We start from the raw sequence: 175156 nt of genomic DNA on the forward strand, positions 1-175156 counted from the left end.
TGGGGATCGGGGACGTTAAAAGGATCACTCCCGCCAGATTCGGTGACTCGAGGGGCTATTTCAGCGAAGTCTTCAAAGATTCCTGGTTCCGCACTAACGTGGCCGACGTTTCTTTCGTGCAGGACAATGAGTCTCTTTCAGCGCAACCGGGGACCGTTCGGGGATTGCATTTTCAGCTGTCTCCCTTCGCCCAAGGCAAGCTCGTGCGCTGCCTGCGCGGCGCGCTGCTGGATGTGGCCGTCGATATCAGGCATGGCTCTCCGACCTACGGAAAGTGGGTCTCTGCAGAACTGTCGCCGGAGAATGGCTCACAGCTTTGGGTGCCGGCCGGATTTGCGCATGGGTTCATAACTATGCAGCCGGATACCATCATCAGTTACAAGGTCACGGCTCCCTACAGCGCCGAACATGACCGCGGCCTGCGGTGGAACGATGCCGAGATCGGGATCGAGTGGCCGCAGATGGATGCCTACGTTCTTTCTGATAAGGACAACAAACAGCCATTGCTTTCCGAACTCCCCGCATATTTTCAATTTTCGTAAAACGGAGGGCCTCATGCGTGTTCTTGTAACAGGTGGCGCTGGCTTCATCGGTTCGGCATTGGTGCGCTATCTCGTCAGTGAGGTCGGCGCCGACGTCCTCAATATCGACAAGCTGACCTATGCCGGCAATCTCGCCTCGCTGAAAGCGATCGAGAATGCTCCGAACTACAGGTTTCTCAAAGCCGACATTTGCGACAGAAGCGCGGTCAGCAGCGCTTTCGAGGATTTTCGTCCCGATTACGTCATGCATCTGGCGGCGGAAAGCCACGTCGACCGGTCGATCACCGGGGCGGCGGATTTTATCGAAACGAATATAAATGGCACCTTCAGCATGCTGGAGGCTGCGCGGCAATATTGGCAAGGCCTTCCGGCGGACGAAAAGGCGGCGTTCAGGATGCTGCATGTGTCCACCGACGAAGTCTACGGTTCGCTGGGTGAAGACGGGCTGTTTGCCGAGACGACGCCTTACGATCCGTCCTCTCCCTACTCCGCATCCAAGGCGGCCAGCGATCACCTGGCAACGGCGTGGGAGCGGACTTACGGCCTGCCGGTGATCATTTCCAACTGTTCGAACAATTACGGTCCTTTTCATTTCCCGGAAAAGCTCATCCCCCTCATCATATTGAATGCGCTGGAACGGAAGCCATTGCCCGTCTACGGAAGCGGCTCCAACATTCGCGACTGGCTCTATGTCGACGATCACGCACGAGCGCTGTGGCTGATCGTGCAACGGGGCCGTCTCGGCGAAAAATACAATGTCGGCGGGCGCAACGAGCGGCGGAACATCGATGTCGTCGAGCGTGTCTGCGCGATCATGGATGAAGTCCGGCCAGGACATGCGCCGCATAGTGATCTTATAAGCTACGTTACCGATCGGCCGGGCCACGATGCCCGCTACGCTATCGATGCGACCAAGCTCGAGACTGAACTCGGCTGGAAAGCACTGGAGAATTTCGACAGCGGCATCCGCAAGACCGTCGACTGGTATCTGGAAAATGCATGGTGGTGGCAGCCGCTGCGCGAGGGTGTGTATTCCGGTGAACGCCTTGGCGTGTTGAAAAAGGTGTGAGATGCGCATCGCGGTAACAGGCAAGAGCGGCCAGGTCACGTCTGCGTTGCAAGCGCTGAAGGCGCCTGACATCGAGGTCATCGCCATCGGCAGGCCCGAGTTGGATTTGCTCGCGCCTTCTATGGTGCGTGAAACCATTGCGAAGCTCAAACCCGACTTCGTCGTGTCGTCGGCCGCCTACACTGCCGTCGACAAAGCCGAAAGCGACGAGGCGGCGGCGTTCGCCATCAATCGAGACGGCGCAGGAGCCATCGCTGCCGCAGCTGCCGAGCTGTCCATTCCCGTCATCCATCTCTCGACCGATTATGTGTTCGATGGAGACAAGCTCGAACGCTATGTCGAGAGCGACCCGGTCGGACCGGTATCCGTCTACGGCAGATCGAAGCTCGAAGGCGAATATGCGGTTGCCGCAGCCAATGAGAACCATGTGATCCTACGGACGGCCTGGGTCTATTCGACATTTGGCCATAACTTCGTGAAAACCATGCTCAGGCTTGCGGAGACGCGAGACGAGCTGAGCGTCGTGAGCGACCAACTGGGTTGCCCGACCTCCGCCAACGACATCGCCGAAGCTATCGTCAAAATAGCGGCCAGACTGTCAAGCGACTCTAGCCCGGACTTGCGGGGCGTTTTTCATTTGGCCGGCAGCGGCGAAACGAACTGGGCCGAGTTTGCTCGATATATTTTGTCCATTCTCGAGGAAAAGACCGGCAGGCGTGTCATCGTCAGGGACATTGCGACCGCCGACTACCCCACAGCCGCGAAGCGGCCCGCCAATTCCCGATTGTGCTGCGATAAGTTGAAGCGCCTTTATGGCGTCAGCATGCCGGAGTGGCAGGTATCGACGCGAACTGTTGTGACAAAGCTCTTGGAAGAGCCGAAGGAGGCCGTATGAAAGGTATTGTGCTTGCGGGGGGCAGCGGTACTCGCCTGCACCCGATGACTCATTCGGTCTCGAAGCAGTTGCTTCCGATCTATGACAAGCCGATGATCTACTACCCGCTGACCACCTTGATGCTGGCCGGCATCAGAGAGGTTCTGATCATCTCCACCCCGCACGATATGCCGCTTTTCCAGCGGTTGCTGGGTGATGGCAGCGATTGGGGCATGTCTCTGAGCTATGCTGTCCAGCCGAGCCCCGATGGACTGGCCCAAGCCTATATTATCGGCGCAGACTTCGTGGCGGGCGGACCATCCTGTCTCATCCTCGGAGACAATATCTATTTCGGCCACGGGCTGCCCGAACTGCTTGAAGAGGGTGTCTCAAAGGGTGATGGCGCGACCGTATTTGCCTATCATGTGCACGATCCCGAACGTTACGGTGTCGTCGAATTCGGCAGCGATATGACTGCAATATCGATTGAAGAGAAGCCGGCGAAGCCGAAATCGCACTGGGCTGTCACCGGCCTTTATTTTTACGATGCCGACGTCGTTGATATCGCAGCCAATCTGAAGCCTTCGGCGCGCGGCGAATACGAGATTACCGATGTCAACAGGACATATCTGGAGCGGGGGAAGCTGCGCGTCTCGATGATGGGCCGCGGGTATGCCTGGCTTGATACCGGCACGCCCGAAAGCCTGCTCGAGGCCGGCGAATTCGTCCGCACGCTCGAAAAACGCCAGGGCTTCAAGATCGCTTGCCCGGAGGAAATCGCGCTGGCCAAAGGCTTCATCACCAAGGAGCACTTCGCCCAGATTGCCGCCAAAGCGGGCAAAGGCGATTATGGCCAATATTTGCGCGGCCTGATGGATTAAATAGCTGCGGTCCGGTGAAATAGGCATGCCGCGCGAGAGTGCAGGGCGGCCTTGCGATAACGGAATGCGGAAAACAAAAAGCTAAAGAGCGAATCTGAAAAATTGCGACGCTCTTTAACAGTCAGGCTGAAAGTCTCCTCCTGACGTCCTCTCCCAATTCCTTCATGCGGTCGGCCGAAATGCGGCCGATCAGCATGAAGGCGTGCGTCGCATTCGACCAATAGATCACATTCATCCCCTTGCGGCTTTCGAGATCCGGCGCCTTGGGCCCGGCATTCGACGTGACGATACACAGCGCCATTGGGCCGGTTTCAGGGTCGAGATAGGCGACCTGGGCGAGCGGTTTGCCGTCATATTGCAAGAGCAGCGCGCGTTTGAAATCGATGCCCGGAAGCGCGACGGCTTCGGGGGAGAGCGAGAGGCCGAGTTTCTCATCAAGCGGGCCGAGCTGGGCGGCCTGGGCCTCCCGGGCAGGCACCGGGCCGGCCAGGGTTTCCGGGGTATAGAGCGAGATATAGTCGGCGACCACGCTGCGCCATTCGCTGTTTTCGTCCTTTGCCGAAAGGCGTGCGCCGATGCCGATGACGGCGCGGTCGATCGCGATGCCGGCAATGAGCGAGGCGGCGAGCGCGCCGAGGAACCGGCGACGGCTGTCGAATGTCAGTGCAGAAGCGGATTTTGCGCGCTGCTGCGCCGGGATGGCGGCGAGCATCGTCTCCAGCTTCTGACGCGGGGCTTCGGCGAGCAGCGGGGCGAAGGCTTGCTTGAACGGCAGGCTGGCGCGCGCCAGGAATTCCAGCCGTTCGGCGACGTGTTCATCTTCGCTGACGAGGGCTTCGATGCGCGCAGCCTCTTCGGCCGTCAGTTCGCCGTCGATGAAGGCGGTCAGGTCCTCGTCGGAGGGAATGGTGTGTTTGGTGTTCATTGCCGTCCCCCTTCCGATCCGGCGCCGGAGAGCTTGGCGCGGGCAGCCGCCAGCCGGCTCATCACGGTTCCGATCGGGATATCCAATATGCCTGCAACCTCGCGATAGGAAAGTCCTTCCACATAAGCGAGGAAAACCACCGTCCGCTGCGCCTCGGGCAGTGCGTTCACCTGTCTCAACACCTGACCCGCCATCACATGCGTTTCGGTGTCGTGGGCGCCGTCGAAGGTCAGCGTCTCCCCGGCATCGACGAAACCCTGGCCCTGACGCACCCGGCGAGAGCGGATCTCGTTCAGCCAGATCGAATGCAGGATCGAAAACAGCCAGCGGTCAAGCTGGGTGCCGGGGATGAACTGGTCGGCGCGCTCCAGTGCGCGAAGGCAGGTCGCCTGCACCAGGTCGTCGGCGACATCGCGCTGATGCGAGAGAACGAGACCATAACGCCAGAGCCTTGCCAGATTTTCCGTCAGGCCGCTCCTGATATCCGCTTCACTCGCGATGGCCGCCTCCGCCGATCCAACATCTTTCGGAACCGCCGGATGAACCGGCGATTCCATTCTCGCGCGACTATAGGCAGGAAAGTGGGTGCGCGCGACCGACATTCTTACATCCCTTCCGTGCTTCCATCTTCCTGCCCGTGGCTTCCCAATCAGATCTTCGAGGGGTTGAGGATTGCGGCGTTCAGATCCTGATATTCCTCGCAAGTGGTGCCACAGATCGCCTTGATTGACTTCAGCTGCTCCTTGGCGAGATCGAGCTGGCCCTTGATGACATAGGCTTCGCCGAGATATTCACGGACCTTGGCATATTGCGGGTCCATCTTCACCGATTGCAGATAATAGGAGATGCCTTCGTCGGTGCGGCCGAGCTTGCGGGTGGCATAACCGCGATAATTCAGCACTTCGGCCGTGTTCTGATCCTTGACCGTGTCGAGCACGGCAAGCGCCTCCTCATAGCGGCCGGCCTTGGCAAGCGAATAGGCATAGTCGGCACGGTTCTCGTCGGAGACGTTGGCACTCTGCTGCTTGACGCATTTCTTGGCCTTCTGGTCGTAGATCTCGCCCTTCTTGCAGGTGGGCGTGGTGCTGCTGTCATCGCCGACGGCAAAGACCGGACCGGAGAGAACAGAAGCGGCAAGGCAGCCGCCGACAAGGATGGAAGCGATACGGGCTGTCATGATCGTCATGGGAGAAATTCCTCTAGAAGTGACGTTGCGAGGAGAGAACACCGCTGCATCTGGCTTTATTCGCCGACGTCTCCATTTTCTCCATCACTGCTTCGTGAAGCCGACGAGGCCGAATAAATCGTCGGGCCGCGTGTTTTCCGTTCCGCCGGGAACGACAAGGAGAATTCCGTGACCGATACCGTGAAACTCGTCAGCCTCGCCGTCGCCGCACCCGAACATGTCATTCTGCAAAAACAGGCGGTCGAAGCCTCGGCCCGGCTGTTTGCCGACCGTTTCGAGGATTTCCGCCATCTTGCCCGCGTCTTCGATAGCGCCGGCATCGTAAAGCGCCATGCGGCGCGGCCGCTTGCCTGGTTCGACGAGCCGCATGGCTGGCAGGACCGGATGCAGGCCTATGCAGAGGTGGCGGGCGGGCTTTTCGTCGAGGCTGCCAGCTCGGCTCTTCGCCAGGCAGGGCTTGAGGCCGGGGATGTCGACTGTGTCGTGACCGTGTCCTCCACCGGTTTTACGACGCCGAGCCTCGATGCGCAGCTTGCCCGCAGAATGGGTTTCAGGGCCGATATCGAGCGCGTGCCGGTCTTCGGGCTCGGCTGTGCGGCCGGCGTGTCCGGCTTTGCGATCGCCTCGCGGCTGGCGCAAAGCCGGCCGGGTGCCGTCGTGCTATTCGTCTCGATCGAGCTCTGCACGCTGGCCTTCCGGCTGGACGAGCTGACGCGGCCGAACATCATCGCGACAGCGCTTTTCGGCGACGGCGCGGCCGCCTGCGTGCTGCGTGCGGGCGGAGACGGGCTGGCGGAAGTGGAATCAACAGGCGAACATCTCTTTCCCGACACGCTCGATATCATGGGCTGGAAGATCGACGATGGCGGCTTCGGCATCGTGCTGGCGCAATCGCTGCCGCCCTTTGCCGAGAGAGAGCTCGGGCCGGCAGTGACGGCCATTCTGGCGCGCAACGGGCTGAGGCCGGAGGATATCGGCCGCTTCATCTGTCATCCCGGCGGCATGAAGGTGCTGGCCGCGATGGAAAGCGCGCTGTCGATGGCGCCGGGCACGCTCGATCACGAGCGCGCCGTGCTTGCCGAATACGGCAACATGTCGTCGCCCACCATCCTGTTCGTGCTGGAACGGGCGATCCGCGCCGGATTGCCGGAGCGTGCCGCGATGATCGCCATGGGGCCGGGCTTTTCGGCGAGCTGCGTGACGCTGCGGAGGGTGGCATGATGTGGCCATCGATCGCGCTTCTGGCCTTCGTGACGCTGCAGCGGCTAGGCGAGCTCGTGCTCGCCCGGCGCAACACCGCCGCCCTTCTCGCCAGAGGCGCCAGAGAGGTGGCAGCAGAGCACTATCCCGCCATGGTGGCGCTGCATGCCGGCTGGATCATCGGCCTGTGGCTGCTCGCACTGGGCAGGCCGGTCGAGTTCTTCTGGTTTGTCGTGTTCATGGGGCTGCAGGTGCTGCGGCTCTGGGTGCTGGCGACGCTGAAGGGCCGCTGGACGACACGCATCGTCATCCTGCCTGGTGCGCCGCTCGTCCGATCCGGGCCCTATCGTTTCCTGCGCCATCCGAATTACGCGATCGTCATTGGCGAGATCGCCGCCCTTCCCCTCGCCTTCGGCCTGCCGCTTTACGCGATCGTCTTTTCGCTGCTCAACGCGCTTATCCTCCATGTCCGCGTGAAGGCTGAAAATGCCGCACTGAAAAGCGCAATGATTTTGAAATGAATGCGATTTTTCGTTTGCGCCGCATCATCGGCACGGGCATTTTCACCCCGATAAACAAAGCGGAATGCAGGGGAAATGACGAAGAACGCAATCGTGCTCGGCGCCGGCATCGTCGGGGTTTCCACGGCCATCCATCTTCAGCGGCGCGGCCGGCAGGTGACGCTGATCGACCGCAAGGATCCGGGCAACGAAACCTCCTTCGGCAATGCCGGCCTGATCCAGCGCGAAGGTGTCGCGCCTTACGGCTTTCCCCAGCAGCTCGGGCTTTTGCTGCGTTATGCGCTGAATAACCGCATCGATGCGCATTATCACCTGCGCACGCTGCCGAGCCAGATCGCCTTTCTCGCCCGCTACTGGTGGAACTCCAATGCGCGCCGCCACGCGCTCATCACCCGGGCCTATGCGCCGCTGATCGAAAATTCGATTGCCGAACACAAGGACCTGATCGAAGCGTCGCAGGCTGAAGCGTTGATCCGCAAGGATGGCTGGATCAAGCTTTTCCGCACGCAGGCCAAGCGCGACGCGGCTCTTGCGGAGGCAGCACTTTGGCAGAATGAATTCGGGGTGGAGTACGACAGCCTGGCTCCGGCCGATATCGCCCGCATGGAACCTGATCTTTCCGGCGATTTCGCCGGTGCTATCCGCTGGCGCGACCCCTGGTCGGTGCTCGACCCGCATGCGCTGACATCGGCCTATCGCCACTATTTCGAAAGCCTCGGCGGCCGTTTCGTCACCGGGGATGCCGCCTCGCTCGGTCCGTTCGGCTCCGGCTGGAAGATCATGACGACAGAGGGTCCGCTCGAAGCCGAGGATACCGTCATAGCGCTCGGCCCCTGGGCGGCCGTTGCGACGCGCCGGCTCGGCTATTCCCTCCCACTCGGGGTCAAACGCGGCTATCACATGCATTATGCCGCCGAGGGCGATGCCGTGCTCAACAACTGGATGCTCGATGCCGAACGCGGCTACTTGCTGGCGCCGATGAACCGCGGCATCCGCCTGACGACCGGGGCGGAGTTTGCAACGCTCGACGCGCCGAAGACGCCGGTCCAGCTCGACCGTGCCGAAGCCGTCGCGCGCACCATCTTCCCGCTCGGCAGGCGGCTCGATCCCGAGCCTTGGATGGGTGCTCGCCCCTGCACGCCCGATATGATGCCGGTTATCGGCAAGGCGCCGCGCCATCAGGGGCTGTGGTTTGCCTTCGGCCATGCCCATCACGGGCTGACGCTCGGGCCGGTGACGGGCCGCGTGCTTGCCGAACTCATCACCGGCGAGACGCCGTTCATCGATATTGCGGCCTATTCGCCGCAGCGTTTCAAGCCGTGATGCCGAGAGCAGCGAGACCTTTGAGAGCGGTCGCCGCGATGCCGTCCACCGTGTCGTCGATATCGACGGTGACGACGCCCGGCTCGCCCGTGGGCACCTCAAGCGTCGCCAGCTGGCTTTCGAGCAGCGAGACCGGCATGAAATGGCCCTTGCGCTCGCCCATCCGCTTCGTCAGCAGCGCCTTGGAGCCTTCGAGATAGACGAAGAACAGATTGCCGCCGACAGCCGCCCGCAGCCGGTCGCGATAGACGCGCTTCAGCGCCGAGCAGGAGACGATGATGCCCTCGCTCTTGTCAAGCGAGGCCTGCATGTCCTCGCCGATTAGGTCGAGCCAGGGCATCCGGTCCTCATCCGTCAGCGGAATGCCCTTCGACATCTTTTCGACATTGGCGGCCGGATGAAGCGCATCGCCTTCGACGAAGGCCAGGTGCAGGGCCTCGGCGAGCTTTTCGCCGACGGAGGATTTGCCGCAGCCGCTGACCCCCATGACGATGATCGCATGGGGTTTGTTCATCTGCTCCGACATGATTCCTCCCAATCGATGTTTCCCGCTCAATCGAGCGGGAAGTGACAGGCATATTGTTGTTCGCCCTCTCCCCTTAATTCGGGAGAAACCTGGCGGCAATGGTCCTGCGCCTTCCAGCAGCGCGGATTGAAGTGGCAGCCCGACGGCGGCTTCAACGGCGACGGCAGCTCACCCTGCAGGCGGATGCGGCTCTTCTCGCGGTCGGGATCGGCAATCGGCGTGGCCGACAGCAAGGCGGCCGTATAGGGATGGCGTGGCCTGGCGAAGACCTCGGCGGCGGGACCGGTTTCGACCGGGCGGCCGAGATACATCACCATCACCTCGTCGGCGATATGATGGACGACGGACAGGCCATGCGAGATGAAGAGATAGGCAAGACCCATCTCCTTCTGCAGGTCCATCAAGAGGTTCAGCACCTGCGCCTGGATCGACAGATCGAGCGCCGAGACCGGTTCGTCGAGCACCAGCACCTTCGGCCGCAGCATCAGGGCGCGGGCAATGGCGATGCGCTGACGCTGGCCGCCTGAGAACATGTGGGGATAACGGCCATAATGCTCCGAACGCAGGCCGACGCGCGCCATCATCTCCTCCACCTTGCGGCGGCGGGCGGCGGCGTTGAGATCGGTGTTGATCTTCAGTGGCTCTTCGAGGATCGAGCCGACCTTCTGGCGCGGGTTGAGCGAGCCGTACGGATTCTGGAAGACGATCTGCACCTGGCTGCGCAGGCTGCGGTCGCCGACATTGGCGGGCTTGCCGTCGATCAGCAACTGCCCTGACGTCGGATCCTCGATCATGGTGACCAGGCGGGCGAGCGTCGACTTGCCGCAGCCGGATTCGCCGACGACGGCGAGCGTCTTGCCGGAATGGAGGCTGAAGCTGACGCCGTTCAGCGCCTTGACGGTGGCGTCGGCTTTGAAGAAACCACGGTTGACGGTGTAGAAGCGGGCGAGATCCCTGCCCTCGAGAACAGCATCCGTCATACGAGGTCTCCTGCAGTTTCAACGGCCATCACGCCCGGATGGCCGAGCGGCTTGCCGTCCTTCAAAGGATAGTTGCAGAGCGCCAGGCCCAACTCCGGCCCCTGACGAACGACGCCGCGATCGCATTCGACCGTGGCGAAGCCACAGCGCGGCGCGAAAAGACAGCCTGTCGGGCGACCGTGCTGACCGGGCACGACACCGGCGATCGAGGGAAGGCGCTGGCCGACTTTGGCGCGTTCCGGGAGGGCCGCGAGCAGGGCTGCGGTATAGGGATGATGCGGATCGCGGAACAGCGCCCTCACCGGCTGCTCCTCGACCTTCTGGCCGGCATATTGCACCTGCACGCGCTCGGCGGTTTCGGCGACGACACCCATGTCGTGGGTGATCAGCACCAGCGCCATGCCCTGCTCCTTCTGCAGGCGAACGAGCAGATCGAGGATCTGGGCCTGGATCGTCACGTCGAGCGCGGTCGTCGGCTCATCGGCGATGAGCAACTTCGGATTGCAGGCGAGCGCCATTGCGATCATGACGCGCTGGCTCATGCCGCCGGACATCTGATGCGGGAAGTTCGACAGGCGGTCTTCCGGCGCCGGAATGCCGACGAGATTCAAGAGCTCGATCGAGCGTTGGCGGCGCTCCTTGCGGTTGAGGCCCATATGAAAGCGCAGGGTCTCACCGAGCTGGAAGCCGACCGTGAAGCACGGATTGAGGCTCGACATCGGCTCCTGGAAGATCATCGCCATATCCTTGCCGACGATCCTGCGGCGCTGGCGGGCGGAGATGCCGCGCAGATCCTTGCCGTCGAACTGCAGACGGTCGGCGGTGATCTTCGCTGTCCAGGGCAGAAGCCCCATCAGCGCCAGCATGGCAACGGATTTGCCCGAGCCGGATTCACCGACGACCGACAGGATTTCGCCCTTGTCGCAGGCAAGCGACACGCCGTCGACGGCGCGGAACAGACCGGAAGAGGTCTGGAATTCGACAGTCAGATTTTCAATCTCGAGGAGCGACATCACGACCTCTTCAGTTTGGGATCGAGCGCATCGCGCAGGCCGTCGCCCATCAGGTTGATGGCGAGAACGGTGATGAGAATGGCAAGACCCGGAAATGTCACCACCCACCAGGCGCGCGAGATGAACTCACGGGATTCGGCCAGCATCGTACCCCATTCCGGTGTCGGTGGCTGGGCGCCCATGCCGAGAAAGCCGAGGGCGGCGGCATCGAGAATCGCCGCCGAGAAGGCGAGCGTCGCCTGAACGATCAGCGGCCCCAGACAGTTCGGCAGGATCGTCTTGAACATCAGCCGGAAGGTGCCGGCACCGGCGACACGCGAGGCGATCACATATTCCTTCTCGCGCTCTGAAATGACCGAGGCGCGCGTCAGGCGCACGAAATGCGGCTGATTGACCAGCGAAATCGCGATCATCGCGTTGGTGAGGCCAGGCCCCAGGACGGCCACCAGCACGAGCGCGAGCAGCAGCGACGGGAAGGCCAGGATGATGTCCATCAGGCGCATGATCGCGGTGTCGACCTTGCCGCGGAAATATCCGGCGATGAGGCCGATCAGCACCCCGCAGATGACCGAAAGTGTGACGACGACGACGCCGATGAAGAGCGAAAAGCGCGCGCCATAGATCAGGCGCGAGAGGATATCGCGGCCGACGGCATCCGTTCCGAGCGGGAAGGAGGCGCTACCGCCCTCCATCCAGGCCGGCACGGCGAGCAGCACCGCGCGGTTCTGTTCGTTCGGCTGATGTGGCGCAAAGAGCGGTGCGAGGACTGCGACGACCAGGATGATGGTGAACACCACGAGGCCGATGACGGCGCCCTTGTTGCGAGAGAAATAATGCCAGAACTCCGCAACAGCGGATGGCTGACCGGTTTTGACGGTGACGGTGCTCATGAACCGCTCCTAATGACGAATGCGCGGATTGATGAAGCCGTAGAGAACATCAACAATCAGATTGACCAGCATGATGACGCCGGCGATCAGGAGAAGGCCACCCTGGACCACGGCATAATCGCGCTTGAACACCGAATCGACCATCCATTTGCCGATGCCCGGCCAGGAGAAGATCGTCTCGGTGAGGATGGCGCCGGCAAGAAGGACGCCGATCTGCAGGCCGATCGTGGTAATGACTGGGATCATCGCATTGCGCAGCGCATGCACGCCGACGACGCGCAGCGGCTTCAGGCCCTTCGAGCGCGCCGTGCGGACATAATCCTCGCCCAGAACCTCGAGCATCGCCGAACGCGTCTGGCGGGCGATAACGGCGAGCGGGATGGTCGCCAGCACGATGGTCGGCAGAATGAGATAGCTGACGGCCGAGGCGAAAGCGCCCTTCTGGCCTGACAGCAGGCTGTCGATCAGCATGAAGCCGGTGACCGGCTTGAAGAAATACATCAGTGAGATGCGACCGGAAACCGGCGTCCAGCCGAGATAGCCGGAGAAGAAGATGATCAGCAGCAAACCCCACCAGAAGATCGGCATGGAATAACCGATGAGGGCAACACCCATCACGCTCTGATCGAACCAGGTGCCACGCTTGACGGCCGCAAAGACGCCGGCGGGCACGCCAAGACAGACCGCGATGATGATGGCACAGAGCGAAAGTTCCAGCGTTGCCGGGAACAAAGTGAAGAACTCGCCGAGAACGGGCCGCTTGGTGACGATCGAGGTGCCGAGATCGCCGTGCAGCACTTTTACGATATAATCGAAATACTGCACATATATGGGCCGGTCGAAGCCGAGATCGTGCATGATCTGGGCGTGACGTTCCGGCGCCATGACACGTTCACCCGACAGAAGCATGACCGGATCACCGGGAATCAGGCGGATGAACGAGAAGGCAATGAGCGAAACGCCGAGAAACGTCGGGATCAGCACCGCGAGGCGGCCGATGAAAAAACGCAACATAGCAGGTTTTCCAATAGTTTCCGGCGGTCAGGGCAACCTGACCGCCGGCCGCACCCGGCGTTGACCGGGTAGTTTACAGATTTTTTATTATTCGGAAATGTCCACGCCGTCGAAACGGTGGATGCCGAGCGGATCCATGAAGAAGCCCGAGACCTTCTTGCTCATCGGAACGAAGACCAACGAGTGGTCGAGCGTATTCCAGGGAGCTTCCTTCTTGAAGATCAGCTGAGCCTGCTCATAAGCCTTGGTGCGCTCGGCGACGTCGGCCGTCTGCTTGGCCTTCGTCATCAGATCGTCGAACTCCTTGTTGCACCACTGCGCGCGGTTGTTGCCGCCGACAGCGTCGCAGCCAAGCAACGTATCCATAAAGTTGTCGGGATCACCGTTGTCGCCAGTCCAGCCGAGGATGACGGCACCGTCGCGATTCTTGTCGGACGAGAGCTTCAGATATTCGGCCCATTCATGGGTGACGATTTCCGCATCGACGCCGACCTTGGCCAGGTCGGCCTGCATCAATTCGGCGGCGCGACGCGCGTTCAACATGTACGGACGCGAAACCGGCATTGCCCAGATCTTCATCTTCAGATCCTTGACGCCGGCATCTGCCAGCATCTTCTTCGACGCATCGGGATCATACTTGTCGTCGACGACGGCATCGTTATAGGACCACATCGTCGGCGGGATCGGGTTCTTGGCAACGGCCGCGGCACCCTGGAAGACGGCATCGACGATCGCCTGCTTGTTGATCGCCATGTTCAGCGCCTTGCGGACTTCGGCCTTGTCGAACGGAGCAATCAAGGTGTTGTAGGCGAGATACGAAACGTTCAGGCCGGCCTGCTCGAGCACGGTCAGGTTCTCGTCCTTCTTGAGTTCGGCGACGTCAGCCGCATTCGGATAAGGAATGAGGTGGCATTCACCGGCTTTCAGCTTCTGCGCGCGGACGGCGGCGTCAGAGGTAATCGCGAAAACCAGATCGTCGATCTTTTCCTTGCCCTTGAAATAGGTCTCGTTGGCCTTGTAGCGGATGACGGCATCCGGCTGGTAGGCGACGAAGGTGAACGGGCCGGTGCCGAGCGGCTGCTGGTTCATCTGCGCCATTTTGCCGTCGGCGGCGAGTTTGTCGGCATATTCCTTGGAGACGATCGAGGCGAAGTCCATGGCGAGGTCGGCGAGGAACGGCGCTTCGGGATGGTTGAGCGTGAACTTGACGGTGAGGTCATCGACCTTCTCGACCGACTTGATCAGCTCCGGGAAGCCCATGCCGGCAGCATATTCGTAAGAGCCGCCCTCGACATACTTGTTCCAGGGATTGTCAGCCTTGAGCTGGCGCTCGAACGAGAAGATGACATCGTCAGCATTGAAGTCACGCGTCGGCGTGAAGAAGTCGGTGGTCTGATACTTGACGCCCGGATGCAGCTTGAAGGTGTATTCCTTGCCGTCGGCCGAAACGCTCCAGCTGTCGGCCAGGCCCGGCTCGATCTCGGTGCCGCCATGCTTGAATTCGACGAGACGGCTATAGACCGTGCGCGACGACGCGTCGAAGGTCGTGCCTGCCGTGTAGAGGCTCGGGTCGAAGCCTTCCGGCGAGCCCTCGGAGCAATAGACAAGGGTCTTGGACCAGGCCGACGTCGCCATGACGGAAATCAGGGCCGTCGCTGCCAGGAGGACAGAGATCTTTTTCATAGTATTGTTTCCCGGTTGTTCTTTTTTGATGTTTGGAGATCGTAGAATGGCATCACGATCGACGGTTGATGGAACGATATTTATCTACTGAAAGCAACGGGCTACGGAGAAAAATTTTCCAGCTGGACAATTTTAGAAATTTTCAGTCAAAAATCAGCCGCATTTGGAAATTTTCGGACAAAAAAGACCGGAATTTTGTCGCATTTGGTATAAAAGCGCCGCCATCGCGACACGCGGACGCCATCCCCCCGCATTTCCGAGACCGGGAGACGCCGCAAAAACAAAAACCGCGGCTGCTGGAGCAACCGCGGTTCAGAAGCATAATCTGCGCTTAGAGCGCCGTGCGTCCTTTCGGACGCACAAGGGATAGTTCAGGCGGCGGGGACAACGATCGCGGGTTTGCGATATGGCTGCTCACCGGTGATTCCGAGAAGGAAATTGATCTGCGGACGGGCCTTGACGAGGTCGTCGATGGAATATTCCGAAAGCACGGCGAAGAAGGCGTTGAGCGCCTTGCGCAGCGCCGAATTCAGGCCGCAGCTGTCGACCAGCGGGCATTCGACCTCACCGTCATCCTCGAAGCATTCGGCCATGGCGAAACTGTCTTCCGTGACCCGAACCACGTCGAAGAGGGTAATGTCGGCCGCCGGCTTGCCCAAGCGCACGCCGCCGTTGCGACCGCGCACGGTCTCGACCAGACCCGCCTTGTTGAGCGGCTGGAGAATCTTGAAAAGAAAGAGCTCGGAAACACCATAGGCCTTGGCGATTTCCGGAATCCGGCTCAAGTGCCCGTCGTTGGCAGCACAATACATCAACATGCGAACCGCATAGTTGGTCTGCTTCGTCAACCGCATGCCATTCTCCTGACTCGTGCCTGTTCAGACCTATATAGGCGGTTTGCTAGTTTTGAACAATTCCAAAATATGAAATTCGCATTCAGCTTATGAGGCCATTTGCCGCGACGTCAATCCGCCCCCATCACGGGGGTCACGCGACCGGCAACTCATCTGAGAACAACGCCACCAAAAATCAACAACTTATAATCGAAAAATTCGGGGGCCGAAAGGCCCCCGAATTGCAGATTGCAGATTGGAATGTCGTGAAGATCACTTCATCGTCGGCATGACGAACTCGGCGCCACTCTTGATGCCCGAGGGCCAGCGGGCGGTGACCGTCTTGGTCTTCGTCCAGAACTTGATCGAATCCGTGCCGTGCTGGTTGAGGTCGCCGAAGCTCGATGCCTTCCAGCCGCCGAAGGAATGGTAGGCGAGCGGAACCGGGATCGGAACGTTGATGCCGATCATGCCGATATTGATGCGCGAGGCGAAATCGCGGGCGGCATCGCCGTCACGGGTGTAGATGGCGACGCCGTTGCCGTATTCGTGCTTCATCGGCAGCGACAGCGCTTCCTCATAGTTCGCGGCGCGGACGACGGAGAGGACAGGTCCGAAGATCTCGGTCTTGTAGATGTCCATCTCGGGCGTGACGTGGTCGAACAGGCAGCCGCCGACGAAATAGCCGTCTTCATAGCCCTGGAGCTTGAAATCGCGGCCGTCGACGACGAGCTTGGCGCCTTCCTCGATGCCGCGGTCGATCAGGCCGCGGACACGGTTATAGGCATCCTTGGTGACGAGCGGGCCCATGTCGGCCTTGTCATCGGTGTAGGGGCCGATGCGCAGCGATTCGATCTTCGGCGTCAGCTTCTCGACGAGGCGGTTGGCGGTTTCTTCGCCGACCGGAACGGCAACCGAGATCGCCATGCAGCGCTCGCCGGCCGAACCATAGCCTGCGCCCATCAGCGCGTTGACGGCCTGGTCCATATCGGCATCCGGCATGATGATCATGTGGTTCTTGGCGCCGCCGAAGCACTGGGCGCGCTTGCCGTTCATTGCCGCCGTGCCATAGACGTAGCGAGCGATCGGCGTCGAGCCGACGAAGGAGACGGCGCCGATATCGGGATCGGTAAGGATCGCATCGACAGCACCCTTGTCGCCGTTGACGACGTTGAGAATGCCGGCGGGCAGACCGGCCTCGATCATCAGTTCGGCGAGACGGATCGGCAGGGAGGGATCACGCTCGGAGGGCTTCAGGATGAAGGCGTTGCCGCAGGCGATCGCCGGCGCAAACATCCACATCGGGATCATGCCGGGGAAGTTGAAAGGGGTGATGCCGGCGCCGATGCCGACCGGCTGGCGGATCGAATACATGTCGATCGCCGGGCCTGCGCCCTCGGTGAATTCACCCTTGGCGAGATGCGGAATGCCGCAGACGAATTCGCAGACTTCGAGGCCGCGGATGACGTCGCCCTTGGCATCCTCGATCGTCTTGCCGTGTTCCTTGGAAATCAATTCGGCAAGTTCATCCATGTGCTTGTTCAGGAGTTCGACGAACTTGAAGAAGACGCGGGCGCGGCGCTGCGGATTGGTGGCAGCCCATTTCGGCTGCGCGGCCTTGGCGTTTTCGACTGCGGCGCGCAGTTCCTCGACGCTTGCAAGCGCGACCGTCGCCTGCACTTCGCCGGTTGCCGGATTGTAGACGTTGCTCACGCGGCCGCTGGTGCCGGCAACATGCTTGCCGCCGATGAAATGACCGATCTCATGCATGGGTGTTCCTCCTGTTTTTGGATGACCGACAATCGCACTTCAATTTGCACAAATCAATGCGCTGATATAAGGAACTGTTGTGCGTAGATTGTAGTCCTGTCGTTGCATCGGGCCTGCTGCTTACAAACTTGGCACGGCACGTCGACAAGTCAAATCCCAAGGGGAGGTCAAACCGTTGAGCCGGAAACCCGTCGTCAGAATGGCGGAGCTGGAGATCGCTCCGGAGACGCTGGAAACCTATAGCGCATTGCTCGCAGAGGAAATCGAGGCATCGGTGGCGCTGGAAGACGGCGTCCTTTCCCTCTGCGCCGTTTCCATCAGGGACCACCCAAACCGCATCCGTATTCTGGAGGTCTACACCGACCAGGCGGCATATGAGGCCCATCTGCAGGCACCGCATTTCCTGAAATACAAGAACCAGACGGCGGGCATGGTGACATCGCTGGCGCTGATCGAGGTCGATCCGATCGCCATGCGTGCCAAGCCATGAACTGGGACGATGTGCGTATTTTCCTGGCCGTCGCCCGCACCGGGCAGATCCTTGCCGCCTCGAAGCGGCTGGGGCTCAATCACGCCACGCTCTCGCGCCGGCTGACGTCGCTGGAAGAGGCGCTGAAGACACGGCTTTTCATCCGCCGCACGAATGGCTGCGAGCTGACGGCCGAAGGCGAAGTGTTCCTGGCATCCGCAGAGCGGATGGAAACCGAAATGCTCGCAGTACAGGCCAGCCTCGGCCACACCGATACGGCTATTGCCGGGACCGTGCGCGTCGGCGCGCCCGATGGGTTCGGTGTATCCTTCCTGGCGCCGCGCATAGGCAGACTGATCGAGCGCCATCCGGAACTGAAGATCCAGCTCGTACCCGTGCCGCGCTCTTTCTCGCTGTCGCAGCGCGAGGCCGATATCGCCATCACGCTGGAGCGGCCGGTACAAGGCCGGCTCGTCTCTTCCAAACTCACCGACTACACGCTCGGCCTCTATGCCTCACGCGACTACCTCGCCACCCAGGGCACGCCCGGCGATATCGAGGCGCTGAAGGCGCATCCGCGCATCGGCTATGTCGAAGACCTGATCTTCACCGCCTCGCTGAATTTCTCCGGCGAGGTGATGCGCAGCTGGGATGCGAGCTTCGAGATATCGACGGCGATCGGGCAGACGGAGGCGGTGCGATCAGGCGCCGGCATCGGCATTCTGCACGATTATATCGCCCGGCAGTATCCGGAGCTCCAGCGCATCCTGCCTGAAATTTCGATCCGGCGGGCCTACTGGACGACCTATCACGAAACGGCGCGCGATCTCGTGCGCGTCAGGAGCGTTGCCGATTTCCTGCAGGAACTCGTCAGCGCCGAGCGCCATATTTTTCTTTAAACGTCCCGCACGTGCTTTGCCGGCTCGTCGTTCTCGTCCGGGTTCGGAACCGGCGCCTCGTCGGGCAGCCTGTCCGGCTCCGGTTCCGTGATCGGAGGCACCGGCTTCCAGCCGGGTGCCGGCATCGGCGGCTGGTCGGGAATGGGTTCGTTGGGCACGGACATGACCGCCTCCCTTTCATGATCTTGGTTTGACGCGATGTTCGGGACTATTTGTCCGGCTTCAGCGATTCGGCAGCGCGCATCGGCATGCTGTCGATGATGGCGAAGAGCTCGCCATCGGTGATCGGCTCGCTGGCCTTCAGCTTGACAGTGCCGTCCTTGCCAACAAGAAAGGCCGCGAACTCGCCCACATCGGGCGCCTGGAGATCGCGGCGGATCGCTTCGCCGTCGAGACCATCGGGGGCACCGAAGAGCGGCCGAACGCCGGCGCCTGATATCTTCAGCACCACCAGGTCACGCTCATCGAGGGCCGAGCGATCGGCCAGCAGCTGGTTCTCCTGGCGGGCGGCGCGGGCATTGTCCCTGTCGGCGAAAACAACGAAAACGCGGTTCTTCCACTGGAACGCAGCAAGGCTTTCGACCGGCGCATAGGCGCTGTTGGTCTGATCGATCTTGGTCGCACCGTAGAGAAGGGTTTTCGACATGCGTATCTCCCGTTAACTGGAGAACGGCGCGGGCCGGCATGGGTTCCATCGAAACGGCGGGAACCGGGTTTTCATTCTGATCGTGGGGGAAGAAATGGTACGGTTGGGGGGTCTCGAACCTCCGACCTCAGGTGCCACAAACCTGCGCTCTAACCAACTGAGCTACAACCGCATAAATCACGCTTGGCGCGACGGGGGTCACATACGAGGACTTGGCGATGAATTCAAGCCCCCTTCCTCGTCAATATACAAAAAGGCTGGACGCGAGGTCCAGCCTTTTGTCTGCGATCGGTAAAAGACCGATCAGGCGACCTTGAAGGAAGCCAGGGCCTTTTCGGCGGCGTCCTTGGAAGGCTTTGCGAGCTTTTCGGCCACCTGCTTGGTGGTTTCCTGGATCGACTTCGCCTGCTCGACAGTGAGTTCGGCCTGCTTGCGGATGAAGGAGGTCTGCAGTTCGAAGAATTCGGCGGCGGACTTGACGCCGAGCAGCGCTTCGAAGTGCGACAGCGAGTTCTCGGAATTGACGCGCAGGATGTCGATCGCCTTCAGGCCGATCTCAACGCTGCCGGCCTGAGCCGTCTGGACGGTGGCTTCGAGCGTCTTGCCGGCTTCCTCGCCAGCGGTCTTCAGCTTGGCATAGGCATCCTTCGACTGCTGGGCGCCCTTTTCGGCGAAATCACGGAAGGATTCGGCGAACTTGGACGGGTCGAAAGAAGCAATTGAAAAAACGTCATCGGTCTTTATGGTAGCCATGGGTCGCATCCTTTGGGCTGAGGCAGTCGCTGCCTTCGATAGTTGGGATGATGCTTATATAAGACATATCATTGTGCATTGCAACAATTATTGTGCGATGCACAAGACGTTAACCTTTCCGGCCGAAAACACCCTGCTCTTCTGGACCGGCATGCCACCCGCAGTTATTAATAAGCCGTTAATTTAAGAAGGCCGACAGCGACAAGGTTCGAACATGCCCGCAGTCCAATATCCGTTCATCGATATCGCCGTGCATGCACGGGTGCGGGAACGCTTTTCACGCGGCGAGGCGATGGTCCTGTTTTCGGCCGATCTTGCCCGCCTGCTCTGGGCAAACGGCGCAGGTGCGGAGCTTTTCGGCCATTCGGCGGTCTATGACCTGCTCGACCAGGGCGTCGACCGGGGCGACATTACCTTCCGCCAGCTGGAAACGGCTGCGCGCCAGCTTTCCGATGTCGGTGACAACAGAAGCCTGATGATCCGCGTCGCCAAGGGCTTCCAGCGCGCCCAAGTGCAGGCGGCCGCCGAACTGATCCGGCTCTCCTCAGGCGAAAAGGCCATCCTGTTTTCGGTGCCGGTCTCGGCAAAGCCATTGGCGGCCGGCGCCTCGGCGGCGCAGATGCTGCAAGGGCTTGATGATCCCGATACGCATATGGCGGTGATCGGCGCCAATGGCGAAGTCATCGCCGCTTCGCCGGGCTTTGCGTCGCTCGGCATATCAGAGCAGACCGCAAAGACCTTGATCAATCTTGCCGGCGCCCATCCCGACCGGCTGGTGAAGCGTCCCGTCGCCACCACCAGAGGCAATCTTCCGGCCGCCTTCGGCAAGCTCAGCGACGAGCCGGCGCTCCATCTGCTTTTTGCCGTGGAGGCCGCGATCGGCGATCTCGACCCGATCGATGCCCCCGCGCTCGACCCGGTCGATGCGCCCGCGCAGGAGGAAAGCGTGCCGGCCGCCGAACTGCTTCAGGACGAGCCTGCCGTCGCCACCGGCTTCACCGAGATTATCGACGCGGTCTCGGGGATCGAAGAGGTCGAGGAGACGCTCGAGGACATCACCGGCGAAAACGAACAGCCGGCCGAGACAGCAGCGGCATCCGAAGACGAGGCGGTCGAAGAGGCTGGTCTCGCCGGACATGCCGAGGTGGCGAGTGACGTCGGTGTGATCGATAGCAGCGCGGATGGGGCCGACAAGCCTGCCGCGACCATCGAGGACGACCTTGCCTCCTTCACCGAGACGGTGGAAACGGCCGTGGCGGAGCCGTCTGCCGAAACCCACGAAACGCCTATCGAAGATGCGCCGGAAGCGGTTCATGAAGAGCCCGCCATCGCAACGCCTGTGGTCCCCAACGCTGCCCCTGCTCCTGAGCTTGCGGCTGAGCCCGGCTTTGTCTTCAGGCCGAATAGCCGCGCCACGCGCTTCGTCTGGAAGATCGACGCCGATGGCTGCTTCACCGAGGTCAGCCACGAATTTGCCGAGGCCGTCGGTCCACATGCGTCCCACATCATCGGTTCGGCCTTCGGCGATGTCGCCGCCCTTTTCAACCTCGATCCTGACGGCAAGCTTTCCGAGGCGCTCGCCCGCCGCGACACATGGTCGGGCAAGACGATCCTCTGGCCGGTCGAAGGCACCAGCCTCGTCGTTCCGGTCGATCTGGCAGCACTGCCGACCTATACCCGCAACCGCGACTTCGACGGCTTCCGCGGCTTCGGCGTCGTCCGGCTTTCGGACGCGCAGGAAGATCCGCTGGCGCTCGGCCTGACGCTTGGCCCTGATGGTATCGGCCATGATGCCGCGAGCCTCGGCCCGGTGGCCGATGAAGCGGAAGCCGCGTCCCAGGAGGTCCCGGCCGAAACCATCGTGTCGGAAGAGATCGGCGACCAGGCGTTTGTGGCAGCCGAACCGGAGACCGAAGAGACGGGATCGGAAGAGATCACGGCCGAAGAGGCGATCGCCGAGACGTCAGCGCCGGAGAATACAGTAGAAGAACAGGCGACGGGCGCCGACGAAGCACCTGCCGCCGGGCCGGCAGCGGATCTTTCGGACGAGCCGCCGGCGCTTCGCATTGCCGAGACGCCCAATCGCCGTTTCTCCGACAAGATCGTTCAGCTCCACAATACCAGCGCCGGGCTGACGGCCGCCGAACAGGCGAATTTCCGCGAGATTGCCAAGCGCCTGGAAGCCTTCGGCACGCGCAAGGAAGAGCCCGCCGCTCCAGCGCCGATGGAACCCGCAGCCCCGGCGTCGGCGGCACCTACCGTGACGGCGGCGGTGGAATCCGCCGTCGCGGAAATGGCGAGCTTCGAAGGGGCCTCTGGACATGAAGAGTCCGAGGCCGAAACTCCCGGCGACAAGGCTGACATCGCCTCGCCCGAGGAAATCGCGCCGCAAGAGGCGATCTTCGAGAATGCCGTCGAGGCCGAGCGCGAAGACGACGTCGTCGCCGAGGAGCCGGCTGTTATCGCCGAAGACGAGGCGACGGAAGGACTCGAGGAGACGGTCAGCCAGATCGAGGTTCTCACAAGCTTCATCCCGCCGCGCGTCAAGATGACCGACGGGCTTTCGGTGGGAACGGTCGACCAACTGCCTGTCGCCGTGCTCATCCATATCGGCGATGCGCTGATCCATGCCAATCCGGAATTCATGCGGCTGACGGGCTATGCTTCGCTCGACGCATTGCGCGAGGTGGGCGGCATCGAGGCCCTGCTGCAGCGCCGCGAACTCGAGGAGAAGGCGGCCGGCTCCAGCACCATGATGCTCGTCAAGGCCGATGACACGCTGGCGCCGGTGACCGCCCGGCTGCAATCGGTGCGCTGGGAAGATGCCAACGCGTTGATGCTGGCGCTGATGCCGGTCGAAGGCAAGGATGACAGCCGCAGTGAAGCAAGCCGTTCCGAGGGCCGCTCCGAGGGCCGTTTCGAAGCCCGTCCCGAGCGGATGGTCGAGAAGGTCGCCAAGCTTCAGGTCGAAGTGGAGGAATTGCGCTCGATCCTGGAAACGGCGACCGACGGCGTCGTCGTCATCGGCACGGAGGGCGACATCCGCTCGATGAACCGGTCGGCGAGCGCGCTTTTCAATTACGACGAGCAGGAGACGCGCGGCAAACCCTTCGTCATGCTGTTTGCCCATGAGAGCCAGAAGGCGGTCCTCGACTATCTGAACGGCCTCTCCGGCCATGGTGTGGCCAGCGTGCTGAACGACGGACGCGAAGTGATCGGCCGCGAGGCGGCCGGCGGCTTCGTGCCGCTGTTCATGACCATGGGCCAGCTCACCTCCTCCAATGGCTACTGCGCCGTCATCCGCGATATCACCCAGTGGAAGCGCACCGAAGACGAGTTGCGCAACGCCAAGGGTGCGGCCGAAACCGCCAACGCCCACAAGACCGATTTCCTCGCCCGCGTCAGCCACGAGATCCGCACGCCGCTCAATGCGATTATCGGCTTTTCCGATATGATGGCGGGCGAGCGCTTCGGGCCGATCGGCCATCCCCGTTATATCGAATATGCCAACGACATCGGCCGCTCCGGCCGGCACGTCCTCGATATCGTCAACGATCTGCTCGACATTTCGAAGATCGAGGCGGGCGAGATGGACCTCGATTTTGCCGCTGTCGGCCTCAACGAGGCGGTTTCCGAAGCCGTGGCGCTGGTGCAGCCGCAGGCGAACGGCCAGCGCGTCATCATCCGCACGGCGCTGTCGCATGCGGTGCCCGAAGTCGTGGCGGATCTGCGCTCGATCAAGCAGATCGCGCTCAACATCCTGTCGAACGCCATCCGCTTCACCCCGTCGGGCGGGCAGATCGTCGTTTCCACCTCCTACGAGGCCAATGGCAGCGTTGTCTTGAGGGTCCGCGATACCGGCATCGGCATGACGCGCAGTGAACTCGACCAGGCGATGAAGCCGTTCCGGCAGGTCTCCTCGACCCAGTCGCGCCACCGCGGCGACGGCACCGGGCTCGGCCTGCCGCTGACCAAGGCGATGGTCGATGCCAACCGGGCGGTGTTCTCGATCAATTCGGCGCCGAACGAGGGCACTCTCGTCGAGATCACCTTCCCGTCGCAGCGGGTGCTGGCCGGCTGATCGGCGCAAAAGAAAAGCGATCACCACAAAGAAAAGGCAGCCCGGAGGCTGCCTCGAAAATTGGTGCTGTTCAACAAGAGCTCAGTCGATCAACGTCATGTTGTTGTAAGCCCTGGGGCTTCAGGCCGCCTCGTTCATGTGCGACCCCTAAGTTAGCTTTACATTTGACAAACCTTTCTTAACGAAAGGTTTCCATGACAGGCGATTGATGGAGGGTGAAAGCTTGTAGCTTGCGATCGCCATCAATCCTTCAGTTCGCTCAAACCGGCGAAGAGCCGCAGCGCCTCGGGATTGGCGAGCGCTTCCTGGTTTTTGACCGGCCTGTTGTGCACGACCTCGCGCACCGCAAGTTCGACGATCTTGCCGGATTTGGTGCGGGGAATATCGGCAACCGCAATGATTTTCGCCGGCACATGCCGCGGCGAGGCGCCGGTGCGGACCCGCGTCTTGATCGCCTTGACGAGATCCTCGGTCAGCGTCACACCGGAAGCAAGGCGCACGAAGAGGATGACGCGCACGTCGTCGTCCCACTCCTGGCCGATGCACAGCGCCTCGGCCACCTCCTCCATCTGCTCCACCTGATTGTAGATCTCGGCCGTGCCGATGCGCACGCCGCCGGGATTGAGCGTCGCATCCGAACGGCCGTGGATGATCAGGCCGCCATGCTCCGTCCATTCGGCGAAATCGCCGTGGCACCAGACATTGTCGAACCGGTCGAAATAGGCGGCGCGATACTTGGCGCCATCGGGATCGTTCCAGAACATCACCGGCATCGAAGGGAAGGCCTTGGTGCAGACGAGTTCACCCTTCTCCCCGCGCACCGGCTTGCCATCATCGTTCCAGACATCGACCGCAAGACCGAGGCCGGCCCCCTGGATCTCGCCGCGCCAGACCGGCTGCAGCGGATTGCCGAGCACGAAGCAGGAGACGATGTCGGTGCCGCCTGAAATCGAGGCGAGATGGACATCCGCCTTGATGCCCTCATAGACGAAGGTGAACCCCTCAGGCGACAGCGGCGAGCCGGTGGAGGTCATCAGCCGCAGGCTGGAGAGATCGTGGCTTGCGCGCGGCGTCAGCCCGCCCTTGCGCACCGCATCGATATATTTCGCCGAAGTGCCGAAGATCGCGAATTTTTCGGCCTCGGCATAGTCGAACAGCACGTTGCCATCGGGCGCGAAGGGCGAGCCGTCGAACAGGCAGAGCGTTGCGCCGCTGGCAAGGCCGCTGACCAGCCAGTTCCACATCATCCAGCCGCAGGTGGTGAAGTAGAACAGCTTCTCCCCCGCCTCCAGGCCGCAATGCAGCCGCTGCTCCTTGAGGTGCTGCAGCAGCGTGCCGCCGGCCGAATGCACGATGCATTTCGGCACGCCTGTCGTCCCCGACGAAAACAGGATGTACAGCGGATGCGCGAAGGCAAGCGGCGTAAACTCGACCTCCCTTGCCTCATAAGGCGCGACAAAGGCCTCGAGCGTCGAAGCCCCCGGCGTCTTGCCCGCCACCGCCTCCGCATCGCCGGCGTAGTGGACGATGACCGTCGGGACATCCAGGCTTTTGGCAACCGTGGCGACCTTGGCGCCGACATCCTGCAGCTTGCCGGAATACCAATAGGCATCGCAGGCGATGAAGAGCTTGGGGCCGATCTGGCCGAAGCGGTCGAGCACGCCCTGCTCGCCGAAATCGGGAGAGCAGGACGACCATATGGCGCCGATCGAGGCGGCAGCGAGCATGGCGGCGACGGTCTCCGGCATGTTCGGCATCATCGCGGCGATGCGGTCGCCCTTGCCGATGCCGCGGGCCGCGAAGGCCTGCTGCAGCTTCGAGACCAGCGCGCGCAGCCAGTCCCACGACCAGCGATCCTCGGCCTTGTCCTCGCCGCGGAAGATGATGGCCTCGCCTTCACCGCGGCCCGACAACAGATTTTCGGCGAAGTTCAGCGTCGCATCGGGAAAGAAGCGGGCCTCCAGCATGCGGTCGCCATTGGCAAGTACCTCTGCGCCGCGTTCTCCCTTCACGCCGCAGAAATCCCAGACGGTCGACCAGAAATTCTCCCGCTCGGCCACCGACCATGCATGCAGATCCTCAAAGCCCGAAAGAGAAAGCCCGAAATCGGCATTGCAGCGCTCGATGAAGGCATGGATCGGGCTTCTGGCAACGGCGGCGTCCGAGGGCACCCAAAGTGGTCTGTTATCCTGCATTCAATCCTCCTCCCCAATGCCGTCTTTATATCATGCTGCATTGCATTATAAAGTGCGGAACCGACGTGATCCGTCGCCTATCGCATCGTCTTTTGCGCCTCTTGAAAAGACGCGCGGCATTGTATGGGATTTGCATATGCCCGATATTTCCTATATCCGCCGAAACCAGCGCATAACGGGATGACCGGCTGCATTGCCGGCGGAGATCATGAGCACGTCAAGACATCGCAGGTGGCGCAGGAAGATCGGACCCGTTTCGCGCTGGCTTCCGGCCTTCGCCCGTGTTTCGACGGTATTCCTGCTGATCGCGCTGGCGCTTTTCGTGGCGCTGCGGGTCGCCGCCCCCTATCTCATTTCCACCGGCTTCGTGCGCTCCGGCATCGAGGACGCGCTGTCGAAATGGACGGGCTACCATGCCGAGATCAAGGGCAGTCCGGTTCTCGAATTCTGGCCGACGCCGCGCATCACGCTGAACCAGGTCACCATCCGCCAGCCGCGCGAAAGCGGCGACAAGCTGCTCGGCAGCATTGAAAGCCTGTCGGCCGATTTCAGCCTCATAGACGCGCTCCGTGGGCGGACGAGTTTCCACGAATTCCACCTGCTGCGCCCCAGCCTGGCGCTCACGCGCGACGAGAAGGGGCTGATCGACTGGAGTTATGCCGGCCTGCTCGCACGCGCGATCAGCGGCGTGCGCTACGAGAACGGAGCGGAGGTGCTCGATCCCGATCTCGATGCCGAGATCGGCGCGTTGACCGTCGAGGATGGCACGCTTGTGGTCACCGACATCAAGAGCGCCAAGGCCTTTCATTTCGACAGCGTCACCGCAGATATCGCTTGGCCGAGACTGTCCGGCGCGATCTCGGCGGTCATCATCGCCCGCATCAACGGCCAGGACCTGAAGATCGATTTCGCCTCGCGCCAGCCGCTGCTCGCCTTTGCCGGCCGGAATGCCGAGGCACGGACGTCGCTCACGTCAAACCTGCTGACGGCGCATTTCCAGGGCGTTGCCAGCATCGCCAACCTTTCGGCCCTTTCCGGCAATGTCACCGCCAGCATCCCCGATGTGCCGGCCCTTCTGGCATGGTCGGGCGAATCTGTCCCGGGCATCGGGACGCTGAAGAGCGCCTCGCTGGAATCCGACATCATGTCGTCGGGCAGCGGGCTGCGCTTCAACAATCTCAGCCTCTCCCTGAACGAAGCGAGCGCCACCGGGGTGATGGATCTCTTTACCCAGCCCGGCAAACGGCCGAAGATCGGCGGCACGCTCGCTTTCGACCAGATGAACCTCAAGCCCTTCCTCGATGCCTTCGCGCTCAGGCTCGCAGCCGGAGAGGCAGAAGAAATCTCCGCCGGCATCACTGGGCCGCTGCAGATGCTCGATGTCGACGTCAGGCTTTCGGCACGGCGCGCGCAAATGGGTCTCTTCGAGCTTTCCGATGTCGGCGCCAGCATGATCGTGGCCGGCGGCGAGGCGAAATTCGATATTGGCGACAGCCAGTTCGAAGGCGGCGAGATGACCGCGCATCTGGAAGCGACGCAGCGCGACTTCGACGGTGGCGGCAAGCTGCAGCTGTCGATCCGCGATGCCGACTTCGCAGCTCTTGCCGAGCGCCTGCAGCTGAAAGGTCCGCTGCCGCTTGCGACAGGATCGCTCGATCTCGACCTCCGGTCGCCGAAGGCGATATGGACGACCGGCCTTGCCGACGTCACCGGCAAGCTGCGCTTCTGGACGAAGCAAGGCACGATCCCCGGCATCGATGCCGCAGCGCTCCGCACGCAGGCAGCCGAAAAGCCGTTCTTTCCGCTGAGCGCGGCGGCAGGCGGCGCCTTCACCTTCAACCAGCTGAACCTGCAGGCCGATTTCGCCAACGGCACCGCCGAGATGCACGACGCTCATATTGCCGGCGCCACGGAGACGCTGACGCTTTCCGGCGTCATTACCTATCAGTCGAACGGGCTGGCGCTTTCCGGATCGCTGGAGGCAACCGATCCGGCCAAGGCGGCAGAGCTGCCGCTTCTACCGTTCTTCGTCGGCGGTTCATGGCCCAACCCGGTGATCTCGCCAGTGCCGCTTTTCGGCAATACGCCGCACGCGCAATAGAGCATTTCCGTTTTCTTCGAAAAACGGAAGCGCTTCATCTTTTGTTTCACGCAATTTCAGCTCACGCGCCGGCCGCAGCGGCACGCTCATCCCTCTGGCGCTGTGTTTCGCGGCGCTTGGTGATGATCGAGGCGCAGATGACGCCGAAGGCGACGACGCCGATCAGGATCGTGCACACCGCATTGATCTCGGGCGTCACACCGAGGCGGACCTGGCTGTAAATCCTCATCGGCAGCGTGGTGGCGCCCGGCCCCGAGGTGAAGCTCGCAATCACCAGATCGTCGAGTGAGAGGGTGAAGGCAAGGATCCAGCCGGAGAGCACGGCCGGCGCGATGATCGGCAGGGTGATCTCGAAGAAAGTGCGCACCGGCGGCGCGCCGAGATCCTGCGCCGCTTCCTCGATCGAATGATCGAAACTCAGCAGGCGCGACTGGACGACGACGGCGACAAAGCACATGGTCAGCGTCGTATGCGCGAGCGTGATCGTCCAGAAGCCACGGTCGAGACCGATCGCCACAAAGAGCAGCAGCAATGACAGGCCGGTGATGACCTCCGGCATGACGAGCGGTGCATAGACCATGCCCGAAAACAGCATCCGGCCGCGAAAGCGGGTGTAACGCACCAATGTCAGCGCCGCCATCGTGCCGAGGATGGTTGCAAATGTTGCCGACAGCAGTCCGACGCGCAGCGTCACCCAGGCAGCGTCGAGCAAGGCCTGATTGCTCATCAACGAGACATACCATTTCGTCGAGAAGCCGCCCCAGACGGTTACGAGTTTGGATTCGTTGAAGGAGAAAATGACGAGAAGCACGATCGGCAGATAGAGGAAGGCGAAGCCGAGCGTGACGGAGACGATATTGAAACGGGTCCATTTCAGCATGGTTTATTTCCCCCGCTCTTCGGCTTTGGCCTGGACATTCTGGAAGAAGACGATCGGGATGACCAGGATCAGCAACAGGATGGTCGCCACCGCCGAGGAGACCGGCCAGTCGCGATTGGAATTGAACTCGTTCCACAGCGTCTTGCCGATCATCAGCGTCTGCGACCCGCCGAGCAGATCGGGGATGACGAATTCGCCGACGGCGGGGATGAAGACCAGCATGCAGCCGGCCACCACGCCGGGGATCGACAGCGGGAAGGTGACGCGCCAGAAGGCGGTGATCGGCGGGCAGCCGAGATCCTGCGCTGCCTCGATCAGCGTGCCGTCCATCTTCTCGAGCGCCGAATAAAGCGGCAGTACCATGAAGGGGAGATACGAATAGACGATGCCGATATAGACGGCGGTATTGGTGTTGAGGATGATCAGCGGCGCATCGATCAGGTGCAGCGACAGCAGCAGCTGGTTGAACAGGCCCTCCGGCTTGAGGATGGCGATCCAGGCGTAGACGCGGATCAGGAAGCTCGTCCAGAAGGGCAGGATGACAAGCATGACCAGCGTCGGCCGCAGGCCACGTGGCGCCTGCGCCATGCCGTAGGCGATCGGATAGGCGATCAGCAGCGTCAGGAGGGTGGAGATCGCGGCGATCACCACGCTCGACACATAGGCGTTGAAATAGAGCGGGTCGTCGGTCAGGTAGGTGTAATTGTCGAAGGAGAATTCGCCGATCTTACTTAAGAGGCCGGCCCAGCCGTCGGCGAAGGAGAAGACAGGCTCATAGGGCGGCATGGCGATCGCCGTCGTCGACATCGAAATGCGGAAGACGATGAAGAAGGGCGCCAGGAAGAAGAGCAGCAGCCAGGCGTAAGGGATGACGATGACGAGGCGATTGTAGAGGCCGGAGGTGAGCTTGCCCATGACGTCAATCCTTCAGCAGGACGCCGGCATTCTCGTCGAAGGAGACCCAGACTTCCTGATCGTAGGTGAAGGGGTCGTCGACGGAGCGCTGCGCATTGAGGGACGAGGCCTTGACGATATTGCCGCTCTGCAATTTCACATGGAAGACGGTCATGTCGCCGAGATAGGCGATATCCCAGAGTTCGCCTTTGGCGGCGTTGACGGACGCGTTGGCGGGAGCCGTGCGCCCGACCCGCATCTTCTCCGGCCGGATGGCGAAGCCGACGGCGCTGCCTGCAGAAGGTGTTTCGGAAGCGGCGACACGCACGCTGAAGCCGCTGTCGACTGATATCTCGACGGTGCCGTTGCCCGATGAGGCGACCTTGCCGTCGAAAATGTTCACGTCGCCGATGAAATCTGCGACGAAACGGCAATTCGGCGCTTCGTAGATCTCGGCCGGCGTCGCCACCTGCACCACCTTGCCGTGGCTCATGACGGCGATACGGTCTGCCATGGTCATCGCCTCTTCCTGGTCGTGGGTGACGACGACGAAGGTAAGTCCAAGATTCTGCTGCAGGTCCATCAGCTCGAACTGGGTTTCCTCGCGCAGCTTCTTGTCGAGCGCGCCGAGCGGTTCGTCGAGCAGCAGCACCTTGGGGCGCTTGGCGAGCGAGCGGGCCAGCGCCACGCGCTGGCGCTGGCCACCGGAAAGCTGGTTCGGTTTGCGGGAGGCGAACTGCTCCAGCTTGACGAGCTTCAACATCTGCAAGACGCGGTCAGTCATCTCGTCCTTCGCCATGCCGTCCTGTTTCAGGCCGAAGGCGATGTTCTTCTCGACCGTCATGTGCGGGAAAAGCGCATAGGACTGGAACATCATGTTGACGGGGCGCCGATAGGGCGGCGTACCGGCCATATCGGTGCCATCGAGGACGATTTCGCCCAAGGTCGGCTGCTCGAAGCCGGCGAGCATGCGCAGAAGCGTCGACTTGCCGCAGCCGGAAGCGCCGAGCAGCGCGAAGAACTCGCGGTGATAAATATCGAGCGACAGGTTATCGACGGCGGTGAAATCACCGAAACGCTTGGTGACGTTCTTGATGGATATGAAGGGCTTGGCGGACGGATCGGTCCAAGGTGCGAAAGAGCGGCGAATATTGCCTAGAGACTTCATATTGTTCCCCGAAAATGCATTCTTTGCTTTTATTCTTGGCTTTTGCTCCCGGTTTCACCCAGCCGGGATCGTCAAAAAAAGACCCGGACGTTTCCGTCCGGGCCGTTGTTCTATCATTGGCCGGTGACCACGGTGGTCCATAGCCGCGTCACGATCCGCTGCGTCTTCGGATCGAGCGGCGGAACGGTGAAGAGTTTCGCCATTACCTCCGGCGTCGGGTAGATCGCCGTATCGTCGAGGACCTCCTTGTCGAGGAACTGCTGCGACGCCTTGTTGCCGTTGGCGTAGAAGACGAAGTTCGAGGCCTTGGCGATCACTTCCGGCTTCATCATGTAGTTGATGAATTCATGGGCTTCGGCGACATGCGGCGCATCCTTCGGAATGCCGAAGACGTCGAAGAAGATCTGGGCGCCTTGCGACGGGACCGAGTAGTCGACCTTCACGCCGGCATTGGCTTCCTTAGCACGGTCGCGAGCCTGGAACATATCGCCGGAATAACCGAGCGCAATGCAGATATCGCCGTTCGCCAGCGCGCTGATATATTCGGAAGAATGGAACTTGCGGACGAACGGGCGGACGGCCGTGAGAACCTCCTGCGCCTTCTTGAGATCGGCGGGATCGGTACTGTTCGGATTGAGCCCGAGATAGGCGAGCGCCGAGGGCACGACGTCGGTTGGGGAATCCAGCATATAGATGCCGCAATCCTTGAGTTTGGCTGCTTTCGCCGGATCGAACAACGCGTCCCAATTGGGCTTTTCGTCGGTGCCGAGGGCGGCTTTGACCTTGTCGACATTATAGCCGATGCCCGTCGTGCCCCACATGTAGTCGACGCTGTATTCATTGCCGGGGTCGAAGGACGCCACGCCCTTCATGATGACGTCCCACATGTTGACCAGGTTCGGCAGCTTCGACTTGTCGAGTTTCTGGTAGACGCCGGCGGCGATCTGGCGCTGCATGAAGGATACGGTGGGGACGACGACGTCATAACCCGAACCACCAGCCAAGAGCTTGGTCTCCAGCGTCTCGTTAGAATCGAAAGTGTCGTAGACGACCTTGATGCCGGTTTCCTTGGTGAAATCCTCGAGGATGGAACTGTCGATATAATCCGACCAGTTGTAGACGTTGACCACGCGCTCCTGCGAAAAGGCCGGAGCGGCAGCAAGGAGTGCGGTAACGGCGGCGGCCGTCACGCATAGGATGGTTGACCTCATAACTTCTCCTGTTTGTTCAAAGATTCCGCATCCCCGGACATCTTTTCCCTCTGGTTTTCCACGCAGACTAAGAAGGAATTTCACAGCCCACAAGCGCAAAATCCAGCGCCCTCAACGATTTCACATCACTGGAAGTCGAAGGCGCTGAGCCCTGCCACCATCTCGTCGAGCCCGAGCGGTCTGGTCACCGGCGGCTCAGCCCGGGAAAGGCAGCCGCGTCGCTCGCAAAGGCGACAGGCCGGACCGATTTCGACCGGATCGAGCGCCATCGCCTGCCCGTAGACCACACCTCCGCCAAGGGCAGCGTCGCAGCCGATCAGGATCGCGGTGCGCCTTAGCCTTTCGCCGAATTCGACACTCGGTCCCTCCAGAGTGCGGGCGACCGTCAAGAAGGATGCGCCATCCGGCATGACCACGGTTTCGGCGAGGATCTGGCCCGGCTGCAGGAAGGCGGCGTGGATATTGAGCTTCGGACAGCCGCCGCCGAACCGGGCCTGCGGAAAGCCTTGGGCGCCCGCCCGGCGCAGCCGGTGGCCTGCGGCATCGATCTCGATCAGGAAGAAGGGAATGGCCGCCGCCCCGGGGCGCTGCAGCATGGCAAGGCGCGCGGCGGCATGACCGAAGGAGACGCCGAAGCGTGCGCGCAGAATATCGATATCGTAACGCGTCGCCTTCGCCGCCGAAAGGAAAGCCTCGTAGGGCATTGCCAACGCTAAGGCCGCGATGCGGGCAAGCTCGAAGCGGGCGATGCGGCGCGCCTCGGCGGAGGAGAGCGGGATATCGTCGAGCTCGGCATCGATTGCCGGCAGCAGTGCCAGAGTTGCCGCCTCGATTGATATCTCATGCGCCCGGTCAGCCGGCGACAGCCGCTCGGAGATGAAAAGCCGCATCGAATGGCGATCGAAACGGCGGCGCAGATCCGGCATGACGTGGACGGGCAGGACGCGCACCGCGATGCCGCGCTCGGAACGCAACCAATCCTTCAGCCCGGCGGCAAGATCGAGGCCACCGGGGAGCGTTGCGGCAAAGGCTTCTGCCGCCGTCTCGATCCGTCCGAAATAGCCGGACCTGCGCTCCAGCGTCTCGCGCACCTCGTCCAGCGGCAACCGGCCGGCGGCGACCGGCGCATGCCCCTCGGCGGCCATCAGCGCCGTCAGATCGGACAGCCTTGCCGCCTGCTCGCGATAGGCGCGGTAGAGTTTGATCATGCCGCTCGCGGCATTGGGTGCTGCCTCGGCCACCTCCACCAATTCCTGATCACCCGGCAGCTCGCCCGACAGCAGCGGATCGGCAAAGATCTCCTTGAGCTGGTCGAGACTGCCGCCGGTCTGCCCCCGCAATTCCTCCAGATCGACCCTGTAGACGCTTGCAAGCTTGAGAAGGAGTTGCACCGTCAACGGCCGCTGGTTGCGCTCGATCAGGTTCAGGTAGGACGGCGATATTTCCAGCGCCTCGGCCATGGCGGTCTGCGTCAGCGCCAGCGCATTGCGGATGCGCCTGACTTTCGGGCCTGCGAATATCTTCCGTTCCGCCATGTCACACCCTTTGACAAGCTAGGAGCGCAGTATTTACAAAATTTTACAAATTCACAGCGCCGCTCTGTCAATCCTCGTCATCTTAACCTCTTTCCGAGCAGGAAATCAAAGGTTTTTCTGGTCATAACGGCTGATATTGTCAATCTTGTCATGACCACCCTTTATCGGCTTTTAGTGAGGAGAGCAGCATGACCGATTTTTACAAACTTGTCCCAAACGCATCAGCTAATCGTTTCGACGGCATTGAGAGACCCTACTCGGCCGACGACGTGCAGCGGCTCAGGGGCTCGGTGGCGCTGCGCCATACGCTGGCCGAAATGGGGGCGGACCGGTTGTGGCGGCTCATTCACCAGGCGGATTTCGTCAATGCGCTCGGCGCACTTTCCGGCAATCAGGCCATGCAGATGGTGCGCGCCGGGCTGAAGGCGATCTATCTCTCCGGCTGGCAGGTGGCGGCCGACGCCAATACGGCATCGGCGATGTATCCCGACCAGTCCCTCTATCCGGCCAATGCCGGTCCGGAACTGGCCAAGCGCATCAACCGCACGCTGCAGCGCGCCGATCAGATCGAGACCGCGGAAGGCCAGGGGCTTTCCGTCGAGACCTGGTTCGCGCCGATCGTTGCCGATGCGGAAGCCGGCTTCGGCGGACCGCTCAACGCCTTCGAAATCATGAAGGCCTATATCGAGGCGGGTGCCGCCGGCGTTCATTTCGAGGACCAGCTCGCTTCGGAAAAGAAATGCGGCCATCTCGGCGGCAAGGTGCTGATCCCGACGGCCGCTCATATCCGCAATCTCGATGCCGCTCGGCTTGCCGCCGACGTCATGGGCGTTGCGACGCTGGTCATCGCCCGCACCGACGCGGAGGCGGCAAAGCTGCTGACCTCAGACATCGACGAGCGCGACCAGCCCTTCGTCGACTATGATGCCGGCCGCACGGTCGAAGGTTTCTATCAGGTCAGAAACGGCATCGAGCCCTGTATCGCGCGCGCCGTCGCCTATGCGCCGCATTGCGATCTCATCTGGTGCGAAACCTCCAAGCCGGACCTCGAGCAGGCGCGGCGCTTTGCCGAAGGCGTACACAAGGTCTACCCCGGCAAGCTGCTCGCCTATAATTGCTCGCCCTCCTTCAACTGGAAGAAGAACCTCGACGAGGCGACGATCGCACGGTTCCAGCGCGAACTCGGCGCAATGGGCTACAAGTTCCAGTTCATCACGCTCGCCGGCTTCCACCAGCTGAACTTCGGCATGTACGAACTGGCGCGCGGCTACCGGCAGCGGCAGATGTCGGCCTATTCCGAGCTGCAACAGGCGGAATTCGCCGCCGAGGTCAACGGCTATACCGCCACCAAACATCAGCGCGAGGTCGGCACCGGCTATTTCGACGCCGTGTCGCTCGCCATCACCGGCGGTCGGTCTTCGACCACCGCGATGCACGATTCAACTGAACATGCGCAGTTCAAGCCGGCTGCGGAATAACCCGAAGAGGAGGAGAATATCATGGCATCCATCACACGCGTCCGGGAACGGGCCGAAGAGCAGACGACCAGCATGAGCGAGGATCAGCAGACGACGATCCGCATGCTCGCCAACGACCTGCATCGGCTGAACCAATCGATCATGAAAGCCGTCGAGGCCGGCGTCTCGGTCGAACTGGTGCGCTCGGCCCGTCATCACGGCGGCGACGGCAACTGGGGCGACCTGCTGATTCCGGTCGTCGTCACCAACCGGCATTGACGAAACCTGCCGGGGCGGGCCGGCGGTGCCGGCCCGCATTGCTCAATCGCAGCGCCCACGCGTCCAAGAGATGCGTGGGCGCTTTATCATTTTGAATCTGTGAATCATTCTTTCCGAAACCGAACCCGATTTCGGGCTTATTGCCAGCCGCACGACGCAGCGGTCTCCGGCTTTCGCAATTTGACGCAATTGTCACCGCCGCCTGGTCGGGTCATAATGGCGCATCTTCGAACGGAACTGCCCATGCCCGGCGCGCCGCACCCCAAGCTCGAAGCCTTGACCGATCTGATCTACGCCGCCCTGTTCGGCGAGACGACGTGGCAGACGTTTCTCGACGCTTTGAACGGGACGATGCCGGATGCGAAATCCACGCTGTTCTTCCACGATGCCATCGCCCGCACCGGCGGCCTGTCGCTTGCTTCAGGCATTCAGGATACGGAAGCCGAAGCCTATAACCACTACTATGCGAGGATCAATCCGTGGATGCCCAAGGCCGCTGTCCGGCCGGTCGGCCTCGGCGTCATCGCCGAGCAGATGCTGCCGAGGAGCGATCTCATCAAGACCGAATTCTACAATGACTTCGTCCGCAGCATCGGCTGCGAAAGCAGCGTCGGCGTCACCATCATGCGGGAGAATGGTCGCTCCTTCAATTTGTCGACGCTGACCTCTTCGGCCGATCCCGACAACAACCGGGTGAATGCCGACCTGCTGAGCGATCTCGCCCCGCATCTCAGACGCGCCTTCGATTTCATACGACGCGATCGCCGCGATCCCGAGAATGATGAAAACGGGCTAGCGCTCTTCGATGCGATCGGCGCCGGCATCGTCTATCTCGGCGAGAACCAGCAGATCCGTTCGCTCAACAGGGCGGCGGAGCGGATGCTCGCCGAGGGCAGCGGCATCGGCACCGGCCCATCCGGACACCTCGTCATCCATGATCCGGCGCTGGGCGCCCGGCTCGATATGCTGAGCCGTCATCATCATTCAGCCGTAAGCCCGCCACCATCGACGACGCTCGTCAAGACGAAAGCCGGCAACGTCAGATGCACGCTCGTCAGACTGCAATCGGATTTCATCACCGCCTTCCTGGAAGGTCCGACGATCGCACTGATCATCGAGCGCACAGGCATGGCGCTGAGGAGCGATATCAACGAGGCGCTGGCGCGCAGCAACCAGTTGACGGCGGCCGAGATGCGGATCGCCTCGGCGATTGCCGACGGGCTTTCACTGCGTGAAGCCGCCACGACGCATGATGTCAGCTATGAGACGGCCCGCTCGCATCTCAAGAGCATCTATTCCAAGCTCGGAGTGAACAGCCAGGTGGCGCTGGTGCGCCGGTTGATGCCGTAGCTTTTTGCTCGAGCGAGTCGCGATCGTTCAGATGCGCTTTCCACGCTTTAAGTCTTTGTTTTTACACATGTCTTTATCGCAAAACCGCTGCACACTTTGGCGCGACATGTTCTAACCTCGGCTCGGCCGTTTTCCGGCGAAGAGATCGGCATAACTTCTGATGAGCTTGGTCATGCGGTCGGCGACCGTGCGGATCTCCGGGCGATGGCGGTCCTCGGCATTCATGACGATCCATTGCCGATGGCGCAATTCGGGCAACTCGCCTCCCTGCCGCTGCAATTCAGGATGGAGATCGCCGACGAAACAGGGAAGCACGGTCTTGCCGGCGCCGGCGCGCACCAGATCCGGCAGCGAACGCGGCCGATTGACGGTGGCGACGATCCCTGTCGCGGCATGGGCGTGCGGCCAGCGCAGATAGGCCGATATCGCCTCCTCCTCGGCAACCGCAATCCAGCGCTCGTCGGTCTCGGCAGTGTTGCGTCTGATATAGACGGCATAGGCCACCTCCCCGAGCTGACGTGCGGCGAGATTGGCCTCCTCGGGCTCGAAGGCGCGAATACCGATATCGCTCTCGCGATAGGCAAGGCTTGCCCGCGCCTCGCCGATGGTCAGCGAAATGGCGAAGGCATCGCCCGGCATGCGGATTGCGGCAAAATTCTCGGTCAGCAGCCAGGCGAGCCAGGTGCCGGCTGCGACCCTGACGGTCGTGCCGCCGTCGCCGGATTGCCGCCACGCCGCCACCTTGCGGGCGGCGGCCTCCATCTCCTGAAGGTGATCGAGCAGCGCCTGGCCATCGTGTGTCAGACGATATCCGGTCTGGCTGCGCGAAAACAATGCGCGGCCGATCTCCTGTTCGAGATCGAGCATGCGACGGCCGACGGTTGCCGGGCTCAGTCCACTTGCGGTGCTTGCCCCGGTCAAGCCGCCGAGCCGGGCGACCTGCAGGAAAAGCTGATAGGAATCCCAACTTGCGTTTTTCATTGGTGAAAAACATAGCGGGATTTTCCCCGTTTATAAAGAGAAATTCGATGCCTAGATCAGGTGATGTCTGACATAGGAAAGGACATTGCCATGATCGACATGATGACCATCGCAGGCACTATCGGATACCGACATTCCGGCAGACGATGCGACTCCAGGGCAGACGAGGACAGATTCTATGCCGAGTTCGGAGACAACAGCCTCATTCGTTTCGGCGGTTGGCTGACGTCGCTTGATCTCTATCTGAGAAAGCCCCGCAAGGCCGCAGTGCAATCCTGCGGCAGCTGCGACCGTACGGTTCAGGCGACCCTTCTTGCCCCGAGATGAGCAGGTGCGGTTTCTGCGACGATGCGGAACCGCTCGATCAGCGCCATCAGCGTATCGGCCTCGCCGGCGAGCAGGCGGCTTGCCTGCGTCGTCTCGGCCACCATCGACGCGTTCTTCTGGGTCATCTGGTCCATGGCGTTGACGGAACCGTTGACCTCCTGCAGCGCCGCCGACTGATCCCGGCTCGCAGTGGCGATGGTCTCGACATGGCCGCTGATGGCGATAATCTCCTGGCTGATCGAGGCAAGGACGCTGCCGGTCTTCTGGACCAATTCGGAACCTGCCGTGACTTCCCGGCTCGATGTCTCGATCAGCGACTTGATCTCGCGCGCCGCATCGGCCGAACGTTGGGCGAGTTCGCGGACCTCCTGGGCGACGACGGCAAAACCCTTGCCCGCCTCGCCGGCGCGCGCCGCCTCGATGCCGGCATTCAACGCCAGAAGATTGGTCTGGAAGGCGATGTCGTCGATCACCTCGATGATCTGCTCGATGCGCTGCGAGGCCTCTTCGATGCGCTCCATCGCGGCGACGGCATCGCCGACCACGGCGCCGGAATTGTCGGCCGTCCTCTTGGTCGCAGCCACGACATTGTTGGCTTCACGGGCACGCTCGGCGGAAGACCGAACCGTGACGGTGATTTCTTCCACCGCGGCCGCGGTCTCTTCGAGGTTTGCCGCCTGCGCCTCGGTGCGCTTCGAGAGCTCGCTGGCAGAGACGGAGACGGCGCTGCTGTTGCGCTGGATCGTCGAGGCGCTGTCGCGGATACCGGAGAGCGTATCCTGAAGCCGCAGGAGTGAGGCGTTGAAATCGACGCGCAGCTGCTCCAGCCGGCCAACGAAGGGCGTGCCGATCGTCTGCGAGACATCGCCCTGCGACAGGCGCCCCAGGCCGGCGGCAAGCTGGTTGACGGCAAAGTCGATCTGGCCGTCAAGGGAGCGCTTGTCGGCATCGTTCCTGGCGCGTTCGGCATCGCTCAGAGCGCGCTGTTCGGCAGCCTGGGTTTCCAGATCGCGCCGCGCCCGGGCACTGTCGCGGAAAAGCGCCAGGGCCCGTCCGATGTCGCCGAACTCGTTCTTCTTGGCGACGCAAGGGATGGTGCCCTCAAGATCGCCCGCGGAGATCGAATGGACGCTCGCGGTCAACGCCTGCAAAGGCTTCACCGACAGGCGGATCGCGTAGAAGGCGACAACGCCGACGATCAGCATGACGATGGCGCCGATGCCGAGAACCAGGATCTGCAGCTCATTCAGGCGCTGGTAATAAACCTCCATCGGAATGCCGATGAAGAGAATGCCGACATTGGCGTTCGATGCATTCTTGATGGGGAAGTAACCGGTGATGAACTGGCGGCCGAAAAGCACCGCCGGGCCGTAATAGGCCTCGCCCTTGGCGAGAACCGGCTGGGCAGGGTGCTCGGCTGCGAGCTTGGTGCCGACGGCACGATCGCCGTTTTCCTTCTTGACGTTCGTGGATATGCGGACGTAGTCGCTGCCCTGCTTTTGGAAGATGGTCGCGACACCGGCAATCGACTGCGCCGTGCGGTCGACCAGCGAATGATCGGCAAGTGCGGGAATGGCGTCTTCCGTCACGGCAGAGAGCTGATTGTCCTTGAGCTCGATCTTTGCGTCCTGATCGGCCGCGCCGTAGAGGACGGCCATCGCGCGGGCGGCCTCTTTCGCGTCGGAGATCGCCCCGTCCATGACATGATTGCTCAAATTATAATAGGTCACGCCGACGATAGCGGCCGTGCTGATCGCCAGCAGAAACAATGTGATCGCAACGATCTGGCGTACGATCGACGTCGAGAAAAGGCGCAGCATCAAAACCCCCGGGATAAACCAAGGCTAGATTAAGCCAAAAGCGTTAAGGAAAATTTTCCGTAAATCAGGGCTGCGGGAGATATTCGCCGGTCTCGTTTTTAGACGTTTTCTGACCATTGTGGCTCGACAGACTGGCGGACATTCAAGGCTATTCTCCTACCGTTCAAATCTCTTCAATCGAAGCGCGATTTCTCGGCATAAACAGCAACGGCCCCGGAAAGTCCGGGGCCGTTCGCATGAAGACGGGGTCGGCCGGCGATCAGGCGGCGCGGTAGACCGGCGTGGCGGCTGCCTCGCCGTCGATCTTGAACTGCTGGATCAGCCGGCGCAGCGAATCGGCCTCGTCGGCCAGTTCGCGGCTGGCGGCGGTCGTCTCTTCCACCATGGCGGCGTTCTGCTGCGTCATCTGGTCCATCTGGTTGACGGTCGCGTTGACGCTCTGCAGCGCGTTGGACTGGTCGTGGCTGGCGCGGGCGATCATCTCGACATGCTGGCTGATCGTGACGATCTGGGCGCTGATCTTGGCAAGCACCGTGCCGGTCTCCTGCACGAACTGCGAGCCGGAATTGACCTCGTTGGTCGACTTGTTGATCAGCCCCTTGATCTCCTGCGCCGCGGCTGCGGAGCGCTGGGCCAGTTCGCGGACTTCCATCGCCACCACCGCGAAGCCCTTGCCGGCTTCACCGGCGCGCGCCGCCTCGATGCCGGCGTTGAGCGCCAGGAGGTTGGTCTGGAAGGCGATCTCGTCGATGACGCCGATGATCTGCTCGATCTGGCGCGAGGCATCCTCGATGCGGCCCATCGCGTCGATCGCATTGCTGACGACGACCGCGGAATCGTCGGCGCTGCGCTTGGCCTGGCGGACGATCTGGTCGGCATCCTTGGCGCGTTCGGCCGACGAACGGACCGTGACGGTGATCTCGTCGACGGCGGCCGCGGTCTCTTCGAGCGAGGCAGCCTGCTGCTCGGTGCGCTTGGACAGATCCTCGGCCGACTGGGCCATCTGGTTGCCGTTGCCCTGGATCAGTTCGACATTGTCGCGGATCTGGCTCATCGTCGCCTGCAGGCGCATCATCGAACCGTTGAAATCCTGGCGCAGCTGTTCGAGACGGCCGATGAACGGCGTTTCGATCGTCGTCGAGATATCGCCCTGCGACATGCGTTCGAGGCCGGCGGCAAGTGCATTGACCGCAAATTCGATCTGACGATCCATCTCGTGCTTTTCGGCGTCGTTGCGCTGGCGCTCATGTTCGGCGGCGGCACGCTCCTCGTCGCTCTGCTCCTCGATGCGAATCTTCGAGATGGCGTTTTCCTTGAAGATGCCGAGCGCGCGGGCCATGTCGCCGATTTCATCATGACGCTGCTCGCCCGAGATGCTGGTTTCCAGCGCCCCTTCGGCAATGCGGCGCATGGCGGCGGTGATCTGGCTGATCGGGCGCTGCAGCGTCAGCACCAGGGCGATGCCGCCGAGGATCGACAGGAGGATGCCGAGGCCAGTGGTCATGACCGAGATGCTGTTTGCCTGGGTGCGCTCGGTGCCGGCCGTCTGCTTCTGCAGCTCGGCGAAATCGGTCAGCTTCGTCCAGATCTGGTCGAGTTCCTGGCGGGCGGCGGCATAGGCGGTGACGCGCTCGCTGATCGTATCGACGATCTTCGAGCCGCCGCCGGAAATGGCGTCGAGCGCCGGCTGGATCGCGCCCGATATGCCTTCGGCAAAGCCCATGCCCTTGGCGCTGGTGGTCAGCACCTGCATATCCTTGCCAAGCGTGCCGGCCTGCTGCTGCAGGCGTACGAGATTATCCTTGCTGGAGTTGGAGAGGAAATCGGAAAGCACGATCTGCAGCGCATAGACGGAGTTTTCCAGCCGCCGCGTATCCTGAAGGACGGAGTTGGTCTGGGCGATGCGGCCCTCGAGCTCGGCGAAACGCTGGGTCGCCTCGCGCATCTTCTGCGTTGCCGTCAGCTGCGTATAGGTCGAGGTCTGGCGGAAGCGCGACACGAGGCGGCCGAGTTCGGCGATGTCCTCGTCGGTCGGAGCGGGCAGCTGAGCGATCGCCTTGATGCTGTCGATGGTTGCGGTCAGCGCGTCGATGACGTTCTTCTGGTTGGTCGGAACCGAAATGGCGATCTGCCGCTGGGCTTTGATGATCGCAGGCATCTGTCCGTTGATGAAGGCGATCTTGTCCTGCGGCGTTTGCGGCTTGCTGTAGCCGCTGGCGACGGTGCCGAGGAAGTCGCCGCCCTTCAGCAGGCGGTCGGCGGTGCGCAGCGTGATGGTGGCGGCGCCCTCGTCGTTCTGGAGCGCGGTCTGCAATTCCTCGGCCTGGTAGGAGACCGTGAAACGGGTGCTGATCAGGCTCTTCTGTGCGGCATCGATCTGCTCATGCAAAGCCTGTTCCTGCTCATGCAGGGCCCAGAGCTTGTCGACGACGCCCGATATGTCCTTGGTGCGGCGCGATGCCTCGGCAAGGCTGTCGCGGCCGGCGGCCTCTTCACCGACCTGGTTCAGCGTCCGGTCGAGCACGCTCTGCTGGGTCTTCAGTTCCGCGGTCAGCTTGTCGCGTGCCTCCGGGCTGGTGACGCGCAGGAAATCGTCCATCGAACCGTAGAGATCCTTGAAGCCGCTCAGCGACTGCAGCACGCTGTTGGATATTTCCATGCGGCCCTGCAGAAGTCCGGAAGCGTAGAGGCCCGTCAGGCCTACCGCCGAAATGGTGACGACGAAGGGCAGAACGAAGATCAAAACCTTCGTCTTGATCCTGAAGCGGGAAAGAATCTTGTCAATCAACATGGCGTTCCGGGCCTTTCATACACCACTCCTCCCGCAGGCAGCCACATGGCGCCAGCCGGGTACACATCAAGCCGTTCTTAAATTTACATTGGGGAACCCGGAGACCAGGCGGCAGTCATTGCCAGTTCATGTCCAAACAACTTGGAGATGCCCAAATAATCGCGGGCAATTGTGTCAGATTAGATATTAATTTTCGGATAAGCGGTTATGGCGGGTTAAGCCAAGGCGGTGAAATAGTTGCAGATTGTAAGCCGCAACGCCGCCGCGCGGCGATCAGCATGCCGCAATGTTCTTTCCGGGTCTACCGACAGGATCAGATGAAATGCGAGAGCAGCAGCGCGAGGCTGGCGGCAGTGGCGCCGGCGGCAAGCATCAGATAACGCAGGGTCACCATCCGGGCGTTCGGCTTTGCCTCGGCAATTGCGATGGCGCGGGCGCGTCGTGTGTTTCTGGTCATGCGCGAAACCTCACTTCTCTCTGACACAACAATCCAACAAAACGGCTTGCCGGTAAAGCATTATCTAGGAACGATTTTGCAAACCGCCAATTGAGACAGGATGGCGCACCTCTCTTAAGAAGTCTTGAATCGGCCTTGGTCTTTGTCTTATGCAAGTCGTTCTCCCAAAGCCGCTGGGCACTTTTGGGCGACATGTATTAAGCGCATTCACCGGCGGCAAATCCGGAGGCCCAGGCCCATTGGAAATTATAGCCGCCGAGCCAGCCGGTGACGTCGACACATTCGCCGATGAAATAAAGCCCGGGCACGGCCTTTGCCTCCATGCTGCGGGAATCCAACGCTGCCGTGTCGATGCCGCCGAGCGTCACTTCGGCGGTGCGGTAACCTTCCGAGCCGGACGGTTTGACGGCCAAGCTCTGGGCGCCGGCAGCCAGGCGCAGCAGCGCCTTGTCAGGCAGGTCGGCCATGTTGCCGGAGATCTTTTCGCGCTCGACGAGAAATTGCGCCAGCCGCTTCGGCAGGATGTCGCCGAGTGCCGTCTGCGGCGACTGGCGGCCATTGAGCTGCTTTGCCCGCTTCAGATGCGCCGCAATGTCGATATCCGGTTCGATCGCAACGACGATCTCGTCGCCTTCGCGCCAATAGGAAGAGATCTGCAGGATGGCGGGGCCGCTTAAGCCTCGATGGGTGAACAGCAGTGCTTCGCGGAAGGCGGTCCTGCCATGGCGGATTTCGGCCGGGGCGGCTATGCCGGCGAGCGGCGCAATGTTCTCGAGCAGGCCGGGATCGAGCGTCAACGGCACCAGGCCGGGTCGGGTTTCGAGCACGGCCAAGCCGAACTGTTCGGCGAGGCGATAGGCAAAGCCGGTGGCGCCCATCTTCGGGATCGACTTACCGCCGGTCGCGACGATCAGCGACGATGCTTCATAGGCGCCCTCGCCGGTCGAGATGCGGAAGCCCGCGTCCGTCCTTTCGACGCCTGCTATCTCGGCACCGAGATGCAGCGCTGCGCCTGCCATGCGCATCTCATCCAGCAGCATGCGGATGATGTCCTTGGCGCTGTCGTCGCAGAAAAGCTGGCCCAGCGTCTTTTCATGCCAGGCAATGCCGTGGCGGTCGACCATGGCGATGAAATCGACGGGGGTGAAACGGGCGAGCGCCGACTTGCAGAAATGCGGATTGGCGGAGAGGAAATTCTTCGGCCCGGCATGGATATTGGTGAAATTGCAGCGGCCGCCGCCCGATATGCGGATCTTCTCACCAGGCGCCCTTGCGTGATCGAGAACCACGACCGACCGGCCGCGTTTTCCCGCGCGGATGGCCGCCATCATGCCCGCCGCCCCGGCGCCGATGACGATGACGTCGCTTTTGCGCTGCAAACCCGTTTCCCCGATCAAGACAGCGTCTTCTTTTCCATCAAAGGGCGAAAGTCAACGTTTGGCACCCCTCGCCAATTGGCAAAGTCTGGTTATGATGGCGCCACGATCAACGCAAACCGGTGTGTCATGTCCCCAAAAAAGACGACGCTGAAGCCTGCCAGAAACGTACCCGCCTCGACGAAAGCTCCCCCGGACCCCGGATCCCTGCGCGGCGTTGCGAACTGGAAGGAAGCAGCGCGGTGGCTGCGGGACAGGGGCATCGAAGACATCGAATGCATCACGCCGGACCTTGCCGGCGTTGCGCGCGGCAAGATGATGCCAAGCTCGAAATTCACCTCGAACACCTCACTGGCGCTGCCATCGGCGATCTACCGGCACACGATTTCGGGCGAATATCCCGACGAGACGGAGAGCTTCCGCTACGAGCCGCGCGACAGCGACCTAAAGCTGATGCCCGACCTTTCGACGCTGTCCGTCGTGCCCTGGGAAACCGACCCGACGGCGCAGGTGATCTGCGACATCGTCGATTCGGACGGCGGCGAAGTGCCCTATACGCCGCGCAACGTGCTGAAGCGCATCATGAGCCTCTATCATGACCGCGGCTGGAAGCCGATCGTGGCGCCCGAGATCGAATTCTACCTCGTCGCCAAGAATGACGATCCCGATTATCCGCTGCACCCGCCCAAAGGCCGGTCCGGCCGTTCGATCCTCGGCGGCCAGGGTTATTCGATCGCCGGCATCAACGAATTCGACGAGCTGATCGACGATGTCTACCATTTCTCGGAGAAGCAGGGGCTGGAGATCGATACGCTGATCCACGAGGAGGGACCGGCGCAGCTCGAGATCAACCTGCGCCACGGCAATCCGATCGAGCTTGCCGACCAGGTGTTCCTGTTCAAGCGCACGATCCGCGAGGCGGCGCTGAAACACGACATCTATGCGACCTTCATGGCCAAGCCGATGCAGGGCCAGCCGGGTTCGGCGATGCATATCCACCAATCGGTGGTCAATATCGAGACCGGCCAGAACATCTTCTCCAATGCGGACGGATCGGCCTCAAAGGAGTTCTTCCATTTCATCGGCGGCATGCAGAAATTCGTGCCGAGCGCGATGGCGATGCTGGCGCCCTACGTGAATTCCTACCGGCGCCTGCAGCCCGATATGTCCTGCCCTGTCAACAATGCCTGGGGATACGACAACCGGACGACCGCCTTCCGCGTTCCGGTTTCAGATCCGCAGGCGCGGCGCGTGGAAAACCGGTTGCCGAGCTCGGACGCCAATCCCTATCTGGCACTCGCCGCCTCGCTGGCCGCCGGCCTGCTCGGCATCATGAAAGAAATCGAGCCGACGGCGCCGACCGAGGATTCGGCCAATGAGGGTTCGATCGACCTGCCGCGCGGCCTGCTCGAAGCCGTGGCGCTGCTCGAGGACGAGCCCGCTTTCGAGGAGATATTCGGCAAGCAGTTCATCGGCCTTTATGCCGGCGTCAAGCGCGGCGAGTTCGAGACCTTCATGCAGGTGATCAGCCCCTGGGAGCGGGAATTCCTTCTGCTCAACGTGTGAGGGAAAGCATCCATGGCATCGCAGGAGATGTGGCAGAGCCCGATCGCGCCCGGGCTATCGTGGTATCAGGCAACTGTCGGGGAGCGGCCGACCTATGCCGCGCTCGACGGTTCGATAACATCGGACGTCGCCATCATCGGCGGCGGCTATACCGGCCTGCAGGCCGCCTACCATCTTGCCAAATCGGGCGTTTCGGTGGTCCTGATCGAGGCCTGCCGCTTCGGTGACGGGGCATCCGGGCGTAATGGCGGTCAGCTCGGCACCGGCCAGCGCTGGTGGCCGGAAGAACTCGAAGAGACGATCGGCTACGAACGCTCGAAGGCGCTGTTTAATCTTGCCGAGGCGGCCAAGCGCCATCTCCTCGATTTCGCCCGCGAACATCAGATCGAGATCGACTATGTGCCCGGCCAGCTCAACGTCGCACATAAGGCGAGCTACAAACGCGCCTATTACGAAAATGCCGAGATTGCCGCACTGCGTTACGACTATCCGCATATCAGCTTCATGGACGAGAAGGAAACCCAGGAGCGGCTTGGCTCGAAGCGGTTCCATTGCGGCGTGCGCGATGTCGGCACCGGCCATATCCATCCGCTGAAGCTGCTGGTGGGGTTGGCGCGGGTCGCCGCCAATGCCGGTGCCGCGGTTTTCGAGATGACCAGGGCAACGGCGATCCGCCAGGGCGGCGGCAAGGTGACGATCGAAACCGAAAGGGGGACGATCACCGCCGAGCGCGCGCTGATCGCCTGCGACGCCTATATCGACGGCCTCGAACCGGTGACCGCAAGCCATATCATGCCGATCCGCTCCTTCATCGGCGCCACGGCCCCGCTCGACGGGCATCCCAGCGTGCTGCCGGGCGGCGAGGCGGTGGCCGATTCGCGCTTCGTCGTGCGCTACTTCCGCAAATTCGGCGACGGCCGTCTGCTCTTCGGCGGGCGCGAAGCCTATACGGCGGACAATCCGCGGGACATTTCGCAGCATATTCGCCGGCAGATCGCCGAGATCTATCCTGACCTGAAAAACATCGACATCACCCATGCCTGGGGCGGCAGCGTCGGCATCACCATGCCGCGCCAGCCCTTCGTGCGCGAGGTCATGCCCGGGGTCATCTCGATCGGCGGTTATTCCGGCCATGGCGTCATGCTGTCAAACTACTGTGGCAAGCTCTATGCGGAAACGGTGCTTGGGAAATCCGGCGATCTCGACCTGTTCACATCGCTCGATATTCCCGCCTTTCCCGGCGGAGCCCGCATGCGCGCGCCGTTGCTTTTCCTCGCCTTGTCGTGGTTTGCGCTTCGCGACAAGTTTTAGTCCGATTGCGGATTTCCTCTTCCGGAAATTCGCTCTAAAACCGGTGCCTGACAGATTCATTGCACTGCACACTGGCTTTTTTAAATCGATTAGATTAAAAGGGCCGCCAACCAGCCTGATTGAGAGACAAGCTCATGAGCAGCCAGATCATTCCCGTTGAGCCCTTTGATTACGTCGTCTTCGGCGGCAGCGGCGACCTTGCCGAACGCAAATTGTTGCCCGCCCTCTATCATCGCCAAATCGAAGGCCAATTTACCGAACCGACCCGCGTGATCGGCGCCTCGCGCAGCCCATTGACGCACGAGGAATACCGCAAATTCGCCAGGGACGCGCTGAAGGAGCACCTGAAGAAGGGAGAATATGACGAGACGGAGGTCGAGAAATTCTGCGCCCGCCTCTACTACGTCTCGGTCGACGCCCGCACCGATGCCGGCTGGGATCAGCTGAAGAAGCTGCTCGACGAAGGCAAGGAACGCGTGCGCGCCTTCTATCTGGCGGTCGCGCCCGGCATCTTCGGCGACATTTCGCAGAAGATCCACGACCACAAGCTGATCACCAAGTCGACCCGCATCGTCGTCGAGAAGCCGATCGGCCGCGACCTCGCCTCGGCACTGCAGCTCAACGACACGATCGGCCGCGCCTTCAAGGAAGAGCAGATCTTCCGTATCGACCACTATCTCGGCAAGGAGACGGTGCAGAACCTGATGGCGCTGCGCTTCGCCAACGCGCTTTATGAGCCGCTGTGGAACGCCAACTACATCGACCACGTGCAGATCACCGTGGCTGAATCGGTCGGCCTCGAAGGCCGCGCCGGCTATTACGATACGGCCGGCGCGCTGCGCGACATGGTGCAGAACCACATTCTGCAGCTGCTCTGCCTGACGGCGATGGAAGTGCCCTCGTCGATGGATTCGGAAGCCGTTCGCGACGAGAAGCTGAAGGTGCTGCGAGCGCTGAAGCCGCTCAATGCCTCGAATGTCGAGCAGGCGACGGTGCGCGGCCAGTACCGCGCCGGCGCATCGGGCAGCGGCCCGGTCAAGGGCTACCTTGAAGAACTCGAAGGCGGCGTTTCGAACACCGAAACCTTCGTCGCCATCAAGGCCGAGATCAACAACTGGCGCTGGGCCGGCGTTCCCTTTTACATCAGAACCGGCAAGCGCCTGACCGGACGCATGTCCGAGATCGTCATCACTTTCAAGCCGATCCCGCATGCGATCTTCGACCAGGCGGCCGGGCGCATCGTCGCCAACCAGCTGATCATCCGCCTGCAGCCGGACGAGGGCGTCAAGCAGTCGCTGATGATCAAGGATCCGGGTCCGGGCGGCATGCGCCTGCGTAACGTGTCGCTCGACATGAGCTTCGCCCAGGCCTTCAACGTCCGCAATCCCGACGCCTACGAGCGTCTGCTGATGGATGTGGTCCGCTCCAACCAGACATTGTTCATGCGCCGCGACGAAGTCGAAGCCGCATGGAGATGGGTCGATCCGATCCTCAAGGGTTGGGAAACGACCGGCCAGCAGGTGCAGGGCTATACGGCCGGCACTTGGGGTCCGAGCCAGGCCATCGCGCTGATCGAGCGCGACGGCCGCACCTGGCACGACGAGATCTAGGACGACATCGATGGCATCGACCCTGCATTCCTTCGCCAGCGCCGCGGACCTTGCCGGCAGCCTCGCCGACAAGGTCGCGAGCACGCTTTCGGCGGCGATTGCCGCCCGTGGAACGGCGTCCATCGCCGTTTCCGGCGGTTCCACCCCGAAGGCCTTCTTTCAGGCGCTGTCGACGCGCGACATCGCCTGGGACAAGGTGACGATCACCCTCGTCGACGAACGTTTCGTGCCGGCCGACAATCCGCGCTCGAACCATCTGCTGGTCGATGCCAATCTCCTGCAGAACAAGGCAAAGGCGGCACGCTTCCTGCCGCTCTATCAGGATACAGCCTCCGTGGAGGAGGCAGCCTCGCTCGCAACCGAGAAGACCAGGGCGATCAGCTCACCCTTCGACATCGTCATCCTCGGCATGGGCGGCGACGGCCACACGGCCTCGTTCTTTCCCGGCGGCAGCAATCTTGCCAAGGCGCTCGATCCATCGACGCCGCGCGGCATCATCACCATGGAAGCGGAAGGAGCCGGCGAGCCGCGCCTGACCTTCACCTTCTCCAGTCTTGAGGATGCCGCACTCCTGGTTCTCCATATTGAGGGCGAAGGCAAAAAAGACGTTCTCGCCAAGGCGGAAGGCAGCGGTGACGAAGCAGAAATGCCGATCCGCGCCGTTCTGCGCCGGGCCACTTCCCCGGTCGAGATCTACTGGGCTCCCTGATCGGCCGTCAATCGGGACCGAGATTCAGGCCAGAGCCGCCGAAACAGATAGAGACAACGAACAAGGCAGGGATATTCCATGTCCGCTCACGCACGCATTTCCGCGATCACCGATCGCATTGTCGAACGCTCGAAGCCAAGCCGCGAGCGCTACCTGGAACGCCTGCGCGCCGCCGCTTCCAAGGGTGTCGCCCGCTCCGTGCTCGGCTGCGCCAACCTTGCCCACGGCTTTGCGGTCTGTTCCCCCGCCGAGAAAGATGCGCTCGCCGGCGACCGCATCGCCAATCTCGGCATCATCACCGCCTATAACGACATGCTCTCGGCCCACCAGCCGTTCGAGACCTATCCGGCGATCATCCGCGAGGCGGCCGCCGAGGCGGGCGGCGTGGCGCAAGTGGCCGGCGGCGTGCCGGCGATGTGCGACGGCGTCACCCAGGGACAGCCGGGCATGGAGCTCTCGCTTTTCTCGCGCGACCTGATCGCCATGTCGGCGGGCGTCGGCCTGTCGCACAACATGTTCGATGCCGCCCTCTTCCTCGGCGTCTGCGACAAGATCGTGCCAGGCCTCGTCATCGCGGCCCTGTCCTTCGGGCACCTGCCGTCGATCTTCGTTCCGGCCGGTCCGATGACGACAGGCCTGCCGAACGACGAAAAGTCGCGCGTGCGCCAGCTCTTCGCCGAGGGCAAAGTCGGACGCGCCGAGCTGCTCGAGGCGGAATCGAAATCCTATCACGGCCCCGGCACCTGCACCTTCTACGGCACCGCCAATTCCAACCAGATGCTGATGGAGATCATGGGCTTCCACATGCCCGGCTCCTCCTTCATCAATCCCGGCACGCCGCTGCGCGAAGCGCTGACGCGCGAAGCCGCCAAGCGGGCGCTGGCGATCACCGCGCTCGGCAACGAATTCACCCCGGCGGGCGAGATGATCGACGAACGCTCGATCGTCAACGGCGTCGTCGGCCTGCATGCGACGGGCGGTTCGACCAACCACACGCTGCACCTCGTCGCCATGGCGCGGGCGGCCGGCATCCATCTCACCTGGCAGGACATCGCCGAGCTTTCGGAAATCGTGCCGCTGCTTGCCCGCGTCTACCCGAACGGGCTTGCCGACGTGAACCATTTCCAGGCGGCCGGCGGCATGGGTTTCCTCATCAAGGAACTCCTGAAGCACGGGCTGGTGCATGACGACGTGCGCACCGTCTTCGGCCAGGGTCTCGCAGCCTATACGGTCGATGCACGTCTCGGCGAAAACGGCGCCGTCCTGCGCGAGCCGTCGCCTGACAAGAGCGTCGATCCCAAGGTTCTCTCCAGCATCGAAACGCCGTTCCAGGCGAATGGCGGGCTGAAGATGCTGCGCGGCAATCTCGGCAAGGCGGTCATCAAGATATCGGCCGTCAAGCCGGAGCGTCACATCATCGAGGCGCCGGCGATCATCTTCCACAGCCAGCAGGAGCTGCAGGACGCCTTCAAGGAAGGCAAGCTCAACCGCGATTTCATCGCCGTCGTGCGCTTCCAGGGCCCGAAGGCGAACGGCATGCCGGAACTGCACAAGCTGACGCCACCGCTCGGCGTGCTGCAGGACCGCGGCTTCCGCGTGGCGCTCCTGACCGACGGGCGCATGTCCGGCGCATCCGGCAAGGTGCCGGCAGCAATCCACGTCACCCCGGAAGCGGTCGACGGCGGCCCGATCGCCCGCATCCGCGAAGGCGACATCATTCGCCTGGACGCGATCAAGGGCACGCTGGAACTGCTCGTCGATGCGGCTGATTTGGCCGAGCGCGAGCCGGTGACCGTCGATCTCTCCGACAATGAATTCGGCATGGGCCGCGAGCTCTTCGCGCCGTTCCGCCGCGCCGTCGGCGCTTCGGACCAGGGCGCGAGCGTGCTCTTCCACCACTGAGCGTGGCCGACCACAGACGACAAAACCCGCGGAGCGCACGAAGCACCCCGCGGGTTTTCTGTATCAGTCCCTGCGCTACCCGTCAGGCGCGAATATCGAGAACGTAGTCGCGGTGCGCCGGATGGGTGCTGTAGACGAAGATCTTATTCAGCTCCTTCTGCGTCAGCAGGCGCAGGAAGCGGACCTCGATCGTATTGTTGGCATTGACCTTCATCAGCAGGCAACCGACCTTGGTGATGCGGGCATCCGGAATATCCAGATAGAACTGCTTCGGCAGGTTGAACTGGGTCAGGATCGCGAGTGTCGCGCTGCTCATCGAGATCCGGATAATGTCGCAGCGACGCGAAGCCGCATGCATGACGCCCTTTTCCGTATATTCGATGCGCGCGGCATTCATGGTGTCCTCCATCTTGAACCGCGCCTCGCGGTCGTACATGAAGGATTCTTCCTTGCTCAGGAAATGAGATTTTGGCTGTGACGGATTGGAAGCGGCCACGTGCTTATCCCCCTCATAAATTAACGAGGAAAAGGTAGCAGCCGATCTTTAACAGAAAGTGAGAATTTGGCCCGTCCCGTACAATTCTTGGGATGACTACCCCAAAAATGGCCGCCTCATTTCCGGTAGGTATGACCGGTTGCGTCAAAGAGATGCAACTTCTGCCTGTCGGCGGCAAACCGCATCCGCTGGCCCTTCTTCACATCGTAAATGCCGGGCAACTTGACAACGATCGGTTCGCCCGGGACCAGGCCTTCGATATAGAGCAACGTCACTTCGCCGAGCGCTTCGACGATCGACACCTCGCCTTCGAAAAGGTAGTCGGCGCCGTCGGCGATCCTCAGATCCTCCGGACGAACGCCGAAGCTTGCCTGCTTGCCTGCTTCCGACGCGTCGGTCGCCACATCGAGCGTCACCGACATGCCGCCGGTCAGCGTCACCGTCGTCTGGCTTCCGGTTCCAGCCACCGTCGCCGGGATGATGTTCATCGCCGGCGAGCCGATGAATTTCGCGACGAAGAGGTTGGCCGGGCGCTCATAGAGCTCCAGCGGCGCACCGACCTGTTCGATATTGCCGGCGGAGAGTACGACGATGCGATCGGCAAGCGTCATCGCCTCGACCTGGTCGTGGGTCACGTAGATCATCGTCGTATCGGCCATCTGTTCGTTCAGGCGGGCGATCTCGATGCGGGTGGCGACACGCAGCGCGGCATCGAGATTGGACAGCGGCTCGTCGAACAGGAAGACCTTCGGATCGCGGCAGATGGCGCGGCCGATCGCCACGCGCTGGCGCTGGCCGCCGGAAAGCGCCTTCGGCAGGCGATCGAGATATTTGGTCAGCTGCAGGCTCTCGGCCGCCGCCCGGACACGGCGGTCGATTTCCTGCTTGCTTTCGCCGGCGATCTTCATGCCGAAAGCCATGTTGTCGAAGACGGTCATGTGCGGATAGAGCGCATAAGACTGGAACACCATGGCGATGCCGCGCTTGGAGGGCGGCACGTCATTGACGAGATGGCCGTCGATATACATCTCGCCGCCGGTGATCGCCTCAAGGCCGGCGATCATGCGCAGAAGCGTGGATTTGCCGCAGCCGGACGGACCGACGAAGACGATGAATTCGCCCTGTTTGATATCGAGGTCGATCCCGTGGAGAACGTCCACGGAACCGTAGGATTTGCGAATATCCTTCAGCGTCAGTCCAGTCATTTTTCTCTCCCCTATGTTCGGTTCCTTAGGCCAGACGGGCGAAATACGCCCCCCAGGCCGGAATATCGATCTTGTCGCCATAGTTGTTGCTGGTAAAGCCATGGCCCGTCAATGCCTGCCATTCTCCCGCCGGCAGAGTGACGGCGGCCTCGGCCGGGCTCATGTTGAAGATGCAGAGCAGCTTCTCATTGCCGTATTCGCGCGTAAAGACCAGGGCATCGCCCTGCTGCTCCTCGAATTCGATCTCGCCCTTGGCAAAAGCCGGGTGCAGCTTGCGGAAGGCGATGAAGCGGCGATAGTGCTCCAGCACCGAAGCCTCGTCGCCCTGCTGGACGCTGACGGCGCGCAGGATATGCTCGACCGGCACCGGCAGCCAAGGCTTGACGCTGGAGAAGCCGCCCTGGGCGACCTGGCTGTCCCAGACCATCGGCGTGCGGCAGCCGTCGCGGCCCTTGAATTCCGGCCAGAACTGGATGCCATAGGGGTCCTGCAGATCCTGGTAGGCAAGATCGGCCTCGGTCAGGGCCAGTTCCTCGCCCTGATAGAGGCAGACGGAACCGCGCAGCGTCATCAGCAGCGAGGCATAAAGCTTGGCGAAGGCGTCGTGATCGGCGACCAGCCCGCCCCAACGGCTGACATGGCGCATGACGTCGTGATTGGAGAAGGCCCAGCAGGCCCAGCCATCTGGCGCGGCAGCTTCGAAATCCTCCATCACCTCCTCGACGCGCTCCGGCGTCAGGGGATCGGGCGCCAAGAACTCGAAGGCGTAGCACATATGCATCTTGTCGTTGCCGGAAGTGTATTCGCCGACGATCTCGAGGCCGCGCTGGCTGTCGCCGACTTCGCCAACGGCGGCAATTGCCGGGAATTCCTCGAGAACGGCGCGGAAGCGCTTCAGGAAGGCAAGGTTCTCCGGGCGGTTCTTGTCGTAGATATGCTCCTGGAAATTATAGGGATTGACCGCCGGCGCCGTCGAAGCGTTGCGGCGCTCGGGAGCGAGCGCGGGATTGTCGCGCAGTTGCGTGTCGTGGAAATAGAAATTGATGGTATCGAGGCGGAAGCCGTCGACGCCACGATTGAGCCAGAAGCGCACGACATCGAGCAGACGGTCCTGCACTTCCGGGTTATGCAGGTTCATGTCCGGCTGCGAGGTCAGGAAATTGTGCAGGTAATATTGCATGCGGGTCGGATCCCACGCCCATGCCGAGCCGCCGAAGATCGACAGCCAGTTGTTCGGCGGCGTACCGTCCGCCTTGGCGTCGGCCCAGACATACCAGTCGGCCTTGGCATTGGTCTTGCTGGAGCGGCTCTGGACGAACCAGGGATGCTGATCCGAGCTGTGGGAGATGACGAGGTCGATCATCACGCGGATGCCGAGGCGGTGGGCCTCAGCGATCATCGTGTCGAAATCCACGAGCGTCCCGAAGATCGAATCGACATTCTCGTAGTCGGAAACGTCATAACCGAAATCGCGCATCGGCGAGGTGAAGAAGGGCGAGATCCAGATCGCATCGACGCCTAGGCTTGCCACATGCGGCAAGCGGGCGGTGATGCCCTTCAGGTCGCCGATGCCGTCACCGTTCGAATCCTGGTAGGAGCGCGGGTAGATCTGGTAGATCACCGCCCCACGCCACCAGTCCTTGTCGGGTGTCGAGATCGATTGGGAAGCCACGTTCATGGAATATCCTGTTTGAAGTCACGTTCGGGAATGGTCAGCCTCCCTTGACCGAGCCAGCCAGCAGACCGCGCACCAGGTAGCGCTGCAGCCCGAAGAAGACGAGCAGCGGCACGATGATGGTGACGAAGGCCGACGCCGTCAAAATCTCCCAATTGCCGCCGCGCGAGCCGAGCAGCGCGTTCAGGCTGCCGGTGAGCACGAGGTGGTCCTTGTCGGTGCCGAGGAAGACCATGGCGACGAGCAGGTCGTTCCACACCCACAGGAACTGGAAGATGGCGAAGGAGGCGAGTGCCGGGAAGGACAGAGGCAATACGATGCGGACGAAGATCTCGAAGTCGCTGGCGCCGTCGACGCGGGCGGATTCGATGATCTCCTTCGGCAGGCCGGCGATATAGGCCCGCAGGAGATAGATGGCGAGCGGCATGCCGAAGGCGGTGTGGGCCAGCCAGATGCCGGGATAGGTCTTCGACGGCTGGCCGAGCATGCCGCCGATCTCGTTGTAGAGGCGCAGCAGCGGGATCAGCGACATCTGCAGCGGCACGACGATGAGGCCGACGACGAGCGCAATCAGCAGGCCGCGGCCGGGAAACTCCATCCAGCTCAGGGCGTAGGCGGCGAAAGCGGCAATCAGGATCGGGATGATCGTCGCCGGGATCGTCACGGTCAGCGAGTTGATGAAGGACTGGCCGATGCCCTCGCCTGTTAGAACCGTGTTGTAGTTCTGCATGGTGAATTCCGGCGGCGCCGAGACGGATGCATAAATGCGCCGCGGGCGTTGGTCGGGCGAAAAGGCGGCGTTCTTCACATAGCGGTAGCTGCCGTCGCTGTTGATCTGCAGGGTTTCGCCGTCGCCGAGATCGGCGGTCTCGCCGGCCTTGTAGGCGGCGGGTTGCTGCACCCGGTTGCCGAAGGCCTTCACCGAGCGGCCGGTCTGGCCTTCCAGCACATTGCCTGCAATGACGTAGGCCGCACCTTCCTGCTGCTGCTGGTCCGGCGTGCCCAAGCGGACGGCGACGGTCTGCGTCGAGCCGACGAAGGCCGTCCACCAACCGGAGACGACGATCTGGTCCTTGTCGCGCAGCGCGCTGACGAAGATGCCGAGCGTCGGGATCAGCCAGATGATGACGATCAGCAGAACGGCGGCGTGAACGAAGAGACGGGCGGGGCCGATCTTGAAGTAGCTTCCGGCAGCGGTCATCTCAGTGCCCCTTCAGTTCGCGATTGGCGCGGCGCACGTTCCACACCATGATCGGCGTGACGGCGAGCATGATGATGATGGCGATAACCGCACTTCGGCCGGAATCGCCGCCGCCGCGGAACATCCAGTCGAACATCAGGTTCGCCAGCACCATCGTCTGCCACTGGCCGTTGGTCATGGTCAGCACGATGTCGAAGACCTTGAGGACGAGGATGGTGATCGTCGTCCAGACGACGGCGATCGAGCCCCAGACCTGCGGCACCATGATGCGCCAGAAGATCTGCCAGCCATTGGCGCCGTCGATGACGGCGGCCTCGATCGTCTCCTCGGGGATGCCGCGCAGAGCGGCCGACAGGATGACCATGGCGAAACCGGTCTGGATCCAGATCAGGATGACCATCAGGAAGAAGTTGTTCCAGAAGGGAATGGAGATCCACACCTCGGGCGTGCCGCCGAAAGTCTGGACGATGGCGTTCAGCAGGCCGATCTGAACGTCGTTGCCGCCGCGATATTCATAGATGAATTTCCAGATGACCGAGGCGCCGACGAAGGAGATCGCCATCGGCATGAAGACGATGCTTTTCGCGATATTGCCCCACCAGATGCGATCGGTCATCACCGCGATGACGAGGCCGAAGAAGGTGCAGGCGGCCGGCACGACGGCGAGCCAGAGGATGTTGTTGAAGATCGACTGGCGGAATTCGCGGTCGCCGATCGCCCATTTGTAATTGGCGAGGCCGACGAACTGCAGACCGGCACGGTCGTAAAAGGAGAGGATGAAGGTCGCAACGACGGGATAGACGAGATAGACGATGAGCAGGAAGAGCGCCGGGCCGATGAACAACCACGGCCGGATCAGCGCGCGGCGGTTGAGATTGCGCGATGCGGCGCGGATGTCGCCATCCTTCACCGGCAGAGCGAGATCCAGAATCTTGTTCGAAAAATAGAAATAGGCCGAGCACGCGAAAACGGCGACGACCACGACGCCCAAAGCGGACACTATCTGCGACAGCATTTCGTCCCTCCCCTGCTTCCCCTGATCTTATCCCAACCGGTTTTTATGCTGACGGGTCAACGCCGGTCATGGTCAATCTCTTTGTATTGCCCAATCACAATATATCCTGCGATGGCCGGGCTCTTTTCGAGCCCGGCCAGTCATGCAAGCCATGCCGCCGGCAAGCCGGCGGCATAATTTGAAGATTACTTGATGCCGTCCCAGGCGCTCTGGATTTCGCCAGCGGCCTCTTCGGCGGACTTGCCGCCGACGAAATCGACCATGCCCGTCCAGAAGGCGCCGGCGCCGATCTTGCCCGGCATCAGGTCGGAACCGTCGAAGCGGAAGGTGGTGGCCGAGGTCAGGATTTCGCCTTCCTTCTTCATCTGGGGGTTGGCATAAGCCTCGGTGCTGACGCCCTTATACGGCGTCAGGAAGCTCGACTGCGCCATCCAGACCTCATGCGCGATCGGGGTCTTCAGGAAGTCGATGAAGGCGCGGGCCGTCTTCGAGTCCTTGGCGATCGAGACGAGCGTGCCGGCGCCGAGAACCGGCTTGCCAAGCTCGGGATGCGACGCATAGGTCGGCATGTAGAAGAAGTCGGCATCCTGGCCCAGCTTCGTGCCCTCAGGGAAGAAGGACGGGATGAACGAGGCCTGATGGTGCATGTAGCACTTCGGCGGGACGGCGAAGAGGCCCTTCGGGCTGTCGCGGAAATCGGTCGAGGCCACCGCGGCGACGCCGCCATCGACGTATTTCTCGTTCTTGGCGAACTTGCCGAATTCGTCGATCGCAGCAACGACGGCCGGATCGGTGAACTTCAGCTCGTTGGTCGTCCACTTGTCGTAGGCTTCGGGCGGCTGCATGCGCAGCATCAGGTCTTCGACCCAGTCGGTCGCCGGCCAGCCGGTGGCGCCGCCGGAACCGAGACCGATGCACCAGGGAACGCCGCCATCCTTGACGATCTGGTCGGTCAGGGCATGCAGCTCTTCCATAGTCGTCGGGATCTTGTAGCCGGCTTCCTCGAAATTCTCCGGAACATACCAGACGAGCGATTTCACGTCGGCCTTATAAGGGAAGGCGTAGAAGGCTTCCTTGCCGTCCTTGCCCTTGTAGGTGCCGTAACCGACCCAGCTGTCGCCGGCGCCGTAATTGTCCTTGATCCACTTGGAGTTGTCATCGCCGAGCGGTGTCAGGAAGCCCTTGCTGGCGAGATCGGCCAGGAGGCCAGGCTGCGGCAGAACGGCAATGTTCGGCGGCGAGCCTGCCTGCGTATCGATGACGATCTGCTGTTCGTAATTTTCGGAAGAGGAGTATTTGACATCGATGCCGGTGGCTTCGGTGAAATAGGCAAGAACGCTCTGGAAGAACGCCTCGTCCTCGCCGCGCCACGGCCCGAAGATCGTCAGCGGCTGCCCCTTCAGATCGGCATGAGCGGCCTTGAATTCGTCATAGCTCTTCCAGTTGAACTTGGAATCCTGCCCCGGCGCAAATTTCAGATCGGCTGCAGACGCAGTACCGGCAAAAAGCGCTGCCACGGCAACGCCCATCAAAAATGACTTTTTCATGTGATCAACCTCCCATCACAATCCCAACTGCGCCGAACTCCCTTAAATGGAAATTTCAAAGCGCTTTGACACCCAACTCATTTCACTTTCGGTGGAATGGAGTCAAGTCATTTCGCGAAAACCCGCCGTGAACACGCGGGATATCGCAGCGCAGCGACGCCTCTCGGGAAATATGGAGCGATTTTTCTTGAGTCAAGCGCGCCAAATGCTACATATTTGAAAGCGCTTTGAATGTCGCTGGGAGGCGGCAGGCCTTTTCAAGACGGCCGCAGGGCGGGCCCGGAGGAAGCATAACAGGTGAATCTCAAACAGCTATCGGAATTGCTGGGGCTGTCGCAGACGACGGTGAGCCGAGCGCTCAATGGTTATCCCGAGGTCAACGAGGCGACCCGGGAGCGCGTGCTCCAGGCTGTCAAGGAAACCGGATACCGGCCGAACAAGGCGGCGCAGCGGCTTGCGACCGGCAAGGCAGGCTCGATCGGCCTCGTCATGCCGACGGCGCCCGGCCACCAGTCCGACGTGCATTTCGGCGAATTCCTGGCCGGGCTCGGCGAAGAGGCCGTGCGCCACGATTTCCACTTCGTCATCATGCCGGCCGATCCGGATGACGAGGTGGGCGCGCTCCGGCGCCTGGCGATCAGCGGCAATGTCGATGCAATGTTCGTCGCCTATATGCGCGGGCACGACCCGCGGCTTGCCATGCTGAAATCGCTCTCCATGCCCTATGTCGTGCACGGCCGCTCCTTCGGTTCCGAGCCCGACTATCCCTATCTCGATATCGACAATGAAGCGGCCTTCTACGATGCGACGCGGCTGTTGCTGCAGCTCGGCCATACGCGCTTTGCGCTGATGAACGGACCGATGCATCTCGATTTCGCCATCCGCAGGAAGAACGGCGTCATATCAGCCCTTGCCGAACGCGGACTCGTGCTCGACGAGGGCAGCATGAGCCATACGCTGATGACGGACGAACAAGGCCTGCTGGCGATGGAACATTTCCTGCAATTGCCGGAGCGCCCGACGGCAATCCTCTGCTCCAGCACGGTGCTGGCGCTCGGCGCGATCCGCGCGGTCAACCAGGCGGGATTGCGGCTCGGGGAGGATATCTCGCTGATCGCCCATGACGACGTGCTGCCGCTGCTGAAACCGGAAAACTTCTCGGTGCCGCTGACGACGACACGCTCTTCGTTGCGGGCGGCGGGCGTCCGTATCGCCCAGCGGCTGATCGGCACGGTAAAGCAAGCCGGCCCCTTCCCCGACCAGGAGCTCTGGAAGACCGAACTGATCGTCAGGGCCTCGACCGGCCCTGTTCCCCAGGTTTAGAGCATCCCGAACTTCAAAACTGCGGCGGCGTCTGTCCCGCGGTACGATGAGCGGCGATGACGGTGTTGGCCATCAGCATGGCGATGGTCATCGGCCCGACACCGCCGGGAACCGGGGTGATGGTGCTGGCGACCGCCGAGACTTCCTGGAAGGCGACGTCGCCGACCAGCCGGGTCTTGCCCTCACCTCTTTCGGGTGCCGGAATACGGTTGATCCCGACGTCGATGACCGTCGCACCTGGCTTTACCCAATCGGCCCTGACCATTTCCGGCCGGCCGACGGCGGCGACCAGGATATCGGCATTGCGGCAGACCTCGGAAAGGTTCTTCGTTCTGGAATGTGCGATCGTCACCGTCGCATTGGCGTTGAGCAGCAATTGCGCCATCGGCTTGCCGAACAGGTTGGAGCGGCCGATGACGACGGCGTTGAGGCCGGAGAGATCCTCGCCATGGGTGCGGCGGACGAAGACCATGGCACCGGCCGGCGTGCAGGAGACCAGGCCGGTCTTCAGGTCGCCGGTGGCGAGCTTGCCGGCATTGACGACGCTCAAGCCGTCGACATCCTTTTCGGGCAGGATCGACTGGATGATCGGCTCGCTGTCGAGCGGCTTCGGCAGCGGCAGCTGCACCAGGATGCCGTGGATCGAGGGATCGGCATTGAGGGTGGCGACGAGGGCTGCCAGCTCCTCCTGCCTGGTTTCGGCCGGCAGCGTGTGCTGGACGGACTTGAAGCCGCATTCCTTGGCCATGCGGCTCTTGGAGCTGACATAGGCGTGGCTTGCCGGATCGTCGCCGACGATGACGACCGCAAGGCCGGTGGTGACGCCGCTGCTCTTTTCCAGCGCTGCCGTCGCACTCTTGACCGTCTGAATTACCGATGCAGCTACGTTCTTGCCGTCGATTACTGTCGTCACACGTCTCTCCGCCCTGTTTCGCGTCAATCTATGGATAGTCGGCGAGCGTCAAATGCCCGCTAACGCCCTATCCTGTCGGAAAGCAGCAAGGCAATATCAAAAATGCAAGGAAATGTTCGTCAGCGCAGCGGCTGCCGCGCTTCGAGCGCATGAACACGAAGCCGGTCGCGCAGCCCGGAGATCTCGGAGCGCAACACCTCCATCTCGTCGACCGGTGCGGGAACGGGCGGAAGTACCGGCGGCGGCGAGGCCTGCGGCCGGGATAGCGGCATTTCCGCATGCGCGGCAGCAGCGATGGGCCGGCGCAGGCGCAGCAGGAAAGCCGCGGCAAGACCGACCGCCAGACCCATGGCAGCGCCGGCCAGCAAGCGGCCAATCCAGCCATCCCTCGCCGACACCGCTGTTGCCAGCGCCGGCTTCATCAGCGTGATATGACCGTCGGCAGCCGTTGCCGCCGATGCGGAATCCGCATCTTCCAGGCGCGAACGCGCGGCATTGGCCTTCTCGCCGAGTTCGGTCAGCCGGGAAAGATCGACGCCGGTATCCCGGCTCTGGGCGATCAGCGTGTTGCGGCGGTCATTCAGGCCCTTGCGCGCATCGACGGCGGCCTTGGCGGCGACATTGGCGGTCTGGGCAAGACGGGTCAGTTCCTTGCCCATATTCTCCTTCAGACCATCGGTTTCAGCCTGCTGCTGCAGGAGGCGCGGATGGCGCGGGCCAAGCTCGGCAGAAAGCTGGGCAAGCGCGGTTCTGGCGACGGCATATTTGTCGCGCCAGTCCTGCAGCACCGGCGAGAGCATATCGGAGGGCAATGAACCGTCGAGCACCTCGGGAAGTTTCGCCGCCTTGAGCCGGTCGGCCTGCGCCTTGGCGGAAAGGATGTTCTGGTCGGCCTGTTTCAGATCGGCATCGAGCCGGTCGATCTGGCGGCGAAGGTCGATCGCCACCTTGACGTTGCCCTCGCCGCTCTTGGCCGTGAAGGCGGCAAGCTCCGCCTTCGCCTCGTCATAGGCCTTGCGCAAAGCGGTGTCGGTTTCGCCGTTGCCGCCGGGTCGGTCTGCTGCGGAAACCGTTTCGGCAAGCCTTGCAGCGATGCGCATGGATTTGCCGCCATCGCCTGTTGTCACCCTCAGGAGGATCGTGCCGGCGGCGGCATCGGGCAGGATCTCGACCGCATGCTTCAGTGTCGCCTCGGCGCGCGAGGCCGGATCGGCAGCCGCACCGGTCGCCGAGAGGAGATCGAGCGCAACGCCAAGCGCATTGGCGCCGGGGCCGGCAAATTCGGGATCGCGATCGAGTTTCAGGGCGGCGACCGTCGAAGCAACCATGCGCGCCGTCAGCAGCCCCTTTGCCGCGGCCTGGGTAAAGGCAGCGCGGCTTGCAGCATCTGTCTTCACCGCAAGCGTCGCTTCGGCACGGTAGAGGGTTGGCGACGCCGGCATCAGCGCCGGCAGGCCCGCTCCGACGACTGTCGGGACGGCGATCGTCATTGCAAGACCAATGCCGCTCAGACGACGGCGCGGCCTGGCCGGCCGAGGCGCTGCGGGTTCTTCACGGATAACGGCCAGCAGTTCGGGTGAGCGCACCGGCTCGCCGGCCGGAGCAGCCAGTTCCTCGTGGCGCGCCGGCTCCTCAGAAAGCAGATGGCCGACATCATTGGCGGCCCGGAGGCGGTTGCCGAGGATGGTTTCGATGCGGTCGACCAGCGGTGCTGCGTGCGCCGCCATGGCACGCTGCTCTTCCAGCGCGCGGCCGATGGCGCGCAGCAGTTCGGCCTCGGGCGGCGCGATACCGGCCCGCTTCGATCGGGGCGATCGATACGAATCGTCATGGGCACGCGGCTCAGCGGCTGCGCGATCGTGAAAACTGCTTCTGGCCCTGATATCGTACATTTGCGCCACATCTCATGCACATGATGGCCGGCTTCGTTCATCCGCACGGAGGCCGATGATTAAACCAATCTAAATATTCATGGCAAAGAAATGGTTAACCGCAGCGTGTAAAAAACTGGGGTCAGCTAAAGCGCTTCGCGTCTTTCAGATTCGCTTCCTGCGCTTTAGCTCTTGGTTTTTAGGCAAAACCGCGGCCCTTTGGCGCGACGCGCTCTAGCTCGCTTTCTTATGCTCCGACCGCGGCTGCAGCGCGGTGCCGTGCTCTTCCGGGTAGCTGAGGATCCTTTCGCGCCGGCGGAAGCGGTAGCGCAGGACATGGAAGAGGAAGACCGGGATGCCGATGACGTAACGGCGCCAGAGGCGCGTCGGCTCCTGCAGCAGGCGATAGGCCCATTCCAGGCGCATCATCCTCACCGTCCTCGGCGCACGCGGGACGGCGCCGGAAACGAAGTCGAAGAGAGCGCCCACCGTCAGCACCAGGCGCGCATGATCGGCGCGGATATTGTCGTGGACCCATTTCTCCTGCAGCGGCGTTCCCATGCCGACGATCAGGATATCGACTTTCTGGCGCTCCAGCTCCTCGGTGACGACGGAGGAATCGACCTTATCGAAATAACCGTCGGAAATGACGACGAATTCATGCCAGGGCGTATGCCTGTGGAAATTTTCCGCCGCCGCCTCGACGACCGAGCGCGTGCCGCCGATCAGACCGATGCGGCGCGGGGCCTCCATGAAGGTGAGGAAGGCCGGCACGAAATCGGTGCCGTTCAGATTGGCGGGAAATGGCGCGCCATGGGCGATCTGCGATGCGATGTTGAGACCGATGCCGTCCGGCAGCACCAGATTATGCGACATGATCCGGTAATATTCGTCGTCGCGCAGCGCCGTCAGCATGTTGTGGGCGTTGACGAAGCAAACCACGGTCTGGCCGACGGGAATGGAGGCCAGCTCGTTGATGAAAACGAGGGCGTCGTCCCAGCCGAGATCGCAGACCGGCAGATCGAAAATCGTCCGCCGCGATGCGAGCACCGCGAAGTTTGCAATCAGATTCATTCCTACCTCCTGCCGAGGGTGCTGCATGCGCCCGACATCCCGGAAAACAAGCCCATATTTCCGCACCGGAGGTCTCGAAAGAACCGGTCGCGTGACGCCGGGACGGCGTCACCCCGATCCCGGAAGGCGGCGCAAGCCAAGCTGTGAGACCTGATATAACAGGATGGTTTCAAACAACCCTTAGGAAAATTCCTTGAATTTCAATGCTCGCATAAGTGGTTTATTAACCATGGGCGCCAACGAAAAAAGGCGCCCTGTGGCGCCGTTTGTCGTCGATGATCGGATGTCGCCTAATGCGCAGGAGGCGCCGGCGTTTCGCCGGCCGGTGCGGTCTCGACGATCTTGACGGGTGTGCCCACCTTCTTCGGCTGGCCGGCGGAGCTTTCCTTGACATCTTCCTTGGAGAGATAGTCGAGCTGCTCCAGCATCACTTCGGCGACGTATTCGCCACCCAGGCGCTCGTTCATGCCCTTCTTGATCTCTTCGCGGAAGGCCTTCGGATCGAAGGATTTGATGTGGGCGATATCGACCATCTTGTTGCCGACGAGCAGGCTGAAAAGCTCATCCGTCGTCATCTCGGACAGCGGCAGCGTCACGCCCTTCAGCATCTCCTTGTTCATCATGAACGAAACGCGGCCGAGGAAGTAGCCGGTGACTGCGCCGTTGCCGATGATCGGTACCGTGATCGTTTCGCCCTTCACCAGTTCGAGCGCGCTCTGCTTGGAATCGGTTGCCGCAGGCGCCGGCGCGGTCGCCAGGTACACCGAGAAATAGACCGATGCCAAGGTGATGGCGCAAACCCAGACACCGGTGAGGACGAGCTTGATCATCAGTTTCCACGCATGGCGAATTGTTCCTGGGAATAGGTGCCGTCGGCATCGGCATCCTGAACGGCGTTCTTCAGGAGGTCGGCGACGGCACGCACCGCTTCGAGATGCGCCTCGACGCGGCGGGCATTGAGAACCAGCTTCTTCTTCAAGCCATGCAGCTGATCGAGATGGGCAGCGGCAAGCTCGGCCGGATCGGTATCGCGGAAAAGCATCGACAGCTCGTAGAGGCAGCGGCTCTTATGCGCATTGGAGACCTTGAGATCGAATTGCGGATCGCTGCCGATCCGGGTGTTCTCATTGTCGATTATCATTTCGAGGCGTCCGAGAACGGATTTGATCCTGTATTCGTTCGAAACTATTTCCATTGTACCCTCGGTTATGCGTCGCTTAGAGCATGGCGCCGAAAAGTGTGCGCGGTTTTCGGACGACACCATGCTCTGACTTTAATTGAGAACAGGATTCAGATTTCAGGCCAACGGGCCTAAAATCATCCTGTTCGATCGGTCTTGGCTTCGGCGGTCGGTGTGCCAAAGGTCTTACGCTGGAAGTCGTCGATCATGCTGATCGCGGTGTTGCGGTCATCGTTGTCGGTCGAGGCATTGACGATCTTGCCTTCCTGCCGGCGCAGTTGTTCGCTGTACATCTGCTTGGCGATGCCGATGCCGTCACCCTTGGCCATGGTGTTGCCGAGCTGCTCGGCCATCATGCCTTTCCAGATATCGCCGGTCGCGCCCTTGCCGTAGACGTCTTCGCTTTCGCTCGGCAACATGGACTTGACGAAATTCTGCAGAACCATGGCCTCGAACTTCCGGTAGCTTTCCGGAACTTCCTCGGCCTTGGTGCGGTTCTGGATGTCGGCGAGGCCGCTCTTCTGGCCGATATGATCGAGAACATCGACCGTATTGGAGAAGCCCTTGCCGTTTTCGGCGAGGCTCGTTGCGGCAAAGGCCGCACGATTTGCCTTCAATTTTTCCTGGGCCGCCTGAACCTCCATGGGGTCGGCAGCTTTGACAACGTCCAGGACCAGATCACTGGGGGGCGAAATAGCCACGTTAGAATCCTCTGAATTAAGATCGTAACGACTATGGTTTTTGAAGCTTGCTGGAGGCTGGCGTTGCGAATTGCTGATCGATGACATCGTAGACGGCATTGTCGTCGGCCTCGCGGCGCTCGGCCTCGAGGGCTTCCTTCATGCCCTCTTCGAAACGATCGCCCTTGGCGCGCTCGCGCGCCAGCCGCATCTCGTGGACCTCCTGCATGCCGGTCAGTTGCTTGTCCTTGATGGTGAGCCTGCCGAATCGATCGGCGTAGCTCTGCGAGAAGGCGTGGTGGACCGGGTCCATCGAGCCGAGCGCGAGGATGACGTCGTCCATCGCCGCATTGACCTCGACGCGCTGGCGGCTGGTTTCGGCCAGGTCGTTCTCGGCTACCCGTTCGATATGCCGCTGCACCGAGAGCAGTCGCTTGAGTTTCTGGGAGCGCGTCTTTTCGGTCATCGCCTCATCGCCCGATATAAATCGAGCCGAAGGACTGGCCGAACTGGCTGACCATCGCCGCAATCGAGAAATAGATCAGGAAGAGGCCGCCCATCAGCAGATAAGGTGTGGAGATGAAGTAAACCGGGATCTGCGGCGCCAGCTTGTTGATGAAGCCGATCGACACGTTGAAGATCATGCCATAGATCAAAAACGGGCTCGACAGCCGCAGCATGATGTAGGTGGTCTGCTCCAGCGTGTCGGTGAAGGAGATCAGCGTCGCGCGCATCTGCATCAGGCCGCCGAATGGCATGGTCGTGTAGGAATCGATCAGCGCGCGGAAGACGATGTGATGGAAATCCATGATGAAGAGAATCATGATGCCGGCAAAGGTGACAAAGGCCGAAAGGCTGTTCTCCGACGTGTCCTCGATGATGTCGGTGGAGCCCGGCTGGGTATAGCCGACCATCATGGCCATGATCGAGGCGGCGAACTGCATGCCGAGCGTATAGATCCTCGCCAGCATGCCATACATCACACCGATCAGCGATTCGCTGAATATCAGGCCGATATAGGTTGCAGAACCGGTGTGAACGGCGGGATAGACAGTATCCCAAAGCAGCGGCATGACGGCGATAGACAGCGCGCCGGCAATGAAGACGCGCAGCTGTTCGGGCACGCGCGCCGAGGAGAAACCCGGAAGAGCCAGCACACAGCCACCGATCCGGCAGAAAACCAGAAACAGCGCCAGAACGGTCCCTTGCGGGTCTGTTATCATGAAATAGAGCCCAAAATCTTTATCTCGATGCCCTTGGCCAGTTCGACATGCGACAGGACAGGCAACGTGGCGAACAGCCGTTCGATGATCATGCGCACATAGGAGCGTGTTTCCGGCGATGTGACAAGGGCGAATGGCAGGCCGCGATCCATGAACTCACGGATAACTTTGGTGGCCTGCTCGCTGAACTCTTCAAGGCTGCGCGGATCGATGTCGAATTCGATCACCTCGCCCTTGGCGTCGCGCTTCAGCGCCTGGTGGAAGGCCAGATCCCACTTGCTGCCCAGCCTGAGCACGCGCAGCACGCCATTGTCGGCAAGATCGCCGCAAAGCTGCTGGGCCATGCGGATGCGGACGTGCTCGACGATCTGCTCGGTCTTCCTGACATGCGGGGCAAGCTCGGCCACCGCTTCGAGAATGAGGTGCAGGTTGCGGATCGAGACGCGTTCGGCAAGCAGGAGCTTGAGCACCGCCTGCAGGCCCGAATAGGACATGTGCGACGAGCAGATCTCGTCGGCGAGCTTCTTGTATTCAGGGTCGAGCCGATCGATCAGCACCTTGACGTCCTTGTAGGACAGAAGCTGCGGCAGGTTGTTGCGAATGACCTCGCTCATATGGGTGAGCACGACCGAGACGTTGTCGATCGGCTGGAAGCCCTCGCGTTTCAGATCGTCGGCGAAGTTTTCGAGGATCGAGACGGCCGGCATGCCGAAAGCGGGTTCGCGGATTTCGTCGCCGGGAATGCTCGGCCGGCGGCCGGCGCCGGTGACGACGAGAACTTCGCCGACGCGCAAGAGATTGGAGGCGACCGTCGTGCCGTGGATGCGGATCTGGTAAGACTTCTCGGCGATGGCGATATCGTCCGTGACCTTGATCTCGGGCACGACGAAACCGTATTGCGTGGCGAACTTCTTGCGCATCTTGCCGACGCGGAAGGCGAGCTCCTGGTGGGCGCCGAGCAGGCGCGTCGAGACCATCTTGCCGAGTGCGAGCTCGATCTCGGAGGTGCGCAGCACCGACTTGACCGAATCCTTTTCCAGCTCCTTGCTCTGGACGACCTTCTTTTCCTCCTGCTCGCGGCGAAGCTTGTTTTCCGCCTCGACCTGCCGCGGAATGAACCAGGCGCCGAAGGCAAGAAGACTGCCGAGGATCACGAAGGGGACAAACGGCAGGCCGGGCATCAAGGCCAGGACGAACATCAGCACGGCCGAGACCGAGAGCGCGCGGGGATAGCCGCTCAACTGGTTGACAACAGCCTGGTCGGTGGAGCCGGTGGTGCCGCCGCGCGAGACGAGAAGGCCGGCGGCGAGCGAGACGATGAGCGCCGGCATCTGCGAGACGAGGCCGTCACCGACGGAGAGCTTGACGAAGACGTCGGCCGCTTCGCCGATCGGCATGCCGTGGCGGAAATAACCGATGATGATGCCGCCGAAGACGTTGATGGCGGTGATGATGAGGCCGGCGACGGCATCGCCGCGCACGAACTTCGAGGCACCGTCCATCGCACCGAAGAAGGAGCTTTCCTCCTCGAGTTCCCTGCGCCGACGCTGGGCTTCCTTTTCGTCGATGATGCCAGCCGAAAGATCGGCGTCGATCGACATCTGCTTGCCGGGGATCGCGTCCAGGGTGAAACGCGCGCCGACTTCGGCGATACGCGTGGCACCCTTGGTGATGACGATGAAGTTGATGGTGATGAGGATGAGGAAGACGATCAGACCGATGACGAAGTCGCCAGACATGACCAGGCTTGCGAAACCGGCGATGACGCCGCCGGCCGCGTCGTGGCCTTCATTGCCGTGGGACAGGATGACGCGCGTCGTGGCGATGTTCAGCGCCAGCCGGGTCATCGTCGCGATCAGCAGAATGGTCGGGAAGGACGAGAAATCGAGCGGCTTCTGAATCCACAGCGCGACCATCAGGATCAGAACCGAGAAGGCGATCGAGAAGGCCAGGCCCATATCGATCAGGAATGGCGGGATCGGCAGGAAGAGAATGCAGATGATGCCGACGATGCCGAGGGCAAAACCGACATCGCGCAGGCTCGGGGCGACTTTTGGAATGGGGAGTGCAGGTGGTTGCGCCATGACGATTCCGTCTCTTCATGAGAGGAGGCGGATATGAGTCCGCCCAATTCGAATCGAGACATAAATGGCGAAGCTTGCGCGAAGGTGGCTCAGAAACCAGACTGGATGCGCGAGAAGACCAGATTGGTGAAAATCGAGATCTGCGAGCCGACGAAAGGCGCGGTTACGCCGACCGTGATCAGCACCGCGACGATCTTCGGCACGAAGGTCAGCGTCGCTTCCTGCACCTGGGTCAGCGCCTGGATCAGGGCGATCACGAGACCCACCACCATCGCGGCGATGACCGCGGGACCGGCGGCAATCAGCACGGTCCAGATCGCGGCCTGGAACAGATCCAATGCATCAGCTTCATTCATCCGAAGGCAACCTCATATCGCCTTGAAGCGGCCCCGCCTTGGCCGGACCGCGCTTGGTTGGCGTCAAACAGGCGCGTTGGCGCCGTTCGCATCAGGAGCTGCTGCTCGGCGCCTCGTCGGCAACAGTGATTCCCGTCTGCACGAGTATCTTATCGCCATCTTCGGTCGTCGCAATGATACCATCGGAATAAACCTTGACGGAATCGATGATGCCTTTGACAGTGCCGTCGGCGCTTTCCATGTATTTGCCGACGTAGCTGCTGGCCTGGGTGAGGCTCGAGCTTGCCAGAAGCGTGTCCAGCTTGGTGTTGGTCTGGATCGTCTGCTCGACCTGCGAGAAGGTTGCCAGCTGCGCCACCTGCTCGCTGGCATCCATCGGATCGGTCGGATCCTGGTTCTTCATCTGCGCGATGAGCAGCTGCAGGAAGTTGTCGTAGTTCAGTGTCGCCGACTTCGAGCTCGAACTCGTCGAGGAGGTCGTCGAGGTCGTTGAGGTCGCGCTTGTTGTTGCATCTACCGCCATGGTGCAATCTCCCTGCGAATCTGCTCGACCATCGTTGGCGGCATTTCGTGGTTGTTGAGGATGCTGTCTTCGATCGCGTAGAGGCCGCGGATCGCCTTCAATGCATCGAAGGCACGGCCGGTCGACACCAGCGCGTCGATGCGCTTCAGTTCGGCGAGGATTTCCTCGTTCTTGAAGCAGGTGAGCAGCATGGTGATCGACTTGCGGAACATCGCCGTCGAGTGGTCCTTGCCCTCGGGATTGATGAGGATCATCTGCGCGATGAAATAGAGCTGACGCAGGGGCGTGGTGGCGCCTTCCGGCTGCAGGACGTGGTTTTCGAGAAGGAACGTCACATCATTCAGGAATTCCAGCGCGACCTTGCGGTCGACGCGCAGGACAGCGCCGTTGATGAAGATTCTTTCTCCGGCTTTCAGAGAAATGCGAAGTGTACTTTTCATTTAAGTCCATCCCTGATGATGGTGGTAACGTCGATGATGCCCTGGTAGTTATTAGACTGACGTTTTCTGATCCTGTCGCATTCCTTCAATATCCAGATCGCAATCGAGATGAGGTTGGCCCTGAGCTCGATCTCCAGCTGGTTGTCGGGATGTTTCAGATCTTCGATGAAGCTGATCCACACCCGGCGCGTATAAAACAGGGCTTCAATGGCTTCCCGGCCGTATTTTTCCTTTTCGCGCGCCTGCGAAAGCAGATCTATGGACCGGTCAAGAACCTGCCATTCCCGCTCTTTCGCGTCGGCCACCGAGTCCTGCATGACTTCGGCATATGAGAACTGATACATTCATGCATCCTTCTTTGCGCGCCTTTGATCATCAAAGGTAGTTTACGAGACTCAACTGCTGGATCTTCGAGACGATCGTGTAAGCGGTTTCAAGCTGCGTTTCCAAAGTCTTGACGAGCGTCGAGGCCTCGTAGGGATCGACGCCCTGCAGATCGACGAGCTTGTTCTTGATGATGTTCGACTGGGCGTCGAGGGCGTCGTTGGATTTCTTGACGCGCTCCTGGGAAAGGCCGAGCTGGCTTGCCTGGGTCACGAGGCCACTGGTCGCCTTCGTCGTATAGCTGATCGCCTGCTTGGACACCGTGCTCATTGCGTCGCTGCTGAGGCCCTGGTCGAGGAGCGCCGAGGTCATCACCGAGGCGAGCGCGAAGTAGCGCATGCCTTCGGAATTGGCGTTGGTCGAGGATTCGATCACTTCCGAGTTGCTGATACGGCTCGTCATGTTCTGGCTCGACGCTTGCGACCAGCCGGTCGTCGCATCGGTCCAGTTCGCTTCGCTGAACATCGGCTCGACCGTCGACGTTATGAAGGTCTCCATTTCAGCGCCGGTCAAATCGCTGACCGCCTTGCCGAGACCGGTCGCATAAGTGTTCAGTTCCGTGACGATGGCGGCGCTCGTCGTTGCGGTCATATCGGTCAGCGGCTGCACATCGGTATTGATGCCGGAGAACAGATATTCGCCGTTCACCATGGTGTTGGCGGTGTCCATCATCGTGGAGAGCGCACTGGTCGCCGACTGGATGGCGACGGTGATGCTGCCGGGATCGTGGCTGCCCTGGAGTGCTGTCAGCTTCGAAACCAGGCCGTCGCCGACGTCCTTCATCTTGGAAAGGCCGAGCTGCGAGGATTCCATGCGCGCGGCGACAAGCGAATTGCTTGATTTGATCGAGGCTATCCTGTCGGTCTCGCGGGTGAAGTCCACGCTCCTGGCGGCGTTGCCGCCGAGAGAGACACCGATATCCGCATAGACACCCGTCGTCGCTTCCATCGTTGCCTTGGTCATCTGGTTCTGCCCCTGACGGATCGTCAGGCGCATCGCGTTCTGAATGGCTGAACTTGAAATAAATGAGCTCTTCATGGCTTAACTCGCAATATCCAGCAATGACTTCAACATTTCGTCAACGGCGTTCAGGATCTTCGTCGCCGCCTTGTAGGACTGCTCTATGTCGAGGAGCAGCGTCAGTTCCTCGTCGAGGTTGACGCCCGTCTCGTTGGAATAGGCTTCGTCGGAGCGTGAAAGCGCCGCCGAGGTATTTTCCGCCGCTGTCGTGGCGTTGCTGCGATACTGCTCGAGCCAGCCGAGGGAATTCGTGGCGTATTCCATGATGCTGACGTTCGAATCGATGCCCGTCGTGGCGTCGAAGCCGACGGTCGTTCCCGTTGCCGGGTCGAAATCCATATCGGAGCCCAACGCCGTATAGAGGCGATCGAGTTCATCCGTATAGCCGCTTTCGCCTGACGTGTTCACAACGACGCCGGTGGCATTGATGCCGCCATCGCGCAGGCGCATCGGGTCGCCGCCCTGTGAGGTGATCACACGGGTGCTGACGGCGATGGTCGAGGCCATGCCGTCAACAGCGGTGGAGCCGTCCTCGACCGTGCCGCCGCTCCAGGTGAAGAGGCCGGGCACGTAGGCCGGGGTGCCTGACGAGTTGTCCTCCTTGAAGATCGAGACCAGGCCGCGGGCGATTTCGTCGAGCTGCTTCTGGAAGTTGGGGGCGATCTCGTCGCGGACCTGCAGGAGCGACTGAAGGCTTCCCATCCCCGTCGTGGTCGATCCGCTGCCGAGCGGCAGCGCGACACCGTCGATATAGACGGAATTGCCGACGGTGGTGGCGGTATAGATGTCCTGAGACTTGACGGTCACGGTGCGCGGAACCGTCTCGAAGAGGATCGTCCCGTCGGGCGTGCTCAGCACCATGTCGTTGTTGTCGCGCGTCGTCGCGCTGACGCCGACGATCTTCGAAATCTGCTTGAGAGCCTTCTCGCGTTCATCGAGAGCGCCGGAAGCATCGGCACCCGAGGCCGTGGCGGTCTTCACCGCATTATTGGCCTCCTCGAACTGGCTCAGCAGCGTATTCAGCGTTTCAACGTCGGTGGCAATCTGCTTGTCGGCGGTGGCGCGGACATCCTGAACGGATTGCGAGGCGTTGTTCAGCGAGTTGGCGACATCCTGGGCGGCGGTGATGGCGCCCTGGGCGGCGACGGTGCTGCCCGGCGTCGTGCGGAAAGCCTGCAGCTTCTGCTGGAAAACACCGAGATAGGTGGATGGCGACGTTTCGTAATCGTTGCCACCCATGATCGACTTGAGGTCCTCGAGACCGCCGAGCAATGCCTGCTGGGCGCTGTCCTGAGAAGACGACTTCAGGTACTGGCGCAGCAGGGCATCTTCCTGCGCCCGATCAATCTTGACGACCTGGGCGCCGTTCAAGGACGTGGTGAGCATTGCCTGCCGGCGCACGTAATCTTTGTTGCCCGCATTCGAGATATTGTTCGATACGACACTGCTCTGCGTGCCGGTATTGTTGAATATGCTCTGCGCGGTATTCAGTGCTGACGTGAGCGACATGGCTTAGCCGTTACCCTGATTATCTCTTGAGGTTGACGAGGACGTCCATGATGTCGGACCCCGTCTGGAACACCTTGGAATTGGCGGTATAGCTGCGTTGCGACTCGATCATTTCGGTCAGCTCGCCGGCGAGGTCGACGTTCGAACCTTCGAGAGCGCCTGATTTGATCGTGCCGAGGCCGTTGGTCTGCGGGAAGCCGGTGACGGTGACGCCCGACTGGCCGTTGGCGCTGTAGACGTTGCCGCTCATCAGCGTCAGCTTGTCGGGACTCGCCACATTGGCCAGCGGAATGCGGTAGAGCGGCTTGGTGCTGCCATCCTCGTATTTGGCGTAGACGATGCCGTCGCCGTCGATCGTGACGTCCTTGACCGGGCTGGCGGCCTGGCCGTTCGGTGTGCCGGTGCCGGCAAACTCGGAGGCGAGCTGGGTGAAGCCCGTGAGATCCATGTCGATGTCCAGACCAGTCACCGGATCAGTGATTGTGAAGGTGCCGGTCGAGTTGGTGATCGCGCCAGTGGAGTCGAAGTCGAGCGTGGTCGAACCCACAGTGCCGCCGGCGGTGCTGTAGGGGAAGGAGGTCGTGCTGCCCGTCGTCGCATCGGCGTTGCGGAAGACCGCAACCTCCCAGGTGCTGGCGGTACCGGTAGACGGCGGCGGCGTCGTGGCCGAGGTCTTGGTGAAGTAGAAGTCGTACATCACCTTGTTGCCGAGAGTGTCATAGGCAACCATCGAGAACTTCTTGGTGTCAGTCGTTGTGGTGGTACCGTTGGCGCTCGGAAGATTCGCCGCGGTCGACTCGACGGTGGCGTTGGAATTGAGGTTGCCCGTGAAGACGCCTGAGGTCGAGGCGATGGCAGTCAGCCCTTCCTGGTTGACGTTGACCGGAACGAGGCCGTCGAAACCGTTGACGACGACGGCGGGAGAGCCGGAGTCGTAGGAATAGCCCATCAGCTGGAAGCCGGCGGAATTGACGAGGTTGCCTTCGTCGTCCTTGGTGAAATCGCCAGCGCGGGTCAGGACCGGCGTGCCGTCCGCACCCTGGACGATGAAGAAGCCGTCGCCCGAAATCGCGAGGTCGGTGCCCGAGGTGGTGTAGGAAATATCGCCCTGGTCGGAAACGGCCTGGCGCACGGAGGTCTGAACGCCGCCGGAATTGTAATTGCCGCCCGAGGAAGGCAGAACCAGCGACGAGAAGCTCGTCGACACGGCCTTGTAACCGCTGGTGTTAACGTTGGCGATGTTGTCGGCGACGGTGCTGAGGCGGTTCGCCTGCGCGTTCATCCCCGATACTGCCGTCTTCATGCTGCCGAAAATGCTCATCTGAAAACCTCGTTTTACCTGTTAAACTCGAGAGTATTTGTCGGGCCTTGCGTGAAGCTGTCTGTCATGCGCGCGGCGAGGCCGAATATCGAGGTTCAGCCGGGCGCCGCCACCCGGCCGGCAAAATCAGGCCCAATCGATGCAGTAGCCAAGGAAACGCTTGGAATCGACCGGATCGACGCCGAGCTTCTTGCGCAGCTTCTTGCGCAGCTTCGAGATGTGACTTTCGACGACGTTCTCCTCGACCTCTTCATCGAAGATGCCGTAGATGGCGTTGAAGATCTGGGTCTTGGTGACCCGGCGACCGCGATTGGCGATCAAATATTCGAGGATACGGCGCTCGCGCCGGGGAAGCGCAAAGACCTCGCCGTTGATCTCGGGGTCGCGGCCATCCGAGAAGACGCGGATCCCACCGATCTCGGTGTAGTTGGCGATCGCCTTCAGCCGGCGCCGGATCGCAGCCGCTCTTGCGAGGATTTCGCGGGGATGCACCGGTTTGCGCACCACGTCGTCGACGCCGCAATCGAAAAGCGCAAGGGTGTTTTCGAGCGAGGGCTGGTCGCTGACCGCAATCACCGGCGCCATCGACCGATCCCGGATCGCCCGGGGCAGTTCGTGGTTGCGCTGGCCCTGCCCGATCAGGAAAGCCTCGACTGCCGCTATATCGGAATCGGCAGCGGTCTGTACCCACTCGCCGAACTCCGTTGGATCAAAGCCGGTGGAGGGAATGCCCTCACGGCCGAACAGAGATGTGTATCCATCTTTCACGAGCTCACGCTCATCAACCACTACGATCATTCGTCCGCCTCCGAATCAGTGTGGCACTTCGATGATCTATGGGTACGAATCGCACGAATCGGCGACAACTCGTTAAAGTTAATGGCAGAAATTAATAATTGATTAAGATCTTGGGTCCGATTTGATCTATATCTAGTGGGTATGATTGAATATGCACACCAAAATTTCGTGGAAAAGTTAACGCCCGGTTAATTATGGCTTGCACATGGGTTTCGTGCCGGATTCCCGCCATATTGTGACACAGTTTCGTCACAATATGCCTCTTCCATTTTTGGTTGCATTAATTTCGGCAAAAGTTACTCGCATTGGGAGTCCACTTGCCGTAGCCGGTGGCAACCAGATTGGCGATGACGCGACAGACATATTGCTTCTGCGCCGGATCGTTGTTGGGTCCAGCATGGTATCTGGCTACCGCCATCGTCCATGTCTCGTGCCGATCATGAAGGTTGCGGAGGAATTTTGCCGCGTACTCTACGTTGCGGTGTGGGTCGAACATATCCTCGGCGGAGCCGAAATTTTCACCGTGATAATAGTGGTTGATCTGCATGCAGCCGATGTCGATGAGCTTCGCGCCGCTGCTGCGGGCGACGTCGAATTGCCGCATCGCATCCTGTTCCGAGGGCGGAAAGATCGCCTTGCCTTCGACGTTCATGGCATAGGGATAGAGCGAGCCCTTGCGGCCGGTCTCCGTCAGACCGACTGAATAGAGGATGCCTTCGGGGATACCATATTTGGCAGCGGCCGACTGGATCTCGCGTTCGCAGGCGCCGGTGGAGGCTGATGCCTCAGAGGTAAACGCCGCCAGTGCCGCTGCTGCCGCCAGTACGAGCGTCTTCAATATCAGTCTCGCCTGCGCCATTGAAGCCTCCATCCGTCCGTGCCGTCTGATTGTGACGCTCGCGCGCCTCGCCACCCTGCCCCTGCTGGGGGAGCGACTGCTGCTGGGAGGCCTGGCTGCCCGCCTGGTTGCCGGTATCGGCACGCTCGACCGGCGCCATGCTGATGGTGACGTTGTCGACGGCGTAGCCCTGGCTGCGCAGAGCTTCGAGAATCTTGCCGTGATCTTCCTTCATCTGACGATAGGCCGCCCCCGTTTCGACCTTGAGGTCGACGTTCAGGGCGTCGCCGGACAGGCGCATGGTCGCCGTCACCAGGCCGAGATCGAGCGGGTTCATCTGGATCTTCAGCGTATTGACCACCTTGCCGGTGCTCGTCCATTCCGCCGCGTTGGAGAGCGCCGAGCTCGGTTCCATGGCGCGCGCCCATTCGGAATCGCCGGAGAGAGCAGCGGTCACGGCGGCGGAATTCGAATTCTGCATCAGGCCGATATAGCGGCGCGATTCAAGCACCGAAACATTTTCGACATCGGCCTTCTTCGCGCCATCCTTCGCCCCGGCCTGATCAGTGCCGATGTGGACATCCATCGATACGCCGCGGCCATCGGCACGACTGATCCTGAATGTCCTGCCATCTGCTGCTTCGGCACTCTCCGTTCCGGGAAGCTTGACGTCATCGGCCTTGCCGCTCTCGACGTTGCTGCTGACGGCCGCCAGAGCATCGGATGCATGGCCGCCCGCCTTGGCGTCGACCCCATCGAGTTTCTTGTCGGTCGATCCTGCCTCACCCGCCTTGGCGGACGGATGGTGGGCGGCTGTTGCCGCCGGCAAGGCGACGGCGCCGTCGGCAGGTTCCTGCTTCAGCAGGCCGAGGACGTCGGAAATGCCGCCGTCATCCTCGTCGCTGTCCTGGTCCGTATCGGTTTCCAATGCGTCGGCCTTGGCGTGCTTGCCACTCTTGGCCGTCTGCACCACCTCGTCTGCGGGACTGTCTTTCGGATCGAGCGTGCCGAAGGCGAGATCGGCCGGCATTTTGACCCCGGCCTTTGCGGGCTTTGCCGCAACCTTTTCAACATTGGCGATCGTTTCCGGCGGCACCTCCGCCTGCGCCTTCAAAGCAGCGTCACTGAGATCGACCAACGGCTTTGCGCTGCTGCGGCCGCGGATCGTCCGCGCCACTTTCTCCGCGGCGCCATCGGCAGCCGTCCCTTGATCCGGTTGCGCATCGTCGGCGTCGTCATTGACGGCATTGCTGCCTGCCTTGGCAAGCACGTCAAAGAAGCCGTTCTTCTGGCCGGCGGCATCATCTTTTCCGGCCGGCCGCGCGGATTTCGCAACCGCAGCCGACTCCGCACCGGAGGCTCCGCCCGAGACGCTGATATCCATCATAATTAATTGCCTTCCTGCGCCAGAAGACCGTCGATCTCGTCGAGCTTGGATCGATTGGTCGTCACAAATGCGTTGAATGAGGGGTCGGTATCCTGGCTCTGGCCAGTCGATGCCACACCTCCCGGAACAGGCTCGGGAAGCGCGCCTGGCGCTTCCGGTTGCGTCGCTATCGCCGCCGCAGCCTTTTCAGAAGTGATTTCTTGATGATCAGTGTTAGGGGTGGATGCTTGCCTCAAGCTTGCCGGATCGGGAGCGCGCAGGATCTGGTCAGCGACCGATCGCGCCGCCTCCTGCAGCGCCTGATCCCGCGGCGAAAGCGTGTTGCCGTCGATGCCGCGGACATTCTTTGCCGCCCGGTCGACATCCTCTGTGGGAAGGCCAGCCATGCCGCCATAGAAATTCGCAAGTGGCCCGAAGGCATTGTCGGTGTCGGCGCCAAGCGACTGCACCCGTTCGACCGCCATATGCGTCAGCTCCGGCTTACCTGATATCGCCGCAGCACGGGCGATGCGCAGATAGACCTCGCGCTGGCGCGGCGCATCCATGAAAGACAGGATGTCGACGACATCCTGCGGCTTCACGTCGTGATCGTGACTGACGACGAGCGTGACGAAAAGATCGGCGAACTGGCTGGCATAGGGCGAATGCAGAAAGCGTCTGACATAACGCTGCGAATAGGCCATTCCCTTATCGAGCATCCCCTTGTCGACGCAGATGGCGACCGAGCGGCGCAACGCCGCCTCCTCGACGATCGTCCCGGGTGCTGCAAGACGCGCCTGGTCGTAGAGATCCAGCGCGTCTGCCGGTTTCGTCGCGATCAGCACGTTGCCGCCGATCAGCGCAAGATAGGGGCCGATCTTCTTGTCGCGATATTCCCGGGCCGTCTCCTCCAGCGTCTTGGCGACGAGCAGCCCTTTGCCGCTCAGATATTTGCGCAGCACATCGGTGACGCGATTGTCGAAATAGCCGTTGACGTCGTGGGCGATCAGATATTCGAGCGTCTGGGGATTGCCGCCGCTCATCGCATAGATCAGCGCTGCATCGACATTGCGGTCGTCATCGAAGACCGAAGTATCGACGGTGCGCAGCCGCTCGTCGATCGTCCCCAGCATGAAGCGCTGCATCTCGCCGGCCGAATGATCGCCGGTGACGACGGAGTCCTGCACGAACTGCAACGACCGCAGCATCTTGTACGGCGCAAGATCGTCCGGATCCTGCGCCTTGCCTGCGGCCGGCGAAAGCATCGCCAGGCCGAGGGCCACACATCCGATATAGCGATGCTGCCGACGCGCCATCCGACTATCCCTTATCCGCCTGCACCAGGATCTCGATCCGGCGGTTGGTCGCGTTGAACGGGTCGGTCGGCAGCTTCAGCCGACGGTCGGCGAAGCCGGAGACCTGGGAGATACGTTTCTCGTCGAGCCCACCGCGCACGAGCATGTAGTAGGCGCTCTGGGCGCGGTCCATCGAAAGCCGCCAGTTCTCGTTCTGGGTGCCCTTATACTGGCGCCCGTCCGTGTGGCCGCGGATGGCGACCGCGCCACCCCTCTCCTTCAGGATCGCGCCGATCTTTTCCATGGCGAGCACCATCTCCTGGCGCGGAACAGCAGAACCGATATTGAACATCGAATCGTCGCTCTGGTCGGAGATGCTGACCAGCAATCCGCCTTCGGACGCCGTCACGGTCAAGCCTTCGGCGAGCTTGCCGGCAACGCCGCCGATCTGCTGGGCGATCTGCTCCTGCAGCTGCTCTGCTTCCTTCTGTTGCTGCTGCTCGGCCTCATCAGCGCCCTTATCCGCATCCTTCTGATGTTCGGCGTCTTTCTGAGCTTCCGCCTTCTTGTCGTTGGCAGACTTGCCGGCCGGCGCCTTGCCGTCCTTGGCTTCGACCGCGCCCTTCGTTTCCTTGGTTTCCTTGGTTTCCTTCGTTTCCTTGGTTTCCGGGGCAGCCTTCTGATCGGTGGTCAGCGGTATCGGCTTGGTGTCTTCGAGCTTGGCGACCTCGGTCGTCCCGCTCTCGACCGCCTGCTGGTCGCTCTTGCCGGGAGGCGCCGACTTGCCGGCCGTCGTGACCTCGACCTGCTTCGTCCAGAAATCCGGATCGAAGGGATCACGATAGGCCTCGCCGCCATCGGCGCCGGTGGCGGGACCGGAATCGGCGGCGCCGCCGTCGCCCTTGGCGCTGACATTGGCCTGCTGGCCGACTTCCTGGGCGATCTCGGCGAGAACCGAATAGGGATTTTCGAAGAAATCGGCCTCGGAATAATTGGTTTGGTCGCCTGATGTCGATGTCTGGTCGTCACCATCCGCCGCGGCCTTGCCGTCGTTCGGATCTTCTTCCTTCTGCTTCGACTTCTCCTGCTTCTCCTCGCCTTCGGCGTTATCGACAGGCTTCTTCAGACCCTTTTCGGTCGGCTTTTCGTCGGAGAGCTTGATCGGATTGAAATAGGTCGCGACCGAGGCCTTGGTCTCCTCGTTGGCGGCATTGACCAGCCACATGACCAAGAAGAACGCCATCATCGCCGTCATGAAGTCGGCATAGGCAATTTTCCACGCACCGCCATGGGCGCCATCGTGATCGCCGCCGCCATGTCTCTTGACGATGATGATCTCGTTTTTGCCGTGGTGGTGGTTTTCGCCTTCGCTCATTCGAGAACTTTCTTCAAGCTGGCCGCCCAGGCGGACATACGGGTGACGATGACGGAATCACCGATTTCGACGGCAAGATCGATATCGTCGGTCTCAAAATGGCGAACCGCCTCGGCATGTTCGCCGAGCTCGGCCTTCAATATGTCGAAAAGCCGGGTCGGTCCCTTGACGACGATCGTTCCAGCGGCGCCTTCAAGGATCGCGTCGCGCAGCAGGGTGGCGAGGTTTTCGGCAGCTTCAGCGGCAAGCGCTTCCGTCATCACTGGCGCGATGGCGGCGGCGGCGCCGGCGCTGACCAGCTGAGCGAGTTCTTCGGCAATATCGCGGATGCGGGATGCAATGACTGCCGCCGCCTCGACTTCGTAGCGAAGCTTCAGCTCCTCGAGTTGACGCGCATGGACCTCAGCCAGCGTCCGCGCCTCCAGCGCGTGTTTCTCGGTCAGTTCCGCGGTGGCCGCGGCATGACCTTCCGCATAGGCTTCACGGCGCTCCGCCTCGACGTCGATCACCGGTTCGCTCGGTGTTTCGGGGAACATGTCGCCGCCGAAATCATCCATGTCGAGGACCGGCGGTGACGGTTCCGGTTCGCCGAAATCCTTCAAATACCGGGAAAGCGAAATGCTCATAAAAACCATCCAGCATCCGGGAGGCATGCAACATGCCCGCTCCCGCTCAAAATGTCCTTGCGCGCCGACATCTCCCTTCGAAACGGGCAAGGGCCTGACCTTGCGCCGGCACGGATTCGGACGATGCCTTCATGCCGGAAACTAGGAAGTCAAACTTGCGCGAGGATGAATGGCGCCGTCGCCACCCGTGATCGCGCCCATTCCCTATTCCAGCAGAATCAGAATCTTGCTTGCGGCCGTATTGAGGATCGAGATCGCTTCGACGGCCATCTGCTTCTGGGTTTCTATTGCCTTCTGCCGGATCGAAGCCTCGTCCATGTCGGTATCGACGAGCGCACCGACGCTCTTGTCGATCGAATCGGACAGATCGGCGGTATAGTCTATCTGATCGTCGATGCGTGTCTTCATCACGCCGATGGATGCCGCCGTGGTCGTCAGCGAGGAGAGCAGCGACTCGGTCACGTCGAGCATGTCGGTGAGCTGCGCATCGGTCGTGTTGCCGTCGATCGCAATTTCCGTACCCGTCGCCGGCGTCGTCGAGCCGGCATCCAGCAGATAATAATTCCGCGACGTCGTGCCGGAGTTATTGATCGCGTTGGCATCGACCGCCTTGGTCAGCAGGCCGCCGCTCGCACTGTTCTTGTCGATGAGGATGGTCTGCGACGATGGGAAATCGATGGTCTGGGCCTGATATTCGCCGGTCGAAGCGCGCACGAAACCCGAGATGACCGACCATGTCGGCGGTGCAGCAGTGTCGCCGTTCAGCAGCCAGTTTTCCCCCGCAAACGACGTCGATTCGACGACCGTCTGCAACTGCTCTTTGTATTCGCTGATCTCGGCGTTGATCTTGTCCTTATCGACACCAGGTTCTCTTGCCGAAACCAGCTTGGCGCGGATCTGGCTCATGAGATCGATCGCCGAGTTCATCGCCGTATAGGTCGCATCCACCTTGGCAGCGCCAAGACCGAGCGCATCTCCGACCGTTCCGAGATTGGTGCTGTCCGAACGCATGACGGTTGCGACCGACCAATAGGACGCATCGTCGGCGGCCGTCTCGATACGATATCCCGAGGACACTTGCTGCTGGGTCTGGCTGGCTTCTTTGTTGATGCTGCGCAGCACCGAAAGCGCATTCACCGCGGCCGCGCTGGTAATCTTAACGGTCATCGACAGGTCTCGGATTAAGGTGAAAGGGCAGGCCGGATTGCCGGCGGCGACTGAAGTGGCATCATGCCTCCGGCAGGGTTTCTACCGGCGTGTCGCAAAAGCAAATCAACTCAAGGCGTAGTTAACTCGATATCAACCTGTTGGGCAAGAGTGCGGCACCGAGCCTGGCGCGTCGACCGAAATTTCGATCAAGACATTGATATAAAAGAAAGAACCGCGCCATTTCGGGCGCGGTCCGGGAGGCTTTGTGCGTGCGGCCAGACGATGGCGCAAGATTCGGTCCAGCTTCAGCGCCTGACTTAGCTGCGGAACAGCGTGAGGATGTTCTGAGCGCTGGAGTTGGCGATCGACAGCGACTGGATAGCCAGCTGCTGCTGGGTTTGCAGGGCGCTGAGCTTGGAGGATTCTTCTTCCATATTGGCGTCGACGAGGCGGCCGACACCGGAGTCGATCGAATCGCTGAGCGCGCTGACGAAGCCTTCCTGCAGCTCGATGCGAGTGGAAATCGAGCCGAGCTGCGATGCAGCCTTGGTCATCGCCTCGAGGCCTGCCTCGATCGACGTCAGGGCCATGGAGATCTCAGGCGAATCGAAGTTGGTGATGTCCATCGAGTAGATCGAGCCGATCGTCCCGGATGATGTGCCGATAATGCCGGAGCTGGTCTCGATCGCGCCGGTCGAGTCCATGCCGAAGAGAACGTTGCCCGCCGAGCTCGTGTCCAGGATGTAATCCGTCGTCTTGACCGAGACATTGCCGTTGCCATCGCGGACGAAAGTGGAAACGACGCTCTTGGTGCCGTCAGCGCCGGCAACCCAGTTTTCACCGGAGAAGGAAGCCGACTGCGCGATGCTCAGGAGCTGTTGCTGCAGCTGGCTGATTTCTTCCTGAACTTTAGCCTTGTCGACACCCTTTTCGGTTGCAGCGACGATCTTCGCCTTGATTTCGGTGATGACGTCGATGGCACTGTCCATGGCGGAGTAAGCGGTGTCGACCTTGGCGGCGCCGAGGCCGAGAGCGTCGGAAACGGCGGAAAGCGCCTTGTTATCCGAACGCATGGTCGTTGCGATCGACCAGTAGGCGGCGTTGTCAGCAGCCTTTTCGACGCGGTAACCCGATGATACGCGGTTCTGCGTGTCCTCAAGGTTGTCGTTGATGCCGCGGAGTGTCTGGAGAGCGGCCATCGCCGCGACGTTCGTCAAAATGCTGGTCATGAAATGATTGCCCCTCGTCGGCAAAAAGAAAAAAGGGACATTCCGGAAGGCCACCGGGAACGGGGATCAGCTTCATGCCTGTTAACCGGTTCTTAAATTTGGTTAACTCACCGTCTCGTTGGACGCAGAAAACAGCATTATGGTTAATGGATCGTTAACAGACATTAAAAAAGCCGCGCTCCATCGAAGCGCGGCTCGATACCAGTGCCCGCCGGAGACCGGCGGGCTGATGTTTCCGAGGGTTATTAGCCGCGGAACAGCGTGAGGATGGTCTGCGAAGAGGAGTTCGCAATCGACAGCGACTGGACGGCCAGCTGCTGCTGGGTCTGCAGTGCGCTGAGCTTGGAGGATTCTTCTTCCATGTTGGCATCGACGAGACGGCCGACACCGGAGTCGATCGAGTCGCTGAGAGCGGACACGAAGTTTTCCTGCAGTTCGATGCGCTTGGAGATCGAGCCGAGCTGAGCGCCGGCGCTGGTCATGGCCTTCAGAGCCGATTCAACGTTGGTCAGAGCCGACTGGATTTCGCCGAGGGTGAAGTTGGTGATGTCCATTGCGTAGACAGAACCAGTCGCACCATTCGAAGTGCCGAGGATACCCGTGGAGGTTTCGACCGAGCCGCCGCTCATGCCGAACAGAACGTTGCCCATGGAGCCGCTGTCGAGAACATAGTCGGTCATCACGACCGAAACGGCGTTGGAGCCGTCACGGACGAAGGAGGCAACGACGTTCTTGGTGCCGTCAGCGCCGGCAACCCAGTTTTCGCCGGAGAAGGAAGCCGACTGCGCGACGCTCAGGAGCTGCTGCTGCAGCTGGCTGATTTCTTCCTGGACCTTGGCCTTGTCGACGCCGTTTTCAGTGGCGGCAACGAGCTTCGCCTTGATGTCGCCGACGACATCGATGGCGCTGTCCATGGCGGAGTAAGCGGTGTCGACCTTTGCAGCGCCGAGGCCGAGAGCGTCGGAAACAGCCGAGAGAGCCTTGTTGTCAGAACGCATGGTCGTTGCGATCGACCAGTAAGCAGCGTTGTCGGAAGCCTTGCCGACGCGATAGCCAGACGAAACGTGAGCCTGGGTTTCCTGGAGACCCTGGTTGATGCCACGGAGAGTCTGGAGGGCTGCCATTGCAGCGTTATTGGTGTTGATGCTCGTCATAGTTTGCTTGCCCCTTGTTGGCAGATTTTAAGAAGGGACATTCCGGATTTTGGGCCGGCCCACAGCGATCAGCATCATGCCTGTTAACCATTCTTGTTAAGGTTAACTCGCCGTTTCGATGGGCCTAGAAAACAGCAAGATGGTTAAGGAAAGCTGAATTCGAATTGGAAATATCTTAAAAATATCTGAGACTTAGAAGGATTTTCATTAACCTTATATTAAAACATTTCGCGGCCGGGGATGACCCGGCCGCGAAACTTGGAAATCTTGTGCCGACCGGTCTTAGCGGAAGAGCGACAGGATGTTCTGCGAAGAGGAGTTCGCGATCGACAGCGACTGGATTGCCAGCTGCTGCTGGGTCTGGAGCGCGCTGAGCCTGGAGGATTCTTCTTCCATGTTGGCGTCGACGAGACGGCCGACACCGGAGTCGATCGAGTCGCTCAGAGCGGACACGAAGTTGTCCTGGGCGTCGATGCGGCTGGAGAGCGAGCCGAGAGCAGCGCCGGCGCTGGTCATGGCCTTCAGAGCCGATTCAACGTTGGTCAGAGCCGACTGGATCTGGCCGGCGGTGAAGTTGGTGATGTCCATTGCGTAGATCGAACCAGTCGCACCGGTCGAAGTACCGAGGATACCCGTGGAGGTTTCGACCGAGCCGCCGCTCATGCCGAACAGAACGTTGCCCGCAGAGCCGCTGTCGAGTACGTAGTCGGTCGTCGTGATCGAAACGGCGTTGGAGCCGTCGCGGACGAACGAAGAAACAACGCTCTTGGTGCCGGAGGCGCCGGCAACCCAGTTTTCGCCGTTGAAGGAAGCCGACTGCGCGACGCTCAGGAGCTGCTGCTGCAGCTGGCTGATTTCTTCCTGGACCTTGGCCTTGTCGACACCATTTTCAGTCGCAGCAACGAGCTTCGCCTTGATCTCGCCGACGACGTCAATGGCGCTGTCCATGGCGGTGTAAGCGGTGTCGACCTTTGCAGCGCCTACGCCGAGAGCGTCGGAGACAGCCGAGAGGGCCTTGTTGTCAGAACGCATGGTCGTTGCGATCGACCAGTAAGCAGCGTTATCCGAAGCCTTTTCAACGCGGTAACCAGACGAAACGTGGTTCTGCGTGTTGTTGAGGTTCTGGTTAACGTTACGCAGCGTCTGGAGAGCGGCCTGCGCGGAAGTATTCGTGTTAATGCTTGTCATAAGTCTGTCCCCTGGAAAACTAGATACAAAAAGGAGGACATACCGGACTATAGTACCGGCGATGACGGACCAGCTTCATGCTACTCGGCGCCTTTTTTGTTTGGCCCAAACCCGTCATGTCCAGGGCAATCTCGCAGCCAATGCTTGCCAACTCCTTAAAAATACAGGCTCCAGGCCGGCTCCTCGCGGGCCATAGTTAATGCTTGCTGAATATATTCCTTTGCATTCTAATTCTCTTGAAAACCAAGCGTTTTCCCTGGGCAAAAGTCGGCATTTCCCCGCGAAAACAGAGGTTCACCAAGCGCACCGGTTTCAAGCAAGCTTCGAATGCCAATGTGGCAGGCGCCGGGATAGCACCATCGGACCGATCCGCTCGTTTTGCGGAGGACGGCCTGTCCGTGCCGCGGCGATCGACGCCAGAACATTTCCTTCACGGAGTTGGGTTTTGAACAGCAAAGTTTCGTTCTCTGCGGCATCCAAGGATTACCAGATGGGCCGCTACACACAGTCCTTGGCAACGCTCAACCAGCTGATGGATATCCAGCAGGACGCCAAGACCTATGCGCTGCTGGCCAAGAACCTCGTGCAGCTCGGCTTCAAGGCCGATGCCGCGAAAGCCTATGGCCTGGCCGGCAACTGCGAAGGACCGAATTCCTACGAATACCAGAAACAGGCTGCCAAGCTGCATTACGAGACCGGCAACGAGGACGATGCCCTGCTGATCGCCATGCGAAACCTCGCCAAGGCGCAGGAAGACCCGGAGCTCGCCTTCATCATCACAGCGATCTATCTGAAGCGCCAGCAGCGGGATATCATCCGCCCGTTCAAGACGGTGCTGTCGCAAAGCTCCAATCCCGAGCATATGCGCCTGGCGGCGCTGCTGCTGAGCGACGATCTGAACGACGCAACCAACCAGAACCTGGCGCGCAATATCTTCAAGCGTTTTCCCGGCAATCTGGCATTCCGCTTCCTTCACCTTGTTTTCGCCCGCGAATTCAACGAGTTCGAAGAGGCGAGCAAGCATCAGGCAGTAATCGACGCGGCCCTTGCAAAGGGCGATATCGAGATCCTGCGCAAGGACAACCCGTTCTATCATCTGCACTGGTGCGGCAATGAGGACTTCAACCGGTATGCCACGATCGGCACCACCCCCCTCAACCCGGAACGGGTGGCCTTCCGTCGCAGCCAGCCGCACAGCTGGTCGGACAAGATCCGGATCGGCTACATGTCATCGGACTTCTGGGATCGCCATGCGACGATGAAGCTCTTGCAGCGCATCCTCGAACTGCACGACAAGGACCGGTTCGAGGTGACGCTCTTCTGCCATACAGGCCCGGAGTACCTCAAGCACAACACGACCGACCGCAGCCGCTGGGGCCGGGTCGTCACCATTCACGGCTTCTCCGATCAGGCGGTGCTGGAAGTGGTGCGCGAGCACAATATCGACATCATGGTCGACCTGAAGGGCCACACTTCGGGCAGCCGCGCGCCGGCCTTCAACCTGCCGCTCGCACCGGTTCATGTCGGCTGGCTCGGCTTCCCCGGCAGCACGGTCAATATCGACCTCGACTACGTCATCGGCGACCATTCGGTGCTGCCCGAGGTGGCCAAGCCCTTCTACCATGAGAAATTCTGCCGGCTGCCGGAAAGCTATCAGCCGAACGACCCGATGCATCGCCCGAAGCCGCGCCCTGTCACCCGCGAGCAGCTTGGCCTGCCGGAAGACGCCTTCATCTTTGCGTCCTTCAACGGTAACCGCAAGATTACGCCGGAGACGATCAACAGCTGGTGCCGCATTCTCAAGCGTGCGCCGAACAGCGTGCTCTGGCTGATGGCGAACACGCCGCGCAACCAGGCGAATCTCTTGAAGCAATTCCAGGCGGCGGGGATCTCCGCCAAGCGGATCATCTTCTGCCCGCGCGCACCCTACGAAGAACACATCGACCGTCAGCAGGCGGCCGACATCGGCATCGATACCTTCCCCGTCAACGGCCACACGACCACCTCGGAGCAGCTCTGGGGCGGCCTGCCGGTTCTGACCGTCAAGGGCACCAACTTCGCCTCACGCGTCAGCGAGAGCCTGCTCAGGGCCATCGACCTGCCCGACCTCGTCGCAGACGACCTGCAGGCCTATGAGGATATGGCTGTCGAGCTGGCTCAGAATCCCGGACGGATCGCCGCATACAAGGCGCATCTCAAGGAAAAGCGTTACATTGCGCCGCTCTTCGATGCCGAACGGTTCTGCAACCATCTTGAGCAGGCCTATGAAATCATGGCCGAGCGTGCCAAGCAGGGTCTTGCACCCGATCACATGGACATTCCGGCGCTGCCGCCGCGCACGGGGCCATTCGCGGCCGAGTGAGGCTTTTCAACCGCCACGAAAAACCCGCCGGGGCGATCGCTCCGGCGGGTTTTTCATTGGTGAAGGCTAAAGCCGCGTCGCAATCTTTCAGATTCGCTCCCGCACTCCGGTCCTGGCTTTTACGCATGTTGTGATCGCAGCACCGCTGCGTGCTTTGCGCAGCACGTTTTAGCGGCAGCCGCTCAGCTGAACGAGCGCACCAAGCTGCCGACGAGCAGGTTCCAGCCGTCGATCAGCACGAAGAAGAGAATCTTGAACGGCAGCGAGATCGAGGTCGGCGGCAGCATCATCATGCCCATCGCCATGGTGATGGTGGCGACGATCAGATCGATGACGAGGAACGGCAGCACAACGAGGAAGCCGATCTCGAAGCCGCGGCGAATCTCGGAAATCATGAAGGCCGGGATCAGCACGCGGTAGTCGATCGGATCGGTCGTCTGGATATTCTGCCCGCGTTCGCGCGCCAGATCGACGAAGAGCGCCAGATCCTTGTCGCGGGTATTGGCCGCCATGAAGGTGCGGAAGGGTTCGGCGATACGCTGGACCGCCTCGGTCTCGTTGATCTGATTGGCAAGCAGCGGCTGCACGCCGTTCTGCCAGGCCTGATCGAAGGTCGGCGACATGACGTAGAAGGTCATGAACAGCGACAGCGACAGGAGGATCATATTGGAGGGCGTCGAGGAGAGACCCATGCCTGAACGCAGGATCGAGAAAGCGATGATGAAGCGCGGAAAGCTCGTCACCATGATCAGGATGCCCGGCGCGACCGAAAGAATGGTCAGCAGGCCGAAAGTGCGGATGATCCAGGCGGCAACGGAGCCATCGACCGGCACGTTCAATAAGTCAGTCGGCAGCTGCTGTGCCACCGCCAGTTCCGGTACCGCCATCATGGCGGCAAGGAAAACTATGAGACGAATCATTCGATGACAAATGTCCTGAACATGACCTTCGATACCCGCCCTTGCGAGCGAAGGTCAACACGTTCCTGTATGTCATCCTTGAGATATTGAAAGCCCCGCGGCCCCTCGATCTGCTGGAGGGAAACGGTTCTGATATAGGCGAGGATATCCTGATGAATATCCTCGGAAACCTTGACATCCGGCGGCCCGTTGAACAGCAGCGCGACTTCGAGTCGCACCCAGTTTTCCGAGGGGTAGGCAAGGTTCGACGTGATCGGCTCGAGCTGAACGATGTTGTTGGCCTCGGTCGAAATCCGCGCCAGACCTTCCTCGGCCTTCTTCTTGGCCTCGGCTTCCTTGGCCTGCTCGGCCTCCTTGGCGCCCTTGACGTTGGGCGCGACGATCGTGCCGACCGCCCAGCCGCCGCCGGCGCCGAGCAGGGTCAGGACGGCGATGCCGATGATCGTCATCAGCGCGCCGGATATCTTCTTCGCTTGACCTGCGCTTGCGTCTGGCTCTGCCATCGTCGTTCAGCCTCAAAGCGGCGAGAAAAGATCGACGGCCTGCTGGCCGCGCGGAGGCTGCTGCACTTCCATCAGGCGGCCGCGGCCACCGTAGGAGATGCGAGCTTCGGCGATCTTGTCGTAGGAGATCTGGTTGTCGGAATTGACGTCCTGCGGACGAACGATACCGGCGACGTTCAGGATGCGCAGTTCCTGGTTCAGACGGACTTCCTGCGAGCCCGATATCACGAGGTTGCCGTTTTCGAGAATGCCGGTGACGACGGCAGCGACAAGCAGGGTGATCTTGTCGGTGCGCTCGATCTTGCCCTTGCCGTCAGTGCTGGTGTCGGAGCCATAGGTCAGGTCCGTCTTGGACTCGGGGGTCCAACCGAAGATCTGGGCGTTGACGTCCCAGTTCATCCCGCTCGAATTCGTGCGACTGCGGTTGGTCTCGTTGTCGAAGGAGGCCTTGTCGTTGATCTGGATGTCGACGGTCAGGATGTCGCCGACGTTGAGCGCGCGCGCATCCTTGAACAGGGCGGCCTGCGAATCGCTCCACAGCGAATAGCCCTGCGCCACGGCGCGCGGCTGCTTCGGATAAAGCGCCATCTGCGGCGTCTGGCCGTAGGCAAGGCCGCTGCCGATCGGGCTCATGGCGGGCGCACGGCCGATCTCGCTAACCGCCGTCGGAGACTGGCAGCCTGCAAGAAGCGCGAGGGCGGCGATCGCGGCCGGGAAACGCATATTCATGAAGGATCCTTCGAGGTATTGGGATCGGACGCACTGGCGATGACGCTGGCGATAACCGCGGCCTTTTGCGGGTCCATCTCGTTGAGGATGAGGCTCGACTGACGCGGACCGAGCCGCATGATCACGGCGGAGGCGACCTCAATCTTCATGTCCTGCAACTGGAGTGCGGCCGCATCCGGCTTCATCTTCTTGTAGATTTCGGTGAGTCCGGCTTCCGCCTGCTTCAGGAAATCGTCGCGCCGCTTCAGCCAGTCCTGGTATTCGGCCTTGCGCTTGTCCATCTCCGCCATGCGGGCATCGATGTCGGCGCGAAGCTTTTCCAGTTCCTGCTTCTGCAAGAGGTAACGCTGGTCGCGGGCGGGATCGGCGATGTTGGTGCAGAACTGCTTGATCTCGTCCTGGGAGGTGATGTCGCCAGCGGGCGCATGTTCCTGCGCGAATGCGCCGGGGATCGACAGAAGGACGAGGCCCGCGGCCGGCAGCGCCAGCCGGCGCAGCAGTTGCAGGACCGTCATGTCAGGGTTGATGATCTTTATCATTGCAGCACAAGCTCCGCCTGCAGGGCGCCTGCCGACTTGATGCCCTGGAGAATGGCGATGATGCCATCCGGTTTCACGCCGATATTGTTAAGGCCGGCGACGAGGGTCCTGAGGTCGGGCCCATCGATGATGGCGACGCGTCCGCCGGTCTGCTCGGCCGTGATATCGGTCTGCGGCTGGACGGCGGTCTGGCCGCGCGAGAAGGGTTCGGGCTGGATGATCTGCGGCGTCTCGGTGACCTGAACCGTCAGCGTGCCGTAGCTGACGGCGACCGGCGAGACACGGACGTCCGAGCCGATGACGATCGTGCCCGTGCGCTCGTTGATAACAACCTTGGCCGGCGTGTCGGTTTCGACGATGAGATTTTCGATGTCGGCCATCAGCCGGGTGAGATCGGCCGTGCGCGGCTTCTGGATCACCACTTCCTGCGAATCCTTGGCTTCGGCGACCGGGCCGCCGAACCGCGCCGAGGCATAGCCGTTGACGATGTCGGCAATACGGATCGCCGTCGAGAAGTCGGGGTTGCGCAGCTGCAGGACGAGATTGACCGAATCCTTGAACCGGGACGGCAGTTCGCGTTCGATGATGGCGCCGCCGGGCACGCGGCCGGCAGTGGTGACGCCTTCGGTCACGGTCGCCGCCTCGCCCTGCGCCTGAAAGCCGGAAACGATGGCAGCCCCTTGCGCGACGGCGTAGATCTGGCCGTCGGCGCCGGACAGCGAGGTCATGACGAGCGTGCCGCCACGCAGCGAGGTGGCGTCGCCGAGCGAGCTCACCGTGACGTCGATACGGCTGCCAGGACTTGCGAAGGGCGGCAGGTTGGCGGTGACCATCACCGCCGCGGTGTTCTTGGCGCTGGACTGGCTGCCCTGCGTCGAGATGCCGAGATTCTGCAGCATCGCCCGCATCGACTGCTCGGTGAAGGGCGAGGAACGGAAGCCGTCGCCGGTTCCTTGCAGGCCGACGATCAGGCCGTAGCCGATCAGCTGGTTATCGCGGCCGGCCTGAAGCGAGGCGATGTCCTTGATGCGGGAGGTCAGCGCCCAGGCGGGCGCGACATCGGCCAAACTCATGGCGAGAACCGCGACAAGGGATAAGAAACGGAAGAACAATTTCATTTTGCCCTCACATGGACCGTGCCGTCCGCAAGCACCGTGCCGCTGACGATGACGCCGGAATCCATATTGCGTGCGCGCACGACCTGCCCGGTCGAACCGTCTTCGAGCGGTGTGCCGGCAGCCGAGATGGTCATCGCGCCGAGCGTAAAGACCAGGCGGATCGAAGAGCCGCGCGTCACCGTATAGGCTTCGCGCAGGGCCGAAACCGATATCGTCCGGCCCGGCAACAGCGTGCGCTTGGAGACCATGCCTTCGACCTGTGAAACGGATTTGGCATAGTCGCCGGCAAGGTTGGGGTTGGTAACCTCGACCTCCTGCAGCTGGCTGGCCGACAATATGTCGCCGGGGTAGATGATCGTTGTCGGGACAACGGCATAACCCATGCCGGCATCCACGTCCGCGGGCAAGAAGATGCCCGCGACTGCGATCGTGGCTGCCGCCACCCATCCTGAGATGTGTCCTGCCCGGCAAAACATCATGTTTCGGCCCTTCCCTTTACTTCAGGTTCTTGCTGACGATGGAGGCCATTTCATCAGCGGTGGTGATCACCTTGGAATTCATTTCGTAAGCCCGCTGGGCCGAGATCAGCTCGGTGATTTCCTTCACCGGATCGACGTTCGACGATTCCAGATAACCCTGCTTCATGTAAGCGAAACCTTCCTCATCGGGATTGCCGATGACGGCTTCGCCGGAGGCGGCCGTTTCCTGGAAGAGATTGTCGCCGAGCGGCTGGAGGCCCGCCTCGTTGACGAAGTCGGCAAGCGTCAGCTGACCGAGCACGGTCGCATCCGTCGCACCCGGCAGCTTCGCCGAGACTTCGCCCGAGCGGCTGATGGTCAGCTCGGTCGAGCCCGTCGGAATGGTGATGCCGGGAAGGACCTCGTAACCGTCGATGGTGACGAGCTGGCCCTGGTCGTTCTTGTTGAAGGCGCCGGCGCGGGTATAAAGCGTCGTGCCGTCGGTCGACTGGATCTGGAAGAAGCCCTTGCCGATCAGCGCCACGTCGAGATCGTTGCCGGTCTGCGTCAGTTCGCCCTGGAGATGCAGGTTGCGCACTGCCGAGGTCTGGACGCCGAGGCCGATATTGGCGCCTTCCGGAACGACGGCCTGGTTGGCGCGGTTGGCGACACCCTTGGCGCGTTCGGTCTGGTAGAGAAGATCGGAGAATTCGGCGCGGGCGCGCTTGAAACCTGTCGTGTTGATGTTTGCGATGTTGTTCGCGATGACTTCCAAATTGGTCTGCTGGGCATCCATGCCCGTTGCTGCGATGGCGAGCGCTCTCATGTGTTCGTCCTCAAATCAGTTACATCTGCATCTTGGTGACTTCGAGAAAGGCCGAGACGACCTTGTCGCGGATGGCAATCGCGGTCTGCAGCGTCTGCTCGGCCTGGAGCATGGAATCGACGACTTCACGCGTCGTCGCCGTGCCCTTGATCCCGGCAAAGGACATGCTTTCCGCACCCTTCAGGCTGCTGACCGCATCGCTCGCCATGTTGCCCATGACGGAAGCGAAGCTCACGCCATTAGCCGCACCGGCGGTGCCCGGCATGGTGGCGGCGGCAGACGACGAGGCGGAATTTTCGGTGTCGACGGCGCCAAGCGCGCGGGTCATCGAAAGGTTGCTGACATTCTGGACGCTGCTGATCATTATTATTGGCTCTTCAGGAGATCGATCGTGGAGGAGATGAGATCGCGGGTCTGCTTGATCGTCTGCAGATTGGCGTCATAGGAGCGGTTGGCTTCGCGCATGTCGGCCATCTCGACGAGGATGTTGACGTTCGGCAGCTTGACGACGCCCTTCTGGTCCGCAGCCGGATTGCTGGGGTCGAATTCCGTGCTGAAGTCGCCTTCGTCGACACCGACCTTCTTGACGTTGACCGTCTCAACGCCGCTGGTGCGATCCATCTGCTGGCCGAAGGTTATTGTCTTGCGGCGATAAGGGTCGGCGCCGGGCGTGTCGCCGGTGGAGCGGGCGTTGGCGATGTTCTCCGAGACGATGCGCAGACGCGTCGACTGCGCCTCGAGTCCCGAACCGGCGATTTTCATTGCTGCTGAAAGCGGATCCATGAATTTACTTCCTGACGGTCATCAACATCATGCGGTTGAAGGAACTGACCAGCGAGGTGTTCAGATCGTACTGGCGCTTGATATCGCCCGACTTGGAGAGCTCTTCGGCCAAACCGACCGTATTGCCGGATTCCTGGATGCCGATTTCCTGGTCGAGTGCTGCATCCTTGACGTCGATATCGCCGCTGTCGCTGAAATCATTGCCGCTCAGATGCGCCGGATTGGTGCGCGCCATGGTGATATCGGCATTGTCGAGCACGGCGTCAAAGGGCGTGACGTCCTTGGCATGGAACTTCGGGGTATTGGCATTCGCGATGTTGCTGGCAACAACCTGCTGACGGACCGTCAGCCATTCCGCCTGTCGCGAAGCCAAGTCGAAAAGTTGGATCGGTTGCATGGGAACTCTCCGTTTTTACTGCCCCGAACCTAGTGCGGTAATCTTGCGTGGGACTTACGGGAATTCAGGCTTCGAGCCGCTTTTCGGAGAAGGCCACGGCTAAAAGAAAGCGGGCTCCAAAAAGAAACCGGGCTCCGGCCGGTTCGCGGCGGAGCCCCTGTCGTGTTCGGCACCTGCGGCAGGTTCAATTGTTCTGGTAGGTCTCGCCCTTGGAGGTGACGATCACCCATTTTCCGTCGCGCTGCTCGAGGGCCGCAAGGCGGCTTTCGTCGGGCAGGATCGAGCCGATGCGCACCACATACATGCCCGAGGTATCCTCGATCAGCGCCCGGCCATTGGAGACGTGCAGCAGGCGGAAGGAAGATTTGCCGGGAAAGGGCTGATCTTCCAGGATGGGGCCACCATCGCGCTCCTTGCCGAGATCGGAGACCGTCGCCGTCGTCAGCGGATCGACCAGCGGAGCCTTCTTGTTCCCCTCGTTCTTGTTGACCATGGCAAGCGGCGAGACGCTGAAGACGTTGCGGGCCGGCCAATCCGGCAGGTCGCGCGAATTGCCGCTGGCGGCGACGTTGATGCCGAACTTGTCCTCGTTGAAGAATACATACCAGGGGAAGAAAGCGGCGGCGCCGGCCAGCGCCAGGCCGGTGAAGGTCAGAAGCCGATCCAGCATGGCGGTCTTCCTGCGCTGCTTCAAGGAAGCGATGCGTTCGTCGTCGAATTCAGCCACGTCTATCTCCTCTGAATCTGTCCGCCCTGATTGCCCATGCCGGCTGCGGCCTTGAGCGCGCCGGCGAGATCGGCAAAGGCATCGGGCGAGTCACGGTCGCCCGGCGACTGCTTCAGGACGTCGTAAATGATGGGCACCTGCTTGACCGCCATGTCGAGATCGGGATCGGCGCCCTGGCGATAACCGCCGATCAGACGCAGATCGCGCGTCTCCTCGAAGCGGTGGATCAGCACTTTCAGCCGCGACACCAGCTTTTCCTGGTCCGGCGTCCAGGCCTTGCGGGCGAGACGCGAGATCGAGGCCAGCGGATCGATCGGCGGATAACGCCCTTCTTCGGCGAGACTGCGCTGCAGGACGATGTGACCGTCGAGAATGCCGCGCGTCGAGTCGGCGATCGGGTCGTTGTGGTTGTCGCCGTCGACAAGGATCGAGATGATCGCCGTGATGGTGCCGGCGCCCTCGGGGCCGGGACCGGCGCGTTCCAGCAGGCGCGGCAGCTCGGTGAAGACGGACGCGGGATAACCGCGCGCGATCGGCGGCTCGCCGGAGGCGGTCGCCACTTCGCGGATCGCATGGGCGAAACGCGTGACGCTGTCGACGATGAAGAGGACGTTCTCCCCCTTGTCGCGGAAATGCTCGGCGATGGTGACCGCCGTCAGCGGTGCCATCTTGCGCAGCATCGGGCTCTCGTCGCTGGTGGCGACGACGGCGATCGCCTTCTTCATATTGCTGCCGAGCGTATCCTCGATGAATTCGCGCACCTCGCGGCCGCGTTCGCCGACGAGAGCAATGACAACCTTGTCGAAGGCATCGGCGCGGGCGAGCATGGACAGAAGCGTCGACTTGCCGACGCCGGAACCGGCGAAGATGCCGAGGCGCTGTCCGAGGCAGAGCGGCGAGAAGATGTCGATGGCGCGCACCCCGGTCTTGAAGCCGGTCTGAACACGCTTGCGGGTCATCGAAGGCGGCGCGGTGTTGGAGATCGAGCGGCGATCGAGGCCCTCGGTGATCGGACCCAGCCCGTCGATCGGCTCGCAAAGCGAGTTGACGGTGCGCCCGCACCAGCTGTCCGACGGCGAAATGCGGAAGGCGCCCTTGCGGATGACCGTATCGTGGATGCCGATCGGCTCGCCGGGTTCGATCGGGCAGACATAGATCAGGTCCGGCTCGACGCGCACAACTTCGCCGAGATGGATGCCGGTGGCCGATTTATGGGCGACGAACTCCCCGAGACGAACATGGCGGGAGAGACCGCGCACCGTGTAATGGCCGGCGGCGATGGTCTGCACGCGACCGCCATGGGCAACGGCGAACTCCGGCGATGCATAGCGCTCGACGAGGCCTGCCAGATGCGCCAGCTTCGGGGAAAGGCCGTCCTCGGACAGTAGCCTGGTGCTCATGCTTCAAGTCCCGCCCTAAAACACGTCGCGTGCAGCATGCAGCATGCGCCGCATTTTCGGCCTTTGCTCTTATGCATGCCGTCCTCCCAAAACCGCCGGACATTTCTGGCGACGTGCATCAGCGGCTGCCCCCAAGCGTCTGGACGGCTTCCTTGAAGGAATCCTCGCTGTCACGCATCAGCGACGAAACGCTTTCGAAGGCGCGGTTGACTTCGATCAGCTGGGTGATCTCGCGCATGGCGTTGACATTGGAGTTTTCGAGATAGCCTTGCTCGACACCGATATTGAAGCGGTCGACAACGGCGCGCGGCTGGTCGGTGGTCATGATGCCGCTGTTTTCGTAGCGCAGGTAACCCTTGCTGATATCGGCTTCGAACAGACCGAGCGAAGCGACCTGGCGGTCGGCCTGATAGATGATGCCGTCGGTGCCGACGGCCGGCTCGCCGCCCTTGGTGTTGAGCTGGATCGGCGCGCCGCCGGCGTCGAGAACGGGATATCCCCTGATCGACACGAGTTCGCCGGTATCCTTGATCGTGAAGCGCCCGTCCCTCGTCAGTACGCGGCCGGCCGGCGTATCGAGCGCAAACCAGGCATCGCCCTTGATGGCGAAATCGAGCATGTTGCCGGTATGCTGCAGTTCGCCATTTCCTTCGTTCAGGTAGTCGTTGCCCTGGGAAACGAAGGCGACCTTGGTATTCAGCTTGTTCTTGGTATTCGCCACCATCTCGTCGAACTTCACCTCAGTGGCGCGAAAACCGGTGGTGTTCACGTTCGCCATGTTGTCCGCGATGGTGTTCAGGCGCTTTTCGAGGGCCATCTGCGACGACAGAGAAACATAAAGACCGGATTGCATGTCGGTAAGCTCCAAGCATTGGCGATGAACGGAACGAAAAGCCGGGCGTCGTCTTGAGTGGTTCGGCCGGGATTTCGCTGAGGCGGCATCTCAGAAAACGGGTGCGGACACCCATTCGTCTCCTTTAGACTGACGGCAGATGCTTGCGCGAAGCTGGCACGTGGAAATGCCTTGCGAGCGGCCTTTTCATCAGCCTCACGCAAGGCAGAAATCCTATCCGTCTTAGAGAAAAGTAACGTTCAGATTGGGCTGACGATGAATATCATTATCGGATTTATAGTGACTTGCGGCTGTGTCATCGGCAGCTTCATGGCGATGGGCGGCCACGTGGACGCCCTGTTCCAGCCCTTCGAATTCGTCATCATCGGTGGCGCCGGTCTCGGCAGCTTCATCATGGCGAACCCGATGAAGGTGGTGAAGGATTCCGGCAAGGCGCTCGGCGAAGCCTTCAAGCACGCCGTGCCGAAGGAACGCAATTATCTCGACACGCTCGGCGTGCTCTATTCGCTGATGCGCGACCTGCGCACCAAGTCGCGCAACGAAATCGAAGCCCATATCGACAATCCGGCCGAATCGACGATCTTCCAGCAGGCTCCGACTGTTCTAAAGAACAAGGAACTGACAGCGTTCATCTGCGACTACGTGCGCCTGATCATCATCGGCAACGCGCGCAGCCACGAGATCGAAGCGCTGATGGATGAAGAGCTCAACACCATCATGCACGACAAGATGAAGCCCTACCACGCGATCCAGATCATGGGCGATTCCTTCCCGGCGATCGGCATCGTCGCGGCCGTTCTCGGCGTCATCAAGGCGATGGCCCACATCAATGATTCGCCTGAAGTGCTCGGCCATTTGATCGGCTCGGCGCTTGTCGGCACCTTCCTCGGCATTCTCTTGTCTTACTGCGTCTGCTCGCCGCTGGTCTCGCAGATCAAGGTGGTACGCAACAAGCAGCACCGCCTCTACGTCATCGTCAAGCAGACACTGCTTGCCTATATGAACGGGTCGGTGCCGCAGGTCGCTCTCGAATACGGCCGCAAGACGATTTCGGCCTACGAGCGTCCGTCCATCGATGCGGTCGAACAGGAAATGATGAATCCAGGCGGCGAAAACAAGGCGGCTTAAATGACCATGAGCAATGCTTCGCACGACAAACCGGCTATGGATCCTGCCCTTCTCGCCAAACTGACAGGCGGGCTTGGCGACAAAGGCAGGGTCGCCAAGATCTGCAGCTCCTTTGGGGAAATCTACAGCGAATTCTTTCCCGACGTCATCAAAAGCGAGACCGGGCTCGACGTGACGGTCAACTATCTCGGCTGCGAGATCGGCTACAAGAACCATCTGGTCGACGACCTGAGTGCGAACGTCACGCTCGTCGACGCGACGCTGCGCAACTGGTCGCAGAACATTACGCTTGTCTGCGGCAACGGGTTCGTCATCACGCTGATGGAGCACCTGCTCGGCGCCACCGCCGATACGATCGAAGAACCCGCCGACCGGGTGCTTTCGATCATCGAACTCGATCTGGCGGTCATGGTCTTCGACAAGATCGCCAAGGTGCTGCGCTCGGCCGTCAACGCGCCGGGCGGCTTCGAACCGAGCCTTTCGGCTCCGCACCCCCATGACACACGCGCCCGCTCGGCCGAGGATCGCCCGGACGAGTTCGCCGCCGCCATCAACATGTCGATCACCCTTGCCGGCATCGTTTCGGAATTCGCATTGATCGTCCCGCAGACCGCCCTGCTCAAGACCAAGGTGACGCCGCCGAAGCCGAAGCGCCAGGCTGGCAGCAGCTCGGCGGAATGGACCGAACAGCTCGGCGACCAGGTCCGCCGCTCGCATGTCACGCTCGAGGCCAAGATCAGGCTGCAGGACCTGACGCTGCGCACGATATCGAAGCTGATGGTCGGCGACGTCATTCCGTTCCACGACAGCGGCGACGTGCGCGTCGAGGTCAGCGCCAACAGCAAGGAATTGTATGTGTGCGAGTTCGGGCGTTCAGGCGAAAACTACATGGTCCGCGTCAAGGATACGATGAACTCGGATGACGAGCTCATCCGTCATTTAATGAATTAATCGGTTCTCTGGCTTTTGGGCTGCAAAGGCAGTTTGAGGCAAGTTTCAACTGGAATAGTGATTTCATGGCTACGAAGAAAACACAGCAGAACAGCGACCTCTCCCTGGATATTCCGGGTAGCGAAGCGGATCTCGACCAGGCGATCGACGATCTGCGCGGCGTGCTGAAGCAGGATGCCGATGGCGACCTGCCGCAGTTTGGCGACGACCTACAGAGCGACCCTTTCGCGACAGGAACGGACCTGGCGGCCTTCGGCGGCGAGGCTTCGGAAAGCCCCTTCGGCAGCGACGACTTCGGCGGCGATTTCGGCGCTGGCAATGCCAGCCAGGCTGCCGGCATGGATTTCGGCAGCAGCGCCTCTTTCGAGGGTTCGCCGGCTCCGCTCGGCAGCGCTTTGAATTCCAATTTCGATCTGATCATGGACATTCCGATCGATGTCCAGATCATGCTCGGCACTAGCCGCATGCAGGTCTCCGGCCTGATGAACCTCAATGAAGGGGCGACCATCGCCCTCGACAAGAAGATCGGCGAACCCGTCGAGATCATGGTGAACGGCCGCAGGATTGCACGCGGCGAAATTACGGTGCTTGATCACGACGACACGCGATTCGGTGTGAAACTGATAGAAGTTTTGAGTACGAAAAAAGCCTGATCCCTGTGTGGGACGGAGAGGTTAGACCATGATGGACTTTGACGATTTCGGCGGCGCGCTAGCCGGGAAACCGTTGACCCAGGCTGAAAAGGCGGCGGCTGTTCTTCTCGCTATGGGAAAGGGCGTCGCCGGCCGGCTGCTGAAGTATTTCACCCAAGCCGAACTTCAGACCATTATCTCATCCGCCCAGTCGCTTCGTGCCATTCCGCCGGATGAACTGCTGCTGCTCGTCGCCGAGTTCGAGGACCTCTTCACCGAGGGCGCCGGACTGATGGACAACGCCAAGGCGATCGAGGCCATTCTCGAAGAAGGCCTGACGCCCGACGAGGTCGACAGCCTGCTTGGCCGTCGCACCGCATTCCAAGCCTACGAAACCTCGATCTGGGATCGCCTCAGCGAAGCGGAGCCGACATTCGTCGCACAGTTCCTGCTGCGCGAACATCCGCAGACCGTCGCCTATATTCTTTCGATGATGCCTTCCAACTTCGGCGCCAAGGTGCTGCTGCAGCTTCCCGACAATCGTCGCGCCGACATCATGAACAGAACGGTCAACATGAAGACGGTCAGCCCGAAGGCCGCGCAGATCATCGAGAACCAGGTCATGACGCTGCTTGCCGAGGTCGAGGCAGAGCGCAATGCGGCCGGCTCGACGAAGGTCGCCGATCTCATGAACGAACTCGACAAGCCGCAGGTCGACACGCTGCTCACCTCGCTCGAATCGATCAGCCGCGAATCGGTCAACAAGGTCCGCCCGAAGATCTTCCTCTTCGAAGACCTCATGTACATGCCGCAGCGCAGCCGCGTCTTGCTGCTCAACGACATTTCGACGGATGTGCTCACCGTCGCGCTGCGCGGGTCGCCCCCCGAGATCCGCGAATCGGTTCTCTCGGCCATCAGCCCACGCCAGCGCCGCATGATCGAATCGGATCTGCAGAGCGGCATGGGCGGCGTCAATCCGCGCGAGATCGCGATTGCCCGCCGCGCCGTGGCGCAGGAAGCGATTCGCCTGGCCAATTCCGGCCAGATCGAACTCAAGGAGAAGGAAGGCGACGCTTCGGCAGCCGCCTAAAACGCGTCGCAGTGCGCTGATTCATGCGACTCGTTTTCGCTCCGTCTATTGTGCACGTCGTTTTCCCGTTGCATGCATCGGCACTTCGAGACTGTTGACAAATCCGGCATGCCGTACGGCAGCTGTTGATCGCCGTGCCACAGGCGACTACCCTTCCAGCAATAGGCTGCGCTCCAAAGCGCGTCGCAGAGAACCCGGTTCCTGCGACGCGCTTTGGGTCTTTGTTTTGATGCATGTCGTCATCCCAAAACCGCTGCACATTTTGGGCGGCATGCATTAGCTGCAGCCTATTTCTTTGACGGAGGGCCGCGACTTGGCAGACGATGACAAGGACAGCAAAACAGAAGCCCCGACCGCGAAAAAGCAAACCGATGCCGCGGAAAAAGGCAACGTGCCGTTTTCGCGCGAGCTGTCGATCTTCGCGACCATTCTCGCCACCTACATCTATCTGGTGTTCTTCCTCCCCGACAGCGTCGGGCGCATGACGGAAACGCTGCGCGACATCTTCGAGCAGCCCGACCAATGGAAAATCGAGACGGGGCCGGATATCCTATCGCTGTTCGTCCGGATCGGCTGGGCAAGTGCGGCGCTGGTGGCGCCCGCCTTCATCCTGTTCATGGTGTTCGGCATCGCCTCCGCCGTCTTCCAGAACCTGCCGACACCGGTGCTCGAACGTATCCGGCCGCAGTTCTCGCGCATCTCCCCGGTCAAAGGCTGGACGCGGCTGTTCAGCCTGCCCGGCCTCATCGAATTCGGAAAGTCGCTGTTCAAGGTCGTCATCGTCGGCATCGTCCTGTTCTTCGTGATGAGAAGCGAATATTTCAGCTCGATCGACGCGATGTTCTCCGATCCGCAGACCATCCTCGTGCGGACGACGACGGCGATGCGCAAGATCATCATCGTCATGTTGATCGCCACCGCGATCGTGGCGATCGCCGATCTTTTCTGGACGCGCCATCACTGGTTCACCGAACTGAAGATGACGCGCCACGAGGTGAAGGAAGAAAACAAGCAGGCGCAGGGCGACCCCTTCGTCAAGGGCCGGCAGCGCTCGCTGATGCGCGACCGCGCGCGCCGGCGCATGATCAACAATGTGCACCGGGCGACGCTCGTCATCGCCAACCCGACGCACTATGCCGTGGCGCTGCGTTACGCGCGTGAAGAAAACGACGCACCGGTGGTGCTGGCCAAGGGCCAGGACCTCGTCGCGCTCAAAATCAGGGAGATCGCCGAGCAGAACGGCATACCGGTGTTCGAGGATCCTCCGCTTGCGCGCTCCATGTTTGCGCAAGTCTCGATCGATAGTGTCATACCGTCAGTCTTCTACAAGGCCGTTGCGGAGCTGATCCACCGGGTCTACGCCGCAGACGCCAAGAACAAACGGGTAAGATAAGCCGAATGAAAAAATGCCCCCACTCTACCCAGCGTGAAAAGATCCTCGCCGTTGCGATCAGCCCGGTCGCCACGGAACTGCGCCTTCTGGATGCCTCTGACCTTATTTCACTGCTGCGCTTCGAGTATTACGGCAACCTTTCCGATCTCGTCGCGTCGGCGGCGGAGCTTTTCTTCCATCCGGGCACAGTGAATTTCGGCCTGGGCGGCAACTATACGCTGGAGTGGGGCGGTAAGCCCGAGGTCGTTCTCGATCTGGAAATCAAGCCACGCGGCGTCACCGTCTATGCCCAGCTCACCCTTGCCGAAGATCACGCCGGCATCGAGATCAATCATATCGCTTTCCAGGATCCATCGGCCGATCCTGACGAGAATACCGTCTTTCTCGAAAAGAGCCTCCGGGAAGCCCGTTACAACGTCAACCAACCGCCTCGGGCGCTGGCCGGCTGACGTCCCCTCAAGACAATCGAGCATTCATCCACATTGGATAGAAGAACGGCGCGGGTTCAGCTGATGTAGCCGAGCCGGATCGCCTTGGCGATCGCCTGTATGCGATTGACGGAATCGAGCTTGATGGTCGCCGAGCCGAGATAGGCGTTGACGGTGTGCACCGACAGGCCGAGCTTGTCGGCGATCTCTTCGCTGATGCGGCCGTCGCCGGCAAGCTGCAGACAGGCGATCTCGCGTTCGCTCAACGCCTCGGCGGCAGCCGTTCGGCGTTCATCGAGCGAGAGCAGATCCATCATGATATGGCAGCAGCGACCGTGCAGTTCGACGATGGTATCGCTCGACGGATCGATCTCATCGCCGGTGAAGAGGATGAAACCATTGCCGACGGCGCCGAGCCGCACCGGAAAGGCAAGGCCGGAGAAAGGCAGAATACCGTTCTGCAGCCGTGTCATGAACGGCGAGAAGTCGGCCGGGCCGGGCGCCGGGCGATCGTGACCGGCGGCCCATGAGAGCGGCAGCAGCGACTTGTCGATATGGTCGAGAAGGATATCGCTGTAGGCATCGATGAAGGCCTTGCCGAAACCGGCATTGGAAGAGCCCCAGTTCTCGAGCTCGCAGACCAGGCGCTGCTTTGCCGGAAGGCCCGAGCCGCTGACGCGGAAGATCGCAAAGCCTTGCGCATCGGCGAGCTTCTGCATGGCGATCAGCCGCGGAAAAAGATCGGACCGGCTGGAAATCCTGTTCACACGCACCATGCGCAGCTGCTCGGCGCTGCTCATCGTCCTGCCTGGTGAATGTGCCATGGATCCCCCTATACGAGATTATTGCGGACGGCGAAGGCAATGGCTTCGGAGCGGGTCTTGGTCGCCGTCTTGCGCATCACGCTGGTGATGTAGTTGTTGATGGTATTGCGGGAGATTCCAAGGATCATCGCGATCTCGTCGCTGGTCTTGCCCTCGGCGATCCAGAACAGGCATTCGAGCTCGCGGTCCGTCAATTCGAAATCGCGATCGACCTTCGTGCCACCGCAGCGAAGGAAGCTCGCGACATAACCTGCAAGCAGGCCCACATCGCGCAGGCGCTCCGGCGAAAGGATGAACCCTTCGCCGAATAGGAACATCAAGGCCAGCCGCGACCGGCCGACATTGAAGGTCAATGAACAATATTGGCGGCTGGCGCCGTCCGGCACATCGGCACTATCCGGCAGAAGAGCAAAATTCGGCTGGAAGACCTGCATGCATTTTTCCAGCTCGGTCGAACGGGCATAGCCGCTGACCAGATCATTGGCGATGTCCTTGACCAGATCGAAAGGCCAATCGGACGAAACGATGAAATCGAGGCCGCTTTCCTGAATGAGATCGCAGCGCGCCAGAAGATAGTGCGAAGCACCTACATACTCCGTCAGCGCGCGCAGACCGGACTGCAACCTTCCAGTGTCGGCGACACCGTGCAGGCGCTGGATCACTTCATCGCGCGGTAATAGACCCGGCGCCACCGCGCTCGCGAAATTCGCCATCTGCCTCTCGCCCTTGCTCGCCTGAAGTATGTTCATATCCATTGGCAACGTCCTGCGGCTGAGAAACGATCAAACTCGGTGCAACAGCAATTTTTCTGTAAAGGATTCAATTCAAGTCCCGCTCGAATCCCATTTCGAATCACCTAAGGGTAAGCCAGCCGATGTAAATCACCATCTCCGACTTCTAGGGATTTACATCAACTGCCGTCCATGCACTGATTCGAGCACCATTCGCGCCCTTCAAGATATAGGGGAGGCTAAGGTGATTCTGGCTGTACCGCAACTTGATTCGCGTTTTACGCGAGTATGCCTCAACAAATTTCTCTAAAGCGGTATTCACTGCAGTCAGGCCTATATCCTATTCGAATTGCTGGCGCTGGCCGTCATTTGCTTTGCGGGAACCGATACATCCCGCTGCAGGACATAGTGCCTGCTACCGACATAAAAAAAGGCCGGTTGCCCGGCCTTTCCCTTACGCTGCGTCGTCGATCGCCCATTTCCGGAGGATTTTCGCGGCGCGCTCCTCGTTGATTTCGACCATGCGAGAGAGTTTGCGTTCCGGGCCTTCCTTGACGCGACGGTTGAAGTTTCCGTCGTCGTCGCCGAGGCTGAGCAGGTCCTCGGTGCTGTCGAAGCCGAAGTCGGACCCGAAGCCGTCCATGAGAGCACCTCCGGACGCTCCTGCCGCGGGCGCGAAGTCGGGAAGCTCGAGGCCGGCCGCTTCCGGCGTGGCGTCGCCGAGAACCGAGCCGCCGCCGTTGCCGCTGACGCTGCGCACTAGAGGCCGCAGGCCCATCCAGACCACCACGAAGGCGACCGCGACGAAGGCGAGCGAGTTGATGATGCCGGCAAGGTTGCGGCTCAGCATGTCCATGACGCGGACACCACCGGTGGCGTCTTCGAGCAGCTGGTTCTCGAGGAAGTCCATGGCCGTGACGGTGACGACGTCGCCGCGCTTGGCGTCGATGCCGGCCGCCGAAGTGACGATCTTCTGCATCTCGGCAAGATAGGCGTCGATCTTGGCCTGATCGGCAGGTTCGCCAACCATCTTGGCGATGCGGCCCTTGTTGACCACCACGGCGATCGACAGCTTCTCGACCTTGTAGCTGTTGCGGGTCGTCGCCGTCGTCCTGCTGTTGATTTCGTAGTTCGTCTGCTCTTCGCGCTTGTCGGACTTGTCCTGCGATTCCGGCCCGGCGGAACCGCCGGCCTCGGGAGCCGCCTGCGGGATGTTCTGCTCGACCGTCGTCGCGCTATCGGATGTCTTCTGCTGCGACTGCTGGGCTTCCTTCGTCGAGCGCACCGAGCGTTCGACCTTGGATTCGGGATCGTAGGTCGTTTCCTGGATCTGCTGGGCGTCGGTGTTGAGGTCGGCGGTAACGCTGGAGCGGAAGTTGTCCATGCCGAGGAAGGGCGCCAGCGCCTTGTCGATGTTGGATTCGACTTCCTGCTGGACGTTCTGGACGATGTTGAGCGAGCGGTTCAGCGAGCTGTTGCTCGCCTCGTCGCCGGATGCAAGCAGCTGACCGGCGGAATCGAGGATCGTCACGTCATCGATGTCAAGCCCCGGCACGGCCGAGGCGACGAGGTGGCGGATCGAGGTCGCCGCGCTGCGCCCGGCGGTGGCGCTGGCGCGAATCATGACGGAGGCGGTCGGCTTCTGCTCGGCCTTCCGGAAGTTTCCGACCTCCGGCATGACGATATGGACTCGCGCGGCTGTTATACCCGAGATCGATTGGATGGTACGGGCGATTTCGCCTTCCAGCGCTCGAACCCGCGTCACCTCCTGCATGAAGGAGGTCAGGCCGAGGGAGCCGACGTTGTCGAAAAGTTCGTAACCGGCATTGGCGCTGTTCGGCAGGCCGCGCTCGGCAAGCATCAGCCGGGCCTTGCCCGTCAACCCCGCGGGGACGCTGATGCTGGAACCGTCCGTGCCGACCTGGAAATCGATGTTGGCTTCGGCAAGCGCCATGCTGATCTGATTGAGATCCGGCGAATCCAGACCGACATAGAGCGTTTCCTGTGCCGGCTTGTTGACGAAAAGGGCGGCCGCAAGGACGATTGCGATGGAAACGGCACCGACGCCTCCAAGAATCATCAGGCGCGTTCGGCCCAGGGAGCCGAAGTTCTTAAAGATCTGAACTAATTGATTTAACAGATTCATTCTGTTCTCGCACGATCCGTCAAAGACAAAGCAGGCTTATTGCCTCATCAGACGAATAGTCGGCGAAACTTGTGCGAGCGTTTCGTGAAGCGCATGCGCGAGCGAAAAGGCCTAATGCCATCGCCCGAAAGAGAACGGTGATTTTGGGATAGCGACCTGCATAAAAGCGCGTCGCATGAATCCGGTTTGGCGCGAGGTGCTTTAGAAGAAATCGAAGTCGCCGGCTGCCTTGCTCAATGGCTGGGAATGGCCGTGGCGGGTGGCGCCGCCCAATGCCTTCTGCATCTCGGCCAGCTTGACGAGGCTGAGCGCGGTTGCGACGTCGACCGACCAGCCGTGCGGGATTTCGCCGGTGATGGTGTCGATGAATTCGGCAAGGCCGCGCGATTTCTGCACGGCGAGATCAATGCCCTGCATGACCTTCATGGCATCCGGCGAATTCAGGATTTCCGCGCCGCCGAGTTCGAGAAGCTGTGGCTCGATGCGCTCGATCAGATAGGCGACGTCGTGCAGTTCCGAAACGATGCGCATCAGGATGTCGCTCAGCGCTTCGACGGGCGCAGGCGGCTCCATCACCGGGTTAAATGTCATATGAAAATCCTCGCCATCAAAAAAATTCGATACTGGTTTCGACGGGCTTCTGCGGAGCGGCGGGACGCTGCTCGAGAGCGACGGTTCTCTGCGTTTCGGCGCCGGTCAGGGGGTATTGCCGCGCACGACCGGAGACCGGCCAATATTCAAGCTTGCGTCCATGCTCTCCGCCGGTGGAGGAACCAACCACCGGAATGCCTTCATCCCTCAGGAACTGCACGGCGAAGGCCGCGTTCTGCTCACCGACATTGGAGAATGTCGAGATCGTCTTCGCGCCGCCGAAGATCTTTGCCTCCAGCCGGTCGCGCCGGGCGCCCTGCTTCAGGAGACCGTTGATCAGCAGTTCCATCAGATGCACGCCGTAGCGCGTGGCATCGCCGCCTGATGTCGGCGAGGTCGCCGAACCGGGCAGCAGGAAGTGGTTCATGCCGCCGACGCCGGCGATGGGGTCTCTGAGACACGCAGCCACGCACGAACCGAGAATGGTCGAGAGGACCGCATTCGGATCGCTCAGAACCTTGTACTCGCCCTGAATGATGTGCACGCGGCGGGCTGCCCCCTCAGTGATCATTTCAGGGCTCCAAACACGGCTTCGATGGCCGCTTTCATCTTCTCGATCGTGAACGGCTTGGCGAGCACGTTGTTGGCGCCGAGCTGGGCCGCCTTCTGTACCAGTGCGCGGTCACCCTGAGCGGTGAGGATGATGAAGGCCGCCTTCTTGGTGTTCGGGTTGGTGCGCACGGCCTGCAGGAAGCCGATGCCATCCATCTTCGGCATGTTGAAGTCCGAGATCACCAGGTGGTGCGGCTGCTCGGCCATGATCTTCATGCCCTGCTCGCCGTCGCCGGCCGACGTGATCTGTTTGAAACCGAGCTGGGTCAGCGCGTCGCTGAGCAGCAATCGGCTCGTTACCTGATCATCGACGATCAGAACTTTGATTTTCTCCGCGATCGACATTTATTCGGTCCCTTCCTTTCGGGCGGCTGTCATTTTCAATATTTCTTCACCGATGGCAGACAGCGGCAGCTGCTGCTCAACGGCGCCAAGTTCGTGGGCAACCCTTGGCATTCCGTAAACGACACAGGTTTTTTCGTTCTGGCCGAGCGTTCTGGCGCCGGCGTGGCGCATTTTCAACAATCCGGCGGCGCCATCGCGGCCCATTCCGGTCAAAATCACGCCGACGGCGTTGCGGCCCGCCAGTTCCGCGACCGAATCGAACAGCACGTCCACGGATGGGCGGTGGCCATTGACCGGCGCACGGTCGACGAGGCGGCAGGACGGCGCCGAGGCGCCGCTGACCTGAAGGTGACGCTCGCCGCCAGGGGCCAGATAGATCTTGCCGATTTCGAGGCGGGCCCCATCGGTCGCTTCCTGCACCACCGGGGCACAGAGGCGGTTCAGCCGTTCGGCGAAGCTCTTGGTGAAGGTCGGCGGCATATGCTGGGTGATGACCGTCGGCGGGCAATTGGCCGGAAATTTCTGCAGCACGGCAATCAGCGCTTCAACGCCGCCGGTTGACGAGCCGATGGCGACGATCTTACGGCCGACGCGGAAATCGGCGACGGAGGGCGGTGGCGTTGGCGCGGCGGTGGGCTGCGAGAACTGGCGCTGCGTGCGCGCGGCGGCCTTGACCTTCTCGGCGAGGTCGCCGAAGGGCCTGAGTTCGCCCGGACCCGGCTTGCCGACACAGTCGAACGCACCGATCTCCAGCGCCGCAAGCGTCGCCTCGGCGCCGCGATGGGTCATGGTGGAGACCATGATCACCGGCATCGGGCGCAGCGTCATGATCTTCTCGAGGAAATCGAGACCGTTCATGTTCGGCATCTCGATGTCGAGGGTCACGACGTCCGGGTTCAGCCGCTTGATCGCCTCGCGCGCTTCCAGCGCGTCGCCGGCCTGGCCGATGACGTTGACCTCGGGATCGGAACTCAGGACGGCAGTGATCAACCCGCGCATCGTCGGCGAGTCGTCAACAACGAGAACCCTTGCCGGAGCGCTCATGCCTTCCTCCCGAGACCCTTGGTCGTATAGCGATAGGTCGTGATGCCGATATTGTCGAAGACGTGTTTTGCCTCGCCTGAAACACGCTCGGAATGGCCGATATAGAGATGACCGCCTTCCGGCAGCAGGCCGGCGAAACGCTGCCAGATCTTCATCTGTGTCGGCTCATCGAAATAGATGACGACGTTGCGGCAGAAGATGACGTCGAACTTGCCCTTGAACGGCCATTGCGCCATCAGGTTCAGCTCGTTATAGGTGATCAGCCGCTTGACGCGGTCGTCGACCTGGAACTTCCTGCGGCCCTGCACCTCGACTTCGCTGAACCATTGCTTGCGCATGGCCGGCGAAACGGTTTCGAGCGCGTTCTCGTCATAGGCGCCGGCCCGGGCGATCGCCAGGATCTTCGGGTCGATGTCGGTCGCCAGAATCTTGAAGTCGTAATCGGCGACATTCGGCATCAGCGACAGCACGGTCAGCGCGATCGAATAGGGTTCCTGGCCGTCGGAGGAAGCCGCCGACCAGATGCGCACCCTGCCGCCCGATCTCGCCCGCTGCAGCAGCTCCGGCAGGACATGGTCGCGCAGATGGTCGAAATGGTGGTTTTCGCGGAAGAAGCGGGTGAAATTGGTGGTCAGATGCGACAGCATCTCACGGCGCGCCGGGGCGCCGGCCGGCGAAGCGACGAGGTCGCAATATTCCCGGAAGCCGGACAGGCCGAGATTGCGGATATGTTTCGACAGGCGCGAATAGACGAGCGACGCCTTCGTCTCATTGAGGAAGATGCCGGCATCCGAATAGATCATCGCGGCGATCTCCGTGAGGTCGCGGCGCGTCAGCGGATATTCTCCGCTCGCCAGGACCTCGTCGGATCCCTGCCTTTGATCTTTTGCGCCCATTACACTCATGCGGCTTCGCTTTCGGTCTCTGAAAAGAGGGATTCGAGTTCGATCAGGCAGATCATGCGCTTCTCGATGGCGAGAATACCGCGGGCAAATTGACGCTCGAGTTCGGAGGAGATCTCGGGCGTCGGCTGGATGGTTTCGTCGGTCACCGTCAGGATATCGGAGACGGCGTCGACCAGAAGACCGACGACCTTGCGCCGGACCTGGGCGACGATGATGACATGACGGGCAGTCGGATCGGCCGGCTTCATCCCCAGCCGGGCGGCCAGATCGATGATCGGCAGCACCGCGCCGCGCAGGTTGATGACACCAAGCATATAGGCAGGCGAGTGCGGCATCGCGGTCGCCGGGGTCCAGCCCCGGATTTCGCGAACCGACATGATGTTCACGCAAAATTCCTGATCCCCGATGCGGAACGCGATCAGTTCGCGATCCCCCTCGTTCAGATTTTTTACAGTGTACGACATTCCCTTACCCTACCGCTGCTAACGACATTTCCGCTTTGAGCGACTGGCCGCGCGAGGCGCCGACAACCGCGTCGACATCGAGGATGAGAGCCACGCGCCCGTCACCGAGAATGGTGGCGGCGGCAATGCCCGGCACGTGGGTGTAGTTGGCCTCCAGGCTCTTGATGACCACTTGGCGCTGACCCTGGATGGCATCGACCATCAGGGCGCGCTGGCCGCCGCCTTCGGATTCCACCAGAAGCGCCACGCCCTCGACAGGATTGGCCTGGGTCGCACGGAAGTTCAGGATGCGGCCGACATCGACCAGCGGGCAGAACGAGTTGCGGATCGAGATCAGCCGGTGGTTGGCACCGAAGGAGTGGATCGCGGCCGCTTCCGGCTGCAGGGTTTCGACGATCGCCGTCAGCGGCACGACCAGCGTCTGGCCGGCAACGGTGACCACCATGCCGTCGAGAACGGCGAGCGTCAGCGGCAGGCTCATGGTGAAGACCGAGCCGTGACCCGGCTTCGAGGTGATGTTGATGCGGCCGCCGAGCGCCTGGATCGAACGTTTGACGACGTCCATGCCGACGCCGCGGCCGGAGATGTCGGAGATCTTGTCGGCCGTCGAGAAGCCCGGCAGGAAGATCAGGTTGTCGATTTCCTCGTCCGAAAGGTTGGCATCGGCCGGAATGAGATCGTTGTCGATCGCCTTCTGGCGGACCTTCTCGCGGTTGATGCCGGCGCCGTCGTCGGCAAGCTCGATCAGGATGCGTCCCGAACGATGCTTGGCGGTCAGGCGAACCGTGCCTTCGGTGTTCTTGCCGGCGGCTGCGCGCTTTTCGGGCGTTTCGATGCCGTGGTCGACGGCATTGCGGATCATGTGGGTCAGCGGCTCGGCCAGCTTGTCGATGACCGTCTTGTCGACTTCGGTGTTTTCACCTTCGGTGATCAGGCGGATCGACTTGCCGGTCATGTCGGCGATTTCGCGGACGATACGCGACATGCGCTGGAACACCGGCTTCACCGGCTGCGCGCGGATCGCCATGACCGAGTCCTGGATCTCGCGGGTGAGCTGCTGCAGCTCCTCGAGGCCCATATTGATCGAGGAGGTGCCGGTCGTGTCATTCTCGATGACGCTCTGCGACAGCATCGCCTGGTTGATGACCAATTCGCCGACGAGGTTGATGAGGCGGTCGACACGGTCGAGATCGACGCGGATCGTCTGGCCGGCGCCGGCGGCATTGTTCTGGGCGGCAGCGCTTGCGGCGGCGGCTGCGGCGGCTGCCGATTCCTTCTTCTCGACACGGGCTGCGGCTGCGGCCATCTGCGTGACGTTAGACGCGGTCTCGGCGGCGGCAACGGCGGCGGCCGTCTCTTCGGCGCGCGCGTCGGCGGCAACCTCTTCGGTTGCGCCCGTTTCATCCAGGATCGACAGATCGAAGGGAACCGGCACCATCGGCAGTTCGTCGTTGCTGGTCGCGTCAGCCCTTGCTTCCTCGAGCGGCTTCACCGTCAGTTCGCAATCCCATTCGGCGAATTCGAAGACGGTGCGAATGGCGTCCTCGCCCTTGTCCGTCTTGATCGTGACGTTCCAGAAGAAATAAGCGCCTTCCGGATCGAGTTCCTCGAGGCCCGGCAGCTCATCCGTGTTGCAATAGATGGTCATTTCGCCGAGGCGCGAGAGATCGCGCAGCAGCAGGGTCGCGTCGTTGCCCTTGGAATAGAGTTCGTAGCGCGGCTTGAAGATGACTTCATAGGTCGGCAGGTCGGAGCCCGCATCGCCTTCGCCGCCAAAATCGTCGAAGGAAAAGGGGATCGGCTGGAAGCCGCTGTCATCCGTCGGCTTGACGGCCGGCGCTGGAGCGGCCTTGGCCGCGGGCTTTGCGGCAGCCTTCGGCGCGGGCGCCTCGGCCGATGCCGAAGGAGACGGCAACTCGCCGTTGGCCAGCGCCTCGAGCTCCTTGACGAGGCCGCGGCTGCGGCTTTCATCGACACTGCCGCCGTCGCGCGCAGCATTCGTCAGGTCGGCCAGCACGTCGGCCGACTTCAGCATCACCTTCAGGACGTCCTGGGTCGGCTCAAGCTTGTTGGATCGAACGCAATCGAGAGTGGTCTCGAAAACATGGGCGAAGGCTACCAGATCATCAAGGCCGAAGGCGCCGGCGCCACCCTTGATCGAATGCACGGCACGGAACACCGCATTGACGGTTTCCGGATCGCGATCGCCATCATTCATTTTCAGAAGACCGGATTCCAGCTCGGCGAGCTGTTCCTCGCACTCCTGGAAAAAGATCTCTTTGATTTCGTTCATATCCATAGGAGCAAATCCTGGGTTTAAGCGGTTACACGCTCAATGGCATCGATCAGCTTGGCCGGGTCAAAAGGCTTGACGATCCAGCCCGTGGCACCGGCCTGGCGGGCGCGGTTCTTCTTTTCCGCGTCGCTTTCGGTGGTCAGGACCAGTATCGGGATGGCCCGGTATTTCTCGTTGCGGCGAACACCTTCGATGAAGCCGAAACCGTCGAGACGCGGCATGTTGATGTCGGTCACGATGACGTCAGGATTGGACTCTTCGAGAACCTCGAGGCCTTCGACGCCGTCTTCCGCCTGGATCGTCTCGAAGCCGGCATTGTTCAGCGTCACGAGCAGCATGTTTCGGATGGTGCGGGAATCATCCACGGTAAGAACTTTTTTCTTCATTGCCGAATCTCCTTGGCAAGCAGGTGGTCAATATTGACGCCAACCAGCTGCATGGTTTTCTGAAATGCGTCGGACACCTTGGAGAAGGTGAACGGCTGCTTGTCCTGTTCCCAGGTCTTCTCGGCGGACATCAGAACCTGGGCGCAAAGAGCACCGATCCGTTCGACGCCTGATGCGTCGATCGAAAGGCCGCTGCCCCTGAGGGAGAGGAGTTTGTCGCGCAAGGCGGAAGCCTCGTTGAGGTCGAGCACCGCTGTCAAATCCAGCGTCTTGCCACTCTTCTTTGCTGCCATCAGCTTTTCCTTGTCCCCTTGTCCCCGGCTCGAGAAGACGAGCTGAGGCAATCATCCGATAGGTTAGTAAACATTCCGCCCACCTCCGACGCTTGCGAAGGGCTTCGGAACGCCAAAATCATCATTTTCATAGGCGTCGTCGACCGGTGCCGGACGGGCAGAGGCTTCGATGGCGCGCGGCGGTGCGGCGCGAACCGGCGCCGGGCGCCCGGCATTGGCGTTTTCCCGAGCGATGCGGAACTCGCGAACCGTCTGGCCGAGCTCGAGAATGACGGTGTGGAGGTGGTCGGCGCCCTCAGCCGAGCGCTCCGCCAGGCCGGCACTCTCCGCCACCTCGCCGCCCAGACCCTTGACGTCTGATGTGACGCTGTCGAGGCTTGCGGCATGTTCGCCGGTTCTCGTTGCGATGCCGGCGATGGCGGCGTTGATGTCGGTGACCTGACGCACGATGCTGCCGATCGAATCCTGTGTGCGGCCGACCATCTGCACGCCGGCGTCGACCTGCGCCTTGGTCGTCGTCACCAGCGTCTTGATCTCGCGGGCGGCTTCGGCCGAACGCTGGGCAAGGGCGCGGACTTCCTGGGCGACGACGGCAAAGCCCCGGCCGGAATCGCCGGCGCGCGCGGCTTCGATGCCGGCGTTCAGCGCCAGAAGATTGGTCTGGAAGGCGATCTCGTCGATCGCGCCGATGATCTGGCCGATCTTTTCCGCCGACTGTTCGATATCGGCCATGGCGCTGATCGCGCGACCGACGACCTCACCGCTTTCCTCGACGGCGGCGCGCGTCGAGGCGGCTGCCTGTTCGGCGGCGCGGCTGTCGGCCGCACCGTCGCGAACACTGCCGGCAATGCCGGCAAGGGCGGCGGCGGAAAGCTGCAGCCGGTCGGCCTGGCCGGAAGCCGTGCCGGCGAATTGCCTGGACAGGCCGGCAAGCGAGCCTGTCGCCGCTTCGGCTTTGAGCGTGCGCTCTGTGATCGCGGCAAATTCCGCCTGAAGTCCGTCCAACGCGCCATTCAGCGCGGCGGCGATCCCGGCATGGTCGCCGTCGACGGGCGCGCGGCGTGTCAGGTCGCGGGCAGAAAGACCTTCGATGACATCGCCGAAGATCCGGGCGATCTCAGCCTCGTTGTCGGCGCGCTGATCGGCGAGCGCGCGGCTCTGGGCGGCGCGCAGCGCGTTGAAGCGCAGCGAGACGGCAATTTCCACATCGACCATGACGATTCGGATGATCGCCGTCATCAGATCGGAGATTTCACGGCTGCGGCGCTTGGCCGACGGCAACAGCGGACGGCCGGCAATCTCCTGGGCAAGACCGGAAACGACATGCTCCAGCATGACGCCATGGCCGGCGACGTGCCAGCGCGGGTCGAGGCCCATCTTGTTTTCGGTATCGGAGAGCACCTTGACGCGCTCGGCATAGAGACTGTCGAACCGCGCATCCGTCAGCACGTCCCAATGCGAGGACTGCAGATCATGCAGGCGCTCGACCTGACGCTCGCTCTCGAAATTGCGCGAGGCGTCGGGGAACGACTGGAATCGATGGAAGAGATCCCTGAGCCCCGCCTTCAAATGGGCTTCGAGGGCCGGCCGGTTGCGGCGCACCAGCTCGCACTGGTCAGCATCGAGACCGGCAAAGCGCAGGCGGTCGCGCAAGCTGCCTGCCTGCGCTCCACGAGCCTGATCTGATGGCATGTCCTGCCTCAATGCCTGTCCCCAACCACATTCCGGGCGACGGCCCGGCGAAAAACCTGCGCAGCATCCGTTGAACGCGAAGCGTGGAGACGGTTCTCACCACCGGTTACAACCGGCGGATCGAAGCCCCCTGATCAGCTATGTTTCGGAGCTGTCTGAAGAGATGGATACCGGATCAACCCGGTACGGCGGGACGGCGTCATGCCTGGTGGGAACGAGTGCATCTTCCCATTCCGACGTGTAAACCAATGTTTATGGTTAATTCCTTGCCTGAAGGTTAATAAGCCTTTCGCAGGACAGGCTTTTGAAGCAATTCAAGGCAGTTGGCTGCAAATACTGTTGCGGAGTTGCATGGCTGCTACAAGGCACACGCAAGCTCCGTGGTATATGCCGGTCGATAACCAAGACATGACGTCGACAAGGACAGAGCAATGATTGTTCTCGGATTGGGTTCCTGCTTGATAGCAATGACGCTGCTTGCAGCCGTCGCCCTCCTCGATTTTCTCGCTGCACACCGCGATACCCGCACGCTTCGGGTGTTCTAAGCGCGTTGCGCTTTCAGATACGCTCCTCGCGCTCCGGCTCTTTATTTCCAACGCATGTCGTTATCGCAAAACCGCTACACAGTTTTGTGCGACATGCTGTAGACCGCCCCTTCCCCGTTGGCAGTCCGGCACCTTTGGTGTATCGCACTCGCGCCTTTCATGTCAGCGGAACTATTCGTTCATGTCCCCCAGATCTGGTCTCCTCATCGTTCTCGGCTTCACGCTCTGGCGCGTCGTCCTGCTCAATTTTGACGCGACGGACCTTTTCGTCGATGAGGCGCAGTACTGGTTCTGGTCGCAGAATCTCGATCTCGGCTATTATTCCAAGCCGCCGATGATCGCCTGGGTGATCCGGGCGATGACCGAGTTTTCCGGCTCCAACGCCATCTATTGGATCAGGCTGCTCGGACCGCTGATCCACATGGCGGCAGCATTGGTGCTGATGAAGATAGCAAAGCGTTTCGTCGGGCCGGAGATCGAAGGCTGGACGGGCGCCACCTACATCACCCTTCCCGGTGTGGCGCTTTCTTCGGTGTTCTTCTCGACCGACGTCATCCTGCTGTTCTTCATCGCGATCGCCCTGCTTGCCTATTTCGGTCTGACGCAGCGACGCTCGGTCGGGCTGGCGCTCGTCATGGGCCTTGGGGTTGGCCTCGCCTTCCTGTCGAAATATGCCGTGCTGTTCGTCGTTCCGGGCGGCGCGATTGCCCTCCTGCTCATTCCGGCGGCGCGCATCGCCATTCGGGATTTCATCATCGCGGTCGCGGTCGCGGCGATCGTCGCCTTGCCGAATCTCTGGTGGAACCTGCAGCACGACAACACGACGGTGCGGCATACGCAGGATATCGCCCATTGGAGCGAACTCGGCATCAATCTCCGTCGCGGGCTTGAATTCTTCTCCGCCCAGTTCGGCGTCGTCGGGCCGATCATCTTCTTTGCGATGCTGTGGGCGGTGTACCGCATGATCAAGGGCAGCAGCGACGACCGGGAAAAGATGCTGGTCTGGCTGTCGATGCCGGTGGTGGTGCTGATCACGCTGCAGGCGACGGTCGCCAAGGCCTATGCCAACTGGGCGGTGACCGCCTATGTCGCCGGGACCATCCTTGCCGTCTGGCTGCTTTACCGGATGTGGCCGAAGGGGCTGAAACTGTCGCTCACCATCAACGGCATCGCCAGCCTGCTCTTTCCGCTGGCGACGATCTTTCCGCAGCAGTTGCTGCTGCCGAACGGCGACGAATTGATGAAGCGCTATCTCGGCCGCGCCGAGGTCAGCCGCGAGGCTGCCGCACTCGCCGGTCAGGCCGGCACCGACATCATCGTCACCGACGATCGCGACATGGTCGCCGATCTTTTCTATACGCTCCGCGACGCATCCTACCGGATCTATGCGCGGGCGCCGGCTGGCCTTCCGGAGAGCTATTACGAGCAGGAATTCGCGCTGCCGGCCGAGATTACCGGCAAAGTGCTTTTCCTGACGGACGGGGGCCTCACCTGCGCCACCGAGGCGCCCGAGGTGCTGAAGAGCTGGCAGCCGACGCAAGGCAACTACAAGGGCAAGACGCTCTCCGCCTACAAGGTCTCTGCCGCCTGCCTGGCGCCCTGAACCGATTCAGCCGGCTGGATTGGGCAGGCAGAGACCGGTGCCCGCTCCCTCGATCTCGACGAATTTGACACCGCCCTCCTCGAAGGCGAGGCGCAGCTGCGCCTCCGTCGCGCGGTGGATGTCGTGGTGCCTTCCCTCGTAGTCGCGAATGGTGCTGCGCGAGACCGCGGCCCTTTCGGCAAGATCGGTCTGGGTCCAGTCGAGCAGGCCGCGTGCCGCGCGGCAGAGAGCGGGAGTGAGAATTGTTTCCCGTGCGCCTTGACCCATGATTTTAAGTTGCCCATATTGGTCGATATAGACCATATATGTCATATTACGAACGGGATTTCCAGATCGGGAGACGACGATGCCACACGATACGCCCTTGATTTCGACAATCGTCGGCGGCCTCGTGCTGGCTTTCATCTTCGGCGCCTTCGCCCATCGGCTGCGGATGCCGCCGCTCGTCGGTTATCTCATCGCCGGCGTGCTTGTGGGGCCACATACGCCGGGTTATGTGGCGGATCAGAACCTTGCGCCGGAGTTGGCCGAAATCGGCGTCATCCTGCTGATGTTCGGCGTCGGGCTGCATTTCTCCCTGAAAGACCTGCTGTCGGTGCGCGGCATCGCCGTGCCCGGCGCGATCGTGCAGATCGCCTTTGCGACACTGCTCGGCTGGGGACTCGGCGCCTTCATGGGCTGGCCGACCGGCGGCAGCCTGGTCTTCGGCCTGGCGCTTTCGGTCGCCTCCACCGTCGTGCTGTTGAAGGCGCTGCAGGAGCGGCGACTTGTCGAGACCGAGCGCGGCAGGATCGCCGTCGGCTGGCTGATCGTCGAGGATCTCGCCATGGTGTTGGCGCTGGTGCTGATCCCGGCCGCCGCCAGCATCGGCGGCGAGGGTCACGCTCCTGTCGAGCCGCTCTCGGCCGCACTCAGCCGTCTGTTCGGCCTCGATCTCGGCATCGGCGGCATGATCGCCATGACGCTGGTGAAGGTGGCGTTGTTCGTGGCGCTGATGCTGGTCTTCGGCCGCAAGCTCATTCCCTGGACGATGCACCGCATCGCCCATACCGGTTCGCGCGAGCTCTTCCGGCTCGGCGTGCTGGCGATCGCGCTCGGCGTCGCCTTCGGCGCGGCGAAGCTCTTCGGCGTGTCGCTGGCGCTCGGCGCCTTCTTTGCCGGCATGGTGCTGGCCGAAAGCGAACTCAGCCATCGCGCCGCGCAGGAAAGTCTGCCGCTGCGCGATGCCTTCGCCGTGTTGTTCTTCGTCTCGGTCGGCATGCTGTTCGATCCGAATATCCTGATCGACAAGCCGCTGCCGATTCTGGCCACCATCTTCATCATCGTCATCGGCAAGTCCGTCGCCGCCCTGCTGATCGTGCTCGCCTTCAAGAAGCCGCTCGGCACGGCGCTGACGATCTCGGCCAGCCTCGGCCAGATCGGCGAGTTCTCCTTCATCCTCGCAGCTCTCGGCGTCGAACTCGGGCTGCTGCCGGAGGAAGGCCGCGACCTGATCCTGGCCGGCGCCATCATTTCGATCATCCTCAATCCGCTGCTGTTCTTCCTCTGCGACCGCATGCGGCCGCTGCTGGATGGTGCAAAGCGCGAAGACGCCGTGGCCGACCCTGCTCCCGCTGCAGATGCGATAGCAGCCCAGGAGGAGATGCCGTCTGAAGACGACGAGGTGCACCCGACTGCTCTCAGCGGCCACGCCATTCTCGTTGGCTACGGACGGGTTGGCAGCATCGTCGGACAGAATCTCAAGTCGTCAGCCACACCTTTTCTCGTCATTGAGGACTCCGATAAGCGCATCGGCGAGCTGAAGGTGCAGGGTATCGAAACCCTGGCGGGCAATGCGGTGATGCGGGAAACGCTCGACCTTGCCAATCTCTCCGGCGCCCGCAGCATTGCCATCGCCATCCCCAATGCTTTCGAGGCCTGCCGCATCGCCGAGCAAGCGCGCAGCGTCAATCCATCGATCCTCATCGTCGCCCGCGCCCATTCCGATGCCGAGGTCGATGAATTGAAGCAATATGGCGCCGACACCGTCATCATGGGCGAGCGCGAAATTGCGCTTGGCATGGTTGACCGGCTCGCCCAAGTGCATCATGAGAGTGTGCCCTATGAAGACGGACATGGGCCTGATACAATTATGCCTGCGGATGAGCCTCCGCCGGAAAAAGAATGAGAGATTGGCGCGCTTTTGAGCCGATACGGGAGTGACATCGCCGGGACGGAGAAGATGGAGCTGGAGCAGCGCCGTCTGACGGGCCGTATCGCCGCCTCCCTCCTCGTCGCCATTCTTGCCTATCTCGGCCTGCTTCTCGGCGGCAACCTGATCATCTCGCCTGTTGTCACCGTCAACACACTCTCCTCTTCCGATCGGGATCCGCAGCCGCCGCAGCTGACCGCGCGCGATGCCGTGCGCGGATTGCTTGCCACCGAGCGCAGGCTTGCGCCGAAGCAGGCAGCGCATGACGCCGGATCGCCTGCCCTTGCCGTCGCCCCGGCTCTCGATTTCGCCGGCTGGACCATGCCAGCCGCTTTTCCGGCATTCGAAGCCTCGCTTCGCGCCGCAGTCTCCAGGACCCATCAGCCGCGCGCACCGCCCGCCGCTGCCTGAGGTTTGCGCCGATCGGCGCTCCGACCGACCATTGACGACATACTGCCAGCGCCCAAGCGCCGGCCCTCGATATCAAGGAATACAACATGCGTACTTCACCATGGCTGGTGTTCACCTATACGGTGATCATCCTTCTCGGCCTATTGATCGCCCTGCCGAATGTCCTGCCGCAATCCACCCTCCAGCGTATTCCGGCATGGCTGCCGCATGAGCAGGTGTCGCTCGGCCTCGACCTTCGCGGCGGCTCGCACCTCGTTCTCGAAGTCGACGAAGCCGACCTGACCAAGGAGCGGCTGCAATCGCTGCTTCAGGACGCGCGCCGCGTGCTGCGCGAAAAGGGCATCCAGCCGAAAGCCGTGGTCCGCAGCCAGAACCAGATCGTCGTAACACTCGCCGACGCCGCGCAGAGCGATGCCGCCGTCACCGAACTCAAGACGCTCGCCAACCCGATCAGCACCGGTCTCAGCGCCGGCCAGGCCGATCTTGATGTCGCCGCAAACGGCGCCACGATCACCGTCGGCTTCTCGCCGGCCGGCATTTCCGCCAATGTCGACAACGCCGTTCAGCAGAGCCTCGAGGTCATCCGCCAGCGCGTCGACCAGGTCGGCGTCTCCGAGCCGACGATCCAGCGCATCGGCGCCAACCGCGTGCTCGTCCAGCTTCCGGGTGCACAGGATCCGTCGCGCCTGCGCGAACTTCTCGGCTCCACGGCCAAGATGTCGTTCCACATGCTGGCGCCGAACAACCAGCCGGGACCTGGCGTGACCATGCTGAAGGACGATGAAGGCCGGTCCTATCCGGTCCTCGATCGCGTCGAAATCTCCGGCGACCGCCTTTCGGATGCCCGCGTCAGCTTCGACCCCAACACGCATGAGCCGATCGTCAGCTTCCGCTTCGACAGCGCCGGCGCCACCCGCTTTGCCGACATCACCCGCCAGAACGTCGGCAATCCCTTCGCCATCGTCCTCGACGACAAGGTGCTGAGCGCGCCCGTCATCCGCGAGCCGATCACCGGCGGTTCCGGCCAGATCTCCGGCAACTTCTCGGCCGACAGCGCCACGACGCTTGCCGCCATGCTGCGCGCCGGCGCCCTGCCCGCCAAGCTGACCGTCATCGAGGAACGCACCGTCGGCGCCGACCTCGGCGCCGATGCGATCAAGATGGGTATTTATTCCGGCATCGTCGGTTTTGCTCTCGTCGCACTCTTCATCTTCATTCTCTATGGCACCTGGGGCGTGCTGGCGAATGTCGCCCTGTTGATCCACACGATCCTGACCTTCTCCGCCCTGACGCTGGTCGGTGCGACGCTGACGCTGCCGGGCATCGCCGGTGTCGTTCTCGGCATCGGCCTTGCTGTTGACGCCAACGTTCTGATCAACGAGCGCATCCGCGAAGAAACGCGCAAGGGCAAGAGCGCCTTCGCCGCCATCGACACCGGCTTCCGCCGTGCCTATTCGACCATCATCGACGGCAACATGACGGCCCTGATCGCTGCGGCCATCCTGTTCTACTTCGGCTCCGGACCGGTTCGCGGCTTTGCCGTGACCATGGCGCTCGGCCTGATCATCTCGATGTTCACCTCGGTCGCCTTCGTGCGCGTCGCGATGATCGAGATCACCCGCCGCCAGAGGCTGAAGGTGCTGAACATCAGGCCGCTGATCCCGTTCAGCCCCTATGACAAGCATATCCAGTTCATGAAGGCGCGCTTCTTCGGCGTCACCGTTTCGGCGCTCCTGTCGATTGCCTCGGTCGTGCTGTTCATTCACCCCGGCCTCAACTACGGCGTCGATTTCCGCGGCGGCATCCAGATGTCGGTCAGGACCAGTGCCCCGGCCGATCTCGGAACCTTCCGTGAGGGGCTGAACAGCCTCGGCCTCGGCGAAATCTCGCTGCAGTCCTTCGGCGACAACAACAGCATTCTCGTGCGCGCCCAACGGCAGGAAGGCGGCGAAGAGGCACAGACGGCTGCTGTGACCAAGCTGAAGGCCGAAGTCATCAAGCTCGACCCGAAGGCCACCGTCGAAGGCACCGATGTCATCGGTCCGAAGGTCAGCGGCGAGCTTGCCTGGGCCGGCATCCTGTCGGTCGTCATCGCAAGCTTTGCGATGCTGATCTACATCTGGGTGCGGTTCGAATGGCCGTTTGCCGTCGGCGCCATCGTCACGCTGGTGCTCGATGTCACCAAGGCGATCGGCTTCTTCGCAATCACCGGCCTCGACTTCAATTTGACGGCCATCGCCGCCATCCTGACGCTCGTCGGCTACTCGGTGAACGACAAGGTCGTCGTCTATGACCGCATGCGCGAAAACATGCGGCTCTATAAGTCGATGCCGCTGCGCGAGATCATCGACAAGTCGATCAACGAGACCCTGGCACGAAGCCTCTATACCAATGCGACGGCCTTCCTCGCCCTGGTGCCGATGGCGATCTGGGGCGGCAGCGCGGTCTCGAGCTTCGCGATCCCGATGGTCTTCGGCATTCTCGTGGCCGGCGCCTCTTCGATCTTCATCGCGGCGCCGATCCTGCTCTTCCTCGGCGACTGGCGCCGCCGCCATGCCAAGGCGGCACCGGCAACCGATGCGGCAGTCGAAATCATCCCGCCAGAACAGGGCCGCCCGCGCAAATCGGCGACCTGAGAATCTCGTTGTTAACGTATCCTTGAAGAGGGCGCCGGTTGCAGAGCCGGCGCCCTCTTTCTATTGTCGGCGACTGCATTATGTGCCAATTCAAAGTGTTACCGCGTCCTTTGCGCACCTGAAGAGACGCGGCGCTGTCATTGAGATCGGGGAAGCCGCCAGATGTCATCCAACCCGACAAGACCGCCGGAAACCGCTGTCGCCGGCGACAGCGAGGAGCGCATCAAGCGTTTTCTCGCGACCGCCTCGCATGACCTGCAATCGCCGCTGCGCCACATCGCCATGTATGCCGAGCTGCTGCTCGACGATCTCGAGGAGACGCTCGACGGCGAACAGTTGCAGAGCCTCAGGATGATCCTGGAGAAAGCGCAAGCCGCGCAGCGCCTCACCAAGGCATTGATGAGCCTTGCCGGCGGAACGCCCCAGGTGACGCCTGAAGAGGTGGATCTGCAGGCGCTGGCCGACAATATCTGGGGCGAGTTGACCGACGAGACCGAGGTTCGCGGCGCGACGCTTGAAAGCGTAGGCCTGCCCTCCATCCGGACCGATCCTGCCCTGCTCGGGCTGGTGCTGCGGCATCTGCTGACCAACGCCCTCACCTATCGCAGCGAAGCGCCACCGCATGTGACGATTGCGGCAGTGCGAGAGGGCACCGACTGGTTTATCCGCATCTCCGACAATGGCACGGGCATCGATTCGGCCTATCGGGAGCGGATATTCGAGCCCTTCTGGAAATTGCCGAAAGCGGGAGCGGTTCAGGGCGCCGGTCTCGGATTGACGACGGCGCGGGAGTTTCTGACGGCGCTGGGCGGCGATATCAGCCTCGAGCATTCGGATGAAAGCGGCAGCCGCTTCATCATCCGCCTTCCTATTGCTTGAAATCAGCAACTTCCAGCAGAAGCGTGCAGTGGTTTTGCTGGAAATTGCTTTAAAGCGGTTCAGCTTTTAAGGGAGCGCCGAACCGCTCTATCCTTTTGTTTTTACGCAATTCCCGGCAAAAACCGCTTCGCACTTTTCCTGGAATTGCTCTAGATGCTGTAGTCGTCCTTCCAGAAATCCGGGACGTCATAGGTCACATATTCGCGGATGATATGCTGTAGCGTCTGCGCATCGATTTCGTCCTTGCCGATACGGAAATCGACGCCGTAATCCGGGAATTCCTGGAAATAGCCACCCGATATATCGGTCGAGACGACGCCGATCGGTCCGGTGTAGCCGATGCCGCGCAGTTCCGGCACCGTTTCGCGGAAATCGGCGTTCGGCAGAAGGCGGTTGTCGAGCAGGATGAGATCGAATCGCTCCAAGCGGATCTTTTCCAGCGCGTCACCGATCGAAGGCGAATATTCGACCTCGACGGCCGGCTCGGAGAGATCGGCGATCTTCTTCTTGAGCGCGCGGAATTCGATGAATTCGTCGTCGACAAACAGAACCTTGACGGCGTTCCTTCGGCCCGTTTCGGTGATCATCGTCTCATTTCCCCAATCCCGAAACCAACTTCACGACACCAAACCATTCCTCAAGGCGATCGCCACCATATGAACGCGGTTGACGGCGTCGAGTTTGCGCGCGGCCGCGGTGATGTGCGAATTGACCGTATGTTCGGAGAGACCGAGAATGATGGCGATCTCCGCCGACGTCTTGCCTTCGCTCGTCCATTTGACGATTTCCGATTCGCGCTGCGTCAGCCGTCCGGACATTTCCGGCGTCAGGATTTCCTCGTAGAGCTTGTCGAAAATGCGCATGGCATCGAGAAGCATGTCGGCGATCTCGCTCTGATCGGGCTCCTGACGCTCGCCGCTGAGCACGAGGCAATAGCGCCGCCCTTCCGGCGTGAACAGCGGGATGAACAGAAAGACGCCGCTCAGGAACTCGTTGAAAACCAGCTCGGAGGGATGATCTTCCGGCTGCGCGCTCCGGCCATGGACCGGCGTTGCCAGGAACTGGGCGGACTTTGCCCGGACGGTCCCGAGCGCTTCCTTCAATGTCGTGATGAAAAGGCCGACACGCCGCTCGGCAACATTGGTGATGACGATATCGCGTTCACCGAAAGGAGCTGAAGCCTCGGAAATGCGGGCAAGCGCGAAATTGTCGAAGTTGTAATGCTGCGCCGCCGACTTCAGCAGACGGAAAAAATCGGTGCGGTTGATCGCCCGGCTCAGTTCCGGTCCGGCGTGAAAGGGAATTGCCGGGGCATTGTTCATTCCCACTCTTCCTCTCCTCCCGCCGATGCCTCCGATCCCGAAATCTTGGGATATACGTCTTAGACGCGAAGAGCTACAAAAATTGCGAGACAACTTGATGAGAGATATCGAAAACGGGGACTTTCGATATTTAAGGCGGAAATCATCAATTATCTCAACTACAGGTGATGCACGGGCAGATTTTACTGAGGGGCAGTAGTTCTTACCTGGGTATCGTAAATCTTCTCGTGTTCAACATCCATGAATGCGAGAAGGCAGTGCCAGACGTAAGCGCGAGAGAACCGATAGACCCATTCAGCTAAGGGGTTGGCTGATGTTCGTGGCGGCGAACGCGGGTTCATCGGTTCTCTCAGCGCTTATTTTGCGTTCCATTTCCTTCGCTTCGGTTGCATCTTGTGTTGCGCCCCCGACCTTGTCAATTGCGGTTTGTCGGATGCTCCAGGCAAGCGGCAGAAAACAGGCCGCCGGACTGACGTCGTTTCCTACACTTCAAGATTGAGAATGACTGCGGCAAGGTCAAGGGGTTTTTCGAGATAGAAATCGGCGCCGGCCTCAAGCGCACGCGCGCGATCCTCATCGGCATCCGATCCGCTGCAGATCGCAAGCCGCATCGACTTGAACCGAACATCCCGGCGCAGGCTCAGCACCAGGCCAGTGCCGCTATCGAGCGGCATGTAGAGATCGGTGATCAACAGATCGGGCACGGCCTTGCCTTCCGCCGCGCGCGCCTCCAACGCCTCCAGCGCCATATCGGCTGTCGAAAAGCAGAATAGATCGACGTCTATCTGCTGCTTCCGGCTGATATAGTCGAGATAAAAGAGGTCATCCCTGCTGTCATCGACGTAAAATAGGGTCGGCATCCATCACCGTGATTGGATATTGTTCGAACGAACGTCGCTGTCCTTAGAAATCACGATACCGCGGTTTCACGAAAGTTCGATATATATTACCGCAAGGCATTTCGCAAAAAGCGCGACATCGCCTTCCCTTTGCCTATTGAGTATTCGTTGATTTCGGAAAAAATGACCGCGCAAACCAAGGAGAATAGGCGGGTGCAGGATAGCAGCGACGTGGACCTGCAGGACCAGCGAAGGCGGCACTACCGTGCCTTTGCGATTGCCGTCGGCTGCCTGATGGTCCTTCTCGGCGTGACCGCCCTTGCCGGCTGGCTGCTGCAGGTCGAGATCATCATTTCGCTGGTTCCCGGCTTTCCGTCGATGGCCTTCAACACTGCGCTCTGCTTCGTGCTTTCCGGGACGGGGCTTGCCGCCTCGACACTGACCGGCCGCCGTTTTCGAATAACGGCTACGATGACGGCGGGACTTGCAGCGGCGTTTGCCGCAGCCCGGCTCGTGGAAATCGTCACGATCGGCCGGACTTTCCACAATGTCGACGTGTTGATCTCGCGCTTCCTGGTTCCCCCCGCTTTCATTGTGCAGATCGGCGGCGGCATGGGGCCGAATACGGCGTTGATCTTCCTGATCGCCAATCTTTCGCTGCTGCTTTCGCTCCCGGTGGAGAGGAAAAGCCAGGTGGTGCAGGAGCTGACGAGCTACGTCGTCATGACGCTCGGCATGATCGCGCTGGCGAGCTACGTCACCGATGCCGAACAGGGCTACCGTTGGGGGCCCTATGCAGCGATGGCGCTGCATACGGCGGTCGGCATGGTGATCTTCGGCGCGGGGCTTCTCGCCCGCTCCTGGTGGATGCAGCCGGCAAACCGGGCGCAGATCCCGCTCTGGATCCCGGCTGCCGTGTGCTTCACCGGCCTTCTTGTCGATCTCTATACGCCGCTGGGTGTCGCCAACGGCATTCTCTACGTGCCGCTGGTGCTGACGGCGCTCTGGTTCGGCAACAGGAACGCGCCGCTTTTCTTCGCCTTTGCCTGCACCGTGCTGCTGATGCTCGGCTTCTTCGCCGTCAGGCACGACGAGGCGACATTCTGGCAGGAGATCGCCAACCGCACGATTACGGCCGCCACGCTCTGGCTGATCGCGATCCTCGTCTTCTATTTCATGCGCAACAACCATAACCTCGAAACCGAGCGCGTCCGCTTCGGCGCGTTGTTGCGCGGCACGCCTGATGCCGTCGTCGTCATCGACGATCGTGGAACGATCAGGAGCTTCAATCCGGCGGCGGAAAGCATGTTCGGCTACTCCCCGCAGGACACGATCGGCCGGAACATCAAGATGCTGATGCCCGAACCCTACCATTCCGAGCACGACGGCTATCTCGCCCATTACCGGCAGACCGGCGAGGAACGGATCATCGGCACGACGCGCATGGTCTCCGGACGCCGCAAGAACGGCATCGTCTTTCCGATCGATGTTTCCATCAGCACCGTCGTCACCGGCGATACGAAGATCTTCGTCGGCATCGTGCGTGATATCAGCGAGCGCGTCCGGCAGGAAGAACGGATGAAGGCGACGCTTGCCCAGCTCGAGGCCTATACGGCCGAACTCGAGCGCAGCAACCACGACCTCGATGAATTCGCCTATATCGCCTCGCATGATCTGAAGGAACCGCTGCGCGGCCTGCACAACCACTCCCGCTTCCTCCTGGAGGACTACGAAGACAAGCTCGACGTCGACGGCGTACGCCGGCTGAACCGGCTCGTACGTCTCAGCCAGCGCATGGAGAAACTCGTCAACGACCTTCTGTATTTCTCCCGGCTCGGGCGGCAGCAACTGGCAGTCAAACGCACCGACATCAGCCTGATCGTCAAGGATGTCGTCGCGACGATGGAGCTGCTGCTCGAGGAACGGCATGCCAAGGTCATCATCGACGGCCGGCTGCCGGACGTGGTCTGCGACGCGCCGCGATTGACCGAAGTGTTCCGCAATCTCATCACCAATGCGATCAAATACAACGACAAGCCGGCGCCGCTCGTCTCGATCGGTTACCTCGACCGGTTCGTCGGCCAGGACGGCACGGTTGCCCGCAACGTGTTTTTCGTTAGAGATAACGGCAAGGGCATACCCCAGGAATTCCATGAGGACATTTTCCGCATTTTCAAAAGGCTGGAAAAGTCGCAGGATTCCGAAGATGGTACCGGAGCAGGCCTCACCTTCGTTCGCAAGATCATCGCGCGACACAATGGCGATATCTGGCTGGAATCCGAGGTCGGCGCCGGCACGACGTTCTATTTCACCCTGGGAAGAAAGCGCGAGGGGCAGAATGCAGCAGCGTGACACGCAACCAATCCTGATCGTCGAGGACAGCGAAGACGATTTCGAAGCAACGATGCGCGCCTTCAAACGCACCAACCTGCGCAACTCGATCCGCTGGGCGGCCTCGGGGCAGGAAGCGCTCGACATGCTCGGCGTGATGGCACCGAAACCGGGGCTGATCCTGCTCGATCTCAACATGCCGGGCCTTGACGGCCGCAAGACGCTGGAGGCGATCAAATCGAACGCCGGCTGGCGCAAGATCCCGGTGGTGATCCTCACGACCTCCGACGACGAGCGCGATATCGAAGGCTGCTATGCGCTCGGCGCCAATACCTATGTGCAGAAGCCGGTCGATCTCGACGGGCTCTTCGCTGCGATCCAGCGGCTGAAGGAATACTGGTTCGAAATCGCGATCCTGCCGCTCGAGGACTGACAGATTGGCGGAAGTCTGCAGCATTCTCATCATCGACGACAATATCGACGATCGCGAGGTCTATCGCCGCATATTGGGCCGCGTCTCCAGCACCGCCTATACGGTCGTGGAGGCGGAGACAGGTGAAGAGGGCCTGGCGTTGAACGGCCGGAAACGGCCGAACTGCATCCTGCTCGACTATTCGCTTCCGGGGCGCGACGGTCTCGGCGTTCTTGCCGATATCCTGGAGGCCGATCCCGCCGCCAACGTCATCATGCTGACCGGCCAGGGCAGCGAAACCGTGGCCGTCGAGGTGATGAAGAGCGGGGCGCGCGACTATCTGACAAAGGATTCCCTGTCGCCGGAAACACTGCATCGCTGCATCCAGAACGCCATCATGCACGGCATGCTGGAAGCAAAGCTGGAGCAGAAGCGGCAATCGCTCGAGATCTTCACGCGCGCCATGGCCCATGATCTGAAGGAGCCGCTGCGGACGATCAAATCCTTCAGCCGCATCCTGCACGGGTCGTCGGCGCTTCCGGCCGAAGACCGCGAACTGCTCGATTACGTGCTCAGCGCCGCCGACCATATGGAAGATCTGATCGTCAAGGTCTCGGGCTTCACCAGGCTCGAGGCCTCCGGCGGACCGGAGCTCAGGCCGGTCTCGCTCTCCGCTGTGCTCGACCAGGTGGAGGACAATCTGCGTCAGCAGACCGAGAGCCGCGGAGCCGTCATCATCCGCGGGGCGCTGCCTGAGGTGATGGGCGATGCGACACTGCTGACCCAGCTTTTGCAGAACCTGGTGTCGAATGCCATCCGCTATTGCGACCAGAAGGTTCCGGAGGTCAGCATCACCGGGCAAGCGCAGCGCGATATCTGCCGTCTCACAGTGCGCGACAACGGACCCGGCATTGATCCCGAGCACCGCGAACTGATCTTCCAGCCGTTCAAGCGCCTCGTCGGCCGTGGCATCGAAGGCACCGGGCTCGGCCTTGCCATCTGCCGCCGCATCGCGCAGTTGCATGGCGGCTCGATCTGGTGCGAGCCGGAAAATGGGCCGGGCGCCACCTTCGTTGTCGAAGTGCCGCTCGCCGAGGCAAGGCCCGCGCCGCCGGCCGCATCGGCCATCCCGCACAGCGCCAGGCCGGCGGAGCAGCCAGGCGAAGGTTCGGGCAGGCTCGCCGAAGTGCTGCTGGTGGAAGACAGCCCGGCCGACATCCAGATTCTCAAGATCAAGCTGATGCGCCGGGAGAAGGTGAATTTCAACCTGCATGTCGCCACCAATGGACGCGAGGCGATGCGGCTGCTTGAAGAGCGCGCCGGCATCGCCGACGTGCCGCAGATCGACCTGATGCTGCTCGACATCAACATGCCGATCATGGACGGCTTCGAGGTGCTGCATGCGCTTTCCGCCGATGTCCGCCTCAAGCGAATTCCCGTCTGCATCCTGAGCACCTCAAGCGATGAGACCGACATGCGGCGGGCCAGAAATCTCGGCGCGCGCGCCTATATGGTCAAGCCGCCGACCCTGCAGCAACTGGAAGAGGCACTCGAAGATGTCGAACATTTGGAATTGCTGCAGCGCGGCGATTCGCTTGCACTTTGTGCGGAACAAAACTAAGCGACGGTCATTGGCAACGGTATGACCTTCGCAGCTCTCATACTCGCGCTCCTGACGACGCCGCTTCAATCAGGACTGCTCTCGATGGTATCAGGCATTCATCACGTCACTGCCGTAACCCGAAAGGTGCAGGCGAACGTGGACTTCTACGCCGGGTTTCTCGGCATGCGGCTCGTCAAGCAGACAGCCGGTTACGAGGATGCGACGCAGCTTCATCTCTTCTATGGCGATGCGGCGGGGACGCCGGGTTCCCTCCTCACCTTTCTCGCTTGGGAAGATGGCGCCCCCGGCCGGGCGGGCTTCGGCCAGATCAGCGAAATATCGCTGTCGATCGATCCCGCCAGCATCGGCTATTGGCTGACGCGCGCCATGAGCTTCGGCCTGCGCTCGGAGGGGCCGGCCGACGAATTCGGCGAGCCTGTGCTGCGGCTGAAGGACCCCGACAACATCATCCTCAAGCTCGCAGGCACGAAGACCCTGGCATCACCGGCCGCCTGGGACGGCGCCTCGATCCCGATCGAGCATGCCGTCCAGCGCGTGCGCGGCGCCACCATGCTGACGGAGAAGCCTGCCGAAAGCCGCAGCTTCCTCGAGACCCATTTCGGTTATCGCTTCCAGGCCAATCGTGGCACGATCGACAGGCTGGTGTCGCAATCCGGCGACGTCATCGACGTGCGCGATGCGCGCGGCTTCTGGTCCGGCGCGCCGGGCACCGGCACGGTCGATCACGTCGCCTTCCGCGCCGCGAACGAGGACACGCTGCTTTCGGTGCGCAAGGCATTGGAAGCGACCGATGCATCGCCGACCAACATGCACGACCGCAAATATTTCCGCTCGCTTTATGCCCGCGAACCCGGCGGCACGCTGGTGGAGCTTGCCACCGACAAGCCCGGCATGACCGTGGACGAAGAACAGGCCGCTCTGGGGACGAAGCTGTTCTCCCCGCCCGAAGCCATCACCAATCTCCATGACCTGAAGGTGGTGCTGCCGCAGTTTTCGATGCCCGGCCAGCCGCGCGTCAACTATCGCGAGCTGCCATTCGTCCATCGCTTCTATACGCCCCCCGATCCCGATGGCAGCGTCTTCGTGCTGCTGCACGGTTCCGGCGGCAATGAGACGACGCTGATGCCGCTCCTGAACAAGGCGGCGCCGCGGGCGACGCTGCTCGGCGTGCGCGGCCGGGCAACGGAAGAAGGTTTTCCGCGCTGGTACAAGCGCATCACCCCCTTCTCCTTCGACCAGAACGATATCAAGACCGAGGCCGAAGCCTTCGCGGCCTTCATCGAAGGCGCCGTCAAATCCTACGGGCTCGATCCTCAGAAGGTCGTCTATGTCGGATATTCCAATGGCGCCAACCTGTTGAACTCGCTGCTTTACCTGCACCCGAACCTGGTTCATAAGGCGGTCCTGCTGCGCTCCATGCCGGTGCTCAGCGACTATCCGCACGCCGATCTCAAAGGCACGGACCTGCTCGTCATCAGCGGCAAGACCGATGCCTACGGCAAATATGCGAGCGAGCTGGAAGAGAGGCTGAAGAGTTCGGGCGCTACCGTCGATTCCGACGTCATCCCCGGCGGCCACGATCTCGGCGATGCCGACATTCCGATCATCCAGAAATGGCTGCTGCAGGAAAATCGCTGACGATCAGCCGCGGCGGGCAACCATGATGCCGGCAAGCACGATGGCGCCGCCGAGCGCCTGCATCGCCCCGATCGCCTCGCTCAGCAACGCCCAGGCGAGGATGGCCGCGACGACCGGCTGCAGCAGCAGCGTCAGCGAGGAAAACGCCGGCGGCAGATAGGCGAGCGCATAGGTGATCGCCACCTGCCCGCCGGCATGGCTGATAAAAGCCAGGCCGAAAACGATCGACCAGCCATAGACGGTCGCGGGCAGCATATGGCCCTCATAGATGAGGCCGATCGGAAAGATGCAGACGGCGGCGCAGGCCGTGCTCCACAACATGATGCGGATCGTATCGAACCGGCTGCGCAGCCTGCCGATCGCCAGGATGTAGCAGGCATAGAAGAAGGCGGCGATCATCGCCATGCCGTCGCCGCTGAGATCGCCATTGCCGACAGCTGCCGGCCCGCCCTTCAGAATGACGACGCCGCAGAGCGCCACGGCAAGTCCGAGGATGAAGATGCGGCTGATCCGCGCGCTGAAAAAGAGGAAGGCGATCAGCGTGACGAAAACCGGCGCAAGGTTGGCAAGCAGCGTCGCATTGGCGACCGACGTCATGGTGAGCGACAGGTGCCAGGCGCCGAGATCGAGCGCCAGCATGACGCCCGGGAGAACCAGCATGCCGTAGTCGGAAAGATTTTGCGGCTTCGGACCCCTCTCCTTCTTCATCAGCGAGACGATGAAGATCGGGATCAGCGCCAGCGCCACGCGCCAGAAGGCGGTCGCCATCGGCCCGACCTCGGACAGCCTGACGAAGATCGGCGAGCCGCCGATCGCCGCTCCGCCGAGAAGGAGGGCCGCAAGGGCAAAACGATTGGAAGGCGGGGCTTCGGATAGGGTGGAGGCAGGCTGCGACATGATCTCGATATTCTTGGTCACCCGGATGCCGGGTGCGTATCAGAAGTCGATCACCGGCGACAGCCGAAGAGCGACATATTGATCGAAAATCAGGCAGGATGCCTATTCGTCGCGCGCATCCTCAGCTTTTCGGCGATCTCGCCGGCGACGAAGAAGGCATGCTCGGTCACCTGCGGCAGTCCCATCAGCTCGCCGAACGTGCCGCGCGCCAGCGGGCCGGAGATCAGCAGCGAGGGGTCGGCCCGTCCGGATGGGCCGATCGCCTCCGAACGCTCGGTACAGGCAAGGCCGAGGCCGGTCGGGTCGAGCGCCAGGTGACCGTCTGCCGCAAGTGCTGCAAGCCAGGGCTGGGTTTCGAGAATACCGCCATGCGCCGGGCCGGTGGTGACGACGACAGCGTCATAAGGTCTCTCCAGCGGCTGGCGCTGATGACGCGGCTGCAGGGTGCAAAGGATCAACTCGCCCTCGATGCGCGCATCGGCGACCGAGCCGGCCAGGATATCGAGGCGGCCCGCAGCAACCGCCGCGTCGAGCACGGCCTCGACCTGCGGGGCGATCCGGAAACGGTGCACGTCCCAATAGGGACGCAGGTGACGGACGAGACGGCGCCGTTCGGCAACCGGCAGCGCCTGCCAGAGTTCGTATCCCTGCGCCCGCACCTGGTCGATCACGCCATGCCAGCTGATGCCCTCAGTCTTCGCCGCATCGATGGCGGTGCGGATCTCCGCCAGCAGCGACACGGCGGAATGGGTCGCATCGGAGACGAAATCGCCGAAGAGCGGCTGCGGCACCGGCGCATGGCCGCGAGACCGCAGACCGCGCCGCGAGATCGCGGTCACCGGACCGTCATGTCCGTGCTGCGCCAGCGAGGCAATCACATCGGCGGCCGTCAGACCGTTGCCGATGACCAGCACCCGGTCATGCGGGCGGATCGCGTCGAGCGCTCCGGGCTTGGTGGTATCGGCGACGAAACGGGGATGGGCCGCAAGCCGGATCGCAAGCCGGCCGGGAGCCGCCGGCGGCGGATGGCTGGTGGCGATCGCGACGATATCGGCCTCCGTCACGCCGCCCTTGTCGTCGAGGATCGACCAGCGGCCGGCACGGCGTTCGACACCCGTCACCGCGGCGCGGCAATGACGCACGCTCCCGTCTTCCAGCAGCGGTTTCAGCAGGGAGGCGACATACTCGCCGAAGAGCCGACGCCGGGGGAAGAACGAGCCATCGGGCTGCCTGGCCTCGGGATCGTCGGCGACGGCGTCGCGGGCTTCGATCCAGGCCTGGAATTCACTCAAGTCGCCCGGCTGCAGGCTCATCTTGGCGGCCGGCACATTGATGCGATGAGCCGGATCATCCGTGTCATAGGCAAGGCCACGGCCGAGTTCGGCGCGCGGCTCGAAGACCACGATGGCAGGACGCTCGCCGCAGTCGGCCTTAGCGAGATGATAGGCGACGCCGGCGCCGGAGACACCGCCGCCAATGATGGCGACGACGGGCGGTGCGGACGTCGGGAGAGGCTTGGGCTGCATGGTGGCCGGGATCGTTGCTTCGATATCCGAGCATAGAAGCGGGGCAGCGGTCGCGCAATCCTTTCGCCGCTATTGTCTATAATTTTTATAGGCTTATCCCGATATTGTCGTCGAGAATTCGGGATTGCCGCGGATGGTGTTGCTCACCGTGCAGATCTCGTTCTCGGCGGCGTGGGCGATCTTCTGCCGGGTCTCCTCGTCGATATCACCCTTGATCGAGAAGGCGATGTTGAACTTGGCAACGCGCGAAAGGCCTTCCATCGCCTTCTCGCCGGTGACGTCGGCAGTGATCTCGCTGATCTTGTCGAGAACGCCCATCTGGCTGGCGACGATGCGGGCGCTGAGCACCAGGCAGGCCGAGAGCGAGGAATAGAGCAGGTCGAGCGGATTGAAGCCCGGCTGCGACGGCGCGGTGACGATATCGATCTCGCCCTTGGTGGCGGAGATGACGTGCGGGAAACCGGTGCGGCCGACCACGGCGGTGGCGCCGGTCGGGCGGGGGCGAATCTTGAGATCGGCCATATTGAAATCCTCTCGCAAATATCCTGCGGATGGCGATTCCGCCTGATGCGGCGATGGCAAAGCCCGCCCACCGGTTTCGGAACCTTTCCATCCCTCATCAGTTGAATACACCTGAACGAAATCAGTGACAAAGGTGGATTGCGATGGTGCACGTCCGCAGCATGGATAACCAAGGCCGGCGGATGGATGCTCGTGATCGGCTGATCGTTGCGCTCTATGCGCAGCTGAAAGCCGAGCGGGAGACGCGCGAAACGCTGGAATGGGCGATCCGCAACGGCGCCGTCTCGAAGGAGGTGCTGGAGGCGATCGCGGCCGATCCGGTTCCCGTCGTCACCAGCGAGGATATCGCATCGCTGGAGAAGATCATCGCCCTCGATGAACGGCGCAAAACAAATCGGAACTAGAGCAGGATGCCAACGCCATCATGCTCCCTATTTAATTGAGAAGAGGAGATCCGAAATGGCCGATATCACCTACCAGGTCGTCCCGCATGACAATGGCTGGGCCTATAAGCTCGGCGATACGCTTTCGGAAACCTATGCGACGGCTGATGAAGCGATCTTCCATGCCAAGGACGCCGCGTCGCGCCAGAAGATCGGCGATGGCGATGCGCTGCTCGCCTATCCCGCGCCTGACGGCCGCGGCTGGGCATTTCAGGAACTCGAAACCGACAAGAGCGGCAGCCGGCTCTGATTTGCGACGGAGGATGGAATGGCCGCTCGGGCAAGCTGGAAGGGTCATCTGAAGGTGGGCGACCTTGCCTGCGCCGTCGGGCTCTACACCGCCGTTTCCTCCTCCGACCGCGTCTCCTTCAACATCATCAACCGCAGGACCGGCCATCGGGTGGAACGGCAATTCGTCGACAGCGAGACCGGCAAACCGGTCGAGCGGGACGACCAGGTCAAGGGCTACCAGATTGAGAGCGGCGACTACATCGTCATCGAGGGCGACGAGATTGCCGAGATCATGCCGGAGAGCGACAAGGTGCTGAATATCAAGGCTTTCATCGCCCTCGACGGGATCGACAAGCTTTATTTCGACCGCCCTTACTATCTCGCCCCCGTGGACGAGCATGACGAGGAGGCGTTGTCGCTGATCGCCAGGGGCATGCGCGACGGCAAGGTCGCAGCACTCGCCGAAGCCGTGCTTTTCCGGCGCAACCGGACGCTGCTGATCCGCCCTCATGACGACTACATCGTCGCGACGATGCTGAACTTCGATTACGAGGTGCGCTCGGCCGATACGGTCTTCAAAGACATTCCCGACATCAAATTCGACAAGGAGATGATCGAGCTTGCCGGCCATATCATCGGCACCAAGCAGGCCAGCTTCGAACCAAGCGAATATGAGGATCGTTACGAGGCTGCCCTCGTCGAACTGGTGAAGGCGAAGATCGAGGGCCGGGCACCGCCGAAGAAGAAGAAGCAGCCGGAGCGCAAGGTCGTCGACCTGATGGAGGCGCTGCGCCAGAGCGCGAAGATGAGCGGCAAGGCCCCAGCAACGAAGGATCCGGCAAAGAAGAAGGCGCCGGCCCGCAGCGACAGCCACAGCAAGAAGGCAAGCTGAGATGGCTCTCGAAACCTATCAGGCGAAACGCAATTTCAAGCTCACCCCCGAGCCACGCGGACAAAAGGGCCGCAGCAGCGGCAACAGCTTCGTCATTCAGAAGCACGATGCGACCCGGCTGCACTATGATTTCCGGCTGGAGATGGATGGGGTGCTGAAGAGCTGGGCGGTGACGAAAGGACCAAGCCTCAACCCGGAGGATAAGCGGCTCGCCGTGCATGTCGAAGATCACCCGCTCTCCTATGGCGATTTCGAGGGCATTATCCCGAAGGGGCAATATGGCGGCGGCACCGTCATCGTCTGGGATCGCGGCACCTGGACGCCGCATGGCGATGCGCACAAGGCCTACCGCAAAGGCCATATGGAATTCGAACTCGACGGCGAGAAGCTGAAAGGCCGCTGGCATCTCGTGCGCATGCACGGCCGGCCCGGTGAAAAGCGTGAGAACTGGCTCTTGATCAAGGGCGACGACGCCGAGGCGCGCCATGACGGCGACATCCTCGACGAACGGCCGGAATCAGCCAAAACGGGCCGGCAGCTCGAAGAGGTGGCGGATAATCCCGAAGCGACCTGGAATTCGAAAGCGAAGAACGGCAAAGGGATTGCCGTCAAAAGACCGGCTCCGAAGGCAAAAGCCGCCGCACCCCGGGAACGCGACTGGCCGAAGGGCGCGCGCAAGGCCGCGATGCCGGATTTCATCGAACCGGCCCTTGCCAAGCTGAAGCCGAAGCCGCCGGCGGACGATCGGTGGATCCATGAGATCAAGTTCGACGGCTATCGCCTGCAGGTCAGGATCCGGGACGGGGAGGTCAGGATGCTGACCCGCAGCGGGCTCGACTGGACGGCAAAATTCGGCAAGGCCGTACTCGATGCCTTCGCCGCCCTGCCGGTGCGATCGGCGGTGATCGACGGCGAGATCGTCGTCGAGCGCGATACTGGCGCTTCGGATTTCTCGGCGCTGCAGCAGGATTTGAGCCAAGGCCGCGATGATCGCTTCGTCTTCTATGCCTTCGATCTTCTGTATCTCGACGGCCACAGCCTGCTCAACGCGACGCTCCTCGATCGCAAACATCTGCTCGAAACCCTGATACCCGGCGACGACGACAAGCTGCGCTACAGCGCGCATTTCAACGAAAGCGGCGGACTGGTGCTCGACCATGCCTGCCGGCTCAGCCTCGAAGGCGTGATCTCCAAGCTGCGTGACAGCAAATATACGTCGGGACGGAAGGGCGATTGGATCAAGTCGAAATGCTCGCATCGGCAGGAATTCGTCATCGGCGGCTACGTTCCGTCGACATCGATGAAGAATGCGATCGGCTCGCTGGCGATGGGGTATTACCAAAACGGCGAACTCAAACATGTCGGCCGTGTCGGCACCGGCTATACGGTGGCAACGGCGCAGATGCTCCATGAGAAGCTGTCGCGGCTGACGCAGAGCGAGAATTCCTTCGACGACAAACTGACATCGGAGGAACGGCGCGGGCTGATCTATGTGAAACCGCAACTGGTCGGCGAAGTGGAATTCCGCGCCTGGTCGGCCGACGGCAATCTGCGCCATGCCGCCTTCCGCGGCCTGCGCGAGGACAAGCCGGCAAAGGACGTGACGCGCGAAACGGAAAAGACCACAGCTCGCGCTTTGCCGAAATCGGCGGTGGCGCTCACCCATCCCGACCGCATCTACTGGCCGGACGAGGGCGTTACCAAGGAGGGCCTGGCGAATTACTACGCCCAGGTCTGGCGCTTCATGGCGCCCTATGTCGTCAACCGGCCCCTGGCGCTGCTGCGTCTGCCCGACGGGATCAAGGGCCGGCAGCGGTTCTTCCAGAAACATGCCTGGAAGGGCATGAATCCGCATATCGGCGAGATAACCGATCCGAAGGACAAGCAGGGCGAGAAGCTGCTGCGCATTACCGATTTCGATGGCGTCGTGGCGCTGGTGCAATCGGCCGTGCTGGAAATCCACCCCTGGGGTGCGACGACCGACAATTGGGAAAAGCCTGATATGATCACCATGGACCTCGACCCCGGCGAGGAGGTGGCGTGGGAGAATGTGATCGCCGCGGCTTACGAATTGAAGGAACGGCTGGAGGCCGAGGGTCTCGCCGCTTTCGTCAAGACCACAGGCGGCAAGGGGCTGCATGTGGTGACGCCGCTTGCACCGAAAGCCGGCTGGCTGGAGGTGAAGGGCTTTGCCAAATGGCTTGCCGACAGCATGTCGGCCGACGATCCCCAGCGCTATCTCGCGACGGCGACCAAAGCCAAGCGCCAGGGAAGGATCTTCATCGACTATCTCCGCAACGGCCGCGGCAATACGGCGGTCGCCCCCTATTCGACGCGGGCAAGGCCGGGGGCTGCGGTGTCGATGCCACTGGAATGGGATGAGCTCACCGCCGACATCGGGCCGGCCTATTTCACGGTGGACAACACGCCGACGCGGCTGGACGCCTTGCCGAGAGATCCTTGGGACGGGTTTTTCGCGGCAGCGAAACCGCTGGAAAAGAAGAAGCGATAGCGGATCGGCAATACCCTTTCGCCTAATGCGGTTTGCGCCCGCTCTCAGCAGCCAGGCTCTTTTTCAACGCATCCATGATGTTGATGACGTTGCCGGTCGATTTCACCGGGGCAGGCTTTTTCGCGGATGCGGTCTTCTTCAGGCTCTTCTGTTTGCCGCGGATCATCGCCTTCAGGCGTTTCTGAATCGGATCCTGCACCATGGTGGGGCTCCAATCCTTGGTCTCTTCCTTCACCAGTTGCTTCATCAGCGTCAGCAGCTTGCTGTCGATCTCGGTGTTGCTATCGAGTTCGGCAATGGGATCACGCACCTCGTCGCCATAACGCAGCGTCCAGAGAACGATGCCTTTGCCTTGCGGCTCCAAGAGCACGGCACGCTCGCGACGATAGAGAACCAGACGGGCGATGCCGACGACATCATTCGCCTTCATCGCCTCGCGGATGACGCAGAAGGCTTCCACCCCGACCTTGTCCTCGGGCGCCAGAAAATGCGGCTTGTCGTACCAGATCCAGTCGATCGAGCCGCGCGGCACGAAACTGTCGATGTCGATGGTGCGGGTGCTTTCGAGCCCGACCTCCTCGATTTCCTCGTCTTCGAGCAGAACATAATCGTCCTCGCCGCGCGGATAACCCTTCACCTGGTCCCGCTCGGCCACAGGTTTGTGAGTGACGCTGTCGACATAACGGCTTTCGACGCGGTTCTTCGTCTGGCGATTGAGGACATGGAAACGAACCTTGTTGCTTTCGGTCGTGGCCGGCGTCAGCGAGACGGCGGCGGTGACGAGCGAGAGCTTGAGATAGCCTTTCCAGAATGTCTGACGTGCCATGTCTGTCCTGCCTCCCGGACATGGTTGGGCATCGTTATCAACGGCCTGTTCGGTCTTTGGTTCCGGGAGCTGATGAGGTTTCGATTGACGACGACAGCCAGCGTCCCGGCGCGCGGCAGCGGGTGGCTCGAACCAGTTGGGCGCGACATATTGGAAGGTTTAGCAAACTGGATTCGAGGAATGATATGGCTTAAAGTGGCGCCACATGGCGGGTTAAAGCAGGAACTGCAGCAATAACTCGTTGGTCTGGCTCATGAATTTCGCGCCAACCATATACTGCAGGAAGAGCGACGTGTCGGCTGTTTTGGATTGTGGGAGTGGTCAACCGATCGAAATCTATCGATTTGTGATGGGTCGTAGACAGAAACCAGTGTCGATGATTTCAATGTCGCATACAGAGTCCAGCAGAGGTAAATTGTAATTTTGGCTCAGTCCTATTTCGAATAGGAACATCCCCGAACATGAGATAGAAGAGCTCTTAATGGCGATACAAGACGCGTCTATAGCACGAGACTATTATCAAGGCAGCCACCGTCGGCGGACTGCTTCCAGATGGCGCGTCAGACGGGACGTGCTGGCGAAGCTGGTGCTTACTGTCGCATTCTACGCCGCACTTTGGCGGGCGACCGGCATGTGGTACGGACTGCCGGCAAATTTCGATGACGGCGCGTCGGTAGACCCGCTTCCGATGAAGCTGATGCTTTACAGCCTTATCCCGTTGTCCGGTTTGTATTTTCTGTTGGAACAACGGCAATTCATACGGACCTTTTCAAGAATTTCGCCCCTCATCGGGGTCGTTGCCATTTCCTGCCTGACATCAATCGTGTTCTCGATTGACAGAGGGGCGTCTTTAAAGGGATTGGCCGCCGTCATTGTTCTTGCGCTCCCGCCGCTGCTTTATCGCGCGCGGTATGGCAACGTGGAAGCGTTTCGCATCCTGGGGCGTTTTGCGATCGCGGCCGCATTTATCAATGTTCTCTATACTGCCGCTTTCCCGCAATTTGCCATCATGCGTGGCAGCTATGCCGGCATGGTAAAGGGGGCGTTTTACCACAAGAATACGTTGGGACAATTTTGCTCGGTCAGCTTTGTGTGTCTGTTGTCGACGCAGAAGCTAGGCCGACTTCGTTACAGCACGCTTGTACGGTGGGCTGCGATGCTTTGCCTCCTCGCTTTGATTGTAGCGACAAAGTCGTCGACCGCGGTTGTATTGACGATGTTCGGCAGTGTCATGCTGTATGCGATCCGGATTATCCACGTCTATCCAAATCGCCTTTTTCGCTCATTTGTCGTCGCCCTGCTGTTTCTTCTGGTGGGTTTTGCCGCCAGTTTCATTTATTTGGGTGTGGCCTCTGCCGTTGCTGAAGCTTTCGGCAAAGACCTTACTTTCTCGGGGCGCACCAACATCTGGGAACAGCTGTTTCCGCTGATATGGGATAGGCCTTTAACCGGCTATGGCTTTGCGATGTTCCGCCAGCCCGATGTCATGGAGGAATACGTCAAGGTGACGTTCGACGCGCGGTCGACGCACAACACCTACCTCGAACTTGCCCTCAATATCGGCATTCCCGGTATAGGCGCATGGGTCTTGTTTTTGGTGACTCGTCTGTTCCGGAAGATGACAATCGTCGAAGCCGATCAAGAGCGATCGGGCGCCAGACGGAAGGAGATCGTGATTATCATCCTGATCATGCTTGGATCCATGACAGAGGCAGGGATGATGCTCGCACCTTTTATTCTCTGGCCACACACTGTGATTGCACTCTCCGAGCTGCGTCCGAGGCTGTTGGCAAACCGGAGACCGCGTGAGGCTTGAGACACGGAGGCTTCACGGGGGCTCCACTCCGCCTGGTCTCAGTGTGGCGATTAAGTCGAGAGATAGCGCTTCTGCCAAGGCAGCATGTTTTCTTGCCATGCACGCGGCGTGAAATCGTCATAGGCCGTCTCGGCAATCGCCAACATCCAATTCTGCCCCTTGCGGGCCAGCAAGACGCATGACAATTCCATGCCAGGCTCGATCGCAACGGAGGGCCGGTTGGCGCCTGATATATCGATCCCCTTGTCCCGCCACTGGATGCGGATTTCGTCGGGCTCGGATGTCCATTCGCCGGAGGAAACGGAAGCCTTTCCATCCGGCTTGACGCGAAGCGGCGGCGGCGTGACGTTCAGAAAGCTGCCGTCGTTGAGATAGTTGCCTTCGACTTCCCCTGCGGTCGCTTTGCCGTTTCCTTTCAGAAAGATGTCCTGCTTGCACCGCAAGAATATGTTGCGTCGAAAACTTCCAGACCACGGCCGATTGGCGAAAAACCCGATCTCACATTCGCTGATCACGTTATCGTGGATATCCATGTCTTTGCGAAATGCCAGGCTTTGGTCCGAGTAACCGCTCAAACTCACGCCACGATTGCTGTTCTCGATCCGGTTGTCATAAACATGGTGGCCAGCATGGTCGACTTGATCGCCAACCCCATACCCGAAGGAATAATCATTCATCTTACCGTCGCGCATGACGTTACTGCGCACGACGGCATCGTCGCCGATCGATGAAAAGGAGAAATTCTTCCCCCCGATGAAATTGTATTCAACAAGGTATTGTCGCGTTCTGCCGCAAACCAGCGCTCCCTTGTTGGATGTGCTGGTCGGCGACTGAAGAAAAAGGTTGCCCCGAACCACCACATTGGAGCTCACATTGCGGTCGTCGTTTTCGTAGGCGAATTGGCAGCAATCCGCTCCCTGGCCGGGCGCCGGGCCGACGCGGTTGTTCTCCAGCAACACGTCCGACGTCATTGTAAGGTAAATGCCGTCGCCCTTCACATTCTCGGTCTCACAGCGCCGTATGACGAGATTCTTGCCATTGTGAAATTTGAAGCCGCGGGGAGAATTCTTGACGATAACGTCTTCGACCACCGTATCGGAAAACACCTGATAGGCGACGCCGATGTCCGGAGCGCCGTCGATGACCTGTCCCCGTGTGGATGCACCGTGAATTTTCTTTCGCAAGATGGCGGGCATCGGATCTCCATTCGATACGGTTACAGCTCGTAATAATGAGGGGTCGTGTGGCGGATGTTTGAATATCTGGAAATTATCTTGACCTGAACGACCGCTGAGAAATCCATGTAAATTGACCCCTGACGTCCCGGCCACATGGGCTGAAACTGTGTCTGGCCAGTTGCGTACTCTGCGCTTGGATCGCCGTCCGGCACTCTGTTGGTCACACGTTCGCCCAATTTGGCCTGCAAGCCGTCCTGGCAATGCCGCGCTGCGTTTCAGCAGTCAATGTTAAATCGCCCGTCAGTCTTATGGCCTGAGTTGTGGAACCGTTGAAAGGCAGCTGTAAAATGTGCCCTTTAGTTGAATCACCGTCGAAATGAGAAGCGGATGGACATCGCTCTCCTTCTCGCCGGCTTCATCGGACGAATGGTAAAATAAGCAATAACCCTAAAACACCCGATGAACCTTGCGGCCCCTCCGCTGCTCTTCAGGTCGTCTCTCGCTGTGGATAGAAGCCCGTCTAAGGCGAGTAGTTTTCATTTCACCCTGATGCTGGTTGCATATTGACCGGTCTCACGGTACGAAATCCTGGGAGGCCAAATATCGAGGCCCAAATGATTACGCATCGTCAAGATATCGACGGCCTGCGTGCCGTAGCCGTAATTTTTGTGATTCTTTATCACTGTGGATTTGACCGCATTCTCCCCGGTGGATTTATCGGGGTGGACATTTTTTTCGTGATCTCGGGCTACCTGATTACCAAAATCATTCTTGCTGACGTTGGGGATGGCCGATTCTCGATTGGCAACTTTTATAGTCGCCGCGCAAAACGAATTCTTCCCGCTGTCGTGGTCATGTATGCCGTTGTGATGGCGGCTTCTTATTTTACGATGCTGCCCGACGAAAGCTTGCGGGTCTTTAAGTCCGTCACTTCCTCAGCGCTTTTTGCCTCAAATGCTTATTTCTATTTTACAACTGGATATTTCGATGATTCCTCGGAATTCAATCCAGTCCTGCACACATGGTCGTTGTCGGTCGAAGAGCAGTTCTACGTCTTTTTTCCCCTGATCGTCATGCTGGCAAGCCGATATGGGCGCAGGGCAACCGGGATGGCCATAGCCGGGCTTTTTGCGGTCAGTATCATTGCTTCCATTATCACTGTTCCAATCAACCGCTCCGCAGCCTTTTATCTTGTACAGTATCGCGCCTGGGAACTGCTCGTCGGCGCTCTCATCGCAGGACCGGCACTGCCGAAATTCGCTGATGCGCGGATCAACGATGTGCTTTCGGCAATCGGTGCTTTACTCATCGGCCTCAGCGCATTGCTGCTGGCGAAGACGTCCGAGTTTCCCGGATTGACGGCGTTGCCCGCGACCGCAGGCACGGCGCTGATCATCTGGACCGGCCCAGGCACACTTGTCAGCAAACTACTCTCATTGAGGGTCGCCACTGCCATAGGCTTGATCTCATACTCCCTCTATCTGTGGCATTGGCCGATTTGGGTGTTTTCGAACCAGTACGGGGCATGGGAGCATGGCTGGCAATTGGTGCCGATCGCTTTGAGTCTCGTCGTCGCATATGTTTCGTGGCGATTTGTCGAAACGCCGTTCCGAACAATGAGATACCGACCTGCCGTGTCCGTAGCCGCCGGGGCTGCTTCAATCGCATCGGTAGCAATGCTGGCATTTGTCGGGCAACTCGCGGCCGATCAAATGAAAGAGGACAACACGGCCGTTGAACGGGTGGCGGAATTTGCTGACTACGACCCTTCGAAGGCCTTTCGCAGTGGACAATGCTTCCTCACGTCAAACGACGGCATCGAAAAATATGATCGTGATGCCTGCCTGGCGCTATCAGACAATCAGCAAAACATAGCGCTTGTCGGTGATAGTCACGCCGCTCATCTATATCCTGGACTAAGGGCGCTTTCGGGGGCCAATGTCATTCAAGCGAACGCGTCAGGATGTCGTCCCACTCTCGACGCCGAAGGCGAAGAACGCTGCATCGAACTCATGAACTACATGTTCAAGGATTTCTTGCCGAGCCATAAAGTCGATGTTCTCGTATTGGCTGGACGCTGGACAAAAGATGACGCGAAACTCATCAGGAAGACGGTGGATTACCTATCACCGTTTGCCAAAAAGATCGTCGTCTTCGGACCAGTGGCAGAGTATAAATCATCCCTGCCGCGGTTGCTCGCACACAGTCTCTACGACAAGCAACCATTTAAAGCCGCCGATCATCTGGTGCCTCGACAACACATCGGTCTGGACATTCAAGACGCGTTGGCCGGAAGCGGGGCAACATACATCTCTACCTATAAGACGATGTGCAACCCAGATTGTGTGGTGTGGACAAAAAGCGGAGACCCAGTCCAATTCGACTATGGGCACTTCACCGCCGACGGCTCCCGCATTCTGATTTCAAGAGTTAAGCAGGCTCTCGTCGTTCAGCGATAAAGGCATGCCCATCATCGCGCTTTTAGTTGAACTAATCCTTCGATAGCGGTGCCGCAGGGATTAAGGCGATGGCATGTGGCGGATGTTTGAATATTCGGTCGGACATTCAGATTGTAAACCGCCCATCTTTCAGAAACGACAGGGTTTGGCGCCACATCGTCCTGTTGACGGGTAGGAAAGTGTGGTTGGCGGGAATGACGATATGGGCCACGGCGCCGTCGAGACGTGTGCTCTCCACCGAAACCTTTCCATCATTCGGAACCCTGAGGCCGATGACAAGGGAAGAGACCGGGTCAATGGTCCGATTGCCGGCGATGATGCCAAGTTCGTAATCGACCGTGCCGAACAGCTTCGCCATTGCGGTCTGATCGGTAATCAGCTGCTGGCCTGCCGGTCCATAGACCTTCCTGTATAAGGACCAGCCCTTGAGGAAATCGGCGATCTGGCTGCCGTTGTTCGGCGTTCCGACCATGACCACTCTACCGAGGTTGGCTGGGCGATAACGCGTGAGAAACGCCCGGATGATCAGCCCGCCCATCGAATAACCGACGAAATGGAGACGGCCGTCTCCTGCCGCCGTCGCAGCGCCGTCGATCTTCGGTCGAACGATGTCGACGAGGTCGCTGATCGAAAACCTGGTGGAGGGGTAACCGACATTCACAACCCGATAACCGTGGCCTGACAGGAAGCCGGCGAGCTTCTCCATGCTCTTCTTCGTCCGGGCAATGCCGTGAAAAAGGATGACTGTGTCGTTCATCATCTGTCCGCTCAACGCGCCGCTATCGATCAAGCCCCTATCCTGTAGCGTGCAAGCGTGAAGCTTGTCGATTGATGCCGGAGGGTTTCGTCGTGCCGTGCGCCTTCTCCAACGCCGGAGCATGGAGGGCGGAAGCGATCAAGCAGATGATCGAGCGGGGGCGCTTATTCTCACGCCCCCACAAGCATCTTTGTTCTTACTTCGAGATGGCTACCGCTGCCTCATCGATAAAGGCTGCGACCTCCAGAGGCTTTGAATGCGGCAAGGCATGACTTGCCTCCAAGGTCATGACTTTCCGAGCATTGAGACGAGTCGACATTGCTGCCTGGTTTTCAGGAGCAATCATTCTGTCTTCGCTTGCTATTTGATACCAGGACGGCTTCTTCCTCCAGGCTGGAGCGGTGATGACGTCGCCAAAAGTGCCTGCAAGCGGCGCTTTTTGGGTGGCCGCCAAAACGAAAGCATCTTCGAGGGATATATCCTGGCAGAAGCTTTCGTGAAAGTTGTCGGCCTTGAGCCATAGGTAGCTGTCGCTGTCCGGCTCGATATTGGCCATTGCCGCAGGCGGATGCCGTTGCGTGATAGCGCCTGGACTTTCACCTTCGTCGGGAGCGAATGCGGCGATATAGACAAGCCCCGCGACATTCGGTTGATCTCCCGCTTCGGTGATGACCGCGCCACCGTAGGAATGACCGACGAGCAGAACCGGTCCTTTCTGCTGGGCCACCATCTTGCGTGTCCGTTCAGCGTCCTCAGCAAGCGACGTCAACGGCAGTTCGACGGCGCAAACGGATTGATAACCCCTCCGCGCCAGTTCGAGTATGACCTTGCCCCAATGTGCGGCTCCACCCCAAAAGCCATGCACCAGAATGATCGTAGGTTTATTACTCATAGTTTTCTCCTATTTCGTGGAAAGAGCGACACGGCCTGATCGGCGACAACGGAATCCGAGCATCTTTTTCGCCTCCTTCCTCCACCGTCGACGGAGTTGGCGGCTTATTCCGCTGACCAACGAGCGGCCCTATATATACATCCAAATGCTTTAATTGATTGCATTCAATATAGCTAGGCCGTTCCGATTGATGCGATAAGGCATCTTGACGCAGACCTCCCTCGGAAGCGAGCCGCTTCCATTGCCGGGCGCTGCCAGCACCAGAAGGCGGGTGCGAGTCTGAGCACCCATCCCAAAAGCCCGGCGTAAACGGGTTGCCGGGGCTCACGCCACAAGTATTATGCTTCCTCATGCTGATTGACGCGCAATTGAATGCATCTGTTTTGAGCTTTCGTGCATTCGATTTTTGCACTCGATCGCCTATAAAATCAGCTCTAAAACTTTCTCCTTCAAAATTGATAGCATAATTGAATGTATTGTCCGTCAATTTGATTGCTATTTATGCATAATCAATCTGGCATGTGGCTTGCAATTGGATGGATGCTCCCCGGATGGGGATCGGATTTCAAACCAAGGAGCCATCCATGCCCGCAGTGACCAAACCCGCCAATCAAAAAGGCGACTTTCTTGTCAATTACGAGGAAAAGGTTTTTGAGGACGTACAGGCCGGCGAAGGGGAAAAAGCCCTCGTCACCTTCCATACCGTGGCGTTCGAAGGATCGATAGGATTCGTCAACCTGCTGCAGGCGACGCGCCTGAAGCGGAAGGGGTTCGAGACCTCGGTCCTTCTCTACGGCCCGGGCGTCACGCTCGGCGTCCAGCGCGGTTTTCCGACGCTCGGCGCGGAGGCCTTTCCCGGCCATCTGAATTTCAACAACCAGATCGTCAAGTTCATGGAAGAAGGTGGCAAGGTCTATGCATGCCGTTTTGCCCTTCAGGCGCTTTACGGCCATGGCGAAGGCGCATTGATCCCCGGCATCACGCCGATCAGTCCGCTCGACGTTCTCGACTTGATCCTGATCCATCGCCGCGACGGCGCCTTCATCCTCGACACCTGGACGCTCTGAGCAGCAACCGCCCCAAAGAATAGGGGGCGGAGTCCTGGCGCTCCGCCTCCCCGCCCGTCAATCGAGGATTTCGTCATGGAGAAAAAAACGAGCGTCCGGGTTGCCGCCGCGCAGATCGCGCCGGATCTGACCTCGCGCGAGAAAACCTTGGCCCGCGTGCTGGATGCAATTCGTGAAGCGGCGACCAAAGGCGCCGAGCTGATCGTCTTTCCCGAAACCTTCGTCCCCTGGTACCCCTATTTTTCTTTCGTGCTGCCGCCCGTTCTCTCCGGCAAGGAGCATGTGCGACTTTACGAGGAAGCCGTCACGGTGCCGAGTGCCGCCACCGATGCCGTCTCGGCAGCCGCCCGCGAACATGGCATCGTCGTAGCGCTTGGCGTCAACGAGCGCGACCACGGATCGCTCTATAATGCCCAGCTGCTGTTTGATGCCGATGGCACACTCCTCCTCAAGCGTCGCAAGATCACCCCGACTTTTCACGAGCGGATGATCTGGGGCCAGGGCGACGCCTCCGGTCTGAAGGTGGTCGACAGCGCCGTCGGACGCCTTGGCGCGCTGGCCTGCTGGGAGCACTACAACCCTCTGGCCCGCTACGCCCTGATGGCGCAGCACGAGGACATCCATATCGCCCAGTTTCCGGGCTCGATGGTCGGGCCGATTTTTGCCGACCAGATGGAAGTCACCATCCGCCACCACGCGCTGGAAAGCGGCTGCTTCGTGGTCAATGCCACGGGCTGGCTGACCGACGAGCAGATCGCTTCCATTGCTCCCGACGCGGGCCTGCAGAAGGCCCTGCGCGGCGGCTGCATGACTGCGATCATCTCGCCCGAAGGCAAACACGTCGTGCCGCCGCTGACGGAAGGCGAAGGCATCCTGATCGCCGATCTCGACATGAGCCTGATCGTGAAGCGCAAGCGGATGATGGATTCGGTCGGCCATTATGCCCGGCCCGAGCTGCTGCATCTTGTCATGGATGGCCGCGCCACGGCGCCGATGGTCACCACCACCCAGCCGTCCCTCCCCACAGCCGAAGCAAGGACCCTTTCCGATGGAGAATACGACACATCTGCCGACCGAGATTCTGATCAACGAATTGCAGTCCTACGGAGCCCGGCTCGTTGACCCCAAGGCCGGACATGAAAGCCGCCGCGGTGGTGCCGGACCTTCCGACCACAAGGCGCTGACCATTGACGGCATGACGGTGATGGTGCCGGTTCACACCGCACCTGCATTCGAGAGTCCCTATCTGGTGGAAAAGCCGGATGATATGGGCCGCAGCCGTATCAGCCGGGATGGCAGGGTGCTGGGTGAGGTTTCCTTTCCTTTGCGCCCACGCTTCTACGAGCGCTCGACCGCCGACGGCATTCCCTATTCGCAGATCGCGGTTCTGCACGGCAAGGACGTGCTCGCCACGACCGTGCTGCAGACCTGCATCCGCTATCAGAGCCGCAGCAAGACCTGTCAGTTCTGCGCCATCGGCCAATCGCTGGCAGCCGGCCGCACCATCGCCCACAAGACGCCGGAGCAGCTCGCGGAAGTCGCCAAGGCCGCCGTCGAACTGGACGGCGTCAAACATATGGTGATGACCACCGGCACGCCGAAGGGCGACGACCGCGGCGCTGCGATCCTCGCCGACAGCGCCCGCGCCATCAAGGCGGCCGTCGATATTCCCATCCAGGCGCAATGCGAGCCGCCGGAGGACGATATCTGGTTCACCCGCATGAAGGAGGCCGGCGTCGATGCCCTCGGGATGCATCTGGAAGCCGTGACGCCGGAGGTCCGTGCCCGCATCATGCCGGGCAAGGCGCAGGTCTCGATCGCCAAATACATGGCCTCGTTCAGGGCCGCGGTGGAGGTCTTCGGGCGCGGCCAGGTCTCGACCTATATCCTGGCGGGGCTCGGCGACAGCCGTGAGGCCATTCTGGATATCTGCGAAAAGCTGGTTGCGCTTGGCGTCTATCCCTTCGTCGTGCCCTTCGTGCCGATTTCCGGCACTCCGCTCGAAAGCCACCCGGCGCCCAGGCCTGACTTCATGCACTCGATCCTCGGCCCCTTGTCCAAGATGCTGGTCGACAGCGGCTTGAAGGCCGTCGACATCAAGGCCGGCTGCGGCAAATGCGGCGCCTGCTCCGCCCTTTCCACCTATGAAAGGATGCTCACCAAATGATGCTCGAAGCCTTTGCTCCCTATCGCTCGAGCGAATTCCAGGTGAAATTCGCGACCTCCGCCTGGGAGCGCAGCCAGGCGCATGCGCTGCGCCGTGCCGTCTTCTGCGAGGAACAGCGGATCTTCGAAAGCGATGACCGCGACGCGATCGACGATTACGCCATCCCGATCGTGGCTCTCTCCATGCTGGGCATTGCCGCCGACCAGCTGGTCGGAACGGTGCGCATCCATCAGGCCGAACCCGGCATCTGGTGGGGATCAAGACTGGCGGTCCATCCGGATTTTCGCAAGATCGGCGCCTTGGGGGCGACCCTGATCAAGCTCGCCGTGTCCTCCGCCAATGCGATCGGATGCCACACGTTCCTCGCCAATGTGCAGGTTCAGAACGGCCTGCTGTTTCGGAGGCTGCACTGGGATGTCATCGAGGAGTTCGAGGTCTATGGCAAGCCGCATCTCAGGATGAAGGCCGACCTTGCCTATTATCCGCCTTGCGTCACACCCGAGGCAGGCTTCACCGCCCTTTCCAGAAAGGCGGCGTGAAGATGGTCGCGATCGACATCAAGGCCCTGGCGGCCAAACTCTCGACGAGCGGCGGCATCGCCGCCAAGCAGGATATCGGCACGATCGCCGCAAGGCTCGGCCTGCAGGGGCAGCAGATTGCCGTCGGCGACGATTGCGCCGCGCTGCCCGATGGCGACGGTCATCTGCTTTTTGCCATCGAAGGGTTCATGAACGAGTTCGTCGCCGCCGACCCCTGGTTTGCCGGCTGGTGCGGCGTCATGGTCAATATCTCCGACGTCGTTGCCATGGGCGGCCGGCCGATCGCCGTGGTTGATGCCGTCTGGGCCGATGGCGAAGCTGGCGCGACACTCGTTCTGGATGGCATGCGGGCGGCATCCAGCGCCTTTGGCGTGCCGATCGTCGGCGGCCACACCAATATGCGCACCGAACGCGGCCAATTGTCGGTCGCCATTCTCGGTCGCGCCAAGACACTGCTGACGAGCTTCGATGCAAGGCCGGGCGATGTGCTGGTTGCGGCGATCGACCATCGCGGCCGTTACCGCGAACCCTTCAACAACTGGGAGGCCGCCACCGATGCCGCGCCGGCGCGCCTGCGCGGCGACCTCGAGCTGCTGCCCGAGATCGCCGAGGCCGGGCTCGCGCTGTCTGCGAAGGATATCAGCCAGGGCGGCATCATCGGCACCGCCATCATGCTGGCCGAATGTTCGCATGTCGGCATCGATATCGACGTCGCCGCCATTCCTCTGCCGGCCGGTGTCGCTCTCGATCGCTGGCTCGTCACCTTTCCGAGCTTCGGCTATCTGCTCGCCGTCGCGCCGGAACATGCGGCCGATGTCGTCACCCGCTTCACCGCGCGCGGCATCAGCGCCGCGGTCATCGGCGCGGTCGTGGCTGGTGCGGAGGTCGCACTGGTCGATGGCGAGACCCGCGCAGTGGTGCGCAATCATGCCGAGACACCGCTGCTGCAGCTCGGTCGACAGGATGCCGCCGCATGAACCTTCCGTCGCACCGAACCTTGCGCATTGCGATGCTGACCCATTCCACCAACCCGCGTGGCGGCGTGGTTCATGCCATGCAGCTTTCGGAAGCGCTGACCTCGCTTGGCCATGAGGTGGTCCTGCATGCGCCCGATGCCAAGGGGGCGGGCTTTTTTCGTCAGCCCTCCTGCGGCACCGCCTGTATTGCCGCGGCGCCGGCATCCCCGGATATGACGGAAATGGTCGAGCAGCGGATCGCCGATTATATCGGCTATTTCCGGAAAGCCGGAACCAATGGCTTCGACCTGTTCCACGCCCATGACGGCATTTCCGGCAATGCGCTGGCGACCCTCAAGCTGGAGGGCCTGATCCCGAGTTTTGCCCGCACCGTCCACCACATCGACCAGTTCGCCGATCCGCGCCTGATGGCTCTGCAGGATCGCGCGATCGATGTGGCCGATCTCTTCTTCGCCGTCAGCCGCCTCTGGCGGGACAAGCTCAGAGAGGATCGCGGCATCGAGGCCACAATAGTCGGCAATGGCGTCGATACCAACCGCTTCTCGCCTGCCTGGAACGGCGAGCAGGTCGCTCTGCGCGACAGGCTGCAGCTCGGAAGCGGGCCGATCTTCCTCAGTGTCGGCGGCATCGAGGCGCGAAAGAACACCCTCGGCATTCTCGAAGCCTTTCGTCAGGTCCGCGCCATCCGGCCGGATGCCCAGCTTGTCATTGCCGGCGGCGCCTCTCTCCTGGACCATGGCGACTATCAGGAGGAGTTCCGTTCTCACCTCGCCTGCCTCGGGGACGCAGCAGCTGTGCATATCACCGGTGCGATCGCGGATGCCGACATGCCGAGCCTCTACCGGCTGGCGGATGCGCTGGTGTTCCCCTCGCTCAAAGAGGGCTTCGGCCTCGTCGTTCTGGAAGCCATGGCCAGCGGTATTCCGGTCGTGACATCCTCGATTGCGCCCTTCACCGAATATCTGGGTCCCGGCGATGCGATCTGGTGCGATCCGCATCATCCGGTCTCCATTGCCGAAGGCATGGCGCTGGCGCTGGTCGCACCGATCCGCGAGCAGATCATCCCCCGTGGTCTCGAGGTTGCCGCCCGCCATGGCTGGCACCAAACCGCAACAGCCCATCTTGCCCGCTATCACACGCTGCTGGAGGCCGACCATGCCTGAAATGCGGTTCGTCATTGCCTGGCCGGATGGCCGCAAGGAGACCTGTTACTCGCCCTCCCTGGTGATCAAGGACTATTTCGCCGAGGGCCAAAACTATCCGCTGGCCGACTTTCTCGATCGCAGCCGCACGGCACTGACCATCGCCAGCGACAGGGTCAAGGCGAAATACGGCTATCCCTGTTCGCTAGCGCTCGGCCAGCTGTCGCGCATCGAACAGGCCGCCACTCCCTATCTCACCGACGCAGAGGCCGAAGTCCGCTGCGAAAGCTTCATCCTTTGAAAGGACCCACCATGACCACACCATCCCTCAAGAGCCATTACAGCGCGGTTGTCATCGGCGGCGGCCAGGCCGGGCTCTCGGCCTCTCACTATCTGAAGAGGCACGGCATTGATCACGTGGTTTTCGAGAAGAAGACCGTTGCGCATAAATGGAAGAACGAACGCTGGGACGCCTTCTGCCTGGTGACGCCGAACTGGCAATGCCAGCTTCCGGACCATTCCTATGACGGCACGGATCCGCACGGTTTTATGGTCAAGGACGAGATACTCGCCTATGTCGATCGCTTCGTGAAGAAGGTCGAGGCGCCGGTCTTCGAGCAAACCAGCGTGACGTCGCTCGAAAAGCATGGCGGCCTCTTCCGGCTCGAGACCTCAGCTGGCGCGGTGACAGCCGATGCCGTGGTGATCGCCACCAGCCTCTATGCAGATCCGGCCATTCCGCGTGCGGCCGAGCGCCTGCCGGAGGACATCATGCAGCTCCACACCGCCGCCTACCGCAATGCCGACCAACTGCCGGAGGGCGGCGTCATCGTGGTCGGCTCCGGCCAGTCCGGCTGCCAGATCGCCGAGGATCTGTATCTTGCCGGCCGCAAGGTGCATCTCGTCACCGGCAACGCGCCGCGTTGCGCCCGGTTCTATCGCGGTCGCGATGTGGTCGACTGGCTTTCCGATATCGGCCAGTACGACATCACGGTCGAACATGATGGCATGACGAAGAAGAAGCACGACACCAACCATTACCTGACCGGACGCGACGGCGGACGCGATATCGATCTGCGCAAATTCGCGCTGGAGGGTATGATGCTTTATGGCCGCATGTCCGGCGTCGCCGCCGGCCGGATGCTGTTCGAGCCGAACCTGAAGGCCAATCTCGACAGTGCCGACCGTGTCTATAACGGTATCAATGCCCTGATTGACCGGCATATCGCCGAAAAAGGCATCGAGGCTCCGGCCGGATCCCCCTATGTCCCCGTCTGGGAGCCTGGGGCGGAGATTGTCGAACTCGATCTGAAGGCGGAGGGGATCACCTCGGTCATCTGGGCCACGGGTTTCAGTCCGGATTGGTCCTTCGTCGGCCTGCCGATCTTCGACGGCAACGCCTACCCCGTTCACCGCCGCGGCGTTACCGTCGTCGATGGCGTCTACGTGCTCGGACTTCCCTGGCTCTGGACCTGGGGTTCCGGGCGGTTCCTCAGCGTCGGCAAGGATGCCGAACATGTGGTCGGGCATCTCGCAGCTCGGCTTTCGGCACAGGCATCCTCTCTCAAGCAAGCGGTCAGTGCCTGATGATGAGCGCAGCCCTTCTCGATTTTCCGCCCGCAGGACCTTCGGCACGCGACTTGATGGAACGTGCCCTTGATCCGCATGTGCTTCTCGGCATGCCGCATTTGAATGGAAACGGGCTGTCGGAGACCTGGCTGATGAAGGAACTCGGCCATCGTCACTGGCTGATGCTCGCCCGTCACCTCGGGCTCGACAATGCGGATTTCAGAACGGCCGATGGAGAGGAAGCCTATGCCGCGATCTGTGCAACGTCCCTGACGGATGCCCATTTCGCCATCGTGCAGGCAAATGACATTTTGACGATCCACTCGAAGCTGTCCGCAGTCTCGCGAACCCGAACGTCGACCCGACACGACTTGTCTCTGCACGGACGAAGCGTCGGCGCGGTGGAACTCATCTCTACCTTCGTTCACAGAACGATCAAAGACAACAATCACTCGATCGCGCGTGTGACGTTGCCTGAGCGGCAGGGACGGCGCTTCCAGCCCAGTCCTCTGGCCCAGAACGCTGTGGACATCCGGAACGGACGGTTAGGCACGCATTTCGGGTTTTCCGTCCTCGCTCACAGGGCGCTTCGAACCTTTAAGTTTGATCCCAGCGCTTCGCAGGAGTTCAACGGCGCAGGATTGTTTTATTTTGCCGAGTATCAGGCACTCGCCGACCGCGCCCTGGAAAACTGGTTTCCCTGCAAGGGACCGGTCGTCCGTAAGGACGTTTTCTTCCTTGGAAATATCGAACGAAATGAAAGTGTTTTCTTCGACCTTATCGATTTTTCCGACGAGCAAAAAACTGTCCATGGGCAGCTACGACGCGAGAATGGGAAAGTGATCGCCAAAATATTCAGCGCGTGGACATATCTTCGCTGAGTCATCGTCCCGCAATGCCTGCTTTGTGTCGTTTGAAACGGAGAAGGACAACGGGATGGCGAGCGGAGCGCGCTTGATGCGGCGTGCCGCTAGTGATCTAGTGGATGACAAATGGAGGTGAACTTCAGCAGTTCGGTTCATTCGACCGCCGCTAGAAAAAGAAAAACGAGCACGTGACGACCAGCATCAGACATATCGCCAAACTTGCAGGAACGTCGGTCTCTTCGGTTTCGCGCGTGCTCAACAACAGCGGTTATGCCTCGCCTGAGCTCCGAGACCGCGTCGAGGCGGCGATCCGTGCACTGAACTACACGCCCAGCAAGGGCGCACGCATGTTGCGCGGTGCGCCAAGCCGGATGATCGGACTGATGCTGCCGTCGATCGAGGTGCCCTTCTTCGGCATCCTGGCCCATGCCATCGAACAGGAATTGTTTCAGCACGGCTATCAGACGCTGATCTGCAGCACGGCGGAAAATATGGAGCACGAGGCGCGTTATATCTCGATGCTGCTCGCCCAGCGCGTCGACGGCGTCATCGTCGCCAGCGCCTTCGGCAGCATCGAGCACTTCGGGGTGCTGCGGGACGCTCGCATTCCGATCATCGCCATTGACCGCGAGCTGAACGGCATCGCAGACGACGCTGTCATGGCCGATCACGAGGAAGGCGGGCGGCTGATGGCGCGCCATCTGATCGGCCTCGGCCACCGGGCGATCGCCATCGTCGGCGCGCCGGCGCACAGCCAGCCCATCCAGCTTCGCCTTCAAGGCATCACCGCGGAAATGGCGAAAAACGGCATCGCGCCTGCCGTCGTGGCAATGGCGGAAGAGCACAGCTTTGCCGAGACCTACCGGCTGGCGCGAGAATTGCTGGCGTCTCGGCCTGATATCACCGCCATCATCGGCACGACCGACGTTTCAGCGATTGCCGCCATCCATGCTATCCAGGATCGCGGATTTTCGGTTCCGAACGACTATTCGGTTGTCGGCTTCGACGACCTGCCGGAAGCAGCCTACGTCTTTCCGCGGCTGACAACGGTTGCACAGCCGATCCGCGATGTCGGGCAGCAGGCAGCACGCCTGTTGGAAGCGCTGATCGACGAGCACCAGACCGGGGACGAATCCCGACAGGCTGCGATCGTAAAGGTGCCGGTCACGCTGATCGAACGCGATTCCACCGGCCCCGTCCGCAGTTGAGCAGGGGGGTCTCGAGGCTAAGGCCGGACGATGACCTTGATCTCGCCCGGCAATGGCGCGTTGCCCACCACCTCGGCGACCTGCTCGAGGCCGATGGTTCTGGTGACCAATGCATCCAGCTCCAACACTCCGCTGGCGACCATTGCCGCAGCGCGCGAATGGGTGAAGGGATTGAGGTAGGCCGGCCTGATATCGACTTCGTTTATCAGCAGATCGAAGGGCAGAACCGGCACCTCGACACCCGCCGGCGTCACCCCGAAAAGTACGAAGGCGCCACCGCGCCGCGCCATTTTCAGACCGCTTTGAAGCGTGTCGCTGACGCCGGCGCATTCGATGACCACGTCGGCGCCGCCTTTGGTGACCTCTCGAACGGAGGCGATCGTGTCCGAAGAGGCCGGGTCGAAGGCGTGCGTCGCCCCCAGGCGCAGAGCGGTTTGGCGTCTTGATTGCTGCCGCGTGATCAAAATGATCTCGCTCGCCCCCGCCAGGCGGGCCAGCTGCACCATGAGCAGGCCGATCACGCCGCCGCCGAGGATGGCGACGCTGTCGCCCGGACGGATACCTGCCTTGTCGATGGCGTGGATACAACAGGCCAGCGGTTCGCTGAAGGCGCCGTGAACGGGATCGAGGTCGGCCGGCAGCACGAAGGCCTGCGCGTGCGGCACCGCCACATATTCGGCGAAGCCGCCATCCCGTGTCACACCGATGGCGGTCAGGCGCTCACACAGGTTCGGCCGCGCCCGCGTACAAGCCGGACAGGTGCCGCAGGCGATATTCGGGTCGACCGTCACCAGCTCGCCGCCGGTAAACCGTGTCACCCCATCGCCGATCTCTTCGACGATGCCGCAGAATTCGTGGCCGAGCGTGACGGGGATCGCCGTCGGATATTCGCCCTTGTACATGTGGCGATCGGAACCGCAGATGCCCGCGGCTGCGACCCGGACAAGCAGCTCGCCCGGCCCGGCGACCGGTTTTTCGACACTGCGCATGGTCAAAGACCCGATCGACTCCAAGCGTACAGCCTTCATTCCACTCCTCCAGACCCCAAGTTCGATTGCCTATTGCTGCAGATGAAGCGAAGCGTCAGCTCATGACATTGCCGCCATCGACATTGTAGCACTGCGCCACGATGTATGCTGCATCAGGCCCGGCCAGGAAGGCTGCCATGGCCGCTTGTTCCTGGGGGGCGCCAAATCGTCCGGCGGGAACGGCGGCAGCCACGCGACGCTTGACGTCACCGGGTTTCAAACCTTCACGGCTGCCGAGTTTTGCATCGACGACATCCCACATCGGCGTATCGACGACACCGGGAGCGATGGCGTTGACGTTGATCCCGTAGCGGATCAGCTCCAGGGCGCAGCTTTGCGTGATGCTGATGACCGCCGCCTTGGACGCGCAGTAGGCCACGGCAGGTCCTTCGCCCCGTCGCCCCGCCTGGGACGAGAAGTTGATGATGCGTCCACCTCCCCCTCTCTCCACCATGTGCTGGGCGACGGCCTGCGTCATGAAGATCAGGCCTTCGATATTGACCTGAAAGACCCGAGCGGTCCGTTCCCGGGATATATCCAGAATCGACTCGACGTCGTAAATGCCGGCGGCGTTGACCAGGATGTCGATCTGACCGGCGGTTGATATCGTGAAGCGCACAGCTTCTTCGATGCTGTCCTGGCTGGTCACGTCAAGCGCCACACCCCAGGCATGCGGGCCGATCGCTTCCGCCACCCGTGCGCAGCGTTCACCGTCGAGATCCGCCACGACAACCCTGGCGCCTTCGGCGGCGAAGCGTTCGCAGACCGCTTTGCCGATGCCACTCGCGCCTCCCGTGACCAGTGCCACCTTGCCGGAGAGCCGCCCCGTTTCCGCATAGGTCATCGCCCTGCCTCCCTGGTCGCGCCCAAATCGGCAAAGGTGCCGTGCACGGCTGCCATATCGAATAGCTTCATCTCTGCTCCTCCATTCTGACTGGATGGTGATCGGCGCCGCGCTCTCGTGAGCCGACGCCGATGGGCTAAGCGGATTGCGGGTGCGTCTCCTTCGCCTCGCGAAGGAGGACAGACATGTCGGGGATGCCATCGGTGGCCGTCGCACCCGCGAGGCAACGCGCAGCCGCAGCATGGGCGACGGCGCAGATATGCTCGACAGGCCAGTTCTCATGCAGGCCGTAGAGCACGGCGGCACAGAAGGCGTCTCCCGCGCCGACCGTGCTGACGATATCATGGGGATCAACCGGTCGTGACCGCGTCATGACCGGGGAAGCGCCCGGCGCAAACCAGAAGCAGATTTCCGGCGCATGGATGATCGCACCCTTCGCGACGCCCGCGGCAAGCAGGCGCTCGCCCGCTTCCAGAAGCCCCGCCTCGACCAAGTCTCCCTTTGCATCGCGAACGACAACGCCGGTTGCCCGGCCAGCCTCCATCTCGTTGATGATCAGGTAATCGCAGAAGGGCAGAGCGACGCCGACCTTGGCTGCAAATTCCGGGTCCTCGCTCGATACGAAATCCACGCAGGTGGTCAGCCCGGCGCGGCGCGCGGCCTCCAGCAGGCGCGATGCTCCCGAACGGCCGTCGGGACCGATGCGGTCGAGACCCGGCAACAGCATGAGATAACCGAGATAGAACAGCCGATAGCCGGCCTCAGCGAAGGTCGCGGGTGAAACATGTTTGTCGGTGACCGCATCGTTGGCGCCACCATGATAGAAGAAGGTGCGGTTTTGACCGGGCACATTCATGACATGCGTATGCGCCGTGACGCGGTCGGCCAGCGCCGTCAACCCACCGACATCGACGCCGGCAACCGCAAGGCGGGCCTTGACGATCTCCCCGTCCTGATCAGCACCGATGCACCCGGCCGCTGCCAGCTGTCCAGGAAATCCGAGCGAGGCCAGATCGGTGACGACATTGGCCGCCCCGCCCCCCACACCCAGATCCTGGTGCAGGATATGCGCAAGATTGCCCTGTTCGGGCCAATAGGACAGGGTGTGGACACGATCGACGATGAAGTTTCCCGCGCAGACGATGCCGCCCTGCTTCTGACTGTCGCGATGTTGAACCGCCTCCCGGCTTCGCATCAGCTGGCTCCCTCGTTCCACAAGGGTCTGAGCGGCGGCTCGTCCTCCTCAATCGCGGCAAAGCGCCCGATCGGCTCCAGGAAGACATTATCGCTGTTGTCGTCGTTGACCTGGCTGACCTCGCCGACAAGGACGGGTCCGCTGTCTTTCCTGCCGTAGAAGCGGTGGTAAAGCCCGGTGCGGATCGTCACGCTCTGGCCGGGCTGGAGAACCAGCGGCTCCCATGCGGCGAGCCGGTGCGGCAGCCCGTCGACCGGAACCGTCACATCCTCCTTCAGCACATTGCCATCGGTATCGGTTGCGGCGAATTCGATGACGAGATCGCCGCCGGCGCGATTGATGATGTCTTCCATCTTCGCCGCATGGCGGTGCGTCGGCGTGAGCTGCCCTTCCCCAACGAAGAGCAGCTTTTCGGCATAGGTCCGCTCCCCCTCGACATCAACGATGCCATTGCGCAGGCAAAACAGCACGAGGCCGCATTCGGCAAACCGGTTCGAGCCGAAATCGGTGACATCCCAACCCAGCTGATGGGAGCGCAAATAGGCCGATGCCGCCGGATGAGCGGCAAAATCCGCCGCCGTCCAATAGCCCCATGCCGGCAGGGACCAATGCCAGCGCTCGAGAGTTTCGGTTGCCCGCCGCAACGCGGCGTTGATCTCGGAGCGCTGCATCAGACGGACGCCCCGTCATAGGCGACCGGCACCACCACGTCCTCGCGGCCGGATTTGAGGGCTGCCGTCAGGACGGCATGATGCGCCTGCGCCTCCGCCGGCGTCGCGCAACCGAAACCGTTGGCATCGCCGCCGGCAAGCTCGTCGACGAAGGCCGCCCACATCTGCTGTATGGCGTCGGCAAAACCGAATTCGAAGATCTTGCCTGTTATGGCCGGAAACAGCGAGCCATAGCCGAGATCCTCGGTGCTCCAGGCCTGCGCACCGCCATTATAATCCATCCACTGCCACTGGCGCGGAGACTTCGTGCTGAAGAATGCGCTCTTCTTCATGCCGAGAACGCGGATGTACCAGCTGTTGGATTCGCCGGGCGCGATGCGCCAGGTTTTCAGCACCATCGGAAAATCCTGATCTGCAGTGCGCACGCGGCTGCTGATCGTGGCATTGTCCCAGGTGGTGCAGGGCAGCATGCCGCCCTTGCCGTCGGGACGTTCGGTGACCTTTTTCACCAATTGCGCATGCAGAGTGGTCGGGCGCCAGCCGAGACGCAGCGGCACGTGCAGCACATGCATACCGAGATCACCCATGCAGCCATAATCGCCATTGATCTCGGCCATGCGCTTCCAGTTGATCGGCTTCTGCCGGTCGATATCCGAAGAATGCAGGAACCCCGCCTCGACTTCGAGGATATCTCCCATCTCGCCGCTTTTTGCGAGCGCGATGACCTTCTGTGCACCGGGAAAGAACGGCATTTCCGACGAGCAGCGGACCAGGAGTTCGGGATGCTCGGCGAGAACCGCCATGATCTCCCGGTTCTGAGCGGCGTCCATGCCGAAGGGCTTTTCGCCGAGAAGATGTTTTCCGGCCTTCAGAACGTCGATATAGAATTGCTGGTGCAGCACATGCGGGACGGCGCAATAGACCGCATCGACCTCGGGATTGGCCAGAAGCTCCTTATAGTCGGCGGTGAACTGGCGAACAGTCGGCACATGATCCCTGAACCAGTCGAGCAGCGTCGTGTTGGTGTCGCAGACGGCGACGATTTCCGGTCGCGCCTTCACATCGGCCAGGTGCAGCCAGCGCGCCGCGGCACTGGCGAATTCGCGTCCCATCAGACCGCAGCCGATGACGCCGAAGCGGAATGTTTTCGTCATGACATTTCCTCCCAGACGCGCGTCAGCCGATATGCAGCGAGGCTTGCTCGACGGAAGCCTTGTCATGGACGATCGCCATCAAGGCCCGCGTCATGCCGCCGGGATTGTTGTGTTGAATGACGTTGCGGCCATAGACGATGCCACGGGCGCCCTGCTCCATCAACTGCTTGGTACGGATCAGGATTTCCCGATCCGAAACCCGCCCGCCGCCGCGCACCAACACCGGCAGCCCCTGGGCGATCTCGACCACGCGGTGATATTCCTCGACATTGTCGCAGGGGTCGGCCTTGATGATATCGGCGCCGAGTTCGGCCGCCTGGCGCACAAGCGGCAGGATCTTGTCGATCGCGCCGTCGACCATATAGGCGCCTTTGGAATTGTCCTGCATAACCAGCGGCTCGACCATCAGCGGCATGCCGTAGATCTCGCATTCGCGCTTCAGGCTGTTCACATTGCGCACACAGGCGCGGTAGACCTCCGGCTGGTCCGGCAGCACCAAAAGATTGACGACGACGCAGGCCGCATCCAAGGCAACGCCCTGTTCCACCGCCCTGTCGATCATTTCGGAAAACAGCTGGGACGGCAGCGGATTGCCGTAGATGTTGGCGATATCGGTGCGCAGCACCAGTGCCGGGCGATGTTTGCCGGGGATCGCCTGCAGAATGGGTGCCGTTCCCGGCGGAAGCTGGATGGCGTCGGGTGCGGCTTGCGCGATCACCTCGATGGCCGTCTTCATGTTCTCGATGCCGGCGAGGAACGTCCGTTCATTGAACATGCCGTGATCGATGGCAACGTCAAAACAATTTCCAGACACGCCGAAAAGTCGGTTCAACCGTGCGGACTTCATGAAGCTCCTCCCAGATATGGCAACGTTTCCACATTCGAATAAATGGAGCGGAATTGCGAGTCAAGAAAATGTGGTAACGTTTCCACATTGGTTGATTTGTCGGCTGCCGACCTTCCAGTGCGGACGAGGCGCCCCTCGCGCCTGTCCCGCAAGGATTACCAGCAGGTGAAACCTGCATCGACATTGACGATCGCCCCGGTCATCAGGCTGGCGGCGCCCGATGCGAGGAAGAGGACAGCACTTGCAACCTCCTCCGGCGTTCCCATCCTCCCCATCGGCGTGTCGGCGAGCCAGAGCGGAATCCGCTCGCGATTGGCTTCGACGGCGACCACCATCGGTGTCTCGATATAGGTGGGCGCGACGGCATTGACCCTGATGCCGTGATGCGCCCACTCGGCCGCCAACGAGCGCGTGAGGTGATGGACCGCCGCCTTGGAGACGTTATAGGCCGTCTGAGGCTGAGGCCGGTTGCAGATGTGCCCCGACATTGAGCCGAGGTTCACGATGGCGCCGCGTTTCAGCGAAATCATGGGACGACCGAAGGCGCGCGAGCACCAGAAGACGCCGTTGAGATTGACGTCCATCATGCGCAACCAGTCGGCGTCGGTGAGATCCTCCGCCGGGATGCCGCTCTGGCCGATGCCGGCATTGTTGACGAGGATCGTCGCCGGCCGGCCTGCATCGGCAAGCTCGGTCGCGATCGCTTCCATGCGGGCCGCGTCGGTGACGTCGCCGACCCGGACTTCGATGTCGTAGCCTTTGTCGCGCAACGCAAGCGCTTGCTCAGCGTCGGCCTCGCTGCGTTCGATGACGACGACGGCAGCACCCGCCTCCGCCAGCGCCTCGGTGCAGCAAAGGCCGATCGCGCGCCCTCCGCCGGTGACCACCGCGCGTTCGCCGACAAGGCGAAATTTCTCCTGGTAGCTCATGTTCGGCTCCTTCAGATGTCGAATGCGCTTGGAAGCACCACGATATCGCGGATGGTGACGTTGCGCGGCCGGGTCAGCATGAAGATGATCGCGTCGGCGACTTCCTTGGGCTCGATCAAAGCGCCGGCCTCCTTGGCCTTACGAAGGTTTTCTTCCGGCCAATCCGCCAGTAGAGCGCTGATCACCGGCCCTGGAGAAACCGACCCCACGCGAATGCCATTTTTCAAAAGCTGGCGTCGCATCGTCTGGACGAAGCACGTCATCGCCCACTTCGATGACGAATAGACCGGTTCCCACGGAATCGCCGAATGTCCGGCGACCGAGCTGGTGACGACAATGTCGCCAGTGCCGCGTTCGATCATGTGAGGAATGACATTTCGAACGTTCTTGATGACGACGTTCACGTTGAGATTGAGCATCCGATCGATGGTATCGAGGTCGGTTTCCATCAGGTCGCCGCCGATATAAGTGCCCGCATTGGCATGCAGAATGTCGAGTTTGCCCGTCTTCGACAGGACGCCCTCGAGCAGTCCCGCGCACTGGTCCGGATCCAGCAAGTTGATCACCAGCGGAATGGCGCGCTCGCCAAGCCGTTCGCAAACCGTCTCAAGCGCCTTCTGATCGCGGTCCACCAGCACGACCGTCGCGCCTGCGGCGAGCATCGCCTCCGTCGAAGCAAGGCCAATACCGGATGCTGCACCCGTGACCGCTGCGATCTTCCCATTCAGTTCCGTCATCGATTTCTCCTCCTATCTTGATGCTGATTGCTCATTCTTTCCGACGCCGCAGGCGGCGTGATAGTCCGAAAGACTCCTTGTCACTCTCCAGACCAAAACCTGTTCCGGATCGAGCGGCGCATCCGCGAAGTGCTGCGCGGCCGGCATATGCTGCCAAAGCAATGGCAGCGGTACGGATTGACCTCGAAGGGCCCCGCACAGGCGCCGGACGGCATCTTGCGCTTCAGCCGACGCCCAGTAGTAGCGGATACGGTCGGAGAGCGAATAGTGCCGCAGCCACCGCTTCTCGCCATCGGTTCCGTGGTAGTGGCGGCTCCAATTGCCGGGCTGATCGAGCATCAGCGTTTCCATCGCCGCATAGAGCGGGCGCTCCCCGTAGTCGGGCAACAGATCGGACGCGATCGCATCCAGCGCATAGAGCGCCTCGCGCAGGACGAAGGTCAGCTCCGGACCGACTTTCAGAATGGGAAACCCGTCCTCCACCAGCGCGGCCAACGGCCGGGTGCCCTGATAATCGGTCGAGTGAGCCTCGAACACGAATTGCGGCTCCTCGGTGAGCACTGATTGCAGCGCCTCGATCTTGCTGCGGTCATAAAGGATGACATTGTGATTGCCGAACTCGACACCCGGCTGAACGACCAGCCCGATAGCGCGTCCGAACGCCTCCGTTAGGCCCTCCTCGGCAAAGACCCGGCGGTGGACATCGATCGTCTTCAGCGCCGCCGCTGCAGCCGTCGGCTCGATCGTCGTGAGGGCATGGTCGGCTCCACCCGGCGGCGGCACTTCGGTGCCGATGACGTAAACCGGCATCGCGCCGCCGGCCTTTTTCGCCGAGGCCTCGGCGACAACAGCCAGCCGGGCGGCGCGATGGGCGGTGGTTTCGTCGTCGAGCGCCACCGGCTCGCCCTTGCAGCCCATCGAGGCGTCGAGGTGGATCTTGCGGAAACCGGCCTCGACATAGGCGGCAACCATCTTCTCCGCTTCGGCCATGGCCTCTTCCGCCGGGCGGTCGCGCCAGGGATTGGGGCCGAGGTGATCGCCGCCGAGAACGATCAGTTCTTCGGGGCACGCCTCCTCGGCCGCGATCTTCATGACGAGAGACGCGAAGTCGCTTGGCGTCATTCCGGTGTAGCCGCCGAGGTGATTGACCTGGTTACAGGTCGCCTCGATCAGGACGGTGCTTTCCTGTTGCCGCCCGTGCCGGAGTGCTGCCCGAAGCACGATCGGATGAGCGGAGCATACGGAGGTCACGCCTTTCGGGCGGCCTTCGATCCTCAGTCTGGCCAGTTCGTCGAGGTGCACCTGCATCACGGCCGCCTTTCCGTTGAAGCAATAAATGCATCGAGTTCCTGCCGAGTGCCGGCGCCTTCCATCGGACCCAGCACCGTCACATTGCGGGCGCCGGCGGCGGAGGCATAGGTCAGCGCTTGCTTCTGAGACATTCCGAGCCGCCGGCAGGTGAGATAGGCTCCGCCGAAGCAGTCGCCGGCGCCGGTCGGATCGACCTCACGAACGACGAATGCCGGAGCCTCGATGCGGTCTCCTTGCCTGCCGAAATAGGTCGCGCCGTCGGCGCCGCGCTTCAGCACGATTTCCTTGACGCCCATCTCGAACAAGCGGCGGATTGCTTCCGCCTCGCCTTCGACACCTGCGGCACGTTCAAGCTCCTCTCCGGACGGCAGAAGCAGATCAGCCATGGCAACAAGCTTGGAAAACCGGCGCTCGGTGTCCTCGTCCAGCTTCAATTCCTTGCGAATGTTCGGATCCACCGAGAGCGTTCCCCCGCGCGCCTTGACGATATCGACCGCCCTGTCGATCACCTCACGCGCACTGGGGACCGACAGAGCCGAGCCCATCACGTGAAGATGCCCGCTCCGATCGATGAGATCGCCGACCGTTTGAGACCAGCCGAAGCGCGCGGCTGCCGATGTGGCGATGTTGTAGACGAAATCTCTGGAGCCATCCTTGCGGTAGCGGACAAACGCGCTTCCCGTCGGATAGTCCGGATCGATCGAGATCGCCGAAACGTCGACGCCGTCGCGCTTGAGGCGATCGGTATTCACCCGGCCGAAATCGTCATCGCCGACAGCGCCGACCATGGCCGACTTGCCGCCGAGCCGGCCGCATTGCGAGATGAAGATCGCCGGCGCGCCGCTCGCAAACGGACCGACCAGCGGCTGGGCTTCGAGAAATCCGTCTCCAACCGTCGTGGCGACGATCTCCACGAGGATCTCGCCTACGCAAACCGTGGGACCAAGCGCGTCCGGAGACAGTATTGAAGCCATTTGCAACCCTGCTTTCGATAGTTCTTGTCGTCAACTCGTCGCCGATTGGACCGGCCCACCATCCTCGCTGCCGAACTCCTCGCTCTCCAGTGACAGAAAGCGCTGGTGCAACATGCATGCCGCCCCGAAGGCGGAACCGAACTCCGCATCACTGTCGACGACGATCTCAGGCGTGGGGAAAGGGATGTTCTGGCTCTCCGACATGTGGACCGCCACGCGGGCAGCGACCATCGGGTAGAGGGATGCCACGGAGCCGCCCAGCACGATCCTGTCCGGGTCGAGCAGGCGACAGGCTTGCAGCAATGCGTAGGCGAGATGGCGCGACCAGGTTTCGGCGATGTTGACGGCAGCCGGGACACGGTCACGAACGTCGCCGAGGAAATCCTGCAGATCGGCGTTCTCGCGGCCGACAGCCTCGCGATACTGCCTGATGAGCACCTCGCGACCGATCAGCTGTTCAAACTTCTGACCGCCGCTTCCCGGCACCAGGGTGTGGCCGATTTCGCCCGCCAGACCGTGGCCGCCACGAAACAGTTTGCCATCGATCATGATGCCGCCGCCGACGCCGGTTTCCATGAGCAGGAACAGGGTCACTCCCGCGGCGCCGTGGCGATAGCTGTCACCGATCGCGAAGGCGTTGGCGTCGTTTTCGACCGTGATCGGGACGGCGGCCGGGACAACGGCCAGGAAAGCGGATCGGCCAATCTCCTTCAACGGCACGTCTCGCCAGCCGATGATCGGTGCCAGGGTGACAAAACCATCCGGCCGGATATGGGCCGGCGTCGATATGCCGAGACCCTTGCACCTGCCGATCATCCTCTTCGCCATCACGCCGACAATGAGCTCGACACCCTGCGCCACCGCCTCCTCCACCGTCGAAGACGGTGTATCGAACGCCATTTTTCGACAGGCCCGGACTTCTGCGGAGAGATCGATGACGGCTGCCGATATATGCTCGACGCCGATCTCGATTCCGACGAAGAACGCGGCATCGGGAACCAGTTCGAGCATGATGCCCGGCCGCCCGGCACGGGAGGGCTCCGAGCGCTGCTTGCCGCTCTCGTCCGATTCCTGAACGAACCCGCCTTCCGTCAGTTCGGCGACGATCTCTCCCGAGGATGAACGGTTCATCCCGAGCTTGCGGGCGAGATCCGCCCTGCTGAGGCTTCGGTGAGCGTAGATCGTCTGCAAGGCGGCGACGATATTGTTCTGTCGGATCCTGCGCGGCGAACTTCCGATGGAGACGGTGTCGTTCATATTTCAATTCCCTTCAAGTCGCCCAACCCTTACACGACTGGAACAGGCTGTCAGAAGGATAATTAGGGCCGCGCGTTTGTGGCGCGGCGGCGCTTCGCCTCGTCATATTTCAGCTCGATGTAGCGCTTCGCGTGTGCTGCAAGCGGATCATTATCCTCCCAGGTGTCGCGCCAGATCGCGCAGGCGAGCGACAGGCCCTCGTCGACGACCGTCGTCGAGAAACTTTCGAATACGATGTCGCGCCTATAGTCGATGTCGAGCAGCGCGTCGAAGATCAGATCGAAGTTGATGACGCCGTCGCCGAGGTAGCCGCGATTGCTCTCGCCGATGTGGAAATAACCGATCTTGTCGCCGGCGAGACGGATCGCCGCGGCCGGATTGGCTTCCTCGATGTTCATATGGAACGTGTCGAGATGGAGGCGGACATGCTCCGATCCCGTCTCGGCGATGAACTTCAACCCCTGCGCCGTGGTATTCAGCAGGTTCGTCTCGAACCGGTTGACGACCTCCAGGACGAGGTCGACGTTTGCCTGCCTGGCGACCTCGCCGGTCGCGGCGATCGCGGCGACGCTGTTGTCCCAGCCTTTCCTCGTCGGCTGGCGATTGTATTTGGTGTGGGCGGAATAGAGAATCCCGCCGAGCTTGTTGCCGCCGATATCGCGGACCGCCCGAACGGCGTCGGCCAGCGTCTGCTTGCCGGCGGAGACAGCAGACATGTCCTCGCTCGATACGTCCTTGTCGAGCGGCAGACCCATCGTCACGCCAATCTCGACGTCAAGGGATTGGGCAAGCTTCGCCAGTCGATCGAGGTTGAATTTCTCGGGGCGCAGATAGGCAAATTCGATGGTGCGATATCCGTGTTCGGCCGTCTTGTTGAGGGCCATCTCCAGCCCCTCCTGCGTTTGGCCACCTGTCCATACAAATGAATGGATACCCAATCGACGCATAGCCTTTTCCTCCGCGAGATGCTCTTGATCGCGGACAGTGCTATGCCATTTAGTTTGGTGAGGCAACAAATAATTTCAGCGGCTAGCTTTTTGCTGCTTCGCAAAATTTCTTTGCAATGCAATATATTATGCCGTTTTTGCGCTTACCCTGCCTCTCAGCAGAAATTAGTTTCTGCAGAAATCAATGGGATAGGCTCATGATTTGCATGTTTAGACAACAAATGTTGCGCCGCCGGTTTTTTTGGCCTACACAAAGCACCGGCGAAATGATCTCGCTGCACTCTGGGAGGATTGGAAATGAACTATGCTTTGAAGGCTAGCGCGCTTGCGCTGACGCTCGGCCTCGCCGCCACCGCTTCACCGGCCTGGGCCGACTTCTGGTCCGACGCCGGGGCTAAATTCAAGGGCGTGACCCTGCACGGCGTCACCGAAAGCACCCCGCCGTCGAACTACATCAAGAACGTGCTTGCTCCGGAATTCGAAAAGAAGACCGGCATCAAGGTCGACATCGAGACGACGTCCTGGGATCAGATGTACGACAAGGCCATCAAGGACATGGAAGCCAAGACCGGCATCTATGACATGGTCTACATCGAGCAGGACATCATCTACTCCTATCTCGCCAGGAATTTCCTCGTCGACATCACGAAGACGCTGAAAGACCAGCCGGATCTGAAAGCGCCGACCTACGACGATGCGAACTTCACCAGCTTTGCCGACTACTTCAAGGACACGAGCGGCGATCTCTTCGGCGTTCCGATGGAAGCCTTCCTGAAGACCTATCTCTATCGCAAGGACCTCTTCGACGATGCGAAGATCAAGGAAGCCTTCAAGAAGGAAACCGGCAAGGACCTGAAGCCGGCGACGACCCACGAGGAGTACACCCAGATTGCCGAATTCTTCACGAAATACGGCAAGGACAACGGTCTGGAGCTCTGGGGCACGACCGCTCAGGCCCATACCGGCCATCCGGCCTCCTGGTATGAATTCTTCGAGTCCATCGTGCCGACCTTCGGCGTCTACAATTGGGGCATCGACGCCAAGAACAATTATGCGGCGACGGTCGAACACGGCGGCTCGATGAACGGTGACAAGGCGAAGGCCGCGCTGAAATATTGGCTGCACCTGCGCGACATCGCTCCTCCGGAATCGACCCAGTCAACCTGGACGGAAACCGCAACGACGTTTGCCGCGGGCCGTGTCGCCCAGGGCCTGATCTATGGTGAGAATGCCGCGTGGATCGCCAGCGATCCGGCGCAGTCGAAGGTGGTCGGCCAGGTCGGCTTCGCTCTGCCGCCGCTCGAGCCGGGCGTATTGGATGATGCGAAAGCCGGAAAGGGCTATATCGGCTACTACGATGGCGGCGCCTTCGGCGTGCCGGTCACGTCCAAGAACAAGGAAGCGTCGCTGCTCTTCCTCGAATTCATCGGTCAGAACGAAGTTCAGCCCGATTGGGCCATCGCCGCACCGCGCATCACCAACACGGCGACGTTCGACGATCCGAAGGTGAAGGAGATGGACGCCAAGCTCGGTGGCTTCTACACAATGCTGAAGGACGAGGGCAAGCTCTTCGCCGGCGCTCCTCCCTACCCCTTCCATGCGCAGGTACGTGAAGCGACCGCTCCGATCTTCTACGACATCCTGACCGGCAAGATCGGCCCCGATGAAGGCCTCGACCAGATGGCGGCCAAGGCCGAAGAGGAGCTCACCTCGCTCGGCTATCGCAAATAAAACATCCTCCCCAACTGACGGGTCGTTCCGACGACCCGTCATCTTTGCGCTCCAAGTGGAGCGGACGTCCACATAACGTTCAATGGGGGATAGGCGATGCATTCGCAGAAGCTCGGGTGGCTGTTGCTGTCACCGACCATAGTGATCCTCGGACTGTTCGGGATCTTTCCTTTCGTCTACGTCCTCTGGGTCTCTTTCCATTCATGGAACCCGTTCGCGGCCAATCCGGGCATGATCTTCAACTGGGCTGAGAACTATCGGCGGCTGGTCTTCGACCAGCAGTTCCTGGCATCGCTCGGCATAACCCTGGCATTCGTCTTCTTCGCGGTCGTGTCGGAGCTGGTCCTCGGCTACATCCTCGCCCAGGCGCTGCTCAAGGACTTTCCCGGAAAAGGGGTGTTTCGCACGATCCATACCCTGCCGCTGATCATGGCGCCGATCATCGTCGGCTCCGTCTGGAAGCTGATGACCACGCCGTCGATCGGCATCATTCCCTATCTCCTCCGAAGCTGGTTCGGCTACGATCTGAATATCGGCCAGAGTGCCGTCGCGGCCTTCACCGTGACGGTCATCATGGATATCTGGCACTGGACGCCGCTCGTCACCCTCTCGCTGATCGCCGCCCTCGTCTCGCTTCCGTCAGACCCATTCGAGCAGGCGCAGATCGACGGCGCCGGCAAGAGCCAGATCTTCTGGCACATAACACTCCCTTTGATCCGCCCGGCCCTGCTCGCCACGGTGTTCATCCGGCTGATGGATGCGCTGCGCACCGTCGACGAAGTGCTGATGCTGACCGGCGGCGGTCCGGGTTCATCGACGCGCTACATCGGCGTCCATATCTTCAGGGAAGTCTTTCCCAAGACGAATTACGGCTACGGTTCGGCGATCTCCGTCATCGTCCTTTACCTCACCATCGTCGTCTGCTGGCTGCTCTATGTCGGCTTGATTGCGCCCCGCGTGAAGAGAGGTTGACGCGATGAAGAACCAGACCCCCTGGCTTCCGGTCGTCCTGTGGACGCTGATAAGCCTCGCGACGCTTTTCCCGATTTACTGGCTGTTCGTCATATCGGTGAAACAGCCCTTCGACCTGTTCTCGACACCCGACGTCATTCTCCGGAGCTTCTTCTGGAAGAACTATCAGGACGTGCTGACCAATCCGACCTTGCGCGGCTACATGCTCAATTCGCTGATCATCTCGTCAGGCAACGCGCTGCTCGTGACGACGCTCGGCTTTTTTGCCTGCTACGCCCTGACGCGTTTCGAGCTTGCCGGCAAGGAAAGTATCTTCTTCTGGACGATCACCAACCGCATGGCGCCGCCGGCAGTCTTCCTGCTGCCGCTCTTCCTGCTGCTGACGCAGGTCTACAGGATCGGCGACTTCTCGCTCGCCGATTCCCGGCTCGGCATGATCCTGGTCTACTGCTCCTTCAACCTTCCCTTCGCAATCTGGACGCTGCGACCGACCGTGGAAGCCATTCCGAAGGAGTTGGACGAGGCGGCCTATATGGATGGCGCCAGCCCATGGGTCGTCCTCTACGACATCGTCTTCCCCCTGGCACGGCCCGGACTTGCGGTGACGCTGATCCTGACCTGGGTGTTTGCGTGGAACGAATATCTGCTGGCGGCGACGCTCACCAATTTCAATGCGCGGACGCTGACCACCGGCCTGTCGGAATATGTGACGACCACGGGAACGGCCTGGGGCATCATGGCCGCGATCTCAATGCTGACATTGGTTCCGGCGCTCATCGTGTTTTCGGTGGTCCAGCGTCACATCGTTGCCGGCCTGACCTTCGGCGCCGTGAAAGGATGAAGCCATGACATCTCCGTCAGGAAATGGTGAACGCAAGCCGGGCTTTCTGCCGATCGAAACGAACTGGTTCGACCGGCTGTTCATCTCGATTGTGATCTGGGTCGCGCTCTCGCTGTTCTGGATGCGGTTCATCGAGCCGTTCGGGCTTTCGGTATGGTTTGCGGCAGCAATCTCGGCAGTCCTCGGCGCCTATCTCGTCTGGAAGGGATGAGCCGATGAATTTCCGTCAACACCATCAAGACACGACAGCGCCGCGCGTCTCATCAGACGCGCAAAGCTGCAGCACTTTAAATTGCTGCTTTAGGGAGGAACGACATTGGCAAATGTACAGGTGAGCGACGTCACCAAGAGGTATGGCGCACTTCAGGTCATGCACGGCGTCAGCGTCGACATCGAGGACGGTGAATTCGTCGTGCTGGTCGGCCCATCCGGATGCGGCAAGTCCACCCTGCTGCGGATGATCGCCGGTCTTGAGACCGTCAGCGGCGGCGACATCCGGATCGGCGGCCGTGTCGTCACCAACGCTCCGCCGAAGGAGCGCGACATCGCGATGGTCTTCCAGAGCTATGCGCTCTATCCGCACAAGACGGTCGCCGAGAACATGGGCTTTCCGCTGAAGATGGCCAAGCGCCCCAAGGCGGAGATCGACGAGAAGGTCGGCAGAGCGGCCGAGATCCTCGACCTGACGCGTTATCTCGACCGCTATCCGAAGCAATTGTCAGGCGGACAGCGTCAGCGTGTGGCGATGGGCCGCGCGATCGTGCGCGATCCGAAGGTCTTCCTGTTCGACGAGCCGTTGTCGAACCTCGACGCCAAGCTTCGCGTCACCATGCGCGTCGAGATCAAGGAGCTTCACCAGCGGCTGAAGACCACCACCGTCTACGTCACGCATGATCAGATCGAGGCCATGACAATGGCCAATAAGATCGTGGTGATGCGTGACGGCAGGGTCGAGCAGATCGGCAAGCCTCTCGATCTCTACGACTTCCCGGTCAACCTCTTCGTCGCAGGCTTCATCGGCAGCCCATCGATGAACTTCCTGCAGGGCCGCATCGCGACTCGCGACGGCAGGAAGGTCGTCGTCACCGACCAGGGTATCGCCCTTCCCATGGGAAGTACAAATGCGGATGAAGGAAGAGCCGTTACCTACGGCATCCGGCCGGAGCATATCACCATCGGCGATGAAGGCGTTCCGGTCGAGGTCTCCGTGTTCGAGCCCACGGGTTCGGAGACATTGATCTTCGGCCGCACGGGAGGCATGCCGATCGACGCCCTGATCCGCGAGCGCATCGAAGTCGATCCCGGACGGACGATGTACTTCCATATCGATCCCCGGCGTGCGCATATCTTCGATCGGGAAACAGGCCAGAGACTGTAAGGGAGGCGATCCATGGAGTTCAAAGGAAAGACGGTCATCGTGACCGGCGCCGGAAAAGGCATCGGACGCGAACTTGTGAGGATGCTCATCGAACGGGGTGCGCAGGTCGTCGCGCTGACCCGGAGTGCTGCCGATGTCGAAGCGCTGCAACAGGAATCCGGCTGCCAGGCCATACAGGTCGATCTCGCCGATGCCGATGCGACCAGGGAAGCTGTCATCGCTGCCCTTCCCGCCGATTTCCTCGTCAACTGCGCCGGCACGACCGAGCTCCAGCCGTTCCTGGATACGACAGTCGAAGCATTCGACCGACTTGTTGCGGTCAACACCCGTGCTCCGATGATCGTGGCCCAGGAATATGCCCGTTCGCTGATCAAGGCGGGCCGCAAGGGCGCCATCGTCAATGTCTCGTCGGTCGCGTCCTTCGTCGGCATCCCCGACCACGCTGCCTATTGTGCGTCGAAGGGCGGGTTGGATGGCTTGACGCGAGTCATGGCAAAGGAGCTTGCACCGCACGGCATCCGCGCCAACGGCGTCCACCCAACGGTGACGCTGACTCCGATGGCGGTGAAAGCATGGAGCGATCCCGAGAAGGCCGCGGGAATGATGAAGCGAATCCCCGTCGGTCGCTTCGCCGAACCGGCAGACATCGCCGAGGTGGTTCTTTTCCTGCTCTCCGATCAGGCTGCCATGGTGAACGGGATATCGATGCCGGTGGACGGCGGCTACATGATTGCCTGAAGTTCAGGACGAACGCGTCGTACGAGCCTGCGATTGCAATGGGGGAAGCGGCGACGTTGACCGCCGCACCAATCGGCGCAGCTCATCCTGATCAACAAAATGATCCGTTACGCCGGCCTCTTTATCTGGATGACTGAAAACAAGACCGTCGGAATCCTCAAGCTTGAGAGCTTGCTCCGTATTCATGATCCCCAGTGCCTGGCGCTCGTACCCGGACTCGAGCGCCGCCTCGACGATGGCTTTTTTCTTGGGCATGTCCATGTCCTCCGTTCCTCAAAGGGTAACGGACGGCCGGAGTCGCGGTTCCGATCAGGGCATCACGATATGAGACCCGTTGAAACGAAAGCCTCGCCGATACACGGCCCGCCATCGCGCGGGCCGCGCTGTTTTTGGCTCTCGCTACCACGTTTGGCGCTGCCACCAACGTTGAGACAGCTCCCCAATACTGGCGCCGCCCAACTCGGCGAGGCGTCTTAAGCACCTGACTTATGACGGCCTTCAACCAAGGACCCAGGTTGCGGCACGCCGCCGCAATAACCTCGGTCCAATCCTCCTCGGCAGAAGGTTCCGCCGAGGAAGTCCGAGCGAAGGTCACGCAAACTGGAAATCCGTCGACTCCAGGCTCGATACGGCGACATTCTTCAACGTTATGGTGTTGTTGATATCCGCGGTAACGATTGTATCGCTGCCAGACTGACTGGATGCGGCAAGAAGCGACGCCCAATCTGCAAAAACGCTGTGATCGATCCTGATCGTGTCATGCGCTGTGCCGGTCGCCACGAAATTCGTGATCGTATCGTGGCCCCAGTTCGGCGAATAGATGAAAAAGTCCGCTGCCGCCCCACCGATGAGAATATCGTCGCCGGCACCACCGGTAAGCGTGTTGCCCCCGTTACCGCCGGTGATCGTGTTGGCGGATGCATTGCCGGTGCCGGTGAAGGCCGCCGTTCCATTATAGGTGAGGTTCTCGACATTGGCGCCAAGCGTATAGCTTGCCAGGTTCGTGCGGACCGTGTCGGTCCCCTCGCTGGCGTTCTCGGCGACGCTGTCGCCGGCATTGTCG

The 175156-nt window shown here is 61.2% G+C and carries 166 protein-coding genes, 1 tRNA gene and 1 pseudogene (1 of these 168 running past the window's edge); 59 read left to right on the forward strand and 109 right to left on the reverse strand.

The genetic code is table 11. From position 1 onward, the window contains the following. The 4 genes in view from rfbC to rfbA are tightly spaced (at most 13 nt apart) and all read left to right on the forward strand, a layout consistent with a single transcriptional unit that may run on beyond the window. A protein-coding gene (gene rfbC, locus ACMUVN_RS27960; protein ID WP_414815801.1) for a dTDP-4-dehydrorhamnose 3,5-epimerase crosses the window boundary here: on the forward strand, positions 1 to 542 show its 3' portion. It extends 25 nt beyond the left edge of the window; 542 of the gene's 567 nt are visible here — the last part of the coding sequence; the start codon falls outside the window, past its left edge; it ends in the stop codon at positions 540 to 542. A gap of 13 nt (positions 543 to 555) precedes the next feature. Next, complete coding sequence (gene rfbB / locus ACMUVN_RS27965; protein ID WP_414815767.1) at positions 556 to 1611, forward strand: dTDP-glucose 4,6-dehydratase; 1056 nt, start codon at positions 556 to 558, stop codon at positions 1609 to 1611. A 1-nt stretch (position 1612) separates the two neighbouring features. Then, a complete protein-coding gene (gene rfbD / locus ACMUVN_RS27970) occupies positions 1613 to 2506 on the forward strand; it encodes a dTDP-4-dehydrorhamnose reductase (protein ID WP_414815768.1) in 894 nt (297 codons plus the stop codon). Continuing rightward, the gene (rfbA, locus tag ACMUVN_RS27975) at positions 2503 to 3366 is read left to right on the forward strand and encodes a glucose-1-phosphate thymidylyltransferase RfbA (RefSeq protein ID WP_047615275.1); all 864 of its coding nucleotides are present in this window, start codon (positions 2503 to 2505) and stop codon (positions 3364 to 3366) included. The genes rfbD and rfbA overlap by 4 nt, the downstream gene beginning before the upstream one ends. Positions 3367 to 3487: 121 nt before the next feature. Here rfbA and ACMUVN_RS27980 read toward each other — a convergent pair whose 3' ends face one another. Genes ACMUVN_RS27980 through ACMUVN_RS27990 form a run of 3 tightly spaced genes read right to left on the reverse strand, consistent with a single transcriptional unit; the run spans position 3488 to position 5477 of the window. Then, complete coding sequence (locus tag ACMUVN_RS27980; protein ID WP_047613677.1) at positions 3488 to 4291, reverse strand: anti-sigma factor family protein; 804 nt, start codon at positions 4289 to 4291, stop codon at positions 3488 to 3490. Beyond that, entirely contained in the window at positions 4288 to 4893 is a 606-nt protein-coding gene (locus tag ACMUVN_RS27985; RefSeq protein ID WP_414815769.1) for an RNA polymerase sigma factor, read from the reverse strand. The genes ACMUVN_RS27980 and ACMUVN_RS27985 overlap by 4 nt, the downstream gene beginning before the upstream one ends. A gap of 47 nt (positions 4894 to 4940) precedes the next feature. Beyond that, positions 4941 to 5477, reverse strand: a complete 537-nt coding sequence (locus ACMUVN_RS27990; protein ID WP_047613675.1) for a tetratricopeptide repeat protein — start codon at positions 5475 to 5477, stop codon at positions 4941 to 4943. A gap of 168 nt (positions 5478 to 5645) precedes the next feature. Between ACMUVN_RS27990 and ACMUVN_RS27995 the strand changes: the two genes are divergently transcribed. From ACMUVN_RS27995 to ACMUVN_RS28005, 3 genes are all read left to right on the forward strand, one after another. Beyond that, positions 5646 to 6698 carry a type III polyketide synthase gene (locus ACMUVN_RS27995; RefSeq protein WP_097622979.1) on the forward strand — a complete coding sequence of 351 codons (1053 nt, stop codon included), beginning with the start codon at positions 5646 to 5648 and terminating at the stop codon, positions 6696 to 6698. Further along, entirely contained in the window at positions 6695 to 7198 is a 504-nt protein-coding gene (locus tag ACMUVN_RS28000; RefSeq protein ID WP_047613672.1) for an isoprenylcysteine carboxyl methyltransferase family protein, read from the forward strand. Before ACMUVN_RS27995 ends, ACMUVN_RS28000 begins: the two co-directional genes overlap by 4 nt. Before the next feature lie 75 nt (positions 7199 to 7273). After that, entirely contained in the window at positions 7274 to 8521 is a 1248-nt protein-coding gene (locus ACMUVN_RS28005; protein WP_414815770.1) for an NAD(P)/FAD-dependent oxidoreductase, read from the forward strand. Here the strand turns inward: ACMUVN_RS28005 and ACMUVN_RS28010 are convergent. The 8 genes from ACMUVN_RS28010 to ACMUVN_RS28045 all read right to left on the reverse strand — a co-directional run bounded on the left by ACMUVN_RS28010 (position 8511) and on the right by ACMUVN_RS28045 (position 17230). Beyond that, positions 8511 to 9047 carry a gluconokinase gene (locus tag ACMUVN_RS28010; RefSeq protein WP_047613669.1) on the reverse strand — a complete coding sequence of 179 codons (537 nt, stop codon included), beginning with the start codon at positions 9045 to 9047 and terminating at the stop codon, positions 8511 to 8513. The genes ACMUVN_RS28005 and ACMUVN_RS28010 overlap by 11 nt on opposite strands. Positions 9048 to 9073: 26 nt before the next feature. Beyond that, positions 9074 to 10027, reverse strand: a complete 954-nt coding sequence (locus tag ACMUVN_RS28015; protein ID WP_047613667.1) for a peptide ABC transporter ATP-binding protein — start codon at positions 10025 to 10027, stop codon at positions 9074 to 9076. Then, the gene (locus ACMUVN_RS28020) at positions 10024 to 11040 is read right to left on the reverse strand and encodes an ABC transporter ATP-binding protein (RefSeq protein ID WP_063476361.1); all 1017 of its coding nucleotides are present in this window, start codon (positions 11038 to 11040) and stop codon (positions 10024 to 10026) included. Before ACMUVN_RS28020 ends, ACMUVN_RS28015 begins: the two co-directional genes overlap by 4 nt. Then, complete coding sequence (locus tag ACMUVN_RS28025) at positions 11040 to 11930, reverse strand: ABC transporter permease subunit (protein WP_063476360.1); 891 nt, start codon at positions 11928 to 11930, stop codon at positions 11040 to 11042. The genes ACMUVN_RS28020 and ACMUVN_RS28025 overlap by 1 nt, the downstream gene beginning before the upstream one ends. Positions 11931 to 11939: 9 nt before the next feature. Continuing rightward, a complete protein-coding gene (locus ACMUVN_RS28030; protein WP_018244875.1) occupies positions 11940 to 12944 on the reverse strand; it encodes an ABC transporter permease subunit in 1005 nt (334 codons plus the stop codon). An 87-nt stretch (positions 12945 to 13031) separates the two neighbouring features. Next, positions 13032 to 14627 (reverse strand): ABC transporter substrate-binding protein, encoded by a 1596-nt coding sequence (locus tag ACMUVN_RS28035; RefSeq protein ID WP_018244874.1) that lies wholly within the window; start codon positions 14625 to 14627, stop codon positions 13032 to 13034. A gap of 371 nt (positions 14628 to 14998) precedes the next feature. After that, positions 14999 to 15481: an iron-responsive transcriptional regulator RirA gene (gene rirA / locus ACMUVN_RS28040; protein ID WP_414815771.1), complete on the reverse strand. Its 483-nt coding sequence runs from the start codon at positions 15479 to 15481 to the stop codon at positions 14999 to 15001. A gap of 252 nt (positions 15482 to 15733) precedes the next feature. Further along, a complete protein-coding gene (locus ACMUVN_RS28045; protein ID WP_028758281.1) occupies positions 15734 to 17230 on the reverse strand; it encodes a CoA-acylating methylmalonate-semialdehyde dehydrogenase in 1497 nt (498 codons plus the stop codon). A 175-nt stretch (positions 17231 to 17405) separates the two neighbouring features. Between ACMUVN_RS28045 and ACMUVN_RS28050 the strand changes: the two genes are divergently transcribed. Together ACMUVN_RS28050 and ACMUVN_RS28055 are read left to right on the forward strand one after the other, a co-directional pair. Then, positions 17406 to 17720 carry a putative quinol monooxygenase gene (locus ACMUVN_RS28050; RefSeq protein WP_028758282.1) on the forward strand — a complete coding sequence of 105 codons (315 nt, stop codon included), beginning with the start codon at positions 17406 to 17408 and terminating at the stop codon, positions 17718 to 17720. Then, entirely contained in the window at positions 17717 to 18598 is an 882-nt protein-coding gene (locus ACMUVN_RS28055; RefSeq protein ID WP_063476359.1) for a LysR family transcriptional regulator, read from the forward strand. Before ACMUVN_RS28050 ends, ACMUVN_RS28055 begins: the two co-directional genes overlap by 4 nt. Here ACMUVN_RS28055 and ACMUVN_RS28060 read toward each other — a convergent pair. The 4 genes from ACMUVN_RS28060 to ACMUVN_RS28075 form a co-directional block, all read right to left on the reverse strand. Continuing rightward, entirely contained in the window at positions 18595 to 18762 is a 168-nt protein-coding gene (locus tag ACMUVN_RS28060; protein WP_088930367.1) for a hypothetical protein, read from the reverse strand. The two genes, ACMUVN_RS28055 and ACMUVN_RS28060, sit on opposite strands and share 4 nt — an antisense overlap. Before the next feature lie 44 nt (positions 18763 to 18806). Beyond that, the gene (locus ACMUVN_RS28065) at positions 18807 to 19244 is read right to left on the reverse strand and encodes a DUF4174 domain-containing protein (protein WP_063476358.1); all 438 of its coding nucleotides are present in this window, start codon (positions 19242 to 19244) and stop codon (positions 18807 to 18809) included. 95 nt (positions 19245 to 19339) lie between these two features. After that, positions 19340 to 19416, reverse strand: a tRNA-His gene (locus ACMUVN_RS28070). 131 nt (positions 19417 to 19547) lie between these two features. Next, positions 19548 to 19997, reverse strand: a complete 450-nt coding sequence (locus ACMUVN_RS28075; RefSeq protein WP_063476357.1) for a phasin — start codon at positions 19995 to 19997, stop codon at positions 19548 to 19550. 214 nt (positions 19998 to 20211) lie between these two features. On the opposite strand from ACMUVN_RS28075, the gene ACMUVN_RS28080 reads away from it, so the two are divergent. Beyond that, positions 20212 to 24078 (forward strand): ATP-binding protein, encoded by a 3867-nt coding sequence (locus tag ACMUVN_RS28080; protein WP_414815772.1) that lies wholly within the window; start codon positions 20212 to 20214, stop codon positions 24076 to 24078. A gap of 242 nt (positions 24079 to 24320) precedes the next feature. Here ACMUVN_RS28080 and ACMUVN_RS28085 read toward each other — a convergent pair whose 3' ends face one another. Further along, positions 24321 to 26273, reverse strand: coding sequence for an acetoacetate--CoA ligase (locus tag ACMUVN_RS28085; protein WP_414815773.1), 1953 nt, complete (start codon positions 26271 to 26273; stop codon positions 24321 to 24323). Positions 26274 to 26481: 208 nt separating this feature from the next. Between ACMUVN_RS28085 and ACMUVN_RS28090 the strand changes: the two genes are divergently transcribed. Beyond that, the gene (locus ACMUVN_RS28090; protein ID WP_127431248.1) at positions 26482 to 28374 is read left to right on the forward strand and encodes an AsmA-like C-terminal region-containing protein; all 1893 of its coding nucleotides are present in this window, start codon (positions 26482 to 26484) and stop codon (positions 28372 to 28374) included. A 61-nt stretch (positions 28375 to 28435) separates the two neighbouring features. On the opposite strand, the gene ACMUVN_RS28095 is transcribed toward ACMUVN_RS28090, so the two are convergent. The 5 genes from ACMUVN_RS28095 to ACMUVN_RS28115 form a co-directional block, all read right to left on the reverse strand. Then, a complete protein-coding gene (locus ACMUVN_RS28095; RefSeq protein ID WP_018244860.1) occupies positions 28436 to 29254 on the reverse strand; it encodes an ABC transporter permease in 819 nt (272 codons plus the stop codon). 3 nt (positions 29255 to 29257) lie between these two features. After that, complete coding sequence (locus ACMUVN_RS28100) at positions 29258 to 30169, reverse strand: ABC transporter permease subunit (protein ID WP_029868001.1); 912 nt, start codon at positions 30167 to 30169, stop codon at positions 29258 to 29260. A 4-nt stretch (positions 30170 to 30173) separates the two neighbouring features. Continuing rightward, positions 30174 to 31316 carry an ABC transporter ATP-binding protein gene (locus ACMUVN_RS28105; RefSeq protein WP_063476353.1) on the reverse strand — a complete coding sequence of 381 codons (1143 nt, stop codon included), beginning with the start codon at positions 31314 to 31316 and terminating at the stop codon, positions 30174 to 30176. A 113-nt stretch (positions 31317 to 31429) separates the two neighbouring features. Next, positions 31430 to 32527 carry a polyamine ABC transporter substrate-binding protein gene (locus ACMUVN_RS28110; RefSeq protein WP_029868003.1) on the reverse strand — a complete coding sequence of 366 codons (1098 nt, stop codon included), beginning with the start codon at positions 32525 to 32527 and terminating at the stop codon, positions 31430 to 31432. A gap of 125 nt (positions 32528 to 32652) precedes the next feature. After that, positions 32653 to 34062: a helix-turn-helix domain-containing protein gene (locus ACMUVN_RS28115; RefSeq protein WP_097595968.1), complete on the reverse strand. Its 1410-nt coding sequence runs from the start codon at positions 34060 to 34062 to the stop codon at positions 32653 to 32655. Between the two features lie 188 nt (positions 34063 to 34250). On the opposite strand from ACMUVN_RS28115, the gene aceA reads away from it, so the two are divergent. From aceA to ACMUVN_RS28130, 3 genes are all read left to right on the forward strand, one after another. Continuing rightward, entirely contained in the window at positions 34251 to 35540 is a 1290-nt protein-coding gene (aceA, locus tag ACMUVN_RS28120; RefSeq protein WP_097595969.1) for an isocitrate lyase, read from the forward strand. 21 nt (positions 35541 to 35561) lie between these two features. Continuing rightward, the gene (locus ACMUVN_RS28125; protein WP_414815774.1) at positions 35562 to 35798 is read left to right on the forward strand and encodes a hypothetical protein; all 237 of its coding nucleotides are present in this window, start codon (positions 35562 to 35564) and stop codon (positions 35796 to 35798) included. A gap of 243 nt (positions 35799 to 36041) precedes the next feature. Continuing rightward, positions 36042 to 37148: a helix-turn-helix transcriptional regulator gene (locus ACMUVN_RS28130; protein WP_097596018.1), complete on the forward strand. Its 1107-nt coding sequence runs from the start codon at positions 36042 to 36044 to the stop codon at positions 37146 to 37148. 111 nt (positions 37149 to 37259) lie between these two features. Here the strand turns inward: ACMUVN_RS28130 and ACMUVN_RS28135 are convergent, their stop codons facing one another. Next, positions 37260 to 38129 carry a LysR family transcriptional regulator gene (locus ACMUVN_RS28135; RefSeq protein WP_047613645.1) on the reverse strand — a complete coding sequence of 290 codons (870 nt, stop codon included), beginning with the start codon at positions 38127 to 38129 and terminating at the stop codon, positions 37260 to 37262. A 90-nt stretch (positions 38130 to 38219) separates the two neighbouring features. Here ACMUVN_RS28135 and ACMUVN_RS28140 point away from each other — a divergent pair, with 90 nt between their 5' ends. Next, positions 38220 to 38456: a hypothetical protein gene (locus ACMUVN_RS28140; protein WP_127431276.1), complete on the forward strand. Its 237-nt coding sequence runs from the start codon at positions 38220 to 38222 to the stop codon at positions 38454 to 38456. On the opposite strand, the gene ACMUVN_RS28145 is transcribed toward ACMUVN_RS28140, so the two are convergent. The 4 genes from ACMUVN_RS28145 to ACMUVN_RS28160 all read right to left on the reverse strand — a co-directional run bounded on the left by ACMUVN_RS28145 (position 38429) and on the right by ACMUVN_RS28160 (position 44921). Next, positions 38429 to 40276: a methyl-accepting chemotaxis protein gene (locus ACMUVN_RS28145; RefSeq protein ID WP_183906348.1), complete on the reverse strand. Its 1848-nt coding sequence runs from the start codon at positions 40274 to 40276 to the stop codon at positions 38429 to 38431. The two genes, ACMUVN_RS28140 and ACMUVN_RS28145, sit on opposite strands and share 28 nt — an antisense overlap. Before the next feature lie 259 nt (positions 40277 to 40535). Beyond that, positions 40536 to 43067: a methyl-accepting chemotaxis protein gene (locus ACMUVN_RS28150; RefSeq protein WP_414815775.1), complete on the reverse strand. Its 2532-nt coding sequence runs from the start codon at positions 43065 to 43067 to the stop codon at positions 40536 to 40538. A 313-nt stretch (positions 43068 to 43380) separates the two neighbouring features. Beyond that, the gene (locus ACMUVN_RS28155) at positions 43381 to 43524 is read right to left on the reverse strand and encodes a hypothetical protein (protein ID WP_168332621.1); all 144 of its coding nucleotides are present in this window, start codon (positions 43522 to 43524) and stop codon (positions 43381 to 43383) included. A gap of 197 nt (positions 43525 to 43721) precedes the next feature. Next, positions 43722 to 44921, reverse strand: a complete 1200-nt coding sequence (locus ACMUVN_RS28160; protein WP_414815776.1) for an NAD(P)/FAD-dependent oxidoreductase — start codon at positions 44919 to 44921, stop codon at positions 43722 to 43724. A gap of 108 nt (positions 44922 to 45029) precedes the next feature. On the opposite strand from ACMUVN_RS28160, the gene ACMUVN_RS28165 reads away from it, so the two are divergent. The 5 genes from ACMUVN_RS28165 to edd all read left to right on the forward strand — a co-directional run bounded on the left by ACMUVN_RS28165 (position 45030) and on the right by edd (position 51998). Continuing rightward, positions 45030 to 46466, forward strand: a complete 1437-nt coding sequence (locus ACMUVN_RS28165; protein WP_047613636.1) for a glutamine synthetase family protein — start codon at positions 45030 to 45032, stop codon at positions 46464 to 46466. A gap of 12 nt (positions 46467 to 46478) precedes the next feature. Further along, a complete protein-coding gene (locus tag ACMUVN_RS28170; protein ID WP_029868015.1) occupies positions 46479 to 47777 on the forward strand; it encodes an NAD(P)/FAD-dependent oxidoreductase in 1299 nt (432 codons plus the stop codon). Between the two features lie 134 nt (positions 47778 to 47911). Beyond that, positions 47912 to 49387 (forward strand): glucose-6-phosphate dehydrogenase, encoded by a 1476-nt coding sequence (gene zwf / locus ACMUVN_RS28175; protein ID WP_414815777.1) that lies wholly within the window; start codon positions 47912 to 47914, stop codon positions 49385 to 49387. Positions 49388 to 49397: 10 nt separating this feature from the next. Then, positions 49398 to 50096, forward strand: a complete 699-nt coding sequence (pgl, locus tag ACMUVN_RS28180) for a 6-phosphogluconolactonase (RefSeq protein WP_414815778.1) — start codon at positions 49398 to 49400, stop codon at positions 50094 to 50096. 78 nt (positions 50097 to 50174) lie between these two features. Then, positions 50175 to 51998 carry a phosphogluconate dehydratase gene (edd, locus tag ACMUVN_RS28185; RefSeq protein ID WP_047615236.1) on the forward strand — a complete coding sequence of 608 codons (1824 nt, stop codon included), beginning with the start codon at positions 50175 to 50177 and terminating at the stop codon, positions 51996 to 51998. 82 nt (positions 51999 to 52080) lie between these two features. Here edd and ACMUVN_RS28190 read toward each other — a convergent pair whose 3' ends face one another. The 6 genes from ACMUVN_RS28190 to ACMUVN_RS28215 all read right to left on the reverse strand — a co-directional run bounded on the left by ACMUVN_RS28190 (position 52081) and on the right by ACMUVN_RS28215 (position 59137). After that, positions 52081 to 52434 carry a hypothetical protein gene (locus ACMUVN_RS28190; RefSeq protein ID WP_049813631.1) on the reverse strand — a complete coding sequence of 118 codons (354 nt, stop codon included), beginning with the start codon at positions 52432 to 52434 and terminating at the stop codon, positions 52081 to 52083. Positions 52435 to 52610: 176 nt separating this feature from the next. Continuing rightward, positions 52611 to 53699, reverse strand: a complete 1089-nt coding sequence (locus ACMUVN_RS28195; protein ID WP_029868020.1) for an ABC transporter ATP-binding protein — start codon at positions 53697 to 53699, stop codon at positions 52611 to 52613. Between the two features lie 25 nt (positions 53700 to 53724). Further along, complete coding sequence (locus ACMUVN_RS28200) at positions 53725 to 55377, reverse strand: alpha-glucosidase (RefSeq protein ID WP_414815779.1); 1653 nt, start codon at positions 55375 to 55377, stop codon at positions 53725 to 53727. Between the two features lie 34 nt (positions 55378 to 55411). Continuing rightward, the gene (locus ACMUVN_RS28205; RefSeq protein ID WP_029868022.1) at positions 55412 to 56575 is read right to left on the reverse strand and encodes a carbohydrate ABC transporter permease; all 1164 of its coding nucleotides are present in this window, start codon (positions 56573 to 56575) and stop codon (positions 55412 to 55414) included. A 1-nt stretch (position 56576) separates the two neighbouring features. Next, positions 56577 to 57590 (reverse strand): carbohydrate ABC transporter permease, encoded by a 1014-nt coding sequence (locus ACMUVN_RS28210; RefSeq protein WP_029868023.1) that lies wholly within the window; start codon positions 57588 to 57590, stop codon positions 56577 to 56579. A 185-nt stretch (positions 57591 to 57775) separates the two neighbouring features. Continuing rightward, complete coding sequence (locus tag ACMUVN_RS28215) at positions 57776 to 59137, reverse strand: ABC transporter substrate-binding protein (RefSeq protein WP_063476340.1); 1362 nt, start codon at positions 59135 to 59137, stop codon at positions 57776 to 57778. Positions 59138 to 59434: 297 nt separating this feature from the next. Between ACMUVN_RS28215 and ACMUVN_RS28220 the strand changes: the two genes are divergently transcribed. Further along, positions 59435 to 60460: a LacI family DNA-binding transcriptional regulator gene (locus tag ACMUVN_RS28220; RefSeq protein WP_063476339.1), complete on the forward strand. Its 1026-nt coding sequence runs from the start codon at positions 59435 to 59437 to the stop codon at positions 60458 to 60460. A gap of 13 nt (positions 60461 to 60473) precedes the next feature. Here the strand turns inward: ACMUVN_RS28220 and folD are convergent, their stop codons facing one another. The 26 genes from folD to ACMUVN_RS28350 all read right to left on the reverse strand — a co-directional run bounded on the left by folD (position 60474) and on the right by ACMUVN_RS28350 (position 86056). Continuing rightward, entirely contained in the window at positions 60474 to 61373 is a 900-nt protein-coding gene (gene folD, locus ACMUVN_RS28225; protein ID WP_029868027.1) for a bifunctional methylenetetrahydrofolate dehydrogenase/methenyltetrahydrofolate cyclohydrolase FolD, read from the reverse strand. A 119-nt stretch (positions 61374 to 61492) separates the two neighbouring features. Beyond that, positions 61493 to 63265, reverse strand: a complete 1773-nt coding sequence (locus ACMUVN_RS28230; RefSeq protein WP_414815780.1) for a succinoglycan biosynthesis protein exop — start codon at positions 63263 to 63265, stop codon at positions 61493 to 61495. A gap of 213 nt (positions 63266 to 63478) precedes the next feature. Then, entirely contained in the window at positions 63479 to 64318 is an 840-nt protein-coding gene (locus tag ACMUVN_RS28235; protein WP_414815781.1) for a WecB/TagA/CpsF family glycosyltransferase, read from the reverse strand. Between the two features lie 290 nt (positions 64319 to 64608). Continuing rightward, positions 64609 to 65148 carry a membrane protein gene (locus ACMUVN_RS28240; protein ID WP_047613623.1) on the reverse strand — a complete coding sequence of 180 codons (540 nt, stop codon included), beginning with the start codon at positions 65146 to 65148 and terminating at the stop codon, positions 64609 to 64611. Beyond that, positions 65148 to 65513, reverse strand: coding sequence for a hypothetical protein (locus ACMUVN_RS28245; RefSeq protein ID WP_047613621.1), 366 nt, complete (start codon positions 65511 to 65513; stop codon positions 65148 to 65150). Before ACMUVN_RS28245 ends, ACMUVN_RS28240 begins: the two co-directional genes overlap by 1 nt. A 122-nt stretch (positions 65514 to 65635) precedes the next feature. Next, positions 65636 to 66199 carry a rod-binding protein gene (locus ACMUVN_RS28250; RefSeq protein ID WP_047613620.1) on the reverse strand — a complete coding sequence of 188 codons (564 nt, stop codon included), beginning with the start codon at positions 66197 to 66199 and terminating at the stop codon, positions 65636 to 65638. Positions 66200 to 66230: 31 nt separating this feature from the next. Further along, positions 66231 to 66644, reverse strand: a complete 414-nt coding sequence (locus ACMUVN_RS28255) for a hypothetical protein (RefSeq protein WP_047613619.1) — start codon at positions 66642 to 66644, stop codon at positions 66231 to 66233. Positions 66645 to 66648: 4 nt separating this feature from the next. Then, positions 66649 to 67401, reverse strand: coding sequence for a flagellar biosynthetic protein FliR (gene fliR, locus ACMUVN_RS28260; protein ID WP_047613616.1), 753 nt, complete (start codon positions 67399 to 67401; stop codon positions 66649 to 66651). Then, a complete protein-coding gene (flhA, locus tag ACMUVN_RS28265) occupies positions 67398 to 69485 on the reverse strand; it encodes a flagellar biosynthesis protein FlhA (RefSeq protein ID WP_047613614.1) in 2088 nt (695 codons plus the stop codon). Before flhA ends, fliR begins: the two co-directional genes overlap by 4 nt. An 89-nt stretch (positions 69486 to 69574) precedes the next feature. After that, positions 69575 to 69841, reverse strand: coding sequence for a flagellar biosynthesis protein FliQ (gene fliQ / locus ACMUVN_RS28270; RefSeq protein ID WP_009992823.1), 267 nt, complete (start codon positions 69839 to 69841; stop codon positions 69575 to 69577). Between the two features lie 91 nt (positions 69842 to 69932). Continuing rightward, entirely contained in the window at positions 69933 to 70364 is a 432-nt protein-coding gene (gene flgD, locus ACMUVN_RS28275; RefSeq protein ID WP_047613610.1) for a flagellar hook assembly protein FlgD, read from the reverse strand. Beyond that, positions 70355 to 70804: a flagellar biosynthesis repressor FlbT gene (gene flbT, locus ACMUVN_RS28280; protein ID WP_029868218.1), complete on the reverse strand. Its 450-nt coding sequence runs from the start codon at positions 70802 to 70804 to the stop codon at positions 70355 to 70357. Before flbT ends, flgD begins: the two co-directional genes overlap by 10 nt. Beyond that, positions 70801 to 71148 (reverse strand): flagellar biosynthesis regulator FlaF, encoded by a 348-nt coding sequence (gene flaF, locus ACMUVN_RS28285; RefSeq protein WP_029868219.1) that lies wholly within the window; start codon positions 71146 to 71148, stop codon positions 70801 to 70803. The genes flbT and flaF overlap by 4 nt, the downstream gene beginning before the upstream one ends. 31 nt (positions 71149 to 71179) lie before the next feature. Next, the gene (locus ACMUVN_RS28290) at positions 71180 to 72226 is read right to left on the reverse strand and encodes a flagellar hook-associated family protein (RefSeq protein ID WP_029868220.1); all 1047 of its coding nucleotides are present in this window, start codon (positions 72224 to 72226) and stop codon (positions 71180 to 71182) included. A gap of 3 nt (positions 72227 to 72229) precedes the next feature. Next, positions 72230 to 73717 carry a flagellar hook-associated protein FlgK gene (flgK, locus tag ACMUVN_RS28295; protein ID WP_047613609.1) on the reverse strand — a complete coding sequence of 496 codons (1488 nt, stop codon included), beginning with the start codon at positions 73715 to 73717 and terminating at the stop codon, positions 72230 to 72232. A gap of 19 nt (positions 73718 to 73736) precedes the next feature. Next, the gene (locus ACMUVN_RS28300) at positions 73737 to 75038 is read right to left on the reverse strand and encodes a flagellar hook protein FlgE (RefSeq protein ID WP_132575723.1); all 1302 of its coding nucleotides are present in this window, start codon (positions 75036 to 75038) and stop codon (positions 73737 to 73739) included. Between the two features lie 126 nt (positions 75039 to 75164). Continuing rightward, positions 75165 to 75836 (reverse strand): transcriptional activator Rem, encoded by a 672-nt coding sequence (rem, locus tag ACMUVN_RS28305; protein ID WP_029868223.1) that lies wholly within the window; start codon positions 75834 to 75836, stop codon positions 75165 to 75167. 280 nt (positions 75837 to 76116) lie between these two features. After that, positions 76117 to 76674 carry a lytic transglycosylase domain-containing protein gene (locus ACMUVN_RS28310; RefSeq protein ID WP_029868224.1) on the reverse strand — a complete coding sequence of 186 codons (558 nt, stop codon included), beginning with the start codon at positions 76672 to 76674 and terminating at the stop codon, positions 76117 to 76119. Beyond that, positions 76622 to 78061 (reverse strand): flagellar hook-length control protein FliK, encoded by a 1440-nt coding sequence (locus ACMUVN_RS28315; RefSeq protein ID WP_063476335.1) that lies wholly within the window; start codon positions 78059 to 78061, stop codon positions 76622 to 76624. The genes ACMUVN_RS28310 and ACMUVN_RS28315 overlap by 53 nt, the downstream gene beginning before the upstream one ends. 2 nt (positions 78062 to 78063) lie before the next feature. After that, entirely contained in the window at positions 78064 to 79356 is a 1293-nt protein-coding gene (gene motC, locus ACMUVN_RS28320; RefSeq protein ID WP_063476334.1) for a chemotaxis protein MotC, read from the reverse strand. A 4-nt stretch (positions 79357 to 79360) separates the two neighbouring features. Beyond that, entirely contained in the window at positions 79361 to 80710 is a 1350-nt protein-coding gene (locus ACMUVN_RS28325) for a MotB family protein (RefSeq protein ID WP_063476333.1), read from the reverse strand. Then, the gene (locus tag ACMUVN_RS28330) at positions 80707 to 81336 is read right to left on the reverse strand and encodes a hypothetical protein (RefSeq protein WP_063476332.1); all 630 of its coding nucleotides are present in this window, start codon (positions 81334 to 81336) and stop codon (positions 80707 to 80709) included. Before ACMUVN_RS28330 ends, ACMUVN_RS28325 begins: the two co-directional genes overlap by 4 nt. A gap of 204 nt (positions 81337 to 81540) precedes the next feature. After that, the gene (locus ACMUVN_RS28335; RefSeq protein ID WP_063476331.1) at positions 81541 to 82503 is read right to left on the reverse strand and encodes a flagellin; all 963 of its coding nucleotides are present in this window, start codon (positions 82501 to 82503) and stop codon (positions 81541 to 81543) included. Positions 82504 to 82802: 299 nt separating this feature from the next. Further along, positions 82803 to 83714 (reverse strand): flagellin, encoded by a 912-nt coding sequence (locus ACMUVN_RS28340; RefSeq protein WP_047613597.1) that lies wholly within the window; start codon positions 83712 to 83714, stop codon positions 82803 to 82805. Between the two features lie 245 nt (positions 83715 to 83959). Beyond that, entirely contained in the window at positions 83960 to 84868 is a 909-nt protein-coding gene (locus ACMUVN_RS28345; RefSeq protein WP_029868419.1) for a flagellin, read from the reverse strand. Between the two features lie 282 nt (positions 84869 to 85150). Further along, complete coding sequence (locus tag ACMUVN_RS28350; RefSeq protein WP_029868420.1) at positions 85151 to 86056, reverse strand: flagellin; 906 nt, start codon at positions 86054 to 86056, stop codon at positions 85151 to 85153. A gap of 445 nt (positions 86057 to 86501) precedes the next feature. Here ACMUVN_RS28350 and ACMUVN_RS28355 point away from each other — a divergent pair, with 445 nt between their 5' ends. Further along, entirely contained in the window at positions 86502 to 88418 is a 1917-nt protein-coding gene (locus ACMUVN_RS28355; protein ID WP_028756334.1) for a glycosyl transferase, read from the forward strand. A gap of 182 nt (positions 88419 to 88600) precedes the next feature. Here the strand turns inward: ACMUVN_RS28355 and fliP are convergent, their stop codons facing one another. The 13 genes from fliP to flgF form a co-directional block, all read right to left on the reverse strand. Beyond that, a complete protein-coding gene (gene fliP, locus ACMUVN_RS28360) occupies positions 88601 to 89338 on the reverse strand; it encodes a flagellar type III secretion system pore protein FliP (RefSeq protein ID WP_003556541.1) in 738 nt (245 codons plus the stop codon). After that, the gene (locus ACMUVN_RS28365; protein WP_414815782.1) at positions 89335 to 89841 is read right to left on the reverse strand and encodes a flagellar basal body-associated FliL family protein; all 507 of its coding nucleotides are present in this window, start codon (positions 89839 to 89841) and stop codon (positions 89335 to 89337) included. The genes fliP and ACMUVN_RS28365 overlap by 4 nt, the downstream gene beginning before the upstream one ends. 12 nt (positions 89842 to 89853) lie before the next feature. Beyond that, a complete protein-coding gene (flgH, locus tag ACMUVN_RS28370) occupies positions 89854 to 90570 on the reverse strand; it encodes a flagellar basal body L-ring protein FlgH (protein ID WP_028755544.1) in 717 nt (238 codons plus the stop codon). Beyond that, positions 90567 to 91109 carry a MotE family protein gene (locus ACMUVN_RS28375; RefSeq protein WP_028755545.1) on the reverse strand — a complete coding sequence of 181 codons (543 nt, stop codon included), beginning with the start codon at positions 91107 to 91109 and terminating at the stop codon, positions 90567 to 90569. Before ACMUVN_RS28375 ends, flgH begins: the two co-directional genes overlap by 4 nt. Beyond that, positions 91106 to 92227 carry a flagellar basal body P-ring protein FlgI gene (locus tag ACMUVN_RS28380; protein WP_047613594.1) on the reverse strand — a complete coding sequence of 374 codons (1122 nt, stop codon included), beginning with the start codon at positions 92225 to 92227 and terminating at the stop codon, positions 91106 to 91108. Before ACMUVN_RS28380 ends, ACMUVN_RS28375 begins: the two co-directional genes overlap by 4 nt. Then, positions 92224 to 92706 (reverse strand): flagellar basal body P-ring formation chaperone FlgA, encoded by a 483-nt coding sequence (gene flgA / locus ACMUVN_RS28385; protein WP_028755547.1) that lies wholly within the window; start codon positions 92704 to 92706, stop codon positions 92224 to 92226. Before flgA ends, ACMUVN_RS28380 begins: the two co-directional genes overlap by 4 nt. A 16-nt stretch (positions 92707 to 92722) precedes the next feature. Beyond that, entirely contained in the window at positions 92723 to 93511 is a 789-nt protein-coding gene (gene flgG / locus ACMUVN_RS28390) for a flagellar basal-body rod protein FlgG (RefSeq protein WP_028755548.1), read from the reverse strand. Positions 93512 to 93530: 19 nt separating this feature from the next. Continuing rightward, on the reverse strand, positions 93531 to 93875 hold the full coding sequence (locus ACMUVN_RS28395; protein ID WP_028755549.1) for a flagellar hook-basal body complex protein FliE: 345 nt from the start codon (positions 93873 to 93875) through the stop codon (positions 93531 to 93533). A gap of 2 nt (positions 93876 to 93877) precedes the next feature. After that, complete coding sequence (gene flgC, locus ACMUVN_RS28400; protein ID WP_028755550.1) at positions 93878 to 94294, reverse strand: flagellar basal body rod protein FlgC; 417 nt, start codon at positions 94292 to 94294, stop codon at positions 93878 to 93880. A gap of 4 nt (positions 94295 to 94298) precedes the next feature. Further along, complete coding sequence (gene flgB / locus ACMUVN_RS28405) at positions 94299 to 94691, reverse strand: flagellar basal body rod protein FlgB (RefSeq protein WP_028755551.1); 393 nt, start codon at positions 94689 to 94691, stop codon at positions 94299 to 94301. 184 nt (positions 94692 to 94875) lie between these two features. Next, complete coding sequence (locus ACMUVN_RS28410) at positions 94876 to 95418, reverse strand: hypothetical protein (RefSeq protein ID WP_047613592.1); 543 nt, start codon at positions 95416 to 95418, stop codon at positions 94876 to 94878. A gap of 2 nt (positions 95419 to 95420) precedes the next feature. Next, positions 95421 to 96818, reverse strand: coding sequence for a flagellar protein export ATPase FliI (gene fliI / locus ACMUVN_RS28415; RefSeq protein WP_047615224.1), 1398 nt, complete (start codon positions 96816 to 96818; stop codon positions 95421 to 95423). Between the two features lie 118 nt (positions 96819 to 96936). Continuing rightward, the gene (gene flgF, locus ACMUVN_RS28420; protein WP_028755554.1) at positions 96937 to 97671 is read right to left on the reverse strand and encodes a flagellar basal-body rod protein FlgF; all 735 of its coding nucleotides are present in this window, start codon (positions 97669 to 97671) and stop codon (positions 96937 to 96939) included. A 255-nt stretch (positions 97672 to 97926) separates the two neighbouring features. On the opposite strand from flgF, the gene motA reads away from it, so the two are divergent. From motA to ACMUVN_RS28450, 6 genes are all read left to right on the forward strand, one after another. Beyond that, positions 97927 to 98799 (forward strand): flagellar motor stator protein MotA, encoded by an 873-nt coding sequence (gene motA / locus ACMUVN_RS28425; protein WP_028755555.1) that lies wholly within the window; start codon positions 97927 to 97929, stop codon positions 98797 to 98799. Continuing rightward, complete coding sequence (locus ACMUVN_RS28430) at positions 98800 to 99750, forward strand: FliM/FliN family flagellar motor switch protein (protein ID WP_028755556.1); 951 nt, start codon at positions 98800 to 98802, stop codon at positions 99748 to 99750. A 65-nt stretch (positions 99751 to 99815) separates the two neighbouring features. Continuing rightward, the gene (gene fliN, locus ACMUVN_RS28435) at positions 99816 to 100403 is read left to right on the forward strand and encodes a flagellar motor switch protein FliN (protein WP_028755557.1); all 588 of its coding nucleotides are present in this window, start codon (positions 99816 to 99818) and stop codon (positions 100401 to 100403) included. A 28-nt stretch (positions 100404 to 100431) separates the two neighbouring features. Next, positions 100432 to 101472 carry a flagellar motor switch protein FliG gene (fliG, locus tag ACMUVN_RS28440; RefSeq protein ID WP_028755558.1) on the forward strand — a complete coding sequence of 347 codons (1041 nt, stop codon included), beginning with the start codon at positions 100432 to 100434 and terminating at the stop codon, positions 101470 to 101472. 313 nt (positions 101473 to 101785) lie between these two features. Continuing rightward, positions 101786 to 102865 carry a flagellar biosynthesis protein FlhB gene (gene flhB / locus ACMUVN_RS28445; protein WP_414815783.1) on the forward strand — a complete coding sequence of 360 codons (1080 nt, stop codon included), beginning with the start codon at positions 101786 to 101788 and terminating at the stop codon, positions 102863 to 102865. Between the two features lie 5 nt (positions 102866 to 102870). Further along, entirely contained in the window at positions 102871 to 103314 is a 444-nt protein-coding gene (locus ACMUVN_RS28450) for a hypothetical protein (protein ID WP_028755560.1), read from the forward strand. 56 nt (positions 103315 to 103370) lie between these two features. On the opposite strand, the gene visR is transcribed toward ACMUVN_RS28450, so the two are convergent. The 13 genes from visR to ACMUVN_RS28515 form a co-directional block, all read right to left on the reverse strand. Further along, positions 103371 to 104117: a transcriptional regulator VisR gene (visR, locus tag ACMUVN_RS28455; protein WP_414815784.1), complete on the reverse strand. Its 747-nt coding sequence runs from the start codon at positions 104115 to 104117 to the stop codon at positions 103371 to 103373. 8 nt (positions 104118 to 104125) lie between these two features. Next, positions 104126 to 104872: a transcriptional regulator VisN gene (gene visN / locus ACMUVN_RS28460; RefSeq protein ID WP_028755562.1), complete on the reverse strand. Its 747-nt coding sequence runs from the start codon at positions 104870 to 104872 to the stop codon at positions 104126 to 104128. A gap of 430 nt (positions 104873 to 105302) precedes the next feature. Next, on the reverse strand, positions 105303 to 106994 hold the full coding sequence (fliF, locus tag ACMUVN_RS28465) for a flagellar basal-body MS-ring/collar protein FliF (protein WP_028755563.1): 1692 nt from the start codon (positions 106992 to 106994) through the stop codon (positions 105303 to 105305). Between the two features lie 201 nt (positions 106995 to 107195). Continuing rightward, complete coding sequence (gene cheT, locus ACMUVN_RS28470) at positions 107196 to 107585, reverse strand: chemotaxis protein CheT (RefSeq protein ID WP_028755564.1); 390 nt, start codon at positions 107583 to 107585, stop codon at positions 107196 to 107198. Positions 107586 to 107601: 16 nt separating this feature from the next. Then, entirely contained in the window at positions 107602 to 108156 is a 555-nt protein-coding gene (gene cheD, locus ACMUVN_RS28475) for a chemoreceptor glutamine deamidase CheD (protein WP_028755565.1), read from the reverse strand. After that, positions 108153 to 108542 (reverse strand): response regulator, encoded by a 390-nt coding sequence (locus ACMUVN_RS28480; protein WP_003556488.1) that lies wholly within the window; start codon positions 108540 to 108542, stop codon positions 108153 to 108155. Before ACMUVN_RS28480 ends, cheD begins: the two co-directional genes overlap by 4 nt. Then, positions 108543 to 109586, reverse strand: a complete 1044-nt coding sequence (gene cheB, locus ACMUVN_RS28485; protein ID WP_047613585.1) for a protein-glutamate O-methylesterase CheB — start codon at positions 109584 to 109586, stop codon at positions 108543 to 108545. It lies immediately after the preceding gene. Further along, positions 109583 to 110491 (reverse strand): protein-glutamate O-methyltransferase CheR, encoded by a 909-nt coding sequence (cheR, locus tag ACMUVN_RS28490; protein WP_028755567.1) that lies wholly within the window; start codon positions 110489 to 110491, stop codon positions 109583 to 109585. Before cheR ends, cheB begins: the two co-directional genes overlap by 4 nt. Continuing rightward, entirely contained in the window at positions 110488 to 110955 is a 468-nt protein-coding gene (locus ACMUVN_RS28495; RefSeq protein WP_028755568.1) for a chemotaxis protein CheW, read from the reverse strand. The genes cheR and ACMUVN_RS28495 overlap by 4 nt, the downstream gene beginning before the upstream one ends. Positions 110956 to 110959: 4 nt before the next feature. Beyond that, the gene (locus ACMUVN_RS28500; protein ID WP_047615218.1) at positions 110960 to 113254 is read right to left on the reverse strand and encodes a chemotaxis protein CheA; all 2295 of its coding nucleotides are present in this window, start codon (positions 113252 to 113254) and stop codon (positions 110960 to 110962) included. Positions 113255 to 113271: 17 nt separating this feature from the next. Then, on the reverse strand, positions 113272 to 113637 hold the full coding sequence (gene cheY1, locus ACMUVN_RS28505) for a chemotaxis response regulator CheY1 (protein WP_003570362.1): 366 nt from the start codon (positions 113635 to 113637) through the stop codon (positions 113272 to 113274). Next, on the reverse strand, positions 113634 to 113930 hold the full coding sequence (locus ACMUVN_RS28510; protein WP_003545491.1) for an STAS domain-containing protein: 297 nt from the start codon (positions 113928 to 113930) through the stop codon (positions 113634 to 113636). The genes cheY1 and ACMUVN_RS28510 overlap by 4 nt, the downstream gene beginning before the upstream one ends. A gap of 63 nt (positions 113931 to 113993) precedes the next feature. Next, entirely contained in the window at positions 113994 to 115622 is a 1629-nt protein-coding gene (locus tag ACMUVN_RS28515) for a globin-coupled sensor protein (RefSeq protein ID WP_414815785.1), read from the reverse strand. Between the two features lie 726 nt (positions 115623 to 116348). Between ACMUVN_RS28515 and ACMUVN_RS28520 the strand changes: the two genes are divergently transcribed. Next, positions 116349 to 117770 (forward strand): ArnT family glycosyltransferase, encoded by a 1422-nt coding sequence (locus ACMUVN_RS28520; protein WP_028755571.1) that lies wholly within the window; start codon positions 116349 to 116351, stop codon positions 117768 to 117770. 6 nt (positions 117771 to 117776) lie between these two features. Here the strand turns inward: ACMUVN_RS28520 and ACMUVN_RS28525 are convergent, their stop codons facing one another. Continuing rightward, complete coding sequence (locus ACMUVN_RS28525) at positions 117777 to 118082, reverse strand: helix-turn-helix transcriptional regulator (RefSeq protein WP_028755572.1); 306 nt, start codon at positions 118080 to 118082, stop codon at positions 117777 to 117779. Positions 118083 to 118116: 34 nt separating this feature from the next. Between ACMUVN_RS28525 and ybaL the strand changes: the two genes are divergently transcribed. The 4 genes from ybaL to ACMUVN_RS28545 all read left to right on the forward strand — a co-directional run bounded on the left by ybaL (position 118117) and on the right by ACMUVN_RS28545 (position 123887). Beyond that, positions 118117 to 119937 (forward strand): YbaL family putative K(+) efflux transporter, encoded by a 1821-nt coding sequence (gene ybaL, locus ACMUVN_RS28530; RefSeq protein ID WP_028755573.1) that lies wholly within the window; start codon positions 118117 to 118119, stop codon positions 119935 to 119937. 54 nt (positions 119938 to 119991) lie between these two features. After that, positions 119992 to 120372, forward strand: a complete 381-nt coding sequence (locus ACMUVN_RS28535) for a hypothetical protein (RefSeq protein WP_028755574.1) — start codon at positions 119992 to 119994, stop codon at positions 120370 to 120372. Between the two features lie 86 nt (positions 120373 to 120458). Next, entirely contained in the window at positions 120459 to 123008 is a 2550-nt protein-coding gene (gene secD / locus ACMUVN_RS28540; RefSeq protein ID WP_028755575.1) for a protein translocase subunit SecD, read from the forward strand. Between the two features lie 162 nt (positions 123009 to 123170). Further along, positions 123171 to 123887 (forward strand): sensor histidine kinase, encoded by a 717-nt coding sequence (locus ACMUVN_RS28545; protein WP_028755576.1) that lies wholly within the window; start codon positions 123171 to 123173, stop codon positions 123885 to 123887. Between the two features lie 149 nt (positions 123888 to 124036). Here the strand turns inward: ACMUVN_RS28545 and ACMUVN_RS28550 are convergent, their stop codons facing one another. The 3 genes from ACMUVN_RS28550 to ACMUVN_RS28560 all read right to left on the reverse strand — a co-directional run bounded on the left by ACMUVN_RS28550 (position 124037) and on the right by ACMUVN_RS28560 (position 126069). Beyond that, positions 124037 to 124474, reverse strand: coding sequence for a response regulator (locus ACMUVN_RS28550; protein WP_028755577.1), 438 nt, complete (start codon positions 124472 to 124474; stop codon positions 124037 to 124039). A 30-nt stretch (positions 124475 to 124504) separates the two neighbouring features. After that, complete coding sequence (locus tag ACMUVN_RS28555; RefSeq protein ID WP_028755578.1) at positions 124505 to 125209, reverse strand: helix-turn-helix transcriptional regulator; 705 nt, start codon at positions 125207 to 125209, stop codon at positions 124505 to 124507. A 482-nt stretch (positions 125210 to 125691) separates the two neighbouring features. Beyond that, the gene (locus ACMUVN_RS28560; protein ID WP_097631201.1) at positions 125692 to 126069 is read right to left on the reverse strand and encodes a response regulator; all 378 of its coding nucleotides are present in this window, start codon (positions 126067 to 126069) and stop codon (positions 125692 to 125694) included. Between the two features lie 192 nt (positions 126070 to 126261). On the opposite strand from ACMUVN_RS28560, the gene ACMUVN_RS28565 reads away from it, so the two are divergent. From ACMUVN_RS28565 to ACMUVN_RS28580, 4 genes are read left to right on the forward strand one after another with little or no spacing between them, the layout of a single operon-like run. Next, entirely contained in the window at positions 126262 to 128400 is a 2139-nt protein-coding gene (locus tag ACMUVN_RS28565) for a sensor histidine kinase (protein WP_414815786.1), read from the forward strand. Then, positions 128387 to 128812, forward strand: a complete 426-nt coding sequence (locus ACMUVN_RS28570; protein ID WP_028755581.1) for a response regulator — start codon at positions 128387 to 128389, stop codon at positions 128810 to 128812. The genes ACMUVN_RS28565 and ACMUVN_RS28570 overlap by 14 nt, the downstream gene beginning before the upstream one ends. A 4-nt stretch (positions 128813 to 128816) precedes the next feature. After that, positions 128817 to 130412 carry a response regulator gene (locus ACMUVN_RS28575; RefSeq protein ID WP_028755582.1) on the forward strand — a complete coding sequence of 532 codons (1596 nt, stop codon included), beginning with the start codon at positions 128817 to 128819 and terminating at the stop codon, positions 130410 to 130412. Positions 130413 to 130433: 21 nt separating this feature from the next. Then, on the forward strand, positions 130434 to 132053 hold the full coding sequence (locus ACMUVN_RS28580; RefSeq protein WP_414815787.1) for a VOC family protein: 1620 nt from the start codon (positions 130434 to 130436) through the stop codon (positions 132051 to 132053). Positions 132054 to 132056: 3 nt separating this feature from the next. On the opposite strand, the gene ACMUVN_RS28585 is transcribed toward ACMUVN_RS28580, so the two are convergent. The 3 genes from ACMUVN_RS28585 to ACMUVN_RS28595 form a co-directional block, all read right to left on the reverse strand. Continuing rightward, a complete protein-coding gene (locus ACMUVN_RS28585; RefSeq protein ID WP_414815802.1) occupies positions 132057 to 132950 on the reverse strand; it encodes a DMT family transporter in 894 nt (297 codons plus the stop codon). Positions 132951 to 133039: 89 nt separating this feature from the next. Beyond that, entirely contained in the window at positions 133040 to 134476 is a 1437-nt protein-coding gene (locus ACMUVN_RS28590) for an FAD/NAD(P)-binding protein (protein ID WP_414815788.1), read from the reverse strand. Between the two features lie 93 nt (positions 134477 to 134569). Next, a complete protein-coding gene (locus ACMUVN_RS28595; RefSeq protein ID WP_414815789.1) occupies positions 134570 to 134998 on the reverse strand; it encodes an OsmC family protein in 429 nt (142 codons plus the stop codon). 143 nt (positions 134999 to 135141) lie between these two features. Between ACMUVN_RS28595 and ACMUVN_RS28600 the strand changes: the two genes are divergently transcribed. The 4 genes from ACMUVN_RS28600 to ligD are packed head-to-tail and all read left to right on the forward strand — an operon-like array spanning position 135142 to position 139076. After that, positions 135142 to 135402, forward strand: coding sequence for a hypothetical protein (locus tag ACMUVN_RS28600; protein WP_097595996.1), 261 nt, complete (start codon positions 135142 to 135144; stop codon positions 135400 to 135402). 55 nt (positions 135403 to 135457) lie between these two features. Beyond that, positions 135458 to 135691, forward strand: a complete 234-nt coding sequence (locus tag ACMUVN_RS28605) for a DUF2188 domain-containing protein (protein WP_028755588.1) — start codon at positions 135458 to 135460, stop codon at positions 135689 to 135691. 18 nt (positions 135692 to 135709) lie between these two features. Next, positions 135710 to 136564, forward strand: coding sequence for a Ku protein (locus tag ACMUVN_RS28610; RefSeq protein ID WP_028755589.1), 855 nt, complete (start codon positions 135710 to 135712; stop codon positions 136562 to 136564). A gap of 1 nt (position 136565) precedes the next feature. Continuing rightward, positions 136566 to 139076, forward strand: coding sequence for a DNA ligase D (ligD, locus tag ACMUVN_RS28615; RefSeq protein ID WP_414815790.1), 2511 nt, complete (start codon positions 136566 to 136568; stop codon positions 139074 to 139076). A 22-nt stretch (positions 139077 to 139098) separates the two neighbouring features. Here the strand turns inward: ligD and ACMUVN_RS28620 are convergent, their stop codons facing one another. Then, entirely contained in the window at positions 139099 to 139902 is an 804-nt protein-coding gene (locus tag ACMUVN_RS28620) for a Ku protein (protein WP_028755591.1), read from the reverse strand. A 481-nt stretch (positions 139903 to 140383) separates the two neighbouring features. On the opposite strand from ACMUVN_RS28620, the gene ACMUVN_RS28625 reads away from it, so the two are divergent. Then, positions 140384 to 141718: an O-antigen ligase family protein gene (locus ACMUVN_RS28625; RefSeq protein WP_047613565.1), complete on the forward strand. Its 1335-nt coding sequence runs from the start codon at positions 140384 to 140386 to the stop codon at positions 141716 to 141718. A 50-nt stretch (positions 141719 to 141768) separates the two neighbouring features. Here ACMUVN_RS28625 and ACMUVN_RS28630 read toward each other — a convergent pair whose 3' ends face one another. Next, positions 141769 to 142914: a right-handed parallel beta-helix repeat-containing protein gene (locus tag ACMUVN_RS28630; protein ID WP_127431236.1), complete on the reverse strand. Its 1146-nt coding sequence runs from the start codon at positions 142912 to 142914 to the stop codon at positions 141769 to 141771. A gap of 596 nt (positions 142915 to 143510) precedes the next feature. On the opposite strand from ACMUVN_RS28630, the gene ACMUVN_RS28635 reads away from it, so the two are divergent. Continuing rightward, a complete protein-coding gene (locus ACMUVN_RS28635) occupies positions 143511 to 145355 on the forward strand; it encodes an acyltransferase family protein (RefSeq protein ID WP_127431235.1) in 1845 nt (614 codons plus the stop codon). A gap of 106 nt (positions 145356 to 145461) precedes the next feature. Here ACMUVN_RS28635 and ACMUVN_RS28640 read toward each other — a convergent pair whose 3' ends face one another. Next, positions 145462 to 146112 (reverse strand): esterase/lipase family protein, encoded by a 651-nt coding sequence (locus ACMUVN_RS28640; RefSeq protein WP_414815803.1) that lies wholly within the window; start codon positions 146110 to 146112, stop codon positions 145462 to 145464. Between the two features lie 196 nt (positions 146113 to 146308). Continuing rightward, on the reverse strand, positions 146309 to 147004 hold the full coding sequence (locus ACMUVN_RS28645; RefSeq protein WP_414815791.1) for an alpha/beta hydrolase: 696 nt from the start codon (positions 147002 to 147004) through the stop codon (positions 146309 to 146311). 584 nt (positions 147005 to 147588) lie between these two features. Here ACMUVN_RS28645 and ACMUVN_RS28650 point away from each other — a divergent pair. From ACMUVN_RS28650 to ACMUVN_RS28695, 10 genes are all read left to right on the forward strand, one after another. Continuing rightward, positions 147589 to 148071, forward strand: coding sequence for an MSMEG_0572/Sll0783 family nitrogen starvation response protein (locus ACMUVN_RS28650; RefSeq protein ID WP_003521909.1), 483 nt, complete (start codon positions 147589 to 147591; stop codon positions 148069 to 148071). Between the two features lie 75 nt (positions 148072 to 148146). Next, positions 148147 to 149193: a Nit6803 family nitrilase gene (locus tag ACMUVN_RS28655; protein ID WP_028757318.1), complete on the forward strand. Its 1047-nt coding sequence runs from the start codon at positions 148147 to 148149 to the stop codon at positions 149191 to 149193. Next, the gene (locus ACMUVN_RS28660) at positions 149120 to 150238 is read left to right on the forward strand and encodes an MSMEG_0568 family radical SAM protein (RefSeq protein WP_028757317.1); all 1119 of its coding nucleotides are present in this window, start codon (positions 149120 to 149122) and stop codon (positions 150236 to 150238) included. The genes ACMUVN_RS28655 and ACMUVN_RS28660 overlap by 74 nt, the downstream gene beginning before the upstream one ends. After that, positions 150235 to 150777: an MSMEG_0567/Sll0786 family nitrogen starvation N-acetyltransferase gene (locus ACMUVN_RS28665; protein WP_028756271.1), complete on the forward strand. Its 543-nt coding sequence runs from the start codon at positions 150235 to 150237 to the stop codon at positions 150775 to 150777. Before ACMUVN_RS28660 ends, ACMUVN_RS28665 begins: the two co-directional genes overlap by 4 nt. Before the next feature lie 2 nt (positions 150778 to 150779). Beyond that, entirely contained in the window at positions 150780 to 151754 is a 975-nt protein-coding gene (locus tag ACMUVN_RS28670; protein WP_414815804.1) for a sll0787 family AIR synthase-like protein, read from the forward strand. Continuing rightward, positions 151751 to 152917, forward strand: coding sequence for an MSMEG_0565 family glycosyltransferase (locus ACMUVN_RS28675; RefSeq protein WP_414815792.1), 1167 nt, complete (start codon positions 151751 to 151753; stop codon positions 152915 to 152917). The genes ACMUVN_RS28670 and ACMUVN_RS28675 overlap by 4 nt, the downstream gene beginning before the upstream one ends. Next, entirely contained in the window at positions 152910 to 153197 is a 288-nt protein-coding gene (locus tag ACMUVN_RS28680; protein ID WP_028756268.1) for an MSMEG_0570 family nitrogen starvation response protein, read from the forward strand. Before ACMUVN_RS28675 ends, ACMUVN_RS28680 begins: the two co-directional genes overlap by 8 nt. A gap of 11 nt (positions 153198 to 153208) precedes the next feature. Continuing rightward, entirely contained in the window at positions 153209 to 154483 is a 1275-nt protein-coding gene (locus ACMUVN_RS28685) for an MSMEG_0569 family flavin-dependent oxidoreductase (RefSeq protein WP_047613556.1), read from the forward strand. 2 nt (positions 154484 to 154485) lie between these two features. Next, on the forward strand, positions 154486 to 155346 hold the full coding sequence (locus ACMUVN_RS28690; protein ID WP_414815805.1) for a Pnap_2097 family protein: 861 nt from the start codon (positions 154486 to 154488) through the stop codon (positions 155344 to 155346). A 173-nt stretch (positions 155347 to 155519) separates the two neighbouring features. Beyond that, positions 155520 to 156539 (forward strand): LacI family DNA-binding transcriptional regulator, encoded by a 1020-nt coding sequence (locus ACMUVN_RS28695; RefSeq protein WP_047615194.1) that lies wholly within the window; start codon positions 155520 to 155522, stop codon positions 156537 to 156539. Between the two features lie 17 nt (positions 156540 to 156556). On the opposite strand, the gene ACMUVN_RS28700 is transcribed toward ACMUVN_RS28695, so the two are convergent. The 12 genes from ACMUVN_RS28700 to ACMUVN_RS28755 all read right to left on the reverse strand — a co-directional run bounded on the left by ACMUVN_RS28700 (position 156557) and on the right by ACMUVN_RS28755 (position 168433). Continuing rightward, positions 156557 to 157567: a zinc-dependent alcohol dehydrogenase family protein gene (locus ACMUVN_RS28700; protein ID WP_414815793.1), complete on the reverse strand. Its 1011-nt coding sequence runs from the start codon at positions 157565 to 157567 to the stop codon at positions 156557 to 156559. Positions 157568 to 157622: 55 nt separating this feature from the next. Then, positions 157623 to 158411 (reverse strand): L-iditol 2-dehydrogenase, encoded by a 789-nt coding sequence (locus ACMUVN_RS28705; protein ID WP_127431228.1) that lies wholly within the window; start codon positions 158409 to 158411, stop codon positions 157623 to 157625. A 136-nt stretch (positions 158412 to 158547) separates the two neighbouring features. Beyond that, entirely contained in the window at positions 158548 to 159606 is a 1059-nt protein-coding gene (locus tag ACMUVN_RS28710) for a carbohydrate kinase family protein (protein ID WP_414815794.1), read from the reverse strand. Then, positions 159606 to 160277: a D-lyxose/D-mannose family sugar isomerase gene (locus ACMUVN_RS28715; RefSeq protein ID WP_063476323.1), complete on the reverse strand. Its 672-nt coding sequence runs from the start codon at positions 160275 to 160277 to the stop codon at positions 159606 to 159608. The genes ACMUVN_RS28710 and ACMUVN_RS28715 overlap by 1 nt, the downstream gene beginning before the upstream one ends. Beyond that, the gene (locus ACMUVN_RS28720) at positions 160277 to 161431 is read right to left on the reverse strand and encodes a Gfo/Idh/MocA family protein (protein WP_414815795.1); all 1155 of its coding nucleotides are present in this window, start codon (positions 161429 to 161431) and stop codon (positions 160277 to 160279) included. The genes ACMUVN_RS28715 and ACMUVN_RS28720 overlap by 1 nt, the downstream gene beginning before the upstream one ends. Before the next feature lie 22 nt (positions 161432 to 161453). Further along, entirely contained in the window at positions 161454 to 162278 is an 825-nt protein-coding gene (locus tag ACMUVN_RS28725; RefSeq protein ID WP_414815796.1) for a class I fructose-bisphosphate aldolase, read from the reverse strand. A 155-nt stretch (positions 162279 to 162433) separates the two neighbouring features. Then, a complete protein-coding gene (locus tag ACMUVN_RS28730; RefSeq protein ID WP_127431224.1) occupies positions 162434 to 163207 on the reverse strand; it encodes an SDR family NAD(P)-dependent oxidoreductase in 774 nt (257 codons plus the stop codon). A gap of 11 nt (positions 163208 to 163218) precedes the next feature. Beyond that, entirely contained in the window at positions 163219 to 163944 is a 726-nt protein-coding gene (locus ACMUVN_RS28735; protein WP_097631221.1) for an SDR family oxidoreductase, read from the reverse strand. Between the two features lie 12 nt (positions 163945 to 163956). Further along, a complete protein-coding gene (locus ACMUVN_RS28740; RefSeq protein ID WP_414815806.1) occupies positions 163957 to 165252 on the reverse strand; it encodes a D-tagatose-bisphosphate aldolase, class II, non-catalytic subunit in 1296 nt (431 codons plus the stop codon). Beyond that, on the reverse strand, positions 165252 to 166229 hold the full coding sequence (locus ACMUVN_RS28745) for a sugar kinase (protein ID WP_414815797.1): 978 nt from the start codon (positions 166227 to 166229) through the stop codon (positions 165252 to 165254). Before ACMUVN_RS28745 ends, ACMUVN_RS28740 begins: the two co-directional genes overlap by 1 nt. A 30-nt stretch (positions 166230 to 166259) precedes the next feature. Then, positions 166260 to 167486: an ROK family transcriptional regulator gene (locus ACMUVN_RS28750; RefSeq protein WP_028756852.1), complete on the reverse strand. Its 1227-nt coding sequence runs from the start codon at positions 167484 to 167486 to the stop codon at positions 166260 to 166262. Positions 167487 to 167548: 62 nt separating this feature from the next. Beyond that, positions 167549 to 168433 carry a sugar phosphate isomerase/epimerase family protein gene (locus tag ACMUVN_RS28755; protein WP_028756851.1) on the reverse strand — a complete coding sequence of 295 codons (885 nt, stop codon included), beginning with the start codon at positions 168431 to 168433 and terminating at the stop codon, positions 167549 to 167551. A gap of 297 nt (positions 168434 to 168730) precedes the next feature. Between ACMUVN_RS28755 and ACMUVN_RS28760 the strand changes: the two genes are divergently transcribed. The 6 genes from ACMUVN_RS28760 (at position 168731) to ACMUVN_RS28785 (ending at position 174093) form a co-directional block, all read left to right on the forward strand. Beyond that, on the forward strand, positions 168731 to 170164 hold the full coding sequence (locus ACMUVN_RS28760; RefSeq protein ID WP_028756850.1) for an extracellular solute-binding protein: 1434 nt from the start codon (positions 168731 to 168733) through the stop codon (positions 170162 to 170164). 96 nt (positions 170165 to 170260) lie between these two features. Beyond that, complete coding sequence (locus ACMUVN_RS28765; RefSeq protein WP_414815798.1) at positions 170261 to 171136, forward strand: carbohydrate ABC transporter permease; 876 nt, start codon at positions 170261 to 170263, stop codon at positions 171134 to 171136. A 4-nt stretch (positions 171137 to 171140) separates the two neighbouring features. Further along, positions 171141 to 171977: a carbohydrate ABC transporter permease gene (locus tag ACMUVN_RS28770; protein ID WP_028756848.1), complete on the forward strand. Its 837-nt coding sequence runs from the start codon at positions 171141 to 171143 to the stop codon at positions 171975 to 171977. 4 nt (positions 171978 to 171981) lie between these two features. Then, positions 171982 to 172188: a DUF2160 family membrane protein gene (locus tag ACMUVN_RS28775; protein ID WP_028756847.1), complete on the forward strand. Its 207-nt coding sequence runs from the start codon at positions 171982 to 171984 to the stop codon at positions 172186 to 172188. A gap of 105 nt (positions 172189 to 172293) precedes the next feature. Beyond that, positions 172294 to 173355 (forward strand): ABC transporter ATP-binding protein, encoded by a 1062-nt coding sequence (locus ACMUVN_RS28780; protein ID WP_414815799.1) that lies wholly within the window; start codon positions 172294 to 172296, stop codon positions 173353 to 173355. A gap of 12 nt (positions 173356 to 173367) precedes the next feature. Beyond that, a complete protein-coding gene (locus ACMUVN_RS28785) occupies positions 173368 to 174093 on the forward strand; it encodes an SDR family oxidoreductase (RefSeq protein WP_414815800.1) in 726 nt (241 codons plus the stop codon). A gap of 3 nt (positions 174094 to 174096) precedes the next feature. Here ACMUVN_RS28785 and ACMUVN_RS28790 read toward each other — a convergent pair whose 3' ends face one another. Continuing rightward, positions 174097 to 174354 (reverse strand): hypothetical protein, encoded by a 258-nt coding sequence (locus tag ACMUVN_RS28790; protein WP_179867867.1) that lies wholly within the window; start codon positions 174352 to 174354, stop codon positions 174097 to 174099. Between the two features lie 330 nt (positions 174355 to 174684). Further along, a pseudogene (locus ACMUVN_RS28795) lies at positions 174685 to 175156 on the reverse strand (hypothetical protein); the annotation flags it as partial.

Origin of the sequence: Rhizobium sp. IY2, from assembly GCF_047532935.1 — a bacterium.
GTDB classification, from domain to species: domain Bacteria; phylum Pseudomonadota; class Alphaproteobacteria; order Rhizobiales; family Rhizobiaceae; genus Rhizobium; species Rhizobium anhuiense.

Excerpts from the sequence above, each read along its gene's own strand:
- rfbB (WP_414815767.1), top strand. The coding sequence starts at position 556 with ATGCGTGTTCTTGTAACAGGTGGCGCTGGCTTCATCGGTTCGGCATTG.
- rfbD (WP_414815768.1), top strand. The coding sequence starts at position 1,613 with ATGCGCATCGCGGTAACAGGCAAGAGCGGCCAGGTCACGTCTGCGTTG.
- rfbA (WP_047615275.1), top strand. The coding sequence starts at position 2,503 with ATGAAAGGTATTGTGCTTGCGGGGGGCAGCGGTACTCGCCTGCACCCG.
- ACMUVN_RS27980 (WP_047613677.1), bottom strand. The coding sequence starts at position 4,291 with ATGAACACCAAACACACCATTCCCTCCGACGAGGACCTGACCGCCTTC.
- ACMUVN_RS27985 (WP_414815769.1), bottom strand. The coding sequence starts at position 4,893 with ATGTCGGTCGCGCGCACCCACTTTCCTGCCTATAGTCGCGCGAGAATG.
- ACMUVN_RS27990 (WP_047613675.1), bottom strand. The coding sequence starts at position 5,477 with ATGACGATCATGACAGCCCGTATCGCTTCCATCCTTGTCGGCGGCTGC.
- ACMUVN_RS28000 (WP_047613672.1), top strand. The coding sequence starts at position 6,695 with ATGATGTGGCCATCGATCGCGCTTCTGGCCTTCGTGACGCTGCAGCGG.
- ACMUVN_RS28005 (WP_414815770.1), top strand. The coding sequence starts at position 7,274 with ATGACGAAGAACGCAATCGTGCTCGGCGCCGGCATCGTCGGGGTTTCC.
- ACMUVN_RS28010 (WP_047613669.1), bottom strand. The coding sequence starts at position 9,047 with ATGTCGGAGCAGATGAACAAACCCCATGCGATCATCGTCATGGGGGTC.
- ACMUVN_RS28015 (WP_047613667.1), bottom strand. The coding sequence starts at position 10,027 with ATGACGGATGCTGTTCTCGAGGGCAGGGATCTCGCCCGCTTCTACACC.
- ACMUVN_RS28020 (WP_063476361.1), bottom strand. The coding sequence starts at position 11,040 with ATGTCGCTCCTCGAGATTGAAAATCTGACTGTCGAATTCCAGACCTCT.
- ACMUVN_RS28025 (WP_063476360.1), bottom strand. The coding sequence starts at position 11,930 with ATGAGCACCGTCACCGTCAAAACCGGTCAGCCATCCGCTGTTGCGGAG.
- ACMUVN_RS28030 (WP_018244875.1), bottom strand. The coding sequence starts at position 12,944 with ATGTTGCGTTTTTTCATCGGCCGCCTCGCGGTGCTGATCCCGACGTTT.
- ACMUVN_RS28035 (WP_018244874.1), bottom strand. The coding sequence starts at position 14,627 with ATGAAAAAGATCTCTGTCCTCCTGGCAGCGACGGCCCTGATTTCCGTC.
- rirA (WP_414815771.1), bottom strand. The coding sequence starts at position 15,481 with ATGCGGTTGACGAAGCAGACCAACTATGCGGTTCGCATGTTGATGTAT.
- ACMUVN_RS28045 (WP_028758281.1), bottom strand. The coding sequence starts at position 17,230 with ATGCATGAGATCGGTCATTTCATCGGCGGCAAGCATGTTGCCGGCACC.
- ACMUVN_RS28055 (WP_063476359.1), top strand. The coding sequence starts at position 17,717 with ATGAACTGGGACGATGTGCGTATTTTCCTGGCCGTCGCCCGCACCGGG.
- ACMUVN_RS28060 (WP_088930367.1), bottom strand. The coding sequence starts at position 18,762 with ATGTCCGTGCCCAACGAACCCATTCCCGACCAGCCGCCGATGCCGGCA.
- ACMUVN_RS28065 (WP_063476358.1), bottom strand. The coding sequence starts at position 19,244 with ATGTCGAAAACCCTTCTCTACGGTGCGACCAAGATCGATCAGACCAAC.
- ACMUVN_RS28075 (WP_063476357.1), bottom strand. The coding sequence starts at position 19,997 with ATGGCTACCATAAAGACCGATGACGTTTTTTCAATTGCTTCTTTCGAC.
- ACMUVN_RS28080 (WP_414815772.1), top strand. The coding sequence starts at position 20,212 with ATGCCCGCAGTCCAATATCCGTTCATCGATATCGCCGTGCATGCACGG.
- ACMUVN_RS28085 (WP_414815773.1), bottom strand. The coding sequence starts at position 26,273 with ATGCAGGATAACAGACCACTTTGGGTGCCCTCGGACGCCGCCGTTGCC.
- ACMUVN_RS28090 (WP_127431248.1), top strand. The coding sequence starts at position 26,482 with ATGAGCACGTCAAGACATCGCAGGTGGCGCAGGAAGATCGGACCCGTT.
- ACMUVN_RS28095 (WP_018244860.1), bottom strand. The coding sequence starts at position 29,254 with ATGCTGAAATGGACCCGTTTCAATATCGTCTCCGTCACGCTCGGCTTC.
- ACMUVN_RS28100 (WP_029868001.1), bottom strand. The coding sequence starts at position 30,169 with ATGGGCAAGCTCACCTCCGGCCTCTACAATCGCCTCGTCATCGTCATC.
- ACMUVN_RS28105 (WP_063476353.1), bottom strand. The coding sequence starts at position 31,316 with ATGAAGTCTCTAGGCAATATTCGCCGCTCTTTCGCACCTTGGACCGAT.
- ACMUVN_RS28110 (WP_029868003.1), bottom strand. The coding sequence starts at position 32,527 with ATGAGGTCAACCATCCTATGCGTGACGGCCGCCGCCGTTACCGCACTC.
- ACMUVN_RS28115 (WP_097595968.1), bottom strand. The coding sequence starts at position 34,062 with ATGGCGGAACGGAAGATATTCGCAGGCCCGAAAGTCAGGCGCATCCGC.
- aceA (WP_097595969.1), top strand. The coding sequence starts at position 34,251 with ATGACCGATTTTTACAAACTTGTCCCAAACGCATCAGCTAATCGTTTC.
- ACMUVN_RS28125 (WP_414815774.1), top strand. The coding sequence starts at position 35,562 with ATGGCATCCATCACACGCGTCCGGGAACGGGCCGAAGAGCAGACGACC.
- ACMUVN_RS28130 (WP_097596018.1), top strand. The coding sequence starts at position 36,042 with ATGCCCGGCGCGCCGCACCCCAAGCTCGAAGCCTTGACCGATCTGATC.
- ACMUVN_RS28135 (WP_047613645.1), bottom strand. The coding sequence starts at position 38,129 with ATGAAAAACGCAAGTTGGGATTCCTATCAGCTTTTCCTGCAGGTCGCC.
- ACMUVN_RS28140 (WP_127431276.1), top strand. The coding sequence starts at position 38,220 with ATGATCGACATGATGACCATCGCAGGCACTATCGGATACCGACATTCC.
- ACMUVN_RS28145 (WP_183906348.1), bottom strand. The coding sequence starts at position 40,276 with ATGCTGCGCCTTTTCTCGACGTCGATCGTACGCCAGATCGTTGCGATC.
- ACMUVN_RS28150 (WP_414815775.1), bottom strand. The coding sequence starts at position 43,067 with ATGTTGATTGACAAGATTCTTTCCCGCTTCAGGATCAAGACGAAGGTT.
- ACMUVN_RS28155 (WP_168332621.1), bottom strand. The coding sequence starts at position 43,524 with ATGACCAGAAACACACGACGCGCCCGCGCCATCGCAATTGCCGAGGCA.
- ACMUVN_RS28165 (WP_047613636.1), top strand. The coding sequence starts at position 45,030 with ATGTCCCCAAAAAAGACGACGCTGAAGCCTGCCAGAAACGTACCCGCC.
- ACMUVN_RS28170 (WP_029868015.1), top strand. The coding sequence starts at position 46,479 with ATGGCATCGCAGGAGATGTGGCAGAGCCCGATCGCGCCCGGGCTATCG.
- zwf (WP_414815777.1), top strand. The coding sequence starts at position 47,912 with ATGAGCAGCCAGATCATTCCCGTTGAGCCCTTTGATTACGTCGTCTTC.
- pgl (WP_414815778.1), top strand. The coding sequence starts at position 49,398 with ATGGCATCGACCCTGCATTCCTTCGCCAGCGCCGCGGACCTTGCCGGC.
- edd (WP_047615236.1), top strand. The coding sequence starts at position 50,175 with ATGTCCGCTCACGCACGCATTTCCGCGATCACCGATCGCATTGTCGAA.
- ACMUVN_RS28190 (WP_049813631.1), bottom strand. The coding sequence starts at position 52,434 with ATGTACGACCGCGAGGCGCGGTTCAAGATGGAGGACACCATGAATGCC.
- ACMUVN_RS28195 (WP_029868020.1), bottom strand. The coding sequence starts at position 53,699 with ATGACTGGACTGACGCTGAAGGATATTCGCAAATCCTACGGTTCCGTG.
- ACMUVN_RS28200 (WP_414815779.1), bottom strand. The coding sequence starts at position 55,377 with ATGAACGTGGCTTCCCAATCGATCTCGACACCCGACAAGGACTGGTGG.
- ACMUVN_RS28205 (WP_029868022.1), bottom strand. The coding sequence starts at position 56,575 with ATGACCGCTGCCGGAAGCTACTTCAAGATCGGCCCCGCCCGTCTCTTC.
- ACMUVN_RS28210 (WP_029868023.1), bottom strand. The coding sequence starts at position 57,590 with ATGCTGTCGCAGATAGTGTCCGCTTTGGGCGTCGTGGTCGTCGCCGTT.
- ACMUVN_RS28215 (WP_063476340.1), bottom strand. The coding sequence starts at position 59,137 with ATGAAAAAGTCATTTTTGATGGGCGTTGCCGTGGCAGCGCTTTTTGCC.
- ACMUVN_RS28230 (WP_414815780.1), bottom strand. The coding sequence starts at position 63,265 with ATGTACGATATCAGGGCCAGAAGCAGTTTTCACGATCGCGCAGCCGCT.
- ACMUVN_RS28235 (WP_414815781.1), bottom strand. The coding sequence starts at position 64,318 with ATGAATCTGATTGCAAACTTCGCGGTGCTCGCATCGCGGCGGACGATT.
- ACMUVN_RS28240 (WP_047613623.1), bottom strand. The coding sequence starts at position 65,148 with ATGATCAAGCTCGTCCTCACCGGTGTCTGGGTTTGCGCCATCACCTTG.
- ACMUVN_RS28245 (WP_047613621.1), bottom strand. The coding sequence starts at position 65,513 with ATGGAAATAGTTTCGAACGAATACAGGATCAAATCCGTTCTCGGACGC.
- ACMUVN_RS28255 (WP_047613619.1), bottom strand. The coding sequence starts at position 66,644 with ATGACCGAAAAGACGCGCTCCCAGAAACTCAAGCGACTGCTCTCGGTG.
- fliR (WP_047613616.1), bottom strand. The coding sequence starts at position 67,401 with ATGATAACAGACCCGCAAGGGACCGTTCTGGCGCTGTTTCTGGTTTTC.
- flhA (WP_047613614.1), bottom strand. The coding sequence starts at position 69,485 with ATGGCGCAACCACCTGCACTCCCCATTCCAAAAGTCGCCCCGAGCCTG.
- fliQ (WP_009992823.1), bottom strand. The coding sequence starts at position 69,841 with ATGAATGAAGCTGATGCATTGGATCTGTTCCAGGCCGCGATCTGGACC.
- flgD (WP_047613610.1), bottom strand. The coding sequence starts at position 70,364 with ATGGCGGTAGATGCAACAACAAGCGCGACCTCAACGACCTCGACGACC.
- flbT (WP_029868218.1), bottom strand. The coding sequence starts at position 70,804 with ATGAAAAGTACACTTCGCATTTCTCTGAAAGCCGGAGAAAGAATCTTC.
- flaF (WP_029868219.1), bottom strand. The coding sequence starts at position 71,148 with ATGTATCAGTTCTCATATGCCGAAGTCATGCAGGACTCGGTGGCCGAC.
- ACMUVN_RS28290 (WP_029868220.1), bottom strand. The coding sequence starts at position 72,226 with ATGAAGAGCTCATTTATTTCAAGTTCAGCCATTCAGAACGCGATGCGC.
- flgK (WP_047613609.1), bottom strand. The coding sequence starts at position 73,717 with ATGTCGCTCACGTCAGCACTGAATACCGCGCAGAGCATATTCAACAAT.
- ACMUVN_RS28300 (WP_132575723.1), bottom strand. The coding sequence starts at position 75,038 with ATGAGCATTTTCGGCAGCATGAAGACGGCAGTATCGGGGATGAACGCG.
- rem (WP_029868223.1), bottom strand. The coding sequence starts at position 75,836 with ATGATCGTAGTGGTTGATGAGCGTGAGCTCGTGAAAGATGGATACACA.
- ACMUVN_RS28315 (WP_063476335.1), bottom strand. The coding sequence starts at position 78,061 with ATGATGGATATCAGCGTCTCGGGCGGAGCCTCCGGTGCGGAGTCGGCT.
- motC (WP_063476334.1), bottom strand. The coding sequence starts at position 79,356 with ATGGCGCGTCGGCAGCATCGCTATATCGGATGTGTGGCCCTCGGCCTG.
- ACMUVN_RS28325 (WP_063476333.1), bottom strand. The coding sequence starts at position 80,710 with ATGAGCGAAGGCGAAAACCACCACCACGGCAAAAACGAGATCATCATC.
- ACMUVN_RS28330 (WP_063476332.1), bottom strand. The coding sequence starts at position 81,336 with ATGAGCATTTCGCTTTCCCGGTATTTGAAGGATTTCGGCGAACCGGAA.
- ACMUVN_RS28335 (WP_063476331.1), bottom strand. The coding sequence starts at position 82,503 with ATGACCGTTAAGATTACCAGCGCGGCCGCGGTGAATGCGCTTTCGGTG.
- ACMUVN_RS28340 (WP_047613597.1), bottom strand. The coding sequence starts at position 83,714 with ATGACCAGCATTTTGACGAACGTCGCGGCGATGGCCGCTCTCCAGACA.
- ACMUVN_RS28345 (WP_029868419.1), bottom strand. The coding sequence starts at position 84,868 with ATGACGAGCATCAACACCAATAACGCTGCAATGGCAGCCCTCCAGACT.
- ACMUVN_RS28350 (WP_029868420.1), bottom strand. The coding sequence starts at position 86,056 with ATGACAAGCATTAACACGAATACTTCCGCGCAGGCCGCTCTCCAGACG.
- fliP (WP_003556541.1), bottom strand. The coding sequence starts at position 89,338 with ATGATTCGTCTCATAGTTTTCCTTGCCGCCATGATGGCGGTACCGGAA.
- ACMUVN_RS28365 (WP_414815782.1), bottom strand. The coding sequence starts at position 89,841 with ATGGCAGAGCCAGACGCAAGCGCAGGTCAAGCGAAGAAGATATCCGGC.
- flgH (WP_028755544.1), bottom strand. The coding sequence starts at position 90,570 with ATGAATATGCGTTTCCCGGCCGCGATCGCCGCCCTCGCGCTTCTTGCA.
- ACMUVN_RS28375 (WP_028755545.1), bottom strand. The coding sequence starts at position 91,109 with ATGATAAAGATCATCAACCCTGACATGACGGTCCTGCAACTGCTGCGC.
- ACMUVN_RS28380 (WP_047613594.1), bottom strand. The coding sequence starts at position 92,227 with ATGAAATTGTTCTTCCGTTTCTTATCCCTTGTCGCGGTTCTCGCCATG.
- flgA (WP_028755547.1), bottom strand. The coding sequence starts at position 92,706 with ATGATGTTTTGCCGGGCAGGACACATCTCAGGATGGGTGGCGGCAGCC.
- flgG (WP_028755548.1), bottom strand. The coding sequence starts at position 93,511 with ATGAGAGCGCTCGCCATCGCAGCAACGGGCATGGATGCCCAGCAGACC.
- ACMUVN_RS28395 (WP_028755549.1), bottom strand. The coding sequence starts at position 93,875 with ATGATCAGCAGCGTCCAGAATGTCAGCAACCTTTCGATGACCCGCGCG.
- flgC (WP_028755550.1), bottom strand. The coding sequence starts at position 94,294 with ATGGATCCGCTTTCAGCAGCAATGAAAATCGCCGGTTCGGGACTCGAG.
- flgB (WP_028755551.1), bottom strand. The coding sequence starts at position 94,691 with ATGCAACCGATCCAACTTTTCGACTTGGCTTCGCGACAGGCGGAATGG.
- fliI (WP_047615224.1), bottom strand. The coding sequence starts at position 96,818 with ATGAGCACCAGGCTACTGTCCGAGGACGGCCTTTCCCCGAAGCTGGCG.
- flgF (WP_028755554.1), bottom strand. The coding sequence starts at position 97,671 with ATGCAATCCGGTCTTTATGTTTCTCTGTCGTCGCAGATGGCCCTCGAA.
- motA (WP_028755555.1), top strand. The coding sequence starts at position 97,927 with ATGAATATCATTATCGGATTTATAGTGACTTGCGGCTGTGTCATCGGC.
- ACMUVN_RS28430 (WP_028755556.1), top strand. The coding sequence starts at position 98,800 with ATGACCATGAGCAATGCTTCGCACGACAAACCGGCTATGGATCCTGCC.
- fliN (WP_028755557.1), top strand. The coding sequence starts at position 99,816 with ATGGCTACGAAGAAAACACAGCAGAACAGCGACCTCTCCCTGGATATT.
- fliG (WP_028755558.1), top strand. The coding sequence starts at position 100,432 with ATGATGGACTTTGACGATTTCGGCGGCGCGCTAGCCGGGAAACCGTTG.
- ACMUVN_RS28450 (WP_028755560.1), top strand. The coding sequence starts at position 102,871 with ATGAAAAAATGCCCCCACTCTACCCAGCGTGAAAAGATCCTCGCCGTT.
- visR (WP_414815784.1), bottom strand. The coding sequence starts at position 104,117 with ATGGCACATTCACCAGGCAGGACGATGAGCAGCGCCGAGCAGCTGCGC.
- visN (WP_028755562.1), bottom strand. The coding sequence starts at position 104,872 with ATGGATATGAACATACTTCAGGCGAGCAAGGGCGAGAGGCAGATGGCG.
- fliF (WP_028755563.1), bottom strand. The coding sequence starts at position 106,994 with ATGAATCTGTTAAATCAATTAGTTCAGATCTTTAAGAACTTCGGCTCC.
- cheT (WP_028755564.1), bottom strand. The coding sequence starts at position 107,585 with ATGACATTTAACCCGGTGATGGAGCCGCCTGCGCCCGTCGAAGCGCTG.
- cheD (WP_028755565.1), bottom strand. The coding sequence starts at position 108,156 with ATGATCACTGAGGGGGCAGCCCGCCGCGTGCACATCATTCAGGGCGAG.
- ACMUVN_RS28480 (WP_003556488.1), bottom strand. The coding sequence starts at position 108,542 with ATGTCGATCGCGGAGAAAATCAAAGTTCTGATCGTCGATGATCAGGTA.
- cheB (WP_047613585.1), bottom strand. The coding sequence starts at position 109,586 with ATGAGCGCTCCGGCAAGGGTTCTCGTTGTTGACGACTCGCCGACGATG.
- cheR (WP_028755567.1), bottom strand. The coding sequence starts at position 110,491 with ATGAGTGTAATGGGCGCAAAAGATCAAAGGCAGGGATCCGACGAGGTC.
- ACMUVN_RS28495 (WP_028755568.1), bottom strand. The coding sequence starts at position 110,955 with ATGTCGTACACTGTAAAAAATCTGAACGAGGGGGATCGCGAACTGATC.
- ACMUVN_RS28500 (WP_047615218.1), bottom strand. The coding sequence starts at position 113,254 with ATGGATATGAACGAAATCAAAGAGATCTTTTTCCAGGAGTGCGAGGAA.
- cheY1 (WP_003570362.1), bottom strand. The coding sequence starts at position 113,637 with ATGAAGAAAAAAGTTCTTACCGTGGATGATTCCCGCACCATCCGAAAC.
- ACMUVN_RS28510 (WP_003545491.1), bottom strand. The coding sequence starts at position 113,930 with ATGGCAGCAAAGAAGAGTGGCAAGACGCTGGATTTGACAGCGGTGCTC.
- ACMUVN_RS28515 (WP_414815785.1), bottom strand. The coding sequence starts at position 115,622 with ATGCCATCAGATCAGGCTCGTGGAGCGCAGGCAGGCAGCTTGCGCGAC.
- ACMUVN_RS28520 (WP_028755571.1), top strand. The coding sequence starts at position 116,349 with ATGTCCCCCAGATCTGGTCTCCTCATCGTTCTCGGCTTCACGCTCTGG.
- ACMUVN_RS28525 (WP_028755572.1), bottom strand. The coding sequence starts at position 118,082 with ATGACATATATGGTCTATATCGACCAATATGGGCAACTTAAAATCATG.
- ybaL (WP_028755573.1), top strand. The coding sequence starts at position 118,117 with ATGCCACACGATACGCCCTTGATTTCGACAATCGTCGGCGGCCTCGTG.
- ACMUVN_RS28535 (WP_028755574.1), top strand. The coding sequence starts at position 119,992 with ATGGAGCTGGAGCAGCGCCGTCTGACGGGCCGTATCGCCGCCTCCCTC.
- secD (WP_028755575.1), top strand. The coding sequence starts at position 120,459 with ATGCGTACTTCACCATGGCTGGTGTTCACCTATACGGTGATCATCCTT.
- ACMUVN_RS28545 (WP_028755576.1), top strand. The coding sequence starts at position 123,171 with ATGTCATCCAACCCGACAAGACCGCCGGAAACCGCTGTCGCCGGCGAC.
- ACMUVN_RS28550 (WP_028755577.1), bottom strand. The coding sequence starts at position 124,474 with ATGATCACCGAAACGGGCCGAAGGAACGCCGTCAAGGTTCTGTTTGTC.
- ACMUVN_RS28555 (WP_028755578.1), bottom strand. The coding sequence starts at position 125,209 with ATGAACAATGCCCCGGCAATTCCCTTTCACGCCGGACCGGAACTGAGC.
- ACMUVN_RS28560 (WP_097631201.1), bottom strand. The coding sequence starts at position 126,069 with ATGCCGACCCTATTTTACGTCGATGACAGCAGGGATGACCTCTTTTAT.
- ACMUVN_RS28570 (WP_028755581.1), top strand. The coding sequence starts at position 128,387 with ATGCAGCAGCGTGACACGCAACCAATCCTGATCGTCGAGGACAGCGAA.
- ACMUVN_RS28580 (WP_414815787.1), top strand. The coding sequence starts at position 130,434 with ATGACCTTCGCAGCTCTCATACTCGCGCTCCTGACGACGCCGCTTCAA.
- ACMUVN_RS28585 (WP_414815802.1), bottom strand. The coding sequence starts at position 132,950 with ATGTCGCAGCCTGCCTCCACCCTATCCGAAGCCCCGCCTTCCAATCGT.
- ACMUVN_RS28590 (WP_414815788.1), bottom strand. The coding sequence starts at position 134,476 with ATGCAGCCCAAGCCTCTCCCGACGTCCGCACCGCCCGTCGTCGCCATC.
- ACMUVN_RS28595 (WP_414815789.1), bottom strand. The coding sequence starts at position 134,998 with ATGGCCGATCTCAAGATTCGCCCCCGCCCGACCGGCGCCACCGCCGTG.
- ACMUVN_RS28600 (WP_097595996.1), top strand. The coding sequence starts at position 135,142 with ATGGTGCACGTCCGCAGCATGGATAACCAAGGCCGGCGGATGGATGCT.
- ACMUVN_RS28605 (WP_028755588.1), top strand. The coding sequence starts at position 135,458 with ATGGCCGATATCACCTACCAGGTCGTCCCGCATGACAATGGCTGGGCC.
- ACMUVN_RS28610 (WP_028755589.1), top strand. The coding sequence starts at position 135,710 with ATGGCCGCTCGGGCAAGCTGGAAGGGTCATCTGAAGGTGGGCGACCTT.
- ligD (WP_414815790.1), top strand. The coding sequence starts at position 136,566 with ATGGCTCTCGAAACCTATCAGGCGAAACGCAATTTCAAGCTCACCCCC.
- ACMUVN_RS28620 (WP_028755591.1), bottom strand. The coding sequence starts at position 139,902 with ATGGCACGTCAGACATTCTGGAAAGGCTATCTCAAGCTCTCGCTCGTC.
- ACMUVN_RS28625 (WP_047613565.1), top strand. The coding sequence starts at position 140,384 with ATGGCGATACAAGACGCGTCTATAGCACGAGACTATTATCAAGGCAGC.
- ACMUVN_RS28630 (WP_127431236.1), bottom strand. The coding sequence starts at position 142,914 with ATGCCCGCCATCTTGCGAAAGAAAATTCACGGTGCATCCACACGGGGA.
- ACMUVN_RS28635 (WP_127431235.1), top strand. The coding sequence starts at position 143,511 with ATGATTACGCATCGTCAAGATATCGACGGCCTGCGTGCCGTAGCCGTA.
- ACMUVN_RS28640 (WP_414815803.1), bottom strand. The coding sequence starts at position 146,112 with ATGAACGACACAGTCATCCTTTTTCACGGCATTGCCCGGACGAAGAAG.
- ACMUVN_RS28645 (WP_414815791.1), bottom strand. The coding sequence starts at position 147,004 with ATGAGTAATAAACCTACGATCATTCTGGTGCATGGCTTTTGGGGTGGA.
- ACMUVN_RS28650 (WP_003521909.1), top strand. The coding sequence starts at position 147,589 with ATGCCCGCAGTGACCAAACCCGCCAATCAAAAAGGCGACTTTCTTGTC.
- ACMUVN_RS28655 (WP_028757318.1), top strand. The coding sequence starts at position 148,147 with ATGGAGAAAAAAACGAGCGTCCGGGTTGCCGCCGCGCAGATCGCGCCG.
- ACMUVN_RS28660 (WP_028757317.1), top strand. The coding sequence starts at position 149,120 with ATGGAGAATACGACACATCTGCCGACCGAGATTCTGATCAACGAATTG.
- ACMUVN_RS28665 (WP_028756271.1), top strand. The coding sequence starts at position 150,235 with ATGATGCTCGAAGCCTTTGCTCCCTATCGCTCGAGCGAATTCCAGGTG.
- ACMUVN_RS28670 (WP_414815804.1), top strand. The coding sequence starts at position 150,780 with ATGGTCGCGATCGACATCAAGGCCCTGGCGGCCAAACTCTCGACGAGC.
- ACMUVN_RS28675 (WP_414815792.1), top strand. The coding sequence starts at position 151,751 with ATGAACCTTCCGTCGCACCGAACCTTGCGCATTGCGATGCTGACCCAT.
- ACMUVN_RS28680 (WP_028756268.1), top strand. The coding sequence starts at position 152,910 with ATGCCTGAAATGCGGTTCGTCATTGCCTGGCCGGATGGCCGCAAGGAG.
- ACMUVN_RS28685 (WP_047613556.1), top strand. The coding sequence starts at position 153,209 with ATGACCACACCATCCCTCAAGAGCCATTACAGCGCGGTTGTCATCGGC.
- ACMUVN_RS28690 (WP_414815805.1), top strand. The coding sequence starts at position 154,486 with ATGAGCGCAGCCCTTCTCGATTTTCCGCCCGCAGGACCTTCGGCACGC.
- ACMUVN_RS28700 (WP_414815793.1), bottom strand. The coding sequence starts at position 157,567 with ATGAAGGCTGTACGCTTGGAGTCGATCGGGTCTTTGACCATGCGCAGT.
- ACMUVN_RS28705 (WP_127431228.1), bottom strand. The coding sequence starts at position 158,411 with ATGACCTATGCGGAAACGGGGCGGCTCTCCGGCAAGGTGGCACTGGTC.
- ACMUVN_RS28710 (WP_414815794.1), bottom strand. The coding sequence starts at position 159,606 with ATGCGAAGCCGGGAGGCGGTTCAACATCGCGACAGTCAGAAGCAGGGC.
- ACMUVN_RS28715 (WP_063476323.1), bottom strand. The coding sequence starts at position 160,277 with ATGCAGCGCTCCGAGATCAACGCCGCGTTGCGGCGGGCAACCGAAACT.
- ACMUVN_RS28720 (WP_414815795.1), bottom strand. The coding sequence starts at position 161,431 with ATGACGAAAACATTCCGCTTCGGCGTCATCGGCTGCGGTCTGATGGGA.
- ACMUVN_RS28725 (WP_414815796.1), bottom strand. The coding sequence starts at position 162,278 with ATGAAGTCCGCACGGTTGAACCGACTTTTCGGCGTGTCTGGAAATTGT.
- ACMUVN_RS28730 (WP_127431224.1), bottom strand. The coding sequence starts at position 163,207 with ATGAGCTACCAGGAGAAATTTCGCCTTGTCGGCGAACGCGCGGTGGTC.
- ACMUVN_RS28735 (WP_097631221.1), bottom strand. The coding sequence starts at position 163,944 with ATGACGGAACTGAATGGGAAGATCGCAGCGGTCACGGGTGCAGCATCC.
- ACMUVN_RS28740 (WP_414815806.1), bottom strand. The coding sequence starts at position 165,252 with ATGCAGGTGCACCTCGACGAACTGGCCAGACTGAGGATCGAAGGCCGC.
- ACMUVN_RS28745 (WP_414815797.1), bottom strand. The coding sequence starts at position 166,229 with ATGGCTTCAATACTGTCTCCGGACGCGCTTGGTCCCACGGTTTGCGTA.
- ACMUVN_RS28750 (WP_028756852.1), bottom strand. The coding sequence starts at position 167,486 with ATGAACGACACCGTCTCCATCGGAAGTTCGCCGCGCAGGATCCGACAG.
- ACMUVN_RS28755 (WP_028756851.1), bottom strand. The coding sequence starts at position 168,433 with ATGCGTCGATTGGGTATCCATTCATTTGTATGGACAGGTGGCCAAACG.
- ACMUVN_RS28760 (WP_028756850.1), top strand. The coding sequence starts at position 168,731 with ATGAACTATGCTTTGAAGGCTAGCGCGCTTGCGCTGACGCTCGGCCTC.
- ACMUVN_RS28765 (WP_414815798.1), top strand. The coding sequence starts at position 170,261 with ATGCATTCGCAGAAGCTCGGGTGGCTGTTGCTGTCACCGACCATAGTG.
- ACMUVN_RS28770 (WP_028756848.1), top strand. The coding sequence starts at position 171,141 with ATGAAGAACCAGACCCCCTGGCTTCCGGTCGTCCTGTGGACGCTGATA.
- ACMUVN_RS28775 (WP_028756847.1), top strand. The coding sequence starts at position 171,982 with ATGACATCTCCGTCAGGAAATGGTGAACGCAAGCCGGGCTTTCTGCCG.
- ACMUVN_RS28785 (WP_414815800.1), top strand. The coding sequence starts at position 173,368 with ATGGAGTTCAAAGGAAAGACGGTCATCGTGACCGGCGCCGGAAAAGGC.
- ACMUVN_RS28790 (WP_179867867.1), bottom strand. The coding sequence starts at position 174,354 with ATGGACATGCCCAAGAAAAAAGCCATCGTCGAGGCGGCGCTCGAGTCC.